General features: G+C 69.2%; 193 protein-coding genes and 16 pseudogenes (1 of these 209 cut by a window edge). 104 read left to right on the top strand and 105 right to left on the bottom strand.

The window, feature by feature from the left end:
- The 4 genes from JK359_RS16930 to tgmB form a co-directional block, all read left to right on the top strand.
- Positions 1–2579 carry the 3' portion of an AfsR/SARP family transcriptional regulator gene (locus JK359_RS16930; RefSeq protein WP_201836353.1) on the top strand. 373 nt of this gene lie to the left of the window's left edge, so 2579 of the gene's 2952 nt are visible here — the last part of the coding sequence; its start codon lies beyond the left edge, outside the window; its stop codon occupies positions 2577–2579.
- Between the two features lie 156 nt (positions 2580–2735).
- Positions 2736–3146 carry a hypothetical protein gene (locus JK359_RS16925; RefSeq protein WP_201836351.1) on the top strand — a complete coding sequence of 137 codons (411 nt, stop codon included), beginning with the start codon at positions 2736–2738 and terminating at the stop codon, positions 3144–3146.
- A 174-nt stretch (positions 3147–3320) separates the two neighbouring features.
- On the top strand, positions 3321–3584 hold the full coding sequence (gene tgmA / locus JK359_RS16920; protein WP_201836349.1) for a putative ATP-grasp-modified RiPP: 264 nt from the start codon (positions 3321–3323) through the stop codon (positions 3582–3584).
- Positions 3581–4549, top strand: a complete 969-nt coding sequence (tgmB, locus tag JK359_RS16915; protein ID WP_201836347.1) for an ATP-grasp ribosomal peptide maturase — start codon at positions 3581–3583, stop codon at positions 4547–4549. The genes tgmA and tgmB overlap by 4 nt, the downstream gene beginning before the upstream one ends.
- Positions 4550–4588: 39 nt before the next feature.
- On the opposite strand, the gene JK359_RS16910 is transcribed toward tgmB, so the two are convergent.
- Together JK359_RS16910 and JK359_RS16905 are read right to left on the bottom strand one after the other, a co-directional pair.
- Positions 4589–5062, bottom strand: a complete 474-nt coding sequence (locus JK359_RS16910) for an HIT family protein (protein WP_201836344.1) — start codon at positions 5060–5062, stop codon at positions 4589–4591.
- A gap of 433 nt (positions 5063–5495) precedes the next feature.
- The gene (locus JK359_RS16905) at positions 5496–6431 is read right to left on the bottom strand and encodes an ADP-ribosylglycohydrolase family protein (protein WP_201836340.1); all 936 of its coding nucleotides are present in this window, start codon (positions 6429–6431) and stop codon (positions 5496–5498) included.
- A gap of 157 nt (positions 6432–6588) precedes the next feature.
- Here JK359_RS16905 and JK359_RS16900 point away from each other — a divergent pair, with 157 nt between their 5' ends.
- From JK359_RS16900 to JK359_RS16885, 4 genes are all read left to right on the top strand, one after another.
- On the top strand, positions 6589–7029 hold the full coding sequence (locus JK359_RS16900; RefSeq protein ID WP_201836337.1) for a VOC family protein: 441 nt from the start codon (positions 6589–6591) through the stop codon (positions 7027–7029).
- Positions 7030–7313: 284 nt separating this feature from the next.
- Complete coding sequence (locus JK359_RS16895) at positions 7314–8288, top strand: GlxA family transcriptional regulator (protein ID WP_201836335.1); 975 nt, start codon at positions 7314–7316, stop codon at positions 8286–8288.
- Positions 8289–8462: 174 nt separating this feature from the next.
- Positions 8463–9209 carry an MBL fold metallo-hydrolase gene (locus tag JK359_RS16890; RefSeq protein WP_201836334.1) on the top strand — a complete coding sequence of 249 codons (747 nt, stop codon included), beginning with the start codon at positions 8463–8465 and terminating at the stop codon, positions 9207–9209.
- A 271-nt stretch (positions 9210–9480) separates the two neighbouring features.
- A complete protein-coding gene (locus JK359_RS16885; RefSeq protein WP_201836332.1) occupies positions 9481–10221 on the top strand; it encodes an alpha/beta hydrolase in 741 nt (246 codons plus the stop codon).
- 777 nt (positions 10222–10998) lie between these two features.
- Here JK359_RS16885 and JK359_RS16880 read toward each other — a convergent pair.
- The 3 genes from JK359_RS16880 to JK359_RS16870 form a co-directional block, all read right to left on the bottom strand.
- Positions 10999–11807, bottom strand: a protein-coding gene (locus tag JK359_RS16880; protein WP_201836330.1) for an IS5 family transposase whose coding sequence is annotated in 2 segments (ribosomal slippage) — positions 10999–11468 and positions 11468–11807 — 810 coding nt in all. Because the reading frame shifts where the segments join, the coding sequence is not laid out codon by codon here.
- Between the two features lie 64 nt (positions 11808–11871).
- Positions 11872–12075, bottom strand: coding sequence for a hypothetical protein (locus tag JK359_RS16875; protein WP_030677427.1), 204 nt, complete (start codon positions 12073–12075; stop codon positions 11872–11874).
- Between the two features lie 232 nt (positions 12076–12307).
- The gene (locus JK359_RS16870) at positions 12308–13042 is read right to left on the bottom strand and encodes a calcium-binding protein (RefSeq protein WP_201836328.1); all 735 of its coding nucleotides are present in this window, start codon (positions 13040–13042) and stop codon (positions 12308–12310) included.
- A 322-nt stretch (positions 13043–13364) separates the two neighbouring features.
- Between JK359_RS16870 and JK359_RS16865 the strand changes: the two genes are divergently transcribed.
- Positions 13365–14369: a DUF6924 domain-containing protein gene (locus tag JK359_RS16865; RefSeq protein ID WP_201836327.1), complete on the top strand. Its 1005-nt coding sequence runs from the start codon at positions 13365–13367 to the stop codon at positions 14367–14369.
- A 119-nt stretch (positions 14370–14488) separates the two neighbouring features.
- Here JK359_RS16865 and JK359_RS16860 read toward each other — a convergent pair whose 3' ends face one another.
- The gene (locus JK359_RS16860) at positions 14489–15094 is read right to left on the bottom strand and encodes a TetR/AcrR family transcriptional regulator (RefSeq protein WP_201836326.1); all 606 of its coding nucleotides are present in this window, start codon (positions 15092–15094) and stop codon (positions 14489–14491) included.
- Between the two features lie 146 nt (positions 15095–15240).
- Between JK359_RS16860 and JK359_RS16855 the strand changes: the two genes are divergently transcribed.
- The 3 genes from JK359_RS16855 (at position 15241) to JK359_RS16845 (ending at position 19401) form a co-directional block, all read left to right on the top strand.
- Positions 15241–16464 carry an ABC transporter permease gene (locus JK359_RS16855; RefSeq protein ID WP_201836325.1) on the top strand — a complete coding sequence of 408 codons (1224 nt, stop codon included), beginning with the start codon at positions 15241–15243 and terminating at the stop codon, positions 16462–16464.
- Positions 16465–16673: 209 nt separating this feature from the next.
- A complete protein-coding gene (locus JK359_RS16850) occupies positions 16674–17075 on the top strand; it encodes a winged helix-turn-helix transcriptional regulator (RefSeq protein WP_201836324.1) in 402 nt (133 codons plus the stop codon).
- A gap of 871 nt (positions 17076–17946) precedes the next feature.
- A complete protein-coding gene (locus JK359_RS16845) occupies positions 17947–19401 on the top strand; it encodes an RNB domain-containing ribonuclease (RefSeq protein ID WP_201836323.1) in 1455 nt (484 codons plus the stop codon).
- 46 nt (positions 19402–19447) lie between these two features.
- Here JK359_RS16845 and JK359_RS16840 read toward each other — a convergent pair.
- From JK359_RS16840 to JK359_RS16830, 3 genes and pseudogenes are all read right to left on the bottom strand, one after another.
- Positions 19448–19695, bottom strand: a pseudogene (locus tag JK359_RS16840) (IS5/IS1182 family transposase); the annotation flags it as partial.
- 50 nt (positions 19696–19745) lie between these two features.
- On the bottom strand, positions 19746–20177 hold the full coding sequence (locus JK359_RS16835; RefSeq protein ID WP_201836322.1) for a cupin domain-containing protein: 432 nt from the start codon (positions 20175–20177) through the stop codon (positions 19746–19748).
- A 666-nt stretch (positions 20178–20843) separates the two neighbouring features.
- Positions 20844–21239: an LppU/SCO3897 family protein gene (locus tag JK359_RS16830; protein ID WP_201836321.1), complete on the bottom strand. Its 396-nt coding sequence runs from the start codon at positions 21237–21239 to the stop codon at positions 20844–20846.
- Positions 21240–21670: 431 nt separating this feature from the next.
- Here JK359_RS16830 and JK359_RS16825 point away from each other — a divergent pair, with 431 nt between their 5' ends.
- The 3 genes from JK359_RS16825 to JK359_RS16815 all read left to right on the top strand — a co-directional run bounded on the left by JK359_RS16825 (position 21671) and on the right by JK359_RS16815 (position 24456).
- Positions 21671–22471: a hypothetical protein gene (locus JK359_RS16825; protein ID WP_201836320.1), complete on the top strand. Its 801-nt coding sequence runs from the start codon at positions 21671–21673 to the stop codon at positions 22469–22471.
- Between the two features lie 307 nt (positions 22472–22778).
- A complete protein-coding gene (locus JK359_RS16820) occupies positions 22779–23717 on the top strand; it encodes a hypothetical protein (RefSeq protein ID WP_307788134.1) in 939 nt (312 codons plus the stop codon).
- Between the two features lie 190 nt (positions 23718–23907).
- Entirely contained in the window at positions 23908–24456 is a 549-nt protein-coding gene (locus JK359_RS16815) for a GNAT family N-acetyltransferase (protein WP_201836318.1), read from the top strand.
- A gap of 111 nt (positions 24457–24567) precedes the next feature.
- Here JK359_RS16815 and JK359_RS16810 read toward each other — a convergent pair whose 3' ends face one another.
- A complete protein-coding gene (locus JK359_RS16810; RefSeq protein WP_201836316.1) occupies positions 24568–26577 on the bottom strand; it encodes a hypothetical protein in 2010 nt (669 codons plus the stop codon).
- A 139-nt stretch (positions 26578–26716) separates the two neighbouring features.
- Between JK359_RS16810 and JK359_RS16805 the strand changes: the two genes are divergently transcribed.
- Positions 26717–27076, top strand: coding sequence for a hypothetical protein (locus tag JK359_RS16805; protein WP_201836658.1), 360 nt, complete (start codon positions 26717–26719; stop codon positions 27074–27076).
- Positions 27077–27151: 75 nt separating this feature from the next.
- Here JK359_RS16805 and JK359_RS16800 read toward each other — a convergent pair whose 3' ends face one another.
- Together JK359_RS16800 and JK359_RS16795 are read right to left on the bottom strand one after the other, a co-directional pair.
- The gene (locus JK359_RS16800; RefSeq protein ID WP_201836314.1) at positions 27152–27514 is read right to left on the bottom strand and encodes a hypothetical protein; all 363 of its coding nucleotides are present in this window, start codon (positions 27512–27514) and stop codon (positions 27152–27154) included.
- Between the two features lie 200 nt (positions 27515–27714).
- Positions 27715–28389 carry a DUF5707 domain-containing protein gene (locus JK359_RS16795; protein ID WP_307788132.1) on the bottom strand — a complete coding sequence of 225 codons (675 nt, stop codon included), beginning with the start codon at positions 28387–28389 and terminating at the stop codon, positions 27715–27717.
- Positions 28390–28926: 537 nt separating this feature from the next.
- On the opposite strand from JK359_RS16795, the gene JK359_RS16790 reads away from it, so the two are divergent.
- Complete coding sequence (locus tag JK359_RS16790) at positions 28927–29460, top strand: AAA family ATPase (RefSeq protein WP_201836656.1); 534 nt, start codon at positions 28927–28929, stop codon at positions 29458–29460.
- A gap of 389 nt (positions 29461–29849) precedes the next feature.
- Complete coding sequence (locus tag JK359_RS16785) at positions 29850–30104, top strand: DUF6332 family protein (RefSeq protein ID WP_201836312.1); 255 nt, start codon at positions 29850–29852, stop codon at positions 30102–30104.
- A 175-nt stretch (positions 30105–30279) separates the two neighbouring features.
- Here JK359_RS16785 and JK359_RS16780 read toward each other — a convergent pair whose 3' ends face one another.
- Both JK359_RS16780 and JK359_RS16770 read right to left on the bottom strand, forming a co-directional pair.
- Complete coding sequence (locus tag JK359_RS16780) at positions 30280–32700, bottom strand: ADP-ribosyltransferase domain-containing protein (protein ID WP_236677965.1); 2421 nt, start codon at positions 32698–32700, stop codon at positions 30280–30282.
- Between the two features lie 265 nt (positions 32701–32965).
- Positions 32966–33391 (bottom strand): hydrolase, encoded by a 426-nt coding sequence (locus JK359_RS16770; RefSeq protein WP_201836311.1) that lies wholly within the window; start codon positions 33389–33391, stop codon positions 32966–32968.
- Between the two features lie 192 nt (positions 33392–33583).
- Between JK359_RS16770 and coaD the strand changes: the two genes are divergently transcribed.
- Positions 33584–34093, top strand: a complete 510-nt coding sequence (gene coaD / locus JK359_RS16765; protein WP_236677964.1) for a pantetheine-phosphate adenylyltransferase — start codon at positions 33584–33586, stop codon at positions 34091–34093.
- A 60-nt stretch (positions 34094–34153) separates the two neighbouring features.
- Here the strand turns inward: coaD and JK359_RS40395 are convergent.
- Positions 34154–34324, bottom strand: a pseudogene (locus JK359_RS40395) (IS5/IS1182 family transposase); the annotation flags it as partial.
- Positions 34325–34533: 209 nt separating this feature from the next.
- Here JK359_RS40395 and JK359_RS16755 point away from each other — a divergent pair.
- Positions 34534–35379, top strand: coding sequence for a sulfurtransferase (locus JK359_RS16755; protein ID WP_201836310.1), 846 nt, complete (start codon positions 34534–34536; stop codon positions 35377–35379).
- Positions 35380–35828: 449 nt separating this feature from the next.
- Here JK359_RS16755 and JK359_RS16750 read toward each other — a convergent pair whose 3' ends face one another.
- Positions 35829–36041, bottom strand: coding sequence for an FYVE zinc finger domain-containing protein (locus tag JK359_RS16750; protein ID WP_201836309.1), 213 nt, complete (start codon positions 36039–36041; stop codon positions 35829–35831).
- A gap of 364 nt (positions 36042–36405) precedes the next feature.
- On the opposite strand from JK359_RS16750, the gene JK359_RS16745 reads away from it, so the two are divergent.
- Positions 36406–39321, top strand: coding sequence for an alpha-N-acetylglucosaminidase TIM-barrel domain-containing protein (locus tag JK359_RS16745; RefSeq protein WP_201836308.1), 2916 nt, complete (start codon positions 36406–36408; stop codon positions 39319–39321).
- A gap of 255 nt (positions 39322–39576) precedes the next feature.
- Here JK359_RS16745 and JK359_RS16740 read toward each other — a convergent pair.
- Together JK359_RS16740 and JK359_RS16735 are read right to left on the bottom strand one after the other, a co-directional pair.
- A pseudogene (locus tag JK359_RS16740) lies at positions 39577–40058 on the bottom strand (hypothetical protein).
- A gap of 109 nt (positions 40059–40167) precedes the next feature.
- Positions 40168–40533: a nuclear transport factor 2 family protein gene (locus JK359_RS16735; protein ID WP_236677963.1), complete on the bottom strand. Its 366-nt coding sequence runs from the start codon at positions 40531–40533 to the stop codon at positions 40168–40170.
- Between the two features lie 574 nt (positions 40534–41107).
- Here JK359_RS16735 and JK359_RS16730 point away from each other — a divergent pair.
- Complete coding sequence (locus tag JK359_RS16730; RefSeq protein WP_201836307.1) at positions 41108–41524, top strand: hypothetical protein; 417 nt, start codon at positions 41108–41110, stop codon at positions 41522–41524.
- Positions 41525–41793: 269 nt separating this feature from the next.
- Here JK359_RS16730 and JK359_RS16725 read toward each other — a convergent pair whose 3' ends face one another.
- A complete protein-coding gene (locus JK359_RS16725; protein WP_201836305.1) occupies positions 41794–42297 on the bottom strand; it encodes a type II toxin-antitoxin system Phd/YefM family antitoxin in 504 nt (167 codons plus the stop codon).
- A 546-nt stretch (positions 42298–42843) separates the two neighbouring features.
- On the opposite strand from JK359_RS16725, the gene JK359_RS16720 reads away from it, so the two are divergent.
- Positions 42844–43026, top strand: coding sequence for an FAD-dependent oxidoreductase (locus tag JK359_RS16720; RefSeq protein ID WP_201836303.1), 183 nt, complete (start codon positions 42844–42846; stop codon positions 43024–43026).
- 348 nt (positions 43027–43374) lie between these two features.
- Positions 43375–44025 (top strand): LysE family translocator, encoded by a 651-nt coding sequence (locus tag JK359_RS16715; RefSeq protein ID WP_201836301.1) that lies wholly within the window; start codon positions 43375–43377, stop codon positions 44023–44025.
- Positions 44026–44481: 456 nt separating this feature from the next.
- Here the strand turns inward: JK359_RS16715 and JK359_RS16710 are convergent, their stop codons facing one another.
- Entirely contained in the window at positions 44482–46449 is a 1968-nt protein-coding gene (locus JK359_RS16710) for a SpoIIE family protein phosphatase (protein ID WP_201836299.1), read from the bottom strand.
- 1171 nt (positions 46450–47620) lie between these two features.
- Between JK359_RS16710 and JK359_RS16705 the strand changes: the two genes are divergently transcribed.
- From JK359_RS16705 to JK359_RS16670, 8 genes are all read left to right on the top strand, one after another.
- Complete coding sequence (locus JK359_RS16705; protein ID WP_201836297.1) at positions 47621–47848, top strand: MbtH family protein; 228 nt, start codon at positions 47621–47623, stop codon at positions 47846–47848.
- 15 nt (positions 47849–47863) lie between these two features.
- Entirely contained in the window at positions 47864–52930 is a 5067-nt protein-coding gene (locus JK359_RS16700; protein WP_201836290.1) for a non-ribosomal peptide synthetase, read from the top strand.
- Entirely contained in the window at positions 52927–57312 is a 4386-nt protein-coding gene (locus JK359_RS16695) for a MupA/Atu3671 family FMN-dependent luciferase-like monooxygenase (protein WP_201836289.1), read from the top strand. The genes JK359_RS16700 and JK359_RS16695 overlap by 4 nt, the downstream gene beginning before the upstream one ends.
- A gap of 73 nt (positions 57313–57385) precedes the next feature.
- Positions 57386–59875, top strand: a complete 2490-nt coding sequence (locus JK359_RS16690) for a type I polyketide synthase (protein ID WP_201836288.1) — start codon at positions 57386–57388, stop codon at positions 59873–59875.
- Positions 59851–60705, top strand: a complete 855-nt coding sequence (locus JK359_RS16685; RefSeq protein ID WP_201836287.1) for a 3-hydroxyacyl-CoA dehydrogenase family protein — start codon at positions 59851–59853, stop codon at positions 60703–60705. Before JK359_RS16690 ends, JK359_RS16685 begins: the two co-directional genes overlap by 25 nt.
- Positions 60702–60998, top strand: coding sequence for an acyl carrier protein (locus tag JK359_RS16680; RefSeq protein WP_236677961.1), 297 nt, complete (start codon positions 60702–60704; stop codon positions 60996–60998). The genes JK359_RS16685 and JK359_RS16680 overlap by 4 nt, the downstream gene beginning before the upstream one ends.
- A complete protein-coding gene (locus JK359_RS16675; RefSeq protein WP_201836286.1) occupies positions 60991–62127 on the top strand; it encodes an acyl-CoA dehydrogenase family protein in 1137 nt (378 codons plus the stop codon). Before JK359_RS16680 ends, JK359_RS16675 begins: the two co-directional genes overlap by 8 nt.
- Positions 62124–63218, top strand: a complete 1095-nt coding sequence (locus JK359_RS16670; RefSeq protein ID WP_307788131.1) for an HAD-IIIC family phosphatase — start codon at positions 62124–62126, stop codon at positions 63216–63218. Before JK359_RS16675 ends, JK359_RS16670 begins: the two co-directional genes overlap by 4 nt.
- A gap of 244 nt (positions 63219–63462) precedes the next feature.
- Here JK359_RS16670 and JK359_RS16665 read toward each other — a convergent pair whose 3' ends face one another.
- The 5 genes from JK359_RS16665 to JK359_RS16645 all read right to left on the bottom strand — a co-directional run bounded on the left by JK359_RS16665 (position 63463) and on the right by JK359_RS16645 (position 68145).
- On the bottom strand, positions 63463–64125 hold the full coding sequence (locus tag JK359_RS16665; protein WP_201836283.1) for an O-methyltransferase: 663 nt from the start codon (positions 64123–64125) through the stop codon (positions 63463–63465).
- Positions 64126–64133: 8 nt separating this feature from the next.
- A complete protein-coding gene (locus JK359_RS16660; RefSeq protein WP_201836281.1) occupies positions 64134–64952 on the bottom strand; it encodes a class I SAM-dependent methyltransferase in 819 nt (272 codons plus the stop codon).
- Positions 64949–66355 (bottom strand): helix-turn-helix domain-containing protein, encoded by a 1407-nt coding sequence (locus tag JK359_RS40155; RefSeq protein ID WP_201836279.1) that lies wholly within the window; start codon positions 66353–66355, stop codon positions 64949–64951. The genes JK359_RS16660 and JK359_RS40155 overlap by 4 nt, the downstream gene beginning before the upstream one ends.
- A 340-nt stretch (positions 66356–66695) precedes the next feature.
- Positions 66696–67367 (bottom strand): SDR family oxidoreductase, encoded by a 672-nt coding sequence (locus JK359_RS16650; RefSeq protein WP_201836277.1) that lies wholly within the window; start codon positions 67365–67367, stop codon positions 66696–66698.
- Between the two features lie 235 nt (positions 67368–67602).
- On the bottom strand, positions 67603–68145 hold the full coding sequence (locus JK359_RS16645; protein WP_307788129.1) for a winged helix-turn-helix domain-containing protein: 543 nt from the start codon (positions 68143–68145) through the stop codon (positions 67603–67605).
- A gap of 182 nt (positions 68146–68327) precedes the next feature.
- Between JK359_RS16645 and JK359_RS16640 the strand changes: the two genes are divergently transcribed.
- From JK359_RS16640 to JK359_RS16600, 9 genes are all read left to right on the top strand, one after another.
- Positions 68328–69554 (top strand): M20/M25/M40 family metallo-hydrolase, encoded by a 1227-nt coding sequence (locus JK359_RS16640; RefSeq protein ID WP_201836275.1) that lies wholly within the window; start codon positions 68328–68330, stop codon positions 69552–69554.
- Positions 69551–71326 carry a S9 family peptidase gene (locus JK359_RS16635; RefSeq protein ID WP_201836274.1) on the top strand — a complete coding sequence of 592 codons (1776 nt, stop codon included), beginning with the start codon at positions 69551–69553 and terminating at the stop codon, positions 71324–71326. Before JK359_RS16640 ends, JK359_RS16635 begins: the two co-directional genes overlap by 4 nt.
- A 704-nt stretch (positions 71327–72030) precedes the next feature.
- Entirely contained in the window at positions 72031–73500 is a 1470-nt protein-coding gene (locus JK359_RS16630) for an MFS transporter (protein ID WP_201836273.1), read from the top strand.
- Positions 73501–73674: 174 nt separating this feature from the next.
- Complete coding sequence (locus JK359_RS16625; protein ID WP_201836272.1) at positions 73675–74268, top strand: NADPH-dependent FMN reductase; 594 nt, start codon at positions 73675–73677, stop codon at positions 74266–74268.
- Positions 74269–74543: 275 nt separating this feature from the next.
- Complete coding sequence (locus tag JK359_RS16620) at positions 74544–75233, top strand: HAD family hydrolase (RefSeq protein ID WP_201836645.1); 690 nt, start codon at positions 74544–74546, stop codon at positions 75231–75233.
- 785 nt (positions 75234–76018) lie between these two features.
- Entirely contained in the window at positions 76019–76561 is a 543-nt protein-coding gene (locus JK359_RS16615) for a GNAT family N-acetyltransferase (RefSeq protein WP_201836271.1), read from the top strand.
- Between the two features lie 1015 nt (positions 76562–77576).
- The gene (locus JK359_RS16610; protein ID WP_236678000.1) at positions 77577–79169 is read left to right on the top strand and encodes a M4 family metallopeptidase; all 1593 of its coding nucleotides are present in this window, start codon (positions 77577–77579) and stop codon (positions 79167–79169) included.
- Between the two features lie 299 nt (positions 79170–79468).
- Positions 79469–80122 (top strand): class I SAM-dependent methyltransferase, encoded by a 654-nt coding sequence (locus JK359_RS16605; protein ID WP_201836269.1) that lies wholly within the window; start codon positions 79469–79471, stop codon positions 80120–80122.
- A gap of 578 nt (positions 80123–80700) precedes the next feature.
- On the top strand, positions 80701–81180 hold the full coding sequence (locus JK359_RS16600) for an ATP-binding protein (protein WP_201836267.1): 480 nt from the start codon (positions 80701–80703) through the stop codon (positions 81178–81180).
- 20 nt (positions 81181–81200) lie between these two features.
- Here JK359_RS16600 and JK359_RS16595 read toward each other — a convergent pair whose 3' ends face one another.
- The 3 genes from JK359_RS16595 to JK359_RS16585 form a co-directional block, all read right to left on the bottom strand.
- Complete coding sequence (locus tag JK359_RS16595) at positions 81201–81545, bottom strand: ANTAR domain-containing protein (RefSeq protein ID WP_201836266.1); 345 nt, start codon at positions 81543–81545, stop codon at positions 81201–81203.
- A gap of 832 nt (positions 81546–82377) precedes the next feature.
- The gene (locus JK359_RS16590; RefSeq protein WP_201836265.1) at positions 82378–83067 is read right to left on the bottom strand and encodes a hypothetical protein; all 690 of its coding nucleotides are present in this window, start codon (positions 83065–83067) and stop codon (positions 82378–82380) included.
- 408 nt (positions 83068–83475) lie between these two features.
- A complete protein-coding gene (locus JK359_RS16585; protein WP_236677999.1) occupies positions 83476–84135 on the bottom strand; it encodes a formylglycine-generating enzyme family protein in 660 nt (219 codons plus the stop codon).
- Between the two features lie 1380 nt (positions 84136–85515).
- Between JK359_RS16585 and JK359_RS16580 the strand changes: the two genes are divergently transcribed.
- Positions 85516–85812: a zinc ribbon domain-containing protein gene (locus tag JK359_RS16580; RefSeq protein ID WP_201836263.1), complete on the top strand. Its 297-nt coding sequence runs from the start codon at positions 85516–85518 to the stop codon at positions 85810–85812.
- 186 nt (positions 85813–85998) lie between these two features.
- On the opposite strand, the gene JK359_RS16575 is transcribed toward JK359_RS16580, so the two are convergent.
- The 5 genes and pseudogenes from JK359_RS16575 to JK359_RS39100 form a co-directional block, all read right to left on the bottom strand.
- Complete coding sequence (locus JK359_RS16575) at positions 85999–86232, bottom strand: hypothetical protein (protein ID WP_236677960.1); 234 nt, start codon at positions 86230–86232, stop codon at positions 85999–86001.
- An 86-nt stretch (positions 86233–86318) separates the two neighbouring features.
- On the bottom strand, positions 86319–87224 hold the full coding sequence (locus tag JK359_RS16570; RefSeq protein ID WP_201836262.1) for a hypothetical protein: 906 nt from the start codon (positions 87222–87224) through the stop codon (positions 86319–86321).
- A 109-nt stretch (positions 87225–87333) separates the two neighbouring features.
- Positions 87334–87642: a transposase gene (locus tag JK359_RS39110; protein WP_307788128.1), complete on the bottom strand. Its 309-nt coding sequence runs from the start codon at positions 87640–87642 to the stop codon at positions 87334–87336.
- Positions 87582–87764, bottom strand: a complete 183-nt coding sequence (locus tag JK359_RS39105) for a transposase family protein (protein ID WP_236677958.1) — start codon at positions 87762–87764, stop codon at positions 87582–87584. The genes JK359_RS39110 and JK359_RS39105 overlap by 61 nt, the downstream gene beginning before the upstream one ends.
- 190 nt (positions 87765–87954) lie before the next feature.
- Positions 87955–88089 (bottom strand): annotated as a pseudogene (locus JK359_RS39100) (helix-turn-helix domain-containing protein); the annotation flags it as partial.
- Positions 88090–88694: 605 nt separating this feature from the next.
- Between JK359_RS39100 and JK359_RS39095 the strand changes: the two are divergent.
- Positions 88695–88776 (top strand): annotated as a pseudogene (locus JK359_RS39095) (HNH endonuclease); the annotation flags it as partial.
- A gap of 561 nt (positions 88777–89337) precedes the next feature.
- Here the strand turns inward: JK359_RS39095 and JK359_RS16560 are convergent.
- The gene (locus JK359_RS16560; RefSeq protein WP_201836261.1) at positions 89338–90672 is read right to left on the bottom strand and encodes an alpha/beta fold hydrolase; all 1335 of its coding nucleotides are present in this window, start codon (positions 90670–90672) and stop codon (positions 89338–89340) included.
- Positions 90673–90737: 65 nt separating this feature from the next.
- On the opposite strand from JK359_RS16560, the gene JK359_RS16555 reads away from it, so the two are divergent.
- Positions 90738–91355 carry a TetR/AcrR family transcriptional regulator gene (locus JK359_RS16555; protein ID WP_201836644.1) on the top strand — a complete coding sequence of 206 codons (618 nt, stop codon included), beginning with the start codon at positions 90738–90740 and terminating at the stop codon, positions 91353–91355.
- A 101-nt stretch (positions 91356–91456) separates the two neighbouring features.
- Here JK359_RS16555 and JK359_RS16550 read toward each other — a convergent pair.
- A pseudogene (locus JK359_RS16550) lies at positions 91457–91655 on the bottom strand (IS5/IS1182 family transposase); the annotation flags it as partial.
- A 216-nt stretch (positions 91656–91871) separates the two neighbouring features.
- Between JK359_RS16550 and JK359_RS16545 the strand changes: the two are divergent.
- The gene (locus JK359_RS16545) at positions 91872–93626 is read left to right on the top strand and encodes an NlpC/P60 family protein (RefSeq protein ID WP_201836260.1); all 1755 of its coding nucleotides are present in this window, start codon (positions 91872–91874) and stop codon (positions 93624–93626) included.
- Positions 93627–93959: 333 nt separating this feature from the next.
- Here the strand turns inward: JK359_RS16545 and JK359_RS16540 are convergent, their stop codons facing one another.
- Positions 93960–94298 (bottom strand): hypothetical protein, encoded by a 339-nt coding sequence (locus JK359_RS16540; protein WP_201836258.1) that lies wholly within the window; start codon positions 94296–94298, stop codon positions 93960–93962.
- A gap of 877 nt (positions 94299–95175) precedes the next feature.
- Between JK359_RS16540 and JK359_RS16535 the strand changes: the two genes are divergently transcribed.
- Positions 95176–96285 carry a hypothetical protein gene (locus tag JK359_RS16535; RefSeq protein WP_201836256.1) on the top strand — a complete coding sequence of 370 codons (1110 nt, stop codon included), beginning with the start codon at positions 95176–95178 and terminating at the stop codon, positions 96283–96285.
- A gap of 279 nt (positions 96286–96564) precedes the next feature.
- Here JK359_RS16535 and JK359_RS39090 read toward each other — a convergent pair.
- From JK359_RS39090 to JK359_RS16525, 3 genes and pseudogenes are all read right to left on the bottom strand, one after another.
- Positions 96565–96837 (bottom strand): annotated as a pseudogene (locus JK359_RS39090) (helix-turn-helix domain-containing protein); the annotation flags it as partial.
- Between the two features lie 42 nt (positions 96838–96879).
- On the bottom strand, positions 96880–97389 hold the full coding sequence (locus JK359_RS16530) for a DUF3291 domain-containing protein (protein ID WP_201836254.1): 510 nt from the start codon (positions 97387–97389) through the stop codon (positions 96880–96882).
- Positions 97390–97421: 32 nt separating this feature from the next.
- Positions 97422–98111 carry a helix-turn-helix transcriptional regulator gene (locus JK359_RS16525; RefSeq protein WP_201836253.1) on the bottom strand — a complete coding sequence of 230 codons (690 nt, stop codon included), beginning with the start codon at positions 98109–98111 and terminating at the stop codon, positions 97422–97424.
- Positions 98112–98441: 330 nt separating this feature from the next.
- On the opposite strand from JK359_RS16525, the gene JK359_RS39085 reads away from it, so the two are divergent.
- The gene (locus tag JK359_RS39085; protein WP_236677956.1) at positions 98442–98900 is read left to right on the top strand and encodes a hypothetical protein; all 459 of its coding nucleotides are present in this window, start codon (positions 98442–98444) and stop codon (positions 98898–98900) included.
- A 25-nt stretch (positions 98901–98925) separates the two neighbouring features.
- On the opposite strand, the gene JK359_RS16515 is transcribed toward JK359_RS39085, so the two are convergent.
- Positions 98926–99450: a hypothetical protein gene (locus tag JK359_RS16515; protein WP_307788127.1), complete on the bottom strand. Its 525-nt coding sequence runs from the start codon at positions 99448–99450 to the stop codon at positions 98926–98928.
- A 332-nt stretch (positions 99451–99782) separates the two neighbouring features.
- Between JK359_RS16515 and JK359_RS16510 the strand changes: the two genes are divergently transcribed.
- A complete protein-coding gene (locus JK359_RS16510; RefSeq protein WP_201836249.1) occupies positions 99783–100235 on the top strand; it encodes a hypothetical protein in 453 nt (150 codons plus the stop codon).
- Positions 100236–100392: 157 nt separating this feature from the next.
- On the opposite strand, the gene JK359_RS16505 is transcribed toward JK359_RS16510, so the two are convergent.
- Positions 100393–101355, bottom strand: coding sequence for a GlxA family transcriptional regulator (locus JK359_RS16505; RefSeq protein ID WP_201836248.1), 963 nt, complete (start codon positions 101353–101355; stop codon positions 100393–100395).
- Positions 101356–101497: 142 nt separating this feature from the next.
- Here JK359_RS16505 and JK359_RS16500 point away from each other — a divergent pair, with 142 nt between their 5' ends.
- The 3 genes from JK359_RS16500 (at position 101498) to JK359_RS16490 (ending at position 104894) form a co-directional block, all read left to right on the top strand.
- A complete protein-coding gene (locus JK359_RS16500; RefSeq protein ID WP_201836246.1) occupies positions 101498–102394 on the top strand; it encodes an NAD-dependent epimerase/dehydratase family protein in 897 nt (298 codons plus the stop codon).
- Positions 102395–103093: 699 nt separating this feature from the next.
- Positions 103094–103948, top strand: a complete 855-nt coding sequence (locus JK359_RS16495; RefSeq protein ID WP_201836244.1) for a caspase family protein — start codon at positions 103094–103096, stop codon at positions 103946–103948.
- A gap of 613 nt (positions 103949–104561) precedes the next feature.
- Entirely contained in the window at positions 104562–104894 is a 333-nt protein-coding gene (locus tag JK359_RS16490; protein ID WP_201836242.1) for a hypothetical protein, read from the top strand.
- Between the two features lie 138 nt (positions 104895–105032).
- Here JK359_RS16490 and JK359_RS16485 read toward each other — a convergent pair whose 3' ends face one another.
- The 5 genes from JK359_RS16485 to JK359_RS16465 are packed head-to-tail and all read right to left on the bottom strand — an operon-like array spanning position 105033 to position 112375.
- Positions 105033–107537, bottom strand: a complete 2505-nt coding sequence (locus JK359_RS16485) for an acyl-CoA reductase (protein ID WP_201836240.1) — start codon at positions 107535–107537, stop codon at positions 105033–105035.
- On the bottom strand, positions 107534–108700 hold the full coding sequence (locus JK359_RS16480) for a LuxE/PaaK family acyltransferase (RefSeq protein WP_201836238.1): 1167 nt from the start codon (positions 108698–108700) through the stop codon (positions 107534–107536). The genes JK359_RS16485 and JK359_RS16480 overlap by 4 nt, the downstream gene beginning before the upstream one ends.
- Entirely contained in the window at positions 108697–109833 is a 1137-nt protein-coding gene (locus JK359_RS16475; protein ID WP_201836237.1) for a GNAT family N-acetyltransferase, read from the bottom strand. Before JK359_RS16475 ends, JK359_RS16480 begins: the two co-directional genes overlap by 4 nt.
- Positions 109830–111107 (bottom strand): MFS transporter, encoded by a 1278-nt coding sequence (locus JK359_RS16470; RefSeq protein WP_372445415.1) that lies wholly within the window; start codon positions 111105–111107, stop codon positions 109830–109832. Before JK359_RS16470 ends, JK359_RS16475 begins: the two co-directional genes overlap by 4 nt.
- 5 nt (positions 111108–111112) lie before the next feature.
- Positions 111113–112375 carry a phenylacetate--CoA ligase family protein gene (locus JK359_RS16465; protein ID WP_201836234.1) on the bottom strand — a complete coding sequence of 421 codons (1263 nt, stop codon included), beginning with the start codon at positions 112373–112375 and terminating at the stop codon, positions 111113–111115.
- A gap of 849 nt (positions 112376–113224) precedes the next feature.
- Here JK359_RS16465 and JK359_RS16460 point away from each other — a divergent pair.
- The gene (locus JK359_RS16460; RefSeq protein ID WP_201836231.1) at positions 113225–113719 is read left to right on the top strand and encodes a hypothetical protein; all 495 of its coding nucleotides are present in this window, start codon (positions 113225–113227) and stop codon (positions 113717–113719) included.
- A 324-nt stretch (positions 113720–114043) separates the two neighbouring features.
- Here JK359_RS16460 and JK359_RS16455 read toward each other — a convergent pair whose 3' ends face one another.
- Together JK359_RS16455 and JK359_RS16450 are read right to left on the bottom strand one after the other, a co-directional pair.
- Positions 114044–115876 carry an FG-GAP-like repeat-containing protein gene (locus tag JK359_RS16455; protein WP_201836229.1) on the bottom strand — a complete coding sequence of 611 codons (1833 nt, stop codon included), beginning with the start codon at positions 115874–115876 and terminating at the stop codon, positions 114044–114046.
- Between the two features lie 123 nt (positions 115877–115999).
- Positions 116000–116719, bottom strand: coding sequence for a hypothetical protein (locus JK359_RS16450; RefSeq protein ID WP_201836226.1), 720 nt, complete (start codon positions 116717–116719; stop codon positions 116000–116002).
- A 406-nt stretch (positions 116720–117125) separates the two neighbouring features.
- On the opposite strand from JK359_RS16450, the gene JK359_RS16445 reads away from it, so the two are divergent.
- Together JK359_RS16445 and JK359_RS16440 are read left to right on the top strand one after the other, a co-directional pair.
- The gene (locus tag JK359_RS16445; RefSeq protein ID WP_201836224.1) at positions 117126–118226 is read left to right on the top strand and encodes a hypothetical protein; all 1101 of its coding nucleotides are present in this window, start codon (positions 117126–117128) and stop codon (positions 118224–118226) included.
- 46 nt (positions 118227–118272) lie between these two features.
- On the top strand, positions 118273–118809 hold the full coding sequence (locus tag JK359_RS16440; protein WP_201836643.1) for a hypothetical protein: 537 nt from the start codon (positions 118273–118275) through the stop codon (positions 118807–118809).
- A 55-nt stretch (positions 118810–118864) separates the two neighbouring features.
- Here JK359_RS16440 and JK359_RS16435 read toward each other — a convergent pair whose 3' ends face one another.
- The 4 genes and pseudogenes from JK359_RS16435 to JK359_RS16420 all read right to left on the bottom strand — a co-directional run.
- Positions 118865–120391, bottom strand: coding sequence for an NHL domain-containing protein (locus JK359_RS16435; protein ID WP_201836222.1), 1527 nt, complete (start codon positions 120389–120391; stop codon positions 118865–118867).
- Between the two features lie 752 nt (positions 120392–121143).
- The gene (locus tag JK359_RS16430; RefSeq protein WP_372445420.1) at positions 121144–121518 is read right to left on the bottom strand and encodes a peptidase inhibitor family I36 protein; all 375 of its coding nucleotides are present in this window, start codon (positions 121516–121518) and stop codon (positions 121144–121146) included.
- Positions 121518–121994: a hypothetical protein gene (locus JK359_RS16425; RefSeq protein ID WP_236677954.1), complete on the bottom strand. Its 477-nt coding sequence runs from the start codon at positions 121992–121994 to the stop codon at positions 121518–121520. Before JK359_RS16425 ends, JK359_RS16430 begins: the two co-directional genes overlap by 1 nt.
- Before the next feature lie 283 nt (positions 121995–122277).
- A pseudogene (locus tag JK359_RS16420) lies at positions 122278–122375 on the bottom strand (IS481 family transposase); the annotation flags it as partial.
- 114 nt (positions 122376–122489) lie between these two features.
- Between JK359_RS16420 and JK359_RS40390 the strand changes: the two are divergent.
- Together JK359_RS40390 and JK359_RS39880 are read left to right on the top strand one after the other, a co-directional pair.
- Positions 122490–122591, top strand: coding sequence for a hypothetical protein (locus tag JK359_RS40390; RefSeq protein WP_201836218.1), 102 nt, complete (start codon positions 122490–122492; stop codon positions 122589–122591).
- A gap of 47 nt (positions 122592–122638) precedes the next feature.
- A complete protein-coding gene (locus tag JK359_RS39880; protein ID WP_201836216.1) occupies positions 122639–122761 on the top strand; it encodes a KR domain-containing protein in 123 nt (40 codons plus the stop codon).
- Between the two features lie 126 nt (positions 122762–122887).
- Here the strand turns inward: JK359_RS39880 and JK359_RS16405 are convergent, their stop codons facing one another.
- Together JK359_RS16405 and JK359_RS16400 are read right to left on the bottom strand one after the other, a co-directional pair.
- Positions 122888–124990 carry a HelD family protein gene (locus JK359_RS16405; protein WP_504739954.1) on the bottom strand — a complete coding sequence of 701 codons (2103 nt, stop codon included), beginning with the start codon at positions 124988–124990 and terminating at the stop codon, positions 122888–122890.
- A 665-nt stretch (positions 124991–125655) separates the two neighbouring features.
- The gene (locus tag JK359_RS16400) at positions 125656–126465 is read right to left on the bottom strand and encodes a hypothetical protein (protein WP_201836214.1); all 810 of its coding nucleotides are present in this window, start codon (positions 126463–126465) and stop codon (positions 125656–125658) included.
- Between the two features lie 333 nt (positions 126466–126798).
- On the opposite strand from JK359_RS16400, the gene JK359_RS16395 reads away from it, so the two are divergent.
- Entirely contained in the window at positions 126799–127062 is a 264-nt protein-coding gene (locus JK359_RS16395) for a WhiB family transcriptional regulator (protein ID WP_201836211.1), read from the top strand.
- A gap of 140 nt (positions 127063–127202) precedes the next feature.
- Positions 127203–129668 carry an FG-GAP repeat domain-containing protein gene (locus tag JK359_RS16390; RefSeq protein WP_236677953.1) on the top strand — a complete coding sequence of 822 codons (2466 nt, stop codon included), beginning with the start codon at positions 127203–127205 and terminating at the stop codon, positions 129666–129668.
- Positions 129669–129822: 154 nt separating this feature from the next.
- On the opposite strand, the gene JK359_RS16385 is transcribed toward JK359_RS16390, so the two are convergent.
- Positions 129823–130194 carry a hypothetical protein gene (locus JK359_RS16385; RefSeq protein WP_307788125.1) on the bottom strand — a complete coding sequence of 124 codons (372 nt, stop codon included), beginning with the start codon at positions 130192–130194 and terminating at the stop codon, positions 129823–129825.
- On the bottom strand, positions 130191–130814 hold the full coding sequence (locus JK359_RS16380) for an RNA polymerase sigma factor (RefSeq protein ID WP_201836208.1): 624 nt from the start codon (positions 130812–130814) through the stop codon (positions 130191–130193). The genes JK359_RS16385 and JK359_RS16380 overlap by 4 nt, the downstream gene beginning before the upstream one ends.
- Positions 130815–130945: 131 nt before the next feature.
- Between JK359_RS16380 and JK359_RS16375 the strand changes: the two genes are divergently transcribed.
- From JK359_RS16375 to JK359_RS16360, 4 genes are all read left to right on the top strand, one after another.
- Complete coding sequence (locus tag JK359_RS16375; RefSeq protein ID WP_307788160.1) at positions 130946–131371, top strand: DNA/RNA non-specific endonuclease; 426 nt, start codon at positions 130946–130948, stop codon at positions 131369–131371.
- On the top strand, positions 131371–131916 hold the full coding sequence (locus JK359_RS16370; RefSeq protein ID WP_201836206.1) for an SMI1/KNR4 family protein: 546 nt from the start codon (positions 131371–131373) through the stop codon (positions 131914–131916). The genes JK359_RS16375 and JK359_RS16370 overlap by 1 nt, the downstream gene beginning before the upstream one ends.
- A 118-nt stretch (positions 131917–132034) precedes the next feature.
- A complete protein-coding gene (locus tag JK359_RS16365) occupies positions 132035–134122 on the top strand; it encodes a WD40 repeat domain-containing protein (protein ID WP_236677952.1) in 2088 nt (695 codons plus the stop codon).
- Positions 134123–134482: 360 nt separating this feature from the next.
- Positions 134483–134650 (top strand): hypothetical protein, encoded by a 168-nt coding sequence (locus JK359_RS16360; RefSeq protein ID WP_201836205.1) that lies wholly within the window; start codon positions 134483–134485, stop codon positions 134648–134650.
- A gap of 44 nt (positions 134651–134694) precedes the next feature.
- Here JK359_RS16360 and JK359_RS16355 read toward each other — a convergent pair whose 3' ends face one another.
- The 5 genes from JK359_RS16355 to JK359_RS16335 all read right to left on the bottom strand — a co-directional run bounded on the left by JK359_RS16355 (position 134695) and on the right by JK359_RS16335 (position 139539).
- Positions 134695–134892 carry a hypothetical protein gene (locus JK359_RS16355; RefSeq protein ID WP_201836204.1) on the bottom strand — a complete coding sequence of 66 codons (198 nt, stop codon included), beginning with the start codon at positions 134890–134892 and terminating at the stop codon, positions 134695–134697.
- Positions 134893–134977: 85 nt separating this feature from the next.
- Complete coding sequence (locus JK359_RS16350; RefSeq protein WP_201836203.1) at positions 134978–135676, bottom strand: alpha/beta fold hydrolase; 699 nt, start codon at positions 135674–135676, stop codon at positions 134978–134980.
- Positions 135677–135763: 87 nt separating this feature from the next.
- Positions 135764–138220 (bottom strand): XRE family transcriptional regulator, encoded by a 2457-nt coding sequence (locus JK359_RS16345; protein WP_269139015.1) that lies wholly within the window; start codon positions 138218–138220, stop codon positions 135764–135766.
- Positions 138217–138558 carry an alpha/beta fold hydrolase gene (locus tag JK359_RS16340; RefSeq protein WP_201836197.1) on the bottom strand — a complete coding sequence of 114 codons (342 nt, stop codon included), beginning with the start codon at positions 138556–138558 and terminating at the stop codon, positions 138217–138219. Before JK359_RS16340 ends, JK359_RS16345 begins: the two co-directional genes overlap by 4 nt.
- Positions 138559–138669: 111 nt before the next feature.
- Positions 138670–139539: a class II glutamine amidotransferase gene (locus JK359_RS16335; protein WP_201836195.1), complete on the bottom strand. Its 870-nt coding sequence runs from the start codon at positions 139537–139539 to the stop codon at positions 138670–138672.
- Between the two features lie 984 nt (positions 139540–140523).
- Between JK359_RS16335 and JK359_RS16330 the strand changes: the two genes are divergently transcribed.
- On the top strand, positions 140524–142695 hold the full coding sequence (locus JK359_RS16330; RefSeq protein ID WP_201836194.1) for a TerD family protein: 2172 nt from the start codon (positions 140524–140526) through the stop codon (positions 142693–142695).
- A 354-nt stretch (positions 142696–143049) separates the two neighbouring features.
- Here JK359_RS16330 and JK359_RS16325 read toward each other — a convergent pair whose 3' ends face one another.
- Both JK359_RS16325 and JK359_RS16320 read right to left on the bottom strand, forming a co-directional pair.
- Positions 143050–143661 carry a dihydrofolate reductase family protein gene (locus tag JK359_RS16325; RefSeq protein WP_201836191.1) on the bottom strand — a complete coding sequence of 204 codons (612 nt, stop codon included), beginning with the start codon at positions 143659–143661 and terminating at the stop codon, positions 143050–143052.
- A gap of 44 nt (positions 143662–143705) precedes the next feature.
- On the bottom strand, positions 143706–144095 hold the full coding sequence (locus tag JK359_RS16320; protein ID WP_201836189.1) for a VOC family protein: 390 nt from the start codon (positions 144093–144095) through the stop codon (positions 143706–143708).
- Between the two features lie 119 nt (positions 144096–144214).
- Here JK359_RS16320 and JK359_RS16315 point away from each other — a divergent pair, with 119 nt between their 5' ends.
- On the top strand, positions 144215–144850 hold the full coding sequence (locus tag JK359_RS16315; RefSeq protein WP_201836187.1) for a TetR/AcrR family transcriptional regulator: 636 nt from the start codon (positions 144215–144217) through the stop codon (positions 144848–144850).
- Between the two features lie 543 nt (positions 144851–145393).
- On the opposite strand, the gene JK359_RS16310 is transcribed toward JK359_RS16315, so the two are convergent.
- Genes JK359_RS16310 through JK359_RS16285 form a run of 6 tightly spaced genes read right to left on the bottom strand, consistent with a single transcriptional unit; the run spans position 145394 to position 150864 of the window.
- Positions 145394–146401, bottom strand: coding sequence for an agmatine deiminase family protein (locus tag JK359_RS16310; protein ID WP_201836185.1), 1008 nt, complete (start codon positions 146399–146401; stop codon positions 145394–145396).
- A complete protein-coding gene (locus JK359_RS16305) occupies positions 146398–147273 on the bottom strand; it encodes an aminoacyl--tRNA ligase-related protein (RefSeq protein ID WP_201836184.1) in 876 nt (291 codons plus the stop codon). The genes JK359_RS16310 and JK359_RS16305 overlap by 4 nt, the downstream gene beginning before the upstream one ends.
- The gene (locus JK359_RS16300; protein WP_236677951.1) at positions 147260–147523 is read right to left on the bottom strand and encodes an acyl carrier protein; all 264 of its coding nucleotides are present in this window, start codon (positions 147521–147523) and stop codon (positions 147260–147262) included. Before JK359_RS16300 ends, JK359_RS16305 begins: the two co-directional genes overlap by 14 nt.
- Positions 147510–148385: a diiron oxygenase gene (locus tag JK359_RS16295; protein WP_201836182.1), complete on the bottom strand. Its 876-nt coding sequence runs from the start codon at positions 148383–148385 to the stop codon at positions 147510–147512. Before JK359_RS16295 ends, JK359_RS16300 begins: the two co-directional genes overlap by 14 nt.
- A gap of 42 nt (positions 148386–148427) precedes the next feature.
- Positions 148428–149795 carry a condensation domain-containing protein gene (locus JK359_RS16290; protein ID WP_201836180.1) on the bottom strand — a complete coding sequence of 456 codons (1368 nt, stop codon included), beginning with the start codon at positions 149793–149795 and terminating at the stop codon, positions 148428–148430.
- A gap of 4 nt (positions 149796–149799) precedes the next feature.
- Positions 149800–150864, bottom strand: coding sequence for a threonine aldolase family protein (locus tag JK359_RS16285; RefSeq protein WP_201836178.1), 1065 nt, complete (start codon positions 150862–150864; stop codon positions 149800–149802).
- Positions 150865–151352: 488 nt separating this feature from the next.
- Between JK359_RS16285 and JK359_RS16280 the strand changes: the two genes are divergently transcribed.
- The gene (locus JK359_RS16280; RefSeq protein ID WP_201836176.1) at positions 151353–152573 is read left to right on the top strand and encodes an MFS transporter; all 1221 of its coding nucleotides are present in this window, start codon (positions 151353–151355) and stop codon (positions 152571–152573) included.
- 592 nt (positions 152574–153165) lie between these two features.
- Positions 153166–153336: a DUF5670 family protein gene (locus JK359_RS16275; RefSeq protein ID WP_011113206.1), complete on the top strand. Its 171-nt coding sequence runs from the start codon at positions 153166–153168 to the stop codon at positions 153334–153336.
- 264 nt (positions 153337–153600) lie between these two features.
- Here JK359_RS16275 and JK359_RS16270 read toward each other — a convergent pair whose 3' ends face one another.
- On the bottom strand, positions 153601–154170 hold the full coding sequence (locus JK359_RS16270) for a hypothetical protein (protein ID WP_201836175.1): 570 nt from the start codon (positions 154168–154170) through the stop codon (positions 153601–153603).
- A gap of 668 nt (positions 154171–154838) precedes the next feature.
- Here JK359_RS16270 and JK359_RS16265 point away from each other — a divergent pair.
- Positions 154839–155339, top strand: coding sequence for an HIT family protein (locus JK359_RS16265; protein ID WP_201836174.1), 501 nt, complete (start codon positions 154839–154841; stop codon positions 155337–155339).
- 1392 nt (positions 155340–156731) lie between these two features.
- Here the strand turns inward: JK359_RS16265 and JK359_RS16260 are convergent.
- The 4 genes from JK359_RS16260 to JK359_RS16245 all read right to left on the bottom strand — a co-directional run bounded on the left by JK359_RS16260 (position 156732) and on the right by JK359_RS16245 (position 159259).
- On the bottom strand, positions 156732–157691 hold the full coding sequence (locus tag JK359_RS16260) for an MvdC/MvdD family ATP grasp protein (RefSeq protein ID WP_201836173.1): 960 nt from the start codon (positions 157689–157691) through the stop codon (positions 156732–156734).
- A 36-nt stretch (positions 157692–157727) separates the two neighbouring features.
- Entirely contained in the window at positions 157728–157886 is a 159-nt protein-coding gene (locus JK359_RS16255) for a hypothetical protein (RefSeq protein ID WP_201836172.1), read from the bottom strand.
- A gap of 62 nt (positions 157887–157948) precedes the next feature.
- Positions 157949–158497 (bottom strand): hypothetical protein, encoded by a 549-nt coding sequence (locus JK359_RS16250; protein WP_201836171.1) that lies wholly within the window; start codon positions 158495–158497, stop codon positions 157949–157951.
- An 81-nt stretch (positions 158498–158578) separates the two neighbouring features.
- Entirely contained in the window at positions 158579–159259 is a 681-nt protein-coding gene (locus JK359_RS16245) for a Crp/Fnr family transcriptional regulator (protein ID WP_201836170.1), read from the bottom strand.
- Positions 159260–159585: 326 nt separating this feature from the next.
- Here JK359_RS16245 and JK359_RS40145 point away from each other — a divergent pair, with 326 nt between their 5' ends.
- Both JK359_RS40145 and JK359_RS16235 read left to right on the top strand, forming a co-directional pair.
- A complete protein-coding gene (locus tag JK359_RS40145) occupies positions 159586–162357 on the top strand; it encodes a helix-turn-helix transcriptional regulator (protein ID WP_201836168.1) in 2772 nt (923 codons plus the stop codon).
- Between the two features lie 228 nt (positions 162358–162585).
- The gene (locus JK359_RS16235) at positions 162586–163329 is read left to right on the top strand and encodes a hypothetical protein (protein ID WP_201836166.1); all 744 of its coding nucleotides are present in this window, start codon (positions 162586–162588) and stop codon (positions 163327–163329) included.
- A 102-nt stretch (positions 163330–163431) separates the two neighbouring features.
- On the opposite strand, the gene JK359_RS16230 is transcribed toward JK359_RS16235, so the two are convergent.
- Positions 163432–164580 carry a toll/interleukin-1 receptor domain-containing protein gene (locus tag JK359_RS16230; protein ID WP_201836164.1) on the bottom strand — a complete coding sequence of 383 codons (1149 nt, stop codon included), beginning with the start codon at positions 164578–164580 and terminating at the stop codon, positions 163432–163434.
- Between the two features lie 28 nt (positions 164581–164608).
- A complete protein-coding gene (locus JK359_RS16225) occupies positions 164609–165376 on the bottom strand; it encodes a macro domain-containing protein (protein WP_307788124.1) in 768 nt (255 codons plus the stop codon).
- Between the two features lie 366 nt (positions 165377–165742).
- Here JK359_RS16225 and JK359_RS40385 point away from each other — a divergent pair, with 366 nt between their 5' ends.
- Positions 165743–166075, top strand: a complete 333-nt coding sequence (locus tag JK359_RS40385; RefSeq protein WP_201836163.1) for a hypothetical protein — start codon at positions 165743–165745, stop codon at positions 166073–166075.
- Between the two features lie 214 nt (positions 166076–166289).
- Here JK359_RS40385 and JK359_RS16215 read toward each other — a convergent pair whose 3' ends face one another.
- A complete protein-coding gene (locus tag JK359_RS16215; RefSeq protein ID WP_201836162.1) occupies positions 166290–167213 on the bottom strand; it encodes an NADP-dependent oxidoreductase in 924 nt (307 codons plus the stop codon).
- Positions 167214–168255: 1042 nt separating this feature from the next.
- Here JK359_RS16215 and JK359_RS40140 point away from each other — a divergent pair.
- Both JK359_RS40140 and JK359_RS16205 read left to right on the top strand, forming a co-directional pair.
- Positions 168256–168444 carry a hypothetical protein gene (locus JK359_RS40140; RefSeq protein WP_307788123.1) on the top strand — a complete coding sequence of 63 codons (189 nt, stop codon included), beginning with the start codon at positions 168256–168258 and terminating at the stop codon, positions 168442–168444.
- A 96-nt stretch (positions 168445–168540) separates the two neighbouring features.
- Positions 168541–168873 (top strand): putative quinol monooxygenase, encoded by a 333-nt coding sequence (locus tag JK359_RS16205; RefSeq protein WP_201836160.1) that lies wholly within the window; start codon positions 168541–168543, stop codon positions 168871–168873.
- A 46-nt stretch (positions 168874–168919) separates the two neighbouring features.
- Here the strand turns inward: JK359_RS16205 and JK359_RS16200 are convergent, their stop codons facing one another.
- Together JK359_RS16200 and JK359_RS16195 are read right to left on the bottom strand one after the other, a co-directional pair.
- Positions 168920–170032: a hypothetical protein gene (locus tag JK359_RS16200; protein ID WP_201836159.1), complete on the bottom strand. Its 1113-nt coding sequence runs from the start codon at positions 170030–170032 to the stop codon at positions 168920–168922.
- Positions 170033–170734: 702 nt separating this feature from the next.
- On the bottom strand, positions 170735–171643 hold the full coding sequence (locus JK359_RS16195; RefSeq protein ID WP_201836158.1) for an MBL fold metallo-hydrolase: 909 nt from the start codon (positions 171641–171643) through the stop codon (positions 170735–170737).
- 182 nt (positions 171644–171825) lie between these two features.
- Between JK359_RS16195 and JK359_RS16190 the strand changes: the two genes are divergently transcribed.
- The 3 genes from JK359_RS16190 (at position 171826) to JK359_RS16180 (ending at position 174085) form a co-directional block, all read left to right on the top strand.
- Positions 171826–172053: a hypothetical protein gene (locus tag JK359_RS16190; protein ID WP_201836156.1), complete on the top strand. Its 228-nt coding sequence runs from the start codon at positions 171826–171828 to the stop codon at positions 172051–172053.
- Complete coding sequence (locus JK359_RS16185; protein WP_201836154.1) at positions 172040–173443, top strand: amidase; 1404 nt, start codon at positions 172040–172042, stop codon at positions 173441–173443. Before JK359_RS16190 ends, JK359_RS16185 begins: the two co-directional genes overlap by 14 nt.
- A gap of 72 nt (positions 173444–173515) precedes the next feature.
- A complete protein-coding gene (locus JK359_RS16180; RefSeq protein WP_201836153.1) occupies positions 173516–174085 on the top strand; it encodes a TetR/AcrR family transcriptional regulator in 570 nt (189 codons plus the stop codon).
- A 193-nt stretch (positions 174086–174278) separates the two neighbouring features.
- Here the strand turns inward: JK359_RS16180 and JK359_RS16175 are convergent, their stop codons facing one another.
- From JK359_RS16175 to JK359_RS16155, 5 genes are all read right to left on the bottom strand, one after another.
- A complete protein-coding gene (locus JK359_RS16175; protein ID WP_201836152.1) occupies positions 174279–176024 on the bottom strand; it encodes a SpoIIE family protein phosphatase in 1746 nt (581 codons plus the stop codon).
- 202 nt (positions 176025–176226) lie between these two features.
- The gene (locus JK359_RS16170) at positions 176227–176604 is read right to left on the bottom strand and encodes an STAS domain-containing protein (protein WP_201836151.1); all 378 of its coding nucleotides are present in this window, start codon (positions 176602–176604) and stop codon (positions 176227–176229) included.
- A 264-nt stretch (positions 176605–176868) separates the two neighbouring features.
- Positions 176869–177819: an anti-sigma factor RsbA family regulatory protein gene (locus JK359_RS16165; RefSeq protein WP_201836150.1), complete on the bottom strand. Its 951-nt coding sequence runs from the start codon at positions 177817–177819 to the stop codon at positions 176869–176871.
- Entirely contained in the window at positions 177816–178598 is a 783-nt protein-coding gene (locus JK359_RS16160) for an MEDS domain-containing protein (protein WP_201836149.1), read from the bottom strand. The genes JK359_RS16165 and JK359_RS16160 overlap by 4 nt, the downstream gene beginning before the upstream one ends.
- Before the next feature lie 97 nt (positions 178599–178695).
- A complete protein-coding gene (locus JK359_RS16155; RefSeq protein ID WP_201836628.1) occupies positions 178696–179082 on the bottom strand; it encodes an HGxxPAAW family protein in 387 nt (128 codons plus the stop codon).
- 173 nt (positions 179083–179255) lie between these two features.
- Between JK359_RS16155 and JK359_RS16150 the strand changes: the two genes are divergently transcribed.
- The gene (locus tag JK359_RS16150) at positions 179256–179753 is read left to right on the top strand and encodes a MarR family transcriptional regulator (RefSeq protein ID WP_201836148.1); all 498 of its coding nucleotides are present in this window, start codon (positions 179256–179258) and stop codon (positions 179751–179753) included.
- Positions 179754–179886: 133 nt separating this feature from the next.
- Here JK359_RS16150 and JK359_RS16145 read toward each other — a convergent pair whose 3' ends face one another.
- Complete coding sequence (locus tag JK359_RS16145) at positions 179887–182910, bottom strand: helix-turn-helix transcriptional regulator (protein ID WP_201836146.1); 3024 nt, start codon at positions 182908–182910, stop codon at positions 179887–179889.
- Between the two features lie 155 nt (positions 182911–183065).
- On the opposite strand from JK359_RS16145, the gene JK359_RS16140 reads away from it, so the two are divergent.
- Positions 183066–185705, top strand: coding sequence for a LuxR C-terminal-related transcriptional regulator (locus JK359_RS16140; protein WP_307788122.1), 2640 nt, complete (start codon positions 183066–183068; stop codon positions 185703–185705).
- Between the two features lie 145 nt (positions 185706–185850).
- Positions 185851–186285 (top strand): acyl-CoA thioesterase, encoded by a 435-nt coding sequence (locus tag JK359_RS16135; protein ID WP_201836142.1) that lies wholly within the window; start codon positions 185851–185853, stop codon positions 186283–186285.
- A 63-nt stretch (positions 186286–186348) separates the two neighbouring features.
- On the opposite strand, the gene JK359_RS16130 is transcribed toward JK359_RS16135, so the two are convergent.
- Positions 186349–189237, bottom strand: a complete 2889-nt coding sequence (locus tag JK359_RS16130; protein ID WP_307788121.1) for an ATP-binding protein — start codon at positions 189235–189237, stop codon at positions 186349–186351.
- A gap of 346 nt (positions 189238–189583) precedes the next feature.
- Between JK359_RS16130 and JK359_RS16125 the strand changes: the two genes are divergently transcribed.
- Positions 189584–190642, top strand: a complete 1059-nt coding sequence (locus tag JK359_RS16125) for an ABC transporter permease (RefSeq protein WP_201836138.1) — start codon at positions 189584–189586, stop codon at positions 190640–190642.
- Positions 190643–190874: 232 nt separating this feature from the next.
- Here the strand turns inward: JK359_RS16125 and JK359_RS16120 are convergent, their stop codons facing one another.
- From JK359_RS16120 to JK359_RS16110, 3 genes are all read right to left on the bottom strand, one after another.
- Positions 190875–191453: an NADH-quinone oxidoreductase subunit B gene (locus JK359_RS16120; RefSeq protein ID WP_201836136.1), complete on the bottom strand. Its 579-nt coding sequence runs from the start codon at positions 191451–191453 to the stop codon at positions 190875–190877.
- Positions 191454–191687: 234 nt separating this feature from the next.
- Entirely contained in the window at positions 191688–193865 is a 2178-nt protein-coding gene (locus tag JK359_RS16115) for a 3-hydroxyacyl-CoA dehydrogenase NAD-binding domain-containing protein (protein ID WP_201836134.1), read from the bottom strand.
- Between the two features lie 56 nt (positions 193866–193921).
- Positions 193922–195130: an acetyl-CoA C-acetyltransferase gene (locus tag JK359_RS16110; protein WP_201836132.1), complete on the bottom strand. Its 1209-nt coding sequence runs from the start codon at positions 195128–195130 to the stop codon at positions 193922–193924.
- 651 nt (positions 195131–195781) lie between these two features.
- Here JK359_RS16110 and JK359_RS16105 point away from each other — a divergent pair.
- Together JK359_RS16105 and JK359_RS16100 are read left to right on the top strand one after the other, a co-directional pair.
- A complete protein-coding gene (locus JK359_RS16105) occupies positions 195782–197245 on the top strand; it encodes an AMP-binding protein (protein WP_201836130.1) in 1464 nt (487 codons plus the stop codon).
- Positions 197246–197546: 301 nt separating this feature from the next.
- Positions 197547–198446, top strand: a complete 900-nt coding sequence (locus JK359_RS16100; RefSeq protein WP_201836128.1) for an alpha/beta fold hydrolase — start codon at positions 197547–197549, stop codon at positions 198444–198446.
- A 347-nt stretch (positions 198447–198793) separates the two neighbouring features.
- Here JK359_RS16100 and JK359_RS16095 read toward each other — a convergent pair whose 3' ends face one another.
- Positions 198794–199552, bottom strand: coding sequence for a hypothetical protein (locus JK359_RS16095; protein WP_201836126.1), 759 nt, complete (start codon positions 199550–199552; stop codon positions 198794–198796).
- 555 nt (positions 199553–200107) lie between these two features.
- Here JK359_RS16095 and JK359_RS16090 point away from each other — a divergent pair.
- Positions 200108–201565: a YhgE/Pip domain-containing protein gene (locus tag JK359_RS16090; protein ID WP_201836124.1), complete on the top strand. Its 1458-nt coding sequence runs from the start codon at positions 200108–200110 to the stop codon at positions 201563–201565.
- Here the strand turns inward: JK359_RS16090 and JK359_RS16085 are convergent.
- Positions 201562–201990, bottom strand: a complete 429-nt coding sequence (locus tag JK359_RS16085; protein ID WP_201836122.1) for an Lrp/AsnC family transcriptional regulator — start codon at positions 201988–201990, stop codon at positions 201562–201564. The genes JK359_RS16090 and JK359_RS16085 overlap by 4 nt on opposite strands.
- A 69-nt stretch (positions 201991–202059) precedes the next feature.
- Between JK359_RS16085 and JK359_RS16080 the strand changes: the two genes are divergently transcribed.
- The 4 genes from JK359_RS16080 to JK359_RS16065 all read left to right on the top strand — a co-directional run bounded on the left by JK359_RS16080 (position 202060) and on the right by JK359_RS16065 (position 207189).
- A complete protein-coding gene (locus tag JK359_RS16080) occupies positions 202060–202686 on the top strand; it encodes a LysE family transporter (RefSeq protein ID WP_201836120.1) in 627 nt (208 codons plus the stop codon).
- A 340-nt stretch (positions 202687–203026) separates the two neighbouring features.
- Positions 203027–205798 (top strand): helix-turn-helix transcriptional regulator, encoded by a 2772-nt coding sequence (locus JK359_RS16075; protein ID WP_201836119.1) that lies wholly within the window; start codon positions 203027–203029, stop codon positions 205796–205798.
- Complete coding sequence (locus JK359_RS16070; RefSeq protein ID WP_201836118.1) at positions 205795–206565, top strand: CPBP family intramembrane glutamic endopeptidase; 771 nt, start codon at positions 205795–205797, stop codon at positions 206563–206565. The genes JK359_RS16075 and JK359_RS16070 overlap by 4 nt, the downstream gene beginning before the upstream one ends.
- A 225-nt stretch (positions 206566–206790) precedes the next feature.
- Positions 206791–207189: a YunG family protein gene (locus JK359_RS16065; protein ID WP_201836117.1), complete on the top strand. Its 399-nt coding sequence runs from the start codon at positions 206791–206793 to the stop codon at positions 207187–207189.
- A 10-nt stretch (positions 207190–207199) separates the two neighbouring features.
- Here the strand turns inward: JK359_RS16065 and JK359_RS16060 are convergent.
- Together JK359_RS16060 and JK359_RS16055 are read right to left on the bottom strand one after the other, a co-directional pair.
- Positions 207200–207409: pseudogene (locus tag JK359_RS16060) on the bottom strand (ATP-binding protein); the annotation flags it as partial.
- 99 nt (positions 207410–207508) lie between these two features.
- Positions 207509–207724 (bottom strand): annotated as a pseudogene (locus tag JK359_RS16055) (IS21 family transposase); the annotation flags it as partial.
- 529 nt (positions 207725–208253) lie between these two features.
- Here JK359_RS16055 and JK359_RS16050 point away from each other — a divergent pair.
- Together JK359_RS16050 and JK359_RS16045 are read left to right on the top strand one after the other, a co-directional pair.
- A complete protein-coding gene (locus JK359_RS16050; RefSeq protein ID WP_201836116.1) occupies positions 208254–209003 on the top strand; it encodes an MOSC domain-containing protein in 750 nt (249 codons plus the stop codon).
- Between the two features lie 45 nt (positions 209004–209048).
- Complete coding sequence (locus JK359_RS16045) at positions 209049–209249, top strand: hypothetical protein (protein WP_201836115.1); 201 nt, start codon at positions 209049–209051, stop codon at positions 209247–209249.
- Positions 209250–209467: 218 nt separating this feature from the next.
- Here the strand turns inward: JK359_RS16045 and JK359_RS16040 are convergent, their stop codons facing one another.
- Positions 209468–210004, bottom strand: a complete 537-nt coding sequence (locus JK359_RS16040) for a hypothetical protein (protein ID WP_201836114.1) — start codon at positions 210002–210004, stop codon at positions 209468–209470.
- Positions 210005–210247: 243 nt separating this feature from the next.
- On the opposite strand from JK359_RS16040, the gene JK359_RS16035 reads away from it, so the two are divergent.
- The 4 genes from JK359_RS16035 (at position 210248) to JK359_RS16020 (ending at position 213508) form a co-directional block, all read left to right on the top strand.
- Positions 210248–211393, top strand: a complete 1146-nt coding sequence (locus JK359_RS16035) for a hypothetical protein (protein ID WP_307788120.1) — start codon at positions 210248–210250, stop codon at positions 211391–211393.
- The gene (locus JK359_RS16030; RefSeq protein WP_201836113.1) at positions 211390–212559 is read left to right on the top strand and encodes a hypothetical protein; all 1170 of its coding nucleotides are present in this window, start codon (positions 211390–211392) and stop codon (positions 212557–212559) included. The genes JK359_RS16035 and JK359_RS16030 overlap by 4 nt, the downstream gene beginning before the upstream one ends.
- A gap of 146 nt (positions 212560–212705) precedes the next feature.
- Positions 212706–212870, top strand: coding sequence for a hypothetical protein (locus JK359_RS16025; RefSeq protein WP_201836111.1), 165 nt, complete (start codon positions 212706–212708; stop codon positions 212868–212870).
- Between the two features lie 158 nt (positions 212871–213028).
- Positions 213029–213508: a hypothetical protein gene (locus tag JK359_RS16020; protein WP_236677949.1), complete on the top strand. Its 480-nt coding sequence runs from the start codon at positions 213029–213031 to the stop codon at positions 213506–213508.
- Between the two features lie 54 nt (positions 213509–213562).
- Here JK359_RS16020 and JK359_RS16015 read toward each other — a convergent pair whose 3' ends face one another.
- On the bottom strand, positions 213563–213799 hold the full coding sequence (locus tag JK359_RS16015; protein ID WP_201836109.1) for a hypothetical protein: 237 nt from the start codon (positions 213797–213799) through the stop codon (positions 213563–213565).
- Positions 213800–214003: 204 nt separating this feature from the next.
- Here JK359_RS16015 and JK359_RS16010 point away from each other — a divergent pair, with 204 nt between their 5' ends.
- Positions 214004–214501: a DUF1877 family protein gene (locus JK359_RS16010; protein ID WP_201836107.1), complete on the top strand. Its 498-nt coding sequence runs from the start codon at positions 214004–214006 to the stop codon at positions 214499–214501.
- A gap of 18 nt (positions 214502–214519) precedes the next feature.
- On the opposite strand, the pseudogene JK359_RS40535 reads toward JK359_RS16010, so the two are convergent.
- Positions 214520–214780 (bottom strand): annotated as a pseudogene (locus JK359_RS40535) (IS5 family transposase); the annotation flags it as partial.
- A gap of 375 nt (positions 214781–215155) precedes the next feature.
- On the opposite strand from JK359_RS40535, the gene JK359_RS16000 reads away from it, so the two are divergent.
- Positions 215156–215626, top strand: coding sequence for a hypothetical protein (locus tag JK359_RS16000; protein WP_201836105.1), 471 nt, complete (start codon positions 215156–215158; stop codon positions 215624–215626).
- A gap of 118 nt (positions 215627–215744) precedes the next feature.
- Here JK359_RS16000 and JK359_RS15995 read toward each other — a convergent pair whose 3' ends face one another.
- The 3 genes from JK359_RS15995 to JK359_RS15980 form a co-directional block, all read right to left on the bottom strand.
- Positions 215745–216425, bottom strand: a complete 681-nt coding sequence (locus JK359_RS15995) for a hypothetical protein (RefSeq protein ID WP_201836103.1) — start codon at positions 216423–216425, stop codon at positions 215745–215747.
- Complete coding sequence (locus tag JK359_RS15990; protein WP_201836625.1) at positions 216422–217042, bottom strand: hypothetical protein; 621 nt, start codon at positions 217040–217042, stop codon at positions 216422–216424. Before JK359_RS15990 ends, JK359_RS15995 begins: the two co-directional genes overlap by 4 nt.
- A 741-nt stretch (positions 217043–217783) precedes the next feature.
- Positions 217784–218302, bottom strand: coding sequence for a hypothetical protein (locus tag JK359_RS15980; RefSeq protein ID WP_307788118.1), 519 nt, complete (start codon positions 218300–218302; stop codon positions 217784–217786).
- Between the two features lie 137 nt (positions 218303–218439).
- Between JK359_RS15980 and JK359_RS15975 the strand changes: the two genes are divergently transcribed.
- The 4 genes from JK359_RS15975 to JK359_RS39865 all read left to right on the top strand — a co-directional run bounded on the left by JK359_RS15975 (position 218440) and on the right by JK359_RS39865 (position 220233).
- Positions 218440–218859 (top strand): hypothetical protein, encoded by a 420-nt coding sequence (locus JK359_RS15975; RefSeq protein WP_201836099.1) that lies wholly within the window; start codon positions 218440–218442, stop codon positions 218857–218859.
- 244 nt (positions 218860–219103) lie between these two features.
- The gene (locus JK359_RS15970) at positions 219104–219676 is read left to right on the top strand and encodes a hypothetical protein (RefSeq protein ID WP_201836097.1); all 573 of its coding nucleotides are present in this window, start codon (positions 219104–219106) and stop codon (positions 219674–219676) included.
- Between the two features lie 26 nt (positions 219677–219702).
- The gene (locus tag JK359_RS15965; RefSeq protein ID WP_201836095.1) at positions 219703–220074 is read left to right on the top strand and encodes a ribosomal protein L7/L12; all 372 of its coding nucleotides are present in this window, start codon (positions 219703–219705) and stop codon (positions 220072–220074) included.
- Between the two features lie 33 nt (positions 220075–220107).
- A complete protein-coding gene (locus JK359_RS39865) occupies positions 220108–220233 on the top strand; it encodes a hypothetical protein (RefSeq protein ID WP_269139011.1) in 126 nt (41 codons plus the stop codon).
- 268 nt (positions 220234–220501) lie between these two features.
- On the opposite strand, the gene JK359_RS15960 is transcribed toward JK359_RS39865, so the two are convergent.
- Both JK359_RS15960 and JK359_RS15955 read right to left on the bottom strand, forming a co-directional pair.
- The gene (locus JK359_RS15960) at positions 220502–221263 is read right to left on the bottom strand and encodes a class I SAM-dependent methyltransferase (RefSeq protein ID WP_201836624.1); all 762 of its coding nucleotides are present in this window, start codon (positions 221261–221263) and stop codon (positions 220502–220504) included.
- A gap of 643 nt (positions 221264–221906) precedes the next feature.
- Positions 221907–222269 (bottom strand): MerR family transcriptional regulator, encoded by a 363-nt coding sequence (locus JK359_RS15955; RefSeq protein WP_201836093.1) that lies wholly within the window; start codon positions 222267–222269, stop codon positions 221907–221909.
- 59 nt (positions 222270–222328) lie between these two features.
- On the opposite strand from JK359_RS15955, the pseudogene JK359_RS40380 reads away from it, so the two are divergent.
- From JK359_RS40380 to JK359_RS40375, 3 genes and pseudogenes are all read left to right on the top strand, one after another.
- Positions 222329–223577: pseudogene (locus tag JK359_RS40380) on the top strand (MFS transporter).
- A gap of 35 nt (positions 223578–223612) precedes the next feature.
- On the top strand, positions 223613–224407 hold the full coding sequence (locus JK359_RS39055; RefSeq protein ID WP_236677948.1) for an alpha/beta fold hydrolase: 795 nt from the start codon (positions 223613–223615) through the stop codon (positions 224405–224407).
- A 157-nt stretch (positions 224408–224564) separates the two neighbouring features.
- Positions 224565–225040: pseudogene (locus JK359_RS40375) on the top strand (helix-turn-helix domain-containing protein).
- Here the strand turns inward: JK359_RS40375 and JK359_RS15945 are convergent.
- Both JK359_RS15945 and JK359_RS15940 read right to left on the bottom strand, forming a co-directional pair.
- On the bottom strand, positions 225027–225650 hold the full coding sequence (locus JK359_RS15945) for a hypothetical protein (protein WP_201836090.1): 624 nt from the start codon (positions 225648–225650) through the stop codon (positions 225027–225029). The pseudogene JK359_RS40375 and the gene JK359_RS15945 sit on opposite strands and share 14 nt — an antisense overlap.
- Positions 225651–225708: 58 nt before the next feature.
- Positions 225709–225936: a hypothetical protein gene (locus JK359_RS15940; RefSeq protein WP_201836088.1), complete on the bottom strand. Its 228-nt coding sequence runs from the start codon at positions 225934–225936 to the stop codon at positions 225709–225711.
- A gap of 549 nt (positions 225937–226485) precedes the next feature.
- Between JK359_RS15940 and JK359_RS15925 the strand changes: the two are divergent.
- Positions 226486–227398 (top strand): annotated as a pseudogene (locus JK359_RS15925) (transposase).
- A gap of 524 nt (positions 227399–227922) precedes the next feature.
- On the opposite strand, the gene JK359_RS15920 reads toward JK359_RS15925, so the two are convergent.
- Positions 227923–228519: a DUF2867 domain-containing protein gene (locus tag JK359_RS15920; RefSeq protein ID WP_201836082.1), complete on the bottom strand. Its 597-nt coding sequence runs from the start codon at positions 228517–228519 to the stop codon at positions 227923–227925.
- A gap of 103 nt (positions 228520–228622) precedes the next feature.
- On the opposite strand from JK359_RS15920, the gene JK359_RS15915 reads away from it, so the two are divergent.
- Positions 228623–229180, top strand: coding sequence for a TetR/AcrR family transcriptional regulator (locus tag JK359_RS15915; RefSeq protein ID WP_201836080.1), 558 nt, complete (start codon positions 228623–228625; stop codon positions 229178–229180).
- An 18-nt stretch (positions 229181–229198) separates the two neighbouring features.
- On the opposite strand, the pseudogene JK359_RS15910 reads toward JK359_RS15915, so the two are convergent.
- Positions 229199–230042: pseudogene (locus JK359_RS15910) on the bottom strand (IS5 family transposase); the annotation flags it as partial.
- A 59-nt stretch (positions 230043–230101) separates the two neighbouring features.
- Here JK359_RS15910 and JK359_RS40130 point away from each other — a divergent pair.
- Positions 230102–230370, top strand: a pseudogene (locus tag JK359_RS40130) (transposase family protein); the annotation flags it as partial.
- Between the last annotated feature and the right edge of the window lie 316 nt (positions 230371–230686).

Here is a 230686-nt window from a genome sequence, read left to right as displayed (position 1 = left end):
AGGCCCACGCCGCGCGTGATTCGGGTGACCTGGCCGGTGCGGTGAGCGCGTGGTCCGCCGCTCTGGAGTTGTTCCACGGCGATCCCCTGACCGCGATTCCAGGACCGTTCGCGGAGGCAGAGCGTCTTCGGCTGTCGGAACACAGGCTCACGTTGGTGCAGGACAAGGCGGAGTGCCAACTGCGGCTTGGCCGGCACGCCGAGGTCGTCGGAGAGCTGTTCGCTCTGTCCGAAACCCATCCGCACAACGAGTCCTTGGCCGCCCTGCTGATGCGTGCCCTCTATGCCGGCAACCGGCAAGCCGATGCGCTGTCTGTCTTCGCCAAGGTGCGCCGTCGTCTGGTGCAGGAGCAGGGAGCGGAGCCAGGCGGTGAACTGCGGCGGGTGCACGAGGCGGTGCTGCGCGCTGATGAAACCTTCCTCGTCGGCGCGCCACCACGGACACGTCGATCGACGGACGAGCGGCCCGCAGCCGCTCACCTGCTCCGACGCGTGGGCAGAGTGGGACACGTGGGTCGTGTGGGCCAAGTGGGTCACGAACTGCCGGTCGATGTCAGCGGCTTCACAGGGCGGAACCACGAACTGGACGTGCTCCTTGCGCCGACCGATGAGCAGGCGGTGACGGTCCGCGCGGTGGACGGCATGGCCGGGGTCGGCAAGACCGCGCTCGTAGTACGCGCGGCCCGCGCCATGCGGGACCGTTTCCCGGACGGCTGCCTGTTCGTGGACCTCCACGGTCACCGTCAGGAGCGGGAAGCAGCGGTCCCGCAGCGCGTGCTGCGCCGATTGCTGCGGGCGGTCGGCGACATCACAGAAGGCGACGACGACTCAGCCGAGGACCTCGACGGCCTGGCAGCGTCATGGAGAGCGGCGACCGCCGACCTCCGGCTGATCCTGGTGGTCGATGACGCATGCGCTGCACAACAGGTACGCCCCCTGCTGCCCGCCGGTCCCGGCAGCCTCGTACTGCTGACCAGCCGTCAGCGGCTGACCGCGCTGGACGCCGACCGAAGAGTCTCGCTGGCGCCGCTGGACATGGACGAGGCCGTGGCCCTGCTGACGCGCGCCGTCGGCGGCACGGACTCCGCCCGGGAGCGCGCGGCGGTGCGCGAGCTGGCCCGCCTCTGCGACCGGCTGCCGCTGGCCCTGCGTGTCGTCGGGGCTCGGATGCAGAGCCGTCCGCTGTGGGCGCTGGAGCGCATGGCGATCCGGCTGGCTGACGACGAGCACCGCCTCGGCGAACTCTCGGTCGAGGACCGCAGCGTGGAGGCGGCCTTCCGGGTCTCCTACGATCAGCTTCCGGACGCAGAACGCCAGGCGTTCCGTGTGCTGGGCCTCTCGCCGACCGTGGAGTTCGACCGGCTGACACTGGCCGCCATGCTCGACCTCACACCTTCCGACGCCGAGCGTGTCCTGGAGAGCCTGGTCGAGGCGAGTCTCGTCCAGCATGGTGTCACGGGCCGCTACCGCCTGCACGACCTGGTCGCGGTCTACGCCCGGCGCGTCGCCGCCGCGTACCCCGCGGAAGTCGCGGCGGCCCGGACCAGGGTGTTCCGGCTCTACGTGGTCGCCGCCCGCTGCGCGAGCGACTGGGGCCCCTTCGCCTTCCCGACCGGCCCGCGGGCGGGCACCGCGCCCTTCGCCGACTGGGAGGAGGCGGCGGCGTGGCTCGACGCGGTGGGCGGCGAACTGGTCGACGTGGTCGCCCATGCGGCGGCCGTGGGTCACGTGAACGACGCCGGTTGGCTCGCCGAGGGACTGTGTGACTACCTCACCCGGCACGGCCGGTACCACGAGTGCCGGGCCGCCATCGAGATCGTGCTGCCCCTCACGGAGCAGGTCACCGACCAGCGAATGGTGTCCGAACTACGCACCTGCATGGGCATCGCCTACGGGCTGCAGGGCCAGTACGAGCAGGCGCGCCGCTGGCTGGGGGATGCCCTTCGGATCAGCCGCCGGACCGGGGATGTCATCGAACAGGCCCGGGCTCTGGGTTCACTCGGGATCTTCGCGAACGCGGCAGGGGAACCGGCCGAGGCCGCCGCGCTCCTGGCCCGGTCCGCGGACCTCGCCCAGGGAGCGGAGGACGACTGGCTGGCGGTGATGTACCTGGCCAACGTCGGAGCCATCCACCATCAGGTGGGACAGCATGACAAGGCGCAGGAATGCTACGCGGCGTCGGTCGGTCTCGCCGAGAGGATCGGCAGACCCAGGATCCTGAGCAAGACGCTCTTTCGCATGGGCGCGCTCCAGCTCGACCGCGGACACTACGCGGAGGCCGCCGACACGCTGAGCAGGGCCGCCGGACTCGCCGAGCGCGTGGGGGACATCCCGCTCTTCGCCGCGGTCCTCGGCAGACTCGCCACCGCCGAGGAGCACCTGGGCAATCTGGCCGGGGCGGCTCGATTGCACTTCCAGGCACTCGCGGCGGTCGGCGAACGGCCCGGCACCAGGCTGAAGGCCGAGATCCGGAACCGGTTGGGCTGGCCCCAGGCCGCGACGGAAGACCTCGTTCAGGCGCGCGACCGGTTCGAGCGGGCCATCGCCCGCCCCCGTACCGAATCCGGGGAGCTTGCGTAGGCCATCGACAGCCTGTTCCGCCGCGCACCAACGGACCCGGCGGGCTGTGCGCCTCGCAAGCACGCGGACATCTCTGATGACCACCCCCGGCCGCCGAGCCGGCGCATACGACCGCTGAACCGGGATTTCATCCATATTTCAACGCCCCTCGGCACGATGAACGTATCGCAGCAGACCGTTCCGACCGGTCCCGGAGCCGCGGTGCAGCGAGCACTGCGGGAGCAAGGCGCACGAAGCCGGCGCCTGGTTCAGCAGGCCGGGAAACGCGTCGGGATCCTGCCGACCTCCGTATCACCAGAGCCATCCGCAACGAAGAGGACCGACATGGGGCTGCTACACGCGTGGCGAATGCAAAAGCTCACTTCAGACGCCAGAACGGCCTATGGCAGGGGCGATGCGACGTTCGCCGCCGGGTTCGACATCGATAGCCGCGCCAGAGTGTCCATGAAGGCGATCCGCAAGGAAATCGACAAGATCATCACTGCGGTGGAGCCGATCGGCTGGGACTGTGTCAGCGTGCAGCCGTTCCTCGCATCGGTTCAGATCGACTTCATCCGCAGAGCGTGAGTGACCACGGCCCCCATCCCGGCGCCTTGCGGCACGGGCCGGAGCCGGCCCCGGCAGGCCGGTCGCTCATGGCGGCGGTTGCCAAGCAACAAGCCGCCTGAAGCGGCCTCGCAGACCTCCCCGGACAGGGGAAGCCCATCCAAAACGAACAGTCGGAAGCGAGGGAGTGGAACAATGGAAACGCGAAACCCCGGCGCACCCTGGGGCACCACCCGCATGGCACCGTATGCCGAGACCGAGCCGGTTCCCATGTGCATCCCGGTGATCGACCCCGACACCCAGATCGCCGTCGTCATCGACGAACACGGCCGCACGGTCGAACTCCACGACCACCAATCCAGCAGCACCTCAAGCAGCACCTCAAGCTCCACGAGTACCAGCTGCGCCGACAGCTACGACTCGGACGACTCGTCGGACTCCGACCACGACTACTCGTGACGACAGGCCCGGGCGGGTCGGTACTGGTACTGACCAGCGCTCATGACGTGACAGCCGACCTGGTACTGCGCATCCTCGCCGAACGCAAGGTCCCGGCGGTCCGTCTCGATCCCGGCACAGACCTGCACACAGGTGCCGCGCTCACCGCCACGTACGGCACGGGCGACCAACGCGGCACCTTGCGCACGCCGACCCGCGAACTCGACCTCACCAAGGTGCGCTCCGTCTGGACACGCCGTCCCTCACCCTTCGACGGCCCGCCCGAACTGGACGGCCAGGAGCGCCGGTTCGCCGCCTCGCAATCCCTGTGGGGCGGCGGCGGCATCCTGGCGTCGCTCCCCGGAGCCCACTACGTCAACCACCCGTGGAACAACCGAGCGGCCGAGTACAAACCGGCCCAGCTCGTCACCGCACAGCGCAGCGGCCTGTCGGTCCCCAGCACGCTGATCACCAACGACCACGACCGGGCGCGGGAGTTCGTTGGACAGCACACCGGCGCAGTGGTCTACAAGCCGTTGTGGAACACCCCCTATACGATCGACGGCCGGGCACAACAGGTATGGGTACGCGAGGTACGCCCGCACGAGATCACGCCCGACGTGGCGAGCTGCCCGCACCTGTTCCAGGCCAAGGTGGAGAAGGCGTTCGACGCCCGTCTCACCGCTGTCGGCGACAGGGTGTTCGCTGTCCGGATCGACAGTCCCGATCTCGACTGGCGGCAGCGGCAATCCCTGATGAAGTGCACGCCGATCGACGTTCCCGACCGGATCGCGCGCTCGGTGTCCGCCTACCTCACCATCTCCCGACTAGCCTTCGGTGCCTTCGATTTCGCCGTCACGCCCACCGGTGACTGGTACTTCCTCGAGTGCAACCCCAACGGACAGTGGGCATGGCAACCCGACTCGATCACCAACGCGATCGCCCATGCCATCGCTGACCAACTTCAGAACGGCCCCGAAGCATAGCCACGGGCCCGTCGACTTGCGGTCGGCGGCCCCACCCGGTCAGGCCATCAGCTGATCCAGTTCGCTGCCGATCGCATCCCGCAGCCCATCGTGCTGCGGGCCGAGCCGGAACCGCTCGTCACTCCACCGGTCACGCGGGTACAGCCACACCGGCCTGCCCACCAGCTCAGGTGGCTCCCACTCGAACCGCGGCCAGACATGGGCATGCAAGAACGGATCCGTATTGCCGAGGATCTCCAGGTTGACCCGACGGAACCCGGGGTCCAGCCGCCGGCAGGCCCGCTCAACCGCTTCTCCGAGTCGCTCCATGTCGGACAGAAACGACAGCCGCTTGGCCCGGGGCAGGTCGGACAGCCGTTGAACACCCGGCTCGTCCGTGAGGAGCACTGAATAGCCGGGCAGGAACTGAACGTCGCCGATCACCGCGAAGCCGGACTCAAGTTGCCGCACCACAGTCGGATTCTCGCCCCGCAGAGCAGCCCCGATCCGGTCCTTCCGCCAGTCACTGGTCATGGCCTGAGCCTATTCGCCGGTGATCAAAACCTGCTCTCCGCTCGCCGCCCCTCCCACCCGGGCCGACGTCATCCGATCTGGACACGCCCTGCAACCGGGGGACCAGCGTCCAGATGAGCTGTGATCCGCGCGATCGTCGTGGCGTTGCCCTCGCAGATCAGCATGAAGGCGTCCACCTGGGGCGCGTCGAGCCCAAATCGGGCCGCTACCTCCCCCTGCACGTCGTGTTCGCCGGCGTGATCTCCAGAACGCCACCGATATCAAGAATGACGCAGGTCGCAGTCACTCGAATCCCCCCTCCGTCCTGCCGGTTGGCGAGCACACACCGTCCGTTCATCGCGCGCCACCGCTCGTACGGCCAGCCGGTCCCGCTCCCACTCCACCAGCGTTCCTTTCATGCGGGCTACCACTCCTGTGTCAACAACGGCCCTCCTCAACGGCCCTCTCCGAGGCGGTGTGCAAGGTGGAGCAGATCTGCCAGGTGCAGCACTCGTCCATCGAATCCCGGGAGAGGGACATGGAGTGGCTGGGTCCAGCGGGCTGGAATTGCGTCCAGCCCGTAATACGCCCCCGCGAGGCCTCCGGTCACCGCGGCGACGGTGTCCGTGTCACCGCCGAGGTCGATCGCCGCGCGTATCGCGTCTTCGAAGCTGATGGTGGTACGCAGGGCCCAGACGGCGGAGCCCAGACAGGGCCAGACGGCACCGTTGAACTCGGTCGCCTGATCGGGGTGCCAGTCGGGCGCGAGGACTGTGGCGTAGCGACCGCGGTGGCCGGGGTGGACAAGAGCCAGGGTGTCCGGGAGCGCGGTGAGCGGGTCGGTGTCCTCGAGCGTGACGCGGATGAGTTCGTGGAAGATCGCGGTGCCTTCCCAGGCCGCGCGGTCACCATGGGTGAGGGCAGCGATGCGGCGTGCCGCGTCCATGGTGGCTTCTCGGCCGGCGGCCGCGAAGTGGACCGCGGAGGTCGATGCCCGCATCAAGGAGCCGTTCCCCGCTGCGCGTTGGTTGACCTGGAAATGCATCGCAGCGGCGAGGTCCCAGGGCATGCCGTTGGTCAGGACGTCCTCGGTCTGCAGGCCGATGTCCTTCGGCTCTGACGCTGCCCACCGCTGGAAGCGGGCGAAGACGTCCGGCAGATCCAGTCCGCCCCGCTCGAGCAGCGACTCCGCGACCAGGACGGCCATCTGCGTGTCGTCAGTGGCCTCGCCGGGGTCCCAGCCACCACCTCCGCACATCTCGCCACCGGCACCAGGCGCGGGAAACCGAGCCGAGAACGCTCCCGGAGGGCCGAACTCGAAGGGGCCGCCCAAGGCGTCACCCACCGCTGAGCCGACGATCACGCCGGCGGCCCGCTGAATCCACTCCATTCGCGCAGGCTATCTGTGCCGCGCCGACCCCAGGGCGGAGCCAGAAGCGGGACACCGGAACTCGGCCTGTCTACGGGGTGTCGAGCATGGCCCGCTGGCTCCGTCCTCGGTATACCGGTGGCCGGGAAGGGCCGCGCAATGCACAGGGAGAACCGTCATGACGCTCCAGCGGATGGACAACGTGGGCATCGTTGTCGAAGACTTGGACGCCGCTGTCGCCTTCTTCACCGAACTGGGCATGGAGGTCGAAGGCAAGGCGAAGATCGAGGGCCTCTTCGCGGATCAGGCCGTCGGGCTCGACGGAGTCCGCAGCGACATCGCGATGATGCGGACCCCGGACGGTCACGGCAAGCTGGAGCTAGCGCAGTACCACACCCCGGCGGCGATCGGCGACGGATTGCACAACCCACCACCGAACACGCTGGGTCTGCACCGGGTCATGTTCGCCGTAGACGACATCGACGGCACCATCGCCCGCCTGCGCCCCCACGGTGCCGAACTGATCGGCGAGGTGGCGCAGTACAAGGACATCTACCGCCTCTGCTACCTCCGCGGCCCCTCAGGCATCATCCTCGCCCTGGCCGAACGGATCGGCTGACAACCCATCGCGGCCGGCCTGCGAGCACTCATGGTGCTGCGCTCCCACACCGGTATCACGGTGACCGGCACAGCACCGGCCTGACGGTGACCGGCTCGACTCGGGCCTGACGGTGACCGGCGGTGGTTGATACCGAGGTCGCGGCCAACGAGCAGGAGTCGCCCGGACCGAGCCCACCTCGCCGGGAACTTTGGCGCCGGTAAGCCGGTCAGCCTGCCCTCGATGGCCTGATGTGACAGATCCTGGTCATTGCGGCCATGTCCGGCGGGCGGAATGATCAGGGCATGCCCCCACCGCACCGCGTTGTGATCGTCGCCTTCCCCGGCATCGAGCTGCTGGACGTCACCGGCCCGGCCGAGGTGTTCTCCGTCGCCTCCCGGGTTGCCGGGGCCGACCGGCCCGCCTACCTCGTGCAGATCGCGACGGCCGACGGCGGTCCGGCGGTCACCTCCAGCGGCGTCCGGCTGATGGCCGACCTGACCCTCGACGACGTGACCGGCCCGGTCGACACCTTGTTGGTGGCGGGAGCGATCGAGCTGGTCGACGACTGCGTGGAGCCGGTGGTCGACCACGAGGTCACCCACTGGCTGCGCCATGCGGCACCCCGGGCCCGGCGGACCGGATCGATCTGCGCGGGAGCGCACCTGCTGGCCGCCGCCGGGCTGCTCGACGGCCGACCCGCCACCACGCACTGGCTCACCGCAGCCAGACTGGCCGCCGAGAACCCCAGTGTCCGAGTCGACCCGGATCCGATCTTCATCCGGGACGGGCAGGTATGGACCTGCGCCGGCGTCACCTCGGGGATGGACATGGCACTGGCCATGGTCGCCGAGGACCACGGCCAGGACCTCGCGCTCGCGACGGCCCGGATGATGGTGATGTACGTCAAACGCTCGGGCGGGCAGAGCCAGTTCAGCGTGCCGCTGTCCGTCCAGAGTTCCGAGGACGACCGGATCGACGAGGTGCGGCTGTGGATCGCCGAACACCTCACCGAGGACCTCTCCCTCGAAGCCCTGGCGGCCCGGACTCACCTGAGCGTGCGCCACTTCACCCGGCTGTTCCAGCAGCGCACCTCCACGACACCGGCCGCCTACGTGGAAGCGGCCAGGCTGGAGGGCGCCCGGCGACTGCTGGAGGACAGCAATCGGAGCCTGCCGGAGGTCGCCGCTGCCAGCGGTCTCGGCTCCGTGGAGACGCTGCACCGCGTCTTCCGACGGCGTCTGGGCACCACCCCGGCCGAATACCGCCGCCGCTTCTGACCCCTACCACCCACACCACTTAAGAGCACAGCCCGGGCGCCGGCGTCGGCCCGGAGGGCGTCGCCGTCCTCCAGCGGTCCGGCGCCTACCGGGCGGTCTGTCGCACCGGTCGGGCTCCGCCGTGCCCGCACGGCATGGCATCGACCATCGACCAGCACACTTCGGAGGAAAACCATGTCCCGCACGCAGGTCGTCCCGATCCCGGTCATGGGCCGGCACAACATCAACGCCTACCTCCTGCTCGGCCGCCGGCCCGTCATCGTCGACGCCGGCACCCCCGGCAGCGGCAAGAAGATCTACGGCCGGATCACCGCCCACGGCGTCGACCCCGCCGACGTCTCGCTGATCGTCATCACCCACGGCCACATCGACCACTTCGGCTCCGCCGCCGAACTGCACCGGCTCACCGGCGCGCCCGTCGCCGGTCACATCGCCGACCTCGGGCCCTACCGCTCCGGCCGCGTCCGCGAACCGTACCTGCCCACCGGCCCGATGGGCCGCCTCATGGACCGGAACAACAACCTCCACGTGCAGGCCGAACCCTTCGAACCCGGCGTGCTCATCCGCGGCGAGACGAGCCTGGAGGACTTCGGGGTCGCGGCACGCATCATGCCCACCCCCGGCCACACCGCCGGATCGGTCTCGGTCCTCACCGACGACGGCGACCTCGTCGCCGGCGACCTGATCGCCAACTCCTTCATGGGCCTGATCCCCGGCAGGCCCGCCAACCCGCCCTTCCACGACGACCCTCGGCAGAACCTCGCCAGCCTGCGCGAGATGCTCGCCCTCAACCCCACCACCCTCCACGTCGGCCACGGCACCCCGCTCGACCCGGACCGGGTGCGCCGGTGGGCCGAGAGGGAACACGACCGCCTCGCACGGCTCGACGCCGCCGGACGCCTCACCGCCCGCGCCGAGTGACGCACCGAGTGCGGCCCGGCACCAGGACGGCACACCCGGCGCCGAGGGACCCCACTGCTGACCGGCTGGGTCCGCGTGGTCTCCGGCCACGGAGAGCGCGAAAACCCGTTGGCGGACAACGGCGACCACTGCTACTTTGCCGGAGGCCGTGCGAGAGAACGAGGAGGTGGTACCCGTGAACGTATCGACATGGGTGCTTCCCTCCGGGGTCACGGTCGGGCGATAGGTCGTCCGGGAGCGCCGTCTCAGTGCACTCCCGAAAGGCACGACCATGCATTTCACTTCCCAGCAGCGTTTCGACGACGGCGTCCTCGAACGCGAGTTCACCCTCGGCGAGATCCCCGGCATCCTGTGGACACCCGCGTCCGCATCCGTCACCGCACCGGTGCCGCTGATTCTGCTCGGCCACCCCACCCTCGGGCTGCGCAAGATGTACCCCCGACTGGTGGCACGGGCCCGGCACTCCGCGGCGGAGGGCTTCGCCACGGCCACCATCGAGCACCCCGGAAGCGGCGACCGGCCCCGTTGGCCCGCCGCCGAGCAGGCCCGCGCCGACCTGCGCCGGGCGCGGGAGACCGGCGAGCCGGTCAGCCACGAGATCGTCGACGCCCTCATTCTCCCGCTGGTCGAAAGGGCAGTCCCCGAATGGCAGACCGCCCTGGACGCCCTCCTCTCGCTGCCCGAGATCGGCGGTCCGGTCGGCTACTCGGGCGGAGTGATCTCCATCGGCATCCGGCTCGCGGTGGTCGAGCCGCGCATCGTGGCCGCCGGCCTCTTCGCCGGCAGTTTCGTGCCTCGCGCCATGTTCGAGGAGGCCCGGCAGGTCACCATTCCCCTGCACGTCCTGCTGCAGTGGGACGACGAAGGCAACGACCGGCAGGCGGCCCTGGACCTGTTCGACGCCTTCGGCTCCAAGGAGAAGTCCCTGCACGCCAACATGGGCGGTCACACCGGCGTCCCGCAGTTCGCGGGAGACGCCGCGGCCCAGTTCTTCACCCGACATCTGAAGTGAGGCCGGCGGGCCGCCAGGCCGGCAGCAGACGGTAGCCGATGTCGGCCGGCATGCCGCTCACCGAGGACACGTCCCGGCCCTCCGAAGCTCTCCACACCGTGGGCCCCTGCTGAACTCTCGGCAGGGGCCCGTGCTGCCTCAAGTCGTGAACTGTTCGATTTCTGCCGAGCTACGAATGCTGCCCGAGTCGCATAGGCGTGCTGCCGGTTTTCGTGAACAAAACCGCCGCCTGAACCGACGTATCGATAGGGACGAGCCGGGAGTCCACCGGCTGAGCGCGACCCCTAGCTGGTGAGTACCGGGCAGCAATACAGTGGAACTTCATCGAACCCTTCCGCCGGCACAAACTCGCCGTCCCCCACAGCCTCGGCGGCGAAGTCAACGGCTACCAGTCGAAGTGGCGGTACTGCGCAAGCTGCGGCGCCCTCTTCTGGAGCGGTGACCCCAGCCGGCCACGGGGACGCTGCGCGGTGAACGGGGCCGGACACTGGGCCCAAGGGCACGAGTTCTACGTACCGACGACCTATCGAGACGCGCGGTCGGCGATGTCGCCGAACTCCGCACGGGTTGTCGGCATCCGCAGCAGACGGCGGGCGGTGACGAAGGCGGTGGTGGCGCCCTGCTCGGTCAAGGTCGCACCCCGCTCGGTCAAGCCTCGCCGACGGGGCAGCCAGTGGGCTTGTTTCTTTCGGTGGGCGCCGCCGTCGGCGCGAGCGGCGGGGGAGCAGCTGGTCCCCGGGGAGCCGCCCCTGCGCCTGACCATGCTTACTGATCATTTCAGAATGACGTGCGGAGCCGTCGAAGGCAGATGATGCTGCAGGCGAGTTCGAGCAGTCCCTGGTGGAGGTCGGCTCGTTGCTCGTAGCGGACACGGAGTCGCTTGAACTGATGGAGCCAGGCGAAGGTCCGCTCGACGACCCAGCGGGTGCGGCCGAGTCCGGAGCCGTGGGCAACGCCGCGTCGGGCGATCAAGGGTCTGATGCCGCGTTTCCGCAGCAGGTGGCGGTACTTGTCGTAGTCGTAGCCCCGGTCGGCGAAGAGCCGTTTGGGTCGGTTGCGGGGGCGTCCGCGCACCCCTCGGATGCGGGGTATCGCGTCCAGCAGGGGAATCAACTGTGTGATGTCGTGCCGGTTCCCGCCGGTCAGGGAGACGGCCAGGGGCGTGCCGTGGTGGTCGACGATCACATGGTGCTTGGAGCCGGGGCGGCCGCGGTCGACTGGTGAAGGGCCGACGTGAGCCCCCCTTTGAGGGCCCTGATGTGGGAGCCGTCGATGGCCGCATCGTCCATGTCCAGCAGGCCGGTTGCTCGCAGCTCGGCCAGGAGTGCCTCATGAAGGCGAGGCCAGACGCCAGCCTCGGTCCAGTCCCGCAGCCGACGCCAGGCGGTTACCCCCGAGCAGCCGACGACCTGGACTGGGACGTCGCACCAGGCCACTCCCTTGCGCAGCACGTACACGATGCCCGCCAGCGCAACTCGGTCCGGCACCGGCAGCCGCCCGGGATGACGGTGACGTCGGGGCGGCCGCTCTGGCAGCAGTGGAGCTATTCGCTCCCACAGGTTGTCGGAGACAAGATCGATAGACACCAGCCGGACCCTGCCCAGAAGGACCTTTGACCACCAGCCGACACGCCGATCTCACCTGAAGTGCTCAACGGCCCTCTTCCGGCGCTGACCGCCGGTCGGCGAGGCGATCCTGGTCGGCGGCGTTACCGGCGCGAGCCTCGGTGCGGTGACCCCGTGCCAGGTAGTCTCGGACGATCAACTCGACAGCGTCCTGCGGGCTCCTGGTGCCGGCCAGCAGCATGACCTCGATGGCCAAATCGCTGTCCAGGCTGATGGTGACCTTCGCCATGACACCTCCTGAAGGGTTCCCGCGGAGCCTATCCAAGCGGCTAACGGTCGGCGATGGGTAGGCTGCCGCACCCGGGAAAGAGGGACGGAGCCGGAAACCCGGCCGGTCGCGAACCGCTCATTCTGTAACGACCTCTTAGGACCCAGCCCCTCGACCGCCGCCGCACAGGAAGTCGTGACGGCGATCGAGCTTCAGAAAGCCGACCAGTCCGCTGGCCCCGGGGTTGGCAGGCTTACCGCACGTCGACGTAGTCGCTGGTGGAAGTCTTGGCGCCGGTGGTCGTGGTGCCGGCGAAATTCCACCGCCAGTACCCGTCGGTGGAGGCCGTGACCGTGGTCTTCAGGGCACCGGCACTGCCGGTCTTCACCGTTTTCACGGTGGTGTAGGTGCTGGTGCCCTTCTTGCGGAACTGGAGTCTGACCGGCTGGCCGGTGTAGCCGTGGTACTGGTAGTCGTCCCAGCTCGCGCGCTTGAGCGTACCCGTGACGGTGACTGTCTTGCCCTTGGTCACCGGCTCCGGGGATGCGTTCGTCGTCAGCGTGCTCGCGCGCTTGAGGCGGAAGCTGTCGATGCGCTCGTCCCACCGGTAGTCGCCGTCCAGTGCGTCCACCCAGGAGCCCGCGTACCAGGTACCCGCCTGGCTGTTGTCCAAGTCGACCTGGGGGTCGAAGGTGAACGAGTGCGTGCACTCGCTGTCGGTCTCACAGATGGTCTTGTCGTCGGCGAATCCGAAGCCGGGCCCCTCAAGAGTGGTGTCCGCCGAGAGCAGGCCCGAGTCGTCGTAGGCATAGATCGTCACGTCGAACGTCTTTGCGTATGTGGTGCCGATGACGACATCCGAACCGCTGTTGACGGTCACACCCGAGATCTCGGTGTCGCCCGAGCCGCCGTCGGCGTACGCCGCCGGGGCCACGAAGCCGACGACTCCGAGCGCAGCGGCAATAGACAGCGCAACGCGCTTGCCCATGTGGTGTCTCTCCTTCATTCAGGCCGCTGACGCGCACCGGCGCCAGGGGCCTTTCAAGCGATCCCGTCGGCGCGCTTCATCCTCGGTTGCTGTGTTCGCGGTCGAGGCACAGCTCCGCGCCGCACGGTGGTGAGCAGCGAGTGTCGCAGACGGATCGCGCATTGTGCAGCACCCGTGACGATCTTGTGATGTATATGAAAACATGCAGCTCGGAGGCCTTATCGCCGCAAAGTATGCCTGTCGCAGCTCATCGATGATCTGGGTCTTGCTCTCGACCGTCGGGAGCGGCTCCCAGCGTCGTACACGGGAAGGAAGAGGCGGAGTGGAAGACGGCGTGACCGGCGAGACCAAGGACCTCTACGTCGAAGACCATGATCTGCTCATCGATCCCATGCTCCAAGGGGTCATGGAGTTCCCCGAACACTCCGGCGTCACCAACGGCCTCATCGGCTTCCACAAGGACTTCGGTACCATCCTGACCGGCTTCGTACGCGGCTACGTCCGCGTCACCGTGGAACTGCACGCCGAACAGCCCTCGCTGGACACGGAGGGCTGGGACGACGTCCTCGACATCTCCGCCGTCCTCGCCAGAGGCCAGGCCTTCGTCGCCGGCTGCGAAGAAGCGCTGACCACCAATCTCGCCTTCGACGGTCCCGGAACCTACCGCATCCGCACCCATGCACGTGGCCGGGCCGACGCGAAGGACGCGGCTCTGCCGCGCCGGCCCCGCCCTTCCAGCGCCGGCCCGGCACCCGAGACCTACCTCATCCAGGTGTGGAAGGCTCCCGTCGGGCCCGAGCAGATCCACACGAGCAGCAACCACAGCACCCTCCCCGCAGCCGACTACACCGGTCCCAGCACTTCGCCCTACCAGCCGGCCGTCGACGCCCCCGAAATCCGCGCCGAGGGTGGGGGAATCGTCCTCGTCCGCACCTGCTTCACCGCCCCTCAGGCCTGGCGCAGCCTCCTTGACGTCATCGACCACGGCGGTGAAGACGGCGAGTGCATCGACGTCACCCCCATCGACGACTCCGCCTACGACGGCCTGACAGGAGACCAGTTGCGCACTTTGATCGGCCGCGACGAAGACGACTGGCCCCGCCACAGCGTCCTCCTCATCGCCGACCAGCACACCCTCACCTCACTCGACCTGCCCCTGCTCGCCGTGGACAACCCACCCGGTGAACCCGCACCGTCCTTCCGGATCTCGCGTCAGCGCCTGGAAAGCTTCGTGGTCAACACGGATCTGGGAAACACCGACTTCCGTGACTGGTCCCGTGACACAGACGACGACGGCATCTATCGAGGAAACGCCGACGGTTCATGAAGAGTGGCGATGCGCCGACGGTCCATGGCGGGAGACGGCAGGATGACTGACTGCCGAGACGCGTAGTACCCGGTCCGGTGAAGCGAAAGACTTGGTGGCACTAGGGCATCGACGCCGTTTCAGTGCTCACCGGCCGGCCCCGGCCACAGCGCCCGCACTGCGTCAGGCACCTCGGCCACGACAGCCGGATCGAGCAGGGCCACTTGGAGGATGTAGCCGGGGAGGACGGAGAACATCGTCGAGGCGATCGCCTCAGCCGTCACGTTCGTGGGCAAAGCGCCCTGTTCCTGCTGGTCACGCACCAAGGTGACCAGAGTGGCGCGTATGCCTCCCATGAGATCGTCGAGCTTGCCGGCCAGTGATCGGTTGCGCATGGCCTCTCCCCAGACCAGAACCGCAAGACCGGCCACGTCTTCCTCGGCGGACTTGACCCGGATCACGTCGAGCAGTTCCGCCATGACCGCCCCCATGGATTGACCCTGCCGGTTCGTGGCGACGGCGAGCGTGATGTCGAGGACATCGCGCATGTTCTCCTCGACGATCGCAAGGATCATCTCGTCCTTGCTGGTGAAGTGCCGGTACACCGCACCCGCGGACAGCCCCGCCTCCGCGAACAGGTCCTGCATGGACGTGGAGTGGAAACCGTCGCGAAGGAAACAACGGCGCGCCGCGTCCAGGATCTGCTCGCGGCGGGCATCCATGTGCTGCTGGGTGACCTTCGGCATGAGATCAGCCTACCAAAGAAAACGAACATTCGTGTTGACGTCTGCCGACGCCGCAGGCCACACTGGGATCCAAGAAAACGATCATTCTTTTTATGAGAGGGCGGGTTGTGAGGAACCCCTTGTCAGGACACCCGGCATGGCGGGAAGTGGTCATCGCCGCCGTGGCACTGCCCATAGTGATCACTTTGGCGGTGATGGCGTTCGCCTGGCCGGCGGGGCGGATCTCGCCCCGCGACGTCCCGGTCGGGATCGTGGGGACCGGGCCGGCCAGCCAGCACGCGGTGGAGGGACTGACCCGTGCGAAGCCCGGCGCGTTCGACTTCCACCTCTATGCCGACCAGCAGGCCGCGCGATCGGCGATCAGGAACCGGGATGTCTACGGCGCCCTCGCCATCTCCGGCCACAGCATCACCGTGCTGAAGGCCACCGCCGCCAGCCCTTCCGTGGCCCAGCTTTTGACCGATGTCGGACAACACCTGGCCGACAAGACCACCCAGCAGATCGCCGAGCAGGCCGCCCGGCAGAAGGCCGCCGGTGCGCATGCCCCGGCGAAGGCCCACAAGCAGGCAGCCGCCCAGCGGGGCGCTGCCCAGCAGAAGGCCGCCCAGCAGGGAGCCGCCCGGCAGGGAGGCGCTGGTGCTGATTCCTCTGTGAAGATCCTTGTGAAGGCGGTCGACGTGGTGCCTGTCGCCGCAGAGGACCCTCGGGGTGTGGTGTTCAGCTCAACGGTCTTCCCGCTCACGATCTGCGGCATCCTGATCGGGGCGTTCGTCGCCATGGCTCGCGGCCTGGCACGCCCGCGGCACCGCGTGCTGACACTTCTCGTCGCATGCGCCGTCGCGGCCCTGGGCGTCTATCTCGTGGCCCAGGGTTTCCTCGGGGCGCTGCCCCACAATCACGTGGCCACCTGGGGGATCCTTTCGCTCGACCTGCTCTCCGTCGGCGCCACCGCCGCCGGCGTGATCCGACTCCTCGGGCCGGCCGGCCTCGGGCTCAGCGCCGCGGTCATGGTCTTCGTCGGGAACGCCTTCTCCGGCGCCACCTCTGCCCCGGAGATGCTCCCCAAGGGCGTGGACCACATCGGCCAGTGGCTGCCCCCTGGCGCCGGAGCCAGCCTGCTTCGCGACACCACGTACTTCGACGGCAACTCCGCTGCCGGCCATCTCGCCGTCCTGGCTCTGTGGAGTGTCTGCGGGCTCACAGCAGTCATGTGCGGCCACTGGGTCACCGGGAAAGGCCGCGGCACGAAGACCGGTGCGACGGCTTCCAAGGAGTTGCTCCCCGCTGTGCCGGGATCCGGCGAGGCTTTGTCGGTTCCGCGTCACGCGCACGCGCATGCCCACGCCCGTCGCCATGACGGTGACGGCTGATGCCGCGCGTTTCACGCATGTGATCAGGCACCGGCCGCCAAGGGCCTCGGCTCGGTGCCGAAGGCGAATGAGGCGCTGACCCAGGGGCGCGGCCCGGCAGACACACGGGCCGACTCCCGGAACGAACACGAACACGAACATGACCACGGAGTACGGCGCGGGGTATGCAAACCGCGATGCCTCGCGCCGTACCGGAACGGACACACACCATGACCACCCCACAACACTCTCAGCCGGTACGCCCGTCCGAACGCACGCAGTCGACCGATGGCTCTCCTGCCATCACTCGGGCCTTCGCCTTGCTCAGCAGGCGCTGGAACGGCCTGATCCTCATGGCTCTGGCCAAAGGGCCGGCCGACGTCGCACAGATTCGCGAGCGCGTCCCGCGCATCAGCGACCGCATGCTCGCCCAGCGCCTCCAGGAACTGACCGCGATCGACCTGATCGCCCAAGACGTCCGGCCCGGCCGGTCGTCGGGAACGCGTTACGCACTCTCTCCGCACGGCAAGGCCTTCCTCATCCCCCTGGCCGTCTTGTTCCTGTGGGCGGAGGATCACCTTCCGGCGAGCGGCTCTCCGGCATCGGATCAACCGGCCTCGCCAGGCCACTGACCTCGCTTTCCGCACCGGTGGGGAAGAGTTGGCATCGGACACGTGACTTCGGTGGGGGATCGACCGACCCGTGGGTGAGTTCGGCGGCCAGGAAGCGTGTCAGCAGTGGGCGTTGCCGGCTGCGCCGCGTTCTTACCGCGGCTTCGAGGAGTACGGCTGTGGCTGGTGCGGCATGGTCGGGAACACTGCGGATCTCTGCTGTGATGCCTTGGCGTGCGAGCAGGCCACGGACAGTGCTGGCGAGTGGGGGCCCTGGGCGAGGAAGTAATTGCGCCCCGCCGGAGAGGAGTTGGTCCTCAGCCTCTCCACGGCCGGCACGTGCGCCTCGGCTGCAGAACCAGTTGCTCGGCGTGATGCCTCGATCGATGCCGACTGCGAGACTTCGCGGCATGACGCAATCTGCTCTGACCCAGGCCGAATATCTGAGTGAAGTGGAGAGACTGGCCCGGGAGGTCCGGTCTGCTGCGCTGGAAGAGGGGTGGCTTTGTTACGGCCGTGATCCTGAGGACGCGACCGCCCTCCAGAGGGCTGTGAACGCACTGCCCGGGGTGGGCCGGCCCCATGACTCTGTCGCCGCGCGCCGTGAAGAAGTCGGGCTTGCTGGATGAGGCGTGACGCCCCATGCGAGCGTGCGGGGGACCAGCTAGGTGCCGTTGCGTTGTGAGTCGTTCCAGAAGCGGTGCATCGCGAGGCAGAGGGTCGTCCTCGTACTGGGCGTACGGGCGATCCGACAACGCGGCGGTGCCGTAGCTGTCGTCGCGCGACCTCCGGCGATGTCCCCTCCCCCCGGCGGCCGCCGTCGCCCCGGTCCCCTCCGCCGTTTGGCCCCGCTCGCCGCGCTGGTTCGTGACCGCCGCCCTACGTTCGGGGCATGCAACGCCGCCTGATGCACATGTCTGCCGAGGCCACGGACGCTCTGCGCCCCGCGCTGGAGGAACTCCGCGCGGAGCTGAAGGTCCCCCTGAGCTTCCCCAAGCGCGTACTCAAAGCGGCCGACAAGGCCCGGGGTGAGGCGCGCATGCCTGACAAGGACGCCACCCACCTGCCGTTCTTCACGATCGACCCGCCGACCTCGATGGATCTCGACCAGGCCATGCACCTGGAACGGCGGCCCGGGGGCGGCTACCGGGTGTACTACGCCATCGCGGACGTGGCGGCCTTCGTCAGGGCGGGGAGCCCTTTGGACACCGAGGCGCACGACCGGATCGAGACGGTGTACTTCCCCGACCTCAAGGTGCCCCTGCACCCGCCGGTCCTCTCCGAGGGCGCGGCCAGCCTGCTGCCGAACGAGGACCGCCCCGCCCTGCTGTGGCAGCACGATCTCGACGCCCACGGCAACGTCACCGACTCGTCCGTGAGCCGGGCGAAGATCCGCAGCGGGGCCCGGTTCGACTACGCGGGCGCCCAGCAGGCCATCGAGGACGGCACGGCCCCGGAGTCCCTTGCCCTGCTGCGCGAGATCGGCGAACTGCGGCAGGCCGTCGAGGTCGCGCGCGGCGGCATCACGGTGAACCTGCCGGACCAGGAGGTCACCCTCAAGGACGGATCGTTCCGGCTGAACTACGTGGCGACGCTGCCGGTCGAGGGCTGGAACGAGCAGATCTCCCTCATGACCGGCATGTCCGCGGCCCAGATCATGCTCGACACCGGTACGGGCATCCTGCGGACCCAGAAGGAGCAGGCCGATCAGAACGTGGTCAAGCGCCTGCACGACATCGCGAAGGCCCTGGGCATCGTCTGGCGGCCCGGCATCTCGTACGCCACGCTGGTCCGCAAGCTCGATCCCCGGAACCAGCAGCACATGGCCTTCCTCACCGAGGCCACGAGCACGATGCTCAAGGCGGAGTACACCGTCTTCCGCGACAACCAGAAGCCGGCGAACACGATGCACGCGGCGATCGCGGCCCCGTACGCCCATTGCACGGCTCCGCTGCGGCGCCTGGTCGACCGCTACACCGGTGAACTGTGCGTGGCGGCGTGCGCGGACAAGGCCCCGCCGAACTGGGTGCTCGACGCCCTGTCCTGCATCCCGTGTGACATGGCTCGGGGGAAGGGCGGCCTGGCGGAGCGGCAGACCGTGGACCTGGCCGAGGCCGCGGTGCTCAAGGACCGCGTGGGCGAGGTGTTCGACGCCGCGGTCATCGACACCGACGCGGAGTGGGGCAGGCCGCGCGAGGGCAAAGTGTTCCTGGCCGACCCCGCCGTGCTGGCCAAGGTCGTCTCGACCAACGGCCGGGATCTCCAGCTCGGATCCAGCATCAGGGCCAGGCTCAAGCAGGCGGACCCCGCCGCGGACGAGAACAAGGTCCTCTTCACCGTGCCCTAAGGGTGTCCCGTGCAGATCTTGGAGCCGCCTCGGGCAGAGCGGGCCATTGGGCTCGGACCTGTTTGTGGGTCCTGTTGTGGTCTTCTTTCCGAGTTGGGAGTTCGGTCTGGCCGCGGTCGCGACGGTGCGGGATGGCGAGTCCGGTTCCCGGGTAGCCGCCGTCGGCGATCGTGAGGGTCTTGCCGACGGCAGCCTTGGTGGAACTGGCCTCCTCCCATGCCTTGAGGTCGTTGCGGTTCCCGGCGAGCGGTCGGCCGACCGGCCGACCACGACGACCAGGCGGGTGTCCTGATCAGCCAGCCGGTGCGCGGACTCCTCACCCTGGTCGATCTCCCGAGTCAGCCCTAGGAGGGACGCGGGGCGCGCAGGTGCGCCCGTTCCTTCAGTTCCTCCTCGTCGACCAACGTGAGCATCGGCTGACCCGGCGCGCACACCATGGTCACCACGAACTTGGTCGGCGCGTCCGACAGCGCGTTGCCGTCCTGGTAGTGGATCACGTCACCGCCGGGCTCCCAGAACGTCCCACCGGCCTGAACCACACGCTCCGGCTCACCCTCAAGCTCGAAGCGGACCGCGCCCTCCATCACGTAGCCGAACGACGGGCCCGAGTGGCGATGCGGAGGGAGCCCGGGGTGTCCGGGAGGCCAGTCGACGAGGATGGTCATTCCCGTACCACCTTCGGGAAAGAACGGCGGAGTGACTTCCTGCAACAACTTGACTTCGGGCGGCAGGGAACCCTGGTGGGCGGTCCCGTGCTCCGGGTTCTTCTCTGACATGCACCACACCTCCGTAAGCCCGCCCGGAATGGCCGTTCCGCGTCCGCCACGATATTTCGGACCGGTGTGCCGACTCACTCGTTCGGCGGAGAGCAAGTTTGCGGATTCCGGCTCCTACCACTCGCTTCGCGATGAGGACGAGCCGCAGCGCGCATCCATAACAGGCCATGTGCCTTCTGCCTCGCCCAAAACGGTTCCGAGACCACCGTGCCTCCCGTCGGCGGCCGCCACAATCCGGGAATCAGCGGCATCGAGACCGCACCGCAGCACCTCATCAGCAGGCACCTGGTGCCGTATCAGGCGACGCTTGCCCTGTTGCGATGTGACGCGCCGCTCGGGTGCCGGCACATTCGGCGCGTCATCATGCGTCCGTCCGGGTGGCGGAACGTGTGCGGGCTCGTGAGATCGATGACTATGAAGGCCGGAGGTGGCTGCGGATCATCTGCACAGGCACACAGGCACACAGGTACAGACACGGGCACAGGAACCGGCTCCGTCGTGACGTGACGGCGGGGCCGCATGGTGCTACTGCAGTACCAGCGCTACGCCGTCCGCACTTGAACGCCTTGCACATCACTTCGACGGCCGCCCCTCAGCAGCTCGCCGCCAACCCAACCACCGTACTCACACCGCTCGTTTGACAGCCCCTGCTCAGAAAGAGCCCAGCTACTTGTCGCTCTTCTCGTCGTTTTCCTTGAAGCAGACGACGAACCATTTTCCAGGGCCGGACTGGGTGAGCGAGCCGGTCGTACCGGGGACGTCGGAGCAGGCGAGGGTGTCGACGACTGCGTCCTCGTCCATCTTCAGGACCTTGTAGTCGGCGTGCGGGTCCGTGCAGTCGAGCTTCTTGGTCTTCGCTTCCTTGTCCGTTCCGATGTTCTGGAAGCAGTCACCGGCCTTGAGCGTCGCCGACTGGTCCTTCGTGTCGTACGGGCCCAAGGCCCAGAACGCCACCATGCCCGCGAGGACAAGGAGGAGACCGAGGAAGATCAGGCGATTACGTCGTACCTGAGCAGAGGTGTACGAAGTGTTCGGGCCGTCCAGGGACGGTATTTGGGACACGGGAAGTTCCTCAGACAGTCGGGAGGTGCGAAGACGACCATGAATCTAGCTCACCTGCCAGTACGCGTCCTTCTGCGGTCACCCGGTGCGGAGGATCGACGACGAAGCTCCCCTGACGCGCACGATGTCGACCAGGTCCGCAGCGCTTCACCAGAGCCGTCGTCTCTGATCGCGTGCGGGAACGAGGCGAGGGGGTGGGGACGGCGGCCGGGGGAGAGAGGGACGAGGGCGCCGTCGGCAGGGCACTGTGATCGCTGACGGCGGCCGCCGCGGTCCGAGCGAGGCTGCACCGGGCCAGGAACCGTAGGTGCCGTCCGGGCGTCTCTGCCGCCGCAAGTGGAGAGCACCGTCCGGCACCAACGACCTGGGGGGCATCCGCGATGGCCCGAGAGACGCGAAGAACCTGGAAGACCTCGAGATCCTGGAGAGCGGTGACCACCGCTCTCGCCATCCTGATCGGCTTGACCGCCGCCGGGACGTCATCCGCCTCCGCCGACCCCGGCGGACCGGTCGCGCCCAACCTGGACCAGCACTGCGGCGTGCAGAACAGCGGCAGCGGTCCCATGACGACCGCGATACCCGTCGACCGGATCACCCTGAACCTCGAGTCCGTCGGTTACGCGCCCGCCAACTCCTCCATCACCGCGTTCTACACCATCAGCGGCAGCACCAAGACAGGCACCGCCACCGGCGCGTTCGACACCGCCAGGAAGAACGCCACGTTCAACTTCTCGGTGTCCAACCCACCACCGGGCGCGACACTGACCGTCACCTACCAGGTGTGGTGGCACGGCGTCGGCGTCTACTACAGCAACTTCGTGAGCGCTCCGCTGGCGCCCTGCACCCTGGACAACACCGCCTACGTCGACGCCTCGACGTGGAACGACTACGTGACGGTGACCGGAGTGTCCCAGCGGTGCGAGACCGTCGACATCGGCGTCGGCGGCAGGCACGCCTACGTCCGCGAGGACGTCGTGACGGTGAACGTCGCGCACGGTTCGTCCTCCTGGCCCTCGTGGTACGCGGGCCGGCCAGTCTGGGCCGACTACTGGATCGTCGGCCAGAAGACCTACACCTCAGGAGCGTCCGGCGTCTTCGACTCCGGCGGTGAGGCCACGCTGTCGTTCGTGATCACCGCTCCGACCACCGGCGCCGAACTCGACGTGCTGGCAAGCGGCCAAGCCGGCTCGCGTACCTTCCCCGGCCACTCCTGGACCACCATTGCCTGCTGAGGGTGCGAAATACCTGGCAGCGCCTGTGTCCTGCCATGACCTGGCAGGAGGAACTGCCGGCCGCACGCGGGGTGCCCCAGGGGATCCGGCCCGCAGTCGTCCCGGGCACGTGATCGATACGGCGCGAATCGGTCGCGTCCCGGCCGCCGGCTCCGTCCCCGGCCCGCAAGCCGTCCGCCCGGTGCGATAGCTCATGTCCAGTGAACTAGCACTGCGCGGCCTGGGCGCCGCGCGTGGCGGATGGCAGGGGGACAGGGGAGGAGGGACATGATGGAGCGACGGATGCGATGCGAGGAGGGAGTGCGGCGTGAGCGGGTCTGGCTCTGGCGGTGCGGGATGTGGCAAGTCTCGGTTCGACGACATCTACGTCCAGCCGGATCCACGTGCCTACTTCACACGGCTGGCCCCGCTGGAGTACGAGATTCCGCACCACGCCCAGCCGGTGTTCCGGCAGCTGGCCGCGGAACGGGCCGAGTACGGTGACGTCCGGCCCGGCGGGCCGGCGGTACTGGACCTGTGCTGCTCCTACGGCATCAACGCCGCCCTGCTCAATCACGAGGTGACGCTCGCGGAGCTGTACGAGCGGTACACGTCCGACACGGCACGGCGCATGTCCCCCGAGGAACTGGCCGCGTGGGACCGGGAGTTTTACACCGAGCGGCGGCGGCCGCACGCGGTGCGGGTGTACGGCCTGGACATCGCTGCCCCGGCGGTGCGCTACGCCCGCCAGGCGGGTCTGCTGGACGCCGGTTTCACCGACGACCTGGAACGGGTGCCGCCCGGGCCGGAGCTGCGCGGCGCCCTGCCGGAGGTCGGGCTGATCACACTGACGGGCGGCGGTAGCTACATCACCGAGAGGACGTTCGCCGCGCTGCTGGACGGTGCCCGGCATCCCGTATGGGTCAGCGCGTTCGTGCTGCGGACCGTGTCCTACGACCCTGTCGTACGGAGGCTGGCCGCGTACGGGCTGTTGACCACGGCGGACACGTCCCGGACCTACCCGCAGCGGAAGTTCACGGATGAGAGGGAGCAGCGGTACGCGGTCGAGGCGGTACGGGCCCTCGGCCGTGACCCGTCGGGGCGGGAGGAAGCGGGGCGCTTCCACTGCGTGCTCTACGACTCCCGACCCGGTGGGGTGGCCCAGGTGCCCGTCACCGGTCTCCCCGCGGCCTTGCAGCCTGCCGGTGGCCGGGGCGAGGGCCCGCCACACGGACGGAGAAGCCGCGCCCCCGGCAACAACGTGTAACCGCCGAAGCCAGGGCCGAGGTGCTCACGCAACAGCGGCCTTTCGGGCGGCGTCGAGTTGCCGGTACCGGCGGCCTTGAGTCACAGCCCCTCCCGGTGGGCGGGGGACTCGGTGATGGTTGTGCCGGGCCGGTGGCTTGATCGGGCCGCTGGTCTTGATCGTTGTCGAGCCTGCTGATTGATTGGTCGGCATGACTGGAATTGGACTCGTCGCCTGGCCGCCTGCCCCGATCAGGACCGAGCGGCTCGTGCTCCGCGAGTCCGAGGCCCGGGACCGCGAGGCGTTCATCGAGCTGAACGCCTCGCCAGAGGTCAACACCTACCTTGGTGGCCCTCGACCGCGCGCCGAACTCGAACGCACGGTGCCCGAGGTGCCCGGGCAGCGCCGAGGCTGGTTCGTGGTCGAACTCGGCGGAGCGATGATCGGCACGATCCAGCTCAAACCGCACGCCCCCGAGCCTCCGGGCAGCCGTCGTCTGGAGGCGGGGGAGACCGAGCTGGGCTACTTGTTCCTACCGGAGACGTGGGGACGCGGGTACGCCACCGAGGCGTGCACGGCGGCACTCGAGTGGTTTGCCGGCGCGCAGCCCGGTGAGCCGGTGGTGCTCTACACCCAGACCGCCAACGCCCCCTCGATGCGCCTCGCGACGAAGCTCGGGTTCACCGAGCTGGAACGGTTCGAGGCGTACGGCGCCGAGCAGTGGTTCGGCGTCCGGCCTTCGGTCACACCGGTCGAGTGAGCGCGTACCCGACGGCGCGGACCCCGAGGGGACAGGCACCGCTGGGACGGATCCCAACGCCTTCGGACACGGACTGACGGCTGGTGCTACCAGCAGACAGGGCCCGGTGTGTCAAGCCGCCAGATCGGTCGTCCGCTGGTTGCGTTCCGCCTCCGCCTTGGCCGCCAGGGCGCGCACGGCCGCCTTGAAGCGCTCCATGGACGTCGGATGGTCGGGCCCCAGCACATACTCCTTGAGGGTGCGGCGGGACGCGGCCATCGGATCCGTGTGCGGGGCGCGGATCGACGCGAGGATCTCCGGCAGGCGGGTGCAGTCGCGGTCCAGCAGGTAGGCACCGCCGGCCGTGGTGTAGGCCGCCCGGAACGCGTCGTCGGGCAGGTCCTGGGCGTTGGTCAGCACGTACGGCTTCAGACTCGCCACGAAGTCGGCGACGACCGAGGAGACATCGCTGATCAGCATGTCGGCCTCGTTGAAGCAGTCGTACAGGGAGGGCAGTTGCCCGACGACCACGTTGTGGCGGAGCGGGCCGTGGCTGGACCAGAACACCCGGTGCCACTCCTCACGCAGTTCCTGCCAGGCGGCAGCGGCCGCATGGTCGGGTAGCCGGGACTCGCGCAGTTGCGCCGCGTCGTCACCCCGGTGCCGGCCGGCCAGTTCGTCGAGGCGGGCCTTGATCTCCTTCAGCTGGGGGCGGGCCGCGGCGATGGCCGTTTCCGCCTCCGAGGCGCCGCGCCGCTCGTTGTCGGCGCGCAGCAGTTCCCGGATGGCTCGGTCGGCCGCTGCCGCATCGGCGGACCGCTTGCCGGTGAGAGGGTGGGGCTTGTAGACGATCCTGACGTTCTCCGCGAGGAGCTTTTCGATGAGGGGCACGCCCATGGGGATCAGGGAGGTGTGGCAGTCGTCGTCGCTCCAGCCTTCCCAGGTGGGGGCGTAGAGGACGACGGGCAGGGGGCCGGGGGTGTGGTCGGCGTGCAGCCGGATGGGGGCGAGCTGGGGACGTCCCACCTCCACGATGGCGCTGTCGCTGATGGCGTGCCGGACCCGCTGGTACCGGTCGCGGCCGGCACGGCCGGCGACCCAGATCTCGTCATACACCTTGCTGACCCGGTTGCTGCTGGCCAGCTTGTCGCTGTCGCCGTGCCCGATGAAGACGTGCTTCGCCTCGGCGACGCGCAGCATGTGCACGTTCTTGCCTGCATTGCCGGGATAGAGGACGACACGGACGGCGGAGAGCTCCAGTTCGGCGAGGTCGTCGGCCTTCGGCACACAGACCACCGGGATCCGGGTCCGGCTGAGATACCGGAACGACGCCCGCTCACGCAGGATGATCACCGGGCGCAGGTCCAGCTGCTCCAGCGTGTCGATCCACATGTTGACCTGGTACATGAAGTCACGCGAGACGGAGGCGAAACTGAAGTACAGGGCGACCTCCGGGCGGTGTGCGGCCAGTTGCCGGTTGACGGCGGCGAACACCCCCGCGCGGTCGGGCATGCGGCGTGTCCTGCGGTACTGCGCGAGCAGGGCGACCACGGCCGCCATGGTCACCATGACGGTCAGCGCGAAACCGGAGTAGGCGGCCGACGCGCTTCCCGTGGCCGCCGCGACCAGGAGTCCGGCGTGGGCCGGCAGGTCCAGGTGCAGCAGCTTGCGCAGGTGACGCCGGTAGAGGAGGGCGGGCGGCTGCGGCGGGACAGGCAGGTCGCTCATGTCCAGGTTGCGCACGACCAAAGGCAGGATGCGGCGGCGCCGGATGGCGTGGTGCACGGCCGTGTAACACATCATCATCGCGAAATGCGCGCTGAAGACGGCGAGTGCGGCGACGAGCACCGCGTCCGGTGCGCGCAGTCGGCTGGCCAGTGCGAGCAGCATCACCGTACGCACCGCGAACCGCATGGTGCGGTCGAGATGCAGCGCTGCCAGTCGGCGTACGAAATTCGGAGCCCGTACATGCAGGATCTCGTCCACCACGTACGTCACGGCCGTCGCCGCAAGGAATCCCCACAGGGAGGGCAGCAGGGCGAAGATCGGCAGCGCTGCGAAGCCGGCGCCGAGCAGGAGTACGAGGAGCAGGTCGGTGGTCCCGCGTACGCGCAGGATTCCGCACAACCGACGGATCGTCATGAAAAAGGTCCCTCTTCCGGGTGGCGTCGCACGCTGGGGCAGACGCCGCTGTTCACCCCTTCGACAGGGGAAGAGAGCGAAGAGTTGTACACCTGGATCAAACAAAGAGTTCAGATTCCGTTTGCCTGGAGTGGAGGGGATACCTCCGGTCCCGAGCGGACGGTCCGGCGGGCCCACGACCGCGCGGCACCCGACCGAATCCGGCGCCGCGCGGCGCAACCGGCGTGAGCGCAAGTTGCAGTTGCTGGAGGCGGCACGACAGGAACGCCTGGCCGTCGAAGCGGCGAACAAGTCTCCGGAGCCCGTGTGCGGATGCACGCACCACCTCGCCAAACACGACAAGCAGGGCCGGTGCCACGAGCGTGTCGAGGTGCCGGTGGCCTGGGATGAGAGCAAGAAGCCGCTGCGTTACGAGCCAGGGCAGTGCAACTGCCAGCAGTACGTGGGACCGCAACCCTTGTCGCAGGTGTTCGCGGAGGGCCTGACGGACCTCGCCTGAGCGGGGTGGCGAGGCCGCTTTCCGCACCTGACACAGAACCATGGACCGTCAGTGCGATGGGGCATGCCCGGTGGTTCAGGTCTTCCCAGTTCGCCCGGTCAGCTTGCCGGAGACGGTCAGGTGGGCACCCTTGGCGACAGGCTCGGCTGAAGCATCCGTGATCAGCTTGGAGGCGCGCATCATCTTGAACTCGGCAATGTCATCGGCGATCCAGTAGTCACCGTCGTTCGCCTTGTCGGTGGCGTTGACCTGCCAGATGCCTGCGGTGTGGTTGACGTCCTCGGGAAGACTGCCCGGAAGCCACTGCGGGGCGATCGTCATCGTGGCTGTGCACACCGAGGTGGTGGCGCTCTTCTTGACGCACTTGGTGCCGGTCCAGTCGCTGAAGCCCCAACCGTCACTCTTGTTGAAGACGCTGATGCGCGACAGACCCTTCACGCCCGAGTTGTCCCGGATGGTGACGGCGATCGGATAGGTGACGCGGTGGGAAGTGCCGATGATGTCGTTCCCCCCGCCATTGACGGTGGCGGCCGTGACGCGGATGTCTCCTCTTCCCTCCGCATGCGCTCCGGTTGAGAGGTTCTACAGCCGTCGGCTCAAGCGCGCCTGTGGACTTGTGCCGCCGAGGCCGACGCTGCTCACCGTACGTCGACGAAGTCGCCTGGTGCGTTGACGGCCGCGGTGCCGGCGTTGCCTGCGTAGCTATAGCGCCAGTATCCGTCGCGGCCGGCAGTGACGGTGGTCTTCAGGTAACCGGTGGAGCTTGCCGTCACGGTCTTGACGGTGCTGTAGGTGCCGCTGGCCGTGCGGAACTGCAGGCTGACGCGCTGGTTGGCGTAGCCGTGGTACCTGGAGTCGATCCAGTTGACGCGGCTGAGTGTGCCGGTGACGGTGATGGGCTTGCCTGTGGCGACGGGCTCGGGTCCCGCGTTGGCCGTCAGCTTCGAGGCGCGCTGGAAGTCGACCGACGCTGCGGAGTCCTTCCAGTGATGGTCGCCGTCCTTGGCCGTTGCGTTGACGTGGAGCCGCCAGGTTCCCGCATCGGATGTCTGGAGCCACGAGTGGTCCATGGCGAAGTGCCACGTGCATCGTGTGGTGACGTCGTCGGAGACGGTGCATTCCGGTTCGCCTGCTGCCGCGAGGTAGCCGGTGGGGTCGGTGATGGGCCCCCTGTACAGGAGCGGGTCGATGTAGTCGATGCCTGAGGAGTCGCTCGCGGTGACGGTCACGGTGAACCGCGTCTGGGCGGCCGTTCCGATCACGACCGGCTTGCCGCCGTTGATGGAGGCGGCGAGGACCTGCGTGTCCCCCACGCGGGTGTCCGCTGTGGCCGTCGAGGTGCAAAGGCACGTGATCGTAAGTGAGGCGACGACAGTCGCGGCGGCACGCTTGCCCATGAAACCCCCAGGTGGAACGCGGCCCCCTGACCTGCGTGATCAGGGGACTCTGAAGCAGCGGGGCGATGCTAGCCGCCTCGCGGTCGCCCCTGTGTTTCCGGCAAGATTCCCTGGCCCTTCCCCGATGCGGGTGCCGGTGGTTCGCTCGTTTGCACCGGCGTGTCATCGCCCCAGCCACAACCGACTGCCCCAGATCGGAGGGTGCAGGGACGCTGCGCGGCGGAGCAACGGGCAGCCATCCGCGGACGATCGGAGGAGACGCACGTCAGCTGTGAGTTTGCTATACGGAAGTACGGTGAAGGTTGTATCGGAACGCGCGCGATTTTCCTCATAGTTGACCGAGGCCTGCTCCCGCGGATACGAGGGGAAAGGTCACCCGTCCGGGCGTCGGCGCCGGCGCCGCCCGGGAACGCCCGGGTGCTGTCGGCGGCCGTTGGTAGCGTGGCGGCCGTGATGGTGGGCACTGAAGGAACCCGGCTGGTCGTGCTGCGCGGTAACAGCGCTTCGGGCAAGTCGTCCGTCGCGGCTGGCCTGCGCGAGAGGTTCGGCCGCGGCCTGGCGCTGGTCGGCCAGGACAATCTCCGCCGAGTCGTGCTCCGCGAGCACGATCGGCCCGGAGCGGCGAACATCGGGCTGATCGACCTGACGGCCCGCTACGCCCTGGACGCCGGGTACCACGTCGTGATCGAAGGCATCCTCTACGCCGACCACTACGGCGACATGCTCGCCCAGCTGTGCGCCGACCATCGCGGTCGGACACACGGCTACTACCTGGACGTGCCGTTCGCCGAAACACTCGCCCGGCACGCCGCCAAGCCGATCGCCGATGAGGTCGACGAGACACAGTTGCGCGACTGGTACCGGGAGCGCGACCTGCTGCCCGGCGGGCTCGAGACCGTCATCGGGGCCGATAGCGCTCTGCACGAGACGGTTGCCCGCATCATGTCCGACACCGGCCTGGACCGCCTGCCCATCCTGGACCGCTGACCGGATCACTGTTGCGCCGAGGGCGGACATCCCCGCTGTTGGGGGAGAGGACGGGCGGGATGGGCGGCGCGGACGCAGCCGGGGACCAGGCACGTTCGCTGTCGAAAGCCCGTACGGTTGCTGTGTTTCCGGCGCACACGGACAATCTTCATCGCGCTCTGCACGGTGGCCGGGACGGCTTCGGTCTACAGCACGCCCGGATACGGTGCCTCACTCCGAGCCGGCAACGGTGGGGCCGGCCGCAGCCCTCGCTGGACGCACCGACTTCAGTTGACGTCGTTGTAGAGCACGCATACGAAGTCATCCCATCGGCAAGCGCGCCTTCGCTCGGGAGAGTCAGGCTGGCCGGCCCAGACGCCATGACTTGACCATGATGTGAGACTTGCGGCATGGACATGGGGCGTGAGTCGCGGTGGGAAAAGGACGCAATGACGGTGGAGATCGTTTTCGCCCTGGTGACTGCCGTCGCGCTGGCTGCGGCAGTCTTCGCCGTCGCTCTGACCCTCGCACTAGCCTTTGACATCTCCGGTTCGGTGAGGAAGGGCGTGCTGATGGGGGGTGCACTGCTCGGAGCGACGGCCGGGATGTGGCGTCTGGTACGGGTGCTGCGTCGGTTCGACGAGCAGCGCCGAATGGGCCGCTGATCTCCACCGCATCGCCCGCAAGGGCACCGAGACCTCACAGCGACTGGCCGACACCGCCGGCCCATCGAACACACCATGGCCTGGCTCGCCGGTTGCCGCGACATTGGCCCGTGCCACGTGGTTGCCGGGCACGAGTGCTCGGCAACCACGAACGTGGCCACGCTGGAACGGGGGGTCAGGACACCACCGGAGTGCCGTCCGTGACCTCGCTCAGCCGGACCGTGCACAGCCCGCGGGGCTCGCTCTTGACCTCCGTCACCTTGAGCTGGGTACCCGGGGTGAGGATGTATTCCTCCTCACCGGTGAAGGCGGAGAAGCTCTTGATCCCGACCGCCCGGGCCGGCGTCACCTCGAAAAGGGTCCGCTTGCCGCGACTGCCCAAGAACGCCCTGGCCACCTTCAGCTCGGAGGTACACGAGGAGACGCCCCACCAGGTCACCGTCCGGCCCACCGGGTACTGCGCCCGAAGGTCAAGGGACACCCCGCGCCACAACGGCTGCGTGTAGGCCGGCAGCTCCGAGACCGCCGAGAACAGCAGCCGCAGGTACGGCAGGTAGGGCGTGACCCTGGTGCGGTCGGGGGAGCGCAGAACGCTGTTGATCTCGCGGTAGAAGGCTGACTCACAGGTGTAAAGGTGGAGCGCGGCGATCGCGTCGGCGGACAGGCCACCGCCAGCCGCCTGGTCCGCACGTCGCTTGCCGAAGTCGCGGGAGCGCCGGATGTGCCCGGCGAGCCCGGACAGCGCCGCGGAGACCGGGGCGACGGCGTCCTGGAAGTCCATCAGCGGGGTGTCGAAGACACCGGTGATCGTGGGCAGGACCAGGCCCTCGTCCTTGACGCTGGTGAGGCGCTCCAGGTAGAGCTGGTGCAGGTTCATGGTCGACTCGATGAAAGCGCCCATGCGCGCCGAGACATCCCCGTCCGTACCGCCCACGCCGGCCGCCGGCACGTTCCACCCCTTGCTCGGCAGCCAGTCGACGGGGTCGGCGCCCAGCGAGGACAGGGCGTCGTTGACCTGGGCGAAGTGGTCGCCCTCGCAGAAGATGTCGCCCTGTGCCGCCGGATTCGCGTGGTCGAGGTGCCGGACCTCGACGTCCGGGTACTTCTGCTGGAGCCGCAGGACGACGCGCTTGAGGCTGCGGGCGTGTGCCCCCCACCACGCGAACACGACCCCGCGGTCCTCCTCGGTCGCGTCCTGCTTGGCCTTGAGGATCTCCTCGACGATCCGCTCGGCGACCGGCCGCCAGAACGCCGTGTGCTGGTCGGCACCCATCGCCCCGTCGCCGCTCGCGGTCAGCGACGCGTTCAGCAGGAGCACGCCCTGCGTCAGCATCGCCTGGAACCACTCCGGCGGCTGGACCGTGTCCCGCTCCTTCAGCAGCGCCCGTACGTCGGCGATCGGGGTCTTCTTGGCGATGCCGTACTTCCACATCGCCGCCGCCTTGATGAGGCACCGGATGCTGACGACCCGGCCGAACTGGCTGTCCTTCCAGTCGCTGAAGGTGTTGTCGAACATGGCGATGCCGGTGGCGCTCTCCGGCCGCGGGTACGGGTTCTGGCCGAAGACCACGACCTTCCACTTCTGCGGCGGGTTGGGCTTGAGCGCCTGGAACGTCAGCTCGCGGACCGGGACCACCTCGTGGCTGCGGCCCTTGCCGATGAACCGTGCGGCGTCCGGCTGTGCCTCGATGACCGGCTTCAGCAGCGGGAGCCAGGCCTCCCCGCCGCCGTCGAACAGCTCGGCCAGGGCGAGGGGGTCGTTCGCATCGGACTGGGGCTGCAGTGGCTGGTCCGGAGCCGGGACGCCGGTCGTCGATCCGGTCATGGCGGAGGCGCTTTCGCTCGTCGTGGCAGAAGGAGAGGAGGGGGCGGAGGGGGCGGCGGAGGGAGCGGGAGCGGCAGTGCCGTGCGCCGGAGCGGGGGCGACGGGCGTGACGGCCGTCGGCGGCACGATGCGCACCCGGTGGTCGACGGGCGCGTTCTCGATACCATGGAGCTGGGAGATGATCGTGGACCGCAGCTCGTCATCGTCCTCGAACCAGTGGTCGTGGAACAGCGTGTAGCCGGTCCACATCAGATTGGCGCAGACCCGGGCCGGAACCTGGCCGGTCTGCGCTCCCATCCCGACCAGCGCCACGGACCGGATACTGCCCGGCTTCGCCCGGTTCTGCCGGTGGACGGCCTGGAAAGCGGCCGCGCACGCCAGCGCCACGTTCAGCGTCGCGCTCACGTTCTGCGAGGACCGCACCATCGTCGGCGTCGATATCAGGTACCGGGGGACGGTTGCGCCGGACGGGACGCAGACCGCGCTGCCCACCGGCATGGGCCCGGCGAACCGGTCGCGGATCGCCCGCTGGACGCGCACCTGGATACCGGACCCCAGGTACCGCTTGATGACGGCGTCGACTCCGCCGTCCATCCGGCCCCGGGAGTTCGTGGGGGTGACCCAGGCGTCGACGTCCTCGTCGAGGATGGAGCCCCTGCGGATCTCGATGCCGGGGGTATCGGCGAACGCGGCGCGCCACGCCTCCACCACACGCTCGTTGACGTCCGTCAGCACCACCCTGAGCGCGGGCAGCACACTGCTCTCGGTCATCGTCCACTCCTGTCGTGCAACAGCGGTTCCAAGGCCTCGAACGTATCTCCCACCACTGACAACGCAGCCGAGACGAGGGGCTGGTGACCTGCACGGCCGTCAGCGAGTCATGGGATGCGCCCGCCTGCCGCCAGGGGGGCGTAACAACCTCCGGGTGGGGGACCCCATGACCAGCCGACACGGAACACCCCATGGCCTACCCCACCCATGGGGGCCCCGGACGCCATGGCAGATACCGCACCTGCCGAGTTCAGCCGACGGCACTCTAGGTCTTGTTGACCACACGCTTGATGCCGATCAAGACCCGGTAACGCTGCCGTTTCGCGAACTCCGCCATCTCCCAGACCACCGGGCGCCCTACTTCTGCACAGAGATGCAGCACACGCCCCTCGTTCACCCAGACTCCCACGTGAGCGCCATAAGCATCGTCGGTGGCGTTGAACAACACCAGGTCAAGCGGCTTCGCAACCGGCACGCGAGCTGTGGCCCGCGTATCGGCCCACAGTTCACTCGAACGCAGGTCAGGCGGCGCCAGGCTGAAGTGCCGAAGCACCTCGTAGGCGAACAGCTGGCAGTTCGCACCCTCCACCAGGCCGGGAAGGTCAGCGACCTCCGGCGACCCCGGAAAGCGGGAGCCCACGTACGGAACGATCCAGAAGGCGGCTGGTAGTCGGTGCAGCAATGGATCCATGACCCCATCGTTCCTGAGGCCGGACCCGGACGGCGTGCTCCGCCCATGCCCACCGCCAGAGCGGTTGCGGAACAGCCTTTGCAGGGCATTGCACAAGCCCGCGAGGGGGGCATCTCATGGGTGGGCCACCGTGTCACGTGCTGACCGTGTGTGGGTGGAGACGTCCACGGGACACAACCTCGCCGACGCCGCATGGCCCGCCAAGCCCAGCCTCCCGCCCAGGACACCATCCGGTACTTCACTACCGGGGGCGGCCGCTTGTTACTCTTCCCGATCATGCGAGCCCTCTTCCCAGGATCCTTCGACCCGGTCACTCCCGGGCACCAGGACGTACTCCGGCGCGCTGCCCTCCTGTTCGACGAGGTCGTCGTGTGCGTCATGTCCAATTCGGACAAGACCGGCCGCTTTCCCATCGCGGAACGACTGGACCGGCTTCGCGCGACAGCAACCGACCTGAGTAACGTCACGGTCGACTCCCACACCGGCGGCCTGCTGGTCGACTACTGCCGCCGAGCCGGAATCGACGTCGTCATCCGCGGAGTCCGCGGCGTTTCCGACCTGGACTACGAAATGCCGATGGCCCGCATGAACCACGAACTGGCCGAAGTCGAAACGTTTTTCATCGCTTCCGATCCAACCCTGGCCCACATCTCCTCCACCCTCGTCACCGCGATGAGCCAGCAGCACCGCGTCCCCGAATGACGATTTGAGCGAGCCACTGCCGGCAATCTGGGGCGGCAGCGAGGGTTCCTCAGACATGTACTACGTCGTGAGGTGGACGAGCCGTCTGTAGCAGCAGAGAGCTGCAGCGAGACCGAGGTTAGCCAGGTAGTCGCGGGGACGGCGTTCGTAACGGTGGTTGAGTCGGCGGTGGCTCCATGCTGTGCAGTCAGTGCGGCTGCCCGGCACCGGCCGACCGCGACGACCTGGACGGCCGACCGCGACAACCTGGCCGTTGTTGGCGTCGATGAAGCGAAGGCCCACCTGATGATCCGGATGATCCGGCGGGTACGGGTGCGCTGTCCCATTCCCGGGTCGCGTGCAGATCCCCGACGGCCGGGTTCTCGGAGGCCTGCGCCGCCTCGGGTGAGAGACACAGCCGCGCTCCTTGATCCCTATTAGGTATTACATATCCTGTCTGCGTGGATTCGGTCATCGAGGTCGAGGAGCTTGCCGAGCGTCTGAGCAGCCCGGGTGGGCCGTGTCTGCTCGATGTCCGGTGGTTGCGGGACGGGCCCCACGGCAGGCGGCAGTACGAAGGCGGTCACGTTCCCGGCGCGCACTTCGTCGACCTCGATGCCGATCTCGCCGGTCCGCCAGGGCCGCAGGGCCGGCATCCGCTGCCCCCTCCTGAGATCTTCCAGGCAGCGATGCGCCAAGCGGGAGTGTCCCCGGAACGTGAGGTCGTCGTCTATGGCCGCGGCCAGGATCCGATGACCGCTGCCTCACGCGCGTGGTGGATGCTGCGCTGGGCCGGACATGGCCAGGTGCGGGTGCTGAACGGAGGATTGCGGGCCTGGACCGCGGCCGGCTATGAGGTCGAGCGCGGCCCCAGAGCCCACGAGTGGGGCGATTTCACGGTGAGCCCCGGCGGGATGACCCTGCTGACCGCCGAAGACGCGGCGTCCGTCGCCCGCACCGGACTGCTGCTCGACGCCCGCGCACCCGAGCGCTACCGCGGCGACGTCGAGCCCTACGACCCGGTGGCCGGGCACATCCCAGGAGCCGTCAACGCCCCCGCCGACTACAACCTCAACGAACACGGACTGCTCGTCCCCCGTGAACGACTCAGGGACCGCTTCCACGCTCTCGGCGCGGACAGGGCTTCTGAGGTGGGCGTCTACTGCGGCTCCGGCGTACGCGCCGCCCAGCAGGTTCTCGCCCTCGAAAGAGCCGGAATCTCCGCCGGGCTCTACATCGGCTCATGGAGCAACTGGATCACCGACCCCACCCGTCCCATCGCCACCGGGTCCGCGGCAGGATCCTGAACCTGATCCATGCCGAGGGGACAGAGCTGCGCACCGTCGCCCCGACCGTGTGGTGCCTGACTTCCTTCACGACCCTGTCCCTCGGCGTCACCGTCCCGGCCGCGATCTGTGAAGAGCGACGGCGTCTCCGGCGCCAGCATGCTCGGAGGCCGCCTCCCTCCCGCACACCTCGGTACGCACCTCTGATACCTCCTGGAACACGGGGAGGCGCGATGAGCGGGGGAGGAGGGATCACTTCCCTGGCGGTGCGTCACGGCGATTCGCTGTGGCTGGGTCTTGTCGGTGAGCTGGACCTGGTCACCGGCCATGAGCTGTGCGCGGTCGTCACCGGGTGCCTGTTCCCGCGGCCGGTGCGCCCGGCGCTGGACATGTCCACGCAGACGTTCTGCGACGCGACCGCGATGCCCGGGCGCCCGGCGCCCATGTCCGCCACGCTGGAGGCGGATGGGTCAGCCCAGCATGCCGACGAGGACGGCGGCGGCCACTGTGAGGACGGCCACCGGCAGCATGGCCATACGCAACCGCAGCATCCGGTCGCTCAGCTTCCTTTCGGTACCGGCCGGTTTCCGAGCGCTTGGCTGGCTGAACAAATCATTGCACCACCGGCATTCCGCCGCGTCGGGCTCGCTCAGCCAGTAGGCCCCCTTCAGCTGTGCGAACACGACATCGTTCCCGTCACTCTTCGAAGCACTCACACTCCGAGCAAACGATGCACCCGTCCGCGGGGCGTCGGCATGTGTTCAACCCGTTATCTGCGGGTGGTGCGGGAGGCCGCAGCGACCGCGGACCTTGGAGCCAGTTGAGCGTCTCGTCAGACATCCACAAATACGCAGACATGGTCCTGTGCCGGTGTGAAATTCAGTCGCGTGCGACGAATGCGGACCTGTTTCTTGTGCGCCCGTGACAAGGCTCGGCCCTCGTTGATGAAACCGTTGCCTCGGCAGGGGGGAGAGCTTCACACTGTGAGGCCCAACGGGTCTAGACCTTTAGTCACAGGCTCTTTTGATACCGCCCCGGAGATCCACCATGCACAGATTTCGAGCCCGGCGTCGTGTCGTCCTGTGGGGTGTGGCTCTGGCGGCGATGGCAGGCCTGGTGGCGCCCGCCGCAGCTGAGTTGGCTGCCCCGCCACAGGCACCGACCGGGCCCGCCGGCTTCGACGCCAAGCCCGCCGTCGCAGCCCTGAAGAGACTGCTTCGCGGGCACGAGAGTCAGGCGGACCAGTTCACGCTGGTGCCGGTCGCCAGACCGCAGACGGGGGACACCTTCTCCGTCTCCGGCACCGCCGGCGCGATCAAGGTCGAGGGCTCCTCGCCTGCGACACTGCTCACCGGCATCGGCTGGTATCTCAAGCACGTCGCCAAGGTGGACATCGGCTGGCCGGGTGACAGCCTGGCCAAGCTGCCGGCCACCCTGCCTGCCGTGGACGGCACCATCACCCAGTCCGCGGCAGTGCCTCACCGCTACGCGCTGAACGACACCGACGACGGATATTCGGGCGCCTACCGGGACTTCAACTCGTACCAGCGCATGATCGATCTGCTGGCCCTGCACGGTGTCAACGAAGTCTATGTGCAGGCGGGCGCGGAATATCCGTACTACAAGGCGCTCCAGCAGTTCGGGTACAGCGCGGACGACTTGCAGAAGTGGATCCCTTCCCCGGCGCATCAGCCGTGGTGGCTGCTCCAGAACATGTCCGGCGGCGGCCCCGTCTCCGAGCAGCTGATCGAGGCCCGCGCAACCCTGGGAAAGGAAATCGCCGATCGGATCCGGGAACTGGGCATGACCCCGGTGTTGCCCGGATATTTCGGTACCGTGCCCAGCGACTTCGCCAACCGCAATCCCGGAGCGAACGTCGTGGCTCAAGGAAGCTGGGTGGGCTATGCCCGGCCCTCCTGGCTCGATCCGACCGATCCGCGGTTTGCCGAGGTCGCCGCCGCGTACTACAAGCACCAGCGCGAGCGGTTCGGTGATACGACGATGTACAAGATGGATCCGCTGCACGAAGGAGGGATGGCGGGGGACATCAACGTCAAAGCCGCCGCCCGAGCGGTGATGAACGCACTGCAGAATGCCCACCCTTCGGCTACCTGGGTACTGATCGGCTGGCTGAACAACCCCCGCACCGACATGACCAACGCAGTGGACAAGAGCAAGCTGCTCATCGTGGACGGACTGTCCGACCGCTACACCAGCGCCGAGACCCTCGACCGGGACAAGACCTGGGAGGGTGCCCCCTACGCCTTCGGCATCATCGACAACTTCGGTGGTCACACGAGTACCGGCGGCAACACCGGGGAGTGGCTGAACCGCTTCGCCAGGCTGCGGAAATCCTCGCCCGCGTTGAAGGGCATCGCCTACCTCCCCGAAGGCACCGGCACCAATCCCGCCGGCTTCGAACTGTTCACCGAACTCGGCTGGCGGCCCGGTACCGTCGACCAGAAGGCCTGGTTCGCCGAGTACTCCGCCCGCCGCTACGGCGGGCAGGACCCGCATGCCGAGGCCGCCTGGGACCTCCTGCGCCAAGGCCCGTACAGCACGAAAGCCGGCCAGTGGAGCGAACCACAGGACAGCCTCTTCGCCGCCCGCCCCGACCTCGCGGTCAAGACTGCGGCCACCTGGAGCCCGCAGGAGATGCGCTACGACGCCTCCACCGTCGAAAAGGCTCTCGCCGAGCTACTCCAGGTCGCCCCGGACAAGCGGGCCACGGATGCCTACACGTTCGACCTCGTGGACATCGCCCGACAGGCCCTGGTCAACCGCAGCCGCGTGCTGCTGCCGCTGATCAAAGCCGCCCACGACAGCAAGAACACGACCCGCTTCACGGCACTGGTCGCCGAGTGGCAGAAGGACGAGCAACTCCTGGACAAGCTGCTCGCCACCGACTCCCGCTTCCTGCTCGGCCCCTGGCTGGAAGCCGCAAAGTCCTGGGCGAAGACGGACTCCGAGAAGGCGCGGCTGGAGTACGACGCCCGCTCCATCATCACCACCTGGGGTGACACCGCCGCTCGCAGCGCACAGGTGCACGACTACGCCAACCGGGAATGGTCCGGACTGGTCTCCGACTTCTACGCCATGCGCTGGCAGAAGTACTTCGAGTCGCTGGCCGCGGGTTCCCCCAAGCCTCTCGACTGGTTCGCGATCGAGGACGCCTGGGCGCATGAGCACGAGACCTACCCGACCACGCCCACCGGCGATCCTGTCGCCATGGCGATTCAGGTCGACAAGACGCTGTCATCGGCAGCCGCTGATACCACGGTGCCCGCTGATCGCGCCGTGCCCGCTGATCCCATCGGTCCCGATCCCGCCGGTCCCATCCAGGGCAGCGGGAAGTGCGCCGGCACCGCCGGAGGCAAGATCAGCAGCGGGACCCCACTCCAGTGGCGTCCGTGCAACGGCACGGCAGCCCACTCCTGGACCGTCACCACCGGCACCCAGACCACCGCCGCCCAGCTCAGCATCGAGGGCTCCGGCACCTGCATGGACGTCAAGGGCGGGGCAGTCGCCCCAGGCACCACCGTTCAGCTGTACACGTGCAACGACACGCCCGCCCAGCGATGGACCGTTCAGCAGGACAAGACCCTCAAGAACGTCAAGGCCGGGCTGTGCCTGACAGCGCCGTCCGCCGGCTCAGCCGCCGGCGCACCGTTGACCATCGAAACCTGCACGGGCCGTGCCGGACAGCAATGGACGCTGCCCTCCCCGAGCAGCTCACCCTCGAGTGGAGCGAGCCCGGGCGGTTCGGCGCCTGGCGGGACCGGCGGCCCGACGGGCGGAGGGGGAACCTGCACCGCCGCACCTTGGGATCACGACACCGAATACCACCTCGCGGATGTGGTATCCCACAACGGCAGCAGTTGGAAGGCCAAGTGGTGGACGAGGGGCAACGAACCCGGCGGCACCACGGCGTGGGGCGCCTGGGAGCGCGTGAGCACCTGCTGACTCCAGCTTCAACGGCAGTAATTACGTACCCGCCACCTCACGAACGGCGGAGTCGTCGTACCGGTCACACCTCACCAGCAGACATCCACAAGGTCGTGTCACCGGCTCTGGGGCGTGTTCTGCGAAGCTTCGCGGTCTCCGGAAGCGGTCGTTGGCGGCTGACCGCACGGGGCACGCCCGCGACGATGGTCGTCGCCCAGGATCCAGCCCACGATGATCTACGGCGGCCGCGCTCGTCCATCCACGCAACCCGGCCTACGAGCGGTCGGTGAGCAACTCCGCCAGGTGACCGGCGAATTCGGTGAGCCAGTCCAGCCGTGGTCCGCTGCGGGCGATGCGAAAACCGTGGCGCCGTCCCCAGAATGCAGCCCGTACGGCATGGAACTGGGCCCACCGCTGGACGCGTTCACGGTCGAGTTCCGAGGCATCTGCGAAGACGTCCAAGACGCGGTGGACGGCCGTGCGCAGGTCATCGGCTTCCAGGAGCGTCAGCGCGCGGGCTCATGGACGTTGCCGGGATGCGGAAACGACACCTTGAGCACGGTGCTCTCCTGAGCCCGCCGCCGTGCCGGAACGATGACGCCTACGCCCCCGTGCATGACTTCGCCATCCGGCACGCACCCCCAGCGCTCCAGCAACTCCTCCACGATCCCGGGCAGCTCGGCAAGCCATTCCGCCCCGGCCTTCCCCTCGCGGTCCACGGTGGTCCGTGCGAACTCCTCTGGCATCGCGATCATCCCGGCACCCTGAGCGCAAGCCGGCCGGAGCCACCAACCCCAAGCCGGCCGCTGCAGCTGCCCGGCAGCCGTGTAGATGGCGGTCTTCGCAGTACGCGGTCCCACCCGCTCAACGGGTCAGAGTTGCCTGGTGGAAGTACATCCGCCAGCCCGTCTCCGTCAGACGCCACAACGAGTTCCGCCATGCCCGACGGCCCTGGTTGTCGGCGAAGTACGTCAGGTGAACGACGCCCGGAGCAAGGACGACTCCTGACATTTCGCTGACCTTGACCCGAGACTCCGGGGACACCGAACCGCCACTCGTGACCGTCAGGATCGACTCCACATCCCATCGGCGTCCAGAAGCCCCGATCTCGGTGAAGTCGGGATCCAGCAGCTCTAGGACACGGGCGGGGGAAGCACGCACCTCGGGATCGAGAAGCCGCATCTCCCCATCGACAGCCGCCTGCACGGCCCGCTCACTCTCATCCCTCATGCAGGAACCCTACGGACGCGACCTGCCAAGGCACAGCGAATTGATCAACGACGCGGTGACGGCACGGCGCTGCAGTAAAGGCTCGAGAACAGCGCTCGACGGAGTGATCACCAACCGCCTCCGGAGAACATGCGCAAGAGCTGCCGTCGAACGTGGAAGGACCCACCCGCTCATGCTCGGAGACCAGGGGTGTTCCCCCGAATACGGGAAACGCCCCTCCTTCACCCTGCTCCACCGGACGCGTGAGGTCCGGCTGCTCGACGGCTGGGCCGATGGGGGCGTACCGGCGGTTCTCGATGACCCGGAGGTCAGGGCCCAGGCGGACGTCGACAGGCGGTGGCCGTGTCACGACCTGGTTACTCCCCTGCGTCGTTCCTTCACGGGCACCTACCGTGATGCGTTCCCGCTGCACCGACCTGGGGGAACCAGATCATGCGCACCTGTACCGTCAGCCCCGCCGCCACTCGCCTGGGGTAAGCCGGCGAAGTCGATCGGCTCCCAGTCGCCTGTCGACGGTCCTGGTGGAGGGGACCTCGAGGTCACTCCCACAACCGTCGTCTATGCCAGGACCGTCATGGGCAACACCGCGGCCAACGGGATGTACGCCGTCATCACCGTCAAGGAACGGGCCACCGGCAGCACTGCGGCCAGTGAGTCAGCGCCGATCGAAAGCGGCGGCTGGCAGTGGATCGCGCCCGACGGCCACGCGTTGGACGAGGGTGAGAACGACGCGTCGTCCATCACTCCCCACGGATTCACCGGCGGGGGCATGGTGAAGGCCGGCACCTACCACTGGCGGATGATCGCTTTCGATCTGACGGCGGTGCAGGCGAAGGGCGGGACGATCGCCTACGCCGACGGTGACGGCACAGTGTTCCGGTGGAAGGTGCCCGCGAAGGACGCAGTACGGAAAATTCAGCCACTCGGGGTGAGCCGCGAGCACTCTAAGCGCAGGGTGACCGGGAAGTTCGTGCCCTGCTCGTTGGTGTAGCCCGCAGATCCTTTGTCTTCCGAATGCTGAGCCCTTGGCGCTGGCGCAGCGAAGCTGAGAAGTTGCCCTTCCCTCTTTGGTTGCACAGCATGGCGGCGTCTGCCTGGATACGCGTGCTGTCTCCGTGCAGGTAGGGCTCTTGCTGTGAGTGAGCTGCGGTCGACCGTCCCCGACACCGAACGAGCAGTCGGAGGCGGCGGTCTCTGCACGGCCGCCTCACAAGTCATACCGCGGGTTCCGCCTGGCGACGGCCGCGCGGCCACCGTCGCTCATTCGCTTTGGCCGCCCTGTCCTCCCTGTCCGGCGGAGGCGACGTTCCGTGAGCCCCGCTGTTTTGTCGCCCCCTGCTCGTCGCCGACCGGCGCCCAGCGGGCGAGGAACTCGGCGAATGCTGCCGACTGCTTCGGGCCCATGTACCCCTGACGCCCGTACATGGCCTGCTCCTCCAGCCACGCCACTGTCTCGGCGTCGCGCAGCTCGGCCACGACAACCCGGCCCCGCGTGACTGTCATGCCTCCGTGGGGGTGGCTGTAGCCGACGTAAGGCCCGTATGCCGTCGGTCCCGGCGGGCACTGATGTGCCGGCTCGCTCGCTGGCCGGGCGCCCCTGTGCTGGCGTGCGGCCCAGTACTCCAGCTCTGCCAGCTCGGCTGCCGGCAGCAGCACTCGTGCCGGCTCGTTGTCCGCGGTGAGCCGGACGCGCTCGCCGGTCTTTTCAACCTTGGCGATCAGGGACTCTAACTCACCTGCGCCCTCGACCAGTTCAACGTCCATGCGCACAGACGTTACGCCGATTCCGGGAACACGAACCTCCCAGCGCAGCTTTTCCGTCCTGTGGTCGTGCGATGGCAGCACGTCGCTCCTTCAGGTCCTTTCGTCTTGGACGTCCTGCCGGGACGAGGGTGCAAGCCATGCTGGTGATGGCGAGGAAGCGCCGCCGCTCGTGTTCCCGGCGGTGGGGAGGACGGCGGCATCCGGTCGGCCAGGCGGGGATGTGCTCGATGCCCCGACGTGTCTGTCAGGCCCCATATTGCTGCCCTGACTGTTCCTTGCCCACAGGACGCTCTCGATGCCCGGTGCGTGATCACTGACGCTCGATGCCCAGCCGCCGGCGGCCACGTCGGGCGCCGCGCACGGCTCGCAAGAGCCCGTCCGGGCGGCGCTGTGCCGGCGAAGCCGCCAGCAGCAGGCCGGTATCCCGACCGATTCGCCGGGTGCGGTCCCACAGCGCGCTACATAGCCAGCGACATGATCTTCTACCGGAACCGGCATTACGAAGATACGGTCGAGGTCTCTGTTCCATCGTGATCTGGAGGGTGCATGCCGCGCCGGGTTATCGTCATTGGTGCGGGTATCACTGGCTTACTGTGCGCGGCAGCCCTGTCAAATGCCGTCGGCGAGGTAACAGTGATTGAAAGGGACTTGTTGCCCGACGGCCCCGAACCGCGGAAAGGCGTACCGCAGAGCCGGCATGCTCACAACGATCTACGGCTTGCCGGCTGACCAGCCCCCGGTCTTCATGCGGGCGAAGGCACGCTCGATTTCGATGTCGAGTTGGACGAGTACCAGCGTGGGGCGCATGAGTCCGAGGGCCTGCAGGGGCTGTTGGGGGCCTTCCCGCTCAGTCGGCATCCCTGGCGGCCGATATGCGGGTCGGGGTGACGCAGTGTATGGACGGCGCCTTCGTGGGGGACGAGATGTCTTCCCGTCGACCCGAACAGGTCAACCGGAAGCGGTTCCCCCATTATTGTACTCCATCTGCTCGCCGACCCTCGCACTGGCTTCGCAGCCGGCACATGGCCGTGAGCTGCTAGGTTGCGCCCAGGAGACCGCGTGTACGGAGGTAGTGCTGTGATCGGGCTGGGAGCAATAGCAGGGATCGCCTTGGTGGAGCTCGGCATGGTGCTCACCCCGGGGCCGAACATGATCTACCTGGTCTCCCGCTCGATCGCCCAGGGTCGCCGGGCGGCCCTGATCTCGCTGGCCGGGGTCGCCCTCGGCTTCCTGGTCTACCTCCTCGCCGTGTCCGCCGGTATCGCCACCGTCTTCGTGCTGGTGCCGGAGATCTACCTGGCGATCAAGCTGGCCGGGGCGGCCTACCTTCTCTGGCTGGCCTGGAAAGCCGTCCGGTCAGGCGGCCGATCAGCCGTCACAAGCCAGGAGTTGACGCACGACAGGCCCCTCAAGCTCTTCCTGACGGGCCTCCTCACCTGCCTGCTCAACCCCAAGGTCGCCATCCTCTACATCTCGCTGCTGCCGCAGTTCGTCGACCCGGAGCGCGGCCATGTCGCCCTGCAGGGTGTGCTGTTGGGGCTGACCCAGATCGCGGTCGGGGTCGCGGGCAACGCGTTCTTCATCGTGACGGCCGGCTCCGTCGCCGGGTTCTTCGCCCGGCACCCGCTGTGGCAGCGCCTGCACCGCTACGTGATGGGCACCGCGCTTGCGGGCTTCGCCGTCAGGATCGCCACCGAACGAACGAGCGCGGCGGTCGCCCTCCGCTGACAGCCGGCAGGGCAATGTCCATCCGCTACTCCCCGTCCGTGTCCTTGCGGGCGTGCCGCACGGCCCTCTTCCCGGCCTGCTCCACCTCACACCGTTCAGAGTTGAGCGGCAGGTTTCACCGGATCGCGGCGCCGGCAGTGCTCAGGAGGGGGACACCGGTTCGGCGTGGGTGGTGAAGAACCGGTCGCCGGCCGGCTTGTGGAGGGGGAGCTGTTCCCGGACAGCCTGTCCGTACGCTCAGCGGGCCGGGCTGGCGGCGAGCGTGGCCGCCCAACGACTTCGGCCTCCACGGCGAACAGCCCTGCGAAGTCCTGAGCCTGCTCCCGATGCTGTAAAGGGACGGACAGGATCCGGACAGCGCTCAGGAACGGCCGAGGAGGAGGCGGCGTGACGGCCCTCGACCCGGAGTCCGCGGCAGTGCGAACAGATGCCGACTGTGCCCTCTGCGCTCGGTCGTCATGCGCGTCGAATGACCAGCACGGCCACGTCGTCGAGGTGGTCGACCGCGAGCGCGGCGTCGAGGATGCGGTCAGCGGTCTCCTCGGAGTTCAGTCCGTCGTGGACGGCTTGGGCGGCCAGTGTCCCGGCGCGTTCCAGTCCGGCTTCCAGCGTCAGGCCCGGTCCTTCGACCACCCCGTCCGTGACCATGACCAGCGCGCTGTCGTCGTCCAGGGCGAAGACCTCCTCGCGGTACTCGGTGCCGGACAGGACGCCCAGAACCGGCCCGCCCGGCAGCTCGCGGACCTTGTAGCTGCCGTCGCTGTGTGCGCACAGCAGTGGCACGTGGCCGGCGCTGGTGCCGGTGACCTGTCCATCGCGCGGGTCGATGTGCAGCATGGTGCAGCTGGCGAATCGTGCGGGGGCGGTCGTGACGAGCAGCTCGTTGGTGCGGGTCAGTACGGTACCGGGATCCGGTTCCTGGGCGGCGATCGCGCGTAGGGACAGGCGGACCTGTCCCATGACGGCGGCGGCGTCGACATCGTGCCCCTGGACGTCGCCGATCTCCAGTGCGATCGCGCCGTCGGGCATCATGAAGGCGTCGTACCAGTCTCCGCCGATGTCCAGCCCGACCTGGCTGGGGTGGTAGCGGGCGGCGACCTCCAGACCCGGAAGGTGCTCGGGCAGCGCGGGGAGCATGGTCTGCTGCAGCGCGGTGGCCAGCTCGACGTGTGCCTGTTGCAACCTGATCCGCTTGAGGGCCTGGCCGGCCAGGTCGGCCAGCGTGCCCACGAGCATCTGCTCCTCCACGGGCGACAGGTATCCGCGGGGGTAGAGCATCGCCCAGGCCCCGAGCGGCTGATCGCCGGGTTCGCTGAGAGGGGTGATGGAGATGGCGTAGTCGGAGCCGAGCCGGAGAAGCCGCAGATGCGGGGCGTGCGGCCAGTGTCGGGTGAAGTCGTCCCGGTCGGTGATGAACTGCGGTTCGCCGGTACGGATCGCCTCGGACAGCGGGGTCGGCTGGTCCAGCCGCAGACCGTGCAGGGCCTTGACCTCGCGCATGTCTATCCTGGCATCGGTGGAGATGCGCAGGCGGCTGTCGTCGACGAGTGCGAGCACGGCGGCGCCGGCGCCGAAGGTCGCGGCGAGCCGTGACAGGACGACCTGCTGCAGTTCCTGCTCCGAGGCTGCGGTGATCAAGGCGGAGGAGAAGTCGGCGGTGTCCTTGGCGCGCTGCCGCTCGGCAGTCAGCGCGGCCTGCGCCTTCTGCTTCCGCTTCTCCTGGGTGGTGTCGTCGCGGACCACCACGAAGATCCGTTCGGGGCCGTCAAAGCCCAGCTGAAGCCGGCGGACTTGAACGGCCAGCTGGTGCCAGCCGTCGCGCGGGGTGTGGTACCGCAGCCTCAGCCAGGGGGACTGCTGGAAGGAGGTCGAGTGCAGCAGTTGCCAGAAGGCCTCCCTGTCGTCCGGGTGCACTGCCGAGATCACTCTGGACATCGGCGCAGTCGGATCCGGGATGAGCGCGACCAGGCTGGGGAGGCCGCCGAGCCACTCCATCCGGTCCTTCTCGGGTGAATACATCCACAAGCCAAGGCCGGCGGCCGCGACGGCCAGCCGGAACGGTATGAGCAAGCTGGCCAGGTCGTTTCGTGTATCCAGGACGCGCACCCACATCAGCTGCTTGTCACCGGCGGGATCCTTCACTCGTCGCGCCTCGAGCAAACAGGCAATGGGTACTCCGTCTCGCCCGGGAAACTCCAGCTCCCGCATTGCGACCGCATCCGCCCTGGCGGCGTGGGCCACCAGATTTTCGGCCGACCTCCGCTGGCTCGCGGGCCACAGATCACCGAAGTCACGCCCCAGGCACTGCTCCGCCGGTCTGCCCAGCGCCGTGGCCATAGCAGCGTTGAGGTCGTGCACGGCACTGTCCAGCGTCAGAAGAGCCGATGGGCAAGCGCTTCGATGAAATTCGTCCAAGGCGTCCATCTGCGGCTCCCGTGGCGCATACCGAAACAGCCTCTTCAGCTATATTCGCGCATTTTGCCGTGATGTATCAATAAAAGGGGTGTCTGACCGTCTACGCCGAGTGACGACGGCGGGAACTTGGCGGGGGCAGTCCGGGGCGCGGCTGCCGAGTCGCTGAGTCCGTGGAAAGAGGAGTGGTGGTGAGCATCGACGACGTCCTGCGCCACCTGCGCGTCGACCCCGCTTCTCTCCACCCCGCGCCCGTGCGATGGGCGTCGACTCTTCTGGCCGTCGGCCTGGCTTCCCATGGCCAGACCCGGCATCCACCCTCTGTGTCGTCATCGTCACACAGAGTGGTGAGGGTCTTGGGGGAGTGTTTCCGTGTCGGTACCGGCTAAGCGCAGCGCTGCTGTGACTGCAGAAACCGGTCGAGCAGATCCTTGGGCGGGCAGAGGCGAAGGGGCTCGATCTCTCGCTGCCGTCCCGGAGGGAGTGGGCCGCCGCGTACCGCTGACCGGGGTCGCTGCCAATGTCCGCAGTGGTGACGTGCTTCGTGGCCGGCGGCCTTCTCCCCTACTGGGGCTATGAGACTGCCTGGCACACCGAACCTCAGGAAGACGGGACGGAGTTCAGCTGGCCGCACCGCCTCTCCGTGGATGCACGTGCCCGGGACCCCGAGCGCGGCCCGACGTAGAGGTCTTCTTCGCCGGCGAAGTCCGCCTATCCACCCAATCCTTGAATTAACGGACTACCGGAGTAATTGCCATACTCTATCGGCGCGAACCAATGCGACCCATGCTGTCGGAATGGAACGCATGGGGGGCGGTAGTTCGCCGACGGCCGTGGCCTCGGTGTCCGCAAGCATCCAGTGCTCGCCGGTCAGCGAGTGCGGAATCGGCACGGTTGCCTTGACGGTGCCGAGGCGGTCGGCCGTTTCCGGGCCTCACGCGGAGGAACGGTTGTGAGGCTCCGCATCCATTTCAGTCGTCACGGCCTCCCGCGGCGCGAGCGCCCACAGCGCCCAGAGCGCCCGCAGCGCCCACAGCGCCCACAGCGCCCAGAGCGCCCAGAGCGCCCGCAGCGCCCGCAGTGGCCGCCGTGCGCGTGCCCACGGCCGCGACGCCCGGAATGACGGCCGCAGGGGCGCGACCAGCAGCAAACCACCCCGTATCCCGCCGAACCGGAGGAACCCATGGACGGCGACGACACCCACTCCTATGTGGTCGTACTCAACGACGAGGAGCAGTACTCGATCTGGCCCGCCGACCGCGACCTGCCCCTCGGCTGGAGCAGCGGCGGTGTCAGCGGTTCCAAGGCGGAATGCCTGGCCCACATCAACGAGGCCTGGACGGACATGCGTCCGCTGAGTCTGCGCCGGGCCGCGCAGGAATCCGTTTCAGCCACCCACTCTCAGCAGTGAAGGATGACGTGCGAGATGGTGCTCAATGAATTCCACGCCCGGGTGGCCGAGGCACCCGATGCGGTCGCGGTGCAGGACGGTGACCTGAGGCTGACCTACCGAAGCCTTGCCGCGCACGCGTCCGCTCTGGCGGCCGAACTCACCGAGCGGGGGGTGGGCCAGGACAGCGTCGTGGCCGTCTACGCCGACCGGTCGGCGGAACTGGTCGTCGGCGAACTGGCCGTCCTGCTGGCGGGCGCGGCCTACCTGCCGCTGGACCCGGCCCACCCGGCCGCGCGGATCCGCCAACTGCTGGAGGCCTCCGGCGCCGTCGCGGTCCTCAGCACCGCGCCGCTGGTGTCCGGCGGGGCACCGCTGGGCGACGACGTCCTGCTGGTCGACCTGACCAAGGAACCGTCCCAGGTGACCGCCTTGGCACCGCCTGGCCCGAACGGCGACGCACTGGCCTACGTCATCTACACATCGGGTTCCACCGGCCGGCCCAAGGGCGTCGCGGTGACCCACGCGAGCCTGGCCAATCTGATGCGCTGGCACCACAAGACCTACCGTACGCGGCGCCAGGACCGCTCGACCCTGCTGGCCAGTCCCGGTTTCGACGTGTCCGTGCAGGACATCTGGTTCACCCTGACCGCCGGCGCCACACTGGTGGTGCCGCCCGCCGAGGTGCGCACCTCGCCGTCCGCGCTCACCGCCTGGCTGGCCGACGAGCAGATCACTGTGACCTTCCTGCCCACTCCGCTGGCCGAGGTCGTCCTCGACGAGACCTGGCCCCCGCACACGGTGCTCCGGTACCTGCACACCGGCGGCTCGGCGATGCAGCGGGGCGTGCCCGACGGGCTGCCGTTCACCGTGATCAACCTTTACGGGCCGACCGAAGGCACGGTGAAGGTGACGGCCGGCGAGGTCCTGCCCGGGGGCCCCGTGCCGCCGCCGATCGGCGTGCCCGTCGACGGCGTGCGCTGCTACGTGCTCGACGGGTTCGACCCGGTGCCCGACGGCGAGGCCGGCGAGCTGTGCCTGGCCGGCGCGTGCGTGGCGCGCGGATACCTGCACGACCCGGCGAGCACCGCGGCGGCGTTCGTGCCCGACATCGGTGCCCCCGGACAGCGCATGTACCGCACCGGCGACAAGGTCCGCCGCCGTCCCGACGGGGTCTTCGAGTACATCGGCCGCTACGACGACCAGGCCAAGATCCGCGGGTTCCGGATCGAACCCGGCGAGGTGGCCACTGTCCTCAAGCAGCACCCCGGTGTCCGGGACGCCTTCGTGGCGGTCGAACACTCCGGCCGCCCGGATGCGCGCCTGGTCGGTTATGTGGTCACCAGCGTCCCCACGGCCGAGTTGGTCGAGTTCGTCGCGGCCCGGCTGCCCAGCTACATGGTGCCGGCGGCGGTCGTCGTGCTGCCCGCGCTGCCGCTGACCCCCAACGGCAAGGTCGACCGCGCCGCATTGCCCGCCCCCGACCGCACAGCGGCAGGCCTGGCCGACACCGCCGTCCCGCCCCGCACCGCGACCGAGGCGGCACTGGCGAGGATCGTGGCCGGGCTGCTCGGCGGCACGGCAGTCGGCGTTCACGACGACTTCTTCGCCCTCGGCGGGAACTCGCTGCTCGTCGCTGGGCTCGCGGCCCGTATCACCGCGGAGTTGCACGCCGTGGTGAGCGTGCCCGAGCTGTTCGGCGCGCCCACCGTCGCAGCCCTCGCGGCGATCATCGACCAGCGGGCCGCCGCGACCGAAGGCAACGGCCCCGAGCCCGCCGCCCAGGCGATCGCCCCGACCGCACCGCCGGTGCGCCGAGCCGACCGGAACAGGCCGATCCCGCTGTCCCTGCCGCAGGAGAGGGTCTGGTTCTTCGAACAGCTCTCGCCCGGCAACCTGGCCTACAACTTCCAGGCCACGGTGTCCCTGCAGGGTGACGTGGACGTCGACGCCCTGCGCGCGACGCTCGACGAGATCGTCCGCCGCCACGAGGTCCTGCGCACCGCCTTCGTATCCGTCGGCGGAGTCGGCTACCAGCGCCCGCTCGCGCAGGCCAAGGCGTCGCTGCAGGTGCTCGACGTCCCGGCCGAACAGGCCGACGAGGTCGTCGCCGCACAATTGCGCGAGCCGTTCGACCTGACCAAGCCGCCCCTGGCCCGATGGGTACTGCTGCGCCACGGAAACGGGCACAACACCTTCCTCCACGTGGAACACCACTTCGTCCACGACGGCTGGTCGCTCTCGGTGTTCCTGTCCGAGTTCCGAGCCCTCTACCCGGCCTTCGTCGCCGGACAACCGTCACCGCTGCCCGAACTCCCCGTCCAGTACGCGGACTACGCCATCTGGCAGCGGGACTGGATGCGCGGTGAAGTGCTGCGCACGCACGTCGACCACTGGACCGCCCGCCTGGCCGGCGCCCCGGACACGCTGGAACTGCCCGCCGACCGGCCGCGGCCGCCGGTGATGACCTTCCGTGGCCGGGCGCCGCGGATCCGGATCCCCGCCGAACTGGCCCGGCAGCTGCGCGCCTTCAGCCGCGAGAACCGGGTGTCGCTCTTCTCCACCATGTACGCCGGCTTCGCCGCACTGCTGTACCGCTACACCGGACAGCAGGACATGCTCGTCGGGACCGGTGCGGCGAACCGGAACGTGCCCGAGCTGGAACCGCTGCTCGGCATGCTCGTCAACACACTGGTCATGCGCACCAAGGTGTCGGCCGACCAGCCGTTCAGCGACTTGCTGGCGCAGGTGCGCCAGAGCGTCGCCGAGACACTGGCCTGGTCGGACACCCCCGTCGACGCGGTGATCGACGCGATCGACCCGGCCCGCGACCCCTCGCGCACCCCGCTGTTCCAGGTCATGTTCAGCTTCCACGACTCCGCAGTGCCCGACATCGACTTCGGCGGGCTCACCGGCAGGGTCACCGAACGCTCGAACAACTCGGCCAAGGCCGACCTCAACGTGATCGTGATCCCGCGGGCCGAACAGCGCCTCGGCAGAGCGCCCCGCCCCGAGGACGACGACCTCGCCATGATCTGGGAGCACTCGGCCGACCTGTTCGACGAAACCACCATGGAGCGGATGGTCACGCACTACCTGACCCTCCTCGCCGACGCGGTGGCCCGGCCGCAGGCACGCGTGGGCACCCTGCGCCTGCTCCCCGACGCGGAAGCGGACCAGCTCGACCGCTGGGCCCACGGGCCCTCCGCGGCCGACACCCAGCCGGTGACCGAGCTGATCGCACGGCAGGTGCAGACGCGACCGGACGCCACCGCGGTGCGCTGGCCCGAGGGGCAGCTCAGCTACGGACAGCTGTGGCAGCGCGCCGGCGCACTGGCCCACCGCCTCCGCGAGTCCGGCACCACCGCCGAGGAACCGGTGGCGGTGTACGCCGATCGCTCCCCCGAGCTGGTCGTCGGCGAACTCGCGGTGCTCATGGCCGGCGGATGCTACCTGCCCGTGGACCCGAGCTACCCGGCCGAGCGAATCGCCTTCATCCTGCAGGACGCCGGCGCACGCCGGATCCTCACCACGCCCCGTACACGGCTGCAGCTGCCGGCCTCCGCGCAGAGCCTGCACGTCTTCGACCTGGACGCCGACACCACCGACGAGCCGGTCCACGCGGACCAACTCACCCCCGAGCGGCTGGCCTACCTCATCTACACCTCGGGATCCACCGGCCGGCCCAAGGGCGTCGCACTGGAACACCGGGGGCTCGCGAACCTGGTCGCCTGGCACATAGCCGAGTACGCGCTCGATCCGGCGGACCGCACCACACTGTTCGCCAGCCCCGGATTCGACGCGTCCACGTGGGAGATCTGGCCCACTCTCGCGGCAGGCGCCACCCTCCACGTCGTCCCGCCGCAACTGCGGGCCGCCCCGGCGGAACTGGTGCGCTGGCTCGGCGACGAGAAGATCACCGCAGCATTCCTGCCCACCCCGCTCGCCGCAGCCGTACTGACCGAACCGTGGCCGGCCGACACCGCACTGCGCAAGCTGCTGACCGGCGGCGACGTGCTGCCGGCAGCGCCCCCCGAGGGCCTGCCGTTCCAGCTGTTCAACCACTACGGACCGACGGAGAACACCGTGGTGGCGACAGCGGGCCTCGTCCCACCGGACCCGGCAGGACTGCGCCCGCCCATCGGCAGGCCGATCAGCGGGGTCGACGCCCACGTGCTGGACGCCGAAGGACAGCCCGTGCCCACCGGTGTCCGCGGCGAGCTGTACCTCGGCGGCACGGCAGTGGCCCGCGGCTACGTCAACCGCCCCGAACTCACCCGAGAGAGCTTCCTCGCCGACTCGTTCGCCGCCCAACCCGGCGCACGCCTGTACCGCACAGGCGACCTGGTCCGCTGGCGCCCCGACGGCCAGCTGGAATTCCTCGGCCGCGCGGACGAACAGGTGAAGATCCGGGGCTTCCGGATCGAGCCCGGAGAAGTGGCGGCAACACTCATGGAGCACCCGGACGTCCGGGACGCCGTCGTCGTCGCCCGCGCGTTCGCGGCCGGAGCCGAAGCCTCGCTCACGGCATACGCCTGCACCGACGGGCCCAGCGGAACCACCCCCGAGGAGAAGCTGCTGGCTTTCCTCCAGGACCGGCTGCCCGCGTACATGGTCCCGGACGGGATCGTGCTGCTCCCCGCCCTGCCGCTCACCGAACACGGCAAGGTGGACCACGACGCGCTGGCCGCCCTGACACCGAACACCCCGGCCGAACCCCAGGCAGAGCAGGCACCGCGGACACCGACGGAAGAACGCGTCGCCCGGCTCGCCTCGGCGCTGCTCCACGACCAGCCGGTGGGGCGCGCGGACGACTTCTTCCGCGCCGGCGGCCACTCCCTGCTGGCGGCCCGGCTGGTGGCCCAGGTCAATGAGGCCTTCGGCGTCGAGGTCCCGATCTCCACGTTCCTCCAGCGACCCACCGTGGCGAGCCTGGCGGACGCCGTGACCGCCGCCACGACAGGAGCCAGAACAGGCCCCGCCCCGATCACGCCGCGCAACCGCCGCACCGCCGTGCGGCCGCCCTCCGAGTCCGACCGGCCCAGTGACGAGAAAGGCGAGTCGCTCCTGCGCGACGCACAGGAAACCGAGGTGCAACAGTGAGCGGAGCCATCGAACCGGAAGCCGGGGAAGAGAACAATTCGGCTCCGCTGTCGTACGCACAACAGCGACTGTGGTTCCTCGACCAGCTGCAGCCGGGCAGCTCGGTCTACAACGTCCCGCTCGGCTACGACATCACCGGGCCACTGCACCGCACCGCGCTCGAACAAGCGCTGACCGAAATCGTGCGGCGCCACGAGATCCTGCGAACCGCCTTCCGCTCCACCGGCGGGACCCCCCACCAGGTCGTCCTGCCGCCCGCCCCCGTGTCCATACCCGTCATCGACCTGACCGCACCCGGCCGGACACCGGAAGAGGCGTCGCGGCTCGCGGACGAGGAAGCCGGCGCCCCCTTCGACCTGGTGGCCGGCCGGGTCATCCGCGCCCGCCTGCTGCGCCTGGGTGAGCAGCAGCACCGGCTGCTGCTCACCGTGCACCACCTCGCCTGCGACGCCGCATCGGTCGGCACACTCGGCAGGGAACTCGAAGTCCACTACCGGGCCGCCCTGACCGGCCAGGAACACCGCGAGCCCGACCTGCCCATGCAGTACGCCGACTTCGCCGAGTGGCAGCAGAGCACGCTGGCCGGACCCGAGCTGGACCGGCTGCTGGCGTACTGGACGGAGCGGCTGGCCGGGATGCCCACCCAGCATCTGCCCACCGACCACACCCGCCCGCTGGTGCAGAGCTACCGTGGCGCCGCGCTCACCTTCGAGCTGCCGCCCGCATCGGTCCAGCGCCTCGAAGAGCTGGGCAGGACCGAAGGCGTCACGCTCTACAGCGTCCTGCTCGCCGCTTTCGCGGTACTCCTACGGGCGCACGCCGGCCAGGACGAAGTCGTCGTCGGCACCCCGGTCTCCGGTCGGGAACGGCCCGAACTGGCCCGCCTCATCGGATTCTTCACCAACACCCTGGTGCTCCGCTGCGACCTCGCCTCCGGCCCGACGTTCCGTGAGCTGATCCAGCGACTGTGGGCGGAAGTCAAGGGAGCGCTCGCCCACCAGGACCTACCGTTCGAGAAACTCGTCGAAGAGCTGCACCCCGACCGCGACCTCGCCCAGAACCCGCTGTTCCAGGTGCTGTTCAGCTACCGGTACGAAGAGGAAGGAACGGGGCTGCGCCTGGACGGCTGCCAGGTGCAGCCGGTGCTGGGCGACACCGGCGCGTCGAGGTTCGACCTCACACTGAGCCTCACGCGGACCCCGGCCGGCGTGACCGGCCGGCTGGAGTACAGCACGGACCTGTTCGAAGCCACGACCGCCCAGCGGATCGCCGAACGGTACGTCACCGTCATCACCGCCGCCGCGCACGCCCCGGACCGCCCCGTCGACGAACTGGCGGTGCTGCCGGCGGACGAGCTGGCCACCCTGACCGACTGGCAGACCGGCACCCAGGCCGAGACCCCCGACGCCCTGGTGCACCAACTGCTCGCGCAGCGAGTGGCCGCGACACCCGACGCGGTCGCCGTGGTCGCGGCTGACGCCACCTTGACCTACCGCGAACTCGACAAGCTCGCGGACCGGCTCGCCGGCCAGCTGCGCCGACTCGGCGTGGCACCGGACGAGCCGGTAGGCGTCCACCTCGGCCGTACATCCCTGCTGATGGTCACCCTGCTGGGGATCCTCAAAGCGGGCGCGGCATACCTCCCGCTGGATCCCGACTACCCGCGCGACCGACTGGCGTTCATGGTCGGCGACGCCGGCGTACGACTGGTCGTCGCGGACTCCGGCTCCGCCGCAGCCGCCGGCCGCCTCGGCGCCGCCCACGTCGTGGTCCCCGACCTGGCCGGAACACCGGACAGCCGGCCCGACAACCAGCCCCCGGCGATCACCGCCGACAACCTGGCGTACGTGATCTACACGTCCGGATCCACCGGACAGCCCAAGGGCGTCATGGTCACCCACCGCAACGTGGCCAACCTCTTCGCCGGCATGAACGACGTCTTCGGCGCCGACGAGCCCAGCACCTGGCTCGCGGTGACCAGCGTCTCCTTCGACATCTCCGTGGTCGAGCTGCTGTGGGCGCTGACACACGGCCACCGGATCGTGCTGCGCCGTGAACCGCCCCTGCCGTCGGCCCCGGCCGCCGCGCAGCCGGACGCGGTGGCCCTGGCCCGCGCCCGCCACATCGACTTCAGCCTGCTATACTTCGGCAGCGACTCCGAAGCCAGCTCCGACGACCGCTACCGACTGCTGCTCGACGGCGCGAAGTTCGCCGACCGCAACGGCTTCACGGCCGTGTGGACCCCCGAACGCCACTTCCACCAGTTCGGCGGACTGTACCCGAACCCCTCGGTGATGGCGGCGGCCGTCGCCGCGGTCACCGAGCGGGTCCAGGTGCGTGCGGGCAGCGTGGTCCTGCCGTTGCACGACCCGCTGCGGGTGGCCGAGGAATGGTCCGCCGTGGACAACATCTCGGCCGGCCGGGTCGGCATCTCCCTCGCATCCGGCTGGCACGCCAACGACTTCACGCTCGCACCGGACCGGTACGACAAGCGCAAGCAGCTGATGATGGAAGGCCTCGCCGAGGTCCGGAGGCTGTGGCGCGGCGAGAAGGTGCCGCGGCGCAACGGCGTCGGCGCCGAGGTCGAGGTCGGCGTCTACCCCCGGCCCGTCCAGCCAGAGCTGCCGGTGTGGCTGACCAGCGCCAAGCACCCGGAAACCTTCCGGATGGCGGGCGAGGCCGGCACCGGGGTGCTCACCCATCTCCTCGGGCACAGCCTGGAGGAACTGGCCGAGAAGATCGCGCTGTACCGCAAGACCTGGCGCGAGCACGGGCACGGACCCGGGGACGGCCACGTGGTGGTCATGGTCCACACGTTCGTCGGTCCCGACATCGACGAGGTGCGCGAGCTGGTACGGGAACCGATGAGCCGGTACCTGGAGACCTCCTTCGACCTGATCGCCTCGCTCGGCACCACCACCGGAAGCGCCGAGGACTTCAAGGCGCTGCCCCCAGAGGAACTGCGGGAACTTGTCGACCGGGCATTCGACCGGTTCTTCGCCACCGCCAGCCTGCTCGGCACACCGCAGGTCTGCGCCGACATGGTGGACAGGATGAAGGCCGCCGGCGTCGACGAGGTCGCCTGCCTGATCGACTTCGGAGTCGAGGAGAAGGCGGCACTCGACGCCCTGACCCACCTGACCACCGTCCGGGAGATCACCGAGGAGCGCAGGAACGCCGCGCTGGCAACGGCCGAGGAACCGATCGCCGAACAACTGCGCGAGCACGCGGTCACGCACCTGCAGTGCACGCCCTCGCTGGCCCGCGCCCTGCTGGCCGACCAGGACACGCGCACCCAACTGCCCCGGCTCGCCCGGCTGCTGGTGGGCGGCGAAGCGCTCCCCGCCGACCTGGCCCGCGAACTCGCCGACACCGTCGCAGGCACGGTCCACAACATGTACGGGCCGACCGAGGCCGCGGTCTGGGCGACGACGTCCCAGATCCCGCCCGACGGCGGCCCGGTGACCATCGGGCGGCCGCTGGCGAACGTACGGGCCTACGTGGTCGATCGCGACACGCGGCTGTGCCCGACGGGCGTACCCGGAGAACTGCTGCTCGGCGGGGACGGCGTGGTCCGCGGCTACCTCAACCGCACCGAGGCGACCGCCGAACGCTTCCAGCCCGACCCGTTCGCCGGCCGGCCCGGCGCACGCGTCTACCGAACGGGCGACCTGGCCCGCTGGACGCCCGGCGGCGCACTCGAATTCCTCGGCCGACTCGACGACCAGGTCAAGCTGCACGGCCACCGGATCGAACTCGGCGAGATCGAGTCGGCGCTCGCCGAACACGCGGGCGTCCGCTCGGCAGCCGCCGTCATCCGGGGCACCGGCGCGGAACAACGGATCACCGGCTACTACGTTCCGGCGACCGACCGGCCCACGAACGGCACCGAACTGCGCGCCTTCCTCGCGACACGGCTGCCCGGCTACATGCTGCCCAGCGCCCTCCACCCCATCGATGCGATGCCGCTGACCCCGAACAAGAAGGTCGACCGCAGGGCGCTGCCCGACCTGTCGGACCCACGGCCCGAGGGCACGACCGCGTACGCCCCGCCGACGAACGCGACCGAACGGCTGGTCACCGACGTGTGGCGGGAGGTACTCGGCGTGGACCGGGTGGGCCTTGACGACAGCTTCTTCGCCCTCGGCGGGAACTCACTGCTCGTGGTCGTCGCCAGGGCGCGCCTCCTCGAACACCGTGACAGCGGACTGTCGTTGGTGGACATGTTCCGCTACCCGTCCGCACGCGCACTCGCCGAGGCCATCGACCGCAAGCCGGCCGAAGGACCCGACGAGGCGGTCAGCGCGGGCGCCGCACGGGGCGCCGCCCGCCGCGTCGCCGGACGGGCCGCCGCACGCCGAGCGGGCAGGACGGGGGCGTGACCGTGCCAGCGAACTTTTCGACACGGCATCGAGCCGAGGGGGGCCTTGGGTGAGTACCGGGACAGAAGACGGAATGGAGCCGATCGCGGTCGTCGGGCTCGCCGGACGGCTGCCGGGAGCCCCCACCATCGAGGCGTTCTGGCGCAACCAGCGAGACGGCGTCGAATCGGTCTCCAGGTTCAGCACCCAGCAACTGACCGAAGCCGGGTGGCCGAAGGAGATGGTCGAACACCGCGACTACGTGCCCGCCGCCGCGGTCATCGAGGACGCCGACCACTTCGACGCCGAATTCTTCGGATACACCGAGGAACAGGCGCGGATCAGCGACCCACAGCAGCGGATCTTCGCCGAATGCGTCTGGCACGCGCTGGAGGACACCGGACACGACCCGTCGCGGTTCGACGGCGCCGTGGGCGTCTACGCCGGCTGCTTCGCCAACAAGTACCTGCCACTGAACCTCCTGGCGAACGCGCGGTTCCGCGGATCGCTGTCGGCCTTCTCCGCACGCCCCTACAACGACAAGGACTTCCTCGCGACCAGGGCGGCATACCTGTGCGACCTCCGCGGCCCCGCGATGACCGTGCAATCGGCATGCTCCACGTCGCTCGTCGCCATCCACCTCGCCTGCCAGGCACTGCTGAGCCGCGAGTGCGACATGGCACTGGCAGGAGGGGTGGCACTGCCCGTCCCGCTGATCGGCGGCTACCCCGTCGTCGCAGGCGGCATCTTCGCGCGTGACGGCCACTGCCGCCCCTTCGACGCCGCCTCCAGCGGAACCGTCCCCGGATACGGCGTCACGGTTGTGGCACTGCGCAGGCTCAGCGACGCACTCGCCGACAACGACCACATCCGCGCACTCGTCCTTGGCAGCGCGGTCAACAACGACGGCTCGGCGAAATTCGGATTCAACGCGCCGAGCATGCAGGCACAGGCCGAGGTGATCGCCACCGCACAGGCCGTCGCCGGCGTGGAGCCGGAAAGCATCGGCTACATCGAAGCACACGGCACGGGCACCCCGCTCGGCGACCCGATCGAGCTGGCCGGCCTCACCAAGGCCTTCAACACCACAGAACGCGGGTTCTGCGCGATCGGCTCGACGAAGGCCAACATCGGCCACCTGGACGCGGCCGCAGGAGCGGCGGGCTTCGCCAGGGCGGTCCTGGCCCTCGAACACGGGGAGATCCCGCCGAGCATCAACTTCGACGCGCCCAACCCGGCCCTGTTGCTGGACCGTACACCGTTCTACGTCCCGACCACCGCCCGCCCCTGGCCACGCGGCGCGACGCCGCGACGCGCCGGAGTCAGCGCCTTCGCAGTCGGCGGTACCAACGCCCACCTGGTACTCCAGGAAGCACCGGCACCGCGGGCCGCCGAGCCGCACGCACGCGACCGGCAACTCCTCGTGCTGTCCGCACGCAACGGAAAGGCCCTTGCGGACGCCGCGAGAAATCTCGCCGACCGCCTGGACCGCCAGGACGACCTCGACCTCGCCGACGTCGCCCACACCCTGCAGGTCGGCCGCCGCGAATTCCCGCTCCGCCGGCACCTGGTGTGCCGCGACCGGGCCGAGGCGACGGCCGCCCTCCGGGCACTGGCACAGCCCGGCACCGTGGACACCGCCGACGACGTGAAAGCCCGCCAGGTGGTCTTCATGTTCCCCGGCAGCGCCTCCCACCGGCCGGACGCCGCCACGGCGGTCTACCGCAGCGAACCGGTCTTCGCCCAGGAAGTGGACCGCTGCGCCGAACTGGCACGGCCACTGCTCGGCCACGACCTGCGCGCGCTGCTCTTCCCATCCATCTGGGACGGCCCGCAGACAGGGCACGACGACCCGCGCGGCGTGCCGACCGCGGCCTTCAGCCTGCAGTGGGCCCTCGCACGGCTATGGCAGTCGTGGGGAGTACACCCCGCCGCGATGATCGGCGAAGGCGACGGCGAGTACGTGGCAGCCTGCCTGGCCGGCGTGATCGGCCTGGCGGACGCCATCGACATCACGGCCGCCGGCGCCGAGGCCCGCTCCCGTGCCGGGACGGGCGGGGTACCCGACGCATCCGAGTTCGCCGCCGCGGTGGCACGCCACGAACTCAAACCGCCGCAGGTGCCGTACATCTCCGCCGTGACCGGAACCTGGATCACCCCCCAGGACGCCGGGGAGCCTGCCCACTGGGCCCGTCACCTGCGCGAACCGGCCCCCTTCGCCGAGGGCCTGCGGGAACTGGCCGGCGAGGACGGCAGGATCCTGCTGGAGGTGGGGCCGGACAGCACACTGACCGAAACCGTCGCCCGGCAGGGGACGGCGAAGCGGCTGACGGCGCTTGCGTCGCTGACACCCGCGCGCGGGAGCCGATCCGGCCTCGCCGCCCTGCTCGACACCGTCGGCAAACTCTGGCAGGCCACCGTCGCCATCGACTGGGACGCCTTCCGCGGCACATCGCGACCGCGGCGAGTGTCCCTGCCGGGCTACCCGTTCCAGCGCAGCCGCTACTGGATCGGCCCCGACACCGGCAGTTACGAACCACTGGGTCTGGAGGAGGCCTCATGGACGAGCCACTCATTGCCATAGTAGGCGCGGGCGTCATGGGCACCGGAATCTCGACGCTCGCCGTCGGACACGGACTGCCCGTTGTACTGGTGGACATCGACGAAGGCGTGCTGGACCGCGCCGCCGCCGCATCCGCCAACGGCCTGCGGCACGCACAGCTGACGGGCGCGCTGCCGGCCGGACGCACTCCGGCGAAGCTGCGCACCACACTCTCGCTGAACGACGTCGCGGACGCCGCGGTGGTCATCGAGGCAGTCACCGAACTGCCCGACAGCAAAGCGGAAGTCCTCGCCGAGGTATCGGCACTGGTCCGCCCCGGAACGCCCCTGGTCTCCAACACCTCCGGCATTCCCATCGACGAAATGGCCGCGTGGGTGAAGACCCCGGGCGACCTCATCGGAACGCACTTCATGAACCCCGCCTACCTGATCTCGATGGTGGAGGTGGTCCGCGGCCCACAGACCACGGACAACACCGTCGAGTCGGTGATCTCGCTGCTGACCCGGATGGGCCGGCGCGCGGTCGTGGTCCGTGACGCCCCCGGGTTCGTGACCAGCCGGCTCCTGCACCCGATGATCAACGACGCCGCACAGGTGGTCAGCGCCGGCACCGCCACCGTCGAGGACGTGGACACCCTGATGCAGGGCTGCCTCGGCCATCCGACGGGTCCACTGCGCACCGCGGACCTGATCGGCATCGACAACCTCGTCGACGCTCTGGAGGCGCTGTACGCCCGGACCGGTGACGAGCGATGCCGTCCCAGCGAACTCCTTCTCGAGAAAGTCCGGCGAGGCGAACTCGGCCGCAAGAGCGGCCGCGGCTTCTACAACTACAGTGAGGCACAGGCATGACACCGGAACAGCAGACCGAAAAGGCGCCCTTCGACATGGACGCCGTCGTCGACGAGATCACCAGGTTCGTGGCCGAGCAGACCCGGACCAGTCCCGAGGCGGACCAGGACCTCTTCACCACCGGGCTCGCCAACTCCATGTTCGCCATGCAACTGGTCGTGTTCCTGGAGCAGTCCTACTCCGTGACGGTCGCCGGACCGGACTTGCAGCTGTCCAACTTCCGCACGGTCAAGAGCATGGCCGCGCTCGTCGGCCGGCTCCAGGCAGAGTCTGCCGCCGGCAGCGATGTCTGACGCACTCTCCCCGGGGGACGCGGACATCTGGCGTTTCGTCGGGGACAACGCCGGCGCATGGGACATCGCCGGCGAGATCCCGCGAACCGTCCTGAGCGAACTCGGCGCCGCCGGCCTGCTCTGCGCCGAAGTGGGGAAACGGTACGGCGGACTCGGCCTGGGCAGCCAGGAGAGCGGGACGCTCACCGCCCACGCGGGCAGCCTGTGCAGCTCTGTGCGCAGTGTGATGACCTCGCAGGGCATGGCGGCGTGGACCGTGCAACGCCTCGGCACCCGTGACCAGCGGGCCGTGTTCCTGCCGCAACTGACCAGCGGCCGGCTCGCGGCCGTCGCCTTCAGCGAGCCGGACGCCGGCAGCGACCTCGGCGCGATGACCACCCAGCTGCGCTTCGCCGGTGACACGGTGATCGTGGACGGCAGCAAGACGTGGATCACCGCCGCGGCCTATGCCGACCTGATCGTCGTCATCGGAAAGGCGGGCGACGACGCGGCAGCGGTCGTCGTGCCCACCAACGCCGAGGGCGTCAGCATCGAAAAGGTCCCGCACCCGATCGGCTGCCGTGCGGCGGGCCACGCGCGGGTGCGGCTGGACGGCGTACGCCTGCCGGCCGCCAACGTACTCGGCGGCACCGGACTGTCGCTGCCGTTCCTGGTGACGACCGCCCTGGCCTACGGCCGGATGTCGGTGGCATGGGGCTGCGTCGGCATCCTGCGCGGCTGCCTCGGCGCGGTGACCGAACACGCCAGATCGCGGCACCAGTTCGGCAGACCGATCGCGGAGCACCAGCTGGTCTCCCGCAGGATCGCCGAACTCTACGCCGCCGAGCGGGTCGCCACCGCGGTGTGCCGGCAAGCCGGCGAGCGCTGGGAGTCGGGTTCGCCGGACCTCGTGATCGCCACCGTCCTCGCCAAGCACGTCAGCGCGACCCAGGCCGTGCACGGGAGCGCGTCGGCCGTGCAGATCATGGCCTCGGCGGGCGCATCGGACGGCCACGTGGTCGCCCGCGCGTACCGGGACGCGAAGCTGATGGAGATCATCGAGGGCAGCAGCGAGATATGCCAGCTCGAACTCGCCAGACACGCCCTGGCGACTGCGAACGGCACAGTGCGGCAGGAGGAGGCGCAGTGAGCGGAACATTGCCACCGGACGAACCGATCGCCACCGTCAAATGTGTCGTCTGGGACCTGGACAACACGCTGTGGAAAGGCACCCTCCTCGAGGGCGACGACGTGGCCGTCGACGAGCAGGTCCACGAGACCATCGTGGGCCTCGACGCCCGCGGCATCCTGCAGGCCGTCGCCAGCAAGAACGACCACGGCCCCGCCTGGCAGCGTCTCGAAGTCCTCGGCATCGCCGAGTACTTCGTGCTCGCCAAGATCGGGTGGGGGCCGAAGTCGGCGTCGGTACGGGAGATCGCCGACGAACTGAAGTTCGCCCACCACACGATCGCCTTCGTCGACGACCAGCCGGCCGAACGCGCCGAGGTGGCGTTCCACCTGCCGCAGGTGCGCTGCTACCCGGCCGAGTCGGCGCCCCGGCTGCTGACGCTGCCCGAGTTCACCCCGGCAACGGTGACCGTCGACTCGCGCCGCCGCCGCGAGATGTACCAGGCGAACGCGCGGCGCCAGGCCGAGCAGGAGTCGTTCGGCGGCCCGTCGGAGGAGTTCCTGCGCTCGCTGGACCTCGCGATGGAGATCAGCCGAGCCACCGACGACGACCTGTCCCGGATGGAAGAGCTGACACTGCGCACCAGCCAGATGAACGCGACCGGTGTCCACTACTCCGACGCCGACCTGCGCGCGCTGCTGGACGACGCACGCCACGAGGTCCTCGCGGTGACGATGAGCGACCGCTTCGGGTCCCACGGCGCGGTCGGTGTCGCGCTCGTGGAGACCGGTCCGGCGGTGTGGCACCTGAAGCTCCTGGCCACCTCGTGCCGGGTCGTCTCGTTCGGCGCCGGCGCCACCGTGCTGAACTGGCTGGTCAACGAGGCGGCAACGGCCGGCGCCCATCTGGTCGCGGACTTCCGGCCGACCGCACGCAACCGGGTCATGGAAGTCGCCTACCGGTTCGCCGGGTTCAACGACGAGCTGTGCGCATGCCTTGCCGAACTGCCCCCGCCGGACGGCGGGCAGACGCAACGACTGCACATCACGCCGACACCGAGACCGGCCCCCTGCACGATGCGTCTCACCACCGTCCCCTTGGCCACGACCTGACACGTCGTTCCCGCCGAGCCCACACGCTCGCCGTCCCTCGTCCGCGAGGGGCGGCGAGCGATCGCGTTGCGTCACCGATGCCCGCGCCGCGGCTCACCGCCTGGCGACGCAGGGGAACGGCAGTGGGATCCCGTCACCCGGAATCCTCCGGTTGTGGTCCTCGACGCGCAGGAGTCCTCCGACGGTGCGTCGGAGGACTCCTGCGCTCGTAGGTCCCGTGGCTGTCGGGCCAGGACCCGGTACGTCACCTCTTCCGGGCGAGTGTGATCCCGTCGGCCATCGTGAGCATCGAGACATCCACGCGAGGATCGTCGCGCAGCGACGCGTTGAGCGCGCGGACCGCGGCGGTGTCCGGGTCATGGCTGTCCGGGTCGACCACTCGGCCGAAGAAGAGCGTGTTGTCTATGACTATCAGCCCTTCCGGCCGCGCGAGGCGGAGCGCGGCCTCGTAGTACGTCCCGTAGTTGGCCTTGTCCGCGTCGATGAACACGAGGTCGAAACTGTCGCCGCCCTGCTCGTCCGCGAGGGCGGCGAGCGTCCGTGTCGCATCACCGATGCGAACGTCGATGCGTTCGGCGACCCCGGCGCGCTGCCAGAACTCGGCGCCGATCGCCGGCCACCGCCCATCGAGGTCGAGGGTGACCACCGTGCCGTCCGGTGGCAGCGCACGCGCCATGCACAGCGTGCTGTAGCCGGTGAAAGTGCCGATCTCCAGCACCGATCTGGCACCGGACAGGCCGACGAGGAGCGCCAGCAGCTGGCCCTCCTCGGCCATGACCTGCATGGCCGAGCCGCCCGGCAACCCGGCGGTCTGCTGCCGGAGTTCAGCCAGGATCGGATCCTCCCGCAGGGACACGGCGCGGACGTACTCGCGGATCTCCGGTGTTGCCACGATCTGGTCTGCCATGCCGGCGCTCACCGCCGCCTGGCGATGCAGGAGAACGACAGCGGGATCGGGTCGCCCGGGATCCGCCAGTTGTGGTCTCCGTCCGGCACCATCAACGGGAGCCGCTGCCGCGCGTCGTAGGGAACCTCGCGGATGCGCTCGATGGTCAGGCCGGCGTCTATGAGCGCGTTCACGACCTCCTCCACGCTCCACCTCCAGCCGTACAGGCTGTGCTTCTCCACCTCGACCTCGTCGGCGATCCGGTCGGCGTAGCTCTTGGACATCTCGTGGTGCACCTGCCGGGACTGGAACAGCGAGCGGGCCACCCGCAGTTCCCCGCCGACGTCGCTGAAGAGGGTGAGCATCGGGTGGATCTCCACGACCGTGAGAGTGCCGCCCGGCTTGACGTACTGTGCCGCCACCTTGGCCCAGCCGGGGATGTCGGGCAGGAACGAGAGGGTGCCGTATCCGGTGAACACCATGTCGAACTCGCCGTCGAGCGCCTTCGGTAAGTCGTAGATGTTCGCCTGGACGAAACTCGCGTCGAGGTCGAGCTCCTCGGCCAGCTCGCGAGCGATGTCGATCGCCTCGTCCGAGATGTCGGTGCCGGTGACCTGCGCGCCCATGCGGGCGAGCGAGAGCGAGTTGACGCCGATGTGGCACTGGAGTTCCAGCAGGGACCGGCCGCGGACGTCGCCCAGCTCCTCCTGTTCCAGCTTGCGCAGCATGTTGTGCCCCTGCTTGAACCTTTCGAGGTCGTAGTACGAGGACTGCATGTGCGCCCGTGCTCGCAGGTTGAAGCCTTGTCGGTTGGCCGAGATTTTGTCGAGGTCGCTCATGGAGGTCATCGCTGATTCCCTTCGGCGTGGATGGGCGATTGCGGACGGTCGCCGATGACGAGCGGGGCCAGATCGCGGCGGCCGGTCACCCCGAGCTTCTGGTAGGCGCGGCCCAGGTGGTTGTCGACGGTCCGGGCGGACAGTCCCAGCCGGTGTCCGATGGCGGGGCTGGTGAATCCGTTGGCGGCCAGCAGCGCGACGTCCCGCTCGCGGCTGGTGAGATCGACCAGCGGGGCGGTGAGCTGTAACAGCGGGGTTGTCGCGGTCGGGCACGCGATCGTGCTGGGGGGCGTGGATGTGTGCCGTAGTGCGGCCGCGGCGGTGGCGGTCTCCGCGGCGAGCAGGTCCATTCCGAGTTCGTTGAACTTCGCCGTGGCGACGTCCAAGCCTCCGGGATCGGAGCGGGCCAACGCGGCCGCGGCGCCGGCCATGGCCGGCACGACCGGCCCCGGCACCAGGTTGGCGAGCGCGGCGAGGCGATGCCGTACGGCGTTGGGACTGCCGAGACGGGCCACGTCGTAGCTCGCCGTTGCTTCGACGGCGTCCTGGCCCAGGGCCATGGCGGCGTCGGCCGCGGAGAGTGCCTGCCTGGCGGCGAGAGTGGTGTTTCCGTCGGCCGCCGTGGTCCACGCCTGGCTCAGGGTCGACCACGGGACGAACAGGCGGCTCCGGGGTGCCCGGTCGGTGAGGTGCCGGGGCTGTTGCGTGCCGGCCTGATCGCCGAACACGGCGAGTTCGGCCAGACGCGGCGCCAGCGCGAGACGCGGGTTGCCGCCGTTGAACAGGAGTGAAGCGGTCTCCGCGTCGGCGATGGCGGTGGCCACGTCGGCGACCTGGCCGCGCGGCGCGAGCCAGCCCTCGGCCACCGCGATGTTCCCGGCGGCCACCTCGTCCCGGTACCCGTTCTCGGCTGTCCGGTACGAGCCCGGCATCTGGCCGGCCATCAGCAACGCGAAGCAGTGCGCGTAGCCGATCTCGGCGAACCATGGCCGGCCCGGGTCGGGCCGGTCAACGGCCGCCGATGCCTTGTCGAACCAGCCGGCCGGGCTGGCCGCGACGACCACGGTGGTCACCGCCGGCCGGATCGCCCCGTCGGGCACGTGCCGGTCGCGCGGCCCTTTCTCGCGTGCGGACGGTGCCGCGGGGGCACAGCCGTCCAGTAGCAGCAGGCCGGCCCAGTGCGCATCGGCCACCGGGGTGCTGACGCCCGGCTTCCGGTGCGCGGCCTCGGCGTTGGCCGCTGCCCAGTAGGGGATGGCCGCCGCGGTCACTGCCCAGTGGGTGCAGCGCTTCGTCGGGGCGTTGCCCGGTGGCTGGTGGGGCGGCGGATCGGCCACCGTGACGGAACTTAATCGGTGTTCGGCCGATTCGTTCGCCGGAGCCGTGCCGACGGCGCTGTTGCTGACGATCACGACGCCGGCTCGCGCCGCCGGCCTTTCCTTGGCAATTGACTGCACAACAATTAACCCCCCTGTGTGTTAAAACGACCCTTCGTGCTGAGCCCACTGTCCGGAACTGGACAGTGCGTGAGTGGATGAAGTCCCGCCCGCCCGGTTGTCCAGGCGAGACGATGTGACGTCATTATTCGTGGCGGCGTCCTGAATCGCTCTCTCTAGATCTGCACCCTCGCCGCCCTTGGGGGCGCCGGGCTCGGGAGGCCCGAGCTGCAACTGTTATTCGCGGATTCCCTGCGGTGCCGCCGGGAATTTCCCCCGGTCCCGGGTTGAACGATCGTGGTCCACGGGACACGTCCTAGACGGGGATCGCCTTTTCGACGGGGGTCCTGCCGCCGACCACCACATAGATGCGGCCGGCGGTGTCGGGCCGGTCGATGAGCGCCACGAGTACGGCGGCGACGTCTTCCCTGGCGACTTGGTCGAACCTGGCGTGCTGCGGCGCGACCCTGTTCCCGGCGGTGAGTTCGACGGTGCCGTCGCCGTCTCCGTCGGTGAGCACACCGGGCCTGAGTACCGTCCAGTCGAGCTTGGTCCGGGCGAAGATGTGCTGTTCGGCGGCGTGCTTGGCCCGCAGGTAGACGGAGTACCCCTCACCGATGCCGCGCTCGTCGGCACAGCCCACGTTGATGGAGCTGACGTGCAGGAACCGTCGTACACCGGCCTGTTCCGCCGCGTCCATGACAAGGACGACAGCGGCCCGGTCCATCCTGTCCCGGCGTGCGGCGGTGGCACTGTTGCCCGAGCCGGCCGAGAAGACGACAGCGTCCGCGCCGACCAGGGCCGCGGCCACCTCGTCCACCGTCGCGCGCTCGAGATCGAGCACGACGGCCTCCCCGCCCGCCTTCTTGATGTCGTCGACGTGGTGGGGGTTGCGCACGATGCCCACGACGGAGTCGCCGCGTTCGGAGAGGCGCCGAGTCAACCGCAGGGCGATCTTACCGTGGCCGCCGGCGATGACAATCTTCATTCCATACCCTTTTTCCGGAATCGGTACTTCGGGTTTCCCCGGATTCGGTGCCGCAGGCGTGCAGAGCTGCCCCGCCAAGCCTGCGCCGTGCTGAATGAGCAATGCCGGCGACTTGCCCGGCCAGTTCATTGACGTGCAATTTCCGACAAGTAACTGATGCCATCGTCCTGCCAGCCGCCATGGCGGTCCCAGGGGGCGTCACTTGAATGGCTAATGAGTCAAGCATCGGTCGCACCTATTGGTCAATCGCGTCTCCGTCGCTTTCCTGGGGGCCGGGGTCGACCTGGGGCCGGGCGGCGAGTGACCACAAGTAGCTCAGCGGCTCGCCATCGGGTTCGTCGGGGTACTCGGCGATCAGTTCCTCGATCCGGCGGTGGAGCGACTTCACGGACTCGGGCCCCAACCGCAGTACGCCCCGCTTGGCGCCACGACCGGAGTCCTTGCCCGCAGCTATCAGTTCGGTGCGGTGGGCGCCGAGCACGGCCAGGTCGACCTGCTGGGCGAGGCCGGAATCGTCAGGCGTGATGATCAGGCCCCGGGTGCGCGCGGTCGCGCGATAGGGCCGTTGCAGTGCGCCGTGCTCGCCGGTGCAAACCGGTTCGGCGACCAGGAAGTTGGTCTTCACCAGGGCGCGGACGTGACGCAAGGTGGTCGCGGGAGCGAGGTCGAGTTCGACCGACAGCTCCTTGTTGGTGAACGCACGCTCCAGGCACAGCCGCAGGATGCGCCAACGGACGGGGTGCCCAAGCGCTTTGAGGTCTTCGATCGTCGCTTCCACATCCGGGACTGTACCTTGCCAAAGCCAGTGTTGGTTTGCTTGACTGCCATCGATTTCATTCTGTGCAATCGGTTGGAGGGTCTGTGATCAAGCAGCTCCGGGACTGGGTTGGTGCCCAGGACCTGGATGGTGAGCTGGCGGACTGGATCTCCCGGCCGAGCGTGAGCCGGACCGGCGAGGGCATGGCCGAGGCCGCGGCCCACGGTCTTCGGCTGTTACGTGCGTCGGGCCTGCAGGCGCGTGAAGTCGAGACCGGTGGCTGGCCCGCGCTGGTGGGGACGGCGGACGGGCCCGGGCCGCACGTGCTGATCTACGGTCACTACGACGTGCAACCGGCCGGGCCGCTGGAGCTGTGGACGACGCCGCCGTTCGTGCCGTCGATCCGTGACGGTCGGATGTACGGGCGTGGCACGGGCGACAACAAGGGGCAGCATCTCGCGCAACTGCTGGGGTTACGTGCCCTGCGGGACCTGACCGGCGGATTACCCTGCCGCGTCACGGTGTTGCTCGACGGCGAGGAGGAGATCGGCAGCCCCAACCTGGCCGCGGCCGTACGCCAGGTCGATCAGCCTGACCTGGTGATCTGGAGCGACGGGCCCGTGCACGACTCGGGCCGGGCGTGCGTGGTCCTCGGCGTACGCGGAATCCTGATGTTCGAACTGCGCGCGCGAGGCGCGAACCGGCCGTTGCACTCGGGCAACTGGGGCGGAGTCGCGCCGAATCCGGCGTGGGCGTTGGTGCAGCTGCTGGCCACCATGCGGTCGGCGGACGGCACCGTGACCGTGCCCGGCTTCGCCGACGACGTCCCGCCGCTGACCGACGGTCAGCGTGCCGCGCTGGAGGACCTTCCGGTGGACGTGCCGGGAACGCTCGAAGCGATCGGGGCGGCCGGCATGGAGCCGCCGGCAGGGCTGGGATTCCACCACCGCCTGGCCATGCCCACGCTGACCGTGAACTCGCTGAGCTGCGAGGATTCCGGCGACCACCGCGCGGTGATCCCTGATGTCGCCGTTGCCCGATGCGAGGCCCGGTTGGTCGGCGGTCAGACACCTGACCAGGTCGCCGACGCCATCCGTCGGCACGTCGCGAGGTACGCCCCCGATGTCGAGTTCGTGCCGGGCGCGGCGATGGCACCGTCCACCACCCTGCCCGAGACCCCTTATACGGCGACGATCCTCCAAGCGGTCGAGGACGTGCTCGGGCCACGGCCGCTGCTGGTTCCCTCACTCGGCGGAAGCCTGCCGATGGCCGTGCTCAGCGACGGGCTCTCATGCCCCTGTTACGGCGTGCCGTTCGCCAACACCGACGAGGCCAACCACGCAGCCGACGAGAACCTCGACCTCGACCGGTTCCGCCACGGAATCGTCGCCGCGGCAACGATCCAGCTCGCGCTGGCGGCCCACGCATGACCGTCTGGGGCGCTTGGCCCACGAAGGAGGGCTTCGCATACGTCAGCGACGAGTCCGGCCGGCCGCAGCCGTGGTTCCAGACCTGGGCGGGGGAGCGGCGGATGTTCCCGATCGACGGCGCGGTCACCCGGCTGGCGTGGCGGCCCGACGAAACGCGGCTCCTGATCGTGGCGGACGTGACCGGCGGCCAGGACTACCGGCTGGCCGAACTCGATCCGGTCACCGGCGAGGTGGAGTGGATAGCGGCCGAACCCGGTGTCAGGCGCGAGATAGGCGTGCCGTATTCGAGCGGGAGCCAACCGTACAGCCCGGACGGCCGCCTGCTCGCGTACGCGACCAGCGCGCGCGACGTCACTTGCCTCGACGTCTATGTAAGGGACCTGACGACCGGTGCGTCCAGGATGGTCATGGAGGGCGACGACCGGTACGTGCCGATATGTTTCTCACCGGACTCCAGGTACCTGCTCGTCCTGAAATTCCATCAGAACACCGACCAGGACCTGTTCGCCTGTGATCTCGAGACCGGCCGCACCCGGCACCTCACCCCGCACGAGGGCCCGGCGAAGTACCAGCCGGGCGGGTGGAACGAGGACGGGATCTACCTGTGCACCACCGAGGGCCGTGACTTCCTCGGTGTCGCCCTGCTCGTGCCCGGCCGGCCGTTGGAGTGGATCGCCACGCCGGATGCCGACGTGGAGAACGTGATCGTGGGTCCGCAGGTCGTCTGGGCCGTACCCCAGGACCAGCGCACGATGCTGTGCACACCGCAGACCGCAGTGGAACTGCCCGGGTTCGCATCCCAGCCGTTCGGTTACGACGGCTTCGTGCCGCGGTTCGCCGGAGACCGTCTGCTCGTACAGGTCGGAGCCAGCGACCGGGCGACCGAGTTCTTCCTGACGGACCTGTCGTCCGGCGAGTCGCTCCGGCTCACCGACTTCAGCGACGGGCTGCCGGACGACCTCGTCGTGCCGGAAACGGTCTGGTTCACCGGAGCGGACGGGCTGGAGATATCCGGGCTGCTGTACCGCCCGCGTTCGCCCGCCGGCCCCGTCCCCGCGGTGCTGACCATCCACGGCGGTCCGGAGTGGGCCGCGCTGCCGGTCTACGACCCGCTGATCCAGCGGTTGGTGCGAGCTGGAAACGCCGTGCTGGCGCCGAACGTACGCGGGTCGACCGGACGGGGGCTGACCTACCAGCGCCTGATCTACCGGGACTGGGGAGGCGGCGACCTGGCCGACTTCGAAGCCGCCGCACGGTTTCTGCGAAGCCTGGACTGGGTGGACGGCGACCGGCTCGGTGTCCACGGGATGTCCTACGGCGGGTTCGCGGCCCTCAGCTGCCTGACGAGGCTGCCGCGCCACTGGCGGGCCGGTGCCGTGATCTGCGGGCCGGCAGACCTCGAGATGGACGTCCGGGCCCTGCCGCCGACGTGGAGCCGGCGGGTCGTGGAGTGGATCGGCGACGTCGACGACCCGGAGGACCTGGCGAGGCTGAGGGCGGCGAGTCCGCTGACCCATGCGGCGGACATCCGCGCGCCGCTGCTGCTGGCACATGCGGAAGGCGACACCACGGTCGTCATCAGCGGCACCGAGCAGCTGTACGAGACGCTGACCGAACTGGGCAAGACCGTGCGGTTCATCCGCCTCTCCCGCGGTCATCTTCCGGACGACCGAGAGGAACGGGACGATCTCGACGCCGCTGTCGTGCAGTGGTTCCGCGATCACCTCCAACCCTGCTCGAACGGTGCGAAAACCGCTACCGAACACCCATAGCCAGAACGTGCGAACCGCAGCGGAGGCTCCGTTCCCACCGGAGCGGCGGAGCCACGAGAGCCGGTCTCCCCGCTTCTCGGCTGCGCCGAGCCGACGCCGTCGTCGACGGATTCCAGCCGCGGGAGAAGTGCTGCGCAGGGGCAACACACCGGCGCATTCCGAACCGAGCGCCGGGGTGACTGGCGGGGCCACACCCTGTACCGAAAACGATTGAGAGGGCACGCATTCATGAAAACATCCGTCGCCGGTGCCTGCGGGCGTGGGAAGACCACGCTCGGCACCGCGCCGTCCCGGCTCACCGGGCGTCCGCGCACCCACGGGTCCGCCGATGCGTGCCCCGCCGGGTTCGGCGGGCCGCTCGGTCGACGACCGCACCACCCCGGACCAGCCGGCCGGTGACCCGTACACCCCTGTGGGCACAGTCAAGCGCGGCGCCGCCGAAGGGGCCGGAACGTCGGCCTCCTCGGTATTCGAATCCGTCACGAGCGCGGACACCGCGCCCGGCGCGCACAACCGAATCGGTTTCTCGGTCCGCCCTACAGAAGGCATACCCATGAAACGCGGCACAAGCATCGAACCAGCCACCTCTGGCACCACTCCGACCGGCAGGAGCACGACCGCCCAGGCGCTGTCGATCGCCACCGGCCCGTCCTACCGCCCTGCGTTACCGACCAGCTCGAAAAACCCAGAAGGGACGGCATGAAATGCCCCCTGCAGTCGCCGGCGCCGAGGCGCCACCCCGCCGACGCCTCGGCTTGATCCTGGCACTGCTGGCTTTTGCCCAGTGCATCTACGCCCTCGACTACAGCATCGTTTTCGTGGCGCTGCCCGAGATCCGCACCGGCATCGGCTTCTCCGCCCAGACCCTCCAATGGGTCGTCAGCGCCTACGCCGTCGCCTTCGGCGGCTTCCTGCTGCTCGGCGGCCGTGCGGCAGACCTGTTCGGACGCCGCCGGATGTTCATCTTCGGCCTGTTCCTGTACGCGGTCTCCTCGCTTGCCGGAGGGCTCGCGGGCGACCCGACGACCTTGATCATCGCGCGTGCGGTGCAGGGGATCGGCGGCGCCTTCCTCGCCCCCTCCACCCTCTCGCTGGTCACCACGACCTTCGCCGAAGGCCCCGAGCGCAACCGCGCACTGGCGATCTGGGGCGGTGCCGGTGGTAGCGGCATGATCCTCGGTTCGCTGCTCGGCGGCGTACTGACGGGCGCGTTCGGCTGGGAATCGATCTTCTTCGCCAACGTCCCGCTCGCCGGTGGCGCCATGCTGCTCGCGTTCGCCGTCATCCCGAAGGACACCGACCAGCAAGCCGCCGGGCGCAAGTTCGACCTGCCTGGTGCGCTGACCGCCACCGTCGGTTCGACGCTGCTGGTGTTCACCCTCGTCCAGGGACCGGTGTCGGGCTGGACTTCGCCGACGATCCTGATCACCGCGGCCATCGCGGTGGCCGTGCTCGCCGCGTTCATCGTCATCGAGGGCCGTGGCCGTGATCCGCTGTTGCCGCTTCGCCTGTTCCGTAACCGCAACCTGAGCACCGGTACCGTCGTCACCTTCATCTTCATGGGGACGTTCGGCGCGCTGCCCTACTTCTACACCCTCTACTTCCAGACCGTGCACGGCTATTCCGCGACCAAGAGCGGTATCGCCTTCCTCCTGCCGTGCGTAGGGGTACTCATCGGCAACCTGTCCGGCGGGAAGCTGGCCACCCGCTTCGGGGTGCGTGCCACGCTGATCGGTGCGCTCCTCATGGGTGTCGCCGGTACCGTGGCCTTCGCCTTTTCCGTCTCGCCGACCGGTTCGTACCTGGAGCTGGTGCCAGGTGTGCTCATCCTCAGCCTCGGTCAGGGCACCGTGTTCACCGCGATGTACGCGGCGGCGACCACCGGGGTGGCGGCAGAGGAGCAGGGCATCGCCTCGGGTGTCGCCTCGACCGGCCAGCAGGTCGGTGCCGCGGTCGGCCTCGCCGTTCTGGTGGCGGTCGCCAACTCCGGTCACGAAGGGCTGACCGGTGAGGCGCTGCGCGTCGCCACCGCCGACGGTGTGCGCTCCGCCATGTGGGCCACCGTGGTCGGCATCGTGCTGATCGTGCTGGTCACGCTGAACTTCAGGCGAAATGCGGCGGCTCCGGCTGCCGAGGAGTCCGAGAGGCAGGACGGCGTGACGTCCGCCGTCTGACCTTCTGGCATGAACAAGTAAAAGATGATTCCACTTCCGTGTTCACCGTGCACGGGTGGAATCATCTTTTTCTCATCCGGAGCCGCTCGCCCCCGTGCTCACCGCCGGCCCGCTCGACCGGGCCGGCACCGCGAACACCCCCAAGTACCCGAAAGAGAAGGAGGCGCAACCCCAGTGCACCGGATCGTGAACGTGGTCGGTGTCGGCGGTTCGAGCCGGCCCGGATCAACCGCCGAGCAGGCCCTGAGGATGGTGCTGGACGCGGCGCAACACCGCGGCGCATCAGTGCAACTGATCAGCGGCCCCTCACTGGCCATGCCGCTGTACGACCCCCGGCACGGCGCCACCGCACCGCAGGCCCGACGGCTCCTGTCCGCCATAGCCGGCGCCGACGGCCTCGTACTCGCCAGCCCCGCCTACCACGGCGGAATCTCCGGCCTGGTGAAGAACGCCCTGGACCACGTCGAGGAACTACGCGAGGACACACGGCCTTACTTCAGCGAACGGGCCGTCGGATGCGTGGCGGTCGCCCATGGCTGGCAGGGCGCCGTCACCACGCTGGCCGCGCTGCGCGACGTGACCCACGCGCTGCGCGGCTGGCCCACACCGCTGGGCGCCGCGATCAACACCTCAGCAGCACGCTTCTCACTCACCGGAGCCTGCAAGGACACTCACGTCCAAGGACAGCTGGAAGAAATAGCGGCGCAGGTCGTCGAGTTCGCCACGATGCGCGTCCTCGCCGCATCCAGCACGGAAAGCGCCCGGTGACCGTTGCCACCAGCACACCGCGTCTCCTGCGACTCCCACGCGGGACACGATGCCGGGCGGCGGCCCGGGAGGGGAGCGCGCGCGAAGCGGCGGACCCAGGGCCGCAAGGCCCGTACACGACGAGAAGAGCAGCTACGACGCCGTGGTCCTGATCGTCGTAGTGGCGCTCGGGCTGGCTGGGGTGGCGGTGCGCCGGCGGGACAAGCGCTGACCGGCGTCCTGGCCGAGCGCGAGGAGGTCACCGCAGCGTGAGCGACGGAGCCTATGCTGCGGGGATGATCAAGCCCATTGAACTCGTCATATTCGACTGCGACGGCGTGCTGGTCGACAGCGAGCGCATCGCCGCACGCGTACAAGTCGTCCTCGGAGCCGAGTTGGGTTGGCCGATGACCGAGGACCAGGTCGTGGACCGGTTCATCGGGCGCTCGCACGCCGCCATCCACGAGCAGGTCGCCGCTCGGCTCGGCACGGAAACGGCCGCGATCTGGTCGGAGAGGTTCGAGCACCTCCACCGCGAGGCCGTGGACGCAGGGCTTGCCCCGGTGGACGGTTTGCCGGAGGCACTCGACACGCTCACTCTGCCGACCTGCGTCGCCTCCAGCGGCTCCCACGACAAGATGCGGCACACCCTGGGCCGCACCGGGCTCTACGACCGCTTCGCAGGCCGCATCTACAGTGCCACCGAAGTCTCTCGCGGCAAGCCCGCCCCTGACCTGTTCCTGCACGCCGCTCAGCAGATGGGCGTCGATCCCGAAGCCTGCGTCGTCGTCGAGGACAGCCAGCCCGGCGTCCACGCTGCCCGCGCCGCCGGCATGCGGGTCTTCGGCTACGCCGGCGGACTCACTCCGGCCGAACGCCTCGAAGGCCGTGACACCACGGTCTTCCACGACATGCGCGAGCTGCCGACCCTCATCGCCGAGCGGCAGCCACCTCTCGACCAGGCGCTGCCCATCCACAAGATTTGACAGTTGCTCCACCAGACAAGAGCAAGAGCAAGCAGGATCATGCGCAGGGCTCGCCGTCGACCGGGCAAGGTTCCAGGGCGGGGGAGGGAAGGAGCCTTGTACTACGACTCCCAGGTCACCAGCTGTTCACCCAGGCATTCGTAGGCGTCCCCAACGGCGCACACGGCGCGGTTTGAACCACGACGCCTCTTTGGCCCGGCGAAGCGTACTGGATCTGGCTGTGCCTCGACGTCCAGGCGAAACCGAACCCCAGGGGTTCGCGACATTGAACCCAGACCTGGTACGAACTACCGCCGTACTGGGCGCCGTTGCAACTCCCCTCACCGGCTGTTGCCGTGATTGCGGCCCAGCAGTACGGCGATGGAGTCGCATGGGCAGGCGCTGTGATCACCACGCTGCTCGCAGCAGCGATGCCCGCCGCCAATGCGGCCAAGAGCCGTCGTCTCATGCTGTTGCCCCCCTCTGCTGTCGAACACATCCGATGGTGATGGTGCAGCAGGCATGGGCGCGCTCACCACCCATGGCCAAAGGCGGATGGCACCGTCCGAGTAGCTCGAGTGTTCAGGGGGATCTCGTCTGCTCCAACGGGCAGATGAGCCCAGCATTCACGTGCCGCTGGTGGGCCTGGAAGTCCTGTTTCCTGCGTATGGGTTATGCGCTTCGCGGGAGGCGCCGGTTGCGGTACTGGTGCGAGGCCGGGTGGACCGGCTGCATGGGGTGCTGCTAGGGCGTGCATGGAAAGTGCCTGATGAGCATGGCGGCGACCTTTGGTCCAGAATGATTGGATGGTCACGCTCGAGACTCCCCGTTTGATCCTGCGTCGCTGGCGCGAGGAAGACGTTGCGCCCATGGCTGCCGTCAATGCCGACCCCGAGGTCATGCGGTGGATCCGTGACGGCAGCGTCCGTGACGAACAGGAGACTCGCGGTGGGATCCAGGCTTGGGAGAGCGAGTGGGAGTCACAGGGCTTCGGCCTGTTCGCCGTGGAGATCCGGTCCACCGGCGAGCTGGCCGGGTTCACCGGCCTTTCGGTGCCCCACTTCTTGCCGGAGGTGCTGCCGGCAGTTGAAGTCGGCTGGCGGCTGGGACGCCCCTACTGGGGGCAGGGCTTGGCCACCGAGGCCGCTGCGGCCGCTGTACGGTTCGGGTTCGAGGAGCGAGGGCTGGAGCGGATCGTCAGCATCACTCAAGTGGGCAACGACGCCTCCGAACGCATCATGACCAAACTGGGCATGCATCCGGTCCGCGAAACCGTCAATCCCACCGGCGGCCGGCGGGTCCGGGTGTTCGAGTTGTCGTCGGACCAGTACGTCACAACCACTCGTTGACGGCGGTAATGAGGAGCGCAGCCTCGTAGCTGACCGCGGGTTGCCGTGCCTGGCGGCCACGGCTCGGTGTCTCTTGAGGCGATTGATGCCGCACTCGACCACGTGCCGGGCCGCACCTGCTTGGGTGGACCCGCCCGCCGGCCGCATCAACAGCGCTGCGCGTCAAGCAGCCGGGGCGTTCGTCCCAGGGCACCCGTGGATGGTGGAAGCCTCACAGGGGAGGGGGAGGGGGAGGGGGTGGGGGTGTGTCTGAGGTGCGCGGCCGGCCGATACCTGCGGCGGCGATGGCCGTTGAGTGAAGGTCACGTGGGGGAGTTGTCACGTCTCGTCAACGCGCGTAGCGAACCATGGGGTAACTGCGGTTTCCTCATGCACGCATCTCCAACCCCCCACAGCCTTTGGAGACTTCATGTGTCGCACCACCTTTGGTCCGCCCGTGATCGCGTTACTGGCGCACCGATGCCTAGGACTACTGCATGCACATCAAGTCCGTCCGGCAGCCGGCCGTCACCGGCCAGGAGCGATCTGAGACCCACGCGTCCGCCCCCTTCGGCCAACCGCGGTGACATGACGCAGGCGTCGGCCCTGGCACGCCGGACACCGACGCGAAAGAGCCGATGGTGCGCGGCGCTGGTGTCTCGGCGCCGTTGAACCGCCGGCGGAGCGCACGGTCCGGTGCCGTCGAGGCGGCACGTGTCGAGCAGGGCAGTGAAGGCCGGCTCACCCAGAGCCGACTGCTACCGGCTGCGCCGACGCGCGCGGCGACTTCGGTGTGCCGTTTTCCCTGGTAGGAGTGGTCGGCTGATTTTCGACCAACACCATCTGGCGGGGGATGACATGTACATGTCATTCGTGTCAGTCTCCGTTCACCCGCTGTTCCAGCACCACCCAATCCACAGCTGTCAAGGCCGGCCCCATACCGGCCCGGCAGTGATCCCCCCACAACAAGGAGCCTTTGTTCGTGAGCCTCCTCAATGTGCGTCATCAGCGCACCTCTCTGGCCATCGCGACCGCGATGGCGGCCGGAGTCCTGCTGCCCACCAGTCTGGCCACCAGTGCCTCCGCCCAGATCCCGGCCGAATCCGCGGCCGCGAACCCCCTCGGCGCAGCCCCGACCACCCTGTCGGCCGCCGCCCGCACCACCCTGATCCACAAGGCGCAGGCCGGCGTCGCCACCACGGCGCAGCGAATAGGCCTGGGCGCGAAAGAGAAGTTGGTCGTGAAGGACGTCGTCAAGGACGCCGACGGCACCGTGCACACCCGCTACGAGCGCACCTATGCGGGTCTGCCGGTACTCGGCGGCGACCTGGTCGTCCACTCGGCGAAGTCCGGCCGGACCGAGGGCGTCACCAGAGCGACCACGGCCGCCATCAAGGTGCCCTCGCTCAAGCCGCAGATCACCGCCGCCACGGCCGAGAAGCAGGCGGTGTCCGCCGCCGGGACCCTCGGCTCGGCCGAGGCCGCCGCGGACGGCGCCCGCAAGGTGATCTGGGCCGGCTCCGGCAAGCCCGTCCTCGCGTACGAGACGGTCGTCGGTGGCCTCCAGGAGGACGGCACGCCCAACCAGCTGCACGTCATCACCGACGCCACCACCGGCAAGAAGCTCTTCCAGTACCAGGGCGTCGAGACCGGCGTCGGCAACACCCAGTACAGCGGCAAGGTAGACCTGACCAGCGCTCAGTCCGGATCGTCGTACACCCTCACCGACGGCACGCGCGGCGGGCACAAGACCTACAACCTCGACCACGGCTCCGACGGCACCGGCACACTGTTCTCCCAGGACAGCGACACCTGGGGCGACGGAAAGGCCTCCAACGCGTCCACCGCCGCCGCGGACGCCGCCTACGGCGCCCAGGAGACCTGGGACTTCTACAAGAAGACCTTCAACCGCAGCGGCATCAAGAACGACGGCGTCGGAGCCTACTCCCGCGTCCACTACGGCAACGCCTACGTGAACGCGTTCTGGGACGACAGCTGCTTCTGCATGACATACGGCGACGGAACCAAGGACGCCGCCCCCCTCACCTCCCTGGACGTCGCGGGGCACGAGATGAGCCACGGCGTCACCTCCAACACCGCGGGCCTCGAGTACTCCGGCGAGTCCGGCGGCCTGAACGAGGCGACCTCCGACATCTTCGGCACCGGCGTGGAGTTCTACGCCAACAACTCCTCCGACGCCGGTGACTACCTCATCGGTGAGAAGATCGACATCAACGGCGACGGCACCCCGCTGCGCTACATGGACAAGCCCAGCAAGGACGGCGGCTCCGCCGACTACTGGTCCGCGGACGTCGGCAACAAGGACGTGCACTACTCCTCCGGCGTCGCCAACCACTTCTTCTATCTCCTCGCCGAGGGCAGTGGCCCGAAGAAGATCAACGACGTCAGCTACGACTCGCCCACCCAGGACGGCTCCAAGGTCACCGGTATCGGCCGCGACAAGGCCCTGCAGATCTGGTACAAGGCGCTGACCACGTACTTCACCTCCAAGACCGACTACAAGGCAGCCCGCGAAGGCACCCTGAAGGCGGCAGCGGACCTGTACGGCGCGGACAGCACCGAAGCCAAGACGGTCGCCGCGGCCTGGACGGCGGTCAACGTCAGCTGAACAACGCACCGCACCGAGGGCGGCACCAGGGACTCAATCCCCTGCTGCCGCCCTTGGCGCACGCCCCGCCACCGCACACCCTCTTTCGTATCGGTACAACCCGCTTCGCCGCCCGGCCTCTGCCACAACGTCGGCCAGAGCCGGTGCGCACAACCGCGCCGGAACCTGTCGGCCCCCCCACACCGGGACCACCGGCCCCGCCGCTGGACGCCGGCCCGCAGGCTGGCCTTCGCGTGAGAACTCGCGTGCGTGTCGACTGAGCGACGACACTGTCAGTTCCCTGCTCTAGGGTCGCCGGCATGGCTGAGCCCTCCTTCCTGACCGCCGTCCGCGAGTCGTACGACACGGTTGCCGCCGATTACCTCCAACGCGTCCCGCCTCCGGCCGAGATGGACCCGCTGTCACGTGCGATGCTGGCGGGGTTCGCCGAACTCGTGCGGACGGCCGCTCTGGGGCCGGTCGCGGACCTGGGGTGCGGCCCCGGCCGGGTGACGGCGCACCTGGCCGGGCTGGGGGTGTCCGCCTTCGGCGTCGATCTGTCGCCGAAGATGATCGGGCTGGCCCGGCGTGCCTATCCGAACCTGCGGTTCACCGAGGGCTCGATGACCGCGCTGGAGACGAGGGACGGCGAGCTCGGCGGCATTCTGGCCTGGTACTCCACCCACCACACGCCCCCGCAGTGGCTGCCGGATGTGTTCGCCGAGTTCCACCGCACACTCGCACCGGGCGGCTACCTGCTCTGGGGAGACTATGCCGGCGACGAGCGACTCCGGCCGACCCACGGCTATGGCCGTCCGGTGTCCTACGAGTCGTACCTCCTGCCCCTGGACCGCATGGTCGAGCTGCTGGACCGGGCTGGACTCGTCGTCACCGCGAGGCTGGAGCAGGAGCCCGGCGGACGAGTGAACAGACCGCACGCCTGCCTCCTGGCCCGCAAGCCCGAAAGGCCCTAATTGGGGGGCGTTCCCGGGAGAGTCCGCTTGAGCTGGACCGCTGACGATCACCGCCCGCCGATCGCGGACCGTGTGCGTGCTGCCTCGGCGCACGATCCGCTGCAGTGCGGATCGTGCCTTCCCGGAGCCGGGAGCGACCAGGAATTCGGTGGCTGCGCGGCGCTCGGCCTGCTGAACGGCATCCTCGGGAAGACACGCCTCGGCCCCGGCGCACGCACTCGATGGCGAGGGGCGGTACCTACAGCAGCTCGGCTATTCTCGTGCGCCCGGCGGCGGTAGCCGGCCAAGGCCCACCGGGTCGTGAGCCGCGGTCCGTTTCGACGTGACGTTGGGGTGGCTTGCCGGTCGTCCTCTCGTGGCCGGTCAGTCGGCGAGGGCTTCGGAGAGTGGCGTGGCAGTCGATGACGGTGTCGACGCCGACGATGCCGACGGTAAGCATCATGGAGGGGTCGTGCGGGCGTCCGGCATAGTACGAGCGGCGCCGGTATGTGGCCGATCCGACAGAAACGGCAAGGCGTGATCCGCAACTATGCGGGTAAGCGCTGAAAATTGTGAGCGGGAAACGAATGGCGGCCTTGATGGAACCAGACCCGGTGCCGGACAGCGGGGCGGCGCCGGACAAACGAGTCATACAGACCAGCATTGCCCTGGTCGGGGACGGCACGGACATCGCCCAGGCCCGCCACCTGGCAGCCGGCTTCCTCGCACGGGTCCAGGCCGACCACGGTCTGCCCGTCTCCCAGCGTGCCATGGACCTCACCCAGTTGGTGGTCAGCGAACTGGTCACCAACGCCCGCAAGTACGCCCCCGGCCCGGTGCTGCTGGACCTGCGCATCACTGGGGACACGGTCGAAGTGAGCGTGTGGGACTCCGACCCGGTTCTGCCGATCGCCCGAGCCGCGGACGCCGGCCGAGTCGGCCAGCACGGCCTGGAAATCGTCATGGCCGTCGCCCAGGGCTTCGAGGCGCAGCGCGAACCGGTCGGCAAACGCATCACCGCCCGCCTCGCCCTGGCCGACGACCCCGACGACACCAGCTTCGGGCGCCGGCCCTCGTGAAACGGCCGAGCGTCAGCGCCTCAGCCGGTGCGGCAGGCGTCGGCGTGCCGTGCCAGGGCAGCCCGCAGTTCCCCGAGGAGAACGTCAGGCAGCGCCGCTCCCTGCGCGTGTTTGAGGACCTGTTCCGCGACCACGGACAACTTCGTGTTGGTGCGCTGGGAGACCTCCCTCAGCACCGAGAACCCGTTGCACGGGCTGACGCGGCCCAGTACGAGCAGGACACCGATGGCCTGGTCGACCACAGCATGGGAAGCGAGCGCTCGCCGCAGGTGTCTGTTCTCCGCGCGCACCTGCTCCAGCTCTGCCGCCAGCTCATCGATCGAGGCAGGCGCCGATCGGGGCCCGGGATGCGGGGACGGGGTCATGGCATCACCACTACAGCAGGAAACGGAAGTTCCCCCCACGCCTGCCCCGCTTCTCAGTCTGCATCCGCGCGATCGCGGCACGTCACAACCCGGCGGGCCCCTCGGGCCCCGATTCGGCTGATTTTCGACGACCTGTGCGGCCGGCACGCCCGAGTGGTGTGCGGCGGTGCTTCGCGGATCGCAGGGGCTCCAGCAATGTCCGTGGACTTATGACGTGGCATTCATGAGCACCCCGCACTGCTGCTTCCTGTGATCGGAAGACATTGAGGGCGATGCCGGACGGCGTCGCCCTCCTTGACGTGTCTGCGTGAATCACGTTCCCGACGCAGCCCGTTCCTTCCTGAGGCAGTGACGCTCCGAGCGCATGCAGGCACGGTCTCTTCCCGTCACCGTTACCAGGAGTGCCTCGTGCCCGTGTCGCTCCCCCTGCCCTCGAACTGTCCCTCGACCTGCTGTGCTGCTCAACGTGCCGAACGCGCCGTCTGCCCCCCGCCCGGGCGCACTGCGCCGGTTCCTGTCCACCGGTACCTACGCGCCCATCCGCGAGGTCGGGGCTCACCTGGCGGGCGACGCCGTCTCTGAGCAGGCTACGGTCGTGGACGAGGGCCGTGGCCCGGGCTACTACCTGGCCGGCGTACTGCGCTCGGCAGTACGCCGCACCCATGACGAGGCTGGATGCACTGGATCGCATGCGCCCGGTGACCGAGAAGCAGCGGGCTCGTCCGGCGCCCTGCCAACCCAACCCCACCAGACGGGGAAGGCAGGGCGCGGCGAGGCGGGACACGAAAGGCGGCCTCCTGACCGAGGCCCCCTCCTGCCAGCCGGCGCCCGGTCACTCGCAGCCGCGCCGCCAGTTCCACCCGATGAAGGTGTGCTTCAGTTCTACGTCGAAGTGACAGGAGACGCCGGAGCCCGCATCGATCTGCACATAGGAGTGGTGTGTGTTGGCGTACACGGTGCCTGAGGGGTCGAAGATGCCTGCGTAGGTGAAGGAGGCGTGCGCCTCGGAATTCACGACGGCGCACTGGGTCGCGCAGTCGTCCTTCGTGGACGACGACAGCAGCGACCATCCCGCGTTCCAGGGCTCCCGGTTCCACTCCTGGCGGCCCTGGGTGACGGCATTGTCGACGCGGCCCGAGGCAGTGTCCCAGGTCGACGTGGTGTAGAGGCCGGTCATGCGGATGTTGCAGCAGTCGAACATCTCGTTCCACGTGCGCAGTTCACGGGCACCTGCGGCGGCGCCTGTACGCACGCCCCTGACCCCCGTCGCGGCCGAACCGGCGGGCACGTATCGGACCGGACCCAGCTCCGGCTTGCAGTCGTCACCGATGGTGACCTGCTGCTGAACTGCCATCCCCGCGGGCGGCGCGGGCAGCGAGCCGGACAGCTCGACGCTTCCACAGGACTTGGCAGTTTGCGCCTCACCGGTGCCCGGCGCGGTCTGGGCGGCCACCGCTGAACCGCCGAACACACCCACCAGTGCGATCGTGGCTGCGAGCACACTTACGATCCGCTTGCCCAATTTCCGTCTCCTGCCTACAGGTTGCCGGTGATGCGCTGGTCGGGAGGACCAATTCGTCGGACCAGGGTACCGACGGTTCGATCTGACGTCGGCGCCGACCAGGCGGGGGGCGGCCCGAAATTCATGCTGAACCGACGTGGCTGGCACCGTGGTTGGCGAACGGGGGCGCTGCTGATCACTGCCGTCATGGGCGCTCCGCTGCTGCGCCGAAGACATCCAGAGAGCTGCCGACACGCTCAAGCGCGTCACGGGCGAGATCCAGGTGCGGGCGAGCACGCACATGGTCGGTGTCATCGATGCCCAGGGCTGCCACGCCAGTCGGGCATCCCGGGGCGTCCTCCAGACGGAAGGCGGACAGTGACAGCCCCCACTCCCTACTCCCTCAGCTGCCGGGAGACATTGAGGCTGTTACGGCTGAGGCAGTGGTGTGGAGCGCACGATGCGAAATCCCACGTCGTCGATCCGGAAGGTCGGGTGGCTGCGCCGCCGCACCGACGCCCGGCAGCTCCAGTGCTCGTCGGCCCATCCACCACCACGGAGCACCCGGTAGGCCCCGTACACCTCGGCGTCGTAGACGTCCCAGCACCAGTCCCACACGTTGCCCAGCATGTCGTACAGACCCCATGCGTTGGGCTGTTTGCCGCCGACAGAGTGGCTCCGCCCACCGGAATTGCCCTGATACCAGGCGACCTCGTGGAGCTGTCCGTACCGCGGGCCAGTAGTGCCCGCACGGCAGGCGTGCTCCCATTCGGCCTCGGTCGGCAGCCGGTACCCGTCCGCGGAGGTGTCCCACTCGGCCGTCCCGGCGTCGACACACAGGCCATACGCGGGCATCAGCCCCTCCTGTTGGGACAAGGCGTTACAGAACTGGACCGCGTCCCACCACGAAACACCCTCAACCGGCAGCCGCTCACCCTGGGCGCTACTCGGCCGTCGGCCCGTGACTCGTGCGTACCAGGACTGCGTGACCGGGAACGCCGACATCTGAAACGGTGCGACCTCGACCAACCAACTGCTCTGCGTCCGCCGGTCCGACAGCGTCACCTGTCCCGACGGGACCACAACCATCTCGTTTTCTGCCCCCACGTCCACAACAGCTCACCCTACCGGCGTCTGCCGACGGCTCTACCGATCTTTCCCCTCGGCGGTGGAACCAGATCAACTTCGTACACTGTGGAGCCGCTTCTGGTCCGTGCGGTGGTGCACAAGGAAGTGCTTACAAGCGCCTCCGCTCGGCGTCGGGAGGGATGCGGTATTCCTCTGCCAGGCGCAGCGGCGGCGGGTGACGAAGGCGCGGTGGGCTTCGATGGTCTCTGCCGGATAGATCGCGTTGTAGCCCATCGTGGTGTTGATGTTGGTGTGGCCGGCGATGACATAGTCGTAGGCGGACAGGAGCGGGATGGCACCGTCCGCGGGTTTCGGATACGTCGGATGAGGTGGTGGGCAGGACGTCGGCCAGTTCTGGGCTGACGAGCACGACTCGCTCCAGGTCGGTCCTGGAGGAGGCGATTCGCAACAGCGGGACGATCTCGCCGGTGGTCGGCAGCCGGTACCGGATCATCGCGTGATGGCTGATCCAGCATCTCCTCGATGCGGGCGCCGGTGTGGCGGAGGAAACCACCGCGGTCCAGGCCCAGAACGCGCGATGTTCGGCCTGGTCGAAATGGCGAAGAGTGCCCTGCTCGTCCCTCGCGTCGGCGGTCGTCGCGTTTTCGGTACGAACGAAGACCGCGTAGCCGATCGTGAAGGCGGCACCGGGTGGAACGGGTGTGTGAGCTGGAGGACCGGGAGGTGTCCCAGGACGAGATCGGCAAGGGCCATGAGTTGACCAAGACCCAGGTCCTCCCGATCACCGCCGAGGGCCTGAGCAATCCGGACTCTTCGTCGCCCAGCGGTCGCCGGTGTGGACGGCCTCGACGTTGGTCCGGTTGCGGCCGTACTGGATCAACCCTGCAGGCGTCGGCGGACGGCGCTCCACCGAACCTTGATCGCGTGCCATCGAAGGCCAATGGACACAATCGCTGGTCACAGGGGATCTGGGGCCGCACGGATCTCGGGCTCGGCGGCCGGCCCGTCACCCCGGGGAGGTCGCCCTCCGGCGCCGCGTCCTCCTTGCCCAGCTTCTGACCAGGCGTGATCAAACCTCGATGGCAAACACGCGGCCGTCAAAGTCCGACGGCACATGATCAAGGTTCGTTGACGCAGACGGTGGTGTGACCGGCATCCAGCGTTAACCGCCGAGGACTGTGGCTGCCCCGCACCGCAACCGCTCCAGGCACCCGGCCCCCGAACGGCCTGCAACGGTCTTCGTCACGGCTTTGTCAAGCCACGAGATCCCGGGCCATGACCCATCCCCCCACCCATGGCGAAATGGAATCACCACACGGCACAGAGAGCGGATGCCCGCCGCCTCACCCCAGCATCCCCCCACTTTCAAGGACTCCACTTATGATCATCTTCGGCACCAGCGCATACCTGTACCAGCTCGCGATACTCATGCTGACGTGTCCAAACTGCGGCAACCCCGCCGCGCATACGGTCACGAAGTACGTCACCAGGTTCACGCTGTTCTTCGTCCCGCTGTTCCCCATATCGACGAAATTTGCAATTCAGTGCACCTTCTGCGGCATGGAGCAGGAGGTGGCCAAGGAGTGGGCCGAGCAGTGGCAGACGCAAGCCGCAGGCGCTCCCGGTGGTGAGGCGTACGGGCCGGCACAGCAGGCGTACCAGCACCCTCGAGCCTGATAGGGGCCGACGCTTCCACCAGCCCGCTCCGGCGGCTCCGACACGGTAGGTGCCTGCCAGGTGACCGCTTCCGAGCCGCCCCTGAGCTGCCCAAAGGGCTGCCCCGAAGATCTTTTTCGGGACAGCCCTTACGAGCTCGTGCACGGTAGGCGGTGAGGCGTCGATGACCTCAGCGGGGCTTGGTGATCACAAATGCCGTGTAGGGATCAGGTCCGCGGTCTGCTGATGGGACAGGAGGGCTGCGATGGCTTGGGCGGTGTCGCTCATGTGCTCGCGGCGGCCGAGGTGGGGGGCGAGTGCCCGCCAGTTCTTGAGATGGGCGATGCGGGAACGCCGGCTGGTAGCACACACCAGCCGCGTCACGAACATCGCCCGCAGCCTGGCGCCCGGCAGCATGCCCGCGTACATCGGCTGGCACATCGAGGAGGGGCCCCGCGGCCTGCAGGGCGCCGTCACCTGCAACCACCCGGCGACGCGGTATGTCCTCGAGGGCACCCGCCCGCAGATCATCCGGCCCCGTCGCGCGAAGGCACTCCGCTTTGAGGTTGATGGCGGGATGGTGTACTCGTCAATTGTCCATCATCCGGGGACGCGAGCGAATAACTTCCTGGGAAATGCCCTGCGGCTGGGGCGTTGAGGTCTGCTTGCGCAGCTGCGAGAAACGCCTGTCGACTCTCCTGCAGTTCGCGGCGCTGGGCACGGTTGTTAGGCAAGCCGTGCCTGTTAGCGCTCAGGATGACCCTTTGATGTCGCTCGGAAAGTCCAGGTACGCGACACAGAACCGCGCGTGCCCGGTTGTGTGCACGCTCAACGTCTCGGTAGTGCCCCACCTCGTCTATGGCGTTTCCGGCCGTCGCCAGGGCGCCGAGAGCGGCATGGACCTCATCGAAATGAATGCGGTTCTCTTCTTCGATCGCACTCAGGGTGTTTATTGCTCGCTCTGTAGCCGCCAACCGCCAATAGCCTCTTGCATAATGCCGGATGGCGTGGAGGAGTCGCGTTGCGGTGTCCTGCAAGTTCGCAGATTCCAGACACACGATGTGGTACGCGGTTTCGGCTTGGTCGACGATCTGGCGAAGCGCCTTTTCGGCATTTCGAATCTCCTCTTCCGTGACCTCCGGGTCTTCTGGCAGCTCGACGTGCTGCAGTTCCGAGCTGATGGTCAGGAACCGGACGAAGGCGTCTCGCCGTACGCCGCGACGCCACTGATCCTGGTTCGCGGAGGCGGTAGCTCGGACGGTGTCCATGGCTGCCCGGTACGACGCGTCCGCTTGAACGAGCGCGGCATGCCAGGTCGCCTCTGCAGTGCGCAGGCCCGCCTTGAGTTGCATGCGGCCGACGGCGATCGCGGCGGGTATGCCCACAAGGGCCACCGCCGCGGCTGATATTGCTCCGATGCCTGCAAGATCCACGGGTTCATCGTGGCGTAGAGCAGACGGCCGTACGTGGCTTTTCGCGAAGCCTTACGAGCTCGTGCACGGTAGGCGGTGAGGCGTCGATGACCTCAGCGGGGCTTGGTGATCACAAGTGCCGTGTAGGGATCAGGTCCGCGGTCTGCTGATGGGACAGGAGGGCTGCCATGGCTTGGGCGGTGTCACTCATGTGCTCGCGGCGGCCGAGGTGGGGGGCGAGTGCCCGCCAGTTCTTGAGATGGGTGATGCCGTGCTCGACCCGGATACGCCATGAGAAATGTGCTTTCCGCTGCCGCTCGTACATCTCCTCGTACCAGTCCGAAGTGGTCTTCTTGAACTTGCGATGCGGTGGTGTCATCACCCGGCCGCCACTCTGCGCACCCAGGCCCTGGTAGCCGACATCCGTGAGAATCTCCACGGCGGCCCCTCAGCCAGGAGTCTGACCAGCCGTGACTGGCGGGTATGGGTGAGGTCCGCGCAGCTTCCGGGCTTGGTCGGGCTGTAGAAGAGTACGCGGCCGTCCCCGTCCGTGACGACCATGGTCTTGACCGCGTGCTGCTTGTTCTTGCCGGAGATGTACCTGTCCCGGTCCTTGCGTCCGGCTGCCAGCCGGTCGGACCCGGATCTCGGTGCCGTCGATGATGCTGGTCTTCCCGTCGGTACCGAGGTGGTCGATGATTTCGGCCAGGGTCGGCACCCGCACACCCGGGCTGACGGTGCACCCTCGCTCGGCGAGCAGTGGCCGCACCTCTCCGATGGCCCGAGTGATGGTGGAGCGGTCGACGCCGAACCAGCAGGCGAGCACGTCGTGCGTGGTGGCATGCCGGAGGTGTACGAGCGTGGCCAGGAGCCGGTCGACGAACACCAACCGGTGCTTCGCACCCGCGCCCACCGCACGCTTCCGCGGCCGGGACGCTAGCTTGGCCTGGTGCTGTGCGTGCCACAACGGGCCTACCTCGGCAACGAGTTCAGCGATCACGTCGGCCGACAGACCCGTGATCCTCCGGTCGCTGACGATCGCTTCATGAGACCGGTTCCCCACCACACCACCGTGACAGACGATCAGGAGTTCGACGCCTCACCGCCTACCGTGCACGAGCTCGCTACGAGCTGCCGCACAGTTGGTGGTGCGACGTCGGGGACCGCTGTGTTGCTCGATGGGGCGCGTCGGTCCGAGCCGTGCGCCGGCGGCCTGGGGGAGCAGCAGCCGCGGATGCTGCTCGATCGCCGCGACGCCGGGGCCACTCGCCGCCGAGGCCGCGTCTGGACTTACGCAGCCGCGGCCGTGTGGCCACGAATCCGTCACTCTGGGCCGCCGTCCACGCCCGCTGCCGCTCCGTCTCCACCAGCCTCCCGCAGGGCTGGTGGACTCGCCCCGTTTCCCGTGTCGTCCAGGACGTTGCTGCGCTGGGGCTTGCCTTCACCGCGCCGGAGACGCTTACCAGGTCGACCAGGGCACCGCGGCCGACGCACCTGGTCCCACTCGCGGAGGCCTGGGATTCGGGTGCCTCGGCCTGGTGGGCGCAGGAGCGGGAGGCCTACACCGCCGACCGGGTTGAGGATGGAGTGCGTCAAGGGCGGTGCTCAATCGACGCTCGTCGGACTGGCCACCGGCGTGACGGAGACAGGTGTGGGAACTGTGGCCGCATTCGGCGAGGGGTGCGCATAGAACGTGGCGGAGGAGGCAGTCGGTGACTGCGTCGACCAGAACGCGGGGCAGGCGTTGAAGTGGCTGGGCGACGCGAAAGACGTGAGAGATCTCGCCAAGGCCGGCTGGAAGGCTCTTTGGCAGGTGGACATCCGGGCGGCTTGCCGAGCTGTCCCCGGACGTGACCGTAGGAGGCTTGATGATCAGCATGGACTCTGTGCAAATGGCTCGCGGCGCGCTGGCGGCAGCCCTTCCGGCATGGCTCCTTGTGGTGGTCGTCGTGTTGCTTCTAGGGGTGGTAGTCGTCCGCTTCCGTAGAAAATGAACGAAACGGTCGAGTTCACGGGAGCGGCCCCGGTCGAGGCAGCGGCCCCAGGGACGGGAAGCCGCCGCCACTGCTCTCGCTTCATTCCGGCAGATGAAGAACCCGACGAAGCGGTTGCCGGTGACGGGCGTAAACCGTCCTCATTTGCGGTCACGCAGGAAGGCTGGAATTCGGTCGCGGGTCGGGTAGTTCGGCAGGGGGGCTGGCTTGGCCTGGAGGAACGCAGTGATGACGTCGGCGGCTCGGTCGTTGTTGTCGTCCAGACCGTTCCACATGTGGTGTCCGACTCCGGGCATGTACTGCGTGCGCTGGATGGCAGGGTCATTGGCAAGGACCGTGGTCTCCCATTGACGGACCTGGGAGGAGCACTCGGCGATCATCAGCATCGCGGGAGTCCGGGACTTCCTCAGTTGTGAGGCGATGGAGGGTGAGTCCTTGACCGTCTGCTGGATGCGAAGGCTGGCGGCGGGGCTGAAGGAGAAGTTCTGGGGGGTGTCCTCGGCGGGGATGCGGTGCGCGTCGCGCGCGCAGTAGGCGGAGGCGGTGTCGCTGCCGAGGTCTGCGGCGGTGAAGGCGTTGTCGCCTTCGGCCTGTCCGATCAGTCCGGTGTCGGGGGTGAGGAGTCCGAGTCGCATGAGGCCGAAGGCCACGGCGTATCGCGGGACGTGCGTCGACCGCGGTCCGGTCATGGCCGGCGCGAGGCCACGCGCTGATTTTCGGCCCGTGTGCCCGGTGATGTGCGCCGTGTGGGCGTCCGTGGGGCCGGGCTCAGCGATGATCGCCCGGTGCAAGCGTGCGGCGACGCCAGGGTCGGCCAGGGCTCGGGTGAGCACGACGCCGCCTGAGGAGAATCCCAGAATGTCTACCTTTCCCTTGTTCAGGCGGTCGACGAAGGCGGCGAGGTCGCGGACCGACCTGGAGATCGTGTACTGGCCCATGGGGAGCAGGTCGCTTCGTCCACCCCCGGCCTGTTCATAGCTGTAGACGTCGTAGCCCCGCCTCGCCAGGAGTTGCAGGAACCGGTGGTCGAGCACCGAGATGCCGCGGACCGGTCCACCGTTGAGGTACACGAGCGGGATGGGATGCCGGGAGCCAGGGTTCGCGGGCGGGTAGTGGTACACCGCGACCCGGCTGCCGGTGGCCAGGCTCCAGTGCTGCGTGGCCACGAAGGGCAGGGCGGGCGGGTATCGCCGGGCCGTCGGGACGGTCGGGATGCAGACCGCCGCTGTCAACGCTGCCGCGACGACCACCGGTAGGAACGGTACGAGCCGGGCCGGCCAAGTGCGGCGCCGTCCTCGCCACATCGCGAGGACGGCCCCGACTCCGAGGGTCGTCAACCATGCGGCGAACCCCGAGCCTGCCCCGTCCGTGAGGGTGATCAGTGCGAGAAAGACGGCGGCCAGCGCCGCGACGGCGGCCAGGGCCAGCAGTAAGCGCCCGGCGAAGCGGACGACACGTATGACGGACGTGGGCATGGCGGACCCCCAGTTTCAGAACGCTGTTTCAAAACGACGTTACCAGAGAAGGTAGGGTGCTGACCGTGGGTAGGCCCAGAACAAACGACGAGGCCGTCAGAGAGCGTCTTGTGGAGTGCGCCACCGAGATGCTCGCCACCGGTCCGCGGGAGTCGGTCACGGTCCGCGCCGTCGCGGCTGCGGCCCAGGCGTCGACGACAGCGGTGTACTCCCTGTTCGGCGGCAAAGACGGGCTGATCGGCGCGGTGCGTGACAGAGCCGTCGCCGGCCTGTTCCAGGACCTGTCAGCGGTGCAGACATCCGCTGACCCTCTCGCCGACCTCTACGCGCTGGCCGTCGCGTACCGTCGCTGGGGGCACGGGCACAGTCACCTGTACACGGTGCTGTTCGGGGGTGTGCAGTCCTTCGACCCGTCGGGGGAGGCCGGTGCCAGTGACCCGATCCGTCCGCTCCTCGCGGCGATCGATCGCGCGGTGACGGCGTCCGTCCTCGCTGGCGAAGCGAAGTCGATCGCCCTGTCGATTTGGGCCACCCTGCACGGGCTCGTGACTCTTGAACTGGCCGGTGCGCTCGACGCCGCGACGGCCGAGGCCGCATTCCGCTCGTCCATCCGCGCCACGTTGCGCGGATGGATGACCCCCACCGTGTTCCGCAGCCTTCGCCAAGCCGAACTCGCTCCTTGACACGACCAGGGCCGGTATCCGGCCCCTCTTGGTCCCTGCTGGGCGGGAGTGCGGGGATTGCCAGGTCAACCAGCTGCGGTCGGCCATCGGTTGGGGCCCGCTCAGAGGTCCCGGCAAAGGCGTTGGACGTGTCGGCGGGTGATGAGGCTGGTGGCGAGGCCGAGGAAGGCCTCGTGGATGTCGTCTTCTTCGCTCCCGTCTGATGCGTAGTCGGCAGAAGCCGTGAAGCCAGGTGATGGTGCGCTCGACGGCCCAGCGGTGGACGCCGAGACCGGATCCGTGCGGGACACCGCGGCGTGCGGCCGCTGTTCTTCGGCCGGGGTCTTGATCCGCGGGTTTGTCAGGTGTCTGCGGGGATGGGCTCGCCTGCGGAGCAGCCTGAAAGCGCGTCGATTCCTTTGAGTTGACGCCCGCCCGTCAGTCCGCGTGCCATGCCCGCGGACCCGCCCGTTCGCGCGGCACCGAAGACGGGGGGTGCCGTGAAGCGTCGGTGGATGGCAATAGATCATCAAACACATGTCTTACACATCTCGACGAAGACTCCTCACCGCCTTCGCGGCCTCTGCCGCCGCTGCCCCGCTCACCGGCCTGGCCGCCGCCCCGGCTCGCGCCTCCACAGCGGCAGACGTGCCGGCCTTCCAGGGGCCCGGAGGCCTGCCCTCGGCCCATTCGTGGGTGACCATGGCGCCGCTGGGCGTCTCGCACTTCACCCCGGTGGCCCTCACCACCCCACTCACCACCACTGTGCTCTCCGGCACCCCGGCCCGCACCGAGGTCACCTCCGGCGGCAAGCGCGTCGCGCTGCTGACGCACGGCGCGCGAACCGTCGTACTGCCCGGCCCGCAGCGGACGTTCGTGGAGAACAAGCGGCCCTTCGTGGACGACTTCCAGCGGACACTGCCCGACCTCGCGCTGGATCCGGAGGACCGGGTGTACTGGGGCACCTCGCCGGGCGGTGGCAGGTGGGTCACGTCCGAAACCTTCAAGACCGGTTTCTCGGTGGTGCCGGGCACCGGAATCATTGACCTGACGACCGCCGGGTACAGCCGACACGCCAGCCTGCTCGACGACGAGATCACCGATGTCGACGTGCGCTGCACGGCCAGGTTTGACAAGGTCCCGACGGGTCAGGCCTGTTCGTTCGCGCTGACCTTCGGATACGTCAGCACCCAGAACCAGTACAGGGCGCGGCTGTCCTTCCTCACCTCCCGGGTGGTCGAGATGCGGTTGGAGAAGGAGACCGACAACGACGTAACGTCGCTGGGAACGGCGGCCGCACTGGCCACGGGTGTGCCGGCGGGGACCGACTGGACGATCAGGGTGCGGCGGGAGGGCTCCCGTATCCAGGCGAAGGCCTGGCAGTCCGCGTCGGCGGAACCGTCTGCGTGGGCCTTCGACGTCACCGACTCCACGCCCACCTTGACCAAGGGCCGGGTGGGCCTGCGCGCCTTGGCCAACGAGGGCTGCGCCAACCTGCCGGTCCGACTGTCCGTGAGCCGTTTCGAGGTGAGCGCCGCGAACTGGGCGGTCCTGCCGACCGTTACCCACGGCGACTGGGTGCGCCTCCTGCCCGAGCCGTTCGACGGCACCTGGACGGCCGAGCTGGAGCAGACGATCCGCGGCTGGGCCGGATCCACCGTCCCGGACGTCCTCGCGTACGCTGCGATGTTCCTCGGTGGTGCTCCAGCGGTCACGGCCGGCGCCGGACCGGCCCAGGGCAAGCAAGTGCTGGGCGAGGCCGGGTACGGCTATCTCGACGCGCAGGGCTACCGGCTCGAGGGCGCCGATTTCCACGAGTACATGAAGGTGGGCTGGACCTTCCCGGACGGCACGTACAAGGGGCCGTCCAGCAAGCAGGTCGGCAACCTCGACTGCTCGGGCTACGCGCGCATGGTCTACGGCTACCACCTGGGCGTTCCCCTGGCCGCCGATGAGGACACCTCGGGCACCCGGATCCCGCGCAGGTCGCGGCACATAGCCGACTACGCGCCGGGCGTGGTGGTCGACCGCGCCACCGGCACCACCGCGCCCGCCGCGGCCCTGCTCCAGCCCGGCGACCTGGTGCTGTTCAACGCCGACTCCAGTGACGACCGGGTCAGCCTGACCGTCGACCACGTCGGCATCTACCTGGGTCTCGACGACGGCAAGCGCCGCTTCCTCTCCAGCCGCAAGACGGTCAACGGGCCCACCATGTCCGACCTTGGCGGCGCGTCCCTGCTCGACGGGTCGGGGACGTACGCCAGGACACTGCACACCGTGCGCCGTATCTGAGCCGGGTCAGGGGCCACTCGGCCGACGTCCCACGGCAACCGGTGGGTGCGGATCCCGAAGTACGACAACGACTGCACCCGCCGGACTCCCCCGACGGCAATCGTCCCGGGGCGGCATTCTCGGCCATCCCCTCACTCCGACAGCCCTACAACCGGGGCGTGCGCGGGCATCTGCGCTGTGAGCGGTGTCTGTGGTCAGCCGAAATAGCCCGCAGGGGCAGCCAGGACGTAGTGGACATACAGCGGCATGCCGTCTGCGTCATCCAGCGGAACGTCGCGGCTGGTGTCGCGGGAGAGGAGCAGAGACAGTTCCGGGAAGATCGTGACCTCGGGTTCAGGGGGAGTCACTGCCGTGGCCCATCTCTTCGATGCGGGCGGTGAGTTCCCGTGCCGGGGTGCGGAAGAGGTCCAGGTTCCCGAAGGTGACGTGGACGTCCGCGTCGTCGCGCTCGAAACGCCACACTTCGACGGCGGTGACGTGAGTGCCGTTGTCTACCAGGACAGTGATTTCGAAATCGGGCAGCGCCAGGGTGGCCTTGAACGCGCTGTTCCCCGGCGCCGGCGCGGCAACCTGCAGGTCCCCGAGAGGTCGTAGCCGTTCGGCCACAGCGCTGAACTCCTCGCCGAACCGGATGTCCCCGACTCCCCGGGTCGGCTGTACTGCGAGATCCATGTGCTTGTCCTCCTACTTCAAGATGTCGTAGTAGATGGTCCAGCCGTTCTTGGCGAGGAGTTCCCGGAGCGCCCCAGCGATGCAGAGCGGTGCCGCTTGGGTTGCCCCGCAGTTGCCTGTCGTACTGCGGGTTTCGCCGCACCGGGACGTTCCAAGCGGCGCTGGCGTCTTCGGTCCATGTCTTGGCTTTGGCCGGGTGGGACTGGGCGGGGAGCGTGTCGGCGGACGTACGACCACAGGAATCCCTGCTGCGGCCGGCGTCCAGCCAGTGCGTGCAGGTGCCAGGGCGTGGCAGGATGGCCTCATGTCGATCAGAAAGGGCGATGCCGCGTAGGCGTCCCAGGGCCGTCCGTGCAGAGCGGTGGCGGCCACGATGGCAGTATCCGGTCTTGAGGGTTCCCGGTGTCTCCGCACGGACCCGTGCAGCAATCCGTCGGGTCGAAGACCACGAGATGTGGCCCAACGCGGTATCTAAAGCACTCTTGTGTTTCGAGTGGGCGTTCAAGGAGCCCGGACGCTACCTGGACGCCTCCACGTTTGATTCGCCTGGGGTGGCAGATGCCCGTGATGACCTGGAGTGGGCGATGCTGTACCTTCCGCCTGGCGCCAAACGGGACTTGGGTCGAATGATCACGCGTATCGATGAGGAATTCGAGCGCCGTACCTTGCCGGAGCCCAACTGCAACGAGTGGGCGACCACGCGCTGGTGGTGGACCAGAATGCGGGAACGCTGACGGTCCCCGAGGTGACCGCCCCGCCCTGCAAGCGAACGATCCCTTCACCTTCCGCGACAACGGCCCAAGACACGGCGAACGAAGATCAGCATGGCTCGGCCGCCGCCAAGCTGCGACAATGCAGTTTCCCAAGCGGAGGACACTTGTTCGTCTTCGTGTGCGCGGGGTGCGGCGCCGAGCTGACCGCCCCGCTGTCTCAGGTCGCCCTGCCGGTCCACGCCCATCAGAAGTACGGGAACGGGATTCAGCTCCCAGTCCTCATGGAGTCGGGCACGTTCGCCGTGGAGCCGGAGCCTTCGGGGCCGCCGTGGCGGAGGTGGGAGGAGATCGATCCGGCTGAGGTGGCCGCTCGCGGCATCTACGCCCCGGTCTACGCCCTGTCCTTCGGTGCGCCCGGCGCGATGGTCATCGCGCCGGGAGACATTCGCGGCACCAGGCTGATCCCGGAGAGATGCGGTGGCTACTGCTGCGGTACCGACGGGGCCGACGGCTCCAACCTGGCCTGCGAGACGTGCGGCCTGCCCGTGGCGCGCAGAATCGACGACTGCTCGCTCTGGCAGGCGGTGTGGCTCGCCCCGGACGCCGTCCACCGCGTCCGCGTCGACGATGCTGATGTCGCGCCGCTTGCCTGGCCGGCACTGATGGCGGAGGGGAGGAGCACACCGCCGTTGGAGCCGATCACCGCCTGGGGAGGACCGCAGCTGGGGTTGCATCACTGGTGGTCCTGGAGCCCGCAATGGGAGGCGGCAGCCGGCCGGGCGCTCGCCCATCTGCTGGCGGCCTCGGAGGGCCGGCCGGTGACCGTCCCGGACGGCATGACCGAGAAAGTGTTCCAACGCGCCCTCGACGCCCTGCTGCCCACAGGTCCGTCGGCGCGGCGCGCCGTCCTCCACGGGCCGGGGCTGCCCGCCCCCGACGCGGACGTCGACATCCTCCTCGTGCCGGTCCATCCACAGACGGGGGAGACCTGGTCCCCAGCCAAGCCGGCCGCCTCCGCACACCTGGTGCCGCTGCCGTTCGGGGTGTGGCTATGGTTGGTCTTCCCTGAGCCGCACCTGCCCGCTCCTGCCTCGGGCATCATGCCCGACGGCGTCCTCCGCGACGATCCGCCCGCACCTTGCCCCCGTAGCCTCTTCCGAGCCGACCCGGGAGTGTTCCAGCACACTCTCGTGCGGATTCCAGCCGTCCGCAGCCAGTGGCTGCGCGACACCCTCAGGAACTTCACGCAGGACATACGCGCCCGCCTCTTCTGACCGGCTGGCCGAAGACACCGACGCCCAACCTCCAACCTTTCCAGTGATTGTGCTGCTGCAATCGAACAGTGCCAGATGTACGCGATCACCGCTTCTGGTCCACGTGGTGGGAGTGGCCGGTCGCGCCTGATGTCCCAAGCCGGCCCCTTCAGCCGGCCGCACACCAACCGCGGAGCGGGTCAGATCCTGGCGCGACGTGATGGAACTTCGGTGCTCCCGGGCCCGCGAACTGCACGCCGTTGCCCGGACCGACCCGAAGAGGCGCCCACGCCACGCCACGTCACGGACCGGGACGAGGGTGCCATCCACGATCCACACCCGCTCTGGAGCATCGGCCGAACGGGAAGCCGGCTCGAGCGCGAGCAGCGGTCCCAGTCGCTGGATCACACGGCAGACCGTGGGGGAGGAGACGTTGAACACGGGACCCAACTGCCGCGTGGTCAGGGTCGTTCGGTACTACACCGCGACGATCAAAACTCGCTCGGCAGGCGGCAGGCGGCAGGCGGCGAGCGGCAGGGCGGCAGGTGGCAACGACCACGGCCGGCCCGGCCGCGTGCCGTAGCCGCCCCGTAATCGTCAAGAGCTGTGTTTCAGTCAAGCGCTTCGGCTTGCGTTCGGCGGCGCGGCCTGAAGGTGCTGGACGGCCTCGGCTGCGGTGTAGGAGGAGGCGAAGGTGAACGCGCGGGGGGACGGCCCGTGCGCCCGCAGGTCAGCCAGCCGCTCCAGGGCCTCGTCGACGGTCGGGAGATGGCCGGCGGGGACCCACCAGAGCACCAGATGCGCCTCTACGTGCCGTTCAAACCATTCGCGACGCCGCTGCATGGCCTCCAGGTGGCCGCTGCGGTAGGTGAAGTCCCACAGGGCTTCCTTGGTCTCCCACACCGACAGGGTGACGATGACGTCGTCGCCCGCCGGGCGCAGGCCGGTGGCATCGGCCGCTCCCTCCTCCACGAGCCGCCACACGAAGCCGGGCGCGGCGTCGGCGGAGGCGTTGACCGGGCCGAGCATCTCGACGAACTGCGCCGTGCGCGGGTCGTCAAGGGGATGTCGGAGCGTGGCGACGTTGAGGTGGGCGAGGTGGGCGGCATGCACGGATGCGGTCATGCCCCCATCCCAGCATGGCCCCGATTTCTATGTCAATCAATGTTGTTTTTAGAATTCTCGACCACCACGCAGCACTCCCCTGGCCGGGGGTCCATGCGGGCGCGGACGGGGCCGTCCGTGCCCAACAGCCCCTTCAGCAGGGCGAGATTCATGCCGCAGACCAATGGCGGGAAGCGCTCGGCGACGTCATGGAAGGGGCAGTTGCGCATACGCACGACACTCGTGGCCGCCCCCGACACCCCTGGGGCGTCTTCGGCGTCCTCCAGGCGTGGTTCGTAGCCGCGGGCGGCCAGCATCTCCATGGCCTCTTCAAGACCGCCGCAGGGCGCCGCCGAACCACGCAGGGCCTCACCCCGGCGGCGCGCCGCCGCACACAGCTCTGCATCCAGCCCGGCTTGCTCGGCCGCCTCGGCGAGCAGTTCGGCGGCAGTGCGGTAGTCGCGGGCCGGCAGCGACACCGACACCTCCGCCCGCGTACGCGTGTATACCTTGGCGGGACGGCCCGCCCCCGGTCCCGAGCGGCCCGACAGGCGGCGGCTGCCGCTCTCCAGCAGCCCGACCTCGGCCAGCCTGTCCAGATGGTGCGCGGCGAGCGTGCGCGCAACCCCGACCGCCTCGGCGGCCTCGTTGCGCCCGACCTCGCGGCCCTGCGCCGCCACGTACTCGTACAGGCGACGCCGCACCGGATCCTGCAACGCCGCGATCGCCTCAATGTCCTCCATCCGGCCATTCTAGAAACAACACAGGTTGGAGATAGAACGGCGGACCCGATCCCACCGAGACGAGCGCGTGCAGCCGGACCTCGTCGCCAACGACGTCAACACGGCATTCGCCGCCACGAACGGCCTCACCGTCGGTCTGAACGGCCCCACCCACCTGACCAGTAACCCCAAGTTCGACCCGGCGCTGCCCGGCCCTTGGCTGGTCGACCTCGCCCACGTCTGGGTGGGCGGCCGCGCCGTCGACGCCGACCGCCTTCCCTCACCGTTCACGCCGACCGGCGAGCACCCGACCGGCCCGGCCCCGTACGCCACCCCCACCGTCGCCTACGGGTGGAGCTCGGCTTCGAGGTCGCGCCGATCGATGCGTACGTGCGCACCTGCACCAGCAGCCACCTGGATCCCGGGTGCAAGCGGCTGCGCGACGCGTACGGGGAGACGATGGCCGACCTCGGCGTCACCACGGAGACGGGCGGGAGCGAGTTCTTGGACGCGATGGCCCGCTCCGAGGAGGTCGGCCCGGCCTTTGTCCTGGTGGCGAAGGTTATTATGTCGACGGCGAAGGGCGGGATCGGCAAGCTGAGGCGGCGCAAGCGGGGCCAGGTTCCGTACTACGAGCCGTGGCCGGCCCTGGAGCGCAGGACGTGGCGCCCCGAGACTCCGGCTGCTGTGCTGGCCAGCGTCCGGGTCAGCATGCACCGCAAGATGATGAAGACCGCCGCGGCGGCCGGCGTCTACCGCAGCGTCCCAACCTCTTGCCTCGATCAACCATCGACTGGCCGAGGCAGATGAGGCAGACCGCAAGGAGCGCCGGCTTTCAATCTTCATGCGCCACACCGAGGTCGTGACGCATGGCAGTCCTCATAGTTCGCAGGAGGTCCCAGACCTCGTACTGTGCCCGGGCCGCGGTCTCCATCGTTTCCCCTGGCCCAGGAGCACCGAGTTCGAGGCGCTTGACCTGACCGTAGACCTCGTTCAGGGCCTTGTTGACGGCACTCGCTGTCAGGAGCACCCCTTCAGGGGCGATCATCTGTGCTTCGGAGTATCGATCGCGGTGCGCGGTCTTCGCCTCGTTGAGTGCGTCCCTGTCGGCGTCCTCCACACCGCGCTCCCTCATGACATGTAGGTGGCGGTTGAGTGCGGTGGTGAACTGTCGGGCATCCCGGTTGAGTTCCACGTAGCAGGTGCGTCGGAGTGAACGGTTCTCACGGATCTCTTCATGCTCATGAACGAACTCTATTTCCCGGCGCTTTGCTCGTTCAGTGCCGCGTTGGGTGAGGAGTGATCCTCCCAGGGTCCCTGCGACGCCTGCCACCGCGATGATCACTGAGCTGAGATCCACCGGCACACTCCGCGAACTTCTTCGACCTCGTGCCCGCTGCACATGGCCCCAGGCCACCAAGTTTGCCGTTCCTCGGTGCGCCGGGGTTTGGTGCCCTTTTGCGGTGGATGGGGCGGCTGTATACCTCGCCGGTGGCAAGCACTCTGCCCACGTCATGACAGGTGGCCGGGCGATGATTCTCGGTTGTGAAGGAGAAGAGCCCTCAAAGCGGGTGGCCGTGAAGCGGGCAGAGGCGGGCGGGATACCTGCCAGCGGTGCAGCATCTGCTGACGAGGACTCCTCGCAACGGATCAAAGCCACCTACTGAAGACTGGCCTGGGCATACTGCGGACATGTCCACGGACGTGAGCGGGATGATCGAGTGCAGACCTCTGGCCCGGATCTTCGGGGAGGATGACGAAGATGCGGTGTGGCATGCCGCCATCGACCTCTTCCTCCTCAACACCGGCAACGCCTATGACGCGCTCGCCTGCCTCTTCGGCGTCCGTAACTCCTACGGATTCCGCCCCCTTTCCCAAGATCGCGGCCTGCCGGAGGGCGCCTCGAACGGGCTGCGAGCCGCGTTCGCCGCCTGGGGCGGGCCACAGGACACACACGGAACGACGTGGATCAGCTGGACCGAGCTGGCCGCTGCCGACTGGAACGAGACCGATTCATCCGGCACGCGCAGCCGCAGCACCGTCGCTGGGCCGGGCACCCACTGGGCGCCGGTCTGGGACGTGATGCGGACGCTGGCCGAACTCCACGGAGCTGACAACGTGCGACTCGTTGTCTGGTTCGACTGACCATCGAGCGCGCTCCCGCGCCGCAGCCGCCCGTCGCACCGCCGGTGCGACGGTCAGGGCGCGGGCCGAGGGCGGACGCGAGACGGGCTGGCGGGCGACCTGGCGCTTCATGAGCAACCATCCGTGCAAGGCCCCTTCCGCGTGGAGCCACACGCGGTCACTGGCGAGTCTTCCCGCCGGGGCGGTGAGTGAAGGCGTCTCGGTAGGCGGCCGGAGTCATGCCGATCTGACGGTTCAGGTGCTGGCGGAGTGACTCGCCGGAGCCGAGGCCGCTGCGCCGGGCCACGTTGTCGACGGTGAGATCGGTGGTCTCCAGCAGTTCACGGGCCCGCAGCAGCCGCTGCTGCAGCAGCCATTGGAACGGGGTCACACCTGTCTCGGTGGTGAAGCGGCGGGTCAAGGTCCGCACACTGACCTTGGCTTGCCCGGCCAGGTCCTGCAGGGATATCGCCCGGTCCAGATGCTGCAGTGCCCAGATGCGGGCCGCGTCCAGGGAGGAGTCGGTCCTGACCGGCAGCGGGGTTTGCACGAACTGCGCTTGCCCGCCGTGGCGTACCGGGGTGACGACGGCAGCGCGGGCCGCCGCGTTGGCCACGGCCGCGCCGTAGTCGCGGCTGATCAGGTGTAGGCACAGGTCGATCCCGGCGGCCGAGCCCGCGCCGGTGACGATCGGTCCGTCCTCGGCGAACAGCCGGTCGGCATCGACGCGCACCAGAGGGAAGGCGTGCTGCAGTTCCTCGGCCAGAGCCCAGTGGGTGGTGGCAGCACGGCCGTCGAGGAGTCCGGCTTGGGCAAGAACGAAGGCGCCGCTGCAGATCGAGGCGACACGCTTGCCCGCGGCGGCCGCCGCCCGCAAGGCCTCCAGTGCGGCCGGCTCGGCATCGTGCCGGCTGGCGGTTGAGGGGACGATCACCGTGTCCGCCGCTTCGACCGCCTGAAGATCGTGCCGGATCACCACCTCGATGCCACCGGAGGCGGCGACTGTACCGGGCGTGGCGGTGCACACCGTGACCTCATAGCCGGGGCGACCGTCGAGTTCGGCCGCGCCGAGCAGCGTCGACGGCATGGACAGGTCGAAGGGCTTGACCGCAGGGACGGCCAGGACGGCGACACGGTGCATGGCTGGATCCTTGGGTCTCGTGGCTTTCAGGCCACTGACCCTACCTCGCGTCCGCACGCCAGAGTTGGGCAAGCGATCGGGGCCCCGCGCACCACATCTCCTTTCAGGGAGAGTTCATTTGAGGACATCAGGAGACAACGTCATGACTGAATCAGTCGTCATCGGAGCGGGCGCGACCGGTGCCGCGACCGCGCGGCAACTGGCCGACGGCGGTGAGCGGGTCCGCCTCATCACGCGCAGCGGCAGTGGCCCTGACCACCCCGGCATTGATCGGATCGCCCTGGATGCGGAGCGCACTGACGAGCTGGCCGCGGCACTGGCCGGAGCGAACACGGTCTTCAACGCCGCCATGACCGCCTACCACACGTGGCCAGAGACGATGCCGGCCTTGTTCGCTTCTATCCTCGCCGCGACCGAACGGGCCGGGGCCGACTACGTGATGCTCGGCAACCACTACGGATACCAGCAGACCACCGGGCCGGTCACCGAGCGCACGCCGATGGCCCCGCACACTCGAAAAGGCCGGGTGAGGGCCGAGTTGTGGCGGCAGGCCAAGGAGGCCCACGACCAAGGGCGGCTGCGGGTCACCGAAGTGCGAGCCGGCCAGTACCTCGGCTCGGGCGCAGTGTCGGCGTTCACACTGCTGGTCGCGCCTCGGGTCCGCGACGGCGAACTGGCTCTCGTCCACGGCAATCCCGATGCGGCTCATTCGTTCTCCTACACCGAGGACGTCGCGGCGGCGCTGGTGGCGGTCAGCGGCGACACACGGGCATGGGGGCGGCCCTGGCACGCCCCGGTCATCACCACAACCCTGCGGCAGGCCGCGACCGCACTCGCCGGACTCCATGGAGCGCCCGAACCGCGGTTGGAGCCGCTCAGCGAACGGGATCTGACACTCCTGTCCTTCACCGATCCGCTGTGGCGCGAGTTCATCGAGATGAGCTACATGTCAGAGCGTCCGTTCATCGTGGACGACAGCGACATCCGGGACACCTTCGGGCTCGAGCCTTCAACGCTGCGCGAAGCGCTGGCGGCCTGATCCACGCGGAGACGGCCGGCCAGCCCCACGCCCGCCCAGGCTCTCAACCGGGTTAGGGCGGGCACGGGCCAGGCGACCAGGTCGGCGGGACGGTTTGCGAGCTGCCGTCTGCCCAGAGGGTCGCGGGTTGGGCGGCCGTCGCCTGGTCGAGAGGGTTCGGCCTGCGGCGGAGTCTGGGCGCCGACTGCTCTGATCAGGACGGCCGGGAGAAGGCCAGGGTGGCGGTGATGATGCTCCGCTTCGGGCCGATGGTTGTCTTGCCGACGTCGCCGCCCTGACCCGACGCGAACTCGAGGCGGGGACGCTGGCGAAAGTCTTGACGCTCCGCGCGTCAACCACACAGGCGGGTGGTTCGATGTCCTGGCCTTGCCTTCGCCTGCGGGGGGTCACAGAAGACTCCCGCGGTCCACACGTCGACGTCCGCCACAGGGGCTTTGCGGTGGCCCCGTGACGCGGCGAGCCGTCGGCCGGGACGGAATAGCAGGCCGAATTGGCCGTAGGGCAGGATCACAATCTCTATTCCCGAGGCTACTGGCTGATCGTCGATACCGCATCACTCCAATGGCCTAACTGGCCTGCTGTGCGCCGTTCACGCTATTACCCTTGAGGCCGGAATCAGGCGGGCAGGCTCGTTCCGTAGATACCTGTGACCAGTCCTGTGCCCTTCGTGACACCCGCTTCCGCACCGAAGGAGCTGCCATGGCTCGCGGAATTTCCCTCCACCTCGGCCTCAACGGCGTCGACCCCAACGAGTACGGCGGTTGGAACGGCAAGCTCATCGCTTGTGAAAACGACGCCCGTAGCATGGACCAGCTGGCCAAAGACGCTGGGTTCCAGGAGCGCACGACTTTGCTTACTTCCGACGCCACAGTCGACAATGTGACCACGGAACTGCGTAAGGCTGCGCGAGTTCTCACGGCCGGTGACCTGCTGTTCTTCACCTACTCAGGGCACGGGGGCCAGATACCGGACCTCAACGGCCCCGAGGACGAACCGGATCGACTCGACGAGACCATGTGTCTCTACGACCGGGAGTACATCGACGACGAGCTCTACAAGGAGTTCGAAGGCTTCGCAGAGGGTGTACGGATTCTCTGTCTCCTCGACTGCTGCCACAGCGGCAGCGGCGTTAAGGTTCGGGAGATTCTCACCCCGCAAGCCCTCGAAGAGCAGTTTCAGACAACCGACCCCAACGAGGTCGAGACGACAGCCAGGATCATGCCGTTGGACAAGCAGCGCGAGGTCTACGACCGAGATCAACAGCGCTACGATGACATCCAGCGCAAACTCAACGCCAGAGACACCCGTGACCTCGGGGCGACGGTTCTGCTCATCTCGGCGTGTCAGGACAATCAGCTGGCGGCGGACGGCTTCCAGAACGGTCTGTTCACTGGGACCTTGCTCCAGGTATGGAACGGTGGCAAGTTCCCCGGCGGCTACAAGGCATTCCACCGCGAGATCCTCAGCCAGATGCCGGCCACTCAGAGCCCGAACTTCTTCGTGACCGGTCACGCCAATACGCGGTTCATCCGCCAGCGACCCTTCACCATCTGAGAGGTCGTCTTATCCTGGCGTTTCCCCCCGCAGTCCGCTGCTTGGCCCTTGGTGCCGGGTCGTGCTCGCACCCAATCCCCTGACCGCATCAGGCACCGCTACTGACCAGTCGGCCAGGCGCGAAGACCTCGGTACTGAACCTCGCTCGTCACATCGGCCCCCGCACGGTCGTACGCCCGGCGTAATGGCTCCTACGTCAAAGTCGGCGAGTTCAGGGCGCGGTCGGCGCATAGGCTCTGCTGCTCACAATCGTGGGCGTCGTCGATCCGCAAAGCCACGCGTCGGCCGTGCCGGCAGCCTCGACGTACGTGCCGCAGGATCCACGCTCCTGCAGAGTGGGTGCTGGGGCGAGCCGCAGCAGGCGGTGGATACCCGGATTCGGACCCGCCTGATGGTGAGGGTGCTTCCCTGAAATCGGTTTGTCAGCGATCCCGTGGATGCCGACGTAGGTCGGAACGGGCCTCCACGGCCCGACGGCGAGTGTTGCGGGGCGGGCAGGCGCGCGTAACTCGGGCGGGCGCGCGCGTGGTCTGTTTGCTTCCGTTTCCCGGTCCGTGCGGTCTGTGTTCCATGGGCACGCCCGGTGCCGTCTGGAACCGTGGAGTTCATGACCATGACTCGCATTTCGGCGGCCCGCCTGGGCCGACTGGCTCTGACCGCGGGTGCCGGCCTCGCGCTCTTCATCGCGCTTCCCATGAGCAGTGCCCACGCTGCCGCCGGCACGTTCTTCTACAGCTCGTCGGTGGGGGACTTCCAGATCAAGGACCCGGCCCTCCGTACGTGCGAACCACTCCACGGGGGTGCGACCAGCGCCTCGAACCAGGCCAACGCCACCTCCACGCTCTACTTCGACAGCAACTGCGAAAACTCCTGGGGCAGCCTGCAGCCCGGCCAGTTCACCAGCTTCTTCGGCGACCTCCCACACAGCGTGAGATTCGGTTCGTAGCCGCCGCCTCCGCACAACGGCGGGACCCGTCTGGGTCTGCAGGCGGTGCTCAGGTCCTGTTGGACCTGGTGGAAGCGGAGGCTGCCATTCCGCCGGCCTGGCCGGCGGAATGGTGTCCGTCGCCCGGACGGGGGCCGGCTAGCGCAGATCGACGACCGTCCGCAGCTTGCCGCTGGTGGAGGTTCGCTCGAACGTCTCCCTCCGCACGGTCTCCACGGTGAAGGCCAGCAGACCCTCCGCCTCGGCCGCGGCCAGCTCCGTCACCTCGGCGAGGAGAGCCTCCCGCGCTGCCTCCGGGTCGCTCGCGTACTCCTCGTCGAGCCGGACCGTCACCACTTCCCGGCCGGAGCCGGACGCGACCAGCAACTGCATCTCACCGTGGTAGCCGAGGAGTTCCTGTGCGGCCCGCAGGATCCGCCGGTAGTTGACGAAGTACGTGCCGACGCGCACGACGTCGCCGTAGCGCCCCAGCAGTTCAAGCCTCGGCACGTGGCTGCCGCACGCGCAGGCGCCCTCCACCGCCCGGCCCAGATCACCGATCTCGTAGCGCTCCAGCCGCTGTCCGGCACGGGCCCGGGAGGTGAAGACCAGCCGTCCCGGCTCGCCAGGTGCCACCGGCCGGTCCGTGTGCGGGTCGAGGATCTCCAGCGTGTGCAGATCGGTCAGCACATGGTGGACCGCCCCCTCTCCCGCCGTGCACTGGTAGCCCAGCGGCCCCAGATCGGTGCTGCCGTACGCGGCGGAACGGATGACCTCGACACCGAACTCCTCGGTCAGCACCCGGCGTTGCTCGGGGGTGAAGTGCTCCCCGCCGTAGAACACCTTCCTGATCCCGCCGTACGCACGCAGCCGGTCCGCCTCGGCGTGGAACAGCTGCCACAAGTAGGACGGCATGCCGAAGAGGGTGTCCGCCCCGTGGGTGAGCAGTGCCTCGGCGGTCATGGCGTGGTCGGGACCCGCGGCCATCGGGATCTGTGTGGCCTTCAGGCGCTCCAGAATGGAGAAGAAGCTGATGAAACTCCCGTACATCCCGCCGCAGTAGAACAGGTTGGCCGCCCGGTCACGGGCCGGGTCGAAGCCGGCGGCGAGCAGCCCGTCGGCTGCGGCGCGCATCTGGTTGTCGTAGTCGTCGCAGGTGAACACCGACAGGGCGGGCGCGCCCGTGGAACCCCCGCTGCGGAAGTACAGGTGGGCGTCGCGCGGGTCCAGCGAGAGGAGAGCGCGCTGCACGCCTTCCTTGCCGAGCAGCGGCGCCTCGGGCGCCGGGGGCAGGACCGGGGGCGCCACCAGGTCGTCCAGGCAGGCGACGGTGCGGAACGCGTCGCCCGGCGCGCGCACGCTGACCCGACGGCTGTAGCGCTGCAACGCGTAGACCCCGTCGTGCGGTTCACCCTCGTAACCCTCCAGCATGGAGCCGACCGGGGTGACCCGGGTGACCCCCGCGGCGAAGAGGGCGCGCGACAGCCCGGCCACGTCCGCCGGGCTGCCGCCCACGGCCGCGGTCTGCAGGTAGCGGCGCATCGGCCGCAGTGTCGCCGTGACCGTGTGCCGGGGGAGTGGCTTCACCCAGACGCTGCGGTGCAGCGGGGAGGCGTCCAGCGTCGGCCGGGTGTCCGCCATCACCCGCCACGAGCCGTCGTCGGCGGCGAACACGCGGGTGAGGCCCAGGTGTTCTTCGAGCCGGGCCAGCTGCTGCACCGTGGTGATCTCCGCCTGCTCGGCCGGTCCGGGCAGTGGCGCGGGCAGGGCGCCGGACACCTTCGCCAGCCGCTCGGCGAACCGCCCGGCGAACGCGAAGACGTCGTCGGCGTCCGGCGTGTCGAGATAGACCACCTGAGGGCTGGAGCACGCCTGCTGTTCGAAGCGGCACACATCCCCGGCGAGCGCGTCGAGGGTGCTGTCGTCGGCCGCTGCTGCCCGGGTCAGGTAGGCGAAGGAGATGCGGTGCCCCCACTCGACGACCCGGCAGCCCGGCGGTGCGATGTCGCTCACCGCGCGTACGGCATCCTCTCCGCCCCAGACGGCGATCGCGTCGGCCTGCCCGCACACCGCCTGGATCCAGTCCCGCCGCGAGGACGGGAAGCGCAGGGCCACCACGCGCTCGGAGATCAGCCCGGTCGGGTCGGCGGCCCCGAGGGCGGCCAGCAGGTCCTGGGCGAGTGAGGTGTCGGAGCTGCTGGTCTTCAGGACGTTGACGTTGCCCGCCAGCAGGCCCTCGACGACGCTCAGGGGTGCCACGGCGGCAGCGTTCCCAGGCGCGATGTGCACCAGCAGGCCCACGGGCGCCCAGGACTCGTACACCGTCTCGCGGCCGTCCGGCCGGGTCAGCCGCTCCGGCCGCAGCCCGCCCAGTTCCCGGCGCAGCTTGCGTTCCAGCGCCCGCCGGGTGAGCGCGCCGGCCAGCTCGGCCAAGGTGGCCGCGGCCTCGGCGGCGGTCAGCTGCCCGGCCAGCCGGCCGTACAGGCCGGAGCCGGGATCGGCCAGATCACGGCTGACCGCGGCGCAGGCGCCGAGTACCACGTCGGTGGGCAGCGGACGTGCCAGGACCCGCCCGGCCGACTCCGCCAGCCCGGCGAGCCGTCGGCCGGCCTCGGCGTCGTCGATGAACTCGCCCTGCCAGAGGTGAAGTGCGGAGGTGGTCACGACATTCCCTTCATCAGTTCGGCGGCGGCGACCGCGCAACTGCGGTTGCGGCTCACCCCGGCACGGCCGTGCACGGTGAACCAGTCGGTGGACAGCGGGCAGGGGCAGTCCTCGCCCGGGTGCAGCGAGGCGAGGTCGCCCATCACGACGCTCTGCGCCGGCACGGCGGTGATGTACGGGCTGACCAGGTGAAGAAAGCCGCGCTCTCCGTACGGCAGCGGACGCAGCGTCGCCGTGTCGCGGACCGCCGCGCGTGACCACACCGGCACGTGCAGCCGGTGGTGTGCGCACTCGACGTACGGCACGCAGTGCTCGACGGAGCCGAACGTGTCCCGGACCCGGTCGCCCGGGATGCCGAGGCGTTCGGTGACCTCGGCGTAGAACACGTCCTTGCCGATCTGCCGGTCTGCATGGCCTTTCCAGCCGCCGCCGAGCACCACCAGCGATCCCTCGGGCAGCCGCAGCGGCGGCAGACCCATGGCCCTCATCCGTTCCAGGGTGAAATACAGGAAGGCCGGGAAGCCCAGGATGCGCACCGGTACGTCGTCGTCCGCGTACCGCTGGAGCGCCGCGATGCAGCCGTGCACGTCGAACTCGTGACCGGAGCCGGTGTGCCGCAGCGCGTGCGTGGTGTGCCGGGCCGGGGCGAAGTCACACAGGTAGTTGTCGGTGAACGACGTGCCCAGCTTCAGCGACGGCGCGGGCTCGTAGCTGTAGAGCAGGTAGTTGACCGGTTGGTCGGGGGTGATCCAGCCGTAGTGGTCGAAGATCCGGGCCACCATGCGCTGCGCCGAGCGGATCGTCCACTCGTCGAAGAACATCTGCGACTTCTGGCCCGTGGTGCCCGAGGAGGTCAGGTGCAGGAACACCTCCTCGCGGGGGATGGAGAGCACCTCGTGGCGCTTGAAGAAGGCGGCGGGCACGAGGGGGGTGCGCACGGTGCCGCCGATCGTGGGCGCCGGGGCCTCGGGCGTGTCCTGGAGCAGGGCGGCGTAGAACGCGGAGCGCTGGGCGTGCCAGGCATGGGTCTCGGCCATCGCCGCGGCGAACAGCTCGTCGGTGCCGGCTCCGGCCGAGTACGGCTCCGCCAGGTCGCACAGCCGTTGCACGTGGCCGAGCGCCACCGGGTCGGGGACCTCGACGGGAGCGAGATGGGGGTTCATCGGGACACCTCGTGAAGGGGCAGGTAGGTGGCGGTCCAGGCGCTCAGATAGGCGCCCAGGTACGGCCGGAGCAAGGGGCTGACGGCCGTCGTCCGGAAGTCGATCTGGCGGCTCGTGCGGGAGAGCACCACGTGGTCGTGAAAGCGGTCGTCGATGCGGCGCATGGCGGGATAGACCGCGCTCGGCACGAACCCCGAGGCGAGATAGACCTCCAGGGCCTCGGTGTCGGCCAGTGGGAGCAGCGTCTCGGCGTAGTCCGCGCCGGCCCGGGTGACCCTGGTCATCAGCGCCTCCAGCGAGCCGGTCACCGCGGCCGGGCGCGGGTGGACGGCGACGAGCGCGCAGCTCCCGGCCACCGGGTCGAGGTCCGCGTACGCCTCGAAGCCGCCGTCGGCCGCCACCAGGAGGGCGTTCGGGGTGTGCAGCGGGAAGAAGCGGTCGCCCGCCTCGGGGAACCGTTCCAGGAAGCGGCGGCGGACGAAGGCCGGAGCCTCGATCAGCTCGATCGGCGCGGCCGTACCGGTGGCGCGCACCGCACCGCCACCGGGGACGAACCCGGTGGCGCCGTAGTCGATGCCGATGCCGCCGGAGGCGGCGGACAGCAGCGCCGACAGCCGTTCCGGCACGTGCTCGACGGGGGCGCGGCGGTCCAGCACGCCGTCGGCGTAGCGGGCGAACAGCGCGAGGCTCTCACACCCCTCGACCTCGACCGCGTTGGGCAGCAGGCCCAGCGGCCGGAAGCCGTTGCGTACGACGACGTGCTGGGGGCCCTCGGTGACGACGCGGACGGTGGCGTACACCGAGTCGAGGCGGCCGGTGGCGAACGCTTCGTCGCAGACGGCACCGGTCAGCAGGGAAGCCAGCCCGCCGCCCCGGTGGCCGGGATGCACGGCGAGCCCGACGAGCTTGCCGATGCGGCTGCCCGGGTCGGTCTGTACGACGGCGGACCCGACGATGTCGGCGCGGTGCGTGCGGGCGGTGAGCCAGTGCGCGGTGCCGTCGGTGATCAGGCGGCGCATGACGGCCGGGTCACTGCCGAGCGGTACCGGGTAGCCGTGCCCGTACACGTCGAAGTACAACTGCCGCAGTTCCGCGATGTCCTGGACAGCGGCGGGGGAGACGACGACGCTCATGACATTTCCCCCGCCCGGGCCAGGGGCTGCGCCGCGGACGCCCGGGGTCCGTCGGCGCCGGCCCGTCCGCCGGCCCACCACAGTGCCAGCGCGACCGGCACGAGACCCGCGCCCTGCACCAGGCAGAGCGTGCGGGCCGTCAGATGGTCACCCAACGCGCCGAAGACGAGTGAGGCGACGGGGAACGTGGCACCGAGCAGCGCCTGCATGACCGCGAAGAACTCCGCTTTGTCGTCGGCTGGCACCAGGCGCTGGAACAACGCGACGAACCGGACGCCGATCACGCCGATGCACCAGCCGACGACGGCCAGGGCACCCAATGCCACGGCGTGCCCGGGGAAGAGGCCCGGCAGCCCGAGGGCCGCGGCCGTCACGGTCAGACTCACGGTGCCGACGGTGACGGGGCGCCCCGGAACGCGGGCACCGGTGAAGGATCCGACGAGCGTGCCCGCGCCGAGGGCGGCCTCCAGCGAAGCCACGGTCGTGCCGGTGGAGTGCAGTACACCCCGTGTGTAGAGCGGCATCACGACGTAGACGGCGGTGGTGAAGACGTTGGCGGCGGCGAAGCAGACCAGCACACGGCGGATGAACGGGAGTCCGGCCAGGACCTGGCGCAGCGTCCGCGGTGCGGGCGCCGTGCCGCTGTGCGGTCCGTGCGTCCCGGCCATGGCGTGCGGGAAGCGCGCCGAGAGGACCAGCAGGGCCGCGAGCAGGTAGGCGGCCGCGCAGGCGGCGACGACGCCCGCGAGTCCGCCCGCTTCGACCGCGAGCGGCCCGAGCAGTCCTCCGCCGAGCCCGGCGACCGACTGGGTGGACAGCTCGAATCCGGTGGCCGCCTCGATGTCGGCGTCCTCGACGAGTTCCGGCACCGATGTCGTCAGGCACGGGTCGAAGAGCGCCTGACAGGCAGCCAGCGCCAGCCCCACCGCGTAGATCGCGGCCGCCGGCAGTGGCCGTGACTGCGCCAGGACGGCGGCCACCGTGGCCGCCGCGCCGGCCGCGCCCGCCGCGCCGGCCAGCACCGTCCGATGGGCGTGACGTGCGACGATGCGGGCGACCACGGGGGCGAGCGCGACCGCTGGCAGCGTGCTGACCATGAGGAAGAGGCCCGAGTCGAGCCCGCGGTGCCCGCCGCCCGCGAATCCGACCAGCCACCAGACCGCGCCGACCTGGAACATCCTGCTCGCGGCCTGGGTGAGGAGCTGACCGGCCCAGACCCGGCCGAACGACGCGTTGCGCAGTACGAGGGGCAGACGGCGTGTGCGGGACCCCACCGCGTTCATGAATGCGGCCGTTCGTCGATGACGCGGATGAGCTTGCCCGTACGGGGGTTGACGGCCAGGTCCTGGTGCCGCACCCATTGGACGGTGAGCGGGTTCACATGACCGGCAGCGGTCGCGTTTCGATAGAGCGGGCGTTGCGCCAGGACGGCAGTGGCGACGGCATCCGCCAACGCGTCGTTCCCGACGCCGGGTTCACCCGTCGCGAGCCGCAGTACCAAGCCGTCCCGGCCGTTGCTGCGGCGCACCACGAGTTGCAGCCCCGTCACCTCACCGGCCGTGTCGGCAGCCATGACGATGTCGTGGACGTCCTGGGTGTAGAGGGAGACGGGACCGACCCGCACGCCCTCCTCGGCGCGGCCCAGGATGCGGAAGACACCGGCGTTCCGGTCCACCCACTCGGCCCGGTCACCGGCCGGATAGCGCAGCACCGGCATGAGCCGTCTGCGCAGGTCGGTGACGACCAGCCGTCCCGGAACGCCGTCGCTGCTGACGGGCCGGTCGGTCTCCTCGTCGAGGATCTCGACCATCGTGTACGGGGTGAACACGCGGTGCACGCGCGGGTCACCGCCGGGCACGGCCTCCCCGAGCAGCCCGGCGTCCACGCTGGCGTAGCCGAGGGAGCGCACCTGTGCCTTCGGGAACGCACCTGAGAGCAGGGGGAGTTGGTCGCCGAAGAGGCATTCACCGCCGAAGAACAGCAGCTCCACGTCCGGAAGCGAACGGCCGGCAACGGTGAGGCGCTCGGCGAGGGAGCACAGGGTGGTGGGCGTTCCGGCGACGACCTGGACCTGGAATTCCTCCAGGGTGGCGGCGGTGGATTCCCAGGGCGCCGCGCCGCCGATGGGGAGGCGGACGTTGGCCGCCGGGGAACGGTGCAGCGAGTCCAGGATGAAGCTGAAACTGGCGTACAGGTCACCTGCGTAGAACAGATCGGCGACCCGATGTCCGGGTCGCAGACCGGCATTGACGAGTCCGGCGCCGAACGCCGTGGTGAACTCCCGCCATTCGGTGCGGGTGTAGTAGGAGAACTTCGGGGATCCGGTGGTGCCGCCGCTGCGGAAGACGACCGCCTCGTGGAGCGGCGCGGTCAGCAGCCGGTTGTCCCGGGGCGAGTTGGCCCGCCAGAAGTCCGCCTGTGGCACCACCGGAAGGTCCGTGAGGTGTGCCACGTGACTGGGCAGGTGAGCGTAGAGCTCACGATAGAAAGGCGAGTTGTGGCGCGCGAAGCGTATGAGCTCCGTGAGTGGTTGAACGGGCATCAATTCCTGCTCGGAGGCGTGAACCGCCGGAATGGAAAAAGCCGACGGTGATACGACGAGTGGGGCCGCTCCGGTACGGAGGACGGCCTTGTCGTTGACCATTTCAATCAACGGTGCACCGCGCTGAACGGGGCATCCGGAGCAGAAGGATATCTCAACATTCGGAACGCGCTTGCGTGAACTAGCCACGTAGGCAAGAGGGTTCAGGCGACGGGCGGACGAGTTGTGACTGCTTCTGGTTCCCTCAGAACCGGAGATGCCCGTCACATGCAACCGCTCTTCATAAGAAATTGTTGAACACCCCTCAAGTGCCCTTTATGAGAGGCGGGTCCGCGGCGCCATCGGACGAGCAGCGGAACTGGCTTGGACTGTGGGGGTGAACGGGAAGGGTTCCGCGCCACCCGGCGGACGGTGCTCGATGACGACCTGGAGGCCGTCCCAGGTGTTGACCCGCGGCCGTCGCCGTACGCGGCAGGCCGACAGGACCCTTACCGCATAGCGCACATCCGCCGCCTGAGGGCGGGCACAGGCAGGAGCAGCGGGAGGACGCCGCCATTGTCCGTGACACCGGATTTTGACCGTTTGCCATTCAAGTGGGAACCGGAAATTTTCCATGTTGATAAGGAGGTCCTGGACAGGCACTGCGCTTGTAATCTCAGTCGCATGGCTGAAGCGAGTAGCGGGGGGCAGCCTGTGCCCGACGACGGCGATCCCGGTCCTGCGACCGGTTCCGACGGTGATGCTCCTGCGGACCCGGCACCTCAAAACCCGGAAGACTCCGGCGACGCCCCTGCTGACTCCACAGCGCCTTCGCCCACATGGGCGGAGATCGGCAGGGGAGTGGGTGCGGTGATCACGGTCATTGCCGCACTCGCGGGGCTGATTCTGGGGGTCAGAGCGGAGCAGCGTGCCGCTCGGGAGGAGGAGCGAGCGGCTGAACTGAGCCAGAAAGCCTTCGCCGAGCGGGTTGACCTTTACCGAACTCCGTCCGCGGTAGTCGTGATGAACGGCAACCCGCACCCGACGGAGACCCGTCTCTTCCTGCCGGGAAGGCGTCTTTGGTGGGATTTGCATTCACTCGAGCCTTGCAAGCAGATCAAGATCCCCACGGACACTTTGCGCGCCAGCTTGCGCAGCCGGTTGCCATCTGTGCAGGTCACCGACGAGGAGCTGTCAACACTGTGGTTGGAGTTCCAGGACCCTGACGGCAGGAGCTGGGCCCGTACCGGCGGGGGAGCGCTGGCCCCGTCTACATGGAAACCTGCATCGCTCGAGCACATGGTCGACCTTCGAGAGAGCTGGAACAAGGCCCCGGAGGACTCACCCATGTGTGGAGCCCCTTGAGGGCCTGCCGGCAAGCTGACTGCGATCGGTCTGCGCACCTCCGCGGTGGTCCAAGATCGATAGCAACTGGTCAAGGTCCGCTGGGCCGCCTCCTTGCGAGAGAATGATCTTGCCGCCGCCGTGTGTGCGGTGCTCCCCGCAGGTGCGGGGAGGGTCCACAGCGTCGTCCACCAGCCTCCAGGGCCGTCGGCACTGTCGTAACACCAGGCTGGGCAGTGGACGCAGGCTTCGGGCTCGGCGAGGAGGTCGCGGTCGACTCGCGGTGGCCAGGTGGCTGCGGTTCGGGCCCAGCGCCGTGATGCGGCTGTGGAGGTCTTCCGGGGGCTATCGGGTTCTGAAGCGGCGGTAGAGGTTTCGGGCCACGTACACGCCCGGGCCGCCGAACCCGATGATGTCGACGCGTCCGTCGCCGGTGATGTCGGCGAGGAATCGGGGGTGGCGGTCGACCCGCCAGGCGCCGGCGTCGTCGGAGTAGCCGAAGCCGCGGCATACCAGCTGGGCTTGCTCGAACCGGCCGTCGCCGCGGTTGTGTGACACCCAGACCCCCTCGTCGCCGAAGCCGACGATGTCCGGGGTGCCGTCGCCGGTGACGTCGGCGAGGAAGCGAAGGTGCCTCTTACTTGTCCACCCCTGGGCGCGCCCGAAGTCGTTCAGGACGAGCTGCGAGGGCTCGAACGAGCCGTTGCCGCGCCCGCGTGCGACGACGACGCCCTGCGGGCCGAACCCGATGATGTCCGCGGCTCCGCCACCAGTGGTCGCGAGCAGGAAGCGAGGGTGGTCCTCGACCGAGTTCCACCCCTGGTCGACCCCGAATTCGTCCAGGATGTACAACGGCTCGGCGAACGTGCCTTCCTCGTCCTGGAGCGAGATCCAGACGCCGTCGTCGTGGCAGCCGACGATGTCGGCGCGTCCGTCACCGGTGGTGTCGACGAGGAAGCGGGGATGCTTGTCGGCGAGCCACCCGCCCGCCTTCTCGTTGTGGCCGAACGCCCGGAGGGCCGGCTCGTCGGTGAGCGGTGTGAACGTGCCTTCCTCGTCCTGGAGCGAGATCCAGACGCCGTCGTCGTGGCAGCCGACGATGTCGGCGCGCCCGTCACCGGTGGTGTCGACGAGGAAGCGGGGATGCTTGTCGGCGAGCCACCCGCCCGCCTGCTGCCCGTGTCCGAACGCCTCGAGGGCCAGCTTGCCGCCCGCGGGCTTGAACTTCCCGTCCTCGTCCTGAGAAGACACCCTGACACCGTCGGCGGCGAGTACGACGACGTCGCGTCGGCCGCCGCCCGTCGTGTCCACGAGGGTCCACAGGTCCGCGGGACTCGCAGCGGGTGCGGGTGGGTGCAGGACGCGCTCGGCTTCGTCGAACGTCCCGTCGCCCCTGCTCGACGACGTCACGGCCCCCTTCGCGGGTTTGAGACCGACGATGTCCGCCCGCCCCGCTCCGGTGGGGTCGGCGACGAAACGCGCACCGAGCCCGGCCCACCAGCCCTGCCGTCCACCGGGTGAGCAGTTGGGCCCGTCGTTCTTCCATCCGCCGGCGGCCTGGTCGCTGCCGAACTGCTCGAGGACGAGCAGCATGTTGCTGAAAGAGGGTGACGCGTCGGGTGCCGGCCGCAGTGCGGTCGAGCGGGCCAGCCGCCACGACTGGCGGCTGGTCCAGTGGCTGAGGGGTGCCCAGCGCAGCGCGGGGTCGCTGGTGCGCTCGGGCTTTGCCGTCACGAACCGCCAGCGCTGTGTCTCCGCGCTGTCGTCGTACTCGCTCAGGACGACTCGAGTGTCCTCGTCGCCGGGGGCGGCGAGGTCGAGGACGGCGCCGTCGGTCGCGTCTTCGATGAAGTACAGGCCCGCCTCGCCCTGGATGGCGATGACGCGCCAGTGCTGGTTCTTCTTGCCGGCGGTGGCGTCCCACTGGCGGACGCCGCGGTCGGCGGCGGCGGGGTTGTCGAGCACCTTGCCGTCGGCCGCGTTGCGGATCACATATGCCTGTTCACCTTGCGCGGCTCGCACGGGAGTGAGCTGCCACTGCTGCGGGCTCGGGCCGCCGTCCGGGACGTCGCGGACGACGAGCGCCCCGTCCGCGCCCGGCGCGGCCTTGGTGCCGAGGGTCTTCCCCGTGGCGGCGTTGACGATCTGGAGCTTCAGTTGTTCCGTGGGCACGGGCATGGTGGTGCCTCTTCCAGGCGGTTGGGGCATGGGCTCGGGGCGTGCGTGGCATGGTGGGCGTGACATGGCGGACATGGCGGACATGGCATGGCGGCCGTGGCGGAGCGGGGCGGGGGCTGCGGATCACGTGAAGACGTGGTGGTACGGGACGTCCCACTCGTTGGCCAGCCGCGGGTAGAACGTGTTGATGACCGTTCCTGTGAAGTCCCCGCCCCAGTTGTAGGTGACCCGCACCTCGCCGTCGGCCGCCACCGCGTGGTCCTTGAACCCGAGGATGGCGTCCGGGTGGGTGATCGGCACGAACGTGATACCGCCCCACGGCGTCACCGTGACGACCCAGAGCTGGGTGTCCTCCGGCGCGCCGTTCTTCCCGCGCCACTTGTCCCCGACCTTGTCCGGAAGGCCGACCTGGACGGTGTCGCACGTGCTCTTCGGCGCCTCCTGGTGGACAGTGATCCGCCGGCGCTGCGGCTTCGGCGTGCCGTCGTCGCCGCGGCCGGCGTCGACGCCGCCCGCACCGGCGGGCTTGGGCGACACCTGGCCCGCGGCGCTCTCGATCACGTACAGCGGCCGCTGCCCGAAGAACCCGGCAGGGGTGATGTACCAGAGGTGTCCCTTCGCCTCCTTGGTGGCTGAATCGAGTGCGGTGGCCAGTTTGACCCCCTTGTCGTGGCTCTCCTCCTTCAGTTCGACGGGCCGCAGGTAGCCGCCGTTGAAGGCGTGGACGAGCATGACCGGCCGGTTCTCGACCAGCGCCGCCACGATCGCGTTGTCGTAGCTGTTCACCGCTACCGGACCGCCGACCACCAGATTCGTCATCGCCGTGCGTTCTTGGGTGTACATCGCAGCAACCTCACCTGTTCTCAATGCGGGAACAATGCGTCTCACACTCGGCACCATGAATTGCGGGCGGAAATGAAGGCAGCAGGAGCAGATCATTCGAAACGGCTCCGAAAATGCACGGAAAGCCGCACGATGACCGTCTTCCGCGGCAACTTTTCATGCAGTGAAGCCTGGCGGGTCGGGGTTATTGGTGATCCACCCGGCCAAGTGGTCGACAGGTCCTCAAAGTACCCTCGGAATAGGCGTGTTGAGCGATCGCAACACCCTAATCACTCGAATGAGCGTGATACGCGGAGGCGTCTTCCAGGGAAATTCTGGCTGTGCTAGTTTCGATTGTCGGATCGCGCGCCCATGCCTTTTCCCATTCGTCGAGCGCGGTTCTACCGGAATCAGTCGAGGACGGGGAATGTCTTCCACCGCGTACAACTTGGCACGCGTCAAGCGCCAGCCGCTGACGAAGAAGAACCTGCAGGAACTCAACATTCAGCAGACGTGGCAGTCCATCCTGAACCACCCCAACCTGGTCTACGTCGACGACAACGGTGTGAAGCACAAGCCCACCGGGTTCTCCGTGAACAAGTCGAGCTTCGGCGTCTTCCCCGGCACCGCGCACCAACTGGGCTGGATCGCCTACATGAACCTCGGGGAGCCGCTGATCGAGGAGCGGTGCGACATCGGCCAGCCGCCGCCCGACACGTTCTCCTCGCGCGCCTACGTCAACCGCAGCCAGACGTCCGAGATGACCTTCACCGACTCGGTCGATTTCACCGTGTCGAACGGGGTCACGTGGCAGCTCCACGGGGAAGCCAAACTCACCTTCGGCGGCAGCGTAAGCGCGCAACTCCAGCTGATGCTGCAGAACCAGCTCCGGATGGACCTGCAGTCGCAGCTGCAGACGCAGTTGCGCAACGACATGACGAGCAAGAACACGACCACGGTCACCAACAAGAACAGCAAGGACAATGTCGGGGTCGACAACGCCAACGCCACGGACACGGGCACGACGAACTCGGCGGGGGCCTCCGCGGCGAACACGGTGACGAACTCGGTGGGGTTCACCACGCAGGGCAGCGCCACCGGGTCCGCGACGCTCAATGCCTCGTTGTTGCTGGGCATCTCCGGCTCGGTCGGCGGCTCCCTGACGACCAGCTGGGCCTCGAAATCGCAGGTCTCCGGCAAGGTCCCGCCGGGCTCCCGCGTGGAGACCATCGTCACGCAGCGGCGTTGCCGCAGGCTGTACTGCTACGAGATCCCGGTGACCTTCTCCGGGCTGATCGCGGTCAAGTACGACGTGCCGGTGGCGGTCCTGTCCCCGCCGCAGCCCGGGAACTACCCCGGCCTCGACCAGGTGGTCGCCCGCCCCGTCAGCGACGTCGATCTGGCCGATGGCGGCTTCCTGATGCACGGGCAGGCCGAGGTCGTCTCCGCTCTGGACGTCCACCACACGATGTTCGACTGCGAGAGCCTGACCGACAGCCACCGCGCACTGCACAAACAGCACCTCTGACCGGCGAGCGCCGCCGCCACCACGACGACAACCAGGGATGACGACCATGGTGTTCAACAACATCTTCGGCTCTGCGGGCAGGAGCGCGGGGCTCTTCTCCGTGACCACCAACGGCACCAAGCCACAGCCGGGTGCGGACGTCGACTTCGAGGACGCCGGCGACAGCACATACGACGACACGAGCACGAGCCTGTTCGACAGCGCGATCCACGGGGCCTCCTCCCGTGCGAAGATCGTGCAGGAGACGTCCCCCGAAGCACGCGCCATCCTCGGCTTCCTCGGCTCCTTCATCCAGACCACCCAGGCGTCAGCCGACACACAGGCCCAGTACTCCCAAGACCCCGGCTCGGTATCTGCGGCAGCGGCCGCCGGCATGCGGGAGTCGAGTACAACCGTCACGCAGCACAGCGGCCTGCAGAAGGACGAAGACCTGGAGAACAGGCCGAAGAAGAGCGATTTCACCAAGCCCCCCAAGACCCCAGGGACCCCCCAGGCGACCAAGCCGACCGCCGAGGAACCGGAAGCTCCCAAGACACCCAAGACGCTCAAGTCACCCGCCGAGAACCCGCCTGCTTCCAGCTGAACACCCGGACACACGCGTAGGGCAGGGGCGAGGTCGCCCCTGCCCTACGCGTGTGTCACACGGGAAGCAACTGCCACTGACGGCTCTGGTGATCAGCCTCTGACCCGTCCTGCGTGATCGCGGCGCGGGCGTTGGTGGTAACCCGCAGCAGCAGACCACTGTTGCGGTTCGCGATCTCGTACACCTGCGGAGAACCGGTCGCGGAACCCACCGGGATCAGCCTCCACTGCTGATGGTGTGCGTCCGCGCCTTCCCAAGCGCGCTGCGCGACCACCGCACCGGATACCTGCTGAGCACCGGATACCTCCAGGACCTTGCCGCTGCGCACGTTCTCGATCCTGTACAGGACATCGCCGTCGTCCTGGCCCGCCGCGATCAGCCGCCACCGCTGGTGGTCCCTGGAGGCGGCGAGCAACTGGTGGATCTCGGCCCCGTCCTTGGTGGATTCACGCACCACCCCCATCCGCAACCGGCTGCGGACGTTGGCCCAGCAGACCACCGTGCCCGAATCGGGCCGCCCGGCCATCCTCACCGACGCGACCTTCCGAACCCGGTGGTTGCTGTGGTCGGTGATGTAGACGGTGTCGACGCAGTCCACGGCGAGCCCGAACGGGTTGTTCAGCTGGGCGGCGGTGGCGGGGCCGCTGTCACCGCCGAAGTTCGCGGTACCCGTGCCGGCGACCGTGCTGATCTTCCCGTCGGGCGTGATCTTCCGGACCCGGTGGTTGCCGGAATCGGTGACCAAGAGGGCCCCGGTACTGTCCACCACCACACCGTAGGGGCCCCTCAATTGGGCGGCGGTGGCGGGGCCGCCGTCGCCGCCGAAGTTTGCGGCACCCGTGCCGGCGACCGTGCTGATCTTCCCGTCGGGGGTGATCTTCCGGACGCGGTGGTTGCCGTAGTCCGCGATGTACAGAGTGCCGGTGCTGTCCACCGCCACCCCCGACGGATTCATCAACTGGGCGGCGGTGGCGGGGCCGCCGTCGCCGCCGAGGGCCGCGGCACCCGTGCCGGCGACCGTGCTGATCTTCCCGTCAGGGGTGATCTTCCGGACGCGGTGGTTGCCGTAGTCCGCGACGTACAGAGCACCGGTGCTGTCCACCGCCACCCCCGACGGGTAGTACAACCAGGCGGCGGTGGCGGGGCCGCCGTCACCGCGGAAGTTCGCGGTACCCGTGCCGGCGACCGTGCTGATCTGCCCGTCGGGTGTGATCTTCCGCACCCGGTGGTTGTGCTGGTCGCCGATGTAGACGGTGCCGGTGCTGTCCACCGCCACCCCCACCGGATACTTCAACTGGGCGGCGGTGGCGGGGCCGCCGTCACCGCCGAAGTTCCCGGCGCCCGTGCCGGCGACCGTGCTGATCTTCCCGTCGGTCGTGAGCTTCCGGACCCGGTGGTTGTGCTGGTCGGTGATGTAAAGGGTGCCGGCGTTGTCCACCGCCGCCCCCATCGGGTTCCTCAACCAGGCGGCGGTGGCGGGGCCGCCGTCACCGCCGAAGTTCCCGGCGCCCGTGCCGGCGACCGTGCTGATCGGAGGGGCGGAATGCTCGCCACCTGTGGCTGCCGCCTGAGCAGTGCTCATCGTGATCCCTTCGCCGTCTGCTAGATCGCTCGCGGTCGCTCAGACGCTCCTGATGGGAGGTCATACCGCGCCCTTGGCCTCGAGAGATCGGATCGTCTTCGGCCCGCCCGGAGGCGAGCCCCGAAATCGATCCTCCCGCCGCCCGGAAGGCAAGAAAACGGGAATATAAGTTCAAGCAGACTTTCCGGACAGCGCCCGGCAGGAGGAAGGATGGTTTCTGCCCCACACCTGCACGCTCCGCGCTTCGCGCCCGGATCCGGAAAGCAGGCTGAGAGAAGATCACCCACACGAGGCTCTGTCTGACGCAGCACGCGCGGCACCAGCGGTGTACAGCGACGCGGTCAGATGCTGACGCGGCGACAGTGCGGAGGTGCGGCAGCCGCCCGACGGTGGACGCCCCTTTCCGCCTGCCGCAGACAACAGGGCCACCTCACGTAGCGGCCGGTGAACCTCACCCCAGGTGAGTGTTTCGCCTGGCGACTGAGCCGTTGACTTGGCGGCTGAGCGCTCGGGTTGGCGAGCAGGAGCGGTCTGGCTTCTCACCTGTGCCTCTGACCGGGTGGTAGGCGTTCCGGCGCGCCGGGCGTGCACGTGTCGCACAGCCTGCTGGCGCAGCTGTCGGGAACTCCCCACTCTCACCGCACTCCAGTCGATCCGGCCCTCCGCCCTTCTCGCTCACGCCGGACAGTGCCTGGCTGACCGGGCCCCACCGGGCTGTGTCCGGCGGAGACCCGTGGCCTGCGCGCACGTCCTCAGCAGCTCATGGCCCACTGGTGGGAATCGCCGTTGTCGTTGGCGGCGCCGTTGTAGTTGACCTCTTGGCCGGGGGTGAGGCAGATGGTCATGTGGCCGCCGAGGTCGGCCCGGGAGTAGACCTTGACGTGGTCCTTGATACCCGGGCCTGAAACGGCATGGTTGGCCCAGGAGGAGTCCTGGTCAGCGATATAGGACTCCCACCAGCCGTCGTCGCCGGACCAATTGGCCCGCTGACCTGTGAAGTCGGCGTTCTCCCAGGCACAGAATTCGCCGCTGGGGCAGTCGGCCGCACCTGCCGGGCCGGCTGCGCCGAGGCCGACCGTGAGCAGGAGGAACGCTGCGGCGGCTACGGTGAGCAGCCTGTTTTTCATCATGAGGGGTCGTGACCTTTCCAGTGGGGGGTTGGCTGGGCCGCCAGCAGGTCGGCCGCGCGGTGCAGTGCGTGGTCGCGTAGCTGGTGGTAGGTGGTGATCTCTTTGCGGTGCGCGGCACGGGCCTCGGCGAGCTGGGCGTGCTCCAGCCGGGCCCGCAGTTCGTCCAGGCCGCCGGCGCGTACACAGCGGGTGTCCTTGTCGGGGCAGGCGGCCCGGCGAGCGAGTGCCGCCCGGTAGCTGGGGTCTTTTCCGAGCCGGGCCTCGGCCTCGGGGCGCAGATTGTTGACGGTGACCTCAGCACGGAACCAGCGGGCCTGGTCGCCGTAGAGGAAACGCTGTGCCTGGGCCAGGCAGCCGTCCGTGTGCGTGCGGACGGTATAGCCGGTGGCGAGGGTGAGCGACAGCTGAGCCGGGCCGGTACCGAAGAGCGCCTTCTCGTCCGGGGGTGGTCCGGCGGCGCCACGGGTCGTCATACACCGGTCCACGAGCACCTGCTGGGCCGCTTTGATCAGGTCGCTACGGCCCTGCTCCGAGGCAGGCAGCGTCGGCCGTGACGCCGTTGTGCAGCCTCCGGCAAGGACCGTCGCCAGCACGGCACCGGCTGTCGTCCAGCCCACCGCCTGCGCCCGAGCAGTACTGATCGTCACACCAACTTCAAACGATCAACCACGGCCGAGGGCACGCCGGTGGCCGAGTCCGGTGGGTTCACTGGTGCAGGCCGATACCTGCTTGCCCGTGAGGACTGGTCGGCAGGCCCTAGTCGTATTGATCTGGGACGTTGTCGACACGGCTGATGAGTGGCCGCCGTCGAGTGCGGTGTGGCAGCGGTGGTGGTTGTAGGTGTGCAGCAAGTCGCCCCGGGCCGTCTCGCCGAGGGCATACACGGCGCACCTCCGGTCCAACCGCGTCCCGAAAGGCCCCGGCTCCGCCCGGACGGCACCTACCTCGGCACCGGAGGGCTCGGCGGGATGGGCGCGGCCACCGCCCTTCGGCTCATCGACCACGGAGCCCTCCGCCTGGCCCTGGTCGGCCGCCGCGGGGGAGCACCCTTGGAGCGCCGTACCTACTGACCGATTAGCGCGCCTCTGGTGCCGGCGTCAGCATTCACTCGACCGACATGACCGACGCCGACGCCCTGCGCACCGTCTTCGACGCGGCCCAGGACAGCGGGCACCCGGTACGCGGTGCCGTACATGCGGCCATGCATCTCGACGACGCCTGCGCTGACCGACCTCGATGAGGATGGGATGCATGCCGTCCTGGCCCCCAAGTGCAAGGAGCGCCGAACCTCGACGACCTGAGCCGCCACTTCTCTGCCGTACAGCTCGCGCGGCTCGGTAGGCGGCCGTGAGGTTGTTGCGGCTGCTCAGGGCCCGCTGCTGGCGGTGACCACGTTGATCAAGCAGAGCCTCTTGGTGGCACGTGTGAGAGCGACGTACAGGTCACGTTCGCCGCTGGGGCGAGCCTCGATGATCTCCTGGGGGCCGACGACAAGGCACGCGTCGAACTCCAGGCCGCGGGCCTCGGACGCCGGTACCAGCCGCGCCCACCGCGTGACGTTGGCCGACGCCATGTCATCGAGCCGGGCATCCGCGCAGATCACGGCAAGCAGGTCGCCCGGATGCGCTGCGGCCTGGGCCTGGAGTTCTCGAGCCACGGTGGCGGCGAGAGTGTGCGGGTGTGCGGTGAGATCGCGGGGAGGCTCGCCGTGGCGTATGGACCGGCTCGGCGTCTGACCAGGGGCGATCCGCGCGAGCAGGGTGCGGGTGGTGGCCAGGATCTCCTGGGTGGTGCGGTAACTGACGGTCAGGGTGTGCAGGGCGAACCGGCTGCTGAGATGCGGGCTCAGCGCCTGGGACCAGTCGTTCGCCGCCGCCGCGGGACCCGCCTGGGCGAAGTCGCCCACCAGCGTCATCGACCTGGCCGGGCACCGGCGCAGCACCATCCGCCACTGCATGGCGGTCAACTCCTGGGCCTCGTCGACGACGACGTGACCGAACGTTCTCCCCGGCGGCCCGTCCACCAGGCTTGCAGCCTCGTCCAACAGCGCCACATCGGCATCGGTCCACGGGGCGCCGGCAGAGCGCAGCAGCCGGCCGCGTTCGTCAGCGGTGAGTGACGGCAGATGCGTAGCCAGGGTGCGGGCGTCCCCCAGCAGGGCCCGCACCACCGTTTCGGGCGTCAGCCGTGGCCAGAGGGACTCCACCGCGCCCTCGGCGTGGGCGTCGCCCATGAGGTTCGCGTGCAGAGCCTCCGCGTCGAACACCTCGGCCGGATCGGCGGCTGCGACTCCCTCGAAACCGAGAGCCTGTAGGTCTGCCTCGGCCGCGGCATCGAGGTCGAGGCCCGTGCTGTCAGCGATCTCGGCGTCGATGTGCGCGAGCGCCTCGACAGTGCCACTTTCCAGCATGCTCGTGACCATGCCGATCAGATGCTCCTTGAACACCTCCCGCGCCCGGTTGTGCGCCAGGCCACTGGCCAGCGCAGCGTCTCGTGCCGCCGCGACGTCCACGCTCGTCAGACACACCCGCTCCTGCCCCACACGTACCGCGAACTGCGAGCCCGAAGGCGCCTGCCGGGAGTGCACCAAGCTCTCCAGCGCCTGGGCCATGGCGAGGTTGCCCTTGAGCCGCGCGACATCGGACAGTTCCACAGTGGGGGGCGTCACTCCGGCCAGCTCTCCGCACGCCGCCATGGCCACGTCGTTCTCCCCGAGCGAGGGGAGCACGCGCGAGACGTAGTCGAGGAACCGCGCGTTCGGCCCGAGCACCAGGACACCGCGCTCGGCGGCGCGCGGGAAGGCGTACAGCACGTACGCCGCCCGGTGCAGCGCGACAACCGTCTTGCCCGTGCCCGGTCCGCCCTGCACCACCATCACCCCCCGGTGCGGGGAGCGGACGATCTCATCCTGCTCCGCCTGCAGTGTTGCCACCGCCGCGCGCATATGCCCCGTGCGCCGCGCCTCCAGCGCCTCCGTCAGCGGGCCGTCGCCGACGATGTCGCCGGGCGCGGGCGCGGATCCGTCCAGCAGTTCGTCACTCACCGCGCGTACAACGCGTTGCTCCATCCGCAGGTGACGGCGCCGCCGCAGCCCCACCGGGTGGACGGCCGTCGCCGCATAGAAGGGGCGTGCCGCTTCTGCCCGCCAGTCGACGAGCAGCGGTACGTCCCCGTCGTCCAGGTGCAGGCCGAGCCGTCCGATGTGCAGGTCAGTGCCGTCCGCGCCGTCGATCCGGCCGAAAACCAGCCCCTCCTCGGCTCCTGCGAGCCGGCGGACCTGCCGTGCCAGACGCTCTGCAGCGACATCACGCGCGTACACCTCTCCCGCGCTGTCGGCCGGCGACTTCAGTACGTCGTCCAGCTGGGCCTGTGCGTCCGCCACTCGCTCGTCGAGCAGCGTGTACATCGCGGATACGCGGGCCTGCTCCTCTTCGACCTGCCCGACGTCACTCTGGTTGAACTGCGGCAAAGGCGTACTCCTCTCGGCTCGGCCCTCCACTATGCAGATGAATTTCCATGAAAGTAAGGCTTGACTTACTTGTCCGCGTCCGCCGCCCAAGCCCCGGTTCGCCACCGGACCTCTCGGGTCGATGAGAAGGCCGGGCGGCACTCCCGCCTGAAGCGATCCGAGCCGGAGGGCGCAGGCATTCGCCACGACGCGCTGACAACGGCTGACACAATGAGGTGGATCGCTCCTGGTGGCCATCTCCGGCGCGGGGGTTCAGCGTTCGGCTGGGTGTGCGATGTCGCCGTGGTTCGTGTCGGACGAGCTGTGGGAGCGGCTGGAGCCGCTGCTGCCGAAGCGCGAGCGGCGTTTTCGCTACCCAGGTGGTAGGCCGCTGCCGGACCCGGGGGCGCTGTGCAGGACCCTGATACGTGCTGCACACCGGTAACCAGTGAACATCTGCCGCAAGAGCTGGACTTCGGCTGTGGCATGACGAGTCTTGTGGCCAGACCTCTGACACATGCCGTGCCGCCCGGCAGCCGGCCCGTCACGGCGGCCTGCAGCCCGATCAACACGACCGGCGCGGCATGTGCCACGCTTGAGCGTTCGACACCGGGCCGGCGCCGCCGGGCTCAAGCCCCGTTACGCGCCGGGGGTGCGGGAAGCGTCCCGGAGTGCAGCCGCGCTGCCTAGACCTGGGCGGGCGCCTTCTCGTCGGGCTGTGCGGTCCGGGAATCTGCGGTGAAAGCGTCCGGGCCGGACTTCTTGGCGCAGTACATCACCGACCCCTGCTGGTTGGACTTGTCGATGGACTGCTTCTTGACCAGGGCCTCCAGGGTGTTGCGCACCGTCTGCACCGACGTCGCCCGGTCGGGGTGCTGCTTGGCGAGTTCGTCGTAGACCTCGCGAGCCAGGCGAGGCTCCACGGGGGCCTTCGACACGATGGCGAGGACCAGGGTCTGCAGCGGCTGCTGCTTCGGCGTGTCGGCCTGCGCCGGTACCTTCTTCTTCGCCGCCGTGGCCTTGGCCGCTGCCTTCGGGGCCGCTGCCTTCTGGGCCGTGGCCTGCTGCGTTGCCGCCTTCTTGCCGGGACTCTTCTTGCCGGTGGCCTTCTTCGCCGCTACCGCCTTGCCGGTGCTCTTCTCCGCGGTCACCACCTTCGTCGCAGCCTTCCTTCCGGCCGGCCTTCCCTCCTCCTGCCGTGGCTGCGGAACCGAAGAGGCCAGCGTGTCCTCTCCCCAAGCGGTGTTCTCGTCGGCCTTGCCCGCAGGTTGCTGCGCGTCCGCGGTCTGATCGCCTGGAGCCGCCGGCAGGGCGAGAGACTTCTGCCGTTCGACCAGCCAGGCCTCATCCTGCTGGAGTTGCGCTAGCTGCTCCTGCAGGTCGGAGATCTGGGCGGTGATGTTGCTCTGCTTCTCGCGGTTGACTGCGAGGTCTTCGGCGCAGCGCTGCGCCCACACGCTTTGAATGGTGGTGGTCTTCTCGGACTCGGCAGCCACGGCAGCACACTCCTTGTACCTGGGATGTCGCTGCCGGATGCTACCCACCGGGCACGGCATCAAGTTGGTCTCTGACTCAGGATGCCACTCGTGCAGGTTCAGCCGAAGCAGTGACGGCCCCACCGGTATGGGGGAGAGGGGTCTCTCATCGGCGGCCAGCTCGGCGGCGAGCCGGTCGGCGCGGGCTGGAGTGCCCGTCTTCCCCAACCGGTACTACGGATGCCAGGTCGTTTCCCGACTTCGCCGCGTTGCGCCGGTGCAGCGCCTCGTCGTCGCCGTGGAACAGCAGCGGCATCGGCCGATGAGGTGCCTGCAGGGGCCTCTGATCAGACAATGAGGTGGAGCCTGTCGCCGCCGGTGGCCGGGGGAGCCGTGCCGAGCAGACGGGAGCACTGGCGGGAGCATGCTGCCTGCCACGACTGCGACTTGGAGGAGTTGTTCGGCGACAGCCCGAGCCAGAAGCCGGTGACGGCCCTCTGTACCGGATGCCGGGTGAGGACCGAGTGCCTGCTGAAGTGGATCAGCCACTCGGGCGTCGGCGGCCGGCCACTGGCCGGCCCGGCCAGCCGCTACGCCGCCGTGATGACCTTGACGTAATTGGCGGCGTCCCAGAGGCTCGCGCGGCCTTCCGTCTTGATCTACGCCATTTGATCAAACTCCTTCACGATTCGCTCACGTACCGCCTATGGTGCCCATCGGGGGGCGAACGGCCCCTACGGGGAGGGGAATTCACACACATGGGCAGATCAGCGCTGCCGTCGCGCCGTCGTGCCGCGGCCACCGCACTCGTCACCGTCTCGCTCGCCCTCGCGGGTGGCACGCTCCCGGCCGTACCGGCCGCCGCGGCGACCGTGCAGCCGCCGTGGAGCAGCCCGGTGTCGCTGCACGGCTACAAGTCCCACGTCCAGGACATCGTCATCACCGAGGACGGCACCGCCGTGGCCGTCTGGACCCAGTACTCGACCGGCGTCCTCCACTGGGCGGTGCGCCCCGCGAACAGCGATACGTGGACCACCCGGGTCCTGGCCTCCGAGACGGTCAGCGAGGCGCGCCTCGCGGCCCGGCCGGACGGTTCGGTCGCCGCGGTGTGGACCACGACCGACCACATCGCCTCCGCCACCCTGGGCGCCGGACAGTCGGCCTGGTCACAGCCCACGGTGATCGCCTCGGACCAGAGCACGGACTTCGACTCCCCCGACCTCGCCGTGGGACCGGGCGGGACGATCGCCGCGGTGTGGACCCAGCGCGTGTGGCGAACCGGCAGGAGTGAGGCGTACGCCGCCACCCTGGTGGGGGAGGGCACCTGGTCCACCCCGGCACAGGTCAGCAACGCCGCCACCTACGCGGGTGTCTCCGGCTACGGGACCGTCGGGCACCCGCAGATCGCCTACGACGGACAGGGCGGGCTCGTCGTCTCGTACTGGATGAGCGTGAACTCCCAGTACTACCGGGTGATGACCAACACCCGGCCGTTCGACACCTACACGTGGCCGACCCCACAGGAGATCACCGCGGCCACCCACGCTCCCACGCTGGCCTCCGCCCCGGACGGCTCGGTCCACCTGGTGTGGCAGGACGCGAACGGCACCTTCCAGATCATGCGCCGCGCCGGCGCGGCCGTCGCGTGGAGCCAGCCGCAGACCGCCGCGACCGCCGTCGGCGCGCCGGCCGAGGTTCCGGAGCCGCTGGTCGGGCCCGACGGCGACGTCACCCTCGTCTGGACCGACCGGGCCACGGGCGCGGACGCCGTACGGGCCACCACCTTCGACAGCACCGGCGGCACCTGGTCGGAGTCCAGGACGCTGTCCTCCGGTGACGCCCAGTACACGTCCGACGCGGTCATCGCCCCCGACGGCTCGGTCCATGTGCTGTGGCCCGAACTCGATGCCGACCAGCAGCACGCCTCCGTGTGGGAGTCCACCCTGGCCGGCGGGGAGTGGACGTCCGCGCGCCGGGTGGGTGGCGGACGATCGGTGCACGTCGAGATCGCGGCGGACGCCGTCGGCTCCGCCACCGCGGTCTGGGGGCCGTCGTCCACGATCTCCAGCGACACGGACGTGATGGCCTCCACCATGGCCTGGCCCACCCTCAAGGTGACGGACAGCACGGTCCCGGCGAGGGTGTTCCTGAACGGCACCACCTCCTCCAGCGCCGCCTGGAAGCCTTCCTGGACCACCAACTCCGCCGTCACCTCCTGGACGCTCACGCTCAAGGACACCGCGGGGCGGACCGTCCGCACCCTCACCGGCAACCCCGGCTCCACCACGACGATCGCCCCGGTCTGGAACGGCCGCACCAGCACCGGCGCGATCGCTGTCAACGGCAGGCTCACCTGGACGGTGAAGGCCGTCCAGTACGGCTCCGGCACCCAGTCGACGCTGGGGACCGGCACCATCGCGGTCGCCGGCGGCAGCCCGGCCTTCCGTGACTTCAGCGGCGGCGTCGATATCGTCTCCGACGGCTTCGGCGACCTGCTCCAACTCGATTCCTCGGGCCGGCTCCAGTGGCTCCTGGGCACGGGCCGCGGCGACCTGACTGGGGGTGAGACCGGCGGCGGCTGGTCGACGAGCATCAAGGCGGTGCCGTTCGGCGACCTCAACGGCGACCGCTGCAACGACTTCCTCGTCCGTGTCGGCGACGCCCTGCGTGCCTACCGGCCGGGCTGCGGCAACGAGCCGTCGGCCGCCGGCACGCCGTACAAGACGGTCTCCAGCACCGGCTGGAAGCAGTACGACGTCCTGACCTACCCCGGTGACGTCACCAAGGACGGCCGCCCGGACCTGATCGCCCGCAACTCCTCCACCGGCGCGGTCTACCTCTACAAGGGCACCAGCACCGGCACCCTCTCCGCGCGCGTGAAGCTGTACGCCAACTGGAAGACGTACAAGAAGGTCGTCGGCGCCGGAGACCTCAACGGCGACGGCATCGGCGACCTGATCGCCCAGGACACCTCCGACAACCTGTACCGCTACTACGGCAAGGGCAACGGCACCTTCGCCGGCCGCGTCAAGATAGCCAGTCGCTGGGGCGGCTCCTACAACGCGGTGGTCGGCGTCGGCGACGTCACTGCCGACGGCAAGAGCGACCTGATCGCCCGCGACACTGCCGGCAACCTCTACCGCCAGTCCGGGGACGGCAAGGGGTCGTACGGCACCCGCGTCAAGATCGGTAGTGGCTTCAACCGCGCCAAGGCGCTGTTCTGACGGTCCTACCGGATGCCTGATCTGAAGCGGGCCGGGGAGCTGCTGCACGTGCTGGGCTGTGCCCGGTCCCGAAGAGACGGCGCTGCTGTGGTTCGCCACCACCTGCACGGCGGGACCGGCCCTGTTCTGTCTCCGCACACGGCAGCGGTCGTAGTCACTGGGAAGCAGCCGGGACGTTGGTACGGGCTGCCGGCTCGTCCGTGGCCTTCGCCGCGGTGTGCGCCTTGGTGAGGGTGCAAACGCCGTCCACACACTGGCGCTCCAGACGGCCGCGGGAGATGGTCTGTGCCAGACCGACCATCCAGCAGGTAGGGCAGCCGCGGAAGGCAAGCAGGGCCAACGGGGCCGCCAGCAGGGTGGCTGGGCCGGCGACGGGCACCAGGGCGATCGAGCCGATGATCAGCCCGAAGCCGATGGCGCCGCGCGCCAGATGGCGCGGGACGGACTTGCTGGCGAAGTTCGTCTCGGGCGCGGCGGCCTCAGCCTTCGCGCCCTGCGCGGGCTTCACTGTGTTCGCGATGTTCACGGTCGTGAGACTCTTCCTACTGGTGGGTCGGTAGCTTGATCGCGTACCTGATCGGCGGCTTGACCGAGTGGTCGGTCTGTCACTGCCAGAGAGTGACGCAGTGCTGCGCGTGCTCTGTGCAGCCGCGACTTCATCGCGGCGGTGCTCAGACCGAGTGAATGGGCAACGGTCTTGCCGGGCAGGCCCTGTACGTCCCGCATGATCAGAACCTGCCGCTGGTCAGGGGGAAGGATGCTGACCGCAGCCGCGATCCGCTCGGTCTCCAGCCTGTGCAGCACCGCCTCCTCGGCGGACGGTTCCACAGTCGCCTCCGCTTCGGCTGTCGCCTCGTCGCTCCGTGAGACGAACAGCCGTACCTGCCTGAGGCATTCGTTGCGCACGATCCGGAACATCCATGAGGCGAGCGCGCCGGTGGCCCGCAAAGTGCCGATCTTCCGGTAGAGGATGATCAGCGCCTCCTGCGCCGCGTCCTCTGCGTCCTGCGGTGAGGAGCACAGGGATATGGCGAACCTGCGTACATGAGGCTGCGATTCCATGAGGACGGTGGTGAGCGAAGTGACGTCGCCGTCCTGAGCGGCCTTGATCAGCCGCTCGTCCGGCCAAGTGAAGCGTTGGTTCATCTGAGACTCCTACCCGGAAGGCGCCCTACGGGCAGGTGGTCAGCTTCGGCTCTTGTAGCGCCGTATCAGGTGCCAGCTGCACGCACCCACGAGCACGGCTCCGATCACTACGAGGCTAGTGACCATCATTGGTGGTCCTCCCAGTTCTGCCGGCCCGTTCGGCCGGTACACAGACAAGAGGCAGGGAGATCCCAAAAGGATTCGCCTCCGGCCGCAGGTACCCCAGACCAAAAGGAGGAGCCTGGAACGAGGGCCACCTGCTCGGCGCCCGGCTCGGCGGATCCAACCGGGAACCACGCAACCTCGTCGCCATGCACGCCTACGCCGACAGCCGCGTGATGCGGCAGGTTGAGAACGACGTACGCGCCGCTGCCGACCGCGGTGAAACGATCACCCACAACAACAAGCCCAGCTACCGCACCAATGACCCCTCCGACGTGGTGCCCGCCGGCGTCACCATCGAGGCACACGGCAATCGCGGATTCCGGTTCACGCCCTGGGCACAGCCAGCCCGACCCGTCACTACCCTGAACGAACCCCGACCCGAGGAACGCTGATGAACCCCTCCCTCACCCGCCTGACCGAGCTGCTGCCGCCCCCGGACGCGGCCCCCAAGGACTGGCCTGCCGTGGAGGAACAGCTCGGCACCGAGCTGCCAGGGGACTACAAAGAACTCGTCGACACCTACGGCGGCGGCCTGTTCGACGAAAACGTCTGGCTGCTGGAGCCAGGCTGCCCGCGCCCCCGATACGACCTGATTGCCATGGACGCCCAGTGCCGCGAGTCACTGCAGATGCTGTGGGACCGCGGCGAGCCCCGCCCAGCCGAACTGGACCAAGAAGGCGCCCGCCTCATCCCCTGGGCCTACGAGGACGAGGGCGGCGAGGCCCTGTACCTCCTGTCCACCCCCGGCCAGAAACCCGAGAACTGGCCCATCCTGATCAACGAAGGCCGCGGCCCCGCATGGGAGCGACACTCCGGCCCGTGCACCTCGTTCCTGCTGGGGCTGATGACGGGAGAGACCGAGTCCGAGTACTTCCCCGACATGCCTCTGGACGAGCACCTCTTCGAGACCAACGAAGAGATCTTCACCAACGGATAGCGATCTCCACGACCGTCCTTGGAAGCAGTCAGGTGGCCCGTGTGGGCAGACTGCCGTGGCCGGCTGCCGGCCGCCGGGCGCGGGTCGGGTTGTCAGAGCTGGTCGCTAGCCTCGGTCCATGATTGCGAAGCTACCTCTGGACAGCCCTCGATGGCTCGAACTTGACGGTGTGGTGGTCAAGGAGGTGAGAGAGGCACTGGAGTCGATGGCGTCCGCGGCTGCCACCGGCACCGGTGAATGCCAGGAGGCTTGGAAGGACGTGACCGACGGCCTGATGGACCAGGGGACGGTCTACGAGGGAGCCTATGCGGCCGTGCCGTATCTGGTGGACGTGGCGGCGGAGCTGCCTGCCGAGCGGTTCGTGGACCTCTGGGTGGATCTCGGCTTCCTCCTGACCGCGGAGGACAGGCGCCCCGTCCCGGCCGATCTCGAGACGGGGTTCGATGCGGCTACCCGTGTCGCCGAGCAGGCAGCCGTACGGAGTTTCCTCGCCGGCGGCATCCCCGCGTCGGTCTGTGCCCAGCTCGCGCTGTCCTGTGTCGCCTTTGCCGGTCACCACGCCGCCGAGGTGCTGTGGCGGTTCCTCGACCCCAGGGACGGTGACATCGGGCTGTACTGCCCCGGCTGCGGCTACGACACCGAACTCCCCGGTTTCCTCGTGGATCCTGTGTCTCCGCCCTGCGAGCCCCCCACGCTGCCTGACTCCGCTCGTGCCCGTCAGGGAGGGCACCCCTGGGGCGAGGTCGCCGCCGCGTTGCGGGAAGAGGCGCTGGGGGAAGGCTGGGAGTCCTTCCTGCGGGTGGCACGCGCTGTCGCGGAGGCAGGAGTGCCCCGCGAGACGCCGGGGCAGGCCGTCCTGTGCCTGGTCGCGGCGATGGTCGCGGTCAAGGGCACCCCGGGGTGGGCCGGGAGACGATGGGCCCGGACGCTGATGCTCCTGACCGGACACTTCTGCTGCCCGGGCTGCGAGGAGACATGGACCATCGCCGACGGCCTCGCCGAGGACCCTGGCGGCGCACACCCCCGGACCGTTGCTGAGCAGACACGGCAAGCCGCCCATGAGGCGGCTGCCGCGGAACAGTCGGCAGGACCCCGGAGAACGGCCGGTGAACAGTCGGGGCCACGCCGTGACGGGCGCACTGCGCTCGCAGCCGACGGCACACCCCGCCACTGCGTGGAAGCGTTCGCTGATTGCGCACCTGGCTCCGGCGACGGCGTCACCGCCCTGGCGGTGATATACCCTCCCGGCCGGCCCGCGCTCGTCGCCGGGGCCGGGGACCGTGGCCTGCTGCGTCTGTGGGACCTGGCCAGTGGCCGACTGCACCATGGCCCGCTGCCCGGACATCCCGACCCCGTCCGGTCGATGACCGCCCTTCCTCTGCCCGGCGGCCGCACGCTTCTCGCGAGCGGAGGGGACAACGGAACGATCGGCCTGTGGGACGCGATCACCGGACAGCCGGTACACGAACCGGCCGGCAACTGGCTCGGCGCAGTGACCGGGATGTGCACCGCGACCGTGCCGGACGGCCGGACCCTGCTCGTCACCGCGACCTCCCGGGGTTCGGTTCGGTTGCGTGAGCCGCTGACGGGTGAGTCCGTTGCCCGCCTCAACCCCTCCGGGCGGCCGATCGAGTCGATCACCGCGATCCCGGTCTCCGCCGATCACACACTGATCGCGGCGTGCGACCCTCAGGGCGGCGTTCATGTGTGGGATCCGGCCGTCGACGATCCCTGGGAACCGGGCGCGGCCGTACCGCTGAGCAAGCGCGCGCTAGAGGACTTCGGCCACCGCCCGGCCCTGGTGACGGCCGCTCCCCTGCACGGCCGTACGCTGCTGGCCACCGGGGACCGCAACGGCGCGGTCATGCTGTGGGATCCCGCGACCGGAACCCCGGTCGGTGACGGGCTGCCCCCGGACACCGCCGGCAGCCCGCTGACGGCCATGACCGCCACCGCGCCCCACAGCCGGCACGGCATCGTGGTCACGGGCAGCAAGCAGGGAGGGAGCGTACGGGTGTGGGAACCGGAGACCGGTAAGGTCCAACGCATCGCCCTCGACGTGCCGCTCACCTGCCTGGCCGCTGCCGGTCTGGACGTGATCGTCGGACACGACCACGGAGCCCTCAGACTCTCGCTCGGACCGCGTCACCGCGGAGCAGACACCCGCTCGGTGCCGCAGGAGCACCTGTCGGACCCGACAGCCTGAGCCCATGACGGCGCACCGCCCCACGTGCACGCCGGGGCCCCGCACCTCTGACCGACGGCGGTCGGCCGCGGGCGACGACGAAGCACGGCGGGCGCGCGCGGGACGCAGCGTCGAAGCTGTCGCCGGATGAGCACGTATCGCATGGAGGGCTGTCCGTGCTACGTCGGCGCAGCACCGGCCTTGTGCAGCTCCGCCCGCAACTGCGGTCGGGCTGCGGCGGAACCCGGGGATGCAGGAGCAGACCGGCGATCTGCGTGCTCCGTACCCTCACCCTGCCGAGACGTGCACACAGGCAGGTCGTGCCCCGGCTGACGGACCGGCGACGGTCGAGCCACCCGTGACCTCTGAGAGGATCACCACGTGCATCTCGACGTGGTGATCTCCGACGGGGTACCGGCAGCACCCCGGCAAGGCGGCGCCGGGCACCGAACGTTACAGCTTCAGCTCGACGACCGCTCCTCCCTCGTGGATGCCGCTGGTCCCCTCGACCACCCCGCGCAGTGGTTTTCGCGTCTGGCGCAGGGCTGAGGAACCGGACCGCTCTCGGTTCGACCCCGGCGGTCCGCGCTTCGTCACAGGGCGGACGGGTTCCACGCCCCGGCCGAGTGGATCTGGTAGCCGCCGTGGACCAGCACGACGGTCGGTTTGGCCTTGGGGGTGCGGCGGTCTGTTGCGGACGCGGTCTGGGCGAACGGGCCGTTCAGCGCAGCGGCGCCTGCGAGGGCGCCTCCTGCGGCGAGCAGGGTGCGGCGGGTGGGGACGTGGCTCATTGAGGTCACCTGGAGTGTTCGGCAGGCAGACGGACCTCCGCCCGGTGCGGACCGGGCGGAGGGGGTGGTGCGTGGGGCCGCGGTGTCAGACTTGTCCGTCGGCGCCGTGGGAGGCCTGGGCGATGACCGCGGCGACGACGGCCGGGCGGGAGACGTAGACGGCGTGGCTGCCCGGGGTTTCGGAGACGGTCGCCCCGGCTCGCTGGGCCATGATGCGTTGGGCGGCCGGCGGGATCATGCGGTCGTCGGTGGCGACCAGGTACCAGGAGGGTTTGCTCTGCCAGGCGGGCTGGGTGATTGCGCCTTCGAGCGCGTCGATGCCCCACGGGACCTGGGAGGCGGCCATGAATGCCGCAACGTGCTCGGGCACGTCGGCGGCGAAGGAGGCCGCGAACTTCTCGCGGTCCAGGAACAGGTAACCGTCCCGGGGCGGCAGAATCGGCGGAACGGGCGCGCCCGGCGGCGGGTCGGCGATCAGGGTGTTGACCGACTCGCCCTTGTCGGGGGCGAACGCCGAGATGTAGGCGAGCGCAGCGACGTTCGGGTGGTTGCCCGCTTCGGTGATGACGGCCCCGCCGTAGGAGTGGCCGACCAGGACAGCAGGGCCGTCGAGACCGTCGAGGATCTGCTGAGTGGCGGCGACGTCACCCGCCAGCGACAGGGTGGGGTTCTGGACGACGGCCACTTGGTAACCGTCGGCGGTCAGGTGGTCGTAGACCCCCTGCCAGCCCGATCCGTCCACGAAGCCACCGTGCACGAGCACGATGTTCCTGATGGTTTCCATGGTCGCTCCTGAGCTGGAGGGACAGCCCGTGGTGGCTGCCCCGGTGCCCTGAAGTCAACCCGCGGGGAAACGCACGGACCAGGCAGATCAGCATGCAGAAGTGGCGCCGGGATCAGCGGTGTTGTGCCTTTGCGGAGCAGGCGTGGCCGCCTCGGCCTGGCAACGGAGCGCGGCCTGGGCATCGCCGATCGCCTCGAATGCTTGTGCCGCTCGTGTGTAGGTTCGACGGCTGTCACCGCGCCGGCCTTCCTCCGCCAGCAGGGCGGCCAGCTCTTCCAGCGCCTCGGCCCGCCAGATGTTCGAGACCTGCAGGGTGTCCAGGAGGACGAGCGCCTCGCCGAGCGTGGTGATCGCTTCGGCACGCCGGCCGATTCGTCCCAGGCAGCGTCCGATTTGGATCAGTGTCCGGACGCGGCTGTGCGCCGCGATGCCCGGTGTCATCCCGGATTCCTCGTCGTCGATCAGAGCGAGCAGTTCGAGGTACTGCTCCAGGGCCTCGGGGTATTGCCCCTCGTCACGCCGGCAGTTGCCGATGGTGGCGAGGCACTGGACGTGCGCGTCGATGTCGCCGATGGCCTTGAAGGCTTCGGCAGCCCGGGATGCCGAAGCTACGGCCTCGTCGAGTCGGCCGAGCATGCGCAGCGCCTGTGCGGTGTACTGGTGTGACCAGGCGATCTGTGCCGTGGCGCCGCTCTGTGTGGCCAGGTCCAGCGCTTCGGCGGCGTACCGCATGGATTCCTGGGGATCGCTGGGCGGTACCGACTGGACCCAGGCGAGGTAGTTCATCTGAGTGGCTTGTTGTGCCCGGTCGCCCAGAGCCGCGGCTGCCTGCGCTCCGAGCGTGAAGACCTCGTGCCAGTGCGGGCTGTGCGACCACCGGTCGGAGAACCAGTGCATGGACTCCGCGCAGTCCAGGACGAGGGTGTGATCGCCGCGCTGCGCCGCCGCGGTCATCGCGCCCAGCCAGTTGTCCGCGTTCAGCCGCAGCCACCGTTCGGCCTCCCCGGCGGAGGAGAGAACCGCCAGATCCGGATCGGGCCGCTCGGGGCGGCCGTACCCGGGTTCGAACCACCGCCCGGCCATGGTGGCCATCCGCAGCAGCCACGAAGTCACCCTGCCCGTCAGGGCCTCGTACTCGGCCACGGCCTCCTCCTCCCGCAGCCGCTCCCGCGCGAACAGGCGAACCAGGTCATGGAAGCCGTAGCGGCCGGCGCCGCCGTCGGTCAGCAGACCCAGGTCGACGAGGTCGTCGAGAGCGTCCCAGGCGTCCTCTATCGGTAAGCCGCCGGCGGCAGCCGCCACCGCCGCGTCGACGTCCCGGCCCGGTACGGCCGCGAGCCGGCGGAACACCCGCCGCGCGGTTGGCGCGAGTTGCTCGTACGACATCAGAAAGGCCCCGGCGACCTTGAGGTCACCAGCGGTGAACTGATCGAGACGGCGTTCCTCGTCGGCCAGCCGGGCAGCGAGTTCGGAGGCGGCCCAATCCGGCCGGCTGACCAGCCGGTTCCCGATGATCCGCAGTGCCAGAGGCAGACCGCCGCACACGTCAGCGAGCCGGGTGAGGGCCGACTCCTCATCGGATACGGCACGTTCGCCCAGGATCCCGGCCAGCAGCTCCCTGGACTCCGCCAAGGGCAGCGGTCCGAGGACGAGCCTGCGCACCCCTTCCAGACCCGCCAGCAGGCGCCGGGCGGTGATCAGCAGACGGCCCGCACCCCCGCCCGGCAGCAGCGCCCGCACCTGCTCCTCGGTACCGGCGTCATCGAGGACGACCAGAACGCGCCTGTCCCGCATCAGCGACCGGTACAAGGACGCCCGCCCCCGGGCATCCCCCGGGACCTCCGTGTCCGGGACACCGAGAGCGCTCAGGAGCAAACCCAGCGCGTCATGAGCCGCCAAGGGCCGCTGGGACATCCCGAACAGGTCGAGGAAGAAGACCCCGCCGGGAAAGCTCGCCCGCAGGGAATGCGCAGCGCGGACGGCGAACGTCGTCTTCCCGAGCCCCGCCGAACCGGTGACCAGCCCTACCAGTCCGACACCAGGCGCGCTCTCGGCGTACACCAGCTCGCTCACCCACATCAGTTCGCCTGCGCGACCGGTGAAGTCCGCCACCGACCGCGGCAGTTCACACAACCCGCTCGGACGCAACCAGTGGTCGCGCAGCCGGCCGTCGCGCGCAAGATCCACGAACCGCTGACGGACATCGCCTTCCAGGCCGAGCGCTTCCGCCACAGCCGTCACGCTCCGATGCTGAGGACCCTTGCTCCTTCCGCGCTCCATGTCCGACAGAGCCCGGGCACTGACCCCCGACAACTCTGCCAACTGCTCCAACGTCAGCTGCGCCGCGCGCCGATGACCGCGCAGCACCTCCCCGAAACCGGCACGTCCAGTTATGGAGCCCACCCCCTCCGTAGCGGCCCGCAGGCCGCACCCTGATTCTGGATCGCCGCCGCGAGAAAGATGCCGCGCGCGGTCCACCTGCTGTCTGCGAGTCCGGATCGGAGTACCTGACGCCCGGGGCGTCCGCCGTCCGGTGGCCGTCATGCGGTCGCGGCGGTGGCGCCGACGAAACCGGCGACCGCGCGGGCAAAGGCCTCCGGCTCCTCGATGCGACCGAAGTGGCCGCTGTCCTCGAGTTCGAGAAGCCGGGACCCGGGAATTCCTTCGTGGAGTGCACCGGCCCAGCACGGGCCGCAGATGAAATAGTGGCGACCCACGACCACCAAGGTGGGCGCGGTGATCGACGCCAGGGCGTCGCGGTCCCGGCTCCCCTCGTGCTGAGCGGGCTCAGCCACCAGCACGGGCAGTGGGGGGACCCGGCCGATCTGACGGAGCGCGGGCTGGCTGGCCTCGCGGACCTCGCCACGCTCAGCCTGGGCCAACTGACCCGGTACTCGGCAACAACTACAACGCGTCGAACCTGAGCGGCTTCGCCGACCTCGCCGACCTCGCCGACCTGGCCGGCCGGGTCTCTTGCTGGGGTGCGGGCACCCTCAGGCAGTCCTCTGGGAAGCGGCTGCCTCTGGGTGGAGGTCGTCGAGGGTGAGCTGGTGAGCTGGAGGACCGGGAAGGACGATCTGGCGGGTGAGGTGGAGGTCGGGGCCGACGTGGAGCAGTTCGCCGGGCTCCATCTCGCGCCAGTGCGGGTTGTCGTCCATACGCTCGCTGGCGACGACGACGGCGGGGTGCTCGGCGAGGTGCGACGAGTGGATGCGCATGCGACCGTGGGTGCCGCTGTGGTCGAGGTGCCGGCTGCCATGCTGGCCGCCCGCCCGGCGCTCGAGGACGTACAGGTCGTGGGTGTCCGGATAGCGCAGCGCCCACAGCTCCTCGGGGGTGATGAGGATCAGGTTGAGGGCGTAGACGGGCAGGTTGCCGGCGATCCAGCGGGCGGCGTGCCGGATGCCCTCGGTGACGTCACCGCCGTGCCGCCGGGTCTCCCGTGTGATCAGGGCGAAGACCCGCTCGGAGTCGGTGTCGCCCTTCACGAGTGACCGGTCATCGCCCAGGTGGTCGTCGAGCGTGTCCAGGCCCTCGACGACCCCGTTGTGGGCGAGGAGTCGCCCGTCCTGCTCGAAGGGATGGGTGTTGCGGACATCCAGGCTTCCGGTGGAGGCGAAGCGGACGTGGGCGATGAAGGTGGCGGACTCGACATCGCGGGCCTCCTCGGCGAAGGCGCGGTCGCGGTAGGCGGCGATGGGCGCCTTGTCGATGCGCGGGGTGCCGTCGGCGGAGAAGTGGCCGAGGCCGGTGCCGTCGGGGTCGCGGTGGCTCTGCCGGCTCAGGCTGTCGGGGGCGTCCAGGAGCCAGAAGGTGGCGTGGGTGGGGCGCGGGGCGCTGCTGAGGCCGAAAAGACGGCACACGGCATTCCTCCAGAGGGGTCGGCCGGCCCTCTCCGGTTCATGCCGGGCCGGCGGTTCGGGCTCTGTCGTCACTGGCGGCCGGGGTGGTCGGTGTTCTTGGTCTCCGCGCCGTGAGCGCAGCCACCGGCCTCGTCATCCGGGTGAGGGGTGTGCACGCACCGGAGGGCGAGTTCCGCGATCCGCGGATACCCGTCCCCGTTGATCGCGTTCCTTCTCGGCGCACGCGGCTCAGCCGTCGGGCCTTGGGTTCGGCGAACGTCACCAGGTTCTGACTGGCGGTGCCGGCGAGAATCAGCTCGTCGTGCACGACCTGACAGGCGGTGTCCGGTTCGCTCTCGCCGTGCGGCAGCTCATACCTGGGCACTCGTACAGGCTCACGGCTGGGCTCGGGTCGGTCTGAAAGTAATGGCTCTCACCGGGGGAGCGTGCTGCAACGTCACACATACCCATCCTCTCTGCCGGGTTCGTCTGCCTCGACATGGAATCTCACGCAGGGCCTGTTACGAACCAAGTGGGTCATTCACCACAGATATCGAGGGTGTCCTGTGTGCTGGCCCGGCGCCAGCCGACGTGCTGCTCGCCCGGGAAGGCCTGCGGCCAGGGCCAGGGTCAGGGTCAGGGTCAGGACCAGGGCCAGGGCCAGGGTCACGACCATGCCTTGGGCCGGCGGGCCGGGCCCGGGGCCCGCCGAGGTCGGCAGCGGCCGGAACTTCCCCTCGGAGAGGCGCGCGGCCGTGGACCGGCCGGACCTGGACACCCAGCCCCCGGCGGCCGGAAGCCGCACGGCACCGCGGACATCGGCACCCCCCGGTACCATCTGCCACAGCCTCAGTCGCCGACGGTGACGCGCTGCCCACCACCTCCAGGCAGGCCGAGACGGGCGCGGCCCGCGAGATGGACCTCTTGGTCGGCCACAACCGCGACGAGTGGCGTGTGGCAAAAACTCCTGTGCACCGGCTCGCGCACCTCTGCGATCATCCCTGAATGGCGCACAGTTTCGAATCGCTGGTCATCCGGCACACCCACCGCCTTCCCAGCCCCAAGGGCTCCGCCGGAAACGGAGCCGTTGCCGCACGGCAGTTCGACGCGGCGCTGGCGTCCGTGGGCTTCAAGCTCTCGGCGGAGCTGCTGGAGCGGCTGTCGGGGCTGTCCGAGGCCGTGGTCGTGCACACCGCCCGGCGGACGCTGCGCACCGTGAGCGAGATGGTGGGCGACCACGTCCGGCACAACTCGTACTTCATCGACTTCCCGGCGAACGTGCCGGACACCGAAGAGTTCTGGATGCGGTGTGTGGCGAAAGCGCTCGGCGACGACCACTCACGCGAGAACGTGCTGACACAGCTGGCCCACGGTGTGCTGGACCTGCTCAGCCTCCCCGCGTACGGCCGATACCAGCACACCTACGAGGACATGCTCGCGGCACAGGACGAACTGATCGCCTCGGCGGGTGACCGGGTCACCGTCCTGCATCTCGGCCGTGACCTGGACGACGAACTCACCGACCTGTATCTGGCCTTCGCAGGCAGCACCACCCCGCTGGGCGAGGACGACCTGCGCGACCTGAAGGCACTCGCCGAGCGGTGCGCGCTCGGCCCCCAGCCGGAGGCGATCCCGGTGCGGGAGAACCGGGCGGTCGTCAACGAGGCCAGGCTCGCCGTCGGCGCGGACCTCCTCCTCGACACCGTCACCGATGTACTGCGGCTGGCCTGCGCGCTGTCGGGCGGCGACGTGACGCTGCAGGAGCCGACCCGGTTCCGGACGCTGTCGCGGCCGCTGCGCCGGGGGCTGCTCGCGGGTCTGGACGCCGTGATCGCGGCCAGCCCCGCGAAGCTCGCCGACGTGCACGCACACCGGGAGCCCTTCAAGCGGCTGGGCGAGCGCCTCCACCCGCACGAGTACCCGCGCTGGCCGCACGCCGCCGATGTGTTCGCGGTCGCGCGGGGCGAGAAGGAGGCGCGGTCCTTCGACAGCCGGATCGAGGAGCTGCTCGACGCGTCCGACGTCCTCGGTGCGGTGCAGCTGCTGAAGTCCGCTCCCGGCAAGCTGTTCCGCGCCCTGGACCTCCTGCTGCGCATCGCCGCCGACCAGGAGGAACGCGACGCGGTGGTGGCCGCCGCGGTGCAGGTCGCTCACGAGGTCTCCGGCCGGGTCGTGCTCTCGGTGCGCGAGCACCTGCACAACCGGGCACGGGAGAGCGGCGAGCCCCGCATCTTCGTCAACCGCCGGGGCCGCGCCTGGGTGACCCCCGACGTCCGGCCGCCGGTACCGGCCGCCGCCCGCGACCGCCTGATCGCCGCCCTCGACGCCGAGATGCGTCGCCGGCTCCCGGCGCCGAGCCGGCTGCTGCTCGACCCCGATGTCCTCGACGTGGCGCTTCCGCTCAGCGGCCGGGCGACCGCGGCCGGGCTCGGCGTACTGCCGCGAGGGTCCGTCTCCGCGGTCGACGGCGAACGACTGCGCTTCTTCGTGTACTGGAAAGAGACCGGGGAACGCACCGACTACGACCTGTCGGCGCTGCTTCTCCACACGGACTACAGCACCGATTCCTGGCTCTCCTACACGTCCCTCAAGGCCGTCGGGGGCGCGCACTCCGGCGACGTCACCGAGGCGCCCGAGGGGGCCTCGGAGTTCATCGACCTGTCCCTCGGCCGAGTGCGCAGCGCGTTCATCGTTCCGCAGGTCAACATCTACGCCGGCGAAGGCTTCGACGAGGTTGAGGAGTCGTTCTTCGGCTTCATGCTGCGCGACGGTGAACAGAAGGGCCGGCCATTCGAACCGCGTACCGTGCGGATGAAGTCGGAGCTGCGTGGGGTGGGCCGGGTGGCGCTGCCGCTGGTGTTCCGGCGCGGGGACGACGGCCGGTGGCGCGCGAAATGGCTGCACCTGTACCTGAAGGGCATCTCGTCGGCCAACCGGGTGGAGGAGAATCAGGTATCGGTGGCCAAGGTGGTGCGCGCCATCGTGGAGCGCGAGCAGTTGACCGTGAGGTACCTGGTCGACCTGATGTCCGGTGACACCACGACCGTGGACCTGTGGGACGGCGAACCGGTCCCGGACGAGCCGGTGACGTACATCGGTCTCGCGCGTCCCGAGGGACTGCATCCGGACTCCCGGATCATTACCCTCGAAAATCTGCGCGACCTGATCCCGGGCTGAGTGCTAGCGTTGTCCAAGGCGAGGCCATGAAGGGGCTTCCTTCTCAATTCCTCTCCTGAAACGAGTCCTTTCGCTCTCCTCGCCGCCGACTTCGGCTGGGAGGCGCCCATCGGGCGCCTCCCAGGTCCGGGCCGATGCTCCGGCCCCGCAGGATCACCTCAAGCTCACCGCCCGCAAGTCACATGCTCGACGTCGCCGGCGCACCGTGGACGCGACCGTCCGGGACGGCAGGCCGGAATGCGCTTGAAAGGGCACGGCCTGCGCGTCCGGCGGTCGGCGGATGCAGGGACGAGGCCGAGCGTGCGGGCTCCCCGGGTACACACGGAGCGCGCACGGACCTCACCAGGAGAGGCCCTAGCCCTGCGCCTCGGAGTCGGGCGCGCGGTCGTAGGTGAGGAAGACAGCGCCACTCTCCAGTGCGGTGTGGTCGGTGAGCTGCCAGAGGCGGGGGTCGAAGGCCGCGTTGCGGGAGAACAGGGGTATGCCGTCCCCGATGGTGAGCGGGCTGAGCTTGACGATCAGCCGGTCGATCTCCGAGTAGAGCGCGCTCGCCAGTTCCGCCCCGCCGAGCAGCCAGATGTCCTTTCCGGTTTCCCGCTTGATCTCGCGGACCTTCGCTGCGGGATCGTCGGCGACGAGTTCCACGGCCGGAGCGGGCAATTGGGTGAGCGTTCGCGAGAAGACGAGGTGACGCAGGTGCGGGTAGGCGTCCGGGACGCCGGCCGCCAGGCCGATCTCGTAGCTCTTGCGGCCCTCGAGGACGGTGTCGAAACGGGTGCTCTCGGCTGTGATGCCCAGCGCCTTGCGGGCCGCGGCGGGCAGGGTTTCGGGGTACGTGGTGGCCAGGTACTGGATGTAGTCCGGGGCTATCGGCCAAAAGCCGTCGGGGCCGGTGGGGTCCGCGCCGTCCGGTCCGGCGATGAAGCCGTCGAGGGTGGAGGCGATGTAGTACACGACCTTGCGCATGAGTGCCCTTCGTGAAGTGGTCGTCTTGTCTGCGGTGCCGCAGGTCATGCCGTGGGGGAGGCCCACTCCACGAACTGGACGACCACACCGTTGGGGTCGGTGATTTGGAAGAGGCGTTCGCCCCAGGGCTCTTCACGCAGTGGCAGGGTGATGTCGACGCCCGCGGTCCGGAGCCTGTCCTCTTCGTCGGCGATGCCGCTTTCGAGGGTGAACGCGAGGATGAGGCCGCTGGCGCGCTGATCACGCTGGTCGGCCGGCAGAACCTCCATGCCGCGGCGCAAAAGGACTATGTCGGCCGCGGCGTCGGGACGGCTCAGCGAGGAGAACCCGTCGGCGGCCATGCGCTCCTCATAGCCGAGGTGGGTGGTGAAGAAGGAGCTGGACGCGGCCACGTCGTCGACGGTGAGGGAGACGGTGGAAGCGGTGATCTGCACGCAGGATCCTTCAGTTCGGGGTGAGTGAGCGGCGGGAGAGAAATTTACGTTTGACGTAAAGTTACGATAGTGGCATTGAAGGTGTCAACATAAACTTGCTACTGGCGTAAGATTGCTCCATGAGTATCGAGACCGCGGGGCTGCGCGAGTCCAAGAAGCGCGAGACCCGGCAGCTGATCTCCGACCACGCCACCCGCCTCTTCATGGCGCAGGGCTTCGAGTCGACGACCATCGCCGAGATCGCCACCGCCGCCCGGGTCGCCAAGAAGACGGTGACCAACTACTTCCCGCGCAAGGAGGACATGGCCCTCGACCACCAGGACGCGTTCGTGGCGAGCCTGGCCGAGGCCGTGAGCTCCCGCCGCACCGGGGAGTCCGCCCTGAGCGCGCTGCGCCGTACGGCAGAGGCGGGCGTCGCCGCCCAGGATCCGGTCGTCGGCTTCGCCGGCCCGGACTTCTCCCGGATGATCCACGAGAGCCCGACCCTCTCGGCCTGCCTGCGCACGCTGCACGACCGGCGGGAAGAAGCACTCGCAGCCGCCCTCGCCGATGCCACCGGTTCGTCCCCTGACGACATCACCGCGCGCACCGCCGCGGCCCTCCTCGCAGCGGTGCACCGCGTCCTGTTCCACCGCATCCAGGACCTGACCCTCGCGGGCCGCACGAACGACGAGATCGCCGCAGTCGTCGCGGACGAGGCCGCCGAGGCCTTCGGCCTGCTCGAACCGGCCCTCGGGCACTACGCCGTTGCATGAGTGCCGCTCTCGCGTGGTGGTCCTCGAACGGCGCCTCCCGGGCGGCACTGCGCCGTCCGTACGACCGGCCGGCCGGCTCTGAGCCTGCGTGGAACAGGTCGTGATGCGCATGGCGAAGCAAGCGGCTTCTTGGAGCCGACCCGACGGCGGTTGTCGCCCCGGACGTGTTTCGAGGCCGCGGCCGAAGCAGTGAGGCGCCTCGACGCAGCCGGCGCACGGGCTTACTTGCTCTGCAGGTGGTGTGAGCGGGTGACGTCTTCCGAGGACTGCCCGAGGGACGCCGGCCCGTGCTCGCCGCCCTTCTCGTCGCCCTTTTCGTCCCCGGGCGGATGCCCCGCGAGCCGACCGAGGGCATGATTCCTGCCCGTCCGGCAAACGGAACCCGGCCGGGGTCAGACCGTCTCAACGGTCAATGCGTCCTGCAGGGACTGCTTCCCAGCCGCCACCTCCTCTGTGAAGTCCCCGGAGTGAGGCGCCCGTGCGGTGGGAGACATCCTGCGCCGCAGCGCGTCGTCCCGGGCCCTGGGGCCCGGGACGCGCTGCTCAGTTCTGGACGGGCTCGGCCGGCAACTGCTGGGTGATGCAGTGGATCCCGCCGTCACCCAGGGCGAGCGCCCGTGCCTCGACACCGACCACACGCCGGTCGGGGAAAGCGCGGGCCGCGGCGGCGAGCGCCTCCTCGTCGGCGTCGGTACCGGCCAGCGGCATGACCACTCCGCCGTTGGCGACGTAGAAGTTCATGTAGTTCACCACCGCACGCTGGCCGAACACCTGGATCTCCTGCTGGGGCGGCAGCTCGAAGATGTCCAGGCTCCGCCCGCCCGCGTCCCTCGCCCCCTCCAGGACGGCGCGGTTGGCCTTGAGCCGGAGATGGTCCGGACGACCGGGGTCGCCGCAGGCCTCGACGACCACTCGTCCCGGCCCGGCGAACTGGCAGACATGGTCGACGTGGCCGTCGGTGTCCCCCGCCAGATGGCCGTACGGAATCCAGATCACCTTGGTCACACCCAGCAGGGCGGCGAACTCGGCCTCGATGTCCTCCCGGCCGAGCCGCGGATTGCGGTTGGGATTGAGCACGCATTGCTCGGTGGCGATGAGCGTGCCCTCTCCGTCGACGCTGATCGCCCCGCCCTCCAGCACGGTCATCGTGGCGCGCCGCTCGATGCCCAGTTCAAGCAGCAGCCGCTCGCTGACCTTGTCGTCCTGGTCATAGGGGTGGAAGCGGCCACCGAAGGAGTTGAAGCGGAAGTCCACTCCGACCCGGCCCCGCGGCCCGTGGACGAAGATGGGCCCCGAACCCCTGAGCCACGAGTCGTCCATGGGAATCTCGACGGTGGTGATCTCCACGTCGCACAGGGACCTGACCCGGTCCGCGCTGCCCGGCGGGACGACCACGGTCACCGGCTCGAACGCGGCGATGGCGCGTACCGCGGCGGCGTACTCCCCTTCGACAGCCGTGAAGCTCTCGCCCCACAGCGACTCACGGGTGGGCCAGGCGATCAGGCAGGCCTCGTGCCGTTCCCACTCCGCGGGCATCCGCAGTCGCTTCACCGCTCTTCCTCCGCCGGCCCGAAGGAGCGTACGGCGTCTTCGGCGGCGGCCCAGTCACCGTGGAAGTGCTCGGCGAGGACGTGCAGCCAACGTTCGACACCGAAGGCCACACAGGAGGTGTGGGCCTGTTCCCCGGCCACCAGGATGTCGGCGCGCTCGCCGAAGAAGTTGCGGTGGTAGTTGACCGAGGCGATGGCGAGACCGGATTCGCTCAGGAACTCCTCCTTGGTCGGGAAGAGCCGCTGCATGACGGCGCGTGAGCCGTTGCTGTCGAAGAACGGATCCGTGGCCACGTCGCTGGTCAGCTTCAGACCGAGGTGTTCGGCGAACCGCCCGATCAGCTCCTTGTGCACACCGAGGTGGTTGCGGACCGTCTCCGCGTCGCCCACCGCGATGATCTCCCGCATGGTGAAGCCGTGCAGGCGGCGCAGCCCGCTGTACTCGTTCTCGCGGCGGAAGCACTGGGCGATCGTGGTGATCCGGACGGGCTGTCCGAGCCGGCTGCCGACCAGGGACAGGTAGGCGTTGTAGCAGGCGGCGGACGGCAGGACGAGTCCCGCCTCGTCCAGCTGACCGGGGGTCAGCCTGCTGTCCGGCTCGGCCGGGTGGCGAGGCAGTTCCTGCGCGCTGTGCGGGCTGACGGGAGCCGCCGCCAGTGCGAGGTGCGGGAAGTTGACGAAGTAGTCGAACCGCGCCAGGTCCGCCACCTTGATCAGCGGCGGGAACAGGACGTCAGCGGCCCCCGCGGTGGCCGCCCACCGGCTGAAGACCGCGTCCAGCGCCGTACGCAGGCGGACGGCCTCGGGGCCGAGGGTGACCAGGCCGTCGGTGACACCGACCGGCGGAACCGCGGCTGCGCTAGGGCTGCTCATGGGTGCCTGCCTTGGTGAGGAACGCGCTGATGCGGTTCAGGGTGCGGAAGTTCGCCACGTCCGTGGTCCCCAGGTCGATGGGACCACCGCTGAACTCCTCCATCAGCAGCAGGAACTCGACGAAGGTGAGCGAGTCGAGGATGCGGGCGTCGATGAGGTCACAGTCCCAGTCGACGCTGTCGGCCGACGGGTTGCACTTGCGCAGGAAGTCGGTCACGGCTTCCATGGCCTCGCTGTCAGGCGCTGACATGGCCCTCCCCCCACGGGGTCCCGAAGATGCCGCTCGCGACGAAGAACCTGTCCACCCGGGCCATCACCCGGACGTGGAAGGCCTCGCGCACCGGATGCTGCATCGCCTTGCGGCGGACCTCCAGGGGTTTGTCCACCCCGGCGTCCCGGAACGCCTGCGGGTTGTACAGGCTGCGCACCGAGTAGGTCATGTAGTCCTTGATGTACTTCTCGATCTCGTCGCGCCGCTCGGGGTCGGCCGCGCAGGCCCGCTGGTGCAGACGCTTGACGAGCTGCTTGCCGAAGGCGACGTGCCGGCTCTCGTCGTGGTGATGAGCCGCGTGGATCTCGCGCAGGATGTCCGGGATCAGCTGGTCCTTGCCCATCCGGCTGTTGAAGTAGTCGAAGATCTCTTCGAAGATGAGGATCCGGGAGAAGACGACGACGTCGTCCCAGAGGTCACCGTGGCCCTCCCTCCTGAGCGGGGAGGCGGCCTCGGGGTAGATACCGCCCGTGTACCGGTAGCAGAACTCGGCGAAGAACCACATGTGGGCGTTCTCCTCACCGATGAAGTGGTGCAGGTACTCGTTGTAGTCGGCGAAGTCGGGCGTGTGGATCCGCTTGGCCACCTCGATCATCAGCTCGCGGATGCCGTGGACGTGCAGGCTGAAGAAGTTGACGGTCTCGTAGCGCGCGAGGGCCTTGAGGGTTCGCTCGTCCTCCACGAGCCCGGTGCCGTGGACGGTGAGGTATTCCGGGTTCATCCACCAGGCGTCCTCGGAAACCGAGTCGGGCCAGGAGAACTTGGTGTAGGGGTTGTAGTACTCGTTGCGCGACTTCTCGGAGAGCCGGGCGAGCATCGAGCCGAAGTCGGAATCTTCCATCGTGTTGCGATCTTTCGGTTGTGCGGAGCGCCGACGCCGCGGTCAGGCGAGGGCGCCGGCCAGATGGACCATGGAGCGTTCGAGTCCGCGCAGGAAGTGCTCCACGGTGGTGGCGGGGAAGTGCCGGACGTCGCAGGTCAGGGACAGGTCGAGATGCTGTCCGTCACTGTCGACGACGAGGTAGAAGGGTTCCTGTTCGGTGACCTCGGGCCAGGTGAGCACCGTCTTGCCGAGCAGGCCGTCCCAGTCGGCGTCGTCGCCCTCACCGAGTCGGGCCGACTCGGGGCGGGTGCGCCTGTCGTTCACGCAGTAGTACATGCACAGCGGATCCCGGGAGCCCTGTGCGAGCCGGGCGAGCAGGTCGTCCATGCCGGCCTTGTCGCAGCCGGCGTTCTGGTAGGCGGTCAGAGCCGAGCGCCAGGAGCGCCGGCTGGCCTCCCGCAGATCGGCGCCGTCCACGTCGACGGAGAAGTACGACTCTTGCATCAAGGTCGCGACCATCGTCCGTGAGCGTCGGTCGAACCGCTGCGAACTCGTCAGGTGCAGGTCGACATGGGTGCTCCCGGTCAGGTCCCGCAGCAGCAGGGCGGTGGCCCCGAGGAGGACCGCCGAGGTGCTGACACCAGTGCCTCGCGCTATCCGTCCCGCTGCCTCGTGGGCGGCCTGCGACCGCAGTCGTGCCTGGACGTAGTGCTCGCCGGCGGCGGAGCCGCCCACGGCAGGGGGCAGCGCCAGCGGGGCCCGGTCGCCGAAGAGCGATTCCACGTGGCGCAGAGTGCGGTCCCGCTTGGCCGTCCCCTCGGGGGACACCTGCCAGTGGGCCAGGTCCACCGGCGTCGTCAGTGTGCTCTCCGGCGGCAGTTCCTCGCCGTGCCGCAGGTAGCGCTCGACCTCGTCGACCAGGTACAGAAGGGCGTACCAGTCGACCGCCAGGTGCGAGAAGGCGTACACAACGCTGCGTACCAGGCCTTGTGCCACCACGAGGGCCAGGCGCACCGGCAGTTCCTGGTGGTAGTCGAAGGGGCGGGCCGCGAAGGATTCCCGCAGGGCCGTGCTCTGCCCGGCCACGCCGTCGAGAGACGTGTGGACGATCTGGACGGGCAGCCTTCCCTCCTCGAGGACCACCTGGCGCAGGGATCCGTCCTCGCTCCGGGGAAACACGGTGCGCAGGGATTCGTGCCGCGAGAGGAAGAAGGACACCGCCTCCAGGCACTGCGTCTCCGTGAGGCGCAGATCGCCTGGAACGGGGAGGGAACCGGTGATGGTGTAGGCGTCGTCGTGGGGGATGGCCTTCTCGATGAGGGCCCAGATCTCCTGCTGCCCCCAGGTCAGGTGCGCGTCGGCGGAGCGTGCGCCGGTGAAGGAGACGTACGTCGGCTCAGGGCGCGGAGTGTCACCGTTGTGAGGCATGTCGTCAGGCCAGTTCCTCGGCGATGGCGGCGGCGAAGGCGCGGACGTCGCCTTCCGTGGTGTCGTAGGCGCACATCCAGCGGACCTCGCCGGACGACTGGTCCCGCAGATAGAAGCGGAATCGTTTCTGCAGGCGGGCCGTCACCTCGGGAGGCAGCACGGCGAAGACCGCATTGGCCTGTACGGGCCGCACGATGTCCACACCGGGCAGGTCACGCACCTCATCGGCCAGCAGCTGAGCCATCTCGTTGGCATGGCGGGCGTTGCGCAGCCACAGGTCGGATTCCAGCAGGGCGATGAACTGGGCCGACAGGAAGCGCATCTTGGACCCGAGCTGCGCCGTGGACTTGCGCAGGCGCTCCGGGCTGCGGACGGCCTCGGGGTTGAGAACGACCATCGCTTCCCCGTACAGCATGCCGTTCTTCGTCCCGCCGAAGGACAGGACGTCCACGCCCGCATCGGTGGTCAGCGCTCTCAGCGGAACGCCGAGGGCCGCGGCGGCATTGGCCAGCCGGGCGCCGTCGACGTGGACCAGCATGCCCCGGTCATGGGCCCAGGCGCAGACGGCGGCCGTCTCCTCCGGCGTGTACAGGGTGCCCAGTTCTGTCGACTGACTGATCGAGACGACATTGGGCTGCGCCCGGTGCTCGTCGTCCCAGCCCCAGGCCTGCCGTTCGATGAGCGCGGGGGTGAGTTTTCCGTCCAGGGTGGGGACGGTCAGCAGCTTCAGCCCGGCGACCTTCTCGGGCGCGCCGGCCTCGTCCGTGTGGATGTGGGCGCTGTCCGCGCACACCACGGCGCCCCAGGGGGCGCTCATCGCCTGGAGTCCGAGCACATTGGCGCCGGTGCCGTTGAACACCGGATACGCGGTCGCCCGGTCGCCGAAGTGCTGACGGAAGACGTGCTGGAGGTGCGCCGTGTAGACGTCTTCGCCGTACGCCGTCTGATGGCCTTCGTTGGCCACCGTCAGCGCGGCGAGGACGTCGGGGTGGACGCCCGCGGAGTTGTCGCTGGCGAAACCGCGGGCGGTGGGGTCGTGCAGTCGGGAGATCACACCTTGTCCGTTCATTTCCGCAGGGCGCGCTGGTTCGCGCCCGTGCTTGATGCGGGGTGGAGTGTTGGGCGGCCGGCATTCCAGGTGGTGGAGGATCGGCCGCATGTGCGGGTAAGCCGGCCGGAGCGCATGCGGCTCCAGCGGTGGCGCCCCGGACGGGGCCGCACTGGTGAACCGGCAGGGCTGACAGCGGGTCTGCTGGGGTTTGCTCTGGCGTCGGGGTCACCGAGGGACGGTTCCTGTCCTGCTCCCTGTGACGAAAATCAGCCAGAAACCTCGCCTACCACGCCCCCCTCGTCCGGCACGAACTGATGTGAAGATACTACGAGATGATCTAGCGTCCAACGCAAGACTTACGGCAAACTTCCCTGGCAGACGCGGATATGACGCTGCCTCGGCAGCCAGGCCGCATCCACTCGGTCATGGCCCACAGCGCCGGCGCCGTGGCCGCCCAGTCGTCGAGCGGAGCCCGGCGACCGCCGGCCCGAACAGGAAGACACTTCATGCGAACCCCCTTGACCGGTGTGCTGCGGCGCGCCCACATCGGTGCCGTCCTCACCTTCGCCCTGGTCGGCATGGTGAACGGCGTCCTCGCGGCCCGCATACCCGGACTGGCCGCCAAGGTCGGCCTCAGTACCGGCGACTTCGGCCTGGTGGTGCTCTGCTGGGGGCTGGCCGCCCTGGCGACGAGTCAGTCCATGCGATGGCTGGTTACGACCCTCGGGAACCGGCTGCTGCTCCGGATCGGAGCCCCGCTCGTCGCCCTCGCGGTCGGACTGATCGCACTGAGCCCGTCCTACCCGCTGCTCCTCGCCGCCGCGACAGGCTTCGGCGCGGCCTCAGGCATCGCCGAAGCGATGATGAACGCCCAGGGCAGTCTGGTCGAGCGGCTTGCCGGCCGGCCGCTCATGAACGGGATGCACGCCGGGTGGAGCGCGGGCGCGGTGACCGGTGGTCTGCTGGCCGCCGGGCTGGCCGCGGCAGGCGTCTCCTACACGGTCACCGTCCTGGCCGTCGCGGCATCCGCACTGCCGATCGCATGCGCGCTCGGCTGGACCTACCTCGACGCGCCGGCCGAGGAGGAGCACACCTCCGGCAGGCAGGGCCTTCCCCGGATCGTCTACGCCATCGGTGCGCTCGCCTTCTGCGCGCTGCTCATCGAAGGACTGGCCGCCGACTGGAGCGGCCTGCTGCTCACCCGCTGCCTCCAGGCCTCCCCGGCGCTCGCCGCCGTGGCCTACCCCGTCTTCGAGATCGCCACCTTCTCCGGACGCGTGTGCGCGGACCGGGTGCAGACCCGCTACGGTGCACGCTCCCTGCTCACCGGCGCCGGCCTCGCCACCGCCCTCGGCATCCTGCTGGTGGTGGTGGCCCCCTCCGCACCGGTGGCGATCGCCGGATTTGGGCTCACCGGGCTGACCGTGTGCGTCGTCGTCCCGCTGACCATGTCCGTGGCGGGCGCGGTCGCCCCGGGACGCTCGGACGCGGCCATCGCGCAAGTCTCGGCCATGGGATACACGGGCCTGCTGGCCGGGCCGGTGGTGATCGGCTTCGTCGCGGAGGCCGGCACCCTGCGCAGCGGCATCGCCGTGGGCATCGCGGTCGCCCTCGTCATAGCCATCGGCTCACGTCGTCTGCCGGAGCACCCCCGAACCGCCGCCGCGCAGAACGACGGCGACGCCGACGTGAACGAACCCGCCCGCTCGTCGGCACCGGACTGTTAGGGACGGGTGCCTGCGGCCCGCCCCAGACGGCGAACACGGCTCGCAGCCCGTTCGAAGCGTCCTCCGGCAGGCCGCGGTGAAGAGGTTGCTGGCGGCATGCCACACCGCCTCTTCGTCGTCCTCCCCGAGGATCCACGATCCACGCCAGAGGTCTGCACTCGAGCATCCCGCTCACGTCCGCGGACATGTCTGCAGTACACCGAGAACCGGCAAGGCTCGTTGCCTGGATTTCGGTACCCAACCGGTGGCCTGGAGCAGGGCGGCACCGCGCCCCCACCAGAGTGGCGGTCTCGCCCTGTCGACCGAGCTGTCGCGCCGACCGGGCGGCCGCGCCCTGAACGACCCGAGCGCCGACGAGTCGCGTGCGCCGGGCCCGGTGGTGCCTGCTGTATCTGCTACTCCGGCGACACACCCTGACCACCGGCCCGCCCAGGCACCTCACGAGCCGGTACCGCGTGAGTGAAGGGCGGGGCAGGGGGAACCATGCCTGGCGCGGTATCTGCATATGCCCCGTGCTCCATGAAAGTAACTCACCTTTTGTGTGCTTGTAGTAGCGAGGTAAGGGCATCCGGTGTCCAGGAGGTTGATATCGATGGTTCCCCTGCTTCTGGTTCTTCTGCTGGCTCTGATCCTCTTCGGTGCGGGCTTCGCCCTGAAGGCACTGTGGTGGATCGCGGTGATCGTGCTCGTCGTCTGGCTGCTGGGCTTCGTCGTCCGTACGGCGGACAGCGGTGGCCGCAAGGGCCGCTGGTACCGCTGGTAGACGAGAAGACACCCGGCGCGAGGAGTGCGCCACGCGAGCGCGGGTGGGCCCGGCCGACACGGCCGGGCCCACCGGCGTATGTAGGCGCTTTACCCAAGAGGTTGGGAGGGATCGGGCGTATCGGGCGCTCCGCAGGGTACGTGAGTCATGCACCGGCCCCGCAGACCCAGCAGTGGAACCCTGCTCCTCCTGTCTGCGGGGCCGGTTCACGTGACGGGTCGCCGATGACTCGAGGTCAGGAGAGCGGGACCGGAGGGGGACGGACTATGTGAGTGCGATCCGCAACGCAGAGACGGTGGACCCCGAGTTGGTGGGAGGTATCGTCCAACGACAAGAGTCACCGTTGCCGTCGAGGTAGATCAGGGTGCCGCCCTTCTCGGCGGTGGTGATGTCGAAGGCAACGGTGTTTCTGCGGAAGGTGCCGGCTGAGACGGTCGGCCCGCCGTCACTGAAGCCCGTGGGAGCGATCCTCGCCGCGCTAATGCTGTTTCCCGCGCCGACGGTGTGTCCGTTGGACGCCTTCCAGCGAAAGCCTCCCTTCCGAGTGGTCGCCGTCACCGGGAACTCGGATCGGTTCTCGGAGGTGAACGCCACGACGGCGTAGAGATCGTGCTCCGGTGTGCCGTTGCCGGCCCTGCGGACATAGACCACGGTGTCCGGGGTGATCCGCATGGTGCCCTTACCACCGGCGCCGGCAGTACCGGCGCTCTGCCTCAGTCTGAGCTGGGCGCGCTGGCTCGGCTCGGGAGTGCTTCTGTCGTCGCTGGCGGTGCAGGCCGTGAGACCAAGACAGCAGACGGCGATGAGCGTGGTTGCTCGAGCGGTGTGGCGCATACGTTCCTCTGGTCAGGCGCTCAGCGCAGAGATCAAGCACTAGGTCAGCTCAGCAGCGGACGCGACCGCGGCGGATACGGCTTCGCCGTCACTCGGGCGCTGCAGATCGGCATCGGTTCCGGGACGAGTCGCGCTGTACCAACTGCTAGGCACCGCCCAGTGGTAGACCTGTGCGCGATGGAGGTGACAGGCCAACAGGAGCTGGCGCTGATCACCGTAGCGACAAGCGCAAGGTGCCACCTCGTGCGACATCGCAGCGGAGGGACGTGCTGTGTCCTACTGCGACAGCGCAGGCTTCGAGACTCTGGCCGGTTCGGCCGGCTGAAGCGTGTTGCCCAGGGCTGTGATCGGGTGCCTCGGCAGGCTTCGTCGGTCACGGCGATGCGGGGCAGGCCGGTTGACGTGCGAAACCGCCTCGACCAGCTGCTCCGCGAGAGTGGGGGAGGACAGCGACGACTCATCGGTCCGGCACCGGGCGACATGAACACCCTCCCGCCCGGCGGCACTGTTGCGGAGAGGATTCCACCTGGACGGCGTGACCACGGACCGCACGTCGAACTACTGGTCGGCGCCGACCTCGATGAGACCGCCCAAGCACCCGGCTCCAGGGGGCGTGGCCCGCGCCCGCTGCCGGGGCGGATGCGGAGCCGGTGCCGCATGCTGGCGCTATGGGATGGTTCACCCGGCCACCTCCGCCGGCCCCAGGAGCACTGCTCGCTCGGCCAGACCCCGCCTGCACCTTCTGCGGCATCGTCTCCGGGCGGGTGCGCGCCAGCCGTGTGTACGAGGACCCGCAGGCCCTGGCCTTCATGGACATCCACCCGGCCGCGCCCGGTGACCTCCTCGTCATTCCCACGCTGCACGCGGCAGGTCTGGAGGACATCGACGGCACTCTGGCGGCTCACCTGTTCCGGGTCGTCCATCTGCTGGTGCGAGGGCTGCGGCGCTCAGGGCTGCCGTGTGAGGGAGTGAACGTGTTCCTCGCCGACGGTGAAGCAGCCGATCAGACGGTCTTCCACCTTCATGTACACGTCTTTCCCCGCACTGCGGACGACCGGTTCCGTCTGGAGGTCGAGTGGCAGGAACGATCCCGGGCGGACCTGGATGACGACGCCGCACGGATCAGGGCAGGCATAGCACGCAGCGGACACCGCCCCTGGCATCCATGAGCCCAGCCGGAGGCGCCAGGAACCCAGCCGGGGGCCCCGGGAACCCAGCCGGGGGCCCCGGGAACCCAGCCGGGGGCCCGGGACTCGCCCAGTCCGAGCGTGGTGCTGCCGGCCGACATCCCGTCGGCGAAAACCTCGAAGGTCACCGGCGAACGGTGCCGGGACGTCGTGGGGGGAGATGCAGGACGGTGCCGCCTGCGCTGACCTGGGGGGTGAGGACTGACGGGCTGCCCTGCGAGCCGTGGGTCCCAGGCAGGTGATCGAGATGTGCGCCCAGGTGAACCGGCCTGGCTACGCCGCAGGAGGAGGCCCAGTCGCCCCGCGCCGCTCGCTCCGGGTCGACGTCGCCTGCGACTGGCCGTTGCTTGCCGCCGCCGTCGCGGGGTGCCCGGCTTCCTCATGCTCCTCACGCCCTGGGTCTCGGGGGAGGCCGTCACCGCGAGCGTGCTGGAGAACCGTCGGAGCGGCACGGCGGCTCCCGGCGGACCGGAGCCCACAGGCCGGTACGACGCCGACTCCCCCCCCCCGAGGCCGGACCCCGTCCGGGGCCGGAACCGGGCCCGGCCTCCGGCCCCGGAGTACGGCGTCGGTTCAGGGCCCGGACCCGGCCCGCAACCCCGTGAACGCGGCTACGAGCCGGGTGGCCGTCCGGTGGCCGCCGAAGGAGGCTCAGGCCTGCGTGCCCGGCGGTCCTGCAGTATGGGGTCATCGTCGTCGCTGCCGGTGGGGCCCAACCGCACGCAGCACTCCCCGGGCCGGGGCGCCAGGACGGCCTGGATGCCGTTGACCTCGAGACCGTCGAGGTAGCCGCTGAGGACCCGGGCCACGGCTACCGGTACGGCTCCGGCGGGAACCGACGAGACGGTCCCTGCCGAACGGTACTTTCCCGTTGCGGTCGTACTGGCCCACGGCCTGTTCGCCGTAGCCACCCTCGTCCTGGTCCTTGCTCACCGCGCTGGGCATCGGGGGCAGCTGACATGACCGAGCGCTCCCCACGGCCACTGCTCGTACAGGCCTGGACGAGGAGAGGACGGGGCTCACACGGCCGGCTCCGCGGATCGGCCACGAGCCCGGAGGCGCCGACCCGGCCGCCCCCGATGCCGCGGCCGGTAAACTCCGTCACCCCTGTGTTCCAGCCCCCGCCTGCAGGCCCCCGCCACCACCAGTGCGCCGCCGGTGAAGGAGCAGGCGACCCTTCGCCCCTCCAGCAGCGGCCGCCCCAGCGCGCCCTCCCGGACGGCAACCCCTTCCACGCGGCCCTCTGCAAGTCCTTCCGGCAACGCCAGCGCCTCTCCCACCAGTAGCGGCTCACCGACGGGCAAGGAGGGAGACCGACAGGTGACTCACGTCCCGGGTTCGCCGAGCGGGCACCGGCGACAGCACCGTGGCGGGTCATTCCTGGAGCCAGTCGGCGATTGCCGCCGAGATCTGCGAAGCACCGGGGTCCGGCAGGAAGAGCCACTGTCCGTTGGGGTTCAGGTCGATGAAGTACGTGTCGTCGGCAGTCTCGATCCAGTCCTGGCTCGAGTACCGCACGGACATGGCGGCCGAGAGCCGTAGTGCCTGCCGTTCGACGTCGGGCGCGCGGACCGAGCGCCACGACGAGTGGGCGGCGGCGCTCTGGCGCCAGTCGAGGGGCAGTTCCCCGGCCGCGATCTCGAACGCCCACGAGGTGTGGCGGAACGTGACCACGCGCAGGTGCCGCACGGCGTGGAGTCGCTCCTGCAAGATGAACGGAGCGCCGGGCAAGAGGTCTGTCCAGGCGGGGTGGAGGGTGTCCACCGGCACCGCGAAGACCACACGTGGGTCGTCCGGTGACCCCAGCCAGAAGTGCCCGGGCCCGAGCGGCTTGGCGACGAGACCTGCATGCGGCGAGGGGGCGCGTGAGGCATCGTTGGTGACCACTGTGGGCGGCATTCTGATGCCGGTGGCCGAGGCGGCCCGGCACTGCACGATCTTGTTCTCGGCCGCGAGCAGCGCGTCGAGGTCGCTGAGCCACTCACATGCAGTGGTACGCGGCACCGCCGTCAGCAAGGCCCGCCATGCCCCACGCACCGCGGCGTCCTTGCTCCCGGACCTGAGGCCGTTGTCCGACTCGGCGGGTGCCAGACGGCGGATCCAGCCGCGCCGGGCCTCGTCGAGGTCGGCCGTTCCCTTTCCGTTGGCGGTGTCCACGCTGAACCCGACCGCCGATACGGTGAACCGCATCCGCTGGATGCTCACCGTGTCCAGGACGGCCAGCGGGCGCTGCGGGCAGATGCGGTCGATCACCTCACGGACGTGGGGGTCCGCGAGGTCTCCGATGATCACCACCGGGCTCCCATCGGCGCCGTGGCCGGCCGTCCTGGTCATGCCGTTCCTCTCCTGCCTACGTGTCGCCCTGAGTCGTCAGAGACAGAACGGGTCGCCGTCCGTCGTTTCGACGGCCATCGTGGTGGTCCGTTCCGGAGCGTCGGCGAAGTCGACGACCTCGGCGAGTTCGTCGTAGAGGCTCAGCCGACCGGGTTCGTTGCTGACGGCAGTCTCCTGCGGTCGGTCGTCACTCATGTGCGTCTTCCTTTCCTTCTCGTTGGGAAGCAGTGCAGCTGTCTTCGCGTCGGCGTGCGGGGTCACGCCGCCTGGTGCTCGGCACTCCCCTCCGTCGGCTCGTCGAAGATGTCGTCGGCGAAGGCCAGCAGGGTCGCACCGATGCCCCTGATGAAGGCGTAGTTGAGGCCCGCTCCGATGGCTGCACCGAACAGGGGGACCATGCGGCCCGCCACGCCGGCGCCGAGCCGTTTGAGGATCTCCTGTGCCGCCTTCAGCACCAGGTACTCCAGCCCCTTGGCGCCGACCTCGACCCCGAGAGACAAACCGACGATCTTCATGAACTCTCGGAAGCCGATCGCGTACCGGCCCGTGCGGTGATAGATCACCGCCAGCGTGACCTTGAACTGCTGTGTCACGGTGTTGGCCATGTCCGCCGGAATCCCCAGAGCCAGCGTCAGACCGCCGCCTGCTCCAGTAGCCGCTCCCGTGGCGGCTGCCAGGCGGGCGCAGTGGTTGATGTACCCCTCGATGCCACGCTCATCGACCTGTTGCTTGATCTTGAAGCCGTCGAGATTCTGGTGAATGAATTCGAAGGAGCCGCCCAGCGGCCCGAAGTCTTGCGCGCCCATGGCGCCTCCCGTCCTGGCGGCGCTCGCACCGTGAATCGCCGCTGAGACGAGGGTGCCGGTGAAGGGTGCGTTCGGTCTCCGTCAGAAGACGGGATTGCCGGCCCCACCCGGAGGAGGTGGCACGTCGCCTCCTTCTGCGATCTTCCGGACCTGGGCGGGTTCACACACCTGCACGCACCGGTATCCCGTGCTGACGGCACCCGCACGCACCAGCGGGCGCAGGGCACGGCTGACGCTCACCTCCGACGCGCCTACCAACGCGGCGAGTTCGTGCTGTGTCAAGGGAACCCGGACAACCGCCCCGCCGGCCTGCTCGCACCACTCGGCAAGGACGCGGCAGAGCCGTACCAGGACCGGCACCCCCGCGAGGTCTACCCGCCGCCGCGTGGCCGCTCGCAGCCTTTCGGCGATGTGGCGGCTCACGGCCACGGCGACCGAGGGGTGCTGGTGCAGGAATGCAAGGAACTCGTGCCGCGGAATGACGGAGACGGCTGCGGAACCGACGGCGGTCACCGTGGCGATACAGGGCTGCCCGTCGAGTCCCGACAACTCGCCGATCAGATCGCCGCTGTGCCTGACGGCCAGCAGGGTCTCCTGGCCGTCGGGCGTGGTGGCGCTCACCTTGACGGAAGCGTCGACGAGCAGCAGGACGCGTGTGTTCGTGGAACCCTCGGACAACAGGATCTGACCGGCCGCGTAGGTGTGCTCACGGCCCAGCGACAGGAACGCGTCCCTTGCCTGTGCTGGAAGCAGGGCCAGCAAGCTGTTCGGCGGCCATGTCCGGCGGTGCCCGTACGCGCTCGAACTGGACAGTCCGGGCCCCCTCCCCGCAAAGCCTATGAAAACAACCTGACTTGACGATACGACGCGATGCCCCGGCACGTCACCCCATGGCGGGACCGGAACACACCACACACCACCGACCCCAGCCGCACCCGTCGATGCCCGACCCGATGCCGGACTGCGCGCGATCCTCCTTCCGCGCCGGCTCCGAAGCGGTATACCGATGGAGGGGGACACGCGTGCCAGGACGGGGGCGTGCTTGCGCCGTGACCAGCAGTCGGTGAGACCAGTGGTGAGGAGAACGTGTGCCGGGCAGGGTGTCGGATGCGCCGTTCTTCGGCCGTACACAAGAGCTGTCGAAGATGCGTGCCAGGCTCGTCCGGGCAAGGCACAGCGAACCGCAGATCACGGTCGTCGACGGGCCGGCTGGAATGGGGAAGACTTCGCTGGTACGGCGCTTTCTCGCCGACGAGGGCTCTGAGCATCGCGTTCTCTGGGCGAGCGGCGACGAGTTCGAGATGCAACTGCCCTACGGTGTCGTGGCACAACTGCTGACGCATCCGTGCGAAGAGCCGGGCACACTGCCCCGGCCCGGGCGTTTCCCGTGGCCCGGACCGGTCCTGCCCGATCCCGTCGAAGCAGGGGTGGTCCTGCTGGACGTGATCGGTAGGTCCCAGGGCCCTTCGCCGCTGATCATCGTGGTGGACGACCTCCACTGGGCCGACACGCCCTCCCTCCACGCGATCACCTTCGCGCTGCGGCGCCTGCGGGTGGACCGGGTCCTCGCCGTGCTGGTGACCCGCGACGCCGCTGACTCGCGGCTGCCCCAGGGACTGCTCCGCATCATGTACGACGACTCCACGCTCGCACTGGCACTGAAGGGCCTCTCCGTCGCGGACGTCGCCGCTCTCAGCTCCGCGGTGGGCTCGACTGCACTGCCGCGCCGGGCCCTCACCCGACTGCACGGACATACTCACGGAAACCCTCTGCACACCAAGGCCCTGCTCCAGCAGTGCACAGCCGACGTCCTGGGCACGAACCACGCACACCTGCCGGCGCCCCGGGAATACGCACGGATCATCGCCACACGCCTCGACCGGTGCTCGGTGCCCACGCGCCGCCTGGTGAACGCGGCCAGTGTGCTCGGCACCTCAAGTCCCCTGCTGACGGCGGCGCGAGTGGGCGACGTTCCCGACGCCCTCGAAGCACTGTCCGAGGCGATGCGGCACGACTTGCTGGATGAAAGCTCACCGGATGGTGCTCCCCACGTGGTCTTCCCGCATCCGCTGGTGAGAGCAGCGGTGTACCAGGGAATGGAACCCGCGCTGCGCTCCCACCTCCACCACACGGCGGCGAGCGTCGTCACCGAGCCTCCGATGGTCCTGCAGCACCGCGTGTGGGCGGCGGTCGGCCCGGAGCCGGACCTGTCGCGGGAACTCGCCCTCTACGCGGCCGAGCGCTCCCGCGAAGGAGCATGGTCCGCCGCCGCCTCCGCCGCTTTGACATCTGCCCGCTTGTCACCGCAGGAAGCCGAGCGCAACCGACGGACGCTGAAGGCAGCCGAATATCTTCTGCTGGCCGGGGACATCAGCCAGGCTGCCGCGATGGAACCGACTGTGCGCGCGATGCCACCGGGCACCGAGCGGCATTACGTCCTCGGCCACCTCGCCCTGACGACAGGTCGTCTGGACGACGCCCGCCAAGAGCTCAGCGCCTGCTGGAGCAGCTGCGATCCCGCAACAGCACCCGAGACGGTGCGCTGCGCCGCCGAGCAGATGGCATGGCTGTCCCTGATCGAAGGTGACGGGCATGGCATCGTCCAGTGGGCACGGCGAGGGCTCGCCCTGCCGCCCGGCAACCGGTCCTCCTTCCTCCGCGACTCCCTGGCGATCGGACTCGCCATCACCGGTGAACACGAAGAAAGCATGCGCTCCGTCAGTCACTTGCCCGATTCGGGCAGGCCCCGTGGACGGCACGAACTGGAAGGCCTCCTCGCCCGGGGCATGCTGCGACTGTGGAACGGTGATCTAGGCGCAGCACGCGGCGACTTGAAGCACGCCTTCGACTCACATCGGCACGGCGGACTGCCCTATGCGGCTTTGGTGGCACTCGGATTCCTCACCGACGCCGAATACCGCAGCGGACGCTGGGACGATGCGATCGCCCACGGCTCCCAGGCCGTTTCCTTGGCCGAAGACACCGACCAAGTGTCGATCCTGGCCGTCGTCCACGCCTTCACGGCCTTCCCGCTGGCCGGCCGAGGCGAGTTCCGTGCCGCCGAGGAACACGCCAACGCGGCCGTCGAACACGCCCGGGTGCTCTCGGACGTCAATGACCTCGCGCTCGCGCACTCCGCACACGCCCTGGTGCGGATCGCTCAAGGGCAACACGAAGGCGTGGTCACGCTCCTGCGTCCGTTGACGGGGTCTGAGGTCGTCCACCGCGACGGACTGGACGAGATCGGGATCATCCCCTGGCGGGCTCTGCTGGTGGAGAGCCTCGTGCGAACCAGCCGCCTCGAAGAGGCCGAGCGACTGCTCGCTGACTACGAAGTCCGCGCCGCCCAGCGGCACCGATGGCTCGACCTCGCGGCGGCGGCCCGGTGCAGGGGTCTGCTCGAAGCAAGCAGGGGACGCCCGGATGAAGCAGAGCATGCTTTCCGGGAAGGGCTTGACCACTGCGAAAGCGGCGAACCCTGCTGGGAGCAGAACCTGTTGCACCTGTCCTACGGCACATTCCTGCGACGCACCGGCAGACGCCGCGAAGCCGTTGCGGAACTCGAAACCGCGTGGCAGCTCTTCGACGGGTTGCAGGCCGTGCCGTACCTGGAACGGTGCCGTACGGAACTGGGAGCCTGCGGTCGCACCACCACCGCTGCACATTCCGCACGCCATCCGGTGTTGACCGCTCAAGAACTCACCGTCGCGCGGCTGGCCGCCCAAGGACTGACCAACCGTCAGATCGCCAGGGAGCTGATGCTCAGCGTCAAAACGGTCGAGTACCACCTGTGCAACACCTACATGAAGCTCGGCATCAACTCACGCATGGGACTCGTGACGATACTCAACCCTCAATAGCCGGTACGGCACGGCGGCAGTCCATCCCTGGGCTCCCTGCTGCGCCGGATGGGTGACGGGCCACCCAGGGTCATCCCCGGGCCAGTTCCCGGGGCGCCGTGTGGTCCGCATGCCTAACGTGCAGATGAAGACCCGGCAGTGACGACAGCGCGGACACGCCCCTGACGGCCCCATGCCGGTCGCCTGGCGTCGGGGTCTAACCGGAACGTCGGACACTATGCGCCCGCCATGGCGGTGCGCTTCTCCCCGGGAGGGCCGGAAGTGCTCATCGATGCGGCAATGCAAGGAACCCGCACCACGCCCCTGCACGGGACGCTCCTGCCGGAGGCGCCCGAGGGAGAGAAGCCGGCACCTACCGCCATCCCCGGCGACCACCGGATCAGGCTCGCGTTCTGTGTGGACGTCACGGGCTACAGCGCCAGGCCCGTCGCGCGTCAGGGCCAGGTGCAATGGCGGCTGGCCGGGCTCGTGCGCCACCTGCTGCAAGCGGTCCGAGCCGATCTCGGCCGAACGGACATCCAGCCCGGTGGCGACGGCATGAACGTCGTGCTGCCTCCCGAGACGGAGTGCGTCGACGCCCTTCCGCGGCTGATGACAGGGGCCGCCCGGCTGCTCTCGCAGAACAACCGCGTACACAGTGACCGGTTGCGCCTGCGCATGGCGTGGGACATCGGTCCCGTGAGCCGTGCCGCGCTCGGCTTTGCCGGGCCCCTGCTGGTGCGACTGAGCCGCTTGGTCGACTGCGATCAGCTGCGGGCGGCCGCCAAGGCCGACGCGCAGGCCGACCTCGTGGTCGCGGTGTCCGACTGGCTCCACGAGAATGTCTTCCGCCCGGGATACACGGACATCGACGCCGACGACTTCACCAAAGTGATCGCCGTGAACAGGGACTACCGCGCCGCCGCTTGGCTCTGGACCGGGAACGGCTCCGCCCCTGAGCCACCCGCCCGCGGCGAGTCGGCTTCTGGTTGAAGCGGGGTCCGAGGTGGTCGCGCGGTGATGGGACCACGGCGTCGGCTCCGGAATCCGGCCAGTCGAGGGGGCGGCTGGTCGCTGGCCCCGGCGTCAGGGTGGTTACTGCCCTGCCACGGGCCACAGGACGTCCGCGCTCAAGTCGAAAGCGGCCTGGCACATGTCGAAGTACTTTGAGTAGAGGCCCGGATTCTCCGCCTGATTGACGTAGAAGACTGGACGCTCCCGGCCCGTGACCGCCGTCATGAGGGCGAACAGCAGGTCGCCGGAGAGTGAGGTGTTGTCCGGGTCGACAAACCAGAAGGTGTCAACCAGTAGACCGATCTTTTTTATCCTGAGCTGCCTCTGCAACCGTTCGTGGATCTTGTCTCCCGCCCGGGCGGCGATGAACCGGTCGAGGTACAGGTGCGACTCCGGGTTGGTGAGCACATCGTTCAGCCCCGAGAACTCGGACAGGGCACTGCCGAAGATCACCTTGTTGAATGTGTAAAGGATCTTGTCGTCCCACAGATCGGCCATCAGGATACGAACCCTCTTCGACGGATCCTCCACGAGCGAGTCCAGCAGCGCACCGAACATGTCCTCGTTGTTGTGCAGATTGAGCAGAAGATTGAGGTTGTTGCCGACGAGGAAGAGTTCGCGCTGGTACTGCCCGAAGACTCCGGGCATCTGGAAGTTCCGCGATCCGGCGATGTTGTCGTTGTAGGTCAGGGTTCCGGTGAAACGATCGGGAAGCAGTCGCCTGCTGTCCACCGTTTCAGTGATCGCCCGCTCCAGCTGAGGGAAGGTTCGGTGGAACCTCTCGCGTAACTGGATCACCTGCGTGTCGTCGAGGCCGAGGAGCTGACAGATCCTCTCGGTCAGACGTCGGACGTCCTGCACATCGCGCAACGACACGGCTTGGAAATCCGCCAAGGGAGGACACAGGGAACGAAGTTCGCCCGGTGAGAGGTCGAACAGCAGCGGGAAGACCCTACCTGCCCGGAGCGACGGGTTGAGACACCCGCTCTCATAGATCACCCACGGGCTCCGGGCCGTCCTCTGCGACAGGAAGATGAAACCGAAGTCGGCTTCGTTCAGCGCCTGGTAGATCCGTGGAACGGTGTGCTCGCCAGGCTGGATCTCACGAGAGAAGAAAGAATCCACGCGTCCTTCGAACAGGGACCCGAGCCACTGCCGGAAGAGCTGAGCCAACGGTTCGATGCGTGGATCGCGAGTGGACCAGCTCAAGAACGCCTTGGCCTCCGTCACAGCCGCTCCCTTTCTGAAAACCGGTCTACTACAGGGTCATCAGGAAATGCCGGATCTCCAGGACGTTGATGTCGTGAAGAGCCGTCGGATGTATGACCACGGTGAGTTCACGGGTCACCACGCGGGCCCGCGAGGCCGCTGCGAAGGAGAGCAGGATCATCTTCAGCAAGTTCTCCTGACTCAGCGTGTCGACACGTGCCAACGCCCCGCCGATGATCGGCAGGGCGAGTGGTTCGCGATGTCCGTGCTCGTAGACCGCCTCCCAAAGCCGGCAAAGACTCACCCAGATCTTCTCGGCGCTGGACTCGGCGACCAGGCTGTTCCCCAGACGGCTGTACGCCAGACCGAACGCTTTGCGTCCGTTCCGGGACAGCACCGCCACCGTTCCGACGGGGTAGCGCTCGAGTTTCCCATGCGGTTTGTCCGCACGCGACTCGACCGCTTCCACTTCACTTCGTTCCAGTGCCGCGGTGAGCGCGTCGTCCAGATCCTCTTGGCTCCCCGCGTACCAGTGCTGCAGTAACTGTGCCTGCACACTGGAACGGCTGATCACGAGATCGTCCGCGACGCAGGTGTCGAACGTGTCGGTGAAACCGACGACGATGTGTCCACGCTGTTCGAAAAGGTCGCCCACGATGACCTGCACCCGCATTCCGGGGTGGCCGAACGAACGTGCTGCCGACGCCGGGGGAAGTGCCTGTGTCAGTCCCCATGCGACACTGAGGGTCACGGTGAACGCGATCACGAGCAGAGGCTCTGAGAAGGTCAGCGAGAACAGCTGGACCACCAGTTGCACCAGACCCGACAGAAGACCGAACGCCGCCAGCGAGTGCGTGAGGAGAATCTGCAGACTACGGCGTCCCCATCGGAGTCGTGCTGCTCCAGTGGCTCCGATCATCGCGTGGCCGAATCGGATTCAGGTACCGAGAACCCTCGAATCACCAGCACCCCCCTTGCCCGTGAGGGAGTTACCCATGGGGCACCACCCTCAACCGGACCAAGAGGGACAGCACGACCCTCCGTTTGTCGGACCTGTTTCCCGTCGGTGGATGGAGGACCGCTGAGGGTGGCCCTGCCGGTCGACGGTCGGTGCTCGGCTCGCGTCCGGTGTCCGTCGCCAAGGCGCGGTCTTCGGCTGGGACTCGCGGCTTCGGGAGCGCAGTTGCTCGTTGATGCGCTGGGCTTCTTCGAGCTGCTCTTCGAGTACGAGGATGCGGCAGGCGGCTTCGACGGGGGTGCCCTGATCGACGAGTTCGCGGGTGCGGGCGGCGATGCGCAGTGCCACGGGCGCCTGCTCGGTGCCGGCCGAGAGGAGCGAGCCGATGACCACGCCGACGCCGCACGCCTGGCCCGCCTCGCCGCTGCAGCCGGTGACGCGTCGATCTGCACGGCGCTGATCTGGCTGCGGGAACGCGCCGGTGACGCGTGCGGTGCCGAAGCGGCCGCACGCCTGGCCGCTGCGGCGGGCGACGCAGGGAGCTGGGCGTTACTCTAAGGCTCCGAGCCGCCCCCTGACAGGCGCGGCGCCCGCGCCGACCGCCCCGCCCGCCCGCCGGTGCCCCGAAGCGTCGTGCTCCTGGGGGCCTTCCCTTCACCAGGCCGGTCCGGAGCCTCCCCTTCACGAGGCCGGTCCGGGAACTTCCCTTCACCAGGCCTGCTCGCGGCCTTTCCTTTCACCACGGCCGGTGCTGTCGGCAGGCAACGACGGCTCACCCGGCGTCCGTGACGCGGATGATCGTGCGGCCGGGGACCCGCTGTCGTGGGGCGAACGCGGCGGCCGCTTCGTCCAGCGGCCGAACTTCGCCGACCCTCAGGCGGAGCCCGCCGTCCCTCAGCCGCTGGGCGAGGTGGGCGAGGCGTGCGCGGTCGGGTTCCACGACGAAGAAGAGAGCCCGTCCGTCGTCTGGGCGCACGGTGGGCGGGTGGGCGATGGTGACGAGCGTGCCGCCGGGGCGCACGAGCGCGGCCGAGCGGTCGAGGATGTCACCGCCGATCACGTCGAACACGACGTCGGCCTGCCCGGCGTCCTCCACCGGGTCGGTCTCCAGGTCGAGGAACGCGTGCGCGCCCAGATCGAGGACCGTGTCCCGGTCGGCGGAGCGACCCGCGCCGACCACGCGGGCCCCCGCTTCGCGGGCGAGCTGGACGGCGACCGAGCCGACGCCGCCGGCGGCGCCGTGGATCAGGACCGTCTGCCCGGTGGTGAGACGTGCGTGGTCGAACAGGCCCTGCCATGCGGTCAGGCCGGAGATCGGCAGTGCTGCGGCCACCGTGTGGTCGACGTCGGCGGGGAGTGGGGCAAGGTTACGGGCTTCCACGGCGACGTACTCGGCGAGCGAGCCGTTGCGGGCCCAGTCGGTCGGTCCGAAGACCCGCTGGCCGATGCTGAGCCCTGTCGTTCCGTATCCGAGTTCCGTCACCACCCCCGAGACCTCGTGGCCGGGCACGCTCGGCGTGCGGTCGCGGCCGGCGCGGTCGGCCCAGGTTGCGGGCCAGTCGAGCTCCCCGCGGGTGAAGCCGGCGGCGTGCACCAGCACGATGACGTCGTTCTCGGCGGCGTGGGGCTGAGGCAGGTTCTCCAGGGTCAAACCGGCGACCCCGGCTTCGCGGTCCCGGACGGTGATGGCTCGCACGAGCGCTCCTTTCGTGGTTCGGGGCGGGAGTTGCGGGACGTGAACGGTCGAGATGCCGTCCCGCTGCCGAGTGCCGGACGGACCACATGGGGTCAGCAGGGCTCCGGGCAGCTCCACTACCCGGATGCGTTGGGAGGGCGGCGCTTGCTTCGACCCGGTCGTGACCGCTGCCATGTCACCGAGGCCAGGGCGCTTCCATGACCCGTTCCACCATGGACGTGCGGCGGAATCCGGGCACGAAGTGTTCCAGGACGTCTGCATTGACGGTCCCGTACGTGGTCTCCGGGGGAGTGGTGGTAGACCAGGGCGTTCGTCCTTTCCCGAAGAAAGGCCGTGGCCTCTGCGACAGCCGGGGTCTCGGGTGTTTCCACCCCTGCGATGGTGTCGGTCATGGTGTCCGAGCTTTCCGGTGCGTGTGCTTCGAGTGGACCGTGTATCCGTTTTCCACGGTGCCGGCCGTGCGGCCCCGGCGCCGCCCGGGTCCGGCCATGACCCGCTCGAACCCGGTCACCCCAGGATGGATCTGCGAGCGCCGACGCGCATCGCGTAGCGATTCCTGTATGCACGTGAAGCGAAGCCCTCGGCTATGCACGTGAAGCGAAGCCCTCGGCGGCGCGGAACGTCTCCGCCTCGGCCGGACAAGAGACTCGGCACAGCCTCGTCCGAGCCGCAGACAGCGCCATGCTCGCCCTTGCACGGAATGCGTCAGCGCAGCCCTCTTCGAGCTGATGAATGCCCGCGGTCCACTGCTGCCGGCACTGGGACGGTACGGGGAGCGATCGCGCTCAGCGGCCGCCCGGAACCGCTGCGCCCGGCGCAAGCAGGCGTGTCCTGCCGGGCGTGAGAACTGTCTTGCCATACTGGTGCGATGTGCTTTCGCGGAGGGACCCCGAACCGGCATTACGTGTGCTTGCCCTGCCGTTCTTCGTTCAAGAAGCGCGGCGTGCGGGCAAGCCGGTGCCCGCGCTGCGGCGGCGGGTTGATCGACGCGGGCCAGGACCTCGCTGTGCCGAAGCGGAGCGATACCGCTGGGTGGCGGACGTTGACCGCCCTGCTGAACGCGGGCGTCACGTTCCACTCCGGCTGCTGTGACGGGCCGGGCTGGCGGCCTCGAACGCCCCGCGAGGTACGCGAGCGGCTGGCCGCCGCAGCCGGCACCGGCGTGCCGCTGAACGTGGCCCTGACCACGGTCGACATCGACGAACTCCGTTCCGGGCACACCGCACGCTAGCCATCGGCGTGGCTCGCCCCACCCCGGCGCGGGCAGCACGCCCTCTGCGGCGTAATGCTGTGCGATGCAGACACACAGACATCAGCGAGGAATTTCATGATCTTCATCACCGCCAAGTTCCGCGTCCGTCCCGAGCACGCCGACCGCTGGCCCGAGATCACCGCGGACTTCACCCGGGCCACGCGCGCCGAGCCCGGCTGCCTGTGGTTCGACTGGTCGCGCAGCGTGGCGGAGCCGACGGAGTACGTCCTGGTCGAGGCTTTCCGCGACGACGAGGCTGGGGCCGCACATGTGCAGTCCGCTCACTTCAAAGCCGCGCAGCAGACGCTGCCGCCCCATCTGCTGGAGACGCCGCGCATCGTGAACGCGACCATTCCGCAGGACGACTGGTCACTCCTCGGGGAGATGGCCGTCCCCGGTCAGGAGTAGGTCACCGTCCGCGCGGCGTCGGGCCGGCGGAACTGGCACGACCACCTCAGTGAACGCGGTGCACGGGGGGTTCGCTGGGCTGGTATCGGACGATGACCGCCCGGCTCGTCCTGTCAGTGGTCCCGTCGGTAAGGGCACCGACTCCGAAAAGCGTGTGCGTACCGGGCGCTTCCGCCAGGTCCGACAGCGAAAGCCACCGGCGCTTCGAGGGCTTCACCTCCGTGTTCGTCCAGCCCTCGACCCGTGGCGGAGCGTCGATGCCCAGGTACCGGCCGGTGGGAGTGCGACGCAGCCAGGCGCCCAGCACCAGACCCCCGGAGCCGTCGGGTGCCATCGGCTGTATCGGGGCGTCGTGCGCGGCTCTGGGCGGGTAGGCGGCGCTCGTCCACCGCTGCCCGTCCCAGTGCAGGAGGTACTTCTCGAAGGGCGGGTCGGTCGGCGCCTCGTCGTCCGGCTCCCAGGTGTGCGCCCCGGTCGCCCAGACATCGTCTGCGGCGAGGACACGGACGTAGCCGAGGCTGCTGGTCTCCCCGGGAAGCGTGCCGTCATGGGTGAAGCGGTGTTCGGGCAGTCGCGTCCGCTGCCAGCTGTGTCCGTCGAAGTGCATCGCCGCGAACTGAGCGAGGGGCATGCGGATGCCCACGGCCCAGACGTCGTCCGGGGACGACGCGTCGACATCGCGGACCTGGACCGGGAGCCTGTTTCGCTGCCAGCGGCGGCCGTCCCAGTGCCGCAGGGCACCCTCGGGGTCGACAGCCCAGGCGTTGCGTGGGGACAGCACGCGCAGGGCGGTGATCGGGAACGGGGCGGGTATCCGGTGCCAGCGCTTGCCGTCCCAGCGCATCGCGGGGCGGGGCGGCAAGCCGTCCGGTTGCCCGGAGGCTTCCGCGGGCGACGGATACGGCCGGCTCGCCTCCCCTGCGGCCGGCGGGAGTGGTGTGGGCTCCCGATGGTAGATCCATACGTCATGCGGGGCCGACGCCGCGGCTTTCAGTTCGGGGTCGTCACGCAGTTCGACGGGCAGCGGCACGGGGTTCCAGCGGCCGGCGGCGTAGTGCAGCAGACTGCCGCGCCGGCGGGGAGGCTTGCCGGTGCGTCCGACGGCCCACGCTTCGTCGGCGGAGACGGTGACCAGGCCGTTGAGACCGGAATCCGGCACCGGGCTGCGGTAGTCGATCTGCCAGGCGCCCCCCTCACCTTTCGGTTTGGCCGGCCGGTCCGACGGGTCCGGGGCGCTGTCGCAGCCTGCCGCCAGCAAAGCCAGGCCCAGCACGGCCGCGGCGGCCCGCAGCCCCGCAGCAACCGTGCTCGAGCGTCCGCTGCCTGCAACGTCCTCTCCATGGCGGGCAGTCGAACGGCGAAATTCTGCCCACCGTCCTGTGCGAAGTGCACCAGCATCCGGGCGGTGGACGGCGCGGCAGGCTGAGCTGAGCAGATCGAGCATGTGTCCCCGCTGGGCTGGCTGGTGGGCTGAGGCACCGAGGACCCTACCAAGTGCGAAAACACCCTTCAGGGACGCACTTTTGCTCGGGCTGCGGACTCATGGGGGGTTCCTCCGGTGCTCTGGGTGTCGCCGGACTACCTGATGTGCACCGAGTCGCCCGAGTGCATGCTGGTCAGCGTCGGTCATCGCGGCTGCTGAACGCGTTGCACCGTCACCACCTGGAACTGCTCTGCGCAGGACGATGGGCAACGGCCCTGCCGTAGACCGTTGAGTCTGCGAGGCGGTGTGCAAGGTGGGCCAAATCTTCCGGGTGCAGTGCCCGTTCACCGACTTCGGGGAGCGGACATGGAGCGACTGCGTCCAGTGGCGGGAACCGCATGCAGCCCGTAGTACCCAACCGTGTCCGCCCGAAAGTCCTCATGCGCGGTCGGTGGGGGATACGGGGCGGAGGTGGTGGGCGTTGCGGTGGGTGGTGATGTGGCCGGCGGTGGGGTGGGGGAAGTGGGTGCCGAGGAGGAGGGTGTCGGTGTCGGCGAGGGAGTCGAGCAGGTCGCGGCGGGTGGTTTCGGCTTGTTGTGGGTCGGTGTCGACGCAGGCGCCGATGTGCGGGTGGGCGACTTGGAGGGGGTGATGGAGGCTGTCGCCAGTGATCAGTGCGGTGCGTCCGTGGCTGCTGAGTTCGACGGCGACGTGGCCGGGCGTGTGGCCTGGGGTGGCCAGCAGGCGCAGGCCCGGGGTGATCGCCGCGCCGCCGGGCGGGACGTCGAGGAGGTCGAGTCGGCCGGCCTGTTCGACCGGCAGGACCGAGTCGCGGAACATCTGCTTGCGCGCCTCGTCCATGGGATGGCCGGCCCAGAACTCCCGCTCGGTGCGCGAGGTGAGGTAGCGGGCGCGGGGGAAGGTGGGAAGCCATGCGCCGTCGACCTCGCGGGTGTTCCAGCCGACGTGGTCCGCGTGGAGGTGGGTGAGGATGACCAGGTCGACGGAGTCCGGGGGGAAGCCGGCGGTGGTCAGGCGCTGAAGGTAGTCGGTGTGCAGGTTGTGCCAGGCGGGGTTGGCCCGCTGCTTGCCGTTGCCGATGCCGGTGTCCACCAGGACGCGCAGGCCATCGATGTGGAGGGCGAAGCTGTGGCTGTTCAGGCGCAGCACGCCCTGGTCGTCGGCGTAGTGGGGGTGCAGCCAGCGCTGGCCGGCGACGACCTCCGGGGTGGCCTGGGGGAGTAGCCAGGCCGCGGTGGCGGGCGGCAGGGGGGTTTCGTCGATGCGACGGACGCAGATGTCGCCGACGTTCCAGGTTGGGGTGGAGATGGCGGGAGAGGCTTGCATGGTCCGTGGTGCTCCCTTGCTCTCTGGCGGTACGGGGTCGGGTGCTGGGGGCTGCTCCATCCCCGCCTAAACGCAATCTATTTGCTTTAAGCCACGGTAGGGCCTACGTTTGCCTAACACAAATCTTTAGCTTTTGGATAGGGGTCGCTCCACCGTCCCCGCCCCGACCAGGGAGAACATCCTTGTCTGTCACTGAACTCACCCCGCCGGAGGCGGCCCGCTGGGCCCACCGCGCCGGCCTGTCGCTGCCGGCAGAGCGGCACGCCGCGGTCGCGTCGGTCGCCAACCACATCCAGAAGGTCGTCGCGGTCCTGCGGGAACTGGACTTCGGGGAGACCCCGACCGCGACGGCGTCCGCCGCACCCGCCGATCGCGTGAAGTGGAAGGGGATGGCCGATGGAGCCCTTTGAGCTGACCCTGACCGGGGCCGCCGCCGCGATCCGGGCGCGGGAGCTGTCCCCGGTCGAGCTGGTGGACTCCGTACTCGACCGTATCGAGCGGGTCGAGCCGGAGCTGGGGGCGTATGCCACCGTCTGTGCCGAGCGGGCGCGCCGGGCGGCGCGCGAGGCCGAAGCCGAGGTCCGGGCGAGCGCTGAGGCCGAGGCCCGGGCCGGCGCCGAGGCCGCCCGGATCCGCGGCCCGCTGCACGGCATCCCGATGGCATTGAAGGACCTGATCGATGTGGCCGGAATGGCCACATCGGCCAGCTCCCGGGTCCGGGACGGCCACCGCGCGCCGGCCGACAGCGCGGTCGCAGCCCGGCTGGCGGGGGCCGGCGCGGTCCTGCTCGGCAAGACCCACACCCACGAGTTCGCCTACGGTCTGATCACCCCGCAGACCCGCAACGCGTGGGACCGCGGCAAGGTGGCCGGGGGCTCCAGCGGCGGGTCCGCCGTCGCCGTCGCGTCGGGCACGGCGACGTTCGCCCTGGGCACCGATACCGGGGGATCGATCCGGGTACCGGCCGCGCTGAACGGGGTGGTCGGCCTGAAGCCGACCTACGACCTGGTTCCGCGTGACGGTGTCACGTCCCTGTCCTGGTCCCTGGACCACGTCGGCCCGATCACCCGCACGGTCGCGGACGCGGCGCCGGTGCTGGCCGCCCTGACCGGAGACGCCCCCGCGCCGTGCCACCAGGGCGACCAAGGCGCGGAACTCGCGGGGCTGCGCGTCGGCGTGCCCCACAACTACTACTTCGACCACGTCGACCCCGAGGTGGAGGCCGCGGTGCGGCGCGCCATCGGCCGGTTGAAGGACCTAGGCGCACAGCTCGTCGGCGTCGACATCCCGATGACCCGTTACGTCCAGGCCACCCAGTGGGGGCTGATGGTGCCGGAGGCCACCGCCTACCACGAGGGCACCCTGCGCAGCGCCCCCGAGCTGTACCAGGAGGACGTCCGGACCCTGCTGGAGGCCGGCGAGCTGCTGCCCGCCGGGGACTATCTGCGCGCCCGGCGCGCACAGGCACTGATGCGCGAGGAGTGGGGCCGCCTTCTGGAGCGGGTCGACGTGATCGCCGCCCCGACGGTGCCGATGACCGCGGTCGCAGCCGGCCAGGCGTCGGTCACCTGGCCCGACGGAACCCTTGAGGCCGTATCGGACGCCTATGTGCGCCTGTCCGCGCCGGCCAACATCACCGGGGTGCCCGCACTGACGCTCCCGGTCGGACACGACGCGGCGGGCCTGCCCATCGGCATGCAGCTCCTCGGTCGCCCCCTGGGCGAGCACACCCTCCTCCGCGTCGGCCACGCCTATGAGCGGACCCGACCCGTCCGGGCCGCGCTCGCGCCGACGGCCTGAGTGAGGAGGAGGCCCGGGACCGCCCGGCATGACGGACCCCTTAACGCAAGGATTGTGCTTTAAGGTGGTGGCATGAGCCGTCGACCAATGGTGCGCCCCGGTGGGCGCAGTGCCCGCGTCCAGGAGTCGGTGCATGCCGCGGTGCGCGAACTCGAAGCCGAGCTGGGCCGGGACGCGCTGACCGTGCCGCTGGTGGCCCAGCGCGCGGGAGTGACCCCCTCGACGATCTACCGCCGCTGGGGCGACTTGCACGAACTGCTCTCTGACGTGGCAGTGGCCCGCCTGCGGCCCGATGCGGAGCCCGCGGACCACGGCGACCTGCGCTCGGATCTGACGGCCTGGACCGAGCAGTTCCTCGAGGAGATGTCCTCCCCGGCGGGCCGCGCCTACGTTCGCGACGCCCTGCTGGGCGATCCGGACGGGGGCAACGCCGGGCAGTGCTCGGCGTACGCGGCCGACCAGGTCGCGGTCGTCCTGGCCCGCGCGAGCGCCCGGGGGGAGATCGCTCCGGGCGTGGAGGCGGTCATGGACCGGGTCGTCGCCCCGCTGATGTACCGCATCCTCTTCCGCCCCGCCGGGCTGGACACCGCCTACGCCCGCCGCCTCGTGACCGGGCTTCTGCGGTCGCCGGGGGAGGAGTAAAGCACACCTTCGCCGCGGGCCCAGGCGTTCACCATCGCTGAACTTGTCGCCCAGTACGCCAGTTGGCGTCCGGTTCGCTCCGGACCGTCGTCGGCATCGCAAGGTCGCTTCCCTCGAACGCGACGCGGACGAGTTCGCAACCGGTGATCATGCGATGCCGCGCCTCGGCTTCCTCAACGCTTGGCGGGGCCGCTCATCGGTTGCTTCCCGGGTGCGTCGGGCCGGTGCTCGGGTGGGCGGGGGTGTGCAGGGCGAGGAGGGCGACGTCGTCGTGGCCCGGTGGGTGGACGCGGCGCAGGAGCTGGTCGGTGAAGGACGGCAGGGGGCGGTGGGCGAGAGCGGCGGCGTGCTGGCGCAGCAGGTTCATGCCGTCGTCGAGGGTGTGGCCGGGTGCTTCGACGAGGCCGTCGGTGTACAGCAGGAGAGTGGATCGCGGTGGCAGCAGGAGGGTGCCGTCGGGGCGGGAGGTGCGCACGCCGGTGCCGAGAAGAAGACCGTGTCCGTCGGTGAGGTAGCGGGCCAGCCCGTCGTGGGTGATGAGGAGGGGCGGGGGGTGGCCGGCGTTGGTCCAGGACAGCCGCCAGTGGCCGGTGTCCGTCTGGTCGAGGCGGGCGAGGATGAGGGTGGCCATGGCGACGTCGGTGATGGGCGTGATCGCCTCGTCGAGGCGTTCCACGATCCGGCTGGGGGGTTCTTGCTGGGCCCAGGCATAGGCACGGAGCACGTTGCGCAGCTGGGCCATGCCCGCGGCGGCCTCCAGGTCGTGGCCGACCACGTCGCCGATGGCCAGAGCGGTGGCGCCGTCGGAGAGGGTGAAGGCGTCGTACCAGTCGCCGCCGACCTGTGAGGCGTCGGGGGCGGGCAGGTAGCGGACGGTCATCTGCAGCCCGGGCACGCTCGGCATCTGGGGCAGCAGATGGTTCTGCATGGTCTCGGCGACCTTGCGCTGGCGCTGGTAGAGGCGGGCATTGTCCAACGCGACGCCGGCGCGGCGTGCGATGTCCTCGATCAGCGGAAGGTCACCCGTGGTGAAGCTGCCGGGCTTCTCGGCCCGGCCGAGGGTGAGGGCTCCCAGGACTTCCCGCGTACCGCGGATGGGGACGATGGCCGCAGAGTGGATGCCGGTGGCCTCGAACAGGCGACGCTGCTCGACGGCGATGCCGGAGTCCGGAGCGCGCCGGTAGGTGTCGGGGCCGGCCACGGCCGAGGCGACGCCGCGCAGGGCCCGGGACAGGGGCATCTGCGATTCCTCCGGCACCGGCGGCATAGGCCCCTGAAGATCGTCATGGGGTACGAGACGGTCTGTGTCGGCGTGGACCACGTCCGCACGCCACACCTCGTCGCGCTCGGTGATCAGGTCGATGACGACCCAGTCCGCCAGTCGGGGCAGCACCAGGGCCACCAGCCGGCGCCGGGCCTCCTCGACATCGAGGGTGGAGGTCAGCTGGGTGGTGGTCTCGGCCAGCAGGGCCAGCCTTTCCAGGTCGCTCAGCGGCTCGCCGGCCTGCTCCGGGCCCGGCCGGGCGGCGTCGCCCGGCTCGCACCGGTAGAAGATCACGAGCGTGCAGGTGTCGCGGTCGCCGACGGCATACGGGGCGATCAGCCAGGAGACGGGGAGCAGCGAACCGTCGGCACGGGCGAAGTACTCCTCGTCGCCCTGTGCAGGGTGCCCGGCGTGGAACCCCTGCCGCATGCTGCACCGGGTGACCGGCAGCGGCTGCCCCTGGGGGCCGCGGTGCAGCAGTTCGTGGGCGTCATGCCCGATGACGTCTTCCGCCCGGCTGCCGAGCAGGTGTTCGGCTCGGGCGTTGACGGCCATGATGTGGCCCTGCTCGTCGACCACGTAGGCTCCGGCACCGATGGCCTGCAACGCCTCGGTGAGCCGGGCAGGGGGCTCCGCCCGGGACTGCTGGATACCGGTGTCCTTCGCGCCTGCCATGTCGGGGCCTCCTGTGCTCGAGCGTTGCCGCGGACACCGCTGACGTGTGCCTGCTCTCCCGTATGCCCCGCACGGGCACGTAACCCTCGCAGCGTTCCGCGGCTGTGGTGATCAGCCCACGCCGCTCACCAGGACTACCCGTACCGGGAGCACGGCTTCACCGATCCCGGCGCGTACACCTGACGCCGACCGGCTGGTGCCGTCAGGTGCGGCCGAGCGATTCCCGGGCACCGGCACCTGCGTTGGTGGCACTCCCGTCGAGCGCAGCGTTCACTGCCGGGAAGACGGGGAGCAACGCGTCGAGACCGAGAAGACGCCACACCTGCTGATAGTGGTCGCTGAGTGCGGCGAGGCGCAGCGTGCCGGCATGGTCGTCCAGCACACGCGACAGCGTGATGATCATGCTGACGCCCGAGGAGTCGAGGTACTGCACTTCGGAGGCGTCCAGGACGAGGGTGCTGCAGCCCTGCCTGACCAGGTCTTCGCACCTGGCACCGACGTCGGAGGCATTGTCATAGTCCACCTGCGTCGGCAGCCGCACGATCGCCGTGTCTGCGTGCCCTACCAGCACTTTCAGCATGCAGAACGAACTCCCCTTCCCATCGTTCACGGACCGTGCCGTCCAGCAGGCACCGGTACCCTTCCGCTCGCCGCCCTGCCCGGGCGACACCTCCGCGCGTACCCGCAGCGGCACCGGCCACGCTCGCTTCTGTGTGCCGGACCGGTGAACGGCGCCGTGCCCGCGGTGGCCGGCCGGCGCAACCGGTGCACTCCGCACGGTCACGAAGGGCTCGACCGCGCGGCGGCCCGACGACGCCGTCGTGTGCCCGGGCCGCCACGGTGGTCACTCGGGCAGCTCGGTGTGGAGACGGATCGTGGTTCCTTCGTCCGGCGTGGACCGGATCTCCACAAGATCACAGAGCTGATGGACGAGCCACAGCCCGCGTCCACCCACCTGCCTGGCGGTCGGCATCGTACGTCCGGCCAGTGGATCCCGTAGGTAGCCGGCGTCGCGGAACTCGCAGACAAGCCGTCTGTCCTCACCCCAGGTACGCAGCACGCCCTGCCCGCCGCCGTGCCGGATGCTGTTGCTGGCCACCTCTGTCGCAGCCAGGTGCAGTTCGCGCAGGCGCCGACCGGTCAGGCCGTGCTGTTGGGCGCATGCGGCGATCTTCTCGCGGAGGGCGGGCAGGTCACCGCTGGTGTAGAGGAACTCCTCGTACGGGTCACACGGGTCGGTGAGCGCAACGAACGCGTACGGTGCCCGCGCGTCGTAGTCCTCGCACGGCACCGTCCGGCCGTCTCTGCGGATCTCGGGGTGACAGCGTGCCATCTCGGCCAACGCACTCTTGTCGCGTGCAACGTCGTACGGGCACAGCAGCCACCACGCCGGGCCCTGGGCGAACGCCATGTTGAGCAGCCACTCGTGATAGCGCAGCTCATCCGCCTCGGCAGCACTGCGGACCTCGTCCCAGGGGGATTCGCCGATCCCGCGGACGGGCCGCCCTTCGGAAACGTGCTCCTTGATCCATTCCTGCCAGGCAGCGATGAGACGACCCGGATGACGCGCCACCCCGCTGGTGTCGACATAGCGCACGATGTCGTTCTCACGGATCTCGGCACGCAGCAGAGACGCCTTTTCCTGCGGGACGGCCACGACGACGGCCTCGTCACCGTCAAGCGCCTCCTGGATGAAATCCAAGGCGCCCGTGACGAATTCATCACTGCCCGAGTACGGATACAGCTCGTGCCGGTATCCCGCGCCTGCGAGGGGAGTGGGCGAAGAGGCGGTCACGGCGCCATCACCACCGGAATGTCGGGGATCGCGAAGCCTGACAGCTTCCAGGCGAGGCGTACGGTCTCGTTGGCGCCTTCCAGGACGACCTTGCGCTCCGGAAGGTGCCTGGCGGCATCGGCCAGGGCGCTCATCCCGGCGGCGTCGAAGAACTCCAGAGTGTGACAGAGCAGGCGCACCGTCGGGGCGTGAGCGAGCAGTGCGCACAAGATGGTGCCGAAGGCCACCGCGCCGTCGCTGTCGACGGTCCCGGTCACCGTCCAGCCTTCCTCCTCGGCTCGGTACACCCGGAACGCCGGTGACACCGAGCGGCTGCCCACGTGATGAGGATGCACGCAACTGATCTGCTGCAGGGCCGGGAGGTCCCAGTCGGCACCGCTGTATGCGCACACCACCATGGCACCGGTGTCGGCTGCGAACTCCTCGAGATCGAGCTCACTGCGCAGCCACTCCCCGTTGCGTCCCCTACGGGTGCTGGGCATCACATGGTGCAGCACACGGAGAGAGCGAAACCCCTCCCGGTCGGCGGCGGCCGCCTCCCTGCGCACCGCAGCGAGCAGAGAACCCTTCAACCGTGCAGGGTCGAGCACAAGCGGTGCGAACTCGCTCTCCGCCTGCGGGGCCGACCCGACGATGACCACCTTGTCACCGTGCAGAGCACCGTCCGCAACGAAGGCCCGACTGCGGTCGATCACGTCGTCGGCACGATCCAGCAGATGGCAGACATGGTCGCCGATGTCGACCTCGTCCAGGGTTGGCAGTACGCGCGGCGCTCTCACTACTCCTCCCTCGTTCCCCCCTCACTTTACTGCGCTTGTCACCTCCTCCCACGCCCTCCCCAAGGCACCGGCCCCTGCTGGCCACCTCTCCAAGTCCCTACCGTGCCACGGGTACTCCCGGACCGGCTTCGGCGTCCACCGTGGCAGGCTCCGTCGCCCGCCCGGTCTGCTGCGACGCGGCGGGCCGTCGCCCTGCGAGGCGGCATCCGAGGCAGTTGACGTGACCACTGCGGGCGGTGAGGTCCTTGACTCGCCAGTCCCATTGGTCAGCCGGTCGGGGGCCGCTCGGTTTCCCCCAGCCGGCCAGGTGAAGCATCCAGGTGATCAGCAGAGCCAGAAGCATGACACCGACGCCGGCCAGTAGCAGGGGTGCCGAAGTGGTGATCACGGCGAGGCCACAGAGGCCGAATCCTGCCGAGGCGATGCCCATCCCGGTCCAGCCGGCGACCGTGTGGCCCAGGTCGTACTCGTCGTCTCCATGCATGAACACGGCGTCTCGCGCCTCCTCGGGTGGATGGGATCCTGAGATGTCGGCTCGCGCGGCTGCACGGCCAGGGACAGCTTATCTTGCGAGCTAAGATGCTTAGATACTAAGGGGATATTGTGAGGCGTGGCAAGGAACGTTCGGTTGCAACTGGAGCCCAAGCGCTGTTCGCCATGGACCGGATGATCGCCACCGCCCAGTTCGGACAGCAGGACATCGCCCGGGCTCTCGGCCTGAACGTCACGGACGTGACCTGCCTCGGCTTCCTCATCGAAGCGTCGATGGCCGGGGAATCACTTGTGGCCGGCGACCTGGCCGAACGGGCTCGTCTGACCACCGGGGCGGTCACCGGGGTCCTCAACCGTCTGGAAAAGGCCGGCTACGTTCGCCGCCAGTCGGACCCGCAGGACCGCCGGCGCGTCCACGTCGTGGTGGAGGAGAGGGCGCAGGCGCGGATCCTCGAGGTCTACAGCCCCCTCTACGAACGCCTGGCCGCTCTGTTCGCCGCCTACGAGGCCGATGAGCTGGGTGTGCTCACAGACTGGTTCACCCAGGCCCGGGACCTGTTTCTCGAGGCACTGGAGGAGATCCGTCAGGGCGCCGGCTCGATCCGCGCGGCAGCGGCGACCGGAGAGGACGACGGTGCAGTCGGCGGTGGCCGGCGCACGTGACGGCGAGCCGCCTTCCCGCAGCACCGGGTCAGGTGGGACAGGGTCTCAGGATGCCGGGTCACGGTCCGGTCCCTGAAACCAGGCGTCCGCCCCGGCGTCGGCGCGGTCGCCCGACACGTCCCCGCGCTCAGGTTCAGGGCGCGGCGGCGATGGCATGGGGGAGCTGGGTGCGGCGGTTGATGCCCAGCTTCCGGTAGGCGGCGGACAAGTGGACCTCAACGGTCTTCGCAGTGACGTACAGCTGCTGGGCGATCTGCCGGTTCGTCAATCCCTGGGCGGCGAGCTTGGCCACCCTCATCTCACTCGGGGTGAGCGCTTGCGGACCGGTCATGTGGGGACTGCGGGGGCGGGCTCCCGCTGCCCGCAACTCATCGCGCGCGTGCTCCGTGAGCAGGGAGCTTCCGCACTGGTGGGCGAGTTCCAGTCCCTGCGCGAGGTAGGCGCGGCCTTTGGCGCGGCTGTTCGCACGCCTCAGGGCAGAGCCCAGGTCGACGAGGGCTTTGGCGTGTTCCAGCCGGGCGGGGCCGTGGCGGAGTGTCTTCTCGGCTTGCTCGAGCAGACCGATGCCTTCAGGTCCGCAATGGAGGAGACCGTAGATGCGCAGGGCGCGGCCGATGACGTGGTCGGCACCCCACTGCCGGGCGAAGTCGAGTTCCTCGGCGGCCAGCCGGCGAGCCTCCTCATCGCGGTCCAGTGCGTGCAGGCACAATGCCGCCTGCGAGCGCCACGGCAGCAGGGCCGGGTTGGTCCCGCCGTAACAGGCGAAGCGTCGGCCGGCGTCGAACGCGGCGTCCAGCGCCTCCTCGTGCCGGCCCAGGGAGTGCAGCAGCTTTGCACGGCTGTGCTGGAACAGGTACACCGTGGAGGCGGCGTCGTACCCGTGGTGCGGCGCGTTCAGCAAAGCCTCTGCCTCCTGCAGGTGTCCTTTCTCGGTCAGCGTCTCGACCATCCATGCGAGTGCGGCCTGGCGGGTCAGGACAGTGCTGCTCACTTCCGCCGTGCGCAGGGCCTCGCGCAGGTCGCTCTCCGCCTCCGCGAGTTCACCGTGAAGCAGCCACCCCCAGCCCCGGCAGGAGTAGAGGGTGCACAGGGTGACCAGGGAGCCGGTGCGACGGGTCTCTGCGATCAGCGACTCACAGACGTCAAGACCTTCGGCCGGATCGTGGGCAAGAAGCGGGATACAGGAGTTGACCAGCATCAGGGCGTTGGCGGTAGCAGCCTTCCGCAAGCTCGCTTCCGCCATGATCCTGCGCGTGGGGACCACGGCCTCGGGACGCGCGGCCATCGTGTCGAACAAGGCGATGGCCGCGTCGAGCAGCGCCGCCCCGACGGAGGACGCCGGGGGAAGGCGACGCAGCGCGGGCAGTTCCGGAGCCACCTTCTCCCAGCCGCTCGCGGAAAGATGGGCGATCAACCATGTTGCCTGCAGCGCGCGGCGTGCATCGGTGTCGTCCTGCGGCAGATGGCCGATGGCTTCGCGGAGTACCGCGTCCGCCCTGACCGGATCCTGGGCACCGAGCACGGACGCCAGTGCCTGCATGGCGGCCAGCCTGGTGAGCGTCGCGGTGTCGTCCGTTGCGGCGACCGCCTCGTCGAAGTACGCCACGGCCGTCGGCAGGTCGACCATGAACGCGGCGGAGCCCGCCTCGGTGAGCACGGTGACCCGCTCCTGAGCGGGCAGCGTCTCGGCAGTCGCGCGTTGCAGGTACCTCAGTGCCGCCTCGACCGCGCCGGCGTCCATGGCCTCGTCGGCGGCGCGGCGCAGTATCGGCACCGCCTCCGGTACCGCGTTCGCGGGCACCTGCAGCACATGCGCGGCGACCTGCTCGATGCGAGCTCCCGCCTCGGACAGCACGCGTACCGCGCGCGCATGCAGGCGAACCCGTTTCACCGGGTCGACATTCTCGTAGACCGTGGCTCGGATCAGCGGGTGGACGAAATCCAGGAGGTCGGGCTCTCCCGGCTCCCGTCGTCGCAGCAAGTGGGCCGCCTGCAGGTGGGCGACACTCTGCTCTGCCTCGTAGGCGTCCAGACCGGCCAGCCCGGCGGCCTGGCCGGGAACGGCTCCTGCCCCGAGGACGGCGACAGCCTGGGCCAGGGCGACGCTCTCTCCGGACAGCCGGCCCAGTTCCACCGAAACGCGCCGGCCCAGGACGCGGGCCCCCAACTCCTCCACACGTGATGCGGTCGCGTCCGTGGGGGCCAGTCCCTCCGCGGTCATGGCACGTGCCAGTTCGCTGACCAGCAGGGGGTTACCGCCGGTGGCCTGGTGGCAGGCACGGACGAACCCGCTCTCCGGCGTCTTCCCGAACCAGTCGGCCAGAAGACCGCCGGTGGACGCCGTCTGCAGCGGGGCGGGCTGCAAGATCTCACACGTCTGATCCGACAGTGCCACGTCGAGCAGGTGCGAGGCCGCGCCCGGTTCATCCGGACGCATGGTGGCGACCAGGAACAGACGCAGGTCCTCCAGGCGGGGCAGCAGGTGCAGCAGGAACCGCAGTGACGGCTCGTCCGCCCAGTGCAGGTCATCGACCAGCAAAGCGACCGGGCCGTCCTGGCAGAGGTTCGACATCAGCCAGAACAGCCCGTGGAAGACCGCGAACTCGCCGGGCCCCGGCAAACCGTCGGCGGGTTTTCGCGCGACTGCCGCCTCGGCTGCTTCCGCTCCCGCCAGCCAGCGGGCACGATCATCGGGGGAAGCCGCCCGGAGAAGGGGCTCGAGGGCCTGCCTGACGAGGCCGGAGGCGTAGGCGCGCTCCACCTCCGAGCCCCTTGCCCTGAGCAGGCGCAGTCCGGCGGCGGCCATGTCACCGGACTCCTTGAGAAGACGGGTCTTGCCCACTCCGGCAGGCCCGCAGATCACGATGAACTTACTGTCACCCGCCTGCGCCGCGTGGATTCCGGTCCGCAGCCGATCGAGTTCCGTTGTTCTGTCCAGCAAAGCCCCCTGCATGGGCTCATTCTTGCATCGACAGACGCACCGACCTTCATGGCCGGACCGCGACCGACTCCATGGGCCGCCTCTGCCTCGGCAAACGGTGCAACGGCAGGTCGTTTCACGCATGGTGATGCACTGCGACAGTCGGTCATCGGACGGGCCCGCGCAGCGTGGGTGATCCGGTGACTTCACGTATGCGCACATCACGATGCCGTCCATGACGTTGCCCTTCCGCTCCAGACCCCCTCAGTCCTTCCAAATCCTGGGGTTCTCCCCCAACGCGAGGGCGGGGGAGCGCGGCCCAAGCTCGACGGCAGGCGCCCTGCCTGGGCCCTCACCTCAGCTCACCAGGACCAACCCACCCCTGAGAACCCATGACCTCACCTGTGTATACGCCGTGCTCCCTCCCTTACCGCCGTGCCCGTGGGCGACAGCGGCCCACGCTCGTCGACCGGCCCCCGATGGTCGGACGGGACCGGGAGCTCAAAGCGGCGCTCCACGCGCTCATCGGTTCGGCAGGCGCGGGCGGCGTACTGATCGTCGGGCCGCCAGGGGTGGGCAAAACGCGTCTGGGCCAAGAGATCGCGGCCTCCCTGAATCCCACCATCGCGGTGGCACCGCTCCAGGAAGGCCGGGGTGCACGGAGCACAGGTCATCAGGGAAGGCCGAACGCCGCCCCCCACGTCACTTGCCTCACCCCGGGCTCTGTCCTGCCCGTGGTCCAGCGTCTCCTGCGGTCCGCTTCGCGCCGGCCCCGTCTGCTGTGGATCGACGACGCGCATCGGATGTCACCGGAGACTGCGCAGGCCCTTCGTCAGCTCTCCTCTCTGCGAAACGACAGGTATCTGCTGACGGCAGGCCCGGCCGACGGCGGGCTGCAACTGCAGGCGCTCTGTGAAGACCGGCACCTCGTCCGCGTGACGCTGGGCCCGCTGGACGTGCCGGCCACCCGGCGCCTGACCAGCATGATGCTCGGGGACCAGATGGCGCAGCGGAGCGTTGTGCGTCTGGCTGCCATGTCGCAGGGCAATCCACTGCTGCTCCGCGAACTGCTGCGCGCCGCCTTGGACCAGGATCTGATCTCCCACGACGGTCACGAATGGCACATCGGTACCCGCGTTCCCTCCTCGGGCGCCCTGCGCGATCTGCTGGCCCGGCAGCTGGCGAACCTGACCCGGGAGTCCCGGCGCGCACTGGAACTGATCGCTCTGGCCGAACCGGCCCGGCTGGAAGTACTGGAGAAGACCGTCGGCAGCGCGATGCTGCTCAGGCTCGAGGACGACGGCTTGATCCGGGTTCCCGGTCCCGGCTCGGTTCAAGGCGATCAGCTGCAGTCGCTGGTGTCCATCGCCCATCCCTACGTCGGACAGGTGCTGCGCCAGGAAGTCGGACCGCTGCGTCGCAAGCACCTGCTGCGGACATGGGTCCAGGCCCTGCCGCCGCCGTCCGGTCGACTGCCGGCGGAATCCGTCCGGCTCGCCGAGTGGCATCTGGAGTCCGGCGACGTCCCCGACGAGTCCCTGCTGCTTGCCACGGCGCAGCATGCGCTGCGGGGGCACGACACCCCGACCGCTTCTCGACTGGCCGCGGCGGCCTGGAACCACTACCGCACCTTCCCGGCGGCTGAACTGAACGCGCATGCGCTGCTGGCGCTCGGCGAGTTCAGGGAGTTCCACATGTTCCTGGACGAGGTGCGCCGCGAAAGCCCGGACCACGCGGCCCCCCTCGCCCCGGTCGAGGCCAGGGCACTGCTCTTCCAAGGCCGGTACGACGACGCCGACCGGCTTCTGAGCACGGTTCCCCCCGGTGATGCTGAGTCCGAGCAGCTGCTCGCCGCCTGTCTGCGGGGACGTTTCTCCGAGGCGCTTCCCCGGGCGGAGCGGCTCTCGCGAAGCACGGCGTCGGCCTACCGCGTCGAGGCGGCGATCCTGGCCATGTCGGCGATGTGCCACGAAGGGCGGCCTCTCGACGCGCTGGAGCTGTACGAGGAACTGCGCGCACTCCGGCCGGACGCCGATGGACCGCTGTGGCCTTTCGACCAGGACTCCCTGGAAGAGATGCACGCCGTCGTCCTGCTGCACGCAGGGCGTCTGGACGAGGCCGGGAACATCATGCTGCGCGAGTACGACAACGCCATACGGCAGAACCGCGTGGGCGTCGACGCTCAGCGCGGTCTGGTGCTGGGTGCGACCCTGTACGAGCGAGGCCGCCTCCGGGAGGCGCTCTCCTACTTCTCGTTCACCGCCGCCTACCAGGCCGGACGGTGCCCCTGGCAGGCCAAGGCCCACATCTACGCCGTCCTGGCGAAGAGTTGTCTGCCTCCCGCGCGGCGTGGGCAGGTGGACGGCACTCTCGATGACGTCGTCGACGGGCACGAGGATCCGGCGCTCCATCTGGCCCTGGCCTGGCAAGCGCACGAGCAGGGCCATCAGGACACCGCGACGGCGTATCTGCACAGCGGGGTGGACCGGGCGCTGACAGCCGGGCACTACACGGACGCGATCGTTGCACTGCACGAGGCAGCGCGGCTCGGTCTGGCTCCCCATCCCGCCGTCGCGCGCGACCTGCCGGTGCAGGGCGCCTACCTGCGCAGCCGCCTGCACTACGCCCGCGCGGTCAGCACCGGTGACCTCAGACTTCTCGGCCAGGCCTGCAGGGTGCTCGCCGAGGCGGGGGCGGCGCTGTACGCGGCCGAGGGGTACGCGGAACTGGCTCGTATGCAGCGTCGTGCGGGCAAGGACAGAGCGGCGACGGCGTCGACCGCCCAGGCGCGAGCCCTTCTGCGGCACTGCGGTGACGCCGCGACTCCTGCGCTGCACTTTCTCGGTGAGGCCGTCGCGCTCACACCGCGGGAGCGGACCGTCGCCCGGCTGGCCGCGCAAGGGCTCAGCGACAAGGAGATCGCAGACCGGCTCGTGGTCTCCCCGCGGACCGTCAGCAACACCCTGTACCGGATCTATCAGAAGGTCGGCGCATCCGATCGCCGGGATATGCGCAAACTGCTGTCCATGTGATGAGGGGGCGGGACACGCCGGACGCAGGCTTGGCCAGTTCACCCGATCGAGTCGGCAGTCACAAGTGACCACTTGCTGCCCGCGGGTCCGTGGCGCCCACGGGGTCCACTCCCGCACCAGGCCCTCAACAAAGGAGACACACGTCGTGTCGGATCTTCAGACCACCTATCGAGGAACCGTCTACCCGTGGCACTGCGATCACATGGGTCATATGAACGTCATGTGGTACGTCGGGAAGTTCGACGAAGCCACCTGGCAGATGTTCTCGTCGATAGGGCTGACTCCGGGATATATGCGCGACAACGCCCGTGGCATGGTCGCCGTCGAGCAGAAGATCGCTTACCGGCGGGAGGTGCACGCCGGTGATGTCGTCCTGGTCCGGTCAGGTCTTCTGGAGGTACGGAACAAGTCGATCCGATTCTGCCACCAGATGGAGAACGCCGTGACCGGTGATATCTCGGCCGTCACGGTGATCACTGGAATCCATATCGACACGGTCGCCCGGCGCGCAGTCGCGCTCCCGGCGGAACAGTCCGACGCCGCCCGGAAGATGATCGCGGATTTCGACCCCGGAATCTGACCACTGCAATCCGGCCTGGCCACGGTGTGACGACCCTTTGCTCCCTGATGATCGTGCGACCCATCAGTCGAACAGGGTGGGCTCGCAGTAGTAGAGCTGTGTCAGTTCCGCCCGGGAGGCGACTCCGAGCTTGGGGAAGACCTTGTAGAGGTGATACTCGACCGTGCGGCGGCTCAGAATGAGCTGCGTGGCGATCTCCTGGTTGGAGTTGCCCGCCGCGGCCAGGCGCGCGATGCGCCGCTCCTGAGGAGTCAGCTCACCGGACCCCTCCTTGCGCCGGCGGGTCGTCTGGCCGGTGGCGCGCAGTTCGCGCCAGGCACGCTCGGCCCACGGCCCCACATCGAGCTGGTCCAGTGTGTCCGCGGCGCTCCGCAGACAGCGGCGGGCGTCCACCCGCTTGCGTGCGCGCCTCAGCCGCTCACCCAGGTACAGCTCCGTCCGCGCCCTCTCGACGGGAACATGTCCGCCGTGCAGTCGCAGGGCCTCCTCGAAGAGCCCGATGGCCTGTTCGTCGTCATCGGTGAGCAAGGCCCGTGACCTCGCGACGAGTGCGCGCGCTTCCCCGCTCTCGGCGCCGGCCTGCCATGCCTCCAGCGTCCCCATCGCCGCCCGCGCGGACTCCGGTTCCCGCGCGCGCACCGCCGCCTCGATGCGGTCCGGCAACGACAGCATGCTGACCATGGGATGACCCCTGCCCGGCTCGGACGCGGCCAGCAGTTCGAACAGATGGAGTGCCTCCGCGAACTCCCCCCGCATCAGTGCCAGAACGGCGAGGGAGTACCGGGCCGTGGCCACGGCAAGGCCGATCCTGCGGCCCAGCGCGACGCTCAGAGCCTCCTCCGCCGCATCGCGGCAGGCCGGCTCGTCTCCGCGCAGCGCGTGCAGCAGGGCGAGCCGTGACAGGTGAACGGCCGCCAGGTTGTCCTGCCCCGTCTTGCGGGCGAGCCTCAGACCCTCCTCGGCGAGTGCCACCGCCTCGCCCCCGCTGCACGTCTCCAGCGCGACGACGAAATGGAGATCGCCCGGCTGGGAACCCAAGTGACCCGACGTCCTCGCCAGGTCGCTCACCTGCTGGTACAGCGTGAGTGCCTGTGCCCCGTCGCCGAGGTACAGGGCACCGATTCCGGCCCAGGCGATGAGCGTCGGGTCGCCCAGGGCAACGGCCTTTTCGGTACCCCGGGTGATCAGCTCCCGGGCACCACGGACGTCGCCGGTCGCCACGGCGCCGATACCGCTGAGCAGCAGGTGCGTGCACTGCACCGTCGGACTGCCGAAGGGCAACAGGCCGGCCGTGGCGCCCAGCTCCACGCAGCGGGACAGATCGCCCCCGTACGACGCGGCTTCGGCCGCCTCGACAAGGCAGCGCGCGGCGATCGCGGGATCGGATTCCGCCAGGCAGGCCGCCGCCCTCGACAGGGTCCGGAACGCCTCCGTGATCACCCCGCTGCGCAACTGCACGGTGCCACGGAGCCTGAGGAGCTTGCCCAGCACCTCCGGCTGACGGACGATGAGTTCCGCCTCCGCGATCAATGCCTCGGTGTGCTGCAGTCGGCCCGACTGCCATGCGGCGCGAGAGGCTTCGTACAGACGCCTGGCTCGCAGGTCCACCTCCGGAGTGAGGTGGGCGGCCCGTTCCCACAGAGCCGATGCCGATAGGCGATCACCTCTGCTTCGGGCGGCCTCGGCCGCGTCCGCGAGTTCTGCGGCCACCTCCTCGTCCGGTCCCATGGCGGCGGCCGCCAGGTGCCATGCCCTGCGGCCGTCCCTGGCCTCCGGCAACAGCACGTCCGCGAGCGCCCCGTGCACCTTGCGACGCTGAGTGAAGCTCGATGCGCTGTACACCGCCGTGCGCACCACGGGGTGGCGGAAGACGATGCGCCGGCCGGCGACACCGATGACGCCGGACTCTTCCGCTGGATCGAAACTGGAACAGTCGAGACCCAGGCGCGCCGTCGCGGTCAGGACCGCCGCCATGTCACCTGTCTCCTCCGCCGCGGCGACCAGCAGGGCGAGCTGTGTAGCGTGCGGCAGAGCGCGCACCCGGTCCAGAAAGGCCCGTTCGACCCCCTCACCCAGCGGCAGCGGGTTCGGCAGCGGCTCACGCCCGGACAACTGCGGTGCCGACAGGGCCGAACCGAGTTCGGTCAACGCCAGGGTGTTCCCGCGGGTCCTCGCCACGAGTTCCCCGGCGACGCGGGGGTCGACGATGTCTTCGGTCCAGGCCGCCAGCAGGCTGGTCGCCGCCTCGAGGTCGAGCCCCTCCAGCCGCACACGGGGAAGCACGGGATCAGCCAGCGCGTCCCACCCGGGGTCGCGCTGGGCGACCAGCAGCGCCACACCTTCCCCTCGCAGGCGGCGCGCCACGAACAGCAAGGTGTTCACCGTGGCCTGGTCCACCCACTGCGCGTCGTCGAGGAGACATAGGAGGCCTCCTTCCCGTGCCGCCTCGGTCATGAGCGCCAGCACGGCGACGGACACGGGAAACATGTCGTCAGGCCGTAGGGAAGCGAGGCGCAGCACCCCCGACAGGACTTCCGCCTGCGCTGGTGGCAGCGCGGGAAGATGGTGCCTCAGCGGGTGAAGGAGCTGGTGCAGTCCGGCGAACGGATATTCCGATTCCGGCCGTGCCCCACGTGCCTCGACCACGGTCATCCCCGTTGCGACAGCACGTCGCCGTGCGTGGTCGAGCAGCGCGCTTTTTCCGGCTCCGGGCTCACCGTGCAGCAGAAGTAGGCCGCTGCCCGATATCGCGGCCTCGTGCAACACATCATCGATCTTCACCTGTTCAACCGCACGGCCGTACAGGTCGGGATGCGTGTGGATGTCGGTCGCCTCCGTTGTCCGGCGATTCCGGTCGGGAAGAACGGGCTGGTCCCGGACGCCCCCAGACCGGCACCAACGAAGGCACCCTAGAACGCCAAGGAACCGAACCGGTCTCGATTCATCATTCACGGACCCTTTGCACCCTTTCTTGAGCAGAGATTACTCAAGGGGCCGACGAACGGGGTCGACACCGTCACGCTCGCTCGGCGTCATGGTGCCGGGACGCCGGCCGTCAGCACGGCGGCCGGCTCTCTCCTCCGTGGCAGCTGAGGTCGATGCGATATGACGCCGTGCGGCCGGTGATCTAGGGGCACCAATGTCCAAACGTAGGGGGGTGATCCCTGATGCTCCGGGAGCCTGAAGGCGATGTGCTGTACGCCGGCGATGACGCGCGGCGGTGAACAGCGCCGCGCGGCACCGCTGTCCCTCACGACCTCCGGTTTCCGGAGGCCTATGACACCTCTCTGGAGGAGCAGTGCCCCCCTACCCCATCGACTCACTGGGCGACCGGCCTTCCGTCGAGTCCTCATCGGCCGCGACCGAATCCGCAGGCGGACCGGCCTCGCCGGGCGGCCATGGACCCACCGGCTCCAGGCTCGCGGTGGTGATGGCCACGGTCCTGACCGTGGTGCAGCTCGTGGTCGTCATCGCCTTCGCCTGGCCGGCTGCCCGCAGCGAGCCTCATGACGTCCCCATCGTGGTCGCCGGGACGAGCCAGATGGCCGGGCCGGTGAAGGAGCACCTCCAGAAGACTGAGCCGGGAGCGTTCGACATCGCGGTGAAGTCCGACGAGAAGGCCGCCCGTGACGCGATCCTCGACCGCGACGCCTACGCGGCGATCGTCGCCGACCCCAAGGGCCCCAAGGTGCTCATATCCTCGGCGGCAAGCGGTGCGGTGGCAGCGGCCTTCACCCACGTGGCAGGAGAGATCGAGAAGCGGAGCGGCAAGCCGGTCACCCTGGAGGACGTTCGCCCCGCACCGAAGAAGGACGCCCGGGGTGCGGCCTTCGCTTCGTCGATGCTGCCGCTGGTGCTCACGGGCATGATCGGCGGCATCCTCGTCGCCCTCAAGCTGCCGGGCCGGCGCGAGCGCCTCCTGGCGGCCACGGCCTTCGCGGCGTTCGCCGGCCTGTGCACGACCGCGGTGGTGCACGGCTGGATCGGAGCCTTCGACGGGAACTACCTGGCCGAGGCCTCGATCGTCAGTCTGATCGTCTTCACCATCAGCATCACCATCGCCGGGCTCGGGACCGCTCTGGGCCATGCGGGGCTCGGGCTGGGCGTCATCACTGTGCTGCTGCTCGGCAATCCCCTGTCGGGTGTGGCGAGCGCGCCGGAGATGCTGCCGCAGCCGTGGGGTGCGTTCGGGCAGCTGCTGCCGCCGGGTGCCGGCGCGAGCCTTCTGCGCTCGGTCACCTTCTTCGACGGCGCTGCTTCGGCCGGGCCGCTCATCACGCTCCTCACCTGGGCGACTTGTGGTCTGGCGCTGCTTTTCTTCGGCGGCAGCCGGCGCGCCAAGGCCGGCCGCCCGTGAACGGCGGCTCCACCGGGTCCCCGGGTTCGCGTGTCCGAACCGGCCGCGCCCACACACTGGATCATCGGCGCCCGAAGAGCGCCTGACGAGCGATGACCACCCCGTGAGGGGAGACCTGGCGCGGTGTGAGGACGCCCTCACACCGCGCTTCGTCGTTGCCCCCGGCCGCCTGGTGCCCTGAGTGGCGGACACGATCCCCGCCTCCCAGGCGAAGGGCGGGTCCGGGGGTGCGTCACCGGGCCGGCGGGACCGTGGGCCCGCAAGGCTCGTCGAGGTGCGGATCCACGACCGGGCGAGCCTGCGATGCCGCCCGCTCGGCGGCGCGGACCGCCTCTTCCCGGTGGGCGCCCAGAGGCTCGCGCCGGACCTGCTCGTGCAGTTCGACGACCGCGTCGATGAGCATCTCGGGGCGAGGCGGACAGCCGGGCAGGTAGACGTCGACCGGCACGATGTGGTCGACGCCCTGCACGACCGCGTAGTTGTTGAACATGCCGCCGGACGACGCGCACACCCCCATGGCGATGACCCACTTGGGGTTCGGCATCTGGTCGTAGACGCGGCGAAGCACAGGGGCCATCTTCTGGCTGACCCGGCCCGACACGATCAACAGGTCGGCCTGGCGGGGTCCGCGCCAGTACTCCATCCCCCACCGGGCCAGGTCATGCCTTGCGCCCCCGGTGGCCATCATCTCGATGGCACAGCACGCCAACCCGAAGGTGGCGGGGAACATGGACGACTTGCGGGCCCATCCTGCAAGCAGTTCGACGGTCGTCAGCGCATAGCCGCTGGGAAGACTCTCTTCGAGCCCCATGGAACTCGCCTCCTCACATCCCGTCACGACGGTGTCGGTCTTGTCGCAGCGTCCCGGGGGCGAAGGGCCGGCTGCGCTGTACCGCGCCGCTTTGAGTAACGACTACTCACCGGCCACTGCACATGTGCACGGAAGCGAACAGGCGCCTCCCTGGCCCGGCGACGGGACATGCGGAGGTGCCCGCGGGACCCCTCGCCGCCGGTACAGGCGAGGGGTCTCGTGTGCCGTCCGTGGCTACTGGTAGGTCCCGCCGTTCTCGGCCATGGTGACGAGGGAGGCGGGCGGCGTGAAGCGGTCGCCGTAGCGTTCGGCTAGCCGGCGGGCACGGGCGACGAAGCCGGCCGGGCCGCCGTCGTACTGGTTGACGTACTGCAGGACGCCGCCGGTCCAGGCGGGGAAGCCGATTCCCAGCAGGGAACCGACGTTGGCGTCCGGGACGGAACGCAGCACGTTCTCATCGAGGCACTTGACCGACTCGATCGCCTCGGCGAAGAGCATCCGCTCGACCATGTCCGCGAACGGGATCTCGGTGGTGCCGGTGCCGAATGCCTCCGCCAGCCCCGGCCACAGCCCGACGCGCTTGCCGTCTGCGTAGTCGTAGAAGCCGGCGCCCTCCACGCGGCCCGGGCGGCCGAACTCCTCCACCATGCGGTCGACGACGCGGAAGGACGCCCTCTCCACCAGCGGCCGGCCCCCGGCGATCCAGGCGGCCTTGGTCTCCGCGCGGACCTTCACGGCGAGCCTCATGTTCAGTTCGTCGTTGAGCGCGAGCGGGGCCGTGGGGTAGCCCGCCTGGAGGCCCGCCTGCTCCACCGAGGCGGGGTGGGCGCCCTCAGCGATCATCTCGACGGCCTCGGTGAGGAAGGTGCCGATGACGCGGCTGGTGAAGAAGCCGCGGCTGTCGCCGACCACGATCGGGGTCTTGCCGATCTGCTGGGCGATGTCGAAGGCCTTGGCCAGGGTTGAGGCGGAGGTCTTCTCGCCGACGATGATCTCCAGCAGGGCCATCCTGTCGACGGGCGAGAAGAAGTGCAGGCCGATGAAGTCCCCGGGGTGCGCAACCCCCTCCGCCAGGCTGCTGATCGGCAGGGTGGAGGTGTTGGACCCGAGTACCGCGCCGGGGGCGAGATGGGGCTCGATCTCGGCGAAGACGTTCTTCTTCAGCTCGGTGTCCTCGAAGACCGCCTCGATCACGAGGTCGGCGCCGGCCGCGTCCTCGGGGCGCTCGCCGGTGGTGATCCGGGCCAGCACCTCGTCACGGTCGGCCTCGCTGATCGTGCCCGCCGCGACGGCCTTGTCGAGGATCTTCGCGGAGTAGCCCTTGCCGCGCTCGGCGGCCTCCACGCTGAGGTCCTTCAGGACGACCTCGATTCCGGCCCTGGCACAGACGTAGGCGATGCCGGCACCCATCATTCCGGCCCCGAGCACGACGGCCTTCTCGGCGCGGTGCCGGGGAAAGCCCGTGGGCCGGCTGCCGCCCTTGGCGATGTGCCGGGTGTCGAAGTGGAAGGCCTTGATCATGTTCGAGGAGATCGGGCCGCAGGCCAGCTCGGCGAAGTAGCGGGACTCGATCTTGAAGGCGGTGTCGATGTCGACCTGGGTGCCTTCGACCGCTGCGGCGACGATGCGGTGCGGGGCGATCATGGGGGTACCGCGGCCCAGCTTGCGCGCGGCGGCCGAGAGGGGCAGCACGACCGAAGCCTGGAAGGTGTTGTGGGCCTTCGAGGGGGAGTGCCCGCCGGGGATGCGGTAGGCGCGGCGGTCCCAGGGCTGGGTGGCGTCGGGATGGGCGGCGATCCACTGCCGGGCACGGACCACAAGCTCCTCGGGAACCGTGACCAGGTCGTCGACCAGGCCCTGGGCCAGGGCCGTGGCCGGTGTGAACAACCGTCCGGTCAGCAGGACCTCGCTCACGGCCTCCTGCAGCCCGAGCAGCCGCACGGTGCGGGTCAGGCCGCCGAGACCGGGCAGCAGGCCGAGGGCGACCTCGGGCAGACCGATCCGGCTGCCCTTGACGTCCAGGGCGATGCGGTGGTGACAGGCCAGTGCGATCTCCAGGCCGGCACCGGTCGCGGATCCGTTGAGCGCGGCGACCACCGGCCGGCCGAGCTTCTCCAGCCGCCGCAGCAGGCTCTTGAGGAGATCACCGCCCGCAGTCAGCTCCGCGGCACGCTCGGGCGCGGTCCGGCCGAGGACGGCCGGGTCGGCGCCGGCGAAGAAGGTCTTCTTGGCGGAGGTGAGGACCACGCCGGTGATGTCGTCGCGTTCGGCCTCCAGCCGGTCCACGGTCGCGGCCAGCGATCGCTCGAAGAGGGGACTCAGAAGGTTGACGGAGCCGTCGGGGTTGTCGATCGTCAGGAGGACGACGCCGTCGGTGTCCTGCTCCCAGCGGATCATGGTGGTGTCGGTCATGAGAGGTGTCCTGTTCCGTGTCGGTGCGCTCGGGGCCTGCCGGGGGAGGGGGACGGTCACAGCCGCTCGATGATGGTGGCGATGCCCATGCCGCCGCCGACGCACAGCGTCACCAGGGCGCGGCGGACGTCGCGGCGCTCGAGCTCGTCGACCACGGTGCCGACGAGCACGGCGCCGGTGGCACCCATGGGGTGGCCCATCGCGATGGCGCCGCCGTTGACGTTGACCTTCTCGATCGGCACGCCGAGATCCCTGACGAACTTCAGGACCACCGAGGCGAAAGCCTCGTTGAGCTCGAAGATGTCGATGTCGTCCACGGTCAGGCCGGCCATGTCGAGTACCCGGCGGGCGGCAGGGGTGGGGCCGGTGAGCATGATGACCGGCTCGCTGCCGACGATCGTGGCGGCGACGATCCGCGCCCGGGGCGTCAGGCCGAGTTCACTGCCGGCCTGTTCGCTTCCGATGAGGACCATCGCGGCGCCGTCGACGATGCCGGAGGAGTTGCCGGCGGTGTGGACGTGCTCGATCTTCTCGACCCAGTGGTAGGTCTGCCGGACGATGTCATCGAAGAGCTGACCGTGCAGAGTGAAGGATGCGGGGAGTTCGGCCAGTCCTTCCGCAGTGGTCTCGGGGCGCATGTGCTCGTCGTGGTCCAGCACCGGGACGCCACTGCGGTCGACCACCGGGACGACGGACTTGGCGAAGTACCCGCCGGCCCAGGCGGCCGCGGCCCGCTGCTGGGACAACAGGGCGTAGGCGTCGACGTCCTCGCGGCTGAAGCCCTCTACGGTGGCGATGAGGTCGGCGCCGACGCCCTGCGGGACGAACCGGCCGTGCAGGGAGGTGTCGGGGTCGTACACGAGCGGTCCGCCGTCGGCGCCCATCGGCACCCGAGACATCGACTCCACACCACCGGCGATGATCAGCTGGTCCCAACCGGAACGGATGCGCGCGGCGGCCGTGTTCACCGCTTCCAGACCGGATGAGCAGTACCGGTTGAGCTGCACACCGCAGACGCCGTCGGGCAGCCCGGCCGCCAGGGCCGCGGTCTTCGCGATGTTGCCGGCCTGGTCGCCGACCGGCATGACCACGCCGAGGACGATGTCGTTGATCCGGGCCGGGTCCAGGCCGGGATGGCGCCCGCGCAGCTCGTCGATGAGGCCGATCAGCAGGGATACCGGTTTGGTGCCGTGCAGCGAGCCGGTGTTCTTTCCGCGGCCGCGCGGGGTGCGGATCGCGTCGTAGATGAATGCTTCGGTGGTCACAACTGGTCCTTTGCTCCGGATAGGCCGGGGGTGCCGGCGGATGAGGATGGCGCGGCCCGCGGGCTGTGCCGTGGGGTGCGGCGGAGAGCGGCGTCGCCAGATGGGTTCGCGCAGCCGCCGTACCGCGGTGATGCCGTGGAGCCGGTTGCGGCGGTACGCACGGCGACGGGAAGCGGAACCAGGACGAGGGTGCGCTTCCAGCGGCGGGCGCGGCGGCGGGGCAGACGCGTCAGACGTGAACAGGTGGTGTGGTGTGTGTGCCCGTCGACGTACGGGCTCTTCCACGGGGGACGCCCCTGGGACGTCCCTGCGGTGGGTGACAGCCCGCTCAGCGGGCCCCGCTGCCCGAAGTGTTACCCGCCGTCGGCGTAGCTGTCCAGCACGGAGCAGTCGCGGCCGTGGTCACGGGCTCACTGCCCAAGGCGCAACCGTGACCGGCCCAGTGGACCTACGGATGCGCTTCGCCGGCCCGTGGCCTTTTCATGGCGGGGAAGCCCACGGTGCAGCCAGGGTGACGGCGGCGCTGTCGGTTTCACAGGCGAACGCAGAACCGTTGCCTTCTTGTCCCTTGCCAGCACACCGACTGCGTGGGGCCCCGGCGCTACCCGCTCGAGCAGTCAAAGCCTGTCCAGCACCGAACAAGGAAGTCGGATGCCCAAGAAGCAACCCATCGGCCGCATCATCAGAGAGCTTGCCGAGCGGGACCCGCAGCGCCCCGCCGTGACCTGTGGCAGGCAGACCATCAGCCGCGAGCAGCTCGAGCGGCGGAGCAACCGGCTCGCCCGCGCCTACGCCCAACTCGGCGTCATGCAGGGCGACTTCGTCACCATCGCGCTGCCGAACTCGGTCGAGTTCTACCTCGCCACCGTCGCCGTCTGGAAACTCGGTGCCATCCCGCAACCCGTCTCCTGGCGGCTGCCGCTCCGCGAGCGGCAGGCGATCGTGGAGCTGGCCGGCTCCGTCCTGGTCGCCGGCGCCCCGGACCCCTCGGACCACCCGGGCGTCACCGGCATCCCGGCCGGCTTCGAGCCCGCCGCGGGCCTGGACGACGGCCCGCTGCCCGACCGGATCTCCCCGTCCTGGAAGGCGCCGACCTCGGGTGGCAGCACCGGGCGGGCCAAGCTCATCGTCGACGGCCACAGCGGTGACATCGACCTCGACCAGGCCCGCGGGATGCTCATGCAACCGGACGAGTGCCAGCTGGTCTGCGGCCCGCTCTACCACAACGCGCCGTTCACCTTCTCCGGCCTGGGGCTGTTCATGGGCCACCACCTGGTGGTGCTGCCCCGCTTCGACACCGCGGCGGCGATCGACGCGATCCGCATCCACCGCGTGGGCTGGATGATGGTGGTGCCCACGATGATGCAGCGCATCTGGCGAGCGGTACAGGAGGAACCCGAGCGGTTCGACCCCTCCTCTCTGCGGGTGGTGTTGCACGCCGCGGCGGCCTGCCCGGAGTGGGTGAAGGAGGCGTGGATCGGTCTGATCGGCCCTGAGCGGCTGTGGGAGATGTATTCCGGCACCGAGTCCCAGGCGATCGCCGCGCTCGACGGCACCGAGTGGCTGGAGCACCGAGGCTCGGTGGGACGCCCGAGGGTCGGCGAGATGACCGTCCTGGACGCCGACGGCATACCGGTCCCGCCACGGGTGGTCGGTGAGATATTCATGCGTGCCCCCCAGGGACACCCCGGCTACCGGTACATCGGGGCCGAGGCCCGCGCGCACGGCGACTGGGAGTCCCTGGGCGACCTCGGCTGGATGGACGAGGACGGCTATCTCTACCTCAGCGACCGCCGCACCGACCTGATCGTCTCCGGGGGCGCCAACGTCTACCCGGCCGAGGTCGAGGCGGCCCTGAGCGAGCACCCCGCGGTGCTCTCCAGCGTCGTCGTCGGCCTGCCCGACGACGACCTCGGTCAGCGGGTCCACGCCGTCGTGCAGACCACCGCCGACGTCGGTGCCGAGGATCTCCTCGGCCACCTCGCGGAGCGTCTGGTCCGCTACAAGATTCCGCGCTCGATCGAGTTCACCGACCAGCTCTTGCGTGACGACGCCGGCAAAGCCCGTCGCGCCGCCATCCGCGACGCCGCCGTCGCGCGCATGGACACCCGCTGACACCTGCGGCTCGCCGCGGTGAGCACAGCGCGGGACCGGCCCGCTGCTCCCCTCCGGCCGACGCCGCACCGGGGACCGCCGAAGCCCGGGCCCGGCCCCACCGGCCGGCGAAGAATGAGCAGCGATTGCTCGACGTCGTCCCGCGGACCACCCGGACCATGGAGACATCTGCAGACCCCGTCGCCCGAGCGGCCCGAGCCATACGTTCGGCGTCAGCTGAGACGCTCTGCCGTCCCCCTGCACAGGGGCGGGCTCCGGCGGTCACCGACCACTGCACTCATGCAAAGGAATCGAGAAACACATGCCCGAAAAGATCGTCGGCGCCGGTGAGCTGAAACTGTGGACCGAGGACTTCGGCGACCCCGCCGACCCCGCCGTGCTGCTGATCATCGGAGGGGTCGCCCAGTCGATCCAGTGGCCGGACAGCCTGTGCCGGGGCCTGGCTGCAAGCGGTCGGCACGTCATCCGCTACGACCACCGCAATACCGGCAAGTCCAGTCTCGTGGACTTCGAGAAGGACCCGTACGACTGCCATGACCTGGCCCGTGACGCCCTCGCCGTGCTGGACGCCTACGGCGTGGACTCGGCCCACGTCGTCGGGCTCTCCATGGGCGGATACATCGGCATGCTGATGGCCCTGGACCACCGCCCCCGGATGCGCTCGCTGACCCTGATCTCGACCAGCTCGGCGATGGCCGCGAACCCGTCCGCCCTGGACGGCGAGCCCCTGTTCTTCTCCCCGCCTCCGGACGCGCGGTATCTGGAGCAGCTTGCCGCGGTGAAGGCCGAGCTGGCCGCCCACCCGCCCACCACCCGCGAAGAGTTCATCGAAGCCAAATACCGGATCTACGCCCTAGTGGCAGGCACCACCGAATACGACCTGGAAGAGTGCCGGCGCACCATGGCCCGGGAATTCGACCGCGCGAACGACCCGGTGCACCCGGACGCCACCGCGTCGGCCATCGCCGCCACAGCCGCCGAGGGCGACCTCGCACCCCGTTTGCGCTCCCTCGACATACCGACCCTCGTCATCCACGGCGCCGACGACCCGATCGTCCCCCTCGAGCACGGCAGGGCCCTGGTCGAGAACATCCCCGGAGCCCAGGGCCTGTTCATCGAAGGCTATGGGCACGCCCTGATGAACGCCGCCGTCATCGAGCAGTGGCGCGCCGCGCTGACCGCATTCACCGGCGGGGCCTGAACCTCGGGGCCGGCCGGCGTCGCACCGGGTCCGTCCAGGGACGGACCCGGTGCGTATCGCGGCTTGTCCGGGTTGCCACCGACGCCGTCGGACCGGGCTGCGGACACCGCTTCGGGGCCGCCTCCCGGGCGGTGCCCTCCTGTCGGATCCAGTGTCATCGCCGGTGACGGAGACCGTCGGGCGCCGGCTCCCGCCGGCGGTTCTCGCGGCAGCAGTCCTGATCGCAGGTGGCGACCGCTTCCTGGCTTCGCGTGGGCCTGCCCGCACCTGGGCGTGCAGGGGATGCGGAAAGGGTGTGGGAGGACCGGCGACCGCCGGTCCTCCCACACCCTTTCCAGCAGGGGGTGTCAGCGGCCGGTCCGGTGATAGCGGAAGCGGAGCTCGAAGGTGCCCTCAAGGGAACCGTTCGCCGGGTCGAAGCGCCGGATATCGGCGATCTCGATACCGGATCCGCGAATTCCCGCGAACTCTCCGGTACCGCCGATGATTTCTCCCTTGCCGTCCGCCCGCGGCCCCGCCGTGGTCACCGCGTTGAGCCTGCCGGTCCAGGGTTCGCCGCTGTCGAAGGCGGGCTTGAAGACCTTGGTCGCCACTTCGGAGGAGTCCTCGAACTGGTTGAGCACGATGGTGCCCCTGCCGGGGAAGAACAGCGTCCACACGGTGTGCGTGAGCATCTTCCCCGTCTCGAAGTCGGTCTCGGGGAGCACTTCCTCGATCTCGGTCGCGAATCCGACGACCTCGCCGTTCTTGTCGCGGATCTTGCTGCCCAGCGCGAAGGCCTTCTGCAGGCGCGACTCCGTGAACTTCGCTATTCCCCCGGGAAAGACAGCCAGGGGCAGGTCGCCGCGATGTGTCTCGAACACACCGTCCCGGGGAACCTCGGCGAAGAAGGACTCCTCGACCCAGCCCCGCCCGCGATCACCCTTCTCGTGTGCCGGATCGGCCCGCCCCGCGTCGGCCGCGTGGGTCATCACCGGAACCATCGCTGTCACCAGCGCGGCACTCAGCACCCCGATGACCATGCGTCGACCGCGCTTGCCGGGCCGACCATGTATCTCAGCCATGAGCACTTCTCTCTGTGGATAGCTTGTGAACTTGCCATCCAAGTGTTTCCGCCCTCCAGGCCATTTTCGAGAGTGATTGTTACTCACCTATGCCGGTGGAGCCCTTCCACCCCTGCCGCGCTGAAATGACTCACGGCTCGGTATCGATCGGCGAAAATGACGGCAAGGGAAATGGGAACGCATCAGTCTTCGTCGCTTCGAAAACTAGACTACGGGCGGCAATTGCATCGCCTTTTCAACAAGGCATCGGCCGCCGTGAAGTGCCGATCGCCCCGTTGTCCATCTTGAGTAAAGACTACTCTGGGGAGCTTGAGTAAAGACTACTCTGGGTGAGGGGAATGAAGAGGGTGACCCTGGTATTGCTTGCCCGGAGTATTCGGGGAAATCCATGCCGGCTCCCGACTCCATGCCGGACCTTGAACCGCGCACTCACCCCGGAACCGCTCACCCCCGAGCAGGCGTTCTCCCGCACCCCGGCCCCATGCGCGGCAGCGTTTCCGCGAAACGGCTGAAGGCTGCGGGATTCCGGGTGGGCTCCACGCCCAGTTCTCCGGTCCGCAGGCCCGGCGGGCACCGAGCAGCAACAGAAGGAACCGTATGACCCTCGAAGCTCCCAACAGTGCACGGCGGGGAGCCGCCGCCCTTTTGATGCGCCGACCGCAGTTGTGGGGAGGAGCCACCGCGGTCGCCGCCGTGGTGATCTTCCTGCTCTCCCTGGCCTACTTCGGCGGCATCGTCGACCCAGGCGAGAAACTGCGGCACCTGCCGGTGGCCGTGGTGAATCAGGACCGCCTGTCGCCCGGGAACACCGCCGGCAAGGGTGCACAGATCGCCGACGCCCTGATCGCCCGCGCCGACAAGGACCAACGGCTGCGACTTCAGCCCATGAGCATGGCCGAGGCCACCGACCGGCTCGACTCCGGCAGCGTGTACGGGGCCCTGGTCATCCCACCGGACTTCAGCACCCGTCTGCACAACCTGCTCGAGCAGCGCGTTGCCACCGCACCCGAGCAGCCGGAGGTGACCCTGCTGACCAACCCTCGTGCCGGCAGTCTCGGCGTGTCCTTCACGAGCGGCGGCCTCCAACCGGCATGGGCAGCCGTCTCCCGACGGATCGGGCACGACCTGCTCGCCCAGCCCGCCGCCCGATCTGCTGCCCCGGCGGCCCGCCTGCTGCTCGCCGACCCGCTGAAACTGACCGTCACCCCCTACCGTCCACTCCCGGCCAACTCCGGAATCGGCCTGTCCGCCTTCTACTACACCGTGCTGATACTGCTGGCCGGATATCTGGGCGCTTCAGTGATCAGCGGCATCTTCGACACCGCCGTCGGTCACGCCTTCGGTGAAGCGCACGCATCCCTGACCTACCGTTCGCCGGTTGCCATCAGCCGTACCCGGCTCTTCCTGGCCAAGTGCGCCACTTCGGCCGCCCTGGGCCCCGTCGCCGCAACCATGATCGCGTCCGCCTGTCTCCTGCTGGGCGTCGACACCCCCCACGCAGCACTTCTATGGGTGTTCACCAGCGCCGCCATCGCCGCCGTCGGCATCGGCCAGCAGGCGCTGGTCGCCGCTTTCGGGTCCCTTGCTCCGCTGCTGGGCACCTTCATCTTCATGGCGCTCGCGCTGCCCTCCTCCGGCGGCACGGTCCCGCTCCAGGCGCTCCCGTCGTTCTTCCGGTTCCTGTCCCTCTTCGAGCCCGCACGGCACATCATCGGCGGTGTCCGCTCGATCATGTACTTCGACGCCCGCGGCGACGCCGGCCTTGCCGGTGCCTGGGCGGTGACCGGTCTCGCCGCATCAGGAGCGCTGCTCTTCGGCCTCTTCGTCACCAGACGACTGGAACTCCGGCCACGACTGTCCGGCCAGACCTTCGCCGCGGTGCGCGGAGCCGCAACGCAGTTGTTCACCGGGCCCACCCCCAGTCCCACGCTCCGGCCCGAGGACGGCGCACACTGCGACTCCGCCGGCCTGAACACACGTCCCGGAGACTCCGCCGGCCTGAACAGTCCTCCCGGACCACACCGGCCCGGTGAACCCGGCCGGTCACGGTTCTAGCGGGCCGAACGAAGAGCGAGGCGGGTGTTGGACTGGGCGACGCCCGCCTCGCCTTTGAGCCGGCGGAGGAGGCTGTCCAGCGCCGCGGCGTCGGCGGCGCGGGCACGGACGAGGTAGTCGTGGGCACCTGTGACGTGGACGACCTCCGTGATACCAGGGAGGCGGCGTACCGCGTCCTCGAACTCTTCGTTGGTCGTGTCCTGGCGCAGAGTGATGTCGATGAAGACGAGGAGACCTTCGCGGGTTCCGGACGCCGCCGGGTCGACCAACGTCGTGAAGCCGCGGATGACGCCCTCGCGGCGCATCCGCCGGACTCGGTCGGCCGCCGCGTTGGCGCTCAGCCCGACCCGCACGCCGAGATCGCGGAACGAGATCCGCGCATCCTCCTGCAGTACGCCGAGAATTTCACTGTCGAGTGCGTCCATGCCGCGATTATCGCGGTAGGGGCCGGGTGCCGGCCGCGCTGATCTCGGGGAGGCCCCATCGTTTGCCGCATGAACGAACTGTGGAACATCGCGGTCCGCGGCGCAGCCGCCGGCCTCGGTGTGGCGATGCCGCTGGGCGCGATGGGCGTCCTGCTGATCCAGGAGGGCATGCGCGAGCGCCGCGGAGCCGTCGCCGCCGCCGGCGCAGTGGCGGTCGTCGACATGGCCTACGCGGCGCTCGCGACGGCACTCGGCCCGCTGGTGGCGTCCGTGCTCTCGGGGGTCGAGGCATGGGTGCGGCTGGTGTCGGCGATCGTGCTGGCGGCCATCGCGTACCGGGGGCTGCGGGCCTCGACCGGGCCCGTCGCCGGATCGGCCGCGTCGGCGGGAACGCCGCCCGCCGGGGCCGTGCGGACCTTCACCCGCTTCGCGGCGCTGACCTTGGTCAACCCCACCACCGCGCTGTACTTCGCGGCACTCACCACGGCCCAGGGCGCGGCCCTCAGCGGAGGCACGGCAGGGGCGGTTTTCGTCGCCGGAGTGTTCCTCGCGTCGCTCGTATGGCAGCAGTCGCTCGTCGCAGTGAGCGGGTTCGCCGGGGCGCGCATCGGCACGCGCGCCCGGGCCTGGACGTTTCGCGTGGGGTACGGCCTGGTGGCCGTCTACGCCGTGAAGGTCGCCCTCCCGCTGCCGTGAACCCCAGAGGGTGGCAGGACCCTCCACGGCACCCTGCGTGCAGCCGGACCCCCAGGGGCTCGTAGGTCATGACCCGGCTACTTCCGGAAACCGGCGGATGCCCGGGACGAACTTGGCGGATGCCCCGGGACCCACAGGGCGTCGGACCGTGGCGGTCGTGCCGCCCCCCTCTTGGTGCGGCCTTCCGCCGGCCAGTGCCGGGAGGGGCGCCCTCAATTCCTGGGGTGCCTCCTGGGGTCGTTCCCCAGTGCTGCGGGCCGCCGGCGGCCGTTACCCCTGTAGGTGAACAGACGGACCGATCTGCGCATGCCGTCCCATCCCACACACGAGGTTGAACTCCATGGCTTCGGCAGTACCCGCCGTACCCTCCCCGCCATCTCACCCCACCACGAGCACAGCGGACCTGCTCCACCTGATCGACACGCCGGCGCTCGTCGGCCGGGACCGTGAACGGTCGGCCGCCTCGAATATCCTGACCGCCCCCAGCGGCCCCGGCGGCGTCATGCTGGTGGGCCCCGCCGGGATCGGCAAGAGCCGTCTGGGCCGCGAGATCGCCGCCGCTGCGCTGCCCTCCAACGGCAGCACGGCCGGACGGGACCAAATCGCTGACATCCCCTCGACGTCTGCCGCACCCCCCGGCTCCGGCCCCGTCACCGCGGTCGACCACCTGACGCCCGACATGGTCGAGCCGACCGCGCAGCGTCTGCTGCGCACCCCTCCGCGTCGCCCGCGGCTGCTGTGGATCGACGACGCACATCTGCTGTCGCCACCGGCGATCGAGACGCTGCGGCTGCTGCTGTCCCGGCGCACCGCCAAGGTGCTGATGGCCGTCAACGCCGACGAAGCCCACCCGCACCTGCATGTGCTGTGGAAGGACCAGTACCTGGCCCGCCTGGACCTGGGCCCGCTGGACGTCTTGGCCTGCCGCCGCCTGGCCGGCGCCCTGCTCACCGGCCGGCTCACCTCGTCCAGCGTGGTCCGCCTGGCCCGCATGTCCGCCGGCAATCCGCTGTTGCTGCGAGAACTGGTGCGCGCAGCCCTCACCCGGCACCTGTTCGTTGCGACCGGCAGCCGGTGGCACCTTCCCGATGTGGTGCCCACGTCGGCCACGCTGCGCGACCTGGTCGCCCGCAGCCTGCAGCCGATCGGAGCCGAGGCCCGCCACACGCTGGAACTCATCGCACTGGCCGAACCCGCCCGCCTGGACGTCCTGGAGAAGCTCGTCGGCCTTCCCGCGCTGGTGGACCTGGAGGATCACGGCCTGATCCACTCCCCGGACCCGCACCCGCACCCGCACCCGGACCCGCACCCGGACCCGCACCCGAACCCGGACCCGCACTCGCACCCGGCACGGCCCGGGCCCACCCTGCCCGATGACCCCGCAGGCCACGCCGACCACAGCGGCGACGGCAGTCGCACCGCACCCGAGCAGCGCTACGTCGTCATAGCCCACCCCTACCTGGGACACGTACTGCGCCAGGACGCCGCCCGGTCGCGCAGCAAGCATCACCTGCGGACCTGGAAGGCAATCCTGCCCGAGGCCGCAGCGCAACCGGCCGCCCAGCAGGTCCGCCTGGCCCAGTGGCACCTGGACGCCGGAGACGTGCCCTCGTACGACGACCTGATCAGTGCCACCCGGCACGCCCTGAACTCCCACGATCTGCCGGCCGCATCCCGACTGGCACGAGCCGCCTGGCACACCTACCGCACCGCCGAAACCGCCGAACTGAAAGCCCGCACCCTCCTGGCCTGTGCGGCCTTCGGCGAACTCGACGCCTTCGCCACCGACGTCACCGCCGACCGCCTCGAGGACAGCACCGTCCTGGACTCCGTACGCGCCAGAGCCTTCGCCCTGGCCGGCCGCTACCGCGAGGCCGAAGCAATGACCGGCCGGCTGCCGGCCCCCGACGCGGCACTCGTCGGCGCCGTGTCCGCCTACTTCCGAGGACACTTCCCCGAAGCCCTCAACGCCTGCGCCCCCCTGCGCAGCCATGCATCCCGCGCCCACCGCATCGAGGCCGGGCTGCTCACCGTGGTCATCCAGTGTCACCAGGGCCGCCCGCTGGACGCCCTGGAAACCTACCGACAGGTCAGCGCCGATGCCGGGCAGCGACCTTCGATGCGACCGCTGATCGAGGACAGCCGCGAAGAGATCCACGCCATCGCCCTGCTGTTCGCCGGGCGCCTCGAGGAAGCCGAGAACCAGCTGGCCCGCGTCTACCACCACGCCAGTCACAGCCACGCCTTGCGCCTCGACGCTCAGCGTGGTCTGGCCCTGGGCTGGGCCCTGTACGAGCGAGGGCGCCCCCGCAAGGCACTGACCTACGTCACCTTCACCCCCGGCTACCAGGTCGGCTGGGAGCCCTGGCAGGTCAGGGCTCGTCTCTCCACCGCGCTCGCCCACAGCTGCCTGCGACACACCGCCGGCACTGAAAGCGACCCGCATGTGCTCACCGACACCCGTACCGGGCACCTGGCGGCCGTGACTCAGATCGTCCGTGCCCGCGCCGCCCACCGTGCCGGCGACCACGTCACCGCCACACGGGCCCTGCACGAGGCCGTGGACGACGCCATGAGCCACCGCGGATACGCCGACGCGGTCGTGGCACTGCACGAAACCGCCCGGTTGGGCCTCGCCGCCCATCCGGCGGTCCACGTCGACCACCCCGTCCAAGGCCCGTTCCTCACCGCCCGGCTCCACTACGCCCGTGCCCTCGCCACCGGCGACGAGGCACTGCTGAGCCGGGTCGCCCGCACCCTCGCCGAGGTCGGCGCCCATATGTACGCCGCCGAGGCCTACGCCGAACTGGCCCGACTGCACCGCCAGGCCGGCCGGGAAAGGGCTGCCACCGCCGCCACGGCCGAAGCACGCACGCTGCTCGAACACTGCGACGACGTCCTCACCCCACCTCTGGGTCTCCTCGGCGAAGCCGCGCCCCTGTCAGCCCGCGAACGCACCATCGCGCACCTGGCGGCACAAGGCCTGACCGACAAGGAGATCGCCGGCCGACTCGTGGTCTCGCCCCGCACCGTCAGCAACACCCTGTACCGCGTCTACCAGAAGACCGGTGCCAACGACCGCCGCCACCTGAGGAAGCTCCTGCCCGCATGAAGAGGTTCGTCACGGGATTCGCCCTGATCTGGCTGGTGCTGCAGATGACCGCGCCCGCCGTCCCGACCCCGCAGGCAGCCCTCGCGGCCCTGGCCGCAACAGCGGCGTGCGCAGCCCTCGTGGCCGTACTCCAGGGCACACCGTGGCGGGAACTACCAGCAGCCCTGGGCCTCACCCGGCCCCGTCCGCGCGCCCTGGCCGTCGCCACCGTCGCGGCAGCCGGATGCCTCTGCGTCTACCCCGTGTTCACCGCCCTGACCGGCCACCGCGTCACACTCCGCGATGATGCCGTGTGGCTCCTGATGGGCGTCTTCGTCTACCACGGCCTCGCCGAAGAACTCGCCTGGCGCGGCTACACCTACGCCCGCCTGCGCCACAAGCGCTCCTTCAACCGCGCCGTCCTGGCCTCGATGCCGCTGCTGGCCCTGACCCACCTGCCCATCCTCCTCACCGCAGGCCCGGCCGTAGGCATCGCCGCCATGACGGTCGCCGCCGTAACCACCTGGCCACTGGCCCATCTCTACGAGCAGGCGGGCCGCAGTATCTGGGCGCCCGCGCTGGTTCACACCGCGATCGACACCTTCAAGCTCGTCACCGTCCCGTCCGAGGCCACCGTGCCGTTCTCGCTCGCTCTCTCGGCGACGGCACTCGCGATGCCACTCGCCGTCTTCCCGCTCACCAGGGGTGTTCGTCTCCGGCCGCGCGAGCTGCGCGAACCGGGGGAGAGGAACGGCACTTCCAGTCGTCGTGCGGCGCCCCGGCGCTGAGCACAGCAACGCTGGGCCCAGGCCCGTTGCGCAGATGGGGATCCGTCGAGTCCCGCTGCGCCAACGGACACGCAACAGGCGACGAGGAAGCCTCAGAGTGAACCAACGCCTTCACGACGGGGCCGTCGTCGCAGGATCCTCGGCTGTATCCATGCGATGTGCGGGACCGTCGGGCCGTGCGCCTGCGCCGCCTGTGATATCAGCGGTGGCTGCGATGCTGACGGCATGACCTCTTGGAACCTGCTTGATCTCGACAAGGCCCTGCGTGCCAGCTGGGCCGCCGACACCTGCTCGCCCGACGACCAGGCCGACTGGCAGCCGGGCAACCCGGCCTGGGGGCACTGTGACATCACCGCCCTGATCGTCAACGACGTCTTCGGCGGTGGTCTCGTGGTCGGCGAGGTGCACCTTGACGGGACACAGCACGGTTTCCACTGGTGGAACAAGTTGCCCAACGGTGTGGAGCTCGATCTGACCCGGGAGCAGTTCCAGCGCGGGCAGACGGTCACGGCTGCTCGTCTCGTCGTGCGTCCGCCGGGCCCGCTGCCCCGCCGCTGGGAGGAATATCTGCTACTGCGTGAGCGTGTGATCAAACATCTTGGTCCGCTTCCGGAACCCGTCTGAGGAGACTGGGTCAGCCGGCCGGGGCGAGGGGGACGACGCCCTGACCGCTGTTGGCCTGGGTCAGCCGCAGTGAGGACCCTTCGGCCAGGACGATGTGGGCCTGGTGCAGGAGCCGGTCGACGGCTGCGGTGGCCAGCGTCTTCGGCATGATCGAATCGAATCCTGACGGACGGAGGTTCGAGGTCACGATCACAGACCGGCGTTCGTATGCCGTGTCGACACGCGGTAGATCGAGGAGTCGGCCTTCCGCCACGACTCGAAGGTCTTCCCGGAGGGCAACTGGGCCACCTTGTGGTGGTTGCAGCGGGTCGCCTCGTCAACTTCCGTGATTGTCCCGCAGATTCGCGTCCGTCAGGACGAGATCGGCCTTCGGGATGCGGACCGTCGCCTCGGAACCTCCCTTCGATTCCAGGTCGAAGGGGATACACGTATGTACTTGCAGGCCGTAGTGGCGTCGCGCGGCGACGACCTGAGGGTGGCGGACCGCGACCCCGGCGACCCGGTCGATGGTCATCGTCTTCTCGTTGTCGGTCAGGCGGACGGCCCGCGTCCCTCATCCGTGCGTACCTCCGCCCGGTCTTCGCGTCGACCCCCGGAGGGATCATTTGTTCGGAACCGGCACGAATGGGTCCACGGAAAGGGAGATCAACTGTCCGCAGAGCAGGCTGACTAGTCCGCCTGCAAGGATCTTGCGCGGTCCGCTCTCACAGGGACCCTGCCAACGTGAACACGGACTCCGCCTGATCCTGCGCTCCGGACAAAGGAGCACTTGACCAGTACGAGGGCCTGAGAAACGAGTTCGCTGCGTCACCTGCCGCCGACTCGTTTCCCACAGATCCTGCCCGAAGTCGGGCAGGATTCTTGAGCCTTTTCGGCCGTAAGTCCTATCGTCTGTGCTGCCGCTCGTTGATCATCGGTCAGTTATGCGGCACCTGACGGAAGCCGACCGCCGCGGCAGTGCATTTCGCGCGGAAGCGTTGACACCCCCCTTGGGGCGCGGTCCCTACGGCTTCCGGGCCAGGTCGCTCGGAAGCCACTGACCGCAACCACGACGAGGGACGGACATGAGCAAGGTGCTGGGCACGATCGAGCGGATCTGGCGGTATCCGATCAAGTCCACCGGCGGTGAGTTGTTGAGCGAGGCCGCCATCGATGCCCGAGGTGTCGCCGGCGACAGGCTCTACGCAGTGCGGGACGCCGAGGGGAAGTTCGGTTCGGGCAAGTCTACGCGCCGGTTCCGGCGTATGCCGGGGCTCTTGCGGCTGCGGTCCCGGTACCCCGGAGAATTGGTCACGCAGATGCCCGAGTTGCTGGACCCGGACGGCGTCCCGGTACCCGATCCCACCGACTACCTGCGACGCTACCTTGACCGGAACGACATCGAAGTGGCTCGCGAGGGCACGGTCTCGCACTTCGACGAGCTTCCGCTGAGCCTTCTGACCACTGCCACACTCGACTGGGTCCGCGCGGCCGTTCCGGGCGTGCCGGTCGATGAGCGCCGGTTCCGGCCGAACCTGCTGGTGCGGACACCGCCGGGCACACCTCCGTTCGTGGAGGACGAGTGGTTCAACAGCACCGCCCGGATAGGCGACACCCTGCGCATCCGGCTCGAGCGCTCCAGCGAGCGATGCGTGATGACCAACGCGGCCCAGCAGGACCTGCCGCACTCCCCACTGATCCTGCAAGCCATCGCGCGGGCCCACGACATGAGACTGGACGTACTGGCCACAGTCACACACTCGGGACGAGTGCGAATCGGCGACACCATCGAACTGGTCTGCGGCCTCGAGCCGTCGCCTGGGAGGGTTTCGTAATCCAGCCGACTCCGCCCGGCGACAGCACATGGACGGCGCCGTGTCATGACCGCACCCCTGTCGGCCTCCGAGCCCGAGGTCTCCATCGACCGGGCGGGTTTCCCCGGCCGCGGGTCGGTGACCTGGAGTCCGCTGGGCCAGTGGCGGATGGCGCTGGTGATGGCCGCCTACTGGTGTTGCAAGCGGCTCACCCCGTGCTCGGTGCGGGCCTGGCGAAGCACCCCACCTGACCACCGGCTGGAATGACTTCCCCAACCCGCCCGGCACCAGACGCTCCGTCATCGGCCTGAAGAGCAGATCGGCCCCCGCTGCGGCGTGTCGGGTTGGCAGGCAGCCGGTGACCGCGGGGCCGTGGCGCCGGCGATCCAGGTGGGGGGTGGAACCGGGCCGCGGCGCCGAGGACATCGGTGCGGTAGCGGCAATCCTCGCCGGTGACTCGGCGCTGGTCTGGTCCGACGGGCTCTTCAGAAGCTGCCCGGTCCAGCCGCCTCCAGGGCCTCCGCCGTCACCTGTCGCAGCGCACGCTGCGTGATCCAGCTGTTTTTCCCGCCGGCCAGGTGCCCCACGGCACGGCTCACCCACTCCGGGCTGCCGAGGAGGTGTAGCTGGCCCTTGTCGAGGAGTTGCCGCAGCAGCGCCTCCAGTCGGAGCGCGTCCACCGCCCGGTACGGGCGCGCGTGCCGCTCGAAACGCAGCGGGCAGTCCTCGTACGGCTGGCGCAGCGTCATGTGCATCCAACCGCCCTCGCGCCCGGCGACCGTCCCCTTCAACGTGTACATGCCCCGCGTGTTCGTGTTCCAGGAGTTCTTGCCCCAGGTGATCCGGATGCCGGACATGATCCTGGACCACGGGATCAACCATCCTTCCGAGTCCGGCTCGCGCTGGTAGAGCCCGTCGGGGCGGAACTCCACCCAGTGTGTGTCCGGACGCGTCGCGTCCCCGATTCCCCAGTGGCCGCCGGTCAGTTCCAACGGCCCCAGCGATGCGCCATCCTCCATCATGTGGTCATTGAAGCACGTGATCTGCGAACGTTTGCGCTATATGTCGGCCCCTCCGGTTCGTGTCGTGCACACAACTCCACGTGGATCGGCTCCACTTCAGCGAGTCCGGCGTAGCCGGCCGCCTTCATGCGGCCTTATGGGGCGGGTTGCGTGCCAGGGTTCCCCTGCAAAGCGGTGCGGCGAACAAACTTCCCGCGCTCCCGTTCGTGGGGGATACACTCTGGCGCCGGAGGGGATCACGGGGTGAGTGAGACAGACGAGACGCCCGCGGCGTCCGGTCGGCTGCGCCGAGCGCTGCCGCACGGCAGGCGCGGCCGGTTGTTGCTCATCTCCGCGCTGATACTCGTGCTTGCGGGCACCGGGCTCGGCACGTGGGCGGCGGACGCCTGGCCATGGCCGAAGGACCGCTACTGCTGGGGCGCCTGGGAGGAGGGCAGCGGCCCGGCCTTCCTCGGTGACGAGGCCTTCGGCGACGATGACGACGGGTCGCGTACCGGCCAGGAGACGGCGCCTACCCGCGAGCGTCCGACCGGGAGGTGCGAGGTCGTCATCGCCAGCGATTACAAGAGCAGCTATGACGGCGACAAGGTCTCCACCGAGCAGCGGGTGTCCGTCGAGTACGGCCCGGTCCCCAAGTCCGCGGAGGCCCGGCTCGAGATGGTCCATGACAATTACCTGGGGGGCGACATGGTACCGCTCCCGGACGGGCTTCCAGGCACGGTGAACGGGCGCGGTGGCCTGCTGGTGCTCCCGAAGTCCTGCGATACGCAGGACGGCCGTCCGACCGTCGTCACCATGCACGCGTCCGGCACATACACCAGCGGCCCCTCGTACACCCGGAACGATCCGGCCGATCTGGGCGGCGCCCGTCAGGCGGCGGTACTGCTCGTCGCGGCGGCCAACCGTGGTATGGCCGCGGCCGGTTGCGCGCCCGACGTGCCACTGAGGGTCAGCTCGCCGCTCTACGACCTGCCGGGCAAGCCGGAACGCGTCTTCAGCACCTCGGACGACGTGTGCGGCATCCGCGGCCTGCACCTCGGCACGGACGACGTCGAGGACCAGACCGGCGCCGCCACCCGCGACCTGCAAACGTGCAGCATCCGTGGCGATCGCGACGGCGTGCCGTACCTGGAACTTGCGATGGTCGCGCAGCCCCGGCTGGCGGCGGTGTTCGACGGCATCACGGGCGAACGCCCCGCGGCCCGCGGGTGGCGCGGCACGGGCACCATCGGCGAGAAGCACGCGATCGTACGAGCCGACTGCGCCGGCCGGCCCGCCACCTTCCTGATGGGCGCTTCCACTGACGCCAGCCACCTGGCCGTCTTCGCCAACGCAGCCGCCGCTCGCCTGGGCTGCGCCCCCATAGCCCCCAAGGGAGGCGCCCGGTGAGCAGCACCGCGGACGAGCCGAACCGGTACGGGCAGCCCCTGCCAGCCGAGCGGGAGCTGCTCAGCGAGCGGCGCCTGCCACGGTGGCACTGGCGCAGACTGCTGCGCGGCCGGGTCCGGCCGCTGCTGGCCTCGGGTCTCGCCGGGGTGCTGCTCGGCGTCGGCGGCATGGCCTGGCAGACGCAGGCCGGGCCGTTCGCACCGGACGAGGTGTGCTGGGGCGCGCTTTCCCGCGATGACCTCGCCCCGATCTTCCGCGAGCCCGAGGACGTGAAGGCGGTCGAGGCGCCCGTGCTGCACGGCGGGCGCTCCATGGACGGCCCCACCGGCAGTTGCCAGTTGACGAACAGCGACGGCGACGAATGGGCGCTGACCGCGCGGGTGCACCGGCTGGACGACCGGGCCGGCGACGACGGCAAGTGGGCTGATGAGTTCCTTTCCGCCCGCCTCACCCCGCTCGGCGGCGGCCTGCTGGGCATGGCCTCGGACAACCGCGCCTGGCTTGCCATCCCGGACGGTTGCCTGGGCCGCCCCGGCGACCTCGACGGGCCGACCGTCGTGGACATCGCCCAGGGCAGCTGGATCACCGACTTGGAGCCGCGCACCAAGGAGCGGGACGGGATGGCCCGCATGGTCGTGAAGCTCGTCAACAAGGTCAGCGCGGACCTGGGCTGCACCGGCACGATCGCCGATCCGGGCGAACGCCTGCCGAGGGCCGCCCGCTACACCCGCACGGAGATGCCGGACGCGCTCTGCGGCATCAAGGGGCTGACCCTGGGCAAGAAGCGCAAGCCGGGCCACTACCCCATGATCACCGCCGGGCACGGCCCGGTGCGCACCTGCGACCGGGACATCACCGGCTCGCAGCCGGAGCAGCGCCTGATGACCGTCGAGGACCCGCGGCTGGCCGCGATCTTCACGAGGATGACGCTGAACGAGGGGGACCGGGTGCGCTCCGCTGTCGGCTACGGCGGCCTCGGCCCCAACCTCGGTGTCTTCCGGGCCCGTTGTCAGGCGGGCGCGACGGTGTTCCTCGTACAGGCCCACAGGAGCGGGATGAGCGCGGATCTGCGCACCCTCTTTCCCCGCTACGTCGAGGCCGAGGCCGCCCGCCTCGGCTGCGGCCCGCTGAACCTGAAACTGCCGCCGCCGGCCGGGAGCCGCTGAGTCCCACCGTGTCGGCGCCGGGCTACCGCCCAGAGAACCTGCGCACCCTGTTCGGAGCGTCCCAGTGACGGCCCGCTCCGAACAGGCCGTGACAGGGCCCGCGACAAGCAAGGCACAGCAGTTGGGCGAGGCCCCGGCTTTACGGCATGCGGTACCAGGACATCGGCACCGGCACCACCACCAACGTCGAGGCGTATCGGGTCGAGGACCCGCAGCGGCTGGAGGAGCGGCGTGCCGCCTGCGGCTTGGAGCCGCACGCCGAGTTCGAGCGGCGCACGCGCGACAGGGCGTTGAACGCGGCACACAGCTGAACCACAGAGAGGACCGCTGTGACCGACGCACGCCCCCCGTCCCGCCCCCGCCGTCTGCGGGCAGGCCTCCCTGGGGCGCGTTTCGAATGTACTGGTCACAGTCATTCGTAGCGAAAGCCACTGGTGCCGGCGCACCGGCGTGGAAGAAGCTGCGACACATGGACTGGACGCCCTTGCTCTCCACACTGACCGGTGCCGTCATCGGTATCGCAGCCACTTTGGTCGCCGACCGTAACCGGTGGCGGCGGGAGGAAGCCAGGCACGCTCTGGAAGTCCGGCGCGAGGTCTACACGGAGTATGTTTCCGCCCTCAAAGCCGCGGGTGAGGAGATACGGGCCGTCGCCCTGGGCGACCACATGTCCGAGTCGGCACGAGACGCAGCGGTGCGGGAGGCCGTGCGTGGCACCGGTGTCTACACGGCGAGCGAGCGCCTCTGGCTCGTGGGCCCGCCGCAGGTCGTGGAGGCGGGGAACGAGGCGTTCCACTGCCTGCGCGCGATCCGCGACGCCTATGCCCGTGGAGTGGCGGTCGGCTCAGCCGACGACGCGCCCCTGATAGAGCGGCGACGCAAGGCTATGGCGCACATGCGTCGCCTGATGCGGGAGGACCTGGGCATCGGACCCCTCGGCGTCGAGTGATGTGTCACCGGCCCTGGGCTCGTCCCGCCTCGCGAGGCCTCCGCCACCGTGCTGTCACAGCCATGCATTGATGGCCGTGATCAGCACGGTCGCCTCGTAGTGGGTGGCGAGCTTGTCGTCTCTCGTCGCCAGTCTGGTCTCGCTCCTCCGGGCTCGTGCAGCGGATACCGGCTTGCGCAGCCAGGCGCGGTTCGCTCGGGAGCCGTACGCCTTTCTGGGCGCGAACCTTGTCCGGCCGGGTGCGCGGACCACCCTGCCCGAGCCGAGCAGCCGGACGCGTCTCAGGACCACGAGGACGCAGGGCCGCCCGTACGGACGTGCACAGGCCCGCAGTGGTCGATCACGACGACACACGGCGTTCGGGTATCGGAGGGCGTCCTGGCAGAGCCGGGCATCCCGGCGTTGAGAGACGGGGGTCGAGCCGTCAGTGCCGTCGAGTAGGTTCTCTCCGTCCGGCCCGGCAGGCGGGCCGCCGAACTGGAAGGACTCGTCGCCGTGAGCATCCACATGCACATGCGCGCCGTCGCGGAATCCGAGATCCGGGACGACCACACCTGGCTTGCAGCGTTCATGTGGGAGGCTTGGGAGAACCACCCCGACGAGTATGCAGCGGGCATCGCCGAGTCGATCGACAAGGTCTGGGGCTCGGTCAATGACCTCTACGCCGCGGCCGATGTTCTCGATGCGGATGCCGACGGCTCTTGGGAGCTGCCGATTTACGGCGGGCGGCCAGTGGCGCACAGCGCCGATGCCGACCCCTCCAACCCGCCCTTGGGGATTCTGGAGCCGCCTGGGGTGTCACGGGCCGCAGGCTTCCTCGCACGTGTCTCGTTCGGCGAACTGTGGAACGTCGCCGGTGCCAAGCTCGTCTGGGCCGGCTGGGACGAGGCGCAGGTCAGGCAGGAGTTCCTCGACTGTCACAGGGGCCTCCAAGAGTTCTATGGGCGGGCGGCTGCAGCAGGCCACGCCGTGGTCAGGGCGGTGTGGGCTTGAGACGTGGTCGCGTGCCGGTCACAGCCATTCGTTGATGGCGGCGACCAGCAATGTCGCGTCGTAGCGGACAGCAAGTTGGTCGTACCGCGTGGCGACGGCCCGGTGCCGCTTCAGCCGGTTGATGTCGCACTCGACGGCGTGCCGGGCCTTGTAGTCCTCGAGGTCGAACTTCGGTGGACGGCCGCCGCGGGAGCCGGGCTTCTTTCATTTGCGGGCCTGGTCGACCTTGTCAGGGATGGTGCAGCGGATTCCACGTCTGCACAGGTAAGAGCGGTTTCGCGCGAGTTCCCGGAATCCTGAACCCGGGTAAGCCGGAACGTGCGTGCCAGCTGATGGCTGCGGCGGTCCCACGCGCAGGTTCCGGCTTGGCTGACGGGACATGGTGAGCGAAGCCCGGTTCTGTCAGGAAGAACAGGGAAGACCACGGCTGATCTGAAAGTGCGTCCCGCTTGGGTCCGCGACGTCGCCGACGGCGGCAAACTCACCCGGCGGCGACTGCCATGACCGGCCGCTCTGTACGATCACCGCATACTGGGCACTGATCCGCCTGTCCTGTGCGGAGGTCAGCAAGTGGTGTCCCGTCCGGATAGTTGAGGGAACTGGCGGTTGTCCGCTTTGGACTTCTACGCTCACGTCGCCGTTTGCGGTGAGGCCTTGGGAGTTGGCCTCGGTGCCGACCCGGAGGGCTGGGAGACCGCTCTGGGGGCGACATGCCTCGACGTTCCCGGTGGTGGCGTACTGCGGCGGGACTACGGGCTCGTGGAAATCAACTTCTCGCCGGACCAGCCAGGGCGGCAAGGGCGGATGTCGTGCTTCGGCTTCGGCGTGAAGATCCAACGGCTGCTGTACGACCAGTCCCCGAACACCGTGCCGTCCCCGCTCTCGCGGGAGTACGGGGAATTCGCACCCAGAGTCCCCTTCAAGGACCTGCAGGCCGCCATCCTGGCCCTGGGCCACACGATCGAACGCGACAAGCAGAACACGTCGAGTGACATGGACTGCTACCGCGTGTCCGCGTCCGCCGCCCGCATCCACGTCGTCGCCGACCCTGACCCGTACGGGTCAGGCGACCCAGATCCAGACGGACATCAGAGGGGCGACATCTGGTCCGTCGACGTGTGGTGACCGGCCGGCGACCTCTCGGCAGCGCGATCTCTCTTCGCCACGAGGAGCGCGGCACACGACAACCCGCGCGGCGGGCAACGATCGGACGAGCGCACACCACCCCGCCGATCAGCCACACTCAAGACTCCCGTGCCACATCCAACTGGCTAGCCCGCGCCCAATGCGGGTTCGGCGTGCCGTCATCGCTCATGTGCGCCCGCTGCCAGATCCCTTTCCAGTTGAACGGGGTCTGGGGGACGAACCGGTGCCGCTGCCCGCACGGACATGGCGCCAGCACCCACGCGCACCCACGACACAGCTCCACCCAGCCGTGCCCGGTCGAGATCGACTCCAGCGGTCTGTCGTCCCCGCAGGCGGGGCAGCCGGGAAGACCGGCGCCGTCCAGCATCGTGTTCTGTCGCCTGACGTACTCGGCCAGCCGCAGCGACGGATGGCGAAACGGGTCTTCGTACCAGGCGCGGTTCGAGCCCTCCCACCAGCTCTGCAGCCACCACGGTCGCGGGTTCACCACAGCCCGCCGCCCGGCCCGCTTCTCTGACCGGCGTTGCGCGGCGTACTCCTCCGCCCGCGCGAGCCACAGCACCCGCGCCTCATGCAGTTCCTCCACCGCCCGCACCAGCGCGTCCGGGTCCGCCTCCAGCCGCCGGGGGATCGCGGCGCTGAGCGTGAGGTGGTGGTATGTCGCCCGGAAGCCGTACGGCGCAAAGAGAGTGATACAGGTCCGCAGCGCGCTGTGCCGACGGTGAAGGGGGAGGCGGGCGTCGTGCACGCGCGTTCGGTGGGTCGGGAAGCTGGTCATGGTGTAGGCCTCAGGTCCAGTGCCCGTGCCAGAGCGGCGATGACGGCGGCGGCGTGTGTCGGCAGGTGTTGTTCGGCCCAAGTTCCGGCGAGGCTGAGGAAGTCCTGCAAGTCCTGCTGGGCACCGGCCACGAGCGCCCGTACCTCGTCCACTGGCAGCTCGATCACCGGACTGCCGTCCGTTGCGTGGGCGTCGAGAGTCAGCCGGACGGCGTCGCCGACGCGTTCGGCCACCGAGGAGGGATCGTGGCCGAAGGAGGAGCAGCCGGTGCCGTCGAGCACCTCCAGCCAGTCCCGCCAGGCTTCCAGGCCGCTGCAGCAGCCCGGCTCGACGAAGACGGTGCCGGTGGTGTCGTCGGTCACCCGGAACCCGCCGGCGGCGAACAGGTCGGGCATCGTGAGCAGCCCGTGCAGGAATGAGCCGAGCGGGTCGGTCGGGCACGGCCCGTGCTCCTCCTCCGGCTCGAAGTCGTTGCAGTCGGCGATCCGCATCACCGCTGTGCCGACCTCCGCCGGAGCGAGCTTCCCGTCCAGAACGAGGTAGCCGTACGACTCGTGCTCGCCAACCGGCCAGAGCGCAAAGTCGTCGGCAGCGAAGATCTCCAGTACGGGCTGCATCACGATCACACGGGGATGATGCCGGACCCCACTGCCCCACCGCCACGGGCTTTAGCTGCGGTATCGGGCTCAAGGCGGACCGACTGCCCGGGCAGTTTCGCGGTTCGCTCCGGACAGAGGCCCGGTTCATCGGTGACATGCCGACCATCGAGTTCGTAGGTGTGACCGGCCGGCCGGTCACAGAGGGCACCCCGAGGGGTGCAGGGGTGCAGGGGTACCGCGGCACGGCCAAAGGTATCGGTGGCACTGCGGAAGCCGCCTGGTTGTCGGGCCGGGGGGTGCGCTTGGACGACCGGGTGGACGAAGCGTGGACTCCGGCGCACCACGCGGTGGAACTCGAGGTCGCGCAGACGCTTGCCCGTCTGCTCGCGGACGGAGCAGATCCCGACGAGGTCTGGGGCAAGCGACGCTCCTCACCCACGCGCTCGATGTCGGGGGAGACAGCGCCCTGCAGAGCCGCCCGGCCGCTCACCGCGAACACCACCGCGATCCTGCTCGCGTTCGGTGCCGACCCGGAGCTGCGCGATCCGGCCGGAGCCCACTCCCATGGACGTGGCGGAGGAGTACGACCACCAGCCGGCGATCAAGCTGCTGACACAGCACATCGCCCGGCGCCCCACGTGACGGCCCGCCTGAAGGCCGCAGGAGCGCGAGGTCAGTAGTGCGCGTCGGGAGGCCGGACGCTGCTGTCGTGACAGACGCGGGCAGGGCCGTGGAGGACTTCGGTGCCCACGCAAACGCTCATGCGCGCGGCGGCCGGGGCGGTGCGTGGGGGGCCGGGGCGCCTTCCAGGGGAAGGCGATCGCGGTAGTACTCGGACTCCAGCCAGTCCTCCTTCACGAAGACGGGGCGCGACATCCGCACGCCACCGACCTCCTGTGAGCGAAGAAGGACTCCCAGATCGGTCAGGGCGAGGGAGCCGTCGGGGGTGTACAGCAGGCAGCTGCCGTGCTCGGCCGCGTAGTCCAAGAGGCACTGCTGCGCCTGCTGAGGATCGCTGCCGCCCAGTGCAAAGCCCGCCAGCAGGACCTGCGGACCCGTGACCGCGTCCAGGGCAATGCACGCCAGCGTGCCCGCGTCGTAGAAGACGGTCACCCCGTCGGCAAAAGCTTCCTGCCCGTAGGGACCGCCCACCTGCGTCGGCGGCCCGCCGACCCGCAGCGCGGCAGCGACGTCGGCCGCGCTCATCCCGAACCGCAGTGCCCCCACCCCGGCTCCAGGGAGCAACTCCCAGTGCTCCCGTCCCTCTCTCGCACTCACGTGATCCACCTCTCCAGGCACCATCCTCTCAACCGGCTCCCGCTCCCGAGCCGGGTACCGCCCGAGCCGCACCGACCCGGCCACCGGTCGCCCACCCGCTGAGCCTGTCGCTTAACCTCCTCTTGATTGGGGGTGGCATGGAGCAGGTGGTTTTCGAATCTGTCTCGTACTCGGCGGTGTGTCAGGACTGCGGTACGGAGCTGGAGTGCCGGGGAACGCAGGCCCTTGTGGACGGCCGCCTTCGGTGGGACGTCGAGGCAACGTGCTCCGCCTGCGGAGAAGCACTAGCCGTGTGCGGCGGCGCAATGCCGGCCGAGCGACGCGACCAGATGCTCTGCGAGCACGGACCCGCGAGGCTGCACGTGAGCGGCCCGTTGGTCAAGGGGGTCGCCATCATGCGGGTGCTGCGCACGGAGCTCGGTATCGACCTGACGAGCGCCAAAGCCCTGCTGCATCGTGTGGTGAACGGCGGCTGCACAGGAACGCTTCCGGAGATGGAACACCTCGCTCGCAAGCTGCAGGAGTCCGGCATCACAGCCGCAGCAACGCGCCCCTAGGCGTCCGGTGCGACAACCCGCAGGCGGCTCGCCTACGCTTGGGGATCTGCTTGTGGTGGGCAAGGCGACTGTATGCCTCGCCGGCCGGCGACTGGCCGGTCTGCTCCTGGACAGCATGGGTGACGCGCTGGCGTGCAGCACGGCAGGGCGGTGGCGGCACGGGCCTACTGTGCAACCCGTGAGGGGGTAGCACATAGTGGACGGACACCACCCGTTCCACCCTTCGATGAATGGACGACTCCGCGTGACGACCGCGCACACCGAAACCTCCACCGAGCGCGTCCCCGGGCGGGTCTGGACGATCCGGCTCACCGGGCACAGCGACCGCTCCGCCACCGTCTCCTGCAGCACCGCGGCCTGCCGGATGCCACCGCGCTCCAAAGACCTGGCCGCGCTGCGCGCGTTCGCCGCGCAGCACGCCGCCGCCCACGCGAAGGCAGCCACCGTCCGTCCCCACGCATGGTGCCACTGCGGCTACACGCGGTGCGAGGCCCACCCGGACACCAGCACGCACTGCGCCGGCGCCGTGACCCTCATCCTGCGTCATGACCCCACCGTGGGCCGCGTCTGGACCGTCGAAGAAGTCTGCGCGTCCTGCGCCCCGCTGATCCCACATGTCACCGTCGTCGCCCGCGCAGCGCGCCCCCGCCGTACGGTCGAGCAGCCTGCCGCCGCGGTGCCGGCTCCCGCCCGGGCGAATGTTCCCGGCGGCTTCTCGTCACCCGGCGCGGCCCCCGCCGACGGCGCTCCGGCTCCCGGCCGCCGCTCGGGCCGGCGCCCGCCGCGCCCCCAGCGCCGACGCACCGGCCAACGCTGAACACGGACAGGCCCGGGGGAGAGGGTATGGAAGAACCAGGGTTCAGTGTCCTGCTGGTGGAGGCGGGCGACCGGAAGACGGAGGCGGTGCGTGCGATCCGGACGGTCACCGGCCTCAGCCTCTTCGAGAGCAAGCTGCTGCTCGACCGTGCACCCGCAGCCGTCACGGCACCTGTCTGGTTCGAAGCCGCCCAGGAGGCTGCAAGGGTTCTGGAAGGCGCGGGCGTGGACGCGATGGTTGTGTGCGACTGGTGCGACCGCACCGTCAATAAGGGGGACGGCCCTCTCGATCCAGGACCGTGCGCCGGGCCGTGGTGGCCTGCCGAATCATGCCGGGCAAGTCGCCCTTCAGCGGTGGGCGACGCGACGGATGCCGCCTGCAAGGACGCCACCGGCTGACGCCGGTCATCGCCCGAGAAGGAGAAAGTTCCCGTGCACCCGATCACTGACTCGACCGTGCTGGCCTACAAGGGGGTCAGCGACCCTCCCGTCTGGCTCCTGGTCACCATCGTGGTGATCGCCCTCGTCGCGCTGGTACGCGGCCGCAAGGGAAGGTAGCCGTCCCGGTCCGGACCCGCGTGCCGCCGCTCCGCCACGGGTCGGTGGTGCTCAGCCCCCGCAAACAGCGGCACCCGCGGGCGTCCCCGGTGCGGGACAACTCCGCCTGCCTCCACGTGCGCTGTGCCGGCGGGCGTGATGGGCCGGGTGGCCCGCTGGGCGGGTGGTGGGAGTGCGGGCAAGCTAGCCTGATGAACACCAGGCATCCGTGCGACGAGCACCGTCGAGGTCGACTCACGCCCATCCTCGGCGCGGGCGCGTCCTGCGTTTAGGGCGCGGCACGGAAGACGTACGCCGTCATCGGGGCGGTGACCGGTTCCGGGCCCAGATGGGCCGTCATCTCTTCGATGACGGTGGCCCGGACGGCCGGTCCGTCGCTGCGCTCCTCAACGGCCGCGCGCACCGGTGTCCCGGTGAGGTACCCGATGGCGAGGTCGGCGGTCGACGCGGCCCGGCCCTGAAGCGTCAGCTCCTGCTCGACCTCGACAGCGAACCCGGCGGCCGCCAGATCAGCGGCCACGACACAGGGGTCGGCATAGCCGTGCGGAACCGTCTGGAAGAACCGTGGTGGGTCGCCCGGAAAGGCCCGCTCCAGCCCGGCCTGTAGCGCGACTTCGAAGGCGTGCGTCCTGAGCGGGCCCCAGGTGTTGAACAGGAACCGGCCGCCCGGGGCCAGCACCCGGCGGACCTCGGTGAATGCCTCGATGCGGTCGGGAAAGAACATGACGCCGAATTGGCAGACCACCAAGTCGAAGCCTCCGTCCGGGAACGGCAGCCGCTGCGCGTCGGCCTGCCGCCACACCGCGCCGGGGGCCCGGGTCGACCCGAAAGCGACCATGGCCTCGTTCAGGTCGGTGGCCGTCACCTCGGCCGAGGGTGCCGCTGTGAGCAGGTTGGCTGTCAACACACCTGTCCCCGCAGCGAGTTCCAGGATTCGCCGAGGGTGGAGTGCCGCCGCTCGGGCAGTCAGGTCCTCGGCGAAGGGCCGAAAGACCACCGGCACCAGATACTGCTCATAGGCCGCCGGCATGGATTCGGACCATCGCCTGTCGGCATTGATTCCTGTCACCCGCATGACGGTAGCGACGCGTGAAGAAACCTCTTCCTTGCCGCGCCGCCATGCACCTAGACCTAGATGCACCTGACGAAGTGACAGGACAAACGTCCGACAGGGCACTAGTCGGAGCCTGCCCGAAGTCTCACGCGCCGGTTCGAGCTGCCTGCTTGGCCTGGTCGCGGGCCGCGACGCATGCGGCAGCCGCGCGGTGCATGTCGCCGTGGGGCCAGGAGACGTCGCCTTCGACGCGGTGCTGGCGGCCTTCCCCGCCAAGGGCTTTCGCGACGCTGTGCGCGGTCGGGAAGTCGCCGCGGGGCGGGCGAGGTGGCCAGGCCCCGCTGTGCGGCAGTGCCAGGCGGCCTTGGCCGTCGGCGCTCGGGATCTCCCCGCGCACCGTGGAGCCGGTACCGTCTCGGGCAACTCCAGCGGCCCCGCCAAGATCCGCGTGGCCGCACAGAGCGTGAAGTCAAGAAGCGGTGGCGGCCACAGGCGCGGGCGAAAGGAAGGAGGAAGGCGGCATCCACCGACGGCCTGGTTGTCCGGGCGGGCAACCGCTGGCGGTGTGAGTCGGCCGGGGCTCGGTCGCCGTCGCCCCGCTGACCGCGCTCCGGACCGTTCAGTCGATATCGGACGGGCCTGCCGCAATGACCGCATCGAGCATGCCTCGCGACGTCTCCAGCTCCTTGATCGCATCGGTGATGCGATCGCGCTCGCGGCGCAGTTGTGCGACCAGGTCGGAGCACACCGGCGCGAGGGTCGTCCCGTCGTCACGGATGCACGGCAGGACTTGGGCGATGGTGGTGGTCGGCAAGCCGGCGGCGAGCAGGGCGCGCACGCGTCGGACGGTGTCCACGTCCGCGTCGGTGTAGACGCGGTAGCCGCTGGGCAACCTCGTCGGCGCCAGCAGGCCCTGCTCCTCGTAGTAGCGCAGCAGTCGCTCGCTGACCCCGGTCCGGCGGACCATCTCCCCGATGCGCACGTGATCTGCACCTCACCGCATTGACTCTCACACTGATGTGAGACTTTAGCGTCGCGGTCATGACCACCCGCACCGCACCCCCGGCGACAGTGATCCCCTGCCCACCGGCATGGCGCCGCAGCGCTGCTCTGGCGGTGCTGACCGCGTGCGTGTTCGTCGTGGGAACCGCCGAGTGGGTCATGGTCGGGCTGCTGCCGCAGTTGTCGGCCGACTGGCACCGTCCGCTGCCCGCGGTCGCTTCCCTGGTGACCTGGTACGCCCTGGTGGTCACCGTCGCCGGGCCGCTGGTGACGGTGGGGACGCTGCGGCTGGCGCGCCGCCGGGCGCTGCTGGTGCTGGTGGGCGTATGCATCGTCGGTAACCTCGCGGCAGCCCTGGCGGGCAGCTTCAACGCCCTGGTGACGGCCCGGATGCTGACCGCGCTCACGCACAGCACGGCCTTCGCAACGGCGATGGTGATCGCCGTCGGCATGGTGCCGACGGCCCGCCGCGGCAGCACCGTCGCCATGGTGACGGCCGGCTGGAATCTGGCCACGGTCCTCGGCGCACCGCTGGGCACCTGGATCGGTGACCAATACGGCTGGCGGGCCACCTTCGTGACAATCGCGGCCCTCGCCGCGCTCGTCCTCTGCGGCGTGGCCGCCCTCGTCCGCCCGCCGGCGGCGCACGAAGCCGCTCGTCCGGGGGGCGAGGCCGCTCGTCCGGGGGCGAGGCCGCTCGTCCGGGGGCGAGGCGCGGGGGCTGCTCCGGCCCCGGGTGGCCCTGGTCCTGGCGATCATCGTGGTCGCGCAGGGCGGGCTGTTCACCGCATACACCTACATCGCGCCCCTGTTGCAGCAGGTCAGCGGCTTCACCCCGTCCGCCGTCACCACCCTGCTCGCCCTCTTCGGGCTGGGTGCGGTCGGTGGCAACCTCCTCGGCGGCCGCCTGGCCGACCACACGCCCTGGGCCGGGCTGTGCGCCCTGCTGGTCGCCCTGGCCGCTGCACTCGCCGCGTTCAGCGTGACCAGCCGGATCCGGTGGACGGCCGCCGTCACCGTGCTGGCCCTCGGTGTGATCGCGGCCGCCCTCATCCCGCTGCTGCAAGCCCGGGCCCTGGCCGCCGCCCCGGCCGCACCCACCCTGGTCACCGCGATCAGCGCTTCCGCATTCAACCTCGGCGTCGCCGGGGGCTCCCAGCTTGGCGGCCACGCCCTCACCGCCGGCCTCACCCTGACCGATCTGCCCTGGATGGGCGCTCTGCTCGCCGGCGGCTCCGTGCTCATCGCCGCCGCAACCGCCCGCCACCACCACACCAGCCAGCAGTGATCACCCACTGCCGGAACTCAAGGAGAAGAACGAACATGTCCCCTGCTCTGCCGACCTCCCGCCTCGGCCGCATCGTGCGCGGCACCGGCCCCGGCCTGCTCCTGGCCCACGGTGCCGGCGGCGGCATCGACGCCAACTACGGCCCCATCATGAACGCCCTGACCGCGCATCACACCGTGATCGGCCCCGATTATCCGGGCACCGGCCGCACCGAACGCGCCGAGGCGCCGCTCACCCTCAACGGTCTCGCCGACGACCTGGTCGCCACCGCCGTCGAAGAGGGCCAGGAAACCTTCGCCATCGCCGGGTACTCGCTCGGCAGCCCGGTCGCCATCCGGGCCGCCACCCGCCACCCCGACCGCGTCACCGCCCTCGTCCTGACCGCCGGCTTCGCCCACCCCAACCCGCGCTTCCTCCTCGCCGCCAAACTGTGGCGCGACCTGCTGAGCGCCGGGAATATGGAGCAGCTGGCCGCCTTCGTCTCGTTGATCGGACTTAGCGCACCAGCCTTGGACGCCATCGACCAGGACGCCCTGGACACGGCCCTGAAGACCACTGCAGCCACTGTCCCGCCCGGCACACCCGAGCATCTCGACCTGCTCATCGACCACGTCGACGTTCGCGCCGACCTCCCCGCGCTGAGCGTGCCGACCCTCGTCATCTCCACCACGCTCGATCAGCTCGTGACCCCACACCACCACCGGCAACTCGCCGAAGCCATCCCCGAAGCGCGCTACGCCGAGATCGCCACCGGGCACCTCCCGTTCGTCGAGCAGCCCGAACAGTGGGCCACCCTCATCTGCGCCTTCCTCCACGACAGCCACACGTGACGGCGGGGCCAGGGCCCACGTGACCGGCAGGCCGGCCGGTGCAGACCAGGTGTAGCTTCAGGCCCCGGTAGAAACGCGAGTGGGACTCACGAGATCTTTCATGGTGCGGGTCACGTCAGGCCGTGACGGCTGCCGTGGTCCGCGCTATCCCGGGAGGATGAGGTATCCCGATGGCGGTGGATTGACGGCTGAGGAACGGGCTCGGCGTGAGCAAGCCCGGCTCGCAGCTGCTGACCTGATCGAGTCCGGGGCCAGTTACCTGGAGGTGGTCCGACGGTTCAGGGTGACTCGGATGTCGGCGAACCGCTGGCGGCGAGCGTTGGCTGCGGGTGGCCGACATGCCCTTGCCTCCAAGGGGCCCGGCGGCGCCCGCTGCAAGCTCTACCCGCAACAACTCCGCCTGCTGGAGACGGTGCTGGATGGTGGTACGCTCCCGAGTTCTACCCCGTCGAGGGCGTGTGGTCGCACTTGAAGAGATTGCTGGCCAATCGCACCGAACATAGCCTCGACCAGCTCAATGCGCTGGTGAAGACACGGTTGAAACGGATGCAGTACCGCTCCCGCCTCATCGAGGGTCTCGGCACCGAGACGGGGCTCGACTTTCAAACGCCGTCAGCTGTTAAAGATCTCTAGTCAGAATGCAGTGGGGATCGTCGTTGTCTTCGTCGCCCACGCGGGTCCAGAGCATCAGAGTCTTTCCATGCCGCAGAGCGCTAAGGACGTCTCCCACCTCATCCCCCTTGGGGCCTTTGGCGTCGAACGACCGCCGGACGGCGGTCCCTGGCTTGCCGGTGTCGTCTTTCCAGGTGCCCGATCCTGACCGGGGTTCTGTCCAGTTCCAGTCCGAGGCGCCCATCCAGTCGCCGCATACGTTGTTGGCGGTGAAAGTTCCATCTGGCTTCAGCGTCAGGGAGCCGCCGTTGGCGTCGGTCCATGTGGTCGTGAGTTCGGCTCGCGTCAGCACGACGGATTCACCTTCGGGCGGCGGCCGGTTCCAGATCCTGCCACAGGCCGTGAGTGCGAAAGCCATGGCAATGAGAACCAGCGCGGTCCGGCAGGAGCGCAACACACTCCACCTCCAGCGGTTTCTACAGGTCGCCTGCGCGATCGGGGAGATCAAGGACGTGTTCCGCAGCCTGGCACAGGATTTGAACACGTTCAAGTCTGAGTCGACGAAGACGGAGTTCCACGGGTCGTCACGGCCGTACCGCAACGAGGAGGCCTGTACGTGAGCTGAGAACATCGGCGGGTAGCATGCCGGGACCCCGTCTGCTTTCCTCAGGCGGGGCCCTCACACGTCCTCACTTCTCGTCTCGGTTGTGCCGCCACGGCCTGTCCGACTGAGGTTCCTCGGTGGCTCGCTCCTGCGCGCGCTGTCCGGCGGTGGCGACCCACAGGCCGACGAATGCGGCGGCCAGGAGGACCCACACGATGACGGGCAGGCCGACGAAGAAGCCGAAGATGAAGACGACGATGAGGGCGGCGAAGATGCCGCCCGCTTTGTTGATCTGTCTCGGTGATTCGCTCACGTTGGTGTCCTCACTTCTGCTCGTTACAGCCTCGATGGCGGTGAAGAAGGTCTACACGAGGTCATCGGGCATCCGGTAGCCCGTGCCCTTGTCGAAGCCCGCCCCTGCGGATGGATGGGCGCCTGTATTCCACCTGGCCACCACCCTTCACGGACGCCGCGTTCCAAGACGCGCTTGAGGGCGCCGCTGTGACCGCGTGGGCGGTTGCCGTCGGTGCGGAGTCGGGCGTCTTGGACCGGATGCGTAGGCCCTCGACGTCCTCGGCTTGGGAGTGGTGGTACCAGGTGTAGTACGCCTGCCAGCTGATCCCGGAGTACTGGCAGGACATCGCCACGTACCCGGTGACCTCTTCGAGGTGGCGTATGGCGGCCAGGCGCCGCTTGGCCGCACGGTCAAGCGGCGACGCGGTGGGAGTGCGGACTTCGGCATGTGGATCTCCCTAGTGATCGGAGGTCCAGGTGTCAACGATGATCTTCGTTCTACGGGTTGGTGCGTGATAGCAGGTGAGGCGTCGTGTCTGGTAGCTGGCATGATCCGGCTGTGGCGATCATGGTCAATCAGGCGGTGCTGGCGCATCAGCTGTTCGCGGGGATCACTCGGCGTCATCTCGCGCGCTCGATCGAGGAGTTGGCGGTGCCGTGGCAGGCCGACCTTGAGGGTCGCCGCCATGTTGCACGAGGCGGGGCCAGGAAGCGGGCGGAGGGTGCCGGCGCCGTCCCCGGCTGGTCTTCGTCGACCGGCTGGTGGCCACGCTGATCCATTTGCGGCACGATGTGCCGCATTCGGTGCTCGGACTGCTGTTCGGCGTAGATCGCTCCACGATCACCCGTGCTATCGGAGTGGTACGTACGCTCATGGTCGAGCGGAGATGCGCGATTCCCGCCCGCCCTGGCCTGCGCCTTCGCACACTGACGGATGTATTCGCCTACGCCCTGGCCGAAGGCGTCGAGCTGCGGCTGGATGCCACCGAGAGCCAGGTCCGTCGGCCACCGGCCGGCCGCGGTGGCCGGCGCGCGTTCGTCTCCGGGAAGAAGAAACAGAACACCATGAAGGCCGCCGTCATCGCCGACTGGCGGGGCCGCACATTATGGACCGATGCGCTGCGGCCTGGTCGTATGCACGATGCCACAGCCGCACGCAACGAGGGCATCGCCGTGTGCTTCCGACACTTCACCGACGTCGGGGTCCTCCTGCACGACGGCTACCTCGGTCTGAGCCGCGACCACCGCGGGCAAGCGATCACACCGCCCGGAAAGCCGAGGCCGGAGCACTGCCCGGCAGAGTCGAACAGTGGGAACGCGACCGCCACGGGCGCTCCTCCGACCGGATCACCGTCGAACACGCCCTCGCCGACCATAAACGGTGGAAGCAACTGACGCGCTTCACCCACCGACGCGACCGCCTGCCCGACACCTACCACGCCATCGCCGGCCTCGTCTTCGACCGAACCGCCACTGCCTGAAAACGGGCCATGACCAGGCCAAACACACCTCACCTGCTATCACGCACCAACTCGTAAGACACGTTCAGCAGGGTGTCCCCGGGGCGGGCACGTGCCAGAACACGTGGGCGAGAGCAGCCAGGGCATCACAGTTCAGCCCCATCATCTCCAAGGTCTGCTCCAACGGAACGGTGGCGAACTGCCGGTCACCGCTGAGCCGGCGTTGCTGACCGGCAGGTGTCCCGTCCCCGGGTGAGCAGGCCGACGACCTGCTGCTGGCCGGCCGCTTGCTGTCGCAGGAAGCGCCGCCCTCGCTGGTGCGGTCGTGAGAGCAGTCAGCCCCGGTGCCGTGTCGGTTCACCGCGTGTGGCCGCTCTGGACGCGTCGGCTGCAGGTCTTGCCAGCCTCGGTGACCTGGCGGGTGGTGGTTTTGTCCCGTAGGCGAGCGCCTTAGCGATGGCGGGGGCCAGCCGCCTCGGCGGGAGTGCGTGTGGGTCGGGCGCGCCCCTGCGTGTCACCCGACCCGGTCGGAGTGGAGGCGGGGGTCAGGGCTTGGGGGCGGGAGCGGTCGCCTGCCAGCGGTTGCCGATGGTGCGCAGAAGGTTGTCGTAGACGCCGAGGTAGCGGAAGGGCTTGATGGCGGCCATGTAGAGGTGGCCGAAGGGGCCGTTGGGCTTGACGAGGACGGCCATCTGCCCGCGGTAGCCGCCGGAGCCGTCCGGGACCCAGCCGAGGTGGAGCACGCCATGCATCGTGCGGTTGGCGATCTCGGCCGCCCACTCGCCCTCGGTCTCGTAGACGGTGGTGAAGCGGGGGTTGCGGGAGGACGACAGGTCCTGGCGGAGGTCGTCGGGCAGCCGGTCGCGCAGGGTCGGCACCCGCGCGCCCAGGCCGGCGTCCGGCTTGTCCCACCCGAACAGCGCGCCGAGCTTCCAGCGGATGGCGAAGAGGGCGCGGGCGAGGGGCGAGGTGACGAACGGCTCCTGAGCGGGGCCTGCGCCACTGAAGAGGGCGACCAGGCGGGGCCAGTCGCCGTGGCTGCCAGGAGTGGGCAGCGCCCAGACGTCCTCGAGGCGGAAGTCGTGGGCGATGGCGTGAATGCGCCAGGGACGGGAAGTGTGGGCGGTCTTGGGAAGCCTCATGCCGAGCCCCTGTCTATACGGTGGCGTATAGATCTAGGCTAGCCCTGTGTGTACGGAGGCGTCTATACGGGTCCGTACATCTGGTGGGTCGAGGAGGCACGGCATGGGAGTCACCCGTACGCCGCGCGGCGCCTGGATCGAGCAGGGGATGCGGGCGCTCGCCGCCGGCGGTCCGCAGGCTGTTCGCATCGAGGTGCTGGCGCAGGCGCTGGGCGTCAGCAAGGGCGGGTTCTACGGGTACTTCCGTAACCGGGACGCGCTGCTCGGCGAAATGCTCGACACCTGGGAGCGGGAGGCCGCCGAGGCTGTGATCGAGCAGGTGGATGCTGGGGGCGGGGACGCCAGGGCCCGCCTGGAGCGGCTGTTCACCATCACCGCGGCGGCCACCGGGCCGGTGACGGGCGTGGCCTCGGAGCTGGCCGTCCGCGACTGGGCGCGGCGCGACGAGGACGTGGCGGCGCGGCTGCGGCGAGTGGACAACCGGCGCATGGAGTACCTGCGCGCACTGTTCGGGGCTTTCTGCCCCGACGAGAAGGAGGTCGAGCTGCGGTGCATGCTCGTCTTTTCCCTGCGGATCGGCAGCTACTTCATCGCCGCCGAGCACGAAGGGCTCAGTCGGGCGCAGGTGATGGAGCTGGCGCGGGAGCGGCTGCTGGCGTAGGTTCTGTCTCTTTGGCCAGGGTCGTGCCCAGATGAGGATGGCGGCGAGGTGGAGCGCGGCCTGGTGGGTGATGGCGAGTTTGTCGGTTCGTGTGGCCAGGCCGCGCCACTGCCTATGGCGGTTGATGCACCGCTCGACGGTGGTGCGTTGCTTGTAGGCGTTCGCATCGAAGCCGGGCCGGCGGCCTCCTTGGCCTTGGCGGCCCCGCCGTAAACGGTGGCTGATCTGGTCCGAGGGCTGTGGGATGACCGCGCGGATCTGTCGGCGGCGCAGGTGACCGCGGATCGCGTGGGATGAGTAGGCCCGGTCGGCCAGGAGCATGGCGGGGCGGGTCCGGGGTCGGCCGGGGCCGGAAAACGGCACCCGGATACGGGCCATCATCGTCTCGAAGGCGGGCGCGTCACCGTCACCGTCACCGGCCTGGCCCGCTGCGACGGCCAGTGCCAGGGGCCGTGCATGACCGTCTGGGGCAGGTGGATCTTGGTGCTCAGCCCGCCGCGGGAGCGTCCGAGTGCGTGGTCGGCCGCCTCCTTTCGCTCTTCGGCCCCCTTTTGAGGGCTCCGGCGGCGTGCTGGTGGGCCCGGACGACGGTGGAGTCGGCCGAGACAGTCCAGCCGATGTCGTCGACGGCGTCTGCTGCCGCAAGGACGGCGGCGAAGATCTTCTCGCACGTGCCGTCGACTGCCCACCTGATCGGCCGCTTGTGAGCGGTCCGGAACGAGCCGAGTTCCTCGGGGAGGTCCCGCCAGGGCGAGTTGGTGCGGTACTCCCGGGCGATAGTCTCCAGCGTGCGGCGGTGGTCGGCCCACCGCCGTCCGCGAACCGGATCGGCCGGCATCAGCGGCGCGATCCGGTCCCACATCGCATCAGTGATCACTCATCGGACAGGTATATCCAATCAACCGATGAGCCCACCAAAGAGACACGCTCTATTTCGGCCTGAGCCGCGACCACCGCGGGCGAGCGATCACACCGCCCGGAAAGCCGAGGCCGGAGCACTGCCCGGCAGAGTCGAACAGCGGGAACGCGCCCGCCACGGGCGCTCCTCCGACCGCATCACCGTCGAACACGCCCTCGCCGACCACAAACGATGGAAGCAACTGACGCGCTGGACCCACCGACGCGACCGCCTGCCCGACACCTACCGTGCCATCGCCGGCCTCGTCTCCGGCCGAACCACCACTGCCTGAAAACGGGCCATGACCAGGCCGAACACGCCTCACCTGCTATCACGCACCAACTCGTTAGGCCATCTGCTGTGATTGGTCAGCCGGGCATGGGGGTGGGGCACGGCAAGCTCCGGCAGGGTGCGGAACCTGATGCGGAGTCTGGGTCTGTGCCCGGGGCCGCCGATCAGGTGGTTGACGTCCTTGGGCGGCGGGGGACGGGCTTTTGTGGGCGGCGAGCCAGGCCGGGACCTTCTGCGTGCCTTACTGGTTCTGTTCGGCCCAGGCACGTTCCAGTTGGGTTCGGAAGGTGGTGGGCTCGTGCCCGATCAGCTCGGCC

This window comes from Streptomyces actinomycinicus (assembly GCF_016741775.1).
GTDB lineage: Bacteria > Actinomycetota > Actinomycetes > Streptomycetales > Streptomycetaceae > Streptomyces > Streptomyces actinomycinicus.
The sequence above is the reverse complement of the archived record's forward strand: the minus strand, read 5'-3'. Positions and strand labels throughout refer to the sequence as shown.

What these genes read in the sequence shown, in the direction of transcription:
- JK359_RS16365 (WP_236677952.1), top strand. Translation starts at nt 132,035, where the DNA reads ATGATTGCGAAGCTACCTCTGGACAGCCCTCGATGGCTCGAACTTGAC.
- JK359_RS16355 (WP_201836204.1), bottom strand. Translation starts at nt 134,892, where the DNA reads ATGAGCCACGTCCCCACCCGCCGCACCCTGCTCGCCGCAGGAGGCGCC.
- JK359_RS15975 (WP_201836099.1), top strand. Translation starts at nt 218,440, where the DNA reads ATGGAGCAGGTGGTTTTCGAATCTGTCTCGTACTCGGCGGTGTGTCAG.
- JK359_RS16040 (WP_201836114.1), bottom strand. Translation starts at nt 210,004, where the DNA reads ATGATGGAGGATGGCGCATCGCTGGGGCCGTTGGAACTGACCGGCGGC.
- JK359_RS16905 (WP_201836340.1), bottom strand. Translation starts at nt 6,431, where the DNA reads ATGGAGTGGATTCAGCGGGCCGCCGGCGTGATCGTCGGCTCAGCGGTG.
- JK359_RS16070 (WP_201836118.1), top strand. Translation starts at nt 205,795, where the DNA reads ATGAAGAGGTTCGTCACGGGATTCGCCCTGATCTGGCTGGTGCTGCAG.
- JK359_RS16105 (WP_201836130.1), top strand. Translation starts at nt 195,782, where the DNA reads ATGCCCAAGAAGCAACCCATCGGCCGCATCATCAGAGAGCTTGCCGAG.
- JK359_RS16735 (WP_236677963.1), bottom strand. Translation starts at nt 40,533, where the DNA reads ATGAGGGATGAGAGTGAGCGGGCCGTGCAGGCGGCTGTCGATGGGGAG.
- JK359_RS16585 (WP_236677999.1), bottom strand. Translation starts at nt 84,135, where the DNA reads ATGGTTGTGGTCCCGTCGGGACAGGTGACGCTGTCGGACCGGCGGACG.
- JK359_RS16610 (WP_236678000.1), top strand. Translation starts at nt 77,577, where the DNA reads ATGGCGGCCGGAGTCCTGCTGCCCACCAGTCTGGCCACCAGTGCCTCC.
- JK359_RS16075 (WP_201836119.1), top strand. Translation starts at nt 203,027, where the DNA reads ATGGCTTCGGCAGTACCCGCCGTACCCTCCCCGCCATCTCACCCCACC.
- JK359_RS16390 (WP_236677953.1), top strand. Translation starts at nt 127,203, where the DNA reads ATGGGCAGATCAGCGCTGCCGTCGCGCCGTCGTGCCGCGGCCACCGCA.
- JK359_RS16630 (WP_201836273.1), top strand. Translation starts at nt 72,031, where the DNA reads ATGCCCCCTGCAGTCGCCGGCGCCGAGGCGCCACCCCGCCGACGCCTC.
- JK359_RS16875 (WP_030677427.1), bottom strand. Translation starts at nt 12,075, where the DNA reads ATGGCGAAGGTCACCATCAGCCTGGACAGCGATTTGGCCATCGAGGTC.
- JK359_RS16155 (WP_201836628.1), bottom strand. Translation starts at nt 179,082, where the DNA reads ATGCATGGAGACGACGAGTACGACCTGGGCCACACGGTCGCCGGCTGG.
- JK359_RS16150 (WP_201836148.1), top strand. Translation starts at nt 179,256, where the DNA reads ATGGACCGGATGATCGCCACCGCCCAGTTCGGACAGCAGGACATCGCC.
- JK359_RS40390 (WP_201836218.1), top strand. Translation starts at nt 122,490, where the DNA reads ATGGGCGCGGCCACCGCCCTTCGGCTCATCGACCACGGAGCCCTCCGC.
- JK359_RS16860 (WP_201836326.1), bottom strand. Translation starts at nt 15,094, where the DNA reads ATGCCGAAGGTCACCCAGCAGCACATGGATGCCCGCCGCGAGCAGATC.
- JK359_RS16370 (WP_201836206.1), top strand. Translation starts at nt 131,371, where the DNA reads ATGAACCCCTCCCTCACCCGCCTGACCGAGCTGCTGCCGCCCCCGGAC.
- JK359_RS16925 (WP_201836351.1), top strand. Translation starts at nt 2,736, where the DNA reads ATGAACGTATCGCAGCAGACCGTTCCGACCGGTCCCGGAGCCGCGGTG.
- JK359_RS16545 (WP_201836260.1), top strand. Translation starts at nt 91,872, where the DNA reads ATGTCTTACACATCTCGACGAAGACTCCTCACCGCCTTCGCGGCCTCT.
- JK359_RS15960 (WP_201836624.1), bottom strand. Translation starts at nt 221,263, where the DNA reads ATGCCGGCGGCCTATGAGCAGTATCTGGTGCCGGTGGTCTTTCGGCCC.
- JK359_RS16475 (WP_201836237.1), bottom strand. Translation starts at nt 109,833, where the DNA reads ATGAGCGTCGTCGTCTCCCCCGCCGCTGTCCAGGACATCGCGGAACTG.
- JK359_RS16435 (WP_201836222.1), bottom strand. Translation starts at nt 120,391, where the DNA reads ATGAGCACTGCTCAGGCGGCAGCCACAGGTGGCGAGCATTCCGCCCCT.
- JK359_RS16690 (WP_201836288.1), top strand. Translation starts at nt 57,386, where the DNA reads ATGGAGCCGATCGCGGTCGTCGGGCTCGCCGGACGGCTGCCGGGAGCC.
- JK359_RS16300 (WP_236677951.1), bottom strand. Translation starts at nt 147,523, where the DNA reads ATGTCAGCGCCTGACAGCGAGGCCATGGAAGCCGTGACCGACTTCCTG.
- JK359_RS16725 (WP_201836305.1), bottom strand. Translation starts at nt 42,297, where the DNA reads ATGGACGTTGAACTGGTCGAGGGCGCAGGTGAGTTAGAGTCCCTGATC.
- JK359_RS16425 (WP_236677954.1), bottom strand. Translation starts at nt 121,994, where the DNA reads ATGACGACCCGTGGCGCCGCCGGACCACCCCCGGACGAGAAGGCGCTC.
- JK359_RS16615 (WP_201836271.1), top strand. Translation starts at nt 76,019, where the DNA reads ATGGTCACGCTCGAGACTCCCCGTTTGATCCTGCGTCGCTGGCGCGAG.
- JK359_RS39880 (WP_201836216.1), top strand. Translation starts at nt 122,639, where the DNA reads ATGACCGACGCCGACGCCCTGCGCACCGTCTTCGACGCGGCCCAGGAC.
- JK359_RS16450 (WP_201836226.1), bottom strand. Translation starts at nt 116,719, where the DNA reads ATGTACACCCAAGAACGCACGGCGATGACGAATCTGGTGGTCGGCGGT.
- JK359_RS16255 (WP_201836172.1), bottom strand. Translation starts at nt 157,886, where the DNA reads ATGAGTGACGACCGACCGCAGGAGACTGCCGTCAGCAACGAACCCGGT.
- JK359_RS16380 (WP_201836208.1), bottom strand. Translation starts at nt 130,814, where the DNA reads ATGAACCAACGCTTCACTTGGCCGGACGAGCGGCTGATCAAGGCCGCT.
- JK359_RS16600 (WP_201836267.1), top strand. Translation starts at nt 80,701, where the DNA reads ATGGAACCAGACCCGGTGCCGGACAGCGGGGCGGCGCCGGACAAACGA.
- JK359_RS15945 (WP_201836090.1), bottom strand. Translation starts at nt 225,650, where the DNA reads ATGTTCTCAGCTCACGTACAGGCCTCCTCGTTGCGGTACGGCCGTGAC.
- JK359_RS16500 (WP_201836246.1), top strand. Translation starts at nt 101,498, where the DNA reads ATGACTGAATCAGTCGTCATCGGAGCGGGCGCGACCGGTGCCGCGACC.
- JK359_RS16180 (WP_201836153.1), top strand. Translation starts at nt 173,516, where the DNA reads ATGAGCCGTCGACCAATGGTGCGCCCCGGTGGGCGCAGTGCCCGCGTC.
- JK359_RS16090 (WP_201836124.1), top strand. Translation starts at nt 200,108, where the DNA reads ATGACCCTCGAAGCTCCCAACAGTGCACGGCGGGGAGCCGCCGCCCTT.
- JK359_RS16895 (WP_201836335.1), top strand. Translation starts at nt 7,314, where the DNA reads ATGCCCCCACCGCACCGCGTTGTGATCGTCGCCTTCCCCGGCATCGAG.
- JK359_RS16465 (WP_201836234.1), bottom strand. Translation starts at nt 112,375, where the DNA reads ATGCCCGTTCAACCACTCACGGAGCTCATACGCTTCGCGCGCCACAAC.
- JK359_RS16170 (WP_201836151.1), bottom strand. Translation starts at nt 176,604, where the DNA reads ATGCTGAAAGTGCTGGTAGGGCACGCAGACACGGCGATCGTGCGGCTG.
- JK359_RS16575 (WP_236677960.1), bottom strand. Translation starts at nt 86,232, where the DNA reads ATGTGCCAGCCGATGTACGCGGGCATGCTGCCGGGCGCCAGGCTGCGG.
- JK359_RS16660 (WP_201836281.1), bottom strand. Translation starts at nt 64,952, where the DNA reads ATGACCTCCATGAGCGACCTCGACAAAATCTCGGCCAACCGACAAGGC.
- JK359_RS16045 (WP_201836115.1), top strand. Translation starts at nt 209,049, where the DNA reads ATGACCGCACCCCTGTCGGCCTCCGAGCCCGAGGTCTCCATCGACCGG.
- JK359_RS16350 (WP_201836203.1), bottom strand. Translation starts at nt 135,676, where the DNA reads ATGGAAACCATCAGGAACATCGTGCTCGTGCACGGTGGCTTCGTGGAC.
- JK359_RS16640 (WP_201836275.1), top strand. Translation starts at nt 68,328, where the DNA reads ATGGCCGAGGCCGCGGCCCACGGTCTTCGGCTGTTACGTGCGTCGGGC.
- JK359_RS16770 (WP_201836311.1), bottom strand. Translation starts at nt 33,391, where the DNA reads ATGGATCCATTGCTGCACCGACTACCAGCCGCCTTCTGGATCGTTCCG.
- JK359_RS15965 (WP_201836095.1), top strand. Translation starts at nt 219,703, where the DNA reads ATGGAAGAACCAGGGTTCAGTGTCCTGCTGGTGGAGGCGGGCGACCGG.
- coaD (WP_236677964.1), top strand. Translation starts at nt 33,584, where the DNA reads ATGGCCCGCCAAGCCCAGCCTCCCGCCCAGGACACCATCCGGTACTTC.
- JK359_RS16845 (WP_201836323.1), top strand. Translation starts at nt 17,947, where the DNA reads ATGCAACGCCGCCTGATGCACATGTCTGCCGAGGCCACGGACGCTCTG.
- JK359_RS16790 (WP_201836656.1), top strand. Translation starts at nt 28,927, where the DNA reads ATGGTGGGCACTGAAGGAACCCGGCTGGTCGTGCTGCGCGGTAACAGC.
- JK359_RS16580 (WP_201836263.1), top strand. Translation starts at nt 85,516, where the DNA reads ATGATCATCTTCGGCACCAGCGCATACCTGTACCAGCTCGCGATACTC.
- JK359_RS16430 (WP_372445420.1), bottom strand. Translation starts at nt 121,518, where the DNA reads ATGAAAAACAGGCTGCTCACCGTAGCCGCCGCAGCGTTCCTCCTGCTC.
- JK359_RS39055 (WP_236677948.1), top strand. Translation starts at nt 223,613, where the DNA reads ATGTCCCCTGCTCTGCCGACCTCCCGCCTCGGCCGCATCGTGCGCGGC.
- JK359_RS16140 (WP_307788122.1), top strand. Translation starts at nt 183,066, where the DNA reads ATGACCTCACCTGTGTATACGCCGTGCTCCCTCCCTTACCGCCGTGCC.
- JK359_RS16890 (WP_201836334.1), top strand. Translation starts at nt 8,463, where the DNA reads ATGTCCCGCACGCAGGTCGTCCCGATCCCGGTCATGGGCCGGCACAAC.
- JK359_RS16115 (WP_201836134.1), bottom strand. Translation starts at nt 193,865, where the DNA reads ATGACCGACACCACCATGATCCGCTGGGAGCAGGACACCGACGGCGTC.
- JK359_RS16685 (WP_201836287.1), top strand. Translation starts at nt 59,851, where the DNA reads ATGGACGAGCCACTCATTGCCATAGTAGGCGCGGGCGTCATGGGCACC.
- JK359_RS16290 (WP_201836180.1), bottom strand. Translation starts at nt 149,795, where the DNA reads ATGCCTCACAACGGTGACACTCCGCGCCCTGAGCCGACGTACGTCTCC.
- JK359_RS16900 (WP_201836337.1), top strand. Translation starts at nt 6,589, where the DNA reads ATGACGCTCCAGCGGATGGACAACGTGGGCATCGTTGTCGAAGACTTG.
- JK359_RS16680 (WP_236677961.1), top strand. Translation starts at nt 60,702, where the DNA reads ATGACACCGGAACAGCAGACCGAAAAGGCGCCCTTCGACATGGACGCC.
- JK359_RS16665 (WP_201836283.1), bottom strand. Translation starts at nt 64,125, where the DNA reads ATGGCAGACCAGATCGTGGCAACACCGGAGATCCGCGAGTACGTCCGC.
- JK359_RS16285 (WP_201836178.1), bottom strand. Translation starts at nt 150,864, where the DNA reads ATGAACGGACAAGGTGTGATCTCCCGACTGCACGACCCCACCGCCCGC.
- JK359_RS16540 (WP_201836258.1), bottom strand. Translation starts at nt 94,298, where the DNA reads ATGGATCTCGCAGTACAGCCGACCCGGGGAGTCGGGGACATCCGGTTC.
- JK359_RS16325 (WP_201836191.1), bottom strand. Translation starts at nt 143,661, where the DNA reads ATGCGCAAGGTCGTGTACTACATCGCCTCCACCCTCGACGGCTTCATC.
- JK359_RS16260 (WP_201836173.1), bottom strand. Translation starts at nt 157,691, where the DNA reads ATGACCAGGACGGCCGGCCACGGCGCCGATGGGAGCCCGGTGGTGATC.
- JK359_RS16445 (WP_201836224.1), top strand. Translation starts at nt 117,126, where the DNA reads ATGTCTTCCACCGCGTACAACTTGGCACGCGTCAAGCGCCAGCCGCTG.
- JK359_RS16780 (WP_236677965.1), bottom strand. Translation starts at nt 32,700, where the DNA reads ATGACCGAGAGCAGTGTGCTGCCCGCGCTCAGGGTGGTGCTGACGGAC.
- JK359_RS16700 (WP_201836290.1), top strand. Translation starts at nt 47,864, where the DNA reads ATGGTGCTCAATGAATTCCACGCCCGGGTGGCCGAGGCACCCGATGCG.
- JK359_RS16280 (WP_201836176.1), top strand. Translation starts at nt 151,353, where the DNA reads ATGCGAACCCCCTTGACCGGTGTGCTGCGGCGCGCCCACATCGGTGCC.
- JK359_RS16490 (WP_201836242.1), top strand. Translation starts at nt 104,562, where the DNA reads ATGACTCGCATTTCGGCGGCCCGCCTGGGCCGACTGGCTCTGACCGCG.
- JK359_RS16595 (WP_201836266.1), bottom strand. Translation starts at nt 81,545, where the DNA reads ATGACCCCGTCCCCGCATCCCGGGCCCCGATCGGCGCCTGCCTCGATC.
- JK359_RS16085 (WP_201836122.1), bottom strand. Translation starts at nt 201,990, where the DNA reads ATGGACGCACTCGACAGTGAAATTCTCGGCGTACTGCAGGAGGATGCG.
- JK359_RS16395 (WP_201836211.1), top strand. Translation starts at nt 126,799, where the DNA reads ATGAGGTGGAGCCTGTCGCCGCCGGTGGCCGGGGGAGCCGTGCCGAGC.
- JK359_RS16675 (WP_201836286.1), top strand. Translation starts at nt 60,991, where the DNA reads ATGTCTGACGCACTCTCCCCGGGGGACGCGGACATCTGGCGTTTCGTC.
- JK359_RS16265 (WP_201836174.1), top strand. Translation starts at nt 154,839, where the DNA reads ATGGGATGGTTCACCCGGCCACCTCCGCCGGCCCCAGGAGCACTGCTC.
- JK359_RS16305 (WP_201836184.1), bottom strand. Translation starts at nt 147,273, where the DNA reads ATGAGCAGCCCTAGCGCAGCCGCGGTTCCGCCGGTCGGTGTCACCGAC.
- JK359_RS16455 (WP_201836229.1), bottom strand. Translation starts at nt 115,876, where the DNA reads ATGCCCGTGCCCACGGAACAACTGAAGCTCCAGATCGTCAACGCCGCC.
- JK359_RS16205 (WP_201836160.1), top strand. Translation starts at nt 168,541, where the DNA reads ATGATCTTCATCACCGCCAAGTTCCGCGTCCGTCCCGAGCACGCCGAC.
- JK359_RS16120 (WP_201836136.1), bottom strand. Translation starts at nt 191,453, where the DNA reads ATGGGGCTCGAAGAGAGTCTTCCCAGCGGCTATGCGCTGACGACCGTC.
- JK359_RS16560 (WP_201836261.1), bottom strand. Translation starts at nt 90,672, where the DNA reads ATGCCCACGTCCGTCATACGTGTCGTCCGCTTCGCCGGGCGCTTACTG.
- JK359_RS15990 (WP_201836625.1), bottom strand. Translation starts at nt 217,042, where the DNA reads ATGCAGCCCGTACTGGAGATCTTCGCTGCCGACGACTTTGCGCTCTGG.
- JK359_RS16250 (WP_201836171.1), bottom strand. Translation starts at nt 158,497, where the DNA reads ATGGGCGCGCAAGACTTCGGGCCGCTGGGCGGCTCCTTCGAATTCATT.
- JK359_RS16850 (WP_201836324.1), top strand. Translation starts at nt 16,674, where the DNA reads ATGACCACCCCACAACACTCTCAGCCGGTACGCCCGTCCGAACGCACG.
- JK359_RS16530 (WP_201836254.1), bottom strand. Translation starts at nt 97,389, where the DNA reads ATGACCGCATCCGTGCATGCCGCCCACCTCGCCCACCTCAACGTCGCC.
- JK359_RS16100 (WP_201836128.1), top strand. Translation starts at nt 197,547, where the DNA reads ATGCCCGAAAAGATCGTCGGCGCCGGTGAGCTGAAACTGTGGACCGAG.
- JK359_RS16635 (WP_201836274.1), top strand. Translation starts at nt 69,551, where the DNA reads ATGACCGTCTGGGGCGCTTGGCCCACGAAGGAGGGCTTCGCATACGTC.
- JK359_RS16195 (WP_201836158.1), bottom strand. Translation starts at nt 171,643, where the DNA reads ATGCAAGCCTCTCCCGCCATCTCCACCCCAACCTGGAACGTCGGCGAC.
- JK359_RS16330 (WP_201836194.1), top strand. Translation starts at nt 140,524, where the DNA reads ATGGCGCACAGTTTCGAATCGCTGGTCATCCGGCACACCCACCGCCTT.
- JK359_RS15915 (WP_201836080.1), top strand. Translation starts at nt 228,623, where the DNA reads ATGGGAGTCACCCGTACGCCGCGCGGCGCCTGGATCGAGCAGGGGATG.
- JK359_RS16785 (WP_201836312.1), top strand. Translation starts at nt 29,850, where the DNA reads ATGGACATGGGGCGTGAGTCGCGGTGGGAAAAGGACGCAATGACGGTG.
- JK359_RS16745 (WP_201836308.1), top strand. Translation starts at nt 36,406, where the DNA reads ATGCACAGATTTCGAGCCCGGCGTCGTGTCGTCCTGTGGGGTGTGGCT.
- JK359_RS16810 (WP_201836316.1), bottom strand. Translation starts at nt 26,577, where the DNA reads ATGACGATCCGTCGGTTGTGCGGAATCCTGCGCGTACGCGGGACCACC.
- JK359_RS16175 (WP_201836152.1), bottom strand. Translation starts at nt 176,024, where the DNA reads ATGGCAGGCGCGAAGGACACCGGTATCCAGCAGTCCCGGGCGGAGCCC.
- JK359_RS16020 (WP_236677949.1), top strand. Translation starts at nt 213,029, where the DNA reads ATGGACTGGACGCCCTTGCTCTCCACACTGACCGGTGCCGTCATCGGT.
- JK359_RS16495 (WP_201836244.1), top strand. Translation starts at nt 103,094, where the DNA reads ATGGCTCGCGGAATTTCCCTCCACCTCGGCCTCAACGGCGTCGACCCC.
- JK359_RS16050 (WP_201836116.1), top strand. Translation starts at nt 208,254, where the DNA reads ATGAGCAAGGTGCTGGGCACGATCGAGCGGATCTGGCGGTATCCGATC.
- JK359_RS16315 (WP_201836187.1), top strand. Translation starts at nt 144,215, where the DNA reads ATGAGTATCGAGACCGCGGGGCTGCGCGAGTCCAAGAAGCGCGAGACC.
- JK359_RS15995 (WP_201836103.1), bottom strand. Translation starts at nt 216,425, where the DNA reads ATGACCAGCTTCCCGACCCACCGAACGCGCGTGCACGACGCCCGCCTC.
- JK359_RS16705 (WP_201836297.1), top strand. Translation starts at nt 47,621, where the DNA reads ATGGACGGCGACGACACCCACTCCTATGTGGTCGTACTCAACGACGAG.
- JK359_RS16235 (WP_201836166.1), top strand. Translation starts at nt 162,586, where the DNA reads ATGGCGGTGCGCTTCTCCCCGGGAGGGCCGGAAGTGCTCATCGATGCG.
- JK359_RS16525 (WP_201836253.1), bottom strand. Translation starts at nt 98,111, where the DNA reads ATGGAGGACATTGAGGCGATCGCGGCGTTGCAGGATCCGGTGCGGCGT.
- JK359_RS16720 (WP_201836303.1), top strand. Translation starts at nt 42,844, where the DNA reads ATGCCGCGCCGGGTTATCGTCATTGGTGCGGGTATCACTGGCTTACTG.
- JK359_RS16710 (WP_201836299.1), bottom strand. Translation starts at nt 46,449, where the DNA reads ATGGACGCCTTGGACGAATTTCATCGAAGCGCTTGCCCATCGGCTCTT.
- JK359_RS16620 (WP_201836645.1), top strand. Translation starts at nt 74,544, where the DNA reads ATGATCAAGCCCATTGAACTCGTCATATTCGACTGCGACGGCGTGCTG.
- JK359_RS16870 (WP_201836328.1), bottom strand. Translation starts at nt 13,042, where the DNA reads ATGGGCAAGCGCGTTGCGCTGTCTATTGCCGCTGCGCTCGGAGTCGTC.
- JK359_RS16275 (WP_011113206.1), top strand. Translation starts at nt 153,166, where the DNA reads ATGGTTCCCCTGCTTCTGGTTCTTCTGCTGGCTCTGATCCTCTTCGGT.
- JK359_RS16145 (WP_201836146.1), bottom strand. Translation starts at nt 182,910, where the DNA reads ATGGACGGCATCGTGATGTGCGCATACGTGAAGTCACCGGATCACCCA.
- JK359_RS39105 (WP_236677958.1), bottom strand. Translation starts at nt 87,764, where the DNA reads ATGGTCGTCACGGACGGGGACGGCCGCGTACTCTTCTACAGCCCGACC.
- JK359_RS16510 (WP_201836249.1), top strand. Translation starts at nt 99,783, where the DNA reads ATGTCCACGGACGTGAGCGGGATGATCGAGTGCAGACCTCTGGCCCGG.
- JK359_RS15920 (WP_201836082.1), bottom strand. Translation starts at nt 228,519, where the DNA reads ATGAGGCTTCCCAAGACCGCCCACACTTCCCGTCCCTGGCGCATTCAC.
- JK359_RS16835 (WP_201836322.1), bottom strand. Translation starts at nt 20,177, where the DNA reads ATGTCAGAGAAGAACCCGGAGCACGGGACCGCCCACCAGGGTTCCCTG.
- JK359_RS16815 (WP_201836318.1), top strand. Translation starts at nt 23,908, where the DNA reads ATGACTGGAATTGGACTCGTCGCCTGGCCGCCTGCCCCGATCAGGACC.
- JK359_RS16480 (WP_201836238.1), bottom strand. Translation starts at nt 108,700, where the DNA reads ATGAACCCCCATCTCGCTCCCGTCGAGGTCCCCGACCCGGTGGCGCTC.
- JK359_RS16080 (WP_201836120.1), top strand. Translation starts at nt 202,060, where the DNA reads ATGAACGAACTGTGGAACATCGCGGTCCGCGGCGCAGCCGCCGGCCTC.
- tgmA (WP_201836349.1), top strand. Translation starts at nt 3,321, where the DNA reads ATGGAAACGCGAAACCCCGGCGCACCCTGGGGCACCACCCGCATGGCA.
- JK359_RS16650 (WP_201836277.1), bottom strand. Translation starts at nt 67,367, where the DNA reads ATGAAGATTGTCATCGCCGGCGGCCACGGTAAGATCGCCCTGCGGTTG.
- JK359_RS16345 (WP_269139015.1), bottom strand. Translation starts at nt 138,220, where the DNA reads ATGACGGCCACCGGACGGCGGACGCCCCGGGCGTCAGGTACTCCGATC.
- JK359_RS16885 (WP_201836332.1), top strand. Translation starts at nt 9,481, where the DNA reads ATGCATTTCACTTCCCAGCAGCGTTTCGACGACGGCGTCCTCGAACGC.
- JK359_RS16505 (WP_201836248.1), bottom strand. Translation starts at nt 101,355, where the DNA reads ATGCACCGTGTCGCCGTCCTGGCCGTCCCTGCGGTCAAGCCCTTCGAC.
- JK359_RS16065 (WP_201836117.1), top strand. Translation starts at nt 206,791, where the DNA reads ATGACCTCTTGGAACCTGCTTGATCTCGACAAGGCCCTGCGTGCCAGC.
- JK359_RS16440 (WP_201836643.1), top strand. Translation starts at nt 118,273, where the DNA reads ATGGTGTTCAACAACATCTTCGGCTCTGCGGGCAGGAGCGCGGGGCTC.
- JK359_RS16270 (WP_201836175.1), bottom strand. Translation starts at nt 154,170, where the DNA reads ATGCGCCACACCGCTCGAGCAACCACGCTCATCGCCGTCTGCTGTCTT.
- JK359_RS16025 (WP_201836111.1), top strand. Translation starts at nt 212,706, where the DNA reads ATGCGGTACCAGGACATCGGCACCGGCACCACCACCAACGTCGAGGCG.
- JK359_RS16730 (WP_201836307.1), top strand. Translation starts at nt 41,108, where the DNA reads ATGGGCAACACCGCGGCCAACGGGATGTACGCCGTCATCACCGTCAAG.
- JK359_RS16295 (WP_201836182.1), bottom strand. Translation starts at nt 148,385, where the DNA reads ATGGAAGATTCCGACTTCGGCTCGATGCTCGCCCGGCTCTCCGAGAAG.
- JK359_RS16605 (WP_201836269.1), top strand. Translation starts at nt 79,469, where the DNA reads ATGGCTGAGCCCTCCTTCCTGACCGCCGTCCGCGAGTCGTACGACACG.
- JK359_RS16185 (WP_201836154.1), top strand. Translation starts at nt 172,040, where the DNA reads ATGGAGCCCTTTGAGCTGACCCTGACCGGGGCCGCCGCCGCGATCCGG.
- JK359_RS16910 (WP_201836344.1), bottom strand. Translation starts at nt 5,062, where the DNA reads ATGACCAGTGACTGGCGGAAGGACCGGATCGGGGCTGCTCTGCGGGGC.